The following is a 226,454-nucleotide window of genomic DNA, read 5'->3' on the forward strand; positions in this document are numbered from 1 at the left end:
CGTTCATCGACCCGTAGCCGTGTCCGAAACCTCCGCCGGGGATCCCGATCTGGCCGAGCATCGCGGCCAGGGTCAGGCCCATCCACGGAGCCTGCTCGCCATGCCGGACCCGCTGCAGCGACCAACTGACGGTGACCAGGGTGCGCGAGGCGGCCATCCGCCGGGCCAGTGCGGTCAGTTCCTCGGCCGGCAGGCCGCTGAGCCGTGAGGCCCACTGCGGGCTCTTCGCGACGCCGTCGTCGCGGCCCAGTAGGTACCGCTCGAACCGCGGATACCCGGTGCAGTGCGTGTCCAGGAAGTCGAGATCGGCCAGTCCCTCGGTGGCCAGGACGTAGGCCAGCGCGAGCATCACCGCCACGTCGGTGCCGGGGACCGGGGCCAGCCAATGACAGTCGCCGTCGATATCGTCGCGCAGCGGGCTCAACGACACGATCTGTGCGCCCCGGTCACGCAACCGGCGCAGCGCATCGCGGGCCGGATGTGCCGTGGTGCCACCGTGATTGATGCCGGTGTTCTTCAGCGCGACACCGCCGAAGCAGACCAGCAGGTCGGTGTGTTCGGCGATGACATCCCAGTCGGTGGAGCGTTTGAACAGGTCGTCGTGGGTTCCGACCACCCGGGGCATGATCACCGCGGTCGCGCCCAGGCTGTAGGAATGGCGGGAAAAGGTATAGCCGCCAAGCATTTTCAGAAAGCGGTGCACCTGACTCTGGGCGTGGTGGAAGCGTCCGGCGCTGGCCCAGCCGTACGAGCCGCCGTAGATCGCCTCGTTGCCGTAGGTGTCGACGACCCGCCGCAGCTCGTCGGCCAGCAATTCGGTGAGGTCGTCCCAGGACACCGCGACGTACTCGTCGGCACCCCGCTCGCTGCTGGGGCCGGGGCCGTCCCTCAGCCAGCCGCGCCGGACCGCGGGCCCGACGATGCGGGAGCGGTGCCGGATCGAGCCCGGGAGGTTGCCGAGCAACGGCGAAGGGTCGGCGTCGCCGGCCTGCGGTGTGACGGCGGTGATATCGCCGTCGGCGAGGTCGGCGGTGAAGGCGCCCCAGTGCGCGAGGCTCGCGGGGGACTGGGGCATGGCCCGAGTTTACGGGCGGTATCGGCCCTCCCCGGAGCTGACCAACCACCCGGTTGGTATAGGTTGGCCCCCAAATCCGTAACCAGTACCGGAGGTCACACCATGGGCAGTGTTGTGAAGTACGACCGCACGTTGTTCGAGCGGGAGCACGAGCTGTTCCGCGAGTCGTACCGGGCGTTTCTGGACAAGCACGTCGCGCCGTTTCACGACCAGTGGGAAAAAGACAAGATCGTCGACCGCGGCGTCTGGCTCGAGGCGGGTAAGCAGGGCTTTCTCGGCACGGCGGTGCCCGAGGAGTACGGCGGCGGCGGCAACGACGATTTCCGGTACAACACGATCGTCTGCGAGGAGACCGTCGCCGGCCGCTACAGCGGCATCGGCTTCAGCCTGCACAACGACGTCGTCGCGCCATATCTGCTCCGGCTGGCCACCGAGGAGCAGAAGCAGCGCTGGCTGCCCAAGTTCTGCACGGGTGAATTGATCACGGCGATCGCAATGACCGAACCCGGTACCGGCAGCGACCTGCAGGGCATCAAGACCCGCGCGGTCCGCGACGGCGACCACTACGTACTCAACGGGTCGAAGACCTTCATCACCAACGGCATCAACTCCGACCTCGTGATCGTCGTCGCCCAGACCGACCCCGAGAAGGGGGCCCTGGGCTTCTCCCTGCTGGTGGTGGAGCGCGGAATGGAGGGCTTCGAGCGGGGGCGGCACCTGGACAAGATCGGTCTGGAGGCCCAGGACACCGCCGAGTTGTCGTTCACCGATGTCAAGGTGCCGGTCGAGAATCTCCTCGGCGAGGAAGGGCAGGGTTTCGTCTATCTGATGCAGAACCTGCCGCAGGAACGCATCTCGATCGCCATCATGGCCGCGGCGGCGATGGAAGCGGTGTTGGAGCAGACGGTGCAGTACACCAAGGAGCGCAAGGCGTTCGGCAAGCCCATCGGCAGCTTCCAGAACAGCCGGTTCCTGCTGGCCGAACTGGCGACCGAGGCCACCGTGGTGCGGATGATGGTCGACGAGTTCATCCGGTTGCACCTCGACGAGAAGCTCACCGTGGAGCAGGCCGCGATGGCCAAGTGGTACTCCACCGAGAAGCAGGTCGACCTCATCGACCGCTGCCTGCAGCTGCACGGCGGCTACGGCTACATGCGGGAGTACCCGGTCGCACGGGCCTACCTGGACGCGCGGGTGCAGACCATTTACGGCGGCACCACCGAGATCATGAAGGAGATCATCGGACGCAGTTTGGGCGTCTGATGAGTCCGAACTACCCCGCCTGACGACCCGAGAAGCCCATATCTGGGTCGTCAGACCCAGATATTGCGGCTTTTTTGGGCATGATCGGCCACGTTCCTTGGTTATCCTCACCTGCTGAAGCAAAGTTGTCGGGGCGGGACATTTCTGAGGAAACTTTGCCGAACGAGCGGGGAGAGCGCATGACTAGGCCTGGAGCGAGGCTGAACGCGGCCGTGTGGCGGTTGGCGGTCGGCCTGCTCGCACTCGTGGTCGCTGCTTTGATGGGGCCGGCGGTGGCGTCGGCCACCCCGGAGTCGGATGCCGACGCGGCGGTCTCCGCCGCCTGGGAGGCGAACGGCGGCGACGGCGGGCCGCTGGGACCGCGCCAAGGCGGCGTCTACGCGGTGGGTTCGGGCTTCGCGCAGAACTTCGCCGGGGGCAAGATGTTCTTCACCCCGGCGACCGGCGCGCATTTCATGCAGGGCGCGATTCTGGAGAAGTACGAGTCGCTGGGCGGCGCAGCCGACGGCGATCTGGGATTCCCCACCATCGACGAGGGCGCCGGGCGTGCCCCGGACAGCCGCAACTCGACGTTGAGCGCGCCGGACAACCCCGTCATCTTCTGGACTCCGGCCACGGGTGCCCGGGTGGTCCGGGGCGCCATCAACGCCGCGTGGGACAAGCTCGGCGGCTCGGCCGGAGTGCTGGGCGTTCCCGCCGACGACGAGACGTTCGACGGCGATGTGAGCTCCCAGAAGTTCACCGGCGGTGAGATCTCCTGGAACCGCAAGACGAAGACGTTCACCACCGTGCCGCCGGAACTGGCCGATCAGCTCGCCGGTCTGGACGTACCGTCGGATCCCGCCGCCGCGATCGCCGCGGCCCGTCGGGCGGCAGGCGGGCCGATGGGCCCGCTGGGAGCCAAGGACGGCGATCAGTACCCGATCGGTGACGGCGGCGTCGGCCAGAACTACGCGGGCGGCAAGATCTTCTACACCCCGGCCACCGGGGCCAATGCCATCACGGGTCAACTGCTGGAGAAGTACGAGAGCGTCGGCGGCCCCGAAGGCGATCTGGGCTTCCCGACCGCCAGCGAGTCCGAGGGCGGGCTGGGCCCGAACAGCCGGATCAGCACCTTCGCCGCGGCCGACAACCCCGTCATCTTCTGGACCCCCGACTACGGCGCGGTGATCGTCCGGGGCGCGATGAAGGCGGCCTGGGACAAGCTGGGCGGGGCGAAGGGCGCACTGGGCGCCCCGATGGCCGACCAGACCGAAGACGGCACCGTCGTCAGCCAGCGGTTCAGCGGGGGAGCGATCTCCTGGGACCGCGATGCCAACAAGTTCACCACCGAGCCCTCGAAACTCGCCTCCGAGTTGAGTGGCCTGCAGGTTCCGGGTGTCGGGCAGCCTCATGCCGGTGGTCCGCAGCCGTCGGGCGCGGATGCGAAGAAGCCGTTCAGCTGGCATTGGAGCTGGTGGTGGCTGATCGCGGTGGTTCCGGTGCTGCTGCTCGCGGGTCTGATCGTGGGGGCGGCACTGTGGCACCGTCGCCGTGCCGGTGGCGATGACGACTTCGACCACGATCCGTTCGACGATGACTACGACGGTGCCGGCGAACCGCAGTATGACGACGGCCGCTACGACGAAGCGCACTACGAATCGCGGGGATACGACCACGACGAGTTCGCCGACGACCGGGGCGCCGATGCGGCGAGCGGGTACCGGCCGAGCACTGCCTACGGTGCCGGTGAAGCCTCGACGGCGCGTTTCGCCGGGCCGGGTGAGGATTCGGCGAGCGGTGTGGCGTCCCCGTTCGACGGCCCGACCGATATCGCGATCCCGGTCAGCCAGTGGGCCGCTCCCCACGGATCGGCCAGTGGCTACGGATCACCGGGCGAGGACGACGAGCCGCCGGAGGATTCCTCACGGCTGGCCGGCCCGGAGGCGGGACAGGGCTTCGACGACTACGACGACGGCTACCAGGACGATGACGACTTCGAAGAGGATGACTTCGACGACGATTTCGAAGAGGACGAGGACCTCGACACCCCCATCGATGCGGACTTCGAGGAAGTCGCCGAGGGTGACGCCGACGACGAGATCGAAGCCGAACTCGCAGACGACGACATGGTGGATACAGGGGCATTCGCAGGTCCGGCCGGCGGCGCACGCGAGGCGCAAGGTTTCGCGGCGTTGAGCGGCCTGGCCGTGCCGAGCGATCAGGACAATGTCGACACGGCGCCGACCCGTGTCATCACCGAGTCCGAGGCATACAGCAGCGAGGCCCACAGCGGGCGACATGCGGCCATCGAACTCGACGAGATCCCCAGTGCCACGGCCATCCACCTACCGCTGGAGGACGCGCGCCGCGCGCCGGAGGGCTACCCCATCAAGGCCGACACGAAGTCCGGCCGTTACTGGGCGCCCGACAGCAGTGAATATGACGACGCGGTGGCCGAAATCTGGTTCGCCAGTGAGGAATTCGCTCGCACCAACGGATTCGTGCGGACGGACTGAATCGAACGGACCCGGCCATCCTTCGGATTCGGCCGGGTCCGATCTCGGTCGGTCAGATCTTGCGGATCACGGTGACGACCTTGCCGAGCACCGCTGCGTCGTTACCCGGGATCGGGTCGTACGCCGGATTGTGGGGCATCAGCCAGACCTGACCGCGGGTCCGCTTGAACGTCTTGACGGTGGCCTCGCCGTCGATCATGGCCGCCACGATCTCCCCGTTGTCGGCCACGCTCTGTTGGCGCACCACCACCCAGTCGCCGTCGCAGATGGCGGCGTCGACCATCGAGTCCCCGACGACCTTGAGCAGGAACAGCGAGCCCTCGCCGACCAGTTCGCGGGGTAGCGGGAAGACATCCTCGACGGCCTGCTCGGCCAGGATGGGACCGCCTGCGGCAATACGCCCAAGCACCGGGACGAACGTCGGCTCGGGAAGCGCGTCGGAGCCGGCCACGTCGGTGGACACCACCGCGGCTGCCGGATCGTCGGCGCCACGCACGTCGACCGCGCGCGGCCGGTTGGGGTCGCGTCGTAGGTAACCCTTGCGTTCCAGGGTGCGCAACTGATGGGCGACCGACGACGTCGAGGTCAGGCCGACCGCGTCGCCGATCTCACGGATGCTGGGCGGGTAGCCGCGACTGGTGACCGACGCCCGGATCACGTCGAGAATTGTCCGTTGCCGGTCGGTGAGGCCGCCCTCGGCCCGGCGTGGGCCCGCGCCGTCCGATCCGGCCGGGCGGTCGGTGCTGCCATCCCTGCTGCGGTCGTCGCTCATGGGGCCGAATGTAGTCGCTGGTCGAGCATTAATCAAACATGTGTTCGACGTGTGTCGCGGGCGTGTCCGCAGGTGGGATGCGCGAGGGCCGTCGCGTGGGCGGTGTGCGGGATTTGTGGCCCGAACTTGTCGGTACCCCGTTCTATCGTTTGGCAACAGTTCGATCACATGTTCTATCCATCGAACACTTGAGCGACTATGTTCGAACACAAGAGCGAATACGTCCCACCGAAAGGCAGTCAGATGGCGATCATCGATATCCCCGCCGATAGCCGTTCCCGCGCTGTTCGGGCCACTCCGCAGTCGCAGTCGCCCCGCGCCCAGTTCGGCGCGGGCGCACCCCGGCCGGTGCGCCGGGTCCAGCGGCCGGCGCCGTCCCGTCCCGCCGGCGGTGCGGTCCGGTACCGCGGAACCGGAGTGCTGATGTCGCGGGCATCTCATCGCAGCCGGCCCATCACGCCGCTGACCACGGTCCTGTTGGCGCTGGTCGCCGCCGGCATCACGGTGTGGCTGGGGTTGGTGGCCCAACTCGGCGGGGTCATGGGGTCCGAGACGCCGACGCCGACCGAACTGGCGGTGGTCCAGGTGAAGTCGGGGGAGACGCTGCAGCAGGTGGCCCGGCGGGTCGCCCCGGATGCCCCGGTGTCCCGGGTCGTCGAGCAGATCCGTGACCTCAACCAGCTCGACTCCGTGGCAGTCGACGCAGGGCAGACGCTGCTCGCCCCGGTTGGCTGAGCAGTGCGATGACCGTTGAATCGTCGTGGCTGCCAGCCACACTGGCCGGCGTCGGCGTGAGCCGCTACACCCCACTGGACCCGGCGGTGAGTCTCCCGTTGGCATCGCGGGTACGCTCAAGGGCGCTCGAGCTAGTTGTCCGGCGGCATGACGAAGGAGCGGTAATGCATTGTCCGTTCTGCCGTCACCCTGATTCGCGTGTGGTCGATTCGCGCGAGACCGATGAAGGGCAGGCCATCCGGCGCCGTCGGTCCTGCCCCGAGTGTGGACGTCGATTCACCACAGTGGAGACAGCTGTGCTGGCCGTGGTGAAGCGCAGCGGGGTGACCGAGCCGTTCAGCCGCGAGAAGGTCGTCCGCGGGGTACGCCGGTCCTGCCAGGGCAGGCAGGTCGATGACGACGCCCTCAACGTATTGGCGCAGAAGGTCGAGGACGCCGTCCGCGGACTCGGCACGCCGGAGATCCCCAGCCACGAGGTCGGTTTGGCGATCCTGGGACCGTTGCGCGAACTGGACGAGGTCGCCTACTTGAGGTTCGCCTCGGTGTATCGGTCGTTTTCGTCAGCCGAGGACTTCGAGCGCGAGATCGAGGCGCTGCGGGCCCACCGCGCCGAGGCGTAGTTCGATCCAGGTTCAGTCCAGTCGGGTGGTGCCATCGCTGACGACGCGGCCGGCCAGGCGAACCCAGCCCTCCGGACTCCAGCGGGTCTCGATCACCGAGCCCTTGCCCTGGATGATCGTCAGATCCCGGCTGAGATAGTCGGTCATGCGTACCGCCGCCGCCCCGGTGGCCTCATCCTCCGGAATGCCCAGGTGCGGCGCGAACGACCTGGAGCGCAAGGTTCCGTTCGCCTCGTCGATCCAGGCCCACAGATAGTTCTCCTCGGCATCGTCGAAGTCGTCGGGGTCGGCGGAGAGCAACTCATCGACAGAGGCCAAGTCATAGATGGCGAACTCCGGAGCCCATTCCGAGCGCGCATTGACGACGGCGCGATCTCCGTCGTACTCGACCTGGAGGATCCCCGCGGGCACTCGCAGGGTGTGGACCGGCAACCCGGTCTCACGCAGCCACCACGACGCGCCGACCGTCGGGTGCCCGGCGAACGGGAGTTCGGTGGCCGGGGTGAAGATGTGGGCGCTGGCCGAGTTACCGCCTGGCTGTGGCAGATCGATGAATATGGTTTCGCTGTAACCCAATTCGGTGGCGATCCGCTGCCGGTCCCCGGGGGCGACGGTGCTGTTGTCGACCACCCCGAGCGGATTGCCGTACTTGCCTTCGGAGTCGGTGAACACTCGTAACACGGTGACGTCGATGGCCATAGATCGATGCTACGTCGCAGCTCACGCTCCCCGGGCGGACCGCCCGGGGCCGATGTGGGTGAGAAGGGTCAGGTGGCGCTGCGCTCGTCGGCGTCCATCGCGTCGAGCACCGCGATCTGGGTGTCGAACGGCCCGGTCATCGCCGATTCGGTCCGCCCGCTGCGCAGCAGGCTGCGGAGCCGGTCCTGGTCGTAGACCGACGGTTCGGTCGTGTCGATGAAGCGTTCGACCACCTCGACGAAGCGGTCGGGATCGTCGTGGAACGGAAAATGCCCGGATCCGGAGAAAATCTCCAACCGGGAACCGGGCATTGCGGCGTGGGCCATCCGGGCGTGGCTGACGGGGATCACCGAGTCGCAGTCGCCCCAGATCAGTTGCACGGGAACGGATTCGGTCAAGTAACAGCGGTCCAGCATGGTGACGACCTGGCCACGCCAGTCCACGACGGCGCGCAGGGTCCGGGCGAACGCCGCCGATGCCGTTGGCTCCGGCAGGTCGGCCAGGATGCGCACCATGTCCGGGATGTCATGCCCGAGGCCGGTTGAGCCCAACACCGCGCCCGCGGCCCGGCCGGCCAGCTGCAATGCCGGCAGCACCAGCGGCAGCCGCAGCAGTGCCAGCGCCTCACTGCCCATCGGCAGGGAGGCAACCCGCAACGCCACGTTGACGTCCTTGGTGACCCCACCGGCGCCGACCAGGATGAGACGGTCGACCAATTGAGGGAACTGATAGGCGAATTGCATCGCCACGCCGCCGCCCAGAGAATGCCCGACCACGGTCACCCGGTCGATGTCGAGCACGCTCAGCAGGTCGCGCATGCCGTTGGCGTACGCCGCCACCGAATAGTCCGCGCGCGGCTTGTCGGAGCTGCCGTGACCGAGAAGATCCGGGGCGATCACGGTGAACCGCTGCGCCAGCGCCGATTGCACGGTGTGCCACGTCGTGGAGTTGTCACCGATGCCGTGGATCAGCAGGATCGCCGGTCCGGATCCGGCCACCCGGAAGGCGCGCCGGTATCCGTGGATGGTGCGGTACTCGAGCGTCGGGGCGAGCTCGCGCACGGACCGCAGATGGGGTTTGCGCTCAGTCATGCTGGTCAACCTCGCTCTCGGCCCGCCACCGGGCTGCTATGAGTGGTTGTCGCCGTTCGGGAATCCGTCGCCGAAGCCATCCCGTCCGTCTTTGTACTTGTCGTCTTTGTACTTGTCACCGGTCTGCTGGGCGAGGAACCGTTCGAACTCGGCTCCCAACTCGTCACCGCTGGGCAGTTCCTCGTCACGCGCCAGCAGGGACCGATTTTCCTGTGCGGCAACGAAAGCATCGTACTGGCGCTCCAACCCGGTCACCACTTGGGCGACCTCGGTGCTGGCCTCTACCTGCTCGTTGATCTTGCTGTACACCTCGGCACCGGCTTCGGACAGTTTCTCCAACGGCAGTTGTAGCGAACCGGTCCGGGCCACTTCGGCGAGCAGTGCCTCGGCCGCGGGCGGATAGGCCGTCTGGGCCAGGTAGTGCGGAACGTGCACGGTGTAACCGACCACCTCGTGGCCGTGCTGAGCCATGCGGAACTCGAGCAGGTTGGACACGCTCGCCGGAACCTGGATCTCCCCGACCCAGGGGGTGTGGTCGGCGATCAGCTCCTTGTCGTTGGAGTGGGCGGTCAGCATCACCGGCCGCGTGTGCGGCACCGCCATCGGAATCGTGCCGAGGCCGATCACCCGCCGTACCCCGAGCTGCTCGGAGAGCAGCCGCACCGCGGTGATGAAACGCTCCCACCTCAGGTCCGGCTCCAGGCCGGCCAGCAGCAGGAACGGCGTGCCCACGCCGTCATGCAACGCGTACAGGTTCAGCTCGGGTTCCTCGTAGCTGGTGAAGTGGTCGGTCTTGAACGTCATCAGCGGCCTGCGGGACCGGTAGTCGAGCAGCTCGTCGATGGCGAAGGACGCGACCAGTTCGGTGTCGAGGGTGTCTTTGAGGTGCTCGGCGGCCAGCCGGATCGCGTGACCGGCGTCGGAGAACCCCTCCAGGGCGTGGATCAGCACCGGGCCGCGGCCATCCGACGACGACAGCTGCGGCGCCGGGAACTCAAGCTCGTACATGCCGCTCTGATCGGGCTGGTAGTGCTGGTCGGGGGTGTCGCTGCTGTCGGTCATCTCGCTTCGTCTCCTCGCTGCGGTAGGACGCTGTGACGGCCCACCACCATGCCATCTAGTGTCTCGCATACCCGGGCTGCGGGTTCGTTCCGCCCCGCTTGTGCATGCGAACGCGCCGGGTCGGGCCCGGCATTCCGGCGGTAATCGGCGCGATCAGGCAAAATCGTGATGATGCAGGTGACCCCGATGGTGAAGCTCACAGTCGCGGCGGCGGCGGTGACCGCTCTGGTCGCGGCCTGCACCGGGCCGGGTAACCGGACCGCAGGCGCCGGCCCCACAACGGTCCCGCCCAGCAGCCCGTCGGTCGTGGCCAGCCCGTTGTCGCAGGCCGGGGCCGAGTCGGTGATGCCGGACCGGCGGGTGGGGGCACTGTTCCTCGGCGACACCACGACCCACACCTGCAGCGGATCGGTGCTGGCCAGCACGTCCGGCGATCTCATCCTGACGGCCGCGCACTGCCTTCTCGACGGTGTCGACACCACGTTCATTCCCGGCTTCGGTGAGGGCGGTGGCGATTCCTGGCACGTCGAGGCGGCGTATCTGGACCCGCGCTGGATCGCCGAGCAGGATCCGCAGGCCGACTACGCCATCGTGCGGGTCACCGGCGGGTCCGGCGCGAGCCTGCTCGGGGCGGCCGGCGGCGGGCTGGCCCTGGGGTCAGCGCCTGCGCCGGGTGTTCCGGTGACGGTGACCGGCTACCCGATGGGAGAGGGCGGTAGCCCGCTGGCCTGCCGGGGCGCCACCGCGTGGTCGCCGCAGGGGTTCCCGTCTCTGGCCTGTGCGGGCCTGACCGACGGTTTCAGTGGCGCGCCGTGGGTTTCGGGCTCGACGGTGACCGGGTTGGTCGGCGGGCTCGACGGCGGTGGATGCGACGACGACGTGTCCTACTCGCCACACTTCGATGGCCGGATCGACCGATTGCTGGCCAGAGCCGAGGCGGGCGGACCCGGCGACGCGGCGCCCGCGGCGCTGGAATCCGACTGCTAGTAACGGAACTGGTTGAGCGCGCGCAGCTTGTTCATCACGTCCAGCGCCGCGACCTTGTACGCCTCGGAGAACGTCGGATAGTTGAACACCGCGTCGACGAGGTATTCGACGGTGCCGCCGCACCCCATCACGGCCTGCCCGATGTGCACCATCTCGGTGGCGTTGGTGCCGAAGATGTGCACGCCCAGCACCCGCAGATCCTCGGTGGACACCAGTAGTTTGAGCATCCCGTAGGAGTCCCCGGCGATCTGGCCGCGCGCCAGTTCGCGGTAGCGGGATACACCGACTTCGTAGGGGATCGAATCCTTGGTCAGATCGACCTCGGTTGCGCCGACGAAGGACACCTCCGGGATCGAGTAGATGCCGATCGGCTGCAGGCTCATCATGCCTTTGGTGGGCTCGCCGAAGGCATGGTAGGCCGCCAGCCGGCCCTGCTCCATCGACGTGGCGGCCAGTGCCGGGAATCCGATGACATCGCCCACCGCATAGATGTGGTCCACCTTGGTGGTGAAGTTGTCGTCGACGTAGATGCGGCCGCGGGCGTCGGATTCCAGGCCGGCGTTCGCCAGATCGAGGTGATCGGTCTGGCCTTGGCGCCCAGCCGAATACATCACGGTCTCCGCGGGGATCTGCTTGCCGCTGGCCAGGGTGGTCACGGTGCCGGACGGGCCGACGTCGACGCCGGTGACCTCTTCACCGAACCGGAACGTCACCGCGAGGTCGCGCAGATGGAAGCGCAGCGACTCGATGATCTCGGGGTCACAGAACTCGAGCATGCTGTCGCGCTTCTCCACCACGGTGACCTTGGTGCCGAGCGCGGCGAACATCGAGGCGTATTCGATCCCGATGACTCCGGCGCCGACCACCACCATGGAGGTGGGCAGGGTCTTGAGATCGAGGATGCCGTCGGAATCGAGCACCCGGGCGTCGTCGAACGTCACGCCGGCGGGCCGGGCCGGTTTGGTTCCGGTGGCGATGACGATGAAACGGCCACGGACAGTGACCAATTCGGCGCGGCTGGGGTCCTCGACGACGATGGTGTGGTCGTCGGCGAACCGGCCGTGCCCGGTGTAGAGCTCGATCCGGTTGCGCATCAGCTGGGACCGCACGACGTCGATCTCCTTGCCGATGACGTGCTGGGTACGCGCCAGCAGATCGGCCGGCGTGATCTTGTCCTTGACGCGGTAACTCGCGCCGTAGAGTTCGCGCTGGCTCATGCCGGTCAGGTAGACGACGGCTTCCCGCAGTGTCTTGGACGGGATGGTGCCGGTGTTGACGCACACACCGCCGAGCATCATGCCCCGTTCGACCACCGCAACGGATTTGCCGAGCTTCGCCGCGGCGATGGCGGCGCGTTGACCCCCCGGACCGGAACCGATGACGACGAGGTCGTACTCCTGCATCGAACCCATGGACAACCTGTCTACGCCGGTTGCCTGCTCCTCGCATGTCGGCGAGACCGAATACCGGATGAACAAATGCCTTTGGTTATCCCCAGCACAGAGTCCATCCCCAGCCGGCCGCAACCGACGGCTCGGGTGCCGATCCGTGACGGCGCCGGTTGGCACGGTCGGGCCATGACAACACCATCGCCATCCTCGTCAGAGTTCGACTTCCATCTCACCCGTCCTGGTGCGCTGATCGCCGCACTGCCCGCGGTGCTCGGATTCGTCCCGCACCGCAGCCTCGTTCTGGTCACCGTCGACCGGGGCGAGTTGGGCTGCGTCATGCGCGCCGATCTGACCGAGGACATGACCGAGCGCATCGCGCACCTGGTCGGCCTCGCCGCCACAGCCGGCGTGGACGCGGTGATCGCCGTGGTGGTGGATGACCACAGTAGGGACTGCCGGGTGTGCGACGACCGCTACCGCGACCTGGCGTCGGTGCTGGAACAGGCGCTCGCCGCCGACGGCATCGAGCTCTATGCCGCGCATGTGGTGGACAAGGTGGCGGTCGGCGGATTCTGGCACTGCGCCGACGGTTGTGGCGAACAGGGGCGGGTGGATGACCCGAGTGCGTCGCCGCTGGCGGCAGCGGCGGTGCTGGACGGTAGGCGGCTCTACGCCAGCCGCGACGAACTGCTGCAGGTGATCCGGCCGGATCCGGTCGCGCGCGACTCGATGAAACGGCCGTTGGCGCTCGTGGCGCAGCGGCCCGGCTGTCCGGACACTCGGCCCGACGCCGAGGTGCGCAGCGACATCGAGGCCGCGATGACGGCGGCCCTGGCGCTGGCTGAGGGTGATGTGCCCGGTGGTGCCGAGTTGGCGCGGCTGGCTGTCGGGTTGGCCGACCCCCGGGTCCGCGACACGCTCTATGCGCTGGCGGTGGGGGAGTGCGCGGAGCAGGCCGAAGCCCTGTGGGCTCTGTCGGCCCGCAATCTGCCCGAGCCGTGGCGCGCGGAGGCGCTTGTCCTGCTGGCTTTTTCGGCGTATGCACGCGGCGACGGTCCGCTGGCCGGGGTATCGCTGGATGCCGCCTTGCAGGCGCGGCCGACGCACCGGATGGCCGGAATGCTCGACACCGCACTGCAATCGGGGATGCGCCCCGAGCGGATCCGGGAGCTGGCGGCCACCGGGTATCGGTTGGCTGAGCAGCTCGGCGTCCAGTTGCCGCGGCGAAGAGCGTGGGGGCGCAGGGCCGGTTGAGTCGCTAGACCTTCTCGACGCGGACCGCGTGCGCCATGTGATGGGGCAGCTCGACCTGCTCGTGCCCGGGGATCACGATCATCACGCCGCCGTGGTCGTTGGCCTCGACGGTGACCCGCGCGTTCGGCACCACTCCGGCGTCCTTGAGCCGGCCGATGAGCTCGGTGTCGCCCTGAACGTGCTCGGTGAGCTGACGCACCACCACGGCCACCGGCAACCCGACCGGGAGTTCGGTGAGCCGGACCAGGCTGACATCGTCGAAGCCTGCGGCGCCGACGCCCAGGTCCGACAGACCCGGGATGGGGTTGCCGAACGGGGAGGTGGTGGGGTTGTCGAGCACCTGGACCAGGCGCCGCTCCACGTCCTCACTCATCACGTGCTCCCAGCGGCACGCCTCGGCGTGGACGTCCTCCCACGGCAACCCGATCACATCGACGAGCAACCGTTCGGCCAGCCGGTGCTTGCGCATCACGGCGACCGCGAGGGCACGGCCCTTGTCGGTCAGCTCCAGGTGGCGGTCACCGGCGACGTGCAGCAGGCCGTCGCGCTCCATGCGTGACACCGTCTGGCTGACCGTCGGACCACTTTGGTCGAGGCGTTCGGCGATGCGGGCACGCAGCGGCACCACGCCCTCTTCCTCGAGGTCGTAGATCGTCCGCAGGTACATCTCGGTGGTATCGACCAGATCGTTCATGCGCGCCTTCCCAGCCCCAACGTCACCGGACAGTCTACCGTTTCCGGCGTTTGAACTGCGGCGCAACATAGCGGCGTCGGGCAGGTCACATCGTGGCGCAAAACCCCAGGACATGCGGGGAAAATGCCTGGATATGCGAAGTGCCCCGCCGGAAACCGGCGGGGCACATCGTCAGGAGGGACTAGCTGGCGTAGGAGCGGAGCCGATCGGCACGCTCGCCGTTGCGGAGCTTGGCCATCACCTCACGCTCGATCTGGCGGACCCGCTCGCGGGACAGACCGAACAACTTGCCGATCTGGTCCAGGGTGCGGGGCTGACCGTCGTCGAGGCCGAACCGCAACCGGATCACCTGCTGCTCGCGCTCGTCGAGCGTGGCCAGCACGTGGCGGATGTCGGTGTGCAGCAGCTCGGAGATGACGGCGTTCTCGGCCGACATCGCGTTCTCGTCTTCGATGAAGTCGCCCAGCGGGGCTTCTTCGTCGGTGCCGACCGGCATGTCCAGGCTCACCGGGTCGCGGCTGTGCTCCAGCAGATCGTTGATCTTCTCGACCGGAATGCCGGACTCCTCGGCCAGTTCCTCGTCGGTGGCCTCGCGGCCAAGGTTCTGGTGCATCTCACGCTTGATCCGGGCCAGCTTGTTGACCTGCTCGACCAGGTGGACGGGGAGACGGATGGTGCGGCTCTGGTCCGCCATCCCGCGGGTGATCGCCTGGCGGATCCACCACGTGGCGTACGTGGAGAACTTGAAGCCCTTGGTGTAGTCGAACTTCTCCATCGCGCGGATCAGACCCAGGTTGCCTTCCTGGATCAGGTCCAGCAGCGGCATTCCGCGACCCGTGTACCGCTTGGCCAGCGAGACCACCAGGCGGAGGTTGGCTTCCAGCAGGTGCCGGCGGGCCGCCTCACCGTCGCGGACGACGGTGGCCAGGTCGCGCTTGCGGTTCTCGCCCAGACGCTTCTTGGTGTTCAGCACGTGCTGGGCGTACAAGCCTGCCTCGATGCGCTTTGCGAGCTCTACCTCATCGGCGGCGTTGAGCAACGCCGTTTTGCCGATGCCGTTCAGATACACGCGCACGAGGTCGGCGGCAGGGCTCTGGGCGTCCAGATCACTGTCGACGCGGCTTGTGGTGGCATTTGCCATGACGGCCTCCTGATCAGCTCGAACTGTCATGATCTACAACGTCGTAGACGCCATGAGAGTTCCCACCGATCCCCGGATTCATGCCCGTTGAGCTGCGGTTTTTCCGAAGCGACCTGAGAATGTCCTGAGAATAGCTAAAGAAGCGGCTCAGCTTGGGGCATCGTCGCCGGATCGCGCTGAGTCCGGTTGCGGTGGCATGAACGGTTCCTTCTGTAACGCCGGCCGCTCCGCGGTCGGGAACAGTGGAATCCGCTCGCCGCGACCTGCGTAGCGCCGTGGCTCCTCGGCGCTGCGCGGGGGACGATCGTTTGCGATCAGCACCGCCATCCAGGGCAGCGGTATCGACACCACGATGATCGCGAGCGAGATGAGCCCGTTCTGCCAGATGTTGTAGGCGACCGCCGCGAGGATGAGCGCGGGAATGCGGAAGGCCATCAGCGTCAGGTACTTGCGGACGCGTTGGCGATGCTGCACTTCGTATGCGGGTGCGGCTTTGGTGATGAGTACCGGGCGGGCTTCCTTGCCGAAATCGTCGCCGAAATCGTCGTCGAAACTCAGCTCGTGGCTTTGTTTCATGCCTCTACTGTTCCACACCTGGACCAGGTGGTGACAGGCGGATTTCCCTATGCCCCGCAGCCAGGCACAATAAAACTATGCAGACCCAGACCATCGAGCGCCCGGACACCGACGAACGCGTCGACGACGGGACCGACGACGACACCCCCAAGTTCTTTCATTACGTCAAGAAGAACAAGATCGCCGAAAGTGCCGTCATGGGCACGCATGTGGTCGCGCTGTGCGGCGAGGTGTTCCCCGTGACGAAGTCGGCCAAGCCGGGCTCTCCGGTGTGCCCCGACTGCAAGAAGATCTACGAATCGCTCAAGAAGTAGGCGGCTGTAGCGGCGGCTCGGCGGACTCGGGCACACGGGTTTCGGCCGGTGCCTGGGCCCCGCTGTTGTGGCCGCCGTTGAGGGCTTTGTCCTCCAGCCATTCCCGCAGTCTCCTGGCGTGGGTGTCCGACGCGGGCCACTCCTCTTGAATGGCCGCATTGAGTTCGGCGCCGAGCATGATGGCAAAACCCAGGAAGAACGCGAACAGTAGAAACGCGATCGGTGTGGCCAGCGCGCCGTAGGTGTAGCCGGTGCTGGTGATCCAGGTCAGATAGATCCGCAGCCCGAATGTGGCGACCAGGAACACGACGGTGGCCAGTATCGCGCCGAGCATCAGGCGGTGCGTCGGGATCGGCGCAGGCAACGAGACCCGGTACAGAATGGTCACCCCGATGAAAACCGCCAGGAAAAGCGCCGGGTAATACCCGTAGCGCAGCACGTTGTCCCAGCTGTCCGGGATGTGTTCGGAGATCGCACGCGGGCCCAGCGCCAGAAGCGGCGCGGCCCCGATGGCGGAGACCAGCATGATCACGTAGAGCCCCAGCGCATAGAAGCGCTGCCGCACCGGATGCCGCAACGGCGTCTGGTCGTGGGCCTCCACGATGGAGTCCACGAACGCCGAGACTGCCGACGACCCGGCCCACAACGAGATCACGAAGCCCACGGACACCACCTCGCCCCGGGCGCCCCGCACGATGTCACGGATCGTCGGTTCGATGATCTCGTTGACGACGTTGGGGGAGAAGAAGCTGTTCGCCGCGTTGATCAGCTGATCCTGGATCGTCGGCAAGGTGTCCGGCCCGAACAGCGGTGCGATGTAGGCCAGGCTGCCGAGCATCCCCAACAGGAGGGGAGGCAGTGACAACGCGCACCAGAACGCCGCCTGCGCAGACTCCGAGAAGATGGAGTCGTCCCAGCTCTTCGACAACGTGCGTCGAGTGATGTGCCAGATGTGGTGGCGTGATGGTGGTACTGGAAGTGGCTGGCCAGTCATGACCAGTCAAGCATTACTGACGAAACGTGCTCCTGCCCAGGCGGGGTGGTGTCGGAGGTTACGAAAGGTGCCGCGCCGACGGCCGTTATGCCTCGGCCGCGCTGGTCTCGAGCACTGCGGCCAGCTCGACCAGCTTGGCCTCGTGCTCATTGGCATGGTGCTGGCAGAAGAGCAGCTCCGCCCCCGAGGGCAGCTTCGCGCGCACGCGTGCGGCCGCACCGCAACGATCGCAGCGATCGGCTCTGGTTAGCTCGGGGCTTGTCAGAGTTGCGTTCATGGCTCCTCCGTCTTCTGCTCTGCGCATCTCGGCAAAGGCGCCTTGATTGCGTATGTCTACTCTGTCAGACGTTTTGGATTCCGGCCTTGTTCCCCAATGGTTCACCGGTGTGTCGTGTCTCACTTGGCCGCCGTGTTGCTGGCGGGGCAAGCTGACGGTATGCATCCATCGCCGCGTGTCCTGGTTCACCTGTGCAGCGTCGAGGACTGGCTGACGGCTCAGCGTAGCGGCGAACACCGTCCGGACTCACTCGGGGTGCAGGGCTTCGTCCACCTTTCGGCTCCGGGGCAGGTGCATCTGCCGGCCAACCGGCTCTACTCCGGACGCGGCGACCTGGTGCTGCTGCACATCGATCCGGAGAAGTTGACGGATCCGGTGCGCTGGGAGCCGGGGGTTCCGACGGACCCTGAATCGATGCTCTTCCCGCATCTGTACGGCCCGCTGCCGGTGGGCGCTGTGATGAGCACCACGGCCTATGTGCCTGACGACCAGGGGCGGTTCGCACCGCTGACCGGCGACACGCCGTCGCGGTAGAGCGCACTCAGCGGCCGGTGCGGCCCGTGACATGCTCGTCAGGTGTCCGGCGCAGCCCAGAATCGGCAGGGCGCGGCCACCCGGCTGCGCCTGGTGAAGGCTGCCGAACGATTGTTCGCCGCTCAAGGGGTCGATGCGGTATCGGTGCGCGCGGTCAATGCCGCCGCGGGCCTCGGTGCGGCCTCGGTGCATTACCACTTCGGATCCAAGGATGACCTGCTGCGCGCGGTGCTCACCGACGTCGGTGCGCCGGTGCGCGACGAGATCGCGGTCAACGTGGCGGTACTCGCCGCCGATCCGGTCGCGCCGAGTCCTGACGCCCTGGTCCGCGCGGTCACCGAGCCGTATCTGAAACTGCTGGTGCGCCATCGGGTCCGGGGGATGCGGTGGATCAAGATCATCGCGCAGATCTCGCAGGAGAACAATCCGGTGCTTCTCGCTACCGAGCAGCACCTGCCCGACGAACTGTTCACCCAAGTTCAGCGGGCCTTTCCGGATTCCGACCCGGCGCGCCTGGAACTGCGCTGGGCCATCTCGATCATGAACTTCATCCAAGCGCTGAGTCGGGCCGACGAATGGCGCCGTAACGGCAGCCGTCTCGACGAGGACGAACTGCGCGATTTCTACGACGACCTGGTGTGTTTCGTCGTCGGCGGCGTCGATCGCCTCCTCGGTTCCTGAACTGATCCGTCCTACCCAGCGGGAGTTTTCGCGTTTGAATTTCTGGATCATTTGATCCAATCAATCGATCCAGATAACGTCCGGGACATGTGGAATTCGAGTTCGATCAAGTTCGGGGCGTTCCTGGCGCCCTACCACCCCCTCAACGCCGACCCGGCACTGCAGCTGCGGCGTGACATCGACCTGATGGAACACCTCGACCATCTCGGCTTCGACGAGGCGTGGATGGGTGAGCACCACTCGACCGGGTCTGAAATCGTCCCTGCGCCAGACATGTTCATCGCCGCAGCAGCAGAGCGCACCGAGCGCATCCGCTTCGGCACCGGCGTGATGTCGCTGCCCTACCACCACCCGCTGGTCACCGCGGACCGCATCACCCAACTCGATCTGCAGACCCGCGGCCGGCTGATCGTCGGCACCGGGCCGGGCAAGATCCCGCTGGACGCGCACATGATGGGGATCAACCCGAGCGACCAGCGTCGCATGCAGGGCGAGGCGCTGGAGGCGGTACTCCGGCTGCTACGCGGCGAGGTCGTCAACATGGAGACCGACTGGTTCACCCTCCGCGATGCGCGGGCCCAGTTGCCCACCTACGATCCGGCAGGCATCGAGGTGGCGACCGCGTCGACCATCTCTCCGAACGGGTCGGTGCTAGCCGGCACGCACGGGCTGTCTCTGCTGTCGCTGGCGGCCAGCTCACCGACCGGATTCGACGTGCTCGACCGCAACTGGGGTGTCTACGAGAAGGTTTCGGCCGAGAACGGACACCGGGCGGACCGCTCCACCTGGCGCCTGGTCAATCCGATGTTCATCGCCGAGACCCGGGCCGACGCGGAGCGGGCCGTCAGCCGCCGGATCCATGCCATCGCCGAATACGTCAACCGCCAGCAGGGCATCAACCCCGACTGGGCGCAGACCCCCGAGGGCATCATCAACCAGTGGCGCACCGACAACCTGGGCGAGTTCGGCCAGGTCATCATCGGAACGCCTGAAGATGCGATCGCGCAGATCGAGCGTCTCATCGAGAAGACCGGCGGATTCGGCACGCTGCTGATCATGCATGTGGACATGGCCGGCTGGGACGACACGAAGCGCAGCTACGAACTGTTCGCCTCCGAGGTCGTCCCGCACTTCAAGAACCGCAACGTCGGACGGCAGGCCAGCATGCAATTCGCCGAGGACAACAGCCAATACCTCCTCGGCGGCCTCATCGGCGCGATCACCAAGGCGCACACCGACTATTACGGCCAGCCTGCCGAGCAGCTCGCCGGGCAGGGGGCCTGATGCGCGCGGCGCAGTACTTCGAAGGCACGTTCACCGTCACCGACGTCACCGAGCCACCGGCCACCGGGCCCGGGCAACTGCGCATCAAGGTTGTGGCCTGCGGCATCTGCGGCAGCGATCTGAGCATGTCGAAGGATCCGTGCCGGTTCGTGTCGGTCGCAGCCGCCGGGGGCTTCCCGCTCGCGGTGTTCGACCACAGCAAGCCCATCGTGCTCGGACACGAGTACGCCGGCACGGTCGTCGAATGCGGTCCGGGCGTCACCGATTTCGAGGTGGGTGACCGGGTCGCGGGTATCGGCGTCGCCACCGAGGCCGGCACCGGCATCCCGACGATCATCGGCTATTCGAACGAATACCACGGTGCCTTCGGCGAGTTCATCGTCGTCGACGGGTTCTGGGTGCGCAGGGTGCCGGACGGGTTGTCCCTCGAGCACGCAACGCTGGCCGAGCCGCTGCACGTCGGCGAGATGCACGTGCAGCAGTCGGGGCTCACCGAGGCCGACGCCGCACTGGTGATCGGTTGCGGCTCTATCGGTCTCGGCACGATCCTGGCGGCCAAGGCCCACGGTGCGCACACGGTGATCGCCGCCGAGCCCTCGCCCAAGCGCCGCGAGCTGGCACTCAAGATGGGTGCCGACATCGTGGTCGACACGAACGAGCAGGATCCCATCGAGCTGTGGAATTCGATGCTCATGGAAGGCCGCGGAGGTAATGGCATCCTCATCGCCTACGAGTGCAGCGGGCGCGTCGGCACCCTCAACACGCTGACCCACACCTTGCCGTTCGGATCCCGGATCCAGGTCGTGGCTTCACCTTTCGGTGACGAGACGATCATCCCGGTGGTCGCCCAGTTCCGGCAGATCGCGATCAACTTCGGCCACGGCCCCTACCATGAGGCCTATGACACCGTGCTGAAGCGGCTGGCCGACGGCGAGATCGACGCCGAGGCGATCATCACCGGCCGGGTCGGTCTGGACGGGCTGGGCGACGCTTTCGAGGCGCTGCGTGACCCCGAGGCGCACGTCAAGATCCTGGTGCTGCCCGGGGCGTGAGGTCGGCGAAGTCCGCGCTGTGCGTCGAGGGGGCGCGCAGCGCGGAATCGCGGTCAGCCGGCGTGAACCGGCGTCACCGGAATACGGCCGGCACTGGCGCCACCATCGACGGTCAGATCCGCGCCGGTGATGTACGACGATGCGTCCGAGGCGAGGAATGCCACGACGTCGGCAACCTCTTCGGGGGTACCGACGCGCGTGAGTGGCGCACCGGGATGACCTCCGAGACCGCGTTCCACCTCGAGATGGGCGATCATCGGCGTGTCGATCATGCCGGGATAGACGGTGTTGACCCGAATGCCCAACGGGCCCAGCTCGATTGCCGCGACCTTCGACATGCCGCGCAAGCCCCACTTCGATGCGCCGTATGCGGTGTAGCCGGCGAGTCCCTGCACACCGGCCTGTGACGAGATGTTGACGATCGAGCCGCCGCCGGCGGCCTTCATCGGTTCCGTGACGGCCTGCATGCCGAGGAAGGCGCCGATGAGATTGACCCGCAGCATCTGCTCGAATCCGGCGGTGTCCTGCTCAGCCAGCGGCACCACCTTGCAGATGGCGGCATTGTTGACCAGCACGTCGACCCGTCCGAACTCCGCCATCGCGGTATCGACGGTTGTGCGCCAATCGATTTCGCTGCCCACATCGTGGCGGACGAAGCGGGCGGCGGGGCCGATCGATTCGGCGACCCGCTCACCCTCTTCGGCGAGGACGTCGGTCAGTACCACCCGGGCACCGAGCGCGGCGAACAACCGCGCTTCGGCTTCACCCTGTCCGCGGGCGGCGCCGGTGACGATCGCGACCTTGCCGGACAGATCCATCAGCTTCGCGTTCACCATGGCTACTTCTCGTTCTGGTCGATGCCGGTCAGCAGGATCTCCGACATCCGGCGGGGGAACTCGGTGACCTTGGCCATGGCCACGATCTGACGCGGCATGACGACATGGCGCTTGTTGCGTTCGATGGCGTCGGCGATGGCAGTGGCCACGACCTCGGGCTCGAGTGCGGACGAAGGCAGCATCCGCAGGCGTTCGAACCGCTCGATCGTCTTGCGCGCGGGCGTGAATTCCCGGATGTGGTCGATCATGTCGGTCCTCACCTCGCCGAGCTGGACGAGCGTGGTGCCCACAGGCTTACCCCGCAGCTCCGCGCGGATACCGGCGGTGAAATGGCTCAGGCCGGCCTTGGAGGTGCCGTACAACGTGACGCCGGGACCCTGCGCGATCGCACCGTAGGACGACACGTTGACGATGTGACCGCGGCCCCGGCTCACCATCCGCGGCATGGCCTGGCGGCACAACTCCAGGGGTGCGGCGAGGTTGACCTGCAGGAGGTTCTGCACGTCGGAGGCGCTGGCGTCGGGGAACAGGCCGACCCGGTCGATTCCGGCATTGTTGACCAGGATGTCGACGGGGCCGTCGGCCTCGACCTGGTCCAGCAGTGCCTCGACGGCGGCGGGATCGGTGAGGTCGGTCGGGTAGGCCCTGCCGCCGATCTCCTTGGCGAGCAGGTTGAGCGACTCGGCATCGCGGGCCACCACGGCGACGTCGACGCCGCGTGCGGCCAGCACCTCGGCGATGCTCTTGCCCAGTCCGCGGCTCGCGCCGGTGACCAGAGCGCGGGTGTTCCTCAGCTTCATGGGTTGCCTTTCAATGGTTTTCAGGTGTGGTCGTGGAGCACAGGGCGTCGCGAACGACGGCGCACACGTCTTCGGTGGCCTCGGCGGCGGCGGGGAGGTGGTCGGCGAGGTTGAAGAATCCGTGGAAGCCGCGCTCGTAGCGCCGGACGCTTACTTCGGCGCCGCCGGCCGCGAGCATGCGGGCATATTCCTCGCCCTCCTCGCACAGCGGATCCAGGGCCCCGGTCAACACGTGCGCATCCGGAAGTCCGGTCATGTCACCGAGAATCGGCGATGCCGACACCTCTGCCTGTGCGCCGCTGTCGCCGAGGTACTGCGCGGTGAACCACTGCATGTGCTCGGCGGTCAGCACCCCGCTCTTGGTGTGCGGGCTGGACAGCGAGGACTTACGGCGCTGATCGACCACCGGGTAGATCAGCACCTGGAATGCGATGTGCGGCCCGCCGCGGTCCCGTGCCGTCATCGCCACCACCGCAGCCAGGTTGCCGCCCGCGCTGTCGCCCGCGATCACCAGCCGGTCGGGGTCGCCGCCGAGGTCGCCAACGTGGGCGGCCACCCATTCGGTTGCGGCCCAGGCATCTTCGACCGCGGCGGGATACGGATGCTCCGGCGCCAGCCGGTAGTCGACCGAAACCACGATCGCGCCGATGCCGTTGGCGAGCCTGCGGCAGCACGAGTCATGGGAGTCGAGGTCGCACAGCACGAACCCGCCGCCGTGGAAATAGACGAGGACAGGTAGTCCCGCGTCAGTGTCGATGCGGGAGTCGGTGGGGTCCAGCGGATGGTAGATCCGTACCGGAATCTCACCGGCGGGACCGGGAATGGCACGGTTCTCGACGCGGCTCACCTGCATGGGTCTGGCCGGTCGGCGGCTGGCCTTGAGCCGGGCCCGTACCTCGGCCGCGGCGGCGATGGGGTCGCTGCCGCCGGAGAGGATCGGGGCGAACGCGTCGCCCATCCGACCGGCGACCTCACGCTTCATGGTTTCGGAGTCGCTCACTTGGAACCCCCGGTCAGCTCACCGCGAAGCACCTTGCCGGTGGCGTTGCGGGGCAGCCTGCCCAGGAACTCGACGTCCCGGGGGATCTTGTACCGGGCCAGGTTCGCCCGCACGTAGTCCTTGATGTCGTCGGGGGCCAGGGTGGCGCCGTCGACCAGCACCACATAGGCATTGAGCCGTTGACCGAAATCGTCGTCGCTGACCCCGATGACCGCCACCTCGTCCACCTCGGGATGACTGGTGATCAGATTCTCGACCTCCAGCGGATAGACGTTCTCACCGCCACAGATCACCATGTCGTCGTCACGGCCGTCGATGTAGAGCCGGCCGGTGTCGTCGAAGTGCCCGACGTCGCCGCTGCTCTGCAGCCCTTCGATCGATTCCTTGGTGCGGCCGTCGGTGTAGCCCGCGAAGCTCACATCGCTGCCGGCGAAAACCCGGCCGATCACGCCCGGTTCGGTGATCTCGTTGCCCGCATCGTCGTACAGGCGCACCGCGCATCCCACCGGCGCCCGACCCGCGGTGCGCGGATCGTGCAGCAGGTCCTCGGGCATCGCCACCGTCATTACCGCGAGTTCGGTTGAGCCATAAAGGTTGTAGAGCACCGGACCGAACTCGGCGAGGGTGCGCTTGACCACGTCGGGCGGCATGGCCGACCCCGAGACGAAGATGATCTTGAGCGACGAGGTGTCGTATTTGTCGCGAATATCCTTGGGCAGGGTGAGAATTCGCTGCAGCATCGTGGGCACCACGACGAGCACGTCGCAGGCGTGGTTCTGGACTGCGCGCAGCGTCTCCTCGGGGTTGAACTTGCGTCGCAGCACCAGGCGGTTGCCCAGCGCCAGCGACAGCACCGCCTGACCGAGTCCGGTGCCGTGGAACATCGGGGCGGCCAGCATGCAGGTCTGACCGCGGCGCCGCGGCACCCGGTCCAACAGCTGCGCCGAGAACAGGGGAGAGGTCTTGCCGCGCGGGGCGCCCTTGGGTGTGCCGGTGGTGCCGCTGGTCAGCAGGGTCATGCCGCCGGGCTTGGCGGGTGCGGCCACCGGTGCCGGCGAGGTGGCGGCGATCAGGCCTTCCAGCGAGCCTTCGACGTCGGAGGCCGATCGGTCATCGGTCCACGCCAGGAAACGACGTACGCCCGGATCGATGGCGCTGACGAGGTCGGTGAACTCCTCGTCGTAGATCAGCACGTTGACCTTCTCGCGGGCCGTGACATCGGCCAGCTGAGGTTTGGCGAAGCCGGTGTTCATCAGCAGCAGTTGTGCCCCGACCTTGCCGGCCGCGGCCAGGATGGTGACCAGTCCCCGATGGTCCCGGCACAGTGCCGCGATGACCGAGCCCGCTCCGATTCCCCGGGAGTTCCAGGCCCGGGCGAGTGCGTTGACCCGATCGTTGAGCTGGGCGAACGTCACGTCGCCCCATTCGTCGGTGATGGCGATGGCGTTGGGGTCGCGGGTGGCGGCGCTTTCGATGACGGCGGCGAAGCCGCCGAACTGGCGGACCAGCTTTGCCTGCCGGATGCCGTCGGCAGCTCCACCGGACAGCCCTGACTCGCGCAGCACCGCGATGCTGCGGGCGATCACCCGGAACCGGTTGACCTTGGCGGCGAGGCTGGCAGGGCGCGGAATGGCTCGCTTCATGGCGCAAACCGTAGGTCGCAGCGAGGCGGCTGCGGGTTGCCGAGTCTCGCTGGGCGGGACAGCTTGTCTACTGGGACACACGTTTGGATAAGAGTGATGGCAGCCACAGAAAGTGCCGTATCGGCGGCCGGACAAGCGAGGGTGAGAATGCGGCGTTTGAAGGGTGAGGACAACAGCTTCCTGGCGTGGGAGAGCTCCGTCCAACCGCAGCACACGATGAAGGCTGTCGTGCTCGACCCGAGCCAGATGTCCGAGCCACTGACGTTCGACCGGCTCAAGGCCGCGGTGCAGGGCTGGGTCGACAACATCGAGCCCATGCAGTGGCAGTTGCTGTCCCCGCGGGTGGGGTTCGGCCGGCCGTGGTGGGTTTCGCGGCCACGGATCGACATCAACCACCACGTGCAGCGGACCACTGCGCCCGCACCCGGTGGCGACGAGGAGCTCGCCGCGACGATCGGCGAGATCTTCGAGGTGGCCCTGGACCGCGACCGGCCTGCCTGGCAACTGTGGTTCGTCGAGGGTCTGGCCGACGGTCGCATCGCCCTGGTGCTCAAGATCCACCACGCCGTGGCCGACGGCACCGCATCTCTGCGGCTGCTGGAAACCCTGTACAGCACCGATCCGCAGACTCCGTTGCCGCAGCCGCAATCGACGCCGTTGCCGAACGAGCGGCGCCCGGCACCGTGGATCTGGTGGCCGCTGGTCCTGCGTCACCAGATCGCGGCACTGGCACGTTTTCCGAGCATCATCGCCCGTACCGTGGCCGTCACCGGCGTGATCCGCCGCCGGCAGAAGGCCGGAAAGCCCGGTTACGCAGAGGCATTCGCCGCGCCGGCCATGCCGTTCAACGAACCGTTCTCGGCCAGCCGCCGATTCGCCTACCGGCGCTGTGACGTGACAGAGATCAAGCGGGTGTCAAAGGCTTTCGGCGTCACGATCAACGACGTCTTCCTCAGCATCTGCGGTGGGGCCCTGCGCGACTACCTGGCCGAGAACGGACAGCTCAGCGACGAAAGCTTGACCGCGGTGGTGCCGGTCTCGATGCGCCCGGACGAAACCGAAACCGAGGCCGAGTGGGGTAACAAGGTGGCGCGCTGGAACGTCCACCTCGCGACCCACATCGCCGATCCGGTGGAGCGACTGGCCGCGATCGCCTCCGCGACCCGCACCGCGCGTGAGGTACAGGCAGAGCGTGACGCCTGGCTGCAGCACGACTGGATGGAGTACTGGCCGCTGTTCTGGTTGTACTCGAGGGTGCTGCCGATCCTCGGGGCCAAGATGAAGCGCCGCCCGATGTTCAGCCTGATCGCGTCCAACATGCGCGGCCCGCAGAACACGCTGTACTGGGGCGGCGCACCGATCGAGCAACTCATCTCCTCGGGGCCCATCGTGTTCCCGATGGGGTTGAACTTCACCGGGTGGAGCTACCGCGATGAGATGGCGATCTGCGTGCTGACCTGTGGCGATCAGGTGTCGGATCCGTACGGCATCGCTGACCGGGTGCCGCACGCGCTGGCGGAGCTGGCGGCGCGGGCAGGTTCAGCCGGCGCCGGGATCCCCGCCGATGCTTCGAATCGTCAGGCGGTATCCGGCTAGGACATCGAACCAGAGGCGGGCCACCGGATCCGTCGCATCGAGTGCATGGCGGCTGCCGCTGCTCAGCAGTTGATCGGCGGCGTTGCGGGCGCGGGTGACGGCCTGGCGCAGCGCCGTCGCGGCGGCGGGGGCATCGGCGCTCAGCGCCGCGACGAGTTGCAGCCGCGCGGCGTCGATGTCAGATTCCGCCTTGGCCACCAGCACCGCCGACGATGTCAGTTCCGTGGTGTCCTCGCTGCCGTACGAGGTGGCCAGCCGCTGGCGGACCTGGCCGACATGTGCCTGCCACACGCCGGCGGCGGCGCCGACGACGGCAGCGGCCTGCCCGGCCCAGTCGAGTACCAGGCAGGAAGGTGGGGCATCGTCGAAATCGCCGGTGTCACAAGAACTGTCGTCTGGATACGGGAACACGGCTTGTGCGTCGATGACCGTATCGGACGCCGTGACGTCACCGATTCCGGCCGAATCCAAGCCGCGCACGCCGGCCTGTCGGGCTACCTGCACCTCATCGCGGGGGAGAAGGACACACCGGACCGAATCCCCTTCCCGGGCGCTGAGCAGCACCCAGTCCGCGAACAGGGCAGCCGTCACCGATTCCCACTGACCGGTCAGCCGGAAGTTCGCGCCGTCAGGAGTCAACCGCCCCGTCGGTTCCCGGCCGGCGGTGACCAACGCACCGGCGTCGGCGCCCCACACCCGTTCGGCGGCAGTGTCGCCGAGGCCTGCCACCGTGTAGGCGGCGGCATTGACCGCCGCGGCCGACCACCCGCCCGACCCGTCGCGCTCGGCGAGGCCGGCCACGGCGGTGACGAAATCGACTGCCTCCGAAGCCGATCGGGACACCGCACGCCCGCCGTAACGGGCCGGCTGCAGCAACCGCGACGACGGCTCGCGCAGGACGGCAATCGATTCAGTAGCCGAGACGCCGGGATCGACGCCGCGCGCAGAGGGCGGCTCGGCCATATGACCTCCTGGGAGGGGCGACGAATGGTATCCACGATGGTGACATACCCGACGGGCAGGATAGGGCGGCACTGATGACGCAGAATGTGCGCGCCGCAGTGCGCCAGGCACTGCCGGCGATCGCCCAGGCCGCCGCCGATGTCGACCACACGGGGGCCGTCGACCCCTCGGTGATCGGCGGCCTGCACGACGCGGGTTTCTTTGCGATGCTGCAACCCAAGGCGTTCGGCGGGATGGAGGCCGATCCGGCCGAGTACCTGGCGGTCACGCGCGACCTTTCCGCCGCATGTACCTCCACCGGCTGGCTGGCCGGGTGGTTGGGGGTCAACACCTGGCATCTGTCGCTGTTCGACGAGCAGGCCCAGCGCGACGTCTGGGGCCGGGATCCGCGGACCCTGCTCTGTGAGTCGTACGCCCCGACCGGCCGGCTCGAACGAATCGGTGACGACTTCCGGTTATCCGGCCGGTGGAGCCGGTGCACCGGAATCCTGCACTCGTCGTGGCTCATGGCCGCAGCGGTGCTGGTCGGCGACGACGGTGCGGCCCAGGATTTCCTGGTGGCCCTGATGCCACGAGCCGACTACGTCGTGGAATCGAGTTGGAACAGCGTGGGATTGCGCGGTATCGGTGCGCACGATGTCGTCGTCTCGGGTGCGGTTGTGCCGCGGTACCGCACGTTCGGCTGGGTCAGCGGCGAGCAGCTCGGCAGGCTGGCTCCGCTGTACCGATTGCCGCAACCGACCATGTACACCCACACCGGCACGGCTCCTCTGCTCGGCGCCGCCGAGAACATCCTTTCGGCGCTGCGGCCCCGGGCGGGCTCGTCGGTTGATCCGGTGGCGATGGCGTGCAGCGATCTCGACTTGTCGGTCCGGCAGATCGAACGCAACCTCGGCGATCTCATGGACTGTGTCCGTGCCGACCTCACCCCGGACAGCGACCTGGTGCTGCGGTCGCGGCGCGACCAGGTGCTGGCCTCCGAGCGTGCCGTCGCGGCGATCCGGACGTTCATCGCGCACTCGGGCGGTCGTGATATCGAGGACCCACTGGTGGAACGGGTGTGGCGCGACGTCCAGACGGCGCAGACCCACGTGGCCAGCAACGTGGAGCAGGTGTTGGCCCTCGTCGGCCGTCACTCGTTCGGCATGGAGGTCGACGAGATCCTCTGGTAGCCAGCCGCCTTCAGACCCACGCGTCAGAGGTCAACGTCCGCAGCACGCGGGACAACAGGTTGTCGGTGGCCTGCGCGTGCGACGGGGCAATCGATGCGGAATCCCGTGCGCCGGTTTCTCGGGAGCCCAGTTGCTGGGAGATGTGCCGGGCCGCACGGATCACGAACGGGGCGGTTCGCTGCAGACGGTGCAACGGCACCGCGCCGGTCAGCGACAGGCCCGCCACCTCGCCGTCGGCCGAGCGAAGTGGGGCCGCCACGCTGGTCAGTCCGATCGCCAACTCCTCGTTGTCGTAGGCGAGCCCGTGCCGGGACCGGATCCGGGCCAGTTCCCGGTGCAGGGTCTCCAGATCGCTGATGGTGGATCGGGTGGACCGGGTCAGCCGTGGCCCCAGGACGGCGTCCACCTCCTCGGCGGGAAGCTGGGCCAGCATGGTCTTCCCCAATGCGCTGGCGTGCGCGGGCGAGTGCCCGGCGACGCGGGTCGGCACCACAGCACTATTGCGGCCGGCCACCTTGTCGAGGTAGACCACATCACCGCCGAACAGCACGCCGAGGTGAACCACCAGTCCGGTGTCGGCATGCAGGCGCGACAGGGTCGGCGATGCCACGCTGCGCAACTGTGAGTGGTCGACCATCCTGGTCACGGGCAGCGGGGAGGCGGCCAGCGCGTAGCCGTCGGGGCGGTGTTGCAGGAGGCCGGCGCTGTGCAACTGCTTGAGAATCCGGTGCACCGAGGATCGGGGAAGGCCCGTGCGGCCCGCGATCTGGTCCAGCCGCAGGTGTTTGCCGGGCTCGTCGAAGACGTTGAGGATCAGGGCCACGCGATCCACCATCGACACGGCCGTCTCCCGTTGTTCGGCGCGTGGTCGTGATGTCGCGTTGCTGGTGGATGCCGGCACCTGCGCCCCCTAGGACGTCGAACAGTGAGTCACTCACGATCTCACTCAGCGGGATGCTGCCGCAACCACCTGATTGCGGTACCCGACCATGGTGGTCAGCACGCGGTACGCGCGACAAGGGAGTTTTGGATGCGTGGTGTTGAAATGACCAGGGACGTTCTGGACGGCATCAATGAGAATGCCGATCGGATACAGGCACTCGGGCCCGTCAACGAGACGCTCGGCCGGCTCGACAACCGGACGGTCGATGCGCTGCGCGAGTCCGGGGTGATGCACATGCTGCAGCCCGCGGAGTTCGGCGGTATCGAGACCCATCCCGGCGACTTCGCCGAGGCCGTTCTCGAGATCGCCCGGCTCGACGGGTCAGCGGGTTGGGTCGCCGGTTCGGTCGGCGTGCCGCCATGGGCATTGGCCTCGGCCGACCGGCGTCTGCGCGACGAGGTGTGGGAGGCGGACTCCGATATCTGGATCGCCTCGGCGCACACGCCGGCCGGACTGCTCCTGCCTGTCGACGGCGGCTATCGGCTCTCGGGCGAGTGGCGGTCGGTGGCGGCGATCGACCACTGCGAGTGGGTTGTCGTCGGGGCCCGTGTGGTCGGCACGGGCGATAGCAACGGGCTCGGCTACTCGCTCGTCCCGCGGTCAGATCTGTGCATCGTCGAGGAATCCTGGGATGCGATCGGGTTGATCGGCACCGGAAGCAAGAGCATCACGATCGCCGACGTGTTCATTCCCGGGCATCGGCTGTTGAATCACAACAGCATCGTCGACGGCACCGCGGCGGGACACGCGGGTCTGCGCAATCCGATCTACCACATTCCGCTGAGCACCATTGCGCCGCTGGGCATCACGGCCGCGGTGATCGGCATGGCCGAGGGCGCCCTGGCCCAGCATGTCGGGACAGTGGACTCCGACGGCCCGGTCTCCGAACACGCGGCCGCCGAGATCCGGGCGTCGCGGCTGGCGTTGCTCGACACGCTGACGGCCTCGTTCAACCGGGTATTGGACGGGCCCATCGACCCCGGTATGCGGGCACGCGCGCGCCGCGATCAGATCGCCGCAGCCCGCAGGGCGGTGCGTGCGATCGATGAGATCGTCTGTCACTCAAGCGTTGACGCGCTGCGCCGAACCAGCCCGGTGCAGCGGTGGTGGCGGGATGCGCACGTCGGGCTTGCGACCGTGGTCGGCGAGTCAAGGGCGGTAGCCCCGTAACTGACGGAAAAACGGTGGGCGGCGCTGATTGTCAGCGCCGCCCACCGTTTTCGTTGCCGGTGATCAGGCGTGGGTTCCGCCGTCGATCCGGATCTCGGTGCCGCTGATGAACGCGCCGTCGTCGGAGACCAGCATCGCGATCACGCCGGCGACCGCGGACGGGTCACCCATCCCGGCGCCGCCGGAGGCCAAGGTGGTCGGCATGATGGGCGACAGCTTGGCGAACAACGACCAGTCGCTGTCGGCGGGAACGAGTCCCGGTGTGGCGTCGGTGATTCCGGACTTGATGCTGCCCGGCGCCACACTGACGGCTCGCAGCCCCTGCTTGCCGTACTCCAGCGCGAGTGAGTGCGTCATCGCCTGGATTCCGCCCTTGCTGGCCGCGTAGGCCGCCATGTACGGATGCGCGAACGCCGCCGAGGTCGAGCTGAAGTTCACGATCGCGCTCCGCGGATTCTCCAGCAGCGCCGGCAGGGTTTCACGGATCACCAGGAATGTCCCGGTGAGATTGACGGCGATGATCTGGTTCCAGGCCTGCAGGCTCATCTCATGGGTGTGCACCGCGCGCAGCATGCCCGCGGCGTTGACCACCGAGTCGAGGCCGCCGAGCGCCTCGACCGCGGTTCGCGCGCCCTCGATCACCGAGGCCTCGTCGCCGATGTCCATCGTCAGCACCGTGAACCGGTCAGAGGTGCCGGCCTGCTGCGCGCTCTGCCGGGTGGCCTCCAGCCCGTCGGCCGAGATGTCGGCGCCCACCACCGCGGCGCCCTCGTCGAGCAGTCGCAGCGCGGTGGCCTGTCCGATGCCGGATCCTGCGCCGGTCACCAGGATCCGGCGGCCCTCAAGTCGATTCATCACTATCACTGTCCCATCACGTATTTCACGGTCGGACCGGTGGTCCAGCCGCCGTCGACGGCGATCTCGGCGCCGGTGACGTAGGTGGAGGCGCCGGACAGCAGGTAGCCGACGGCGCCGGCGATCTCGTCGGCCTCGCCGACGCGGCCCATCGGGGTATTGGGATAGTTGCCCTCACCCCGTTCGATGCCGATCTGTGCGGTCATCGGCGTGTAGGTCATGCCGGGATGCACCGAATTCACCCGGATTCGGTCCGGACCCAGTTCGACCGCGGCGATCTTGCTCAGCCCGCGCACGCCCCATTTGGACGCGCCGTACCCGGCGGTCAGCGCCAGGCCCATCAGGCCGGCGGCCGAGGAGATGTTGACGATGGAACCTCCGCCGGCCGCGCGCATCGGGGCGATGACCGCCTGAAGGCCGTTGAAGACGCCGACCAGGTTGATCTCGAGCACGGTGCGGAAGTGGTCGAGTGGCTCGTGCTCGATGAACTGTCCGGTCGAGATGCCTGCGTTGTTCACCAGGCCGTTCAGTTTGCCGAACTCGGCCAGGGTCAGCTCGACCGCGGATTTCCACTGTGCCGCATCGGTCACGTCGAGGTGGACGTAACGGGCATTGGCCCCCAGTTCGGCGGCCAGCGCGGCGCCGTCATCATCGAGGACGTCGGAGATCACCACCTTGCCGCCACGCGCGACGATGTGCTGAGCGAACGCCGCGCCGAGGCCGCGTGCGCCGCCGGTGACGATCGCCACGACGTCCGACAAGCTATCCGAATCTGCTTGCATCCCAACAACTTCCTTTCAGGGTGAATGTCGGCTGGATTCAGTGTCGATCCTGGCCGCAGCACCGTCGGGTATGAAAGCCACGATATTCGTCGCGGTGTTGGCGTGCCGGAAAGTCCCATTCAGCGGGAATGGGTGGAGCAGTGCTGGGGCCACTCCGTGCCCTCCATCGACACGAACATGGCATCCATTCCCGGCAACCGCTTCATGCTTCCCTCGTTCGCCAGCCCCCAGATGCGGAGGCCCGGACCTATTCGGAATCAGCGCATGGACCGGTGCGAAATTAACGTTCAGCGACACTTCGGTTTCCTGCGGACGGCAACGGCGGCCCGACCCCACGCCGTTTGCTGCGGAGCCCGGAGACCCCTGGTACCGGTGAGTGAGACAACGGGTGTCCGCCGCACACCCTGGTTCGTAACGTGACAAGCCGAATCTTGAAGTGAAAGGCAACACAGTGACAGCCCAGCCAGCTCCGTCAGGTACCGCCGAACGCACCTCCGCGGAGGTGGATGTCGTTGTCGTGGGAGCCGGTTTCGCCGGGCTGTACGCACTGCACCGCTTTCGCGAGCAGGGCCTTTCGGTGCGAGTGTTCGAGGCCGCCGACGGGGTGGGCGGCGTCTGGTACTGGAACCGCTATCCGGGCGCCCGCTGCGACGTCGAGAGCGTCGACTACTCCTACTCGTTCGATTCCGACCTTGAGCAGGAGTGGAACTGGACCGAGAAGTACGCCACCCAGCCGGAGATCCTGGCCTACCTCAACCACGTGGCCGACCGGTTCGACCTGCGGCGCGACATCTCCTTCGGGACCCGCGTGACCGACATGGTGCTCGACGAGAAGACGCTGCGCTGGCAGGTCCGCACCGACCGCGGCGACGTGGTGTCCGCGCGGTTCTGCATCCTGGCGGTCGGGCCGCTGTCGAACGCGAACATCCCGGCGATCGAGGGCCTCGATTCGTTCGCCGGCGAGGTCTACCACACCGCGCACTGGCCGCACGAAGGTGTTGATTTCACGGGCAAGCGGGTCGGCGTGATCGGCACCGGATCCTCGGGCATCCAGGCGATCCCGTACATCGCCAAAGAAGCCGCACAGCTCTACGTCTTCCAGCGCACCCCGAACTACAGCGTGCCGGCCGGCAACATTCCGCTCGACGACGAGACGCGGGCCGCGCAGAAGGCCGGTTACACCGAGCGGCGCAGGCTCTCGATGCTCAGCGGTGGCGGCTCACCGCACCAGCCTCATCCCAAGTCCGCCCTGGAGGTCTCCGCCGAGGAACTGCAGCAGGCCTACGAGCGGCGCTGGGAACTGGGCGGTGTGTTGTTCTCCAAGGCCTTCCCGGATCAGCTGCTCACCATCGAGGCCAACGACACCGCGCGCCTGTTCTGGGAGCAGAAGGTGCGGGCCGTGATCGACGATCCCGCCGTGGCCGACGTGTTGATCCCGAAGGATCATCCGATCGGCGCCAAGCGAATCTGTACCGACGACAACTACTTCCAGACCTTCAACCGGGACAACGTCTCGTTGGTGAATCTGCGGGCCACGCCGATCGAGCGGATCGACGCCTCCGGTCTCGACACCACCGAGGAGCACTACGAGCTCGACGCACTGGTGCTGGCCACCGGATTCGACGCGATGACCGGATCGGTCCAGAAGCTCAATGTGGTGGGCCGGGGCGGCCGGACCCTCAATGAGGCGTGGGCCGAGGGACCGGAGACCTACCTCGGCCTCGGTGTCCCGGGCTTCCCGAACCTGTTCAACATCGCCGGTCCAGGCGCGCCTTCGGTGCTGGCCAACATGGTGCTGCATTCGGAGTTGCACCTGAACTGGGTGGCCGACGCGATCGCCTATCTCGATGCTCAGAGCGCTCCGGCGATCGAGGCGCGCGAGGATGCTGCGGCCGAGTGGGTGGCCGAGTGCACCCGCCGTGCCGCTGGAACGCTTATGCCGCAGGCCAATTCGTGGTACCTCGGGGCGAACATCCCGGGCCGGCCGCGGGTGTTCATGCCGTTCGTCGGCGGCTTCGGCGTGTACGGCGAGATCATCGCCGACGTCGCAGCGGCCGGCTACAAGGGCTTCGACATCCACCAGGATCTGACCGTCTAGCGGCGGTCCCTGCGGGGGCCGGCTGCTTCGGGCGCCGGCCTCCGGCACAGGGATCGGTCAGCCGTCGCGGTCCAGCAGCGCTCGGATGTCGGCGCACACCTGCCGCCTGGCGGTGCCGGCCAGGGTGAGTGCCGGCATGGTCATGAACCCGTGGACGGCGCCGGAGAAACTCCGGTGCGCGACCGGAACACCCTGGGCTGCAAGCGCTTCGGCATAGCCTTCGCCTTCGGAGTGCAGCGGGTCGAAACCCGCGGTGATCACCACTGCCGGTGGCAGTCCGGACAGATCCGCGCGTAGTGGCGACGCATGGGGGTGGGCGCGGTCGTCCGCGTCCGGAACGTACTGGTCCCAGTACCACACCATGGCGGCACGGGTGTTGTAGAACCCCGTCTCGAACCGGCGGTAGGACTCGGTGTCGAAGTCCGCGGCGGTCACCGGATACAGCAGCGCCTGACACGCGATGTCCGGACCGCCGCGATCGCGGGCGAGGATCGTGGTGACGGCGGCGAGGTTGCCGCCGGCGCTGTCACCGGCGACGACGATCTTCGAGGCGTCGCCGCCGAGCTCGTCGGCGTTGCGCGCAACCCAGCACAATGCGGCGTACACGTCGTCGGCGGCTGCCGGCCAACGTGACTCCGGCGCCAGCCGGTAGTCGACGGACACCACCGCCGCGCCGATGCCGTTGGACAGCGACCGGCACAGGTCGTCGTGCGTGTCGAGGTCGCAGAACACGAATCCGCCGCCGTGCGCGAACACCACCATCGGTGCCGGGGCATCGGAAGACGTTTCCGGCCAATAGATCCGGACGGGAATATCGCCCCCGGGCCCCGGTATCGTCCGGTCCTCGACTGACCCGATGGGCTGTGGTCGTTCTGTCGGCCGATACCGGGACCGCACGGCGGCCCTGGCTTCGGCCCCGCTCATCGTCTCGACAGCAGGAAAGCCGGCATTCAGTACGGGCAGTAGTTCCGCGATCTCCGGATCGACTTTCATTTCCGCCTTTTCGTCGGGTTGTCGGTACCCGGCAACCGGTCCTGCATCCCACCAAACCACATCGGCGCCGGCCCCGGGGTATGTGTTCCGCGCAGCGGGATCAACGAGTCCGGCTCTCGGCCAGCACGATTGAGGCCCGAACGGGTGCGGGCCGCACCCCGGCTATACCACACCGCCAAAAGTCTTGTACCGCTGAGCGAGACAGCAGTTCCGGGATGTGCGGGGGGTGCGCACGATCACATGGCCGGGCCCGCTGAGGCATCGGACACACCGAGGCGGTCGGTTCGAGCGTCGCTCCCAAGCGCGAAATCCGCCAAGGGCCGGGCAATTCCGGGTCGTCATCACGGCGTGCTCGACAACCAAATAGATGGAGAGGCAATGGACCGACATAGCAAGTTCGACAACGGCGCCGTACCCGCTGTGCGTCGCCGTTCGAGAACGACATGGAGAGCCCTTGGCATCATGCTCACTGCCATCGGCTTCTTCGTGATGTCCGTGCTGCCGGCGTGGGCCGCCGAGAACATGCGGGTGACTTTTGTGCGGCACGGTCAATCCGCGGGCAACACGTCGGGGAACATCGACACCTCGACGCCGGGCCCGTCGCTCACTGCGCTGGGGCGAGAGCAGGCCCGGGCAGTGGCCGACAAGCTGGGGGACAACAACTATGACGCCATCTACGCGTCGCAGATGATCCGTACCCAGCAGACGGCAGAACCGATGTCGGCCTATCTGGGTCTGCCGATCCAGGTGCTGCCCGGCCTGCAAGAGATCGAGGCCGGCGACTACGAGGGCACTCCCGAGAGCGGGGCACTCGGCGGTTACCTCAAGGCCCCGATCGCCTGGGCGTTCGCCGGTCAACTCGGCGCACGCATCCCGGGTTCGATCGACGGCAATGAGTTCGACGCGCGCGTCGACGGCGCGTTGAAGACCATGTACGACAAGGGCGACCGCAACGTCGTCGTGTTCTCGCACGGCGGCACCATCATGTTCTGGACCATGATGAATGCCAAGAACCTCACCTTGGCGGAGAAGGGCATGCTGCTGAGTCAGCACGCACTGGGCAACACCGACTACGTCGTCATCGAGGGAAACCCAGAGGACGGCTGGACATTGGTGGACTGGAACGGCCAGCGGTTCAGCCCCGAGCCCACATTCGGGCATGAGGTCGGGCTGCAGGTGCGGACGCTGACCCGCCAGCTCGAAGCCGCCATGAAGCAGGTCACCGACTCGTTCGCCACCGGTGACGTGATCGAGGTTGCGACGGCGATCAACCGCAGTGTGGCCGACGCGTCCTTCTCGGTGGCCAAGTTCAACCGGGCGATCAATGCCGAGGTCATCAAGCGGGTCGGCAAAGCCATCGATGAGGTACGCAATCCGGATTCCGATGCGGTGTCGGAGCTCACCGACAAGATGTCCGACACGGCCAAGAGCGTTTTCCCGAACACCGGTTCGGTCACGGACCTGCTGAAGCCGCTGAACGCTGCGGTGGCCGATCCGAAGGAAGCGTCGGAATCGACCGGTTCCGATCGCGCCGGTGCGACCCCGAAGGTCACCTCCGCGGTGCGGGGCAACGGTGCGACCGACCTGACCGCCGGCAACATGGTCAGGCCCGGCAAGGCCTTCGTCGATGCCAAGCGCGCCGGTGAGCAGGTGCGTACCGCGGTTTCCGATGCCGCCGATCAGCTCAGGTCGACGGTGAGGTCGTCGATCGGCAGCATCACCGGTGCCACCAAGAAGGTGTCCGAAAGTGCGGGCGCGCCAAGCGCTTCGCGCGATGCCGCGGGTTCCGACAAGGCTTCGGCCGATTCGGACGGCTGATGACCGCGGGTAGGCCGGCGTAGTTTCGCCGCGCCGGCGGCAAGAAATCGGCCCCCTCCGTCAGACGGAGGGGGCCGATTTCGTCGTGGCTGGTCGAGCGGACTAGTCCAGGTAGTCGCGCAGCACCTGGGAGCGGCTCGGGTGACGCAGCTTGCTCATGGTCTTGGACTCGATCTGGCGGATGCGCTCGCGGGTCACGCCGTAGACCTGGCCGATCTCGTCAAGGGTGCGAGGCTGACCGTCGGTCAGGCCGAACCGCAGCCGGACCACGCCGGCCTCACGCTCGGACAGCGTCTCCAGCACGGACTGCAGCTGATCCTGCAGCAGCGTGAAGGACACGGCGTCGACGGCCACCACGGCCTCGGAGTCCTCGATGAAGTCACCGAGCTGGCTGTCGCCCTCGTCGCCGATGGTCTGGTCCAGCGAGATGGGCTCACGCGCGTACTGCTGGATCTCCAGCACCTTCTCCGGCGTGATGTCCATTTCCTTGGCCAGCTCTTCGGGCGTGGGTTCGCGACCCAGGTCCTGCAGCAGCTCGCGCTGGATGCGGCCGAGCTTGTTGATGACCTCGACCATGTGCACCGGGATACGGATGGTGCGGGCCTGGTCGGCCATGGCGCGGGTGATGGCCTGGCGGATCCACCAGGTGGCGTACGTGGAGAACTTGTAGCCCTTGGTGTAGTCGAACTTCTCGACCGCACGGATCAGGCCCAGGTTGCCTTCCTGGATCAGGTCCAGGAACGCCATGCCGCGGCCGGTGTAGCGCTTGGCCAGCGACACCACCAGACGCAGGTTGGCTTCCAGCAGATGGTTTTTCGCGCGATCTCCGTCACGGCAGATCCACTGGAAGTCGCGTCGCACCTGAGTGGTGAGCTTTTCGCCCTTCTCGGCGAACTCGGCCATCTTCTGGGTGGCGAACAGCCCGGCCTCGATGCGCTTGGCGAGCTCGACCTCTTCCTCGGCGTTGAGGAGGGCGACCTTGCCGATCTGCTTGAGGTAGGCGCGGACCGAGTCGGCCGAAGCCGTCAGCTCGGCGTCCTTGCGTGCCTGCCGCAGCGCCTCGGACTCTTCCTCATCCCACACGAAGTCGCCGGAGGCCTTGTCCTTCTCGGACGGCTCGGGGTGGTCCTCGTCGGCCTTGGCCGCCTTGGCCGGTGCGGCGGCCTTGGCGGCCTTGCCTTCCTCAGCCTCGTCCTCGTCCTCGTCGTCGCCCGCGTCCTCGACGTCGTCATCCGTGTCGAGGTCGTCGTCGAGCTCGAGGTCGGTGTCCTCTACGTCGAGATCTTCGCCGGGACCCGCTTCCAGGTCGTCGCCGGTCTCGAGATCGTCATTGACGTCCTCAGGCTTGCCCGCCGCGGCCTTGGTGGCCTTCTTGGCGGGAGCGCGCTTGGTGGCGGTGCCGCCCTCGGCCTTGGCCGCGGTGCTCTTGGCTGCCCGCTTGGCCGGGGCCTTCTTGGCGGGAGTCTTGGTAGCGGTGCGCTTCACCGGCTCGTCGGTCGCCGGGCTTGCCTTTGTCGCTGCCACGTACACCCTTTCGGTCTCACGAAATTTCTCGGCGAGCATGGGCATACTCCACCGAAAGCGTCTGCTATCGAATGTTGGCGTTCTTATCGGCTGGGGATATTCACCGCTATTCGGTAGGCGGCCGCCGAAGACCATTGTAACGACAGTGTGGGTGTTCACCGTGCCGAGCGGCAAATTTCGGCACGTGACCGACCGAAAGCGGCAAAGTTACCCGGCGGTAGCCTGCGTGCCGGCGGGCTCCTGGTCCTGACTGGCCATGGCCGCGCCCACGATGCCGGCCGTGTTCAGCAAAGCCGCCGGAACGATCGGGGTGCGGATCTTCAGCAGTGGCAGCCACTTGTCGGACTTGCGGCTGATGCCGCCGCCTGCGATGAACAGGTCCGGCCAGATCGCGTTCTCGATCGTCACCAGCACCTTGTTGACCTCTTCGGTCCACCGCGCGTAACTCCACTCCTTGCGCTCCTTGACCGAGGATGCGGCGCGGTGTTCGGCCTCCTTGCCGTCCACTTCCAGGTGGCCAAATTCGGTGTTGGGCAATAACACACCGTTGTGGATCACCGCCGAGCCGATGCCGGTGCCGAAGGTCAGCAGCACCACGACACCGGAGTTGTCCTTGCCCGCCCCGTAGCGCTCCTCGGCAAGGCCTGCCGCGTCGGCGTCGTTGAGTACACGCACCGGCAACCCGCCGAGCGCGGCGCTGATCACCTCGGCGGCGTTCACCCCGATCCAGCCCTTGTCGACATTGGCCGCGGTGCGCACGACGCCGTCGGTGACGACGCCCGGGTAGGTGACGCCGACGCTGCCGGTCCAGCCGAACTCGGCCACCACCGCAGCCACCGTTTTCGCCACCGATTCGGGGGTGGACGGCTGCGGTGTGTCGAGCTTGAACCGCTCGCCGATGAGCTGCCCGGTATCGAGGTCGACGATGCCGCCTTTGATGCCGCTGCCGCCCACGTCGACGCCGAATCCGCGGCGTGGGGCTTCGGCGGCGGGAACCGGATCTGCCGCGGGTGCATCGGGTGCGGTCATGGGTGCTCCTTTGTGGGACAGGCGGTGAGCAGGCTGTCGGACAGGATGGGGACAAACCAAGGCGCGACCTCACCCTAGTCGTTGAACATCGCACCCGCGGGTGGTCTGACATCCACCGCGAAGCGACATTTCGGGCAGAAGATGCTGCGATAGGGCCATGACCGACAACAGTTTCGATGCTCCCGCCTTGCGGGTGGTGGCCGAGCAGCTGGCCACCGAAGCCGCCGAGTTCGTCGCCCGCCGCCGCGCCGAGGTGTTCGGCGCCGTCGAGCCCTCGGGCGGCCCGGTGGCTTCCGGTGCCGTGAGATCTAAGAGCACCCCGACCGACCCCGTCACGATCGTCGACACCGAAACCGAACGGTGGCTGCGCGAGCGGCTGGCGGTGTTACGGCCCGAAGAGGCGATCCTGGGGGAGGAGGAGGGCGGTCAGCAGGATGACCGCCCCGGGCTGAGCTGGGTGCTCGACCCGATCGACGGCACGGTCAACTTCGTCTACGGGATACCGGCCTATGCGGTGTCGGTGGCCGTGCAGTACGACGGGCGGTCAGTGGCCGGAGCCGTGGCCGATGTGCCTGCCGGTGAGGTGTACTCGGCTGCCCTGGGGCATGGTGCCGAGGTGGTGCGGAACGGGGTCCGGAGCCCGCTGCGGTGCAGCGGTGTCCAGGACCTGTCCATGACGCTGCTGGGGACCGGGTTCGCCTACGATCCCGGCCAGCGCGCGCGTCAGGCCGCGGTGCTGGCCCAGGTGCTGCCCTCGGTGCGGGACGTTCGCCGCATCGGCTCGTGTGCGCTCGACCTGTGCATGGTCGCCGCAGGCCGGTTGGACGCCTACTACGAAGAGGGCGTCCAGGTCTGGGACTGGGCCGCGGCGGCGCTGATCGCCGCAGAGGCGGGAGCGACGGTGTGGTTGCCGACCGCTCCCGGTGCCGAGTACGTGGCCGCGTCGGCGCCGGCCATCGCCGACGCCCTGCACGACGCGCTAGCAGGCGCCGGTATGGATCTTTGACAGCAGCGCGGAATCCGACGGCGCGGTGGCGTCGGGCCGCAGGCTGGCCAGCACGGCCTTGATGTCGTCGTTGCTGGCGAGCTCGCTGAACTCGGTGCCGAGCGCCAGATCGACCCCTGCGTCGGGCCTTTCGTCCTGGAACAGCTCGGTGCACGGGGCCACCAGCCACACGGCGGCGGCAGCGGTGCGTCCGGACGGGCCGAACCGGATCTGGCCCTGGCATTCCAGCCGCGTGCTGGCGTAGATCGGGTCGTTCGCCGCCTCGGGTTGGGCGAAGCCCAGATCGCGCAGTGCACCGGCCACCTCGCCGGCCTGGCCGCCCTGGCCGCTGGCGTTGAGGACCCGGATCCTGGTCTCGGCCAGCGGTGCCGGTGTGACGTCGGTCATGGCCGATCGGGCCACTTGCTCGCCGAGTTTGGGGGCAGCCGGATCGGTGGCGGGCGGCGGGTTACAGGCCGTGGCCTCGCGCACATCTGCGGGCTGATTGAGGGCGATGATCCAGACGATCATCGTCACCACCGCCAGCGCGACGAAGAGCACGATGCCGGGAACGAAACTGCGCCGACGGAACGGTCGACCATGCCGGTCGAAGGCGGTTCCATCGGTGATTTGCGCGACCACATCTGCACTCTAGGGGTAAAGGTGTTCGCTGACGCAGCAGTGCTCAGACGGTAGTGTGATGTAAATCACACTGAAACGTGTGGCAATACGGGCACGAATCATTTGGGGAATGCGTTCGACGCTGGTACAAAGCTCTGCTGCAAGGTAAGGGAGGGGACACAGACGATGGCTACCGACTACGACGCTCCACGGCGTTCCGAAGCAGACGAGGTTTCTGAGGATTCGCTCGAGGAGCTGAAGGCGCGGCGCAACGAGGCGCAGTCCGCCGTGGTGGATGTTGACGAATCAGAATCGGCCGAGTCGTTCGAGCTGCCGGGCGCAGACCTGTCCGGCGAGGAACTGTCGGTACGGGTGGTCCCGAAGCAGGCCGACGAGTTCACGTGCTCCAGCTGCTTCCTGGTGCATCACCGGAGCCGGCTGGCAAGCGAGAAGAACGGCGTGATGATCTGCACGGACTGCGCCGCCTGACGGCGGCTCAGCCGCTGCAGCTTGATTCGCGGCTCAGCCGCGGAGCGCACCCAGGACACGATCCGGATGGCGCGAACTGACGAGCCAGTACGGGGTGGGGTCATCCGGATCGTCGAGCACTACCAGCACCATCGGGCCCACCCAGGCCCGGTGTACGACGAAAGCGGCGGGATCGAGCTGACGACCCAGCGCGGCCGACTTGGCCGACCGCGGTACCTCCGCGGTCCGGGAGATGACGCTGGTCGGCAGGTGTGCGTCACCGACCCACAACTCGGTGTCGCCGGCGTTGTCGCGCACCACCTTCAACTCCGTCTTGCTGAACCACATCAGCACGGCCCCCGCCACGCCGAAGAGCAGCACGTAAGGCAACCACGCCGGAATCGCCGGCGCGGCCAGGCCGATCTCGAATGCGATCACCCCTGCCAGCACCGCAGCCGGCAGGGACCACCACCACGGGACCCACAAACGTTCGCGGTAGTGAACGCTTTGGGTGGTTGCGCGCGTGTCTGACACGCGGCTCAGAGTAATCTGTGACGTCGTGTCCACCTCTCTGGCGGTCGTCCGATTAGACCGCGAACTACCGATGCCCAGCCGGGCGCACGATGGGGACGCGGGCGTAGACCTCTACAGCGCGCGCGATGTCGAGCTGGCCCCCGGGCAACGCGAGCTCGTGCCGACCGGGGTTGCCGTGGCGATTCCGCACGGAATGGTGGGATTGATCCATCCGCGCTCGGGTCTGGCTGCCCGCGTGGGACTTTCGATCGTCAACAGCCCGGGCACGATAGACGCCGGTTATCGCGGCGAGATCAAGGTTTCGCTGATCAACCTCGATCCCGACACGCCGATCGTCATCAACCGCGGTGACCGGATTGCCCAGCTGTTGGTTCAGCGGGTAGAACTGCCCGAGTTGGTCGAGGTGACCTCATTCGACGAGGCGGGCCTGGCTGACACCTCCCGTGGCGACGGCGGCCACGGTTCCTCCGGCGGACATGCGAGTTTGTGATGGCATTCGGAAAGCGCAAGAGCAACGATTCGGCTGACGACTCGGCTCGTCAGAACGATGACGAGCAGGTTGTCGAGCAACCGGCACCAGTGGAGCAGGCCGACGACTTCGACGAGGGCTCCGACGACGGCCCGTTCGACATCGAGGACTTCGACGATCCCGAGGTCGCGGCACAGGGCCGGCTCGACCTCGGCTCGGTACTGATCCCGATGCCCGACGGCGGACAGGTCCAGGTCGAGCTCAACGAGGCCGGGGCGCCGAGCGCGGTGTGGGTGGTGACCCCGAACGGGCGGTTCACCATCGCCGCCTACGCGGCACCCAAGAGTGCCGGCCTCTGGCGTGAGGTGGCCGGCGAGCTCGCCGACTCACTGCGCAAGGACGCCAGCTCGGTGAACATCCAGGACGGCCCCTGGGGTCGCGAGGTGGTCGGCGCGGGTAACGGCGGCGTGGTGCGCTTCATCGGCGTCGACGGCTACCGCTGGATGGTGCGCTGCGTGGTCAACGGCGCCCCCGAGACCATCGACGCGCTGACCGAAGAGGCGCGGGCATCATTGGCCGACAGCGTGATTCGTCGCGGTGAAACGCCGCTGCCGGTGCGCACGCCGCTGCAGGTGGAGCTGCCCGAGCCGATGGCGGCTCAACTGCGCGCCGCAGCGCAACAGGCCGCGATGCAGCAGGCCGCCCAGCAGCTCGCCGCCGCGGCACAGGCGCTGCCGCAGGATCAGCCGCCGGCCGAGCCGGCGGCGCGCCGCAGCGTGCAGGGCTCGGCGATGCAGCAGCTGCGCACCATCACCGGCGGGTAGTACCCCCGCCCTCAACGCCCCACGGTGTCGCTCGCGGCCTCCTGCAGCGCCGCCAGGCATGCCGCACCCAGCACGCCGGTATCGACCCCCATCTGGTCGAGCGTGACCGACCGCAGCGCCGCCCGCGGCGCCGCGGTCACCCACTCGTATCCGACCTCGGCCGGATGCACGGGATCATCGGTGGCCACCGCGACGCCCATGGGTACCGCGAGTTGTTCGAGTTCGGCACTGCCGGGTGCGCGGTAACCGGCGGCTTCCTCCATCGCATCGGGCAGGGTCGGCCACTGGCCCACCCAGGAGCGGGCCAGTTCGTCGGCCAGCCACGGCGGGCTGGAGGCACGCATCTGCGCGACCGTGGCGGCCAACCCGTCCCGGCGCAACAGCTCCGCCGACTGCCGGGCCAACAGCGCGGCAGGGGCGTGCTGGGAGGAGCCCGTCCATGGCGGCAGGGCGGCCAGCACCGCCACGGTGTGGCCGGGGTGGTCCAACGCCCACCGGAGCGCCACGACGGCGCCGATGGACACTCCGCCGACCGCGATCGGGCCCGATCGGGCCGCGTCATCCAGCGCGTGCAGGTAACCCTCGACAAGCCGGTCCGGCGTGGGTGGTGGGGTCACCACCAGAGCTTCGGCGGCGTGCAACGCACCCGAAAATGCCCGGTAGACGTAGTTATCGTCGGACCCGGTACCGGGCAGCAGAACGGTTGGGACACCGCGCAGAATGACGCTCATCACACGATCGTGCCTGCCCCGTCAAATCCTCGGCGCGCCGACCCGTACCCCACGTGGCATTCCCTCAACAAGAGGTCTACCGTGGCCTTGGTTGGGCGGATTCACAGTGGATCTGCAGAAGGTCAGGAGAGGCCATGGCTACGGCCGAAGGGTATCTGCGCCGGCTTACGCGACGCCTGACGGAAGACCCCGAACAGCTTGATGTCGAAGAGCTCAGCGACGAGGCCGCCAATACCGGCGCGCTCAGGGCGATCGACGCGCAGCGCGGCCAGGAAGTGACGATGGTCGGCACTCTGCGCAGCGTCGAATGTAACGGCAAGGGGTGTTCCGGCGGTATCAAAGCCGAACTGTTCGACGGGACCGACACGGTGTTGTTGGTGTGGCTCGGGCAGCGCCGCATTCCGGGTATCGAGTCGGGCCGTACCCTGCGGGTGCACGGCCGGGTCGGCAAGCTGGAGAACGGCGCCAAGGCGATTTACAACCCCCGCTACGAAATCCAGAAGTGAGCCAGGCCGAAAAGAACACAGGCGACGCACCTCAGCCCCCCGAGAGTGATCCGGCGCCCACCCCTGCCCATGGCGGCGGCCGAGCGGTGCTCGACCAGATGGGCGGCATCAGCGGGCTGATCTATTCATCGCTGCCGGTGGTGGTGTTCGTCCCGGTTTCCACCACGTTCGGGCTGATGCCCGCGATCGCCGCCGCGCTCGGCGTGGCGACCCTGATCCTGATCTGGCGGTTGATCCGCCGAGAATCCGTTCAGCCCGCGGTGTCGGGGTTCTTCGCCGTCGGCGTCAGTGCCCTGATCGCCTACGTGGTGGGGGAGTCGAAAGGCTATTTCCTGCTTGGGATCTGGAGCTCACTGGTATACGCCGTCGTGTTCGGGGTGTCGGTGCTGATCCGGCGCCCGCTGGTCGGCTACATCTGGGGCTGGGTGAATTCACACGACCGGGCCTGGCGTGATGTCCGTCGGGCCGTGGTGGCTTTCGATGTCGCCACGCTCACCTGGGTCGCGGTGTTCGCATCGCGATTTCTGGTTCAGCAGTACCTCTATGACTCCGACCAGACGGGCTGGCTGGGCTTCGCGCGGATCGCGATGGGCTGGCCGCTGACCGCCGTCGCCGCGTTGGTGACCTATCTGGCCATCCGGGCCGCGCAGCGCGCCCTACACGCGCAGGACGCGGCTCAAAGCGCCGACTGAGCGCGGTACGCCGGGCTAGCGCGGCGCCGGATGCAGCAGCAGTTCCCGCAGTTCGTCCTCGGACTCGGTGACGGCCACGAACAACAGTTCGTCGCCACCTTCGAGGGGCTCATCGGATTCGGGCACGATCACCCTGGCCCCGCGCAGGATCGTCACCAGCGCGGTGTCACGGGGCAGGTCGAGACGCCGGACGGGACGTCCGCCCCACGGGGTGTCGTCGGGCAGCGTGATCTCGACCAGGCTGGCCTGCCCCTTACGGAACTCCATCAGGCGCACCAGATCACCGACCGCAACGGCCTCCTCCACGAGCGAGGCGAGCATGCGTGGCGTCGACACGGCCACGTCCACGCCCCAGTTCTCGTCGAACAGCCACTCGTTGCGTGGATCGTTGACGCGGGCCACCACCCGGGGCACCGCGAATTCGGTCTTGGCCAACAGGCTGACGACGACATTGACCTTGTCGTCACCGGTCGCCGCGATCACCACGTCGAATTCTTCGAGCTTGACCGATTCCATCACGGAGAGCTCGCAGGCGTCACCGAGCCGCCAGTGCGCGGCCGGGATGGCGTCGACGTCGATATGGTCGGGATTGCGCTCCAGCAGCGTCACGTCGTGATTGCTGTCGAGCAGCTCGCGGGCGATGGAGCGGCCGACGGCGCCGGCCCCGGCGATGGCAACTTTCATCAGTGGGACTCCAAGTCCTCGCTCGGCGGCAGCGCCGCGATGGCCAGTGCCTCGGCGATGTGCCCGGACACGGCGGCCGCGTACACCTGGTCGCCGGCCTGGATCACGGACTTCGGTTCGGGCAGGTAGCCGTTGCCGAACCGGATCATGAAGGCCACCCGGCCGCCGGTGGCGGCCTCCAGATCAGTGACCAGGTGCCCGGCCCAATCCTGGTGCAGCGGAAGTTCGGCCACGCCCACGTTGCCCGACGGATCCCGCCACTTGGTGGTCTCGGTCTCCCTGGTCAACACGTTGAGCAGTCGATCGGTGGTCCACGGCACCGTGGCCACGGTGGGGATGCCCAGCCGCTCGTAGACCGCGGCACGTTTGGCGTCGTAGATACGCGCCACCACGCGCTCGACACCGAACGTTTCGCGGGCCACCCGGGCCGAGATGATGTTGGAGTTGTCGCCCGAGGAGACCGCGGCGAACGCGCCGGCCTCTTCGATTCCGGCGCGCAGCAGCACGTCGCGGTCGAAGCCCATCCCGAGCACGCGCTCGCCGGCGAACTCCGGCGACAGCCGGTGGAACGCGGTGCTGTCACGGTCGATGACCGCGACCTCGTGGCCGATACGGGCCAGGCTGTCTGCGAGGGAGGCGCCTACCCGGCCGCACCCCATGACGACTACACGCACCCGACGGTCCTTTCCGGTGGCAGAAACGTGCTGTTGCACTGTCCGTGCCCTCGAACGCTACAGCTTTGTGACGACTTTTCCCTTTCGGGCTTAGTCTTGGCTCTCGTGTCCAAGCTTTCGACGGCGACGCGCCGGTTGGTACTGGGGCGGCCGTTCCGCAGCGACAAGCTCTCTCACACCCTTCTGCCCAAGCGAATCGCTCTGCCGGTGTTCGCCTCCGACGCTTTGTCGTCGGTCGCCTACGCGCCGGAGGAGATCTTCCTGGTGCTGTCGGTGGCAGGGCTGACCGCCTATTCCCTGACGCCGTGGATCGGCCTTGCGGTCGCAGGCGTCATGTTGATCGTGATCGCGAGTTACCGGCAGAACGTGCATGCGTATCCGTCCGGCGGCGGGGATTACGAGGTCGTCACCACGAACCTCGGGCCCACCGCGGGGCTCACGGTCGCCAGCGCGCTGATGGTGGATTACGTGCTGACAGTTGCGGTGTCGATGTCGTCGGCGATGTCGAACATCGGCTCGGCGGTGCCGTTCGTCGCGCAGCACAAGGTGCTGTTCGCGGTGGTGGCGATCCTGCTGCTGGCGTCGATGAACCTGCGCGGGTTGCGGGAATCGGGCACCGCGTTCGCGATTCCCACCTACGCCTTCATGATCGGCATGTACATCATGCTGGGCTGGGGCCTGTTCCAGATCTACGTTCTGGATCACCCGCTGCGCGCGGAATCCGCCGGTTTCGAGATGCGTCCCGAGCACGGCGAGGTGCTCGGCTTCGCACTCGTGTTCCTGGTGGCTCGGGCGTTCTCCTCGGGTTCGGCGGCGCTGACCGGTGTCGAGGCGATCAGCAACGGGGTGCCAGCCTTCCGTAAGCCCAAGTCGCGCAACGCAGCGACCACCCTGCTGCTGCTCGGGGTGATCTCGGTCACCTTGTTCATGGGGATCATCCTGCTGTCGAAGGCGACAGGAGTGCAGATGGCCGAACGGCCCCAAGAGCAGTTGATCGGTGCGCCGGCCGATTACCACCAGAAGACGTTGATCGCGCAGCTCGCCGACGCGGTGTTCCACAACTTCCCGGTGGGTCTGTACCTGATCGCGGGGGTCACCGCGTTGATCCTGGTGCTGGCGGCGAACACCGCGTTCAACGGGTTTCCGGTGCTGGGGTCGATCCTGGCCCAGGACCGGTACCTGCCGCGGCAGCTGCACACCCGCGGTGACCGGCTGGCGTTCTCGAACGGCATCCTGTTCTTGGCCTTCGCCGCGATCGCCTTCGTGGTGGCTTTCCGCGCCGAGGTGACGGCGCTGATCCAGCTCTACATCGTGGGCGTGTTCGTGTCGTTCACGCTCAGCCAGATCGGCATGGTCCGGCACTGGACCCGGTTGTTACGCACCGAAACCGATCCGGCGGTGCGGCGGCACATGATGCGGTCGCGGATCATCAACGCGGTCGGTCTGACGGCTACCGGCACGGTGCTGGTGGTCGTGGTGGTGACCAAGTTCCTGGCCGGTGCCTGGATCGCGATCCTGGCGATGAGCGCCCTGTTCGTGATCATGAAACTCATCCACAAGCACTACGACACCGTGGCCCACGAGCTCGAGGGGCAGGACGAGGGTGAAGACGGCGACATCGTGCTGCCCAGCCGCAACCACGCGGTGGTCCTGGTGTCGAAGCTGCACCTGCCGACCAAGCGGGCGCTGGCCTATGCGCGAGCGACCCGGCCGGACGTGTTGGAGGCGATCACCGTCAGCGTCGACGACGCCGAGACCCGTGCCCTGGTGCACCAGTGGGAGGACAGCGATGTCAGTGTGCCGCTGAAGGTCATCGCTTCTCCCTATCGCGAAATCACGCGCCCGGTATTGGATTACGTCAGACGGGTGACCAAGGAATCGCCGCGGACCGTGGTGACGGTGTTCATCCCGGAATACGTCGTGGGTCACTGGTGGGAACAGGTGTTGCACAACCAGAGTGCGTTGCGCCTGAAGGGCCGGCTGTTGTTCATTCCGAACGTGATGGTGACATCGGTTCCGTGGCAACTGAATTCGTCGGAGCGCTTGAGGGCGCTGCAGCCCCGGGTCACCCCGGGCGATGCGCGTAGAGGATTCCTGGAATGACGGAACTGACGCTGACCACGGGCCCGGCTGCCAACGGTGGCAGTTGTGTGGCCCGCCATGACGGGCGCGTAGTGTTCGTCCGGTATGCCCTGCCCGGTGAGACGGTGCGGGTCAACGTGTTCGACGAACGTGGATCGTATTGGCACGCAGAGGTTGTCGAGGTCGTCGAAGCTTCGCCGGACCGGGTTTCCTCGCTGTGCACGATCGCCGGGGTAGACGGTGCCGGATGCTGCGATCTGGCGTTCGCCGAGCCAACGGCGGCGCGGCGGCTCAAGGGCTCGGTGGTGGCCAACCAGTTGGCCCGGCTGGGCGGATTCACCTGGCGCGACGAGGAAACCGCCGTGGCCGAACCGGTCGGCACCGGTGAGGCCCGCGGCTGGCGGACCCGCGTGCGGTTGGACACCACCGCCGACGGCCGGGCCGGGTTCCACCGCTACCACAGCGCCGAACTGGTCACCGACCTCGATTGCGGACAACTGCCCGCCGAGCTGACCGACGGCCTGGCCGGGATGCGTTGGGCACCAGGGGCGCACGTGCACGTGGTGTTGGACTCCGACGGCCGCAGGCACATCGTGCAATCGGGCCCCAAGCCGGCCGGCGGTAAAGGCAGCCGCGCGGCCGGCCCCAAAAATGCCACCCGCGTCATCGAGGGCGATTACGAGGCGGTGCAGCGCGTCGGCGGACGGCAGTGGATGCTGCCGGTGACGGCGTTCTGGCAGGCCCACCGCGATGCAGCCGCCCTCTACAGCGGGCTGGTGGCCGAATGGTCCGGGCTGCAGCCGGGCATGACGGCGTGGGACCTGTACGGCGGTGCCGGAGTTTTCGCCGCGACGCTGGCCGAACATGTCGGGCCCGACGGTCGCGTGCTGAGCGTCGATACCTCGCGTGGGGCGTCGCGTGCGGCGCGCACCGCACTGGCCGACCTGCCCTGGGTCTCGGTGGTCACCGACTCGGTGCGACGCGCCCTGTCTGCCGAGTCGGGACGTCCCGACGTCGCGGTGCTCGACCCGCCGCGCACCGGCGCCGGCCGCGAGGTGATCGATGCGCTGGCCGACACCGGCGTGCCGCGGGTCATCCACATCGGTTGCGAGGCAGCGTCATTTGCCCGCGACATCGGGCTGTATCTACGGCACGGCTATACCGTGGAGGATCTGCGGGTGTTCGATTCCTTCCCGCTCACCCACCATGTGGAGTGCGTCGCGGTGCTGACCCGCTGATCAGGACGGGCGGCCCCGTTCACTCCTGGGCGTCGGGGCCGATCGTCGGAGTGGGGAAATGCGCATAGGTGGCCCGATTGCCGCCCTGGGCCCTCGACTGGTTCATCGCGGTGTCGGCAAGTGCCACGAGGGCGTCGACGACCTGCGGGGTGGGCAGTTCGGTCAGCGGGCGCAACTGGCTGCAGGCCGTGCCGATGCTGGCCGTCAGGCGCATGGGCGTAGTGGTGATGGCCATCCGGATCCGGTTGACCAGGGGTGAGGGGTCGTTGGTCTTGAACACGTCGGCGATCAGGAATTCGCTGTCGGACACGTGGGCCAGCGGGACTTTGTGGCGAACGGTCTCCCGGATGGCCTGGGCGACGGCAACCCGGGCATGGAACGTGCTGTGGCTGCCGTCCATGTCGCTCAGTAGCGCCATGTCATCGATGCCGACCGCCACGATCACCAGGTACTGGTCGTCGTGGCGGCTGTGGGACCCCAGCATCGTGGCGGTGTGCATGTCGAACGCCTCGCGGTTGAGCAGGCCGGTCAACGGGTCGATCTCGCCCGGGTGCTGGACCCGGTCGGGTTCGATCAACTCGACCGCCATCCGGCACAGCGCCGAGGTACTCAGGATCACGAGGAGCGCCACCAGCGTGCCCACGGCCCCCAGCCAGACATCCGTCAGCCCTACCCGCACGCCCAGGAAGGCCACCACCGCGCCGGAGGCCACCCAGGTCAGGTGCAGCACCCGGCGACTGTGCAGGAAGGCCGTATAGGCGGTGATCAGGCTTAACGAGCTGGAACCCATCAGCCCGACAACCGGGTCCACCAGCAGGATGCAGGTCGCCGCGATACAGGCGGTGCCGATGGACACGACGCTCCACGACTGGGTGCGGCTGGGCCACTGCCGCCGCCACCACCACTGCGCGAGGGTCAGGCCGCCGATGGCCACGGCCACAGCCACGTACTGGAGGCCGCCGTGCGGACCTTTCGGGCTGACCAGCAACAGCAGCGGGACCAGACTCAGTCCGATGATGGTGACCCCGACGAGGCGTTGCATCCAGATGCGCTTGCCCTGCGCAGCGAGCAGGGCAGTACGCGCGTAGTAGTTATCGAATGGACTCAACCCGCACCCCGGAGTAATCGACTTCGTCTAACACCCTACGTAATCATGATGGTCGGTGTTTTGCCGCCGGTTTGAGGCGCTGCCACGGACTTCGTCGGTATTTGCTCGTGTATTCCACCTGTTAGCGTGAACCGCAGGTGTGCCGGGAAGTCTGGTCGGCGTTCGATGCATGCTGACTCCAGGAGCCCGATGAACGATCGCCGTGAACACAGCACTCGACGCTTGCTGGCACGCGGGTCCTGGCCGGAGTGGCAGCGCGTGTCGGAGCTGCTGCGCACCGAGACGGTTGGCGGGGCGTTGCTGCTGATCGCCGCGGGCGCGGCGCTGGTCTGGGCCAATTCACCGTGGTCATCCGGCTATCACCGGCTCTCGGAGTTCGTCGTCGGCCCACAGTCTCTGCATCTGGACCTGAGTCTGTCGGCCTGGGCGGCCGACGGCCTGCTGGCGGTCTTCTTCTTCGTGGTTGGCGTGGAGCTCAAGCGCGAGTTCGTCGCGGGGGACCTGCGGGATCCGGCCCGCGCTGCGCTGCCCATCGCCGCGGCCGTGGGCGGCATGGTGGTGCCCGCGGCGATCTTCGTCGGGATCAACCTGTTCTCGGGCCATCCGGAGAACATCGACGGGTGGGCGGTGCCGATCGCCACCGACATCGCCTTCGCCCTGGCGGTGCTGGCCGTGGTGTCCACCCACCTGCCTGCGGCGCTGCGGATTTTCCTGCTGACGCTGGCGGTCGTGGACGACCTGCTGGCCATCACGGTGATCGCGGTTTTTTTCACCGACCACGTGGCGTTCGGGCCCTTGGCGGCAGCGTTGATCCCGATCGGGCTGTATGCGTTCGCGGTGCAGCGGGGCGCACGTCAGTGGTGGATCCTGATGCCGCCGGCCATCCTGGCCTGGGCGCTCGTGCATGCCAGTGGCGTGCACGCCACGGTGGCCGGCGTGGTCCTCGGTTTCACCGTTCCCGTGCTGGGCCGCCATGCGTCGGCCGAGCACTTCGAACACCTCGTACGGCCGCTCTCGGCAGGGTTCGCCGTGCCGGTGTTCGCGTTCTTCGCCGCGGGCGTGACGGTCGGTGGCTGGTCGGGCTTCGCAACGGCGTTGTCGCATCCGGTGACCATCGGGGTGATCGCGGGTCTGGTGCTCGGGAAACCCATCGGTGTGCTGGGAACCACATATTTGCTGGCCCGTTTCACCCACGCGAGCCTGGACGAGGATCTCGCCTGGCGGGATGTGCTGGGTGTCGCGATGTTGGCCGGGATCGGTTTCACGGTGTCGCTGCTCATCGGTGAACTGGCGTTCGGGCATGCGTCCGTGGCCGACGACGACGTGAAGATCGCGGTGGTCACCGGATCGGTGGTGGCAGGCCTACTCGCCTCGGTGGTTCTGGTTTCGCGCAATGCCGCATATCGCCGTATCCACCAGCTGGAAACCCTCGATGCCGACCACGACGGTGTGCCCGATGTCTATCAGCCTCGGCAGGACTGACTTCGGGATGCGTGCGTACACTGGCTGGATGCTTGAACAGGTCCGCGGTCCCGCTGATCTACAGCACCTGTCACAGTCCGAGCTGACTGATCTGGCACAGGAAATCCGTCAGTTCCTGATCCACAAGGTCGCTGCAACCGGCGGACATCTTGGCCCCAATCTGGGTGTCGTCGAACTCACCTTGGCGCTGCATCGCGTGTTCGATTCGCCGCACGATCCGATCATCTTCGACACCGGCCATCAGGCGTACGTGCACAAGATGCTGACCGGGCGCGCCCAGGATTTCGACACCCTGCGGTGCAAGGACGGTCTGTCGGGGTACCCGTCGCGCAGCGAGAGCGAGCACGACTGGGTGGAGTCCAGCCACGCCAGCACGGCCCTGTCCTACGCCGACGGTCTGGCCAAGGCCTTCGAGCTGACCGGACACCGCAATCGCCATGTGGTGGCGGTCGTCGGTGACGGCGCCCTGACCGGCGGCATGTGCTGGGAGGCGCTGAACAACATCGCCACCGGTGGTCGCCCGGTGGTCATCGTCGTCAACGACAACGGCCGCAGCTATGCGCCCACCATCGGTGGCTTCGCCGACCACCTCGCGGGTCTGCGCCTGCAGCCGGCCTACGAGCGGATCCTCGAAGAGGGCCGCAAGGCCGTGCGCGGGCTGCCCATCGTGGGCGAGTTCTGCTATCAGTGCATGCACAGCATCAAGGCCGGCATCAAGGACGCGGTGGCCCCGCAGGTGATGTTCACCGATCTGGGGATCAAGTACGTCGGTCCGATCGACGGCCATGACGAGCATGCGGTGGAGAGCGCGCTGCGCAATGCCCGCGGCTTCAATGCCCCGGTGATCGTGCACGTGGTCACCCGCAAGGGCATGGGTTACACGCATGCCGAGAACGACGAGGCCGATCAGATGCACTCGTGCGGCGTGATCGACCCCGAGACCGGGCTGGCCACCAAGGCGTCGGGCCTCGGGTGGACGTCGGTGTTCTCCGACGAACTGGTCAGGATCGGCGGCAAACGGCGCGACATCGTGGCGATCACCGCGGCCATGCCCGGGCCGACCGGTCTGAGTGCATTCCGGGATCGGTTCCCCGACAGGTTCTTTGACGTCGGCATCGCCGAGCAGCACGCCATGACCTCGGCGGCCGGGCTCGCCATGGGTGGCCTGCATCCGGTGGTGGCGATCTACTCCACGTTCCTCAACCGCGCGTTCGACCAGCTGATGATGGATGTGGCGCTGCACAAGCTGCCCGTCACCATGGTGTTGGACCGGGCCGGTGTCACCGGGCCGGACGGGGCCAGCCACAACGGGGTCTGGGACCTTTCGATCCTCGGCATCATCCCGGGCATCCGGGTCGCCGCCCCCCGCGACGGTGCGCGGCTCCGGGAAGAACTCGGCGAGGCGCTGGCTGTCAACGACGGCCCGACCGCCCTCCGGTTCCCCAAAGGTGATGTGGGCGACGACATTCCGGCAGTCGAGCGGCGCGGTGGCGTCGATGTGCTCGCCGTCCCGGCAACCGGTCTGAACCACGACGTACTACTGGTCGCGGTGGGCTCGTTCGCGACGATGGCTCTGGCGGTCGCCGAGCGACTGCGCAATCAGGGCATCGGTGTCACGGTGGTGGATCCGCGCTGGGTCCTGCCGGTCCCGGAGGCCCTCGGCGAGCTGGCCCGCGGTCACAAACTGGTGGTCACAGTCGAGGACAACGGTGTGCACGGCGGCATCGGTTCGTCGGTGTCGGCGGCGCTGCGCCACTCCGAAATCGATGTGCCGTGCCGGGATCTCGGTGTCCCGCAGGTCTTTCAGGAGCATGCTTCGCGTGGCGAGGTACTCGCTGAGATCGGCCTGACCGACCAGCACATCGCCCGTCGGATCACAGGCTGGATCGCCGCGATCGGTGCGTCGGAGGGCGAGCAGGAAGTCACGCATCAGGTGGACTAGCGTCCGGGCAGGATTGCAGGCATGGATGCCGAATTGCAGAGCTGGAAGGACGCCGGGCGGTTTTTCGACTACCTGGGCTTCGACATCTTCTACCGGGTCGAGGGAAGCGGACCGAATCTTCTTCTCATTCACGGATATCCGTTCAACTCTTGGGACTGGTCGCTGATCTGGCCCACCTTGACCGAGCGGTTCACCGTCATCGCGCCGGACATGATCGGGATGGGTTTCTCCGACAAGCCCGTCGCCTACGGCTACTCAGTACCCGACCACGCCGACATGCACGAGGCGCTGCTGGATCACCTCGGGGTCGGAAGTGCCCACATCCTGGCCCATGACCTGGGTGATTCGGTCGGTCAGGAGCTGTTGGCCCGCCACGAGTTCGGCGGACGGTCCTACGGGGCACTCGACATCGACTCGATCACCTGGCTGAACGGCGGAATGTTCAACGAGGCCTACACCCCACGGCTGCTGCAGAAGGTGATGTCGCGAACACCGTTGGGCGACATCATGAGTCCGCTGCAGGGCAGTCGGTTCTCGCGTCGGATCGTGGAGCCCACCATCAACGAGATGTTCGGAGTGAACACCAAACCGTCGCCGGAGCTCATGGACAAGTTCCACCAGATCCTGGAGTACAACGACGGCAAGCGGGTCATCCACAAGGTCGGCCGGTTCGTCAACGACCGCTACACCCACCGGAACCGGTGGGTACGAGCGATGCGGGAGACCTCGGTGTCGATGCGGTTGATCGACGGGCCGTCGGACCCGAATTCGGGGCGGCACATGGCGAAGCGCTATCGCGAGGTGATTCCCGATCCCGATGTGGTGATGCTCGCGGATGACATCGCGCACTGGCCGCAGATCGAGGATCCACAGGCGGTGCTGTCGCATTTCCTGGCCCACATCGACCGGGTCAGCGGGTGAGCGTCAGTCGGTGGAGCTGAGCGCCTTGGTCAGCACCGGCACGGTCAGCTCCCGCTGCCACGGACGGACGTTGGCCTCGACGAGGAATTCCTCCACTGCGGTGGCCACATCGGCGACCGGACGCCAGTCCCAGCACAGTCGGCGCACCACCTCGGGGGTGATGAGGTTCTCGGCAGGCACCGATACGCGCTCCGACAGTTCGGCCAGGCCCGCGCGCGCGGCTTCGAGCCGGGCGGCGGCTTCCGGCTTGCGCCTGGCCCAACGGGCTGCCGGGGGCGGGCCGCTCTGGCTGTCGTTGGCCTCGGGCGAGTCGGTGCTCTCCCTGGCCCGGTTCAGTGCGTCCAGCCAGACCTTGGCGCTTTTCCGCTGTTTGGAGCCACCGAAGACCGGCAGCGCGATGAGCTCGTCGACGGTCTTGGGATCGGCCGTCGCCGCGTTGATGATCGCGGCGTCGGGCAGAATCCGTCCGGGCGCGATGTCGCGGCCGCGGGCGATGGAGTCGCGGGTGGTCCACAGCTCGCGTACGGCCGACAATGCCTGCGGGTTGCGCACCTTGTGGATGCCGGAGGTGCGCCGCCAACGGTCACGCCGGGTGGGCTGTGCCACATAGGTGCGTAGGTACTCGAATTCCTGTGTCGCCCAGTCGGTTTTGCCCTGCTCTTCGAGGACCGCGGCGATCGCGTGGCGCAGTTCCAGCAGCACTTCGACGTCCAGGGCGGCGTAGTTGAGCCAGTCCGGCGGCAGTGGACGTTTGGACCAGTCGGCCGCGCCGTGCCCCTTCATCAATTGCAGGCCGAGCAGCCGTTGCACCATCGCAGCCAGGTTGACCCGCTCGAAACCGGCCAGCCGGCCCGCCAATTCGGTGTCGTAGAGCTTGCCCGGGCGCAGGCCGATCTCGGACAGGCACGGCAGGTCCTGATCGGCGGCGTGCAGCACCCATTCGTCCTGGGACAGGGCTTCGGCGACCGGCGCCATCGCGTCGATGGGGGAGCCACCGTGGTTGACCGGGTCGATCAGCGCTGTGCCCGAACCGGAGCGACGGATCTGCACCAGGTACGCGCGGTTGGAGTAGCGGAAGCCGGACGCACGTTCCGCATCGATCGCGAAGGGCCCGCTGCCTTTGGCAAGAGAGGTTGCTGCAGAAGAGATCTCACCCGCAGTGACGCAGACCTCGGGAACCCCTTCGGCGGGCGAGAGCAGCGGGGTTGAGTCGGCCTCTTGGGGCTCGGCAGTGTCTGGGTCTTCGTCAGTCATCTCACGCGCGCGTACGGGTACTCAGGTCGGTGACACCAGCCGGGGGCAACCCGGCCGCGTGCTCGAGCACTTCACAGAATGCCTCCACATGCGGCCCTAACTCCAGATCGGTGGCGGTCCAGGAGGCCCGCAGCTCAAGCTGGTGTGCCCGCGGCGGGCCGGATATGTCACCGTAGCGCACCGACGTGGTGGCGGTGACGGTGCCGCCCAGCGCGGTGACGTGCTCGGCACGCGATTCCAGGGCGTCCACCAGCCAGCTCCAGGCCACCTCGGGCAGCAGGGGGTCGATGGCTTCGCTGGAATCCAGGTCGGCCTGGATGTAGGCGACCAGGCGCATGGTGCCGTCCCAGGCCTCGGCGCCTTCGGGGTCGTGCAGCAGGATCAGCCGGCCGAACGCGTCTCCCTCGGAGCGCTCCGGGATGACCGCCGTATCGGGATGTCGGACCTCGGCGCCCAGCGCGTAGCTGTAAGGCGCCAACCGCTGTGGCGGGCGTATCGGACCCAGTTCGATTTCTGGCCGTACGGTGGTGGCGTTCATCGCCGCCACCGCCGTCCGGAACTGGGCCGGTTCGGCAGAGGTCACGGCGTTTGACGCTAGCGGATACTGCCAGGACAGGAAGCAGGCGCGCCGAAGTCCGGGCGTCACGAACCGGCAACGGCCTGCGCCCACGGGCACATGGCACCATAGGAGCCGATGAATACCCGCCGGGAGCTGCCCGATTCCCCCTATCTTGCCGCCGCGAGCGGCCGCACCCCACACCGTGTGCCGGTGTGGTTCATGCGGCAGGCCGGCCGCTCGTTGCCGGAGTACCGTGCGCTGCGTGCCCAGCACCGCATGCTGGAGGCCTGCTTCGACCCCGAACTGGTCTGCGAGATCACCCTGCAGCCCGTGCGCAGGCACGGTGTCGACGCCGCGATCCTGTTCTCCGACATCGTGGTGCCGCTGAAGGCCGCCGGGATCGGTCTGGACATCGTGCCGGACGTGGGCCCGGTCATCGAACACCCGATCCGGTCGGTGGCCGATGTCGAGGGCATGAAACCGCTTGATCCGGTGCAGGTGTCGCCGGTCACCGAGGCCGTCTCGATGCTCGTCCGCGAGCTGGGCGACGTGCCGCTGATCGGCTTCGCCGGCGCGCCGTTCACGCTGGCCTCCTACCTGGTGGAGGGTGGCCCCAGCCGTCACCATGAGCGCACCAAGGCGATGATGCTGGGGGAGCCGGCCACCTGGCATGCGCTGATGACTTCGCTGACCGATCTGACCATCACCTTCCTGCAGGCCCAGGTCGACGCCGGGGCCGATGCCCTGCAGGTGTTCGACTCCTGGGCCGGGACGCTGTCGCTGGCCGACTACCGCACCTACGTGCTGCCGCACACCACGCGGGTGTTCGCCGCCATGGCCCCGGCAGGTGTGCCGATGACGCATTTCGGCGTCGGCACCGCCGAGCTGCTCGGGGCGATGTCCGAGGCGTTGGGCACCGCGCCGGCCACCATGGTCGGGGTGGACTGGCGCACCTCGCTGGTCGACGCCGCGGCCCGGGTCAAACCGGGCAGTGCCCTGCAGGGCAACCTCGATCCGGTGGTGCTGCTGGCGGGGTGGCCGGTGGCCGAGGTCGCGGTGCGCCGCGTGGTCGAGGACGGGCGTGCCGCAGTGGCGGCCGGAGCGGCCGGTCACGTCTTCAACCTGGGCCACGGTGTGCTGCCGGCGACCGATCCCGGCATCATCACCGAGGCGGTGACATTGGTGCACTCGCTGTGAGTGTGTCCTATTGCGTTGTCGGCGGCGGTATTTCAGGACTCGTCGCGGCGTACCGATTGCGGCTCGCGGCCGGGCCGCGCGCGGTGATCACGCTGCTCGATCCGGCTGACCGGCTCGGAGGGGTGTTGCGCACCGAACGGGTCGGCGGGCAACCCTTCGATGTCGGTGCCGAGGCGTTCGTGGTGCGCCGACCCGAGATGCTGGACCTGCTCGCCGAGCTGGGCCTGGCCGGCCGTCAGCTCAGCCCCACCGGCACCCGGCCGCTGATCTACAGCGGGGCGCGGCTGCATCAGCTGCCGCAGGGCACCCTGCAGGGCATTCCGGCGCAGGCGTCGTCGCTGCTCGGTCTCGTCGACGACGAGACCGTGGCGCGCATCCTCGATGAACGCTCCCGGCCCCTGCGGTGGAGCCCGGGCGCCGATCCGTCGGTCGCCGAGCTGGTCGGTGACCGGTTCGGTTCGCAGGTGGTGACCCGGTCCGTGGATCCGTTGCTCACCGGCGTGTACGCGGGCTCCTCGGCGACGATCGGGTTGCGTTCGGCGGTGCCGTCGCTGGCGGCGGCACTGGACCGCGGGGCGCACAGCCTCACCGAGGCGGTGCGTGAGGCGCTGCCGCCACCGTCGGATGCACCGGTGTTCGGGGCGGTCGACGGCGGCTACACCGTGCTGCTGGACGAGCTGCGTCGCCGCGCCGACGTGCGGTGGGCGCAGGTCGCCGCGGTGCGGGTGGACCGTCGTGGAGGCGGCTGGTCGGTGCTCGACGATGAGGGCGCCAGTTGGCACGCCGACGCGGTGATGCTGGCGGTGCCGGCGCCACACCTGCCGTCACTGATCGAACACATCGCTCCGCGCACGGCAGCAGCCGCCCGGCGCATCCGGGTGGCCTCGGCGGCGGTCGTGGCCCTGGCGCTGCCGGGCGGCACACCGTTGCCGCAGCAGTCGGGTGTACTCGTGGCCGCGGGGGAACGTCTCAATGCCAAGGCGGTCACGATGTCCTCGCGCAAGTGGGGCCGGCGCGGGAACGTCGAGATGGTGCGGTTGTCGTTCGGACGCTATGGCGACGACATGGCCGCCAACACCGGCGATGACGACTTGCTGGCCTGGTCGGCCCGCGATCTGACCACGCTGTTCGGTGTCACGGTGGACCCGGTGGACAGCCATGTGCACCGCTGGATCGACGCGATGCCGCAGTACGGCCCCGGGCACGGTGATCTGGTCGCCGAACTACGTGCGGGACTGCCCCCGACGCTGGCGGTGGCGGGCGGTTATCTCGACGGGATCGGGGTGCCGGCGTGTGTGGGCACCGCCACCCGGGCGGCCGCGGAACTGGTGTACAGCGGCGTGGCACGATAGGCGTATGGCCAAGCTCGACTACGACGAACTGAACTCCACCATCCGCTACCTGATGTTCTCGGTGTTCGCGGTGAGCCCCGGGGAACTGGGCGACGAACGGACCCCGGTGATCGACGAGGCGACGGCCTTCTTCAAGACCCAGGAAGAGCGTGGTGTGGTCGTGCGCGGCCTGTACGACGTGGCCGGCCTGCGGGCCGACGCGGACTTCATGGTCTGGACCCACGCCGACAACATCGAGGCGCTGCAGGCGACCTATTCGGACTTCCGGCGCACCACCGCGCTGGGCCGGGTCAGCGACCCGGTGTGGAGCAGCGTGGCGCTGCACCGCCCGGCCGAGTTCAACAAGAGCCACGTCCCGGCCTTCATCGCCGGTGAGGACCCGGGCAACTACATCTGCGTGTACCCGTTCGTGCGCTCCTACGAGTGGTACCTGCTGCCCGAGGAAGAGCGCCGGCGCATGCTGTCCGAGCACGGCATGGCCGCCCGCGGTTACAAGGACGTGCGGGCGAACACGGTGCCCGCGTTCGCTCTCGGCGACTACGAGTGGATCCTGGCCTTCGAGGCACCCGAGCTGCATCGCATCGTCGACCTGATGCGCGATCTGCGGGCCACCGACGCCCGCCGTCACACCCGCGAGGAGACGCCGTTCTTCACCGGCCCGCGGGTCAGCGTCGAAGATCTGGTCGCCAAGCTGCCGTAGTTTTCTTGCGCGAGCAGACACAGATGTCCCCATACACCCGGCGTGTTGGGGACATTTGTGTCTGCCGGCCAAGGTAGTTGACCTGGGCTTTCAGATCGCGGGTCTACCCTCGCGGGCATGACTGCTCCGCAAGAATCCGATCGCTTCGAAGAGATGTACCGCGATGAGCGGACGGCACATGGACTGCCCGCCGCGACACCGTGGGACATCGGTGGGCCCCAGCCGGTCGTGCAGCAGCTCGTCGCGCTGGGCGCCGTCAAGGGTGAGGTGCTCGATCCCGGCACCGGGCCCGGTCACCACGCCATCCACTATGCGTCAAAAGGGTTGTCGGCCACGGGTGTTGACGCGTCGCCAGCCGCGATCGAGCGGGCCCGGCAGAACGCTCGGCAGGCCGGTGTGACAGTGGATTTCCGGGTGGCCGACGCGACGAAACTCGACGGCCTCGAGGGCAGATTCGACACCGTCGTCGACACCGCGTTCTATCACGTCTTCACCGGTGAGCCCGAGTTGCAGAAGTCCTACGCGCGGGCGCTGCACCGGGCCACCAAACCCGGTGCACGGCTGTACATGTACGAGTTCGGTGAGCACAACGTCAACGGCTTCAGGATGCCGCGTTCGATGACTGCCGACGATTTCCGTGAAGTCCTTCCCGACGGAGGCTGGGAGATCACCTATCTCGGAACAACCACCTACCAGGGCAACGTCAGCGTCGAGGTTTTCGAGACGATGGCTGCGCGCAACCCCGACATGGCCGACGAGATGGCCCCGTTGCTGGAGCGACTGCGGGTGATCGAACCATGGCTGGTCGACGGCCGGGTGCACATGCCGTTCTGGGAGGTGCACGCCTCCCGCGTGGACTGAGGCGCGGCGCTCAGGCGGTCTTGGGTACCAGCTTCAGTGAGATCGAGTTGATGCAGTACCGCTGATCGGTCGGAGTGGGGTAGCCCTCGCCCTCGAACACGTGCCCCAGGTGGCTGTGGCAGTTCGCGCACAGCACCTCGACGCGGCGCATGCCGAGCGAGGTGTCCGACCGCAGGATCACCGCGGCCGAATCGGCCGGATCGAAGAACGACGGCCAACCGCAATGGGATTCGAATTTCTCGGTGCTGCGGAACAACTCGGCGCCGCAGGCCCGGCACTCATACACGCCTTCGGTCTTGGTGTCGGTGTACTCACCGGTGAAGGGCCGCTCGGTGCCCGCCCGGCGCAGCACCGCGAATTCCTCGGGGGTCAGCTTCGCGCGCCACTCGTCATCGGTCAGTTGCAGCTTGGGACCGTCGGTCGTCATGAACCCAAATTACGTGTTGCCCGCCGGTGCGCGCCAGGCATGACGGATCCGTACGAGCGCGGGGCGCCGTGACCGCGGCATCGGGTCAGCAGGTCGCATCCGGTCAGTACGGGGCGGTGGGCGGGTAGGGCGGTGGCATCAGTCTCTTGTTGTGTGCGTCAGCGGCCATGTAGGCCCACACCATGCCGCCGATCCAGGTGAACAGCCAGAGGAACCAGGTCAAGCCGAGGGTGAAGAATCCGATGATGAGCAGCAACGCGTTGATGCCGAACATGATGAAGGCGCCCGGCACCGTTGCGTAGAGCATTCCCAGGCAGCCGAACAGTCCGGCCAGCAAGGCCGCGAGCCCGGGGTTTTTCGTCGGCGCGGCCGGCGCATACATGTTGACCTGGACTGCGGGCGGGGCCGGGTATAGGTAAGGCTGTGGGCCGGTGGCGCCGAAGTAGCCGGGCGGTGGGCTGAGATTGGGCTGCAGGATCGGCGGTGGCTGCTGTGACTGGATGGGTGGTGGCACCGCAGGCAGATAGTTGTCGTCGGCCTGGCTCATGGTTGCCCCCTTGGTCGATTTGGTGAGGTGAGGCTACCGCCACGGGGGATCGGGTGTGTGCTGCTGGGCTACTTTTGCTCATCGAGCGAGCGCGAGCGTTGAACTGATCTGGCAGATTCGTCCAAGCGCCCGGCGGGGACGCGCGTGATGCTCGAGACTGGATCAATCACCTATGACAGGGGAGCTCACATGCCGGCGATGTCACGGATCGAGCGCGCATTCTGCAAGACGGCGCTGTGGCGTGGGGGAACCGGGCAGGCCGTGCTCGGTAGCATCCCGGTCGATCGGTTGGGTCACGATGTTCTCGAAATCGGCTCGGGCAGTGGCGATATCGCGGCCCGGTTGCGGCAGGGCAATCCGGATCTGGCCATCACCGCGACCGACTTCGACCCGGCGATGGTGCGCGCCGCCGCCCGGCGGCTGCAGGCATATCCAGACGTGACCGTGCGTGGGGCCGACGCCACCGACCTGCCATTCGCCGACGACTCGTTCGATTCGGTGCTGAGCTGCCTGATGCTGCACCACATCGTGGAATGGGAGAAGGCCGTCGCCGAGATCGCCCGGGTGTTGCGGCCGGGCGGTGTGTTCACTGGCTACGACCTGACCCGAACCCCGATGGCAACGGCGATCCACCGGCTCGACCGGTCACCGTTCCGGCTGGTCGAACCCGACGAGCTCGATGAGGTCTGCGCGCACCACGGCCTGCCGATGCAGACCCGGACCCGCCTGGCGGGTCAGGTCATGCAGTTCACCTCAGACTGATTCGGCTTCCTTGGCACGGTTCAGCCACGGCGGATCGATGCCCTCGTCGAGCCTGCCGTCCTGCTTGGCGTCGAGGTAGCGGAAGTACAGCACGCAGAACACCACGACCAGCATGAGTGACCAGCCGTAGGTGATCTTCATGTACTCCAGGAACCGGCCGGTGGTCGGCCAGCGCCACAACAGCCAGCGGTCCATCGTCATGAACCCGTAGACCCCCAGCCACGCCGGCCAGTTGCGGATCACCGAGTTCGGCAGCACCACCGTCATCAGGAACGGGAACAGCATCATCGAGTAGTAGCCCTGGGCCAGTCCGAGCACCAGCCACGAGCTGATCAGCAGGACGCCTGACGAGGTCAGCATCCAGAACAGCTGGTCGCGTTCGCGGTAGTAGCGGTAGAGCAGCCACAGGCTGACCACCGTCAGCACCACCGCGACCACGCGCAGCACGATGATCAACCACATCGGCAGCCCGTAGTAGATGCCGTTGCCCAGGATCGAGGAGTTGAAGTAGTCGCGAGTCTCAAGGATGTAGGGCGCGGTGTTGCGCACGAAGCCCATCGGGTCCGCCGACAGCGGCCAGGCCACCGCGTTGAACGCCAGGGGCACACCGAACGCGGTGATCAGGGTGCGCCACTGCCGGTTCAACACCGGCAACAGCAGCAGCGGTGCCAATGACGGCTTCACCACCAGCGTCAGGCCGATCGCCGCCCCTGCCAAAAGTTCGTTGCGGGTGCCGCCCTTGAGCAGGAACCAGAAGAACAACACCTCGGCCAGCAGCAGGCAGCCGTTGATGTTTGTGAAAACCAGTGTGTTGGTGACCGATTCGGTGCAGAACATGGCCAGCAGCAGGGCTGGCAGCGCTACTGAGGTCAATGAGAATTTGAACAGTCGTACCAGTACGCATGCGGCGATGATGACTGCCGCGGAGTTGATCCCGACGAACCAGAACCGCGACGCGAACTCCGGCAGGAACCCGAACGGGGCCAGCAGCAGAGTGCCGCCCGGTGGGTAGAGGTAGTGCGGGTCGACGAAGTTGAAATGTTCGTTGTAGATGGCCCAGTGCCGACGGAAGTTCGACACCGCGCGGTACACCGGACCGAAATCGTCGGTGATGTAGCCGTTGGTGGCCAGCACGTAGCTGCGATGGATGATCGACAGAATCGCGACCGGCCACAGCACCGAACGCAGCACCGTGGCGGTGCTCGGCGGGGAGGTGCGGGGACGGAAGGAGTTCAGAAGACCGACTCTGATGGGATTGGTCGTGGATTCTGCTTCGGCCACCAGCGAACCTTATACCGACGTGGATCGGGCCCCGCGTCAGGCAGGACAGTAGGTGTCGGTCTCGGGCAGTTTGCCGCTGTTGAGATAGCCGGTCAGCGGGGGTAGCGCGCACGGGGTGTAGATGCTGGCGCCGTGGCCGATGCCCTGCCACATCACCCGCCGGTTGTTGGCGCCGGCGTTGATGATGGTGGCGGCGACGGCGGCGACGCCCTCGTTGCCGACGATCGGGTCGTTGTGCACGCCGAGCAGCAGCACCGGAATCTTGAGGTCCTGCGGGTCTTTTGGTGCGGTGCCGCTGGGCCAGTTGAGGCATTTGACGAGGTTCAGCGCCCCGACGGCGCCGAACTGCGGGTAGAGCTTGCCCCAGGCGACCACCAGTTCACGGACCCGGTCCGGGGTCGGCCGGTTCAGCGCGTCGCTGCAGGAGTTCACGAACTGGCCGTCGGTCTGGCGCAGGCTGTCGGCCTGGGTGATCAAGGTCGAGATCGGACCGGCGTCACCGGCGCGAGCCGCGGCCAGGGCGCCGGCCAGGTTGTTGGTGGCGGCCACCCGGTCGCCTTGGGGGAAGCCCATTCCGGTGGTGATCGCCTCGACCAGCGTGGCAACCGAGGCCCCGCCGGGTCCGCGGCCGGCCCGCGCGTCGGCCAGCAGGGCGTCGACGGCGCCCTTCGCATCGGGGGCCAGCGGGCAGTTGGTGGCCACGCACTGAGCGGCGAACGCGTCCAGCGCGGCCTGTTGGCCCTTCACACGTTGTTCGGCCGCGGCCTCGGCACTGAGTGCCAGCGGTAGCGGGGAGTCCAGGATCAGCCGCGACACCTTGTTGGGGTGCGAGCCGGCATAGGCCAGGGCCACCTGAGCGCCGTTGCCGACGCCCAGTAGCGCCAGGGAGGGCACATCCCAGGTGCTGCGCAGCCGTTCCAGATCTTCGGCCGTGTGCGCGTTGTCGTAGGCCGAGTCGCCCGGGGCGATGGTGTCGGTGCAGCTGGTGGTGGCGGTCATGGTGACCGCGCCCAGGTTGGCCACCGGATCGTCGCCGGCTTGAAACTGCGTCTGGTCCAGCATTTCCTGGCGGTCGTAGACGTCGCGGCAATCGATGGCGCCGGACATGCCGATGCCGCGCCGGTCCACGGCGACGATGGGATGCGTCTTGAGGATGTCGGTTCCCGAGCGCGCCAACCATGTCGGCAGCTGCACCGAGGTGGGGACGTCGGATCCGGTGGTCATCACCAGCGGTCCGGCGTCGGGCGGGGTCTGCGTCGAACGGGCCCGCACCACGCCGATGCTGATCGTGCCGGTGGCCCCGTTGATGGAGTCGAGATCGGCGTCGTAGGTCGCGCAGTCCAGCGTGACGTCGGCGGGCGGCTGGACGCCGGCACCGCTGAACACCCGCGGGGTGCAGTCCCGCCAGGACAGGTCGTTCTTCGGCGCTTCGATGCCGGGCGCACCGGGCGGGGCCGCCGAGGTGGTCACGGGCTGTCCCTGCGGGTGAGCGCCGGAGTTGGTGGCATACCGCGGATCTGCGGCGAACAGCGGCGCACAGGCAGTGAGCCCCAGTGACAGGACGGGCACGGCGACCGCCGACCTTCTCAGGGCTTTCACCAGCTGATGACGCATGCTGACCACAGTAGCGACAGGGTTGTCAGTGCCCGCGGACGTAGCGGGTGTACAGGTAGCCCTCGTCGTCGGTGAGCAGGTGCGAGGGCCGCATCCGGGTGTGCGCCTGGCCCGCACCGGTGGCGATTCGCCGGGCCACGCCGCCGAGCAGGATCGGTGCCACGGTCAGGCACAGCTCGTCGAGCAGGTCGTTTTCGATGAGCAGGCTCAACAGCGACGGGCCGCCCTCGGTCAGCACCCGGAAGAGCTTGCGTTCGGCCAGGATTCGCAGTGCGACCGCCGGGTCGACGCGCGTGGGGTCCGCACCGGAGGCGTCGAGGACCTCGGCGAGAGTGCCCAGCCGGTGCCGTGCGTCGGCGACGGTCTTGGTGGCGGTGAGGATGAGCGGTGCCACCTCGGTGCGGGTGAAGAACTTGGAGTTTTGGTCGAGCTCGGCCGATGCGGTGATGACGGCGATCGGCGGCACTTCGTCCTGGCCACGGCGCTGGCGCTCCTGCCGCTGGGCGGCCGACAGCTGCACGCCGGAGTAGTTCTCGATCCGCACCGTCGCCGCGCCCATCAGGATGACGTCGGCCGTCTGGCGCATGAGATTGAACACAGCCCGGTCACCCGGACCGGCCAGGCCGCCGGACTTGCCGTCCTCGGTGGCACCGCCGTCGAGGCTACTGATCATGTTGCCTCGCACCCAACATCGCCGCAGGTCATCGGGGTAGGTGTAGTAATCGGCCAGCTGGCCGTCGGCGATCTTGTCGACGTTTCCCAGCACGGTCAGGTCGATCCCGGCGGTGTCATCGGACATGAACTGAATTGGAGCACGTCGTTACGCTGCCTGAATGCACGGGTCCAGCGGCGTCGCTCATCTCGCCGATCGTCATCCCACTGTCACGCCGGAGCGGCTGGTCGCACAGTTGGTTCCGCCGCCGACGTTCGCCGACGTCAGCTTCGACAGTTACCGCCCGGACCCGGCCGAACCGTCCCAGGCCGCCGCGGTGCAATCCTGCCGCAGTTTCTGCGAGCAGGCAGCGCTTCGGCGGGCAGGCAAGAAGAAGCTGTTCGGCAAGCGTGAGGTGCTGCCCGGGGTCGGGCTGTACCTGGACGGCGGGTTCGGCGTCGGCAAGACCCACCTGTTGGCCTCCACCTATTACACGCTTTCGGCGGGCGAGGCACCGACCGCGTTCGCCACGTTCGGCGAGCTGACGCAGCTGGCCGGTGTGTTCGGCTACAACGAGTGCATCGACCTGCTCTCGGAGTACGTGGTGGTGTGCATCGACGAGTTCGAGCTCGATGACCCGGGCAACACGACGCTGATCTCGCGGTTGCTCTCGGCGCTGGTGGAGCGCGGGGTGTCGATCGCGGCTACCTCGAACACGCTGCCCGAACAGCTGGGTGAGGGCCGGTTCGCCGCGCAGGATTTCCTGCGCGAGATCAACACGCTGGGACAGATCTTCACGACGGTCCGGATCGAGGGGCCCGACTACCGGCATCGCGATCTGCCGCCGGCCCCCGAGCCGCTGTCCGATGACGAAGTGGCGCAGCGGGCCGAGGGCGTCACCGGAGCGACCCTCGACGACTTCGACGCGTTGTGTGCGCATCTGGCGACCATGCACCCGTCGCGCTATCACGCGTTGATCGAAGGCGTCACCGAGGTGTTCATCACCGGGGTGCACCCGATCGAGGATCAGAGCGTGGCGCTGCGCCTGGTGGCGCTGACCGACCGGCTCTACGACGCGGGTGTCCCGGTGCTGGCGTCGGGGACCAAGCTGGACACCATTTTCAGTCCGGAGATGGTGGCCGGCGGGTTCCGGAAGAAGTACCTGCGGGCCACGTCGCGTCTGCTGGCCCTGACCGCCGCCGCGCAGCAGAAGACCGTCTAGACCGGACGGACCATCACGTAGTCGTTCTCGATGCGGGTCCCGAGCCGGAAGGTCTTGGTGCCGCTGATGGTGAAACCGTTCTTGGCGTAGAAGCGCTGCGCGCGTTGGTTCTGTTGGTTGACCCCCAGCCACACGCAGCCGACGCCGGATTCGGCCGCGGCGCGCAGTGACTCGGTCATGAGAGCCTGGGCCGCACCACCGCCGTGGCGGTCGGGCAGCACGTAGATCTTGGACAGCTCGAGTGCGGGCCGCAGCGTCACCGCTTGCTGGACGTCACTGTTGTCGGGGACACCGTGAATCAGCATGGCGTATCCGGTGATTGAGGTATCGCGTGCCACCAGCACGATCCGGTTCGGATCGGTGAGGTACTCGCCGAAGCGTTCCTCGGAGAGGGTTTCGGCGATGAACGCGGCGATGTTGTCCGGCGTCACCGACGGGGGACAGGCCAGGGGAAAGGTGGCGGCCGCGACCGCAGCGAGTTCCGGAAGGTCAGCCGCGGTGGCCGGCGCTATCTCCACGGCTCCTCGCGCGAGCGCTCGTGGGTGATCAAGGCAGGGGCGCGCCCGGCTGCCACAGATTCCACTGCGCCAGGTGCTCGCCCGTCTTGGTGTCGGTCAGCACCACGTTGGTGACCAGTGCGCGGTAGACATCCCAGTAGACGTCGCCGTTGACGGTGGCTCCCGGAGGCGCGTTGCGCAGCGCCGCTTCGAGCCGGTTCGGCGCATCGGTGTGCTTGGGCGCGTACGCGTCGGCGTACGGGGTGACGCCGTTGAATGTGAACCCCAGCGCCATCGCGTAGGGGTTGGGCGCAGAGATGGTGGTCACCGTGATCGGGGCCCGCCACGGCCCGCCCTGGGCCCGCCACCGCGGCGAGCCGTTCCAGCCCCAGCCGGGCGGGACGTCACTGGCGAGCACGTCGTGCACGGTGACGTCGGCGACGATGCCGTTGGCGGTCTGGACCCGCAGCGTCTGACCGATGTTGCCGATGGGGGCGCCTTCGGCCGAGGCCGCCGGCGGGGCCACGAGGGCGGTGACGGCCACCACCATGGCCGTGAACATGAGCGCAAACCAGCGAGGCATGCCACGCATGATCGCACAAAGTGAAACGTGTTACAGCCGGATGGGTCAGGACACCCAGGGCCCGAAGCCGCCGACCTTGTCGATCCGGATGCGGGTGAGCCAGCCGGCCGGTGCGTCCTTCGGCGGGAACGGAACGTTCGGTGGGGAAAGCGTCTGCGCCAGTTCCTTGAGAAGTTCCGGTGCGCCGCCCTCGACGATGCGTGCCGTGCCGGTGATGGACAGGTAGGGACGCATCGTGTCGCGCAGCGGACCGGTGTCGGCGATCGTTACGGCGACCCGCGGGTCGCGGCCGACGTTGCGGACCTTCTTGTGTTCGGCCAGATGCGCGGTGACGAGCTCGTCACCGTCCGGGGTGGACTGCAACGCCACCCAGACCAGCGATACCTGCGGGCTGCCGTCCGGATTCAGTGTTGCGAGAGTGGCGTCGGCACCTGTGCCGATGAATTCGCGTGCGGCGTCGTTGAGTTTCACATCTGGTTCTACGGCTACGGGGACGCTTTCATTCCAGGTGTCAGTCCTCGGCGGTGTCTTGATCTTTCCCAGTCAACGATTCCAGGGCGGCGGTCAGTTCGGTCTCGAACCGTTGCGGGTCGGCGCCGAGGCGGTGCAGCGGTCCGTCCTCGGCTTCGGCCTCGGCCAGGGCGAGCAGGATGTGTTCGGTGCCGATGTAGTTGTGGCCCAGCCGAAGTGCTTGGCGGAAGGTCAGTTCCAGCGCCTTCTTGGCGCCCCCGTTGAACGGGATCAGTGCCGGAACCTCGCCGGCGGGTGGCGGAAGGGTGATGGCGGCCTGGGCGGCCTCGGCGGTGATGCCTTGACTCGCAAGGAGTTTGGCGGCGAGTCCGTCGGGTTCGGAGAACAGTGCCAGCAGCAGGTGCTCGGGAGTGATCTCCGCGTTGCCGGCCGCGTGCGCGGTGTTCTGGGAGACGACGACGACGTTGCGGGCCCGCGGGGTGAACCGGCCGAATCCGGCATTCGGGTCGAGTGCGGCCGGGTCGAAATCGGGAACCTTTGGCACAAAGCGCTTCTGGACCGCCTGCTTGGTGACGCCCATGGCCTTGCCGATGTCGGTCCATGAGGCGCCCGAGCGGCGGGCCTGGTCGACGAAATGTCCGATGAGGTGGTCGGCGATGTCGCCGAGGGCGTCCGCGGCGATCACCGCATCGATCAACTGTTCAAGAGGTTCGGTGTGAGCCTTCTTGATCGCGCCGATGAGGTCGTCGAGACGGACGGGGTTGGTGACGGTGACGGGTTGGCTCATGCGTCAACTCTAAGTTGACGACCCGTCATCGTCAACCGCAAGTTGACGATGGAGGCTGTCGGCGACGTAGTGGCCGGGCATCGACCCGCGCGGATCGGGCAAGATAGCGCCGGTGAATCTCGAAGAGCGTGTGCTCCGGCTCCTGCGACCCGTGCTGCGGCCGGTGATGCGGGTGCTGTCGTTGCGCGCCATCGTCATCGTCGGTGCACTGTCGGTGGTCGTCACAGTCATCACGCTCGGGACCTGGGTGTGGGTCGGTGTCACCAACGACCAGTACAGCCAGCTGGACCGGCGGCTGGATTCATTGAGCAGTCTGGGTGATGTGAGCACGCTGCTCACCGCCACGAAGCAGGGCTCGGCCGACAAGTCCATGCCGGATGACGGCGGCCTGGTCCGCACCGCACACATCGGCGGCGTCAGCGTCTCGGTGCCCAGCGACATCGTCCTGCCCCGGTTGGAGAACGGGTACGCCAACACCACGATCGACGGGGTCGAGTACCGCGTGCGCACGTTCACCGCGGGACCGGCCAGCATCGCGCTCGGCGCACCGCTGGCCGACACGCAACGGCGGATCGACGAGCTGCACCTGCGGGTGCTGCTGATCTGCGGCGGCGTCATCGGCAGCACCATCGTGGTGGGCTGGGTGATCTCGCTGGTGATGATCACGCCGTTCCGGCTGTTGGCCCAGCAGGCGCGGGCGATCAACGCCCAGTCCAAGCCGGACGAGGTGCAGGTGCGCGGTGTGCGCGAGGCAGTTCAGATCGCCGAGGCGGTCGAGGGCATGCTGGCGCGTATCGGCAACGAGCAGGAGCGCACCAAGGCCGCGCTGGAGTCGGCCCGCGATTTCGCCGCAGTGGCCTCCCATGAATTACGCACCCCGCTGACGGCGATGCGCACCAATCTGGAAGTGCTGTCCACCCTGGACATGACCGATGAGCAGCGCGAGGAGGTGATCGGGGACGTGCTGCGCACGCAGAGTCGCATCGAGGGCACCCTGACCGCCCTGGAGCGGTTGGCCCAGGGGGAGTTGACCACGGTCGAGGATTTCGTGCCGATGGATGTCACCGAGCTGCTCGATCGCGCCGCGCACGACGCGCTGCGCACGTATCCGGGCTTACGGGCCACTCTGATGCCCTCGCCGACGGTCTTGATGCTGGGCATGCCGGCGGGCCTGCGCTTGGTGATCGACAACGCCATCGCCAACGCCGTCAAGCACGGTGGTGCCACCGAAATCCGGCTCAGTGCAGTCAGTTCCGCCGACGACGTGCAGATCGTGGTCGACGACAACGGCTCCGGGGTGCCCGAGGCGGAACGGGCCGAGGTGTTCGAGCGGTTCGCCCGTGGCTCGACCGCATCGCGTTCGGGATCCGGTCTGGGTTTGGCGCTGGTTGCCCAGCAGGCCGAATTGCACGGTGGCACAGCCGCTTTGCTGGAGAGCCCGCTGGGGGGAGCGCGGCTGTTGCTGCGGCTGCCGCTGACCCGGACGCGCATGGAGGACGCGCCCTTCTAGGTTCAGGGGTGCGCAGGTTCCCCGGTGACGCGGTGATCGGCGTGGTTGAGTCCCTCCTGGACCAGACGGCTCAGATGCCCGTCGCGCAGCCGATAGAAGACCCGTCGTCCGTCCTTGCGGGTTTCAACCATGCGGGCGAAACGGAGTTTTGCCAGGTGTTGACTGATCGAGGTGCGAGAGGCTCCGGTGGCCTCGGCAAGTGCGGTCACATCGGCCTCGCCCTGGGTCAGGAGCCATAGCAGGTGCAGTCGGGTCCGATCCGCCAGCATTCGGAACGTCTCGCTGGCGACGTCGAGCCTCTCCTGGTTTGGTGCGCCCTCATGGACCAGGCTGTCCTGCAACCGCGACGATGGGCTCCCGGGCCGTGGTGCCATGGAACTCCCTCCCGTGACGCGGCCACATCGTGACTGCCGCCAGTGTCGCGAGTGTAGCCAGTGCGGCCAATAACAGGGCGGCAACAGCCTGGTTGAGCGTGGCGCCGACCCAGCCGGCCATCGGGTACGTGAGCAGAAAACCGGCGTGCGACAGCGAGAACTGCGCGGTGAAGACCTCGGTGCGGTTCTGGACGGTCGAGTTGCGGCGCAGTAGGCGGGCTGACGGAGTGTTGATCATCGAGGTGCCTGCACCGGTGATCGCCCACAGCGTGCACATGGCGATCCACCCCGCGGCTCCGGAGGGTGTGGCCAGGATGAAAAGGGTTGTGGTGCAGAGTGCTCCGGTGCAAGCTGCGGCACCGACGAGCATGACCGTGCGGTCGGAGATCAGATTGAGTAGGCGGGGCACAGTCAATGCGACCAGCATTGAACCACCGCCGAAACACGCCAGCGCTATCGCAAGACCACTGTCCTGACCGTCGAGCAGGGTTCGGACGTAGATCACAGTGTTGACCACCACCAGTGTGGTGGCTGCCGCGACGACGACGTTGAGGGCCAGCAGGGCGCGCAGGTCTGGAGATGACCGCATGATGTGTGCACCGTTGAGCAGGCGGTCCCGAAAATGAGCCGGGCGTGGGGCCTGCGGGGCAGCGGGGACTCGTGCCAGCGAGATGGCGGTGGCCGACGACAGGAATCCCACGACGGTTCCGAGGAACAGGGTGGGATAGCCGACCACGGTCAGCAGGGCCGCCGCGAGCATCGGGCTGGCCAGTGATTCCAGGTCGTAGGCGAGGCGGGACAACGATAGTGCCTTCGTGTACGTGTGCTCGTCTGCCAGGGCTGATGCGATCACCGCCTGATAGGCGGGCGTGAAGGTGGCCGATGCGGCCTGTAGCAGAAATACCAAAAGGTATATCTGCCAGACGGATTCGACGAACGGTAAGCAGAGCGCGACCGCGGCTCGCAGCACATCGGTCGCGATGAGGACCGACCGGGGCCGTAATCGCGAGGTGGCCGCGGCCATCAGCGGGGCCACGAAGACGTAGGCGGTCATCTTGATCGCCAGGGCGGTTCCCAGCACGGCCCCGGCGTTGTCGGCGGCGACGTCGTAGGCCAGTAACCCCAGGGCGACGGTCAGCAGACCGGTGCCCAGCAGCGCTACGACCTGCGCCGCGTACAGGCGCCGGAACAGCGGGATGCGCAGGGGATGGCTCGCCACGCCACCAGTATGTCAATAGGTGCGCAATTGCGCACCTATAGTTTTAGCCGGATCCTGTAGCCACGTAATCGGCACGCAAAGCGTCAGCAGTCCTGAACGGGTGACCGGGCCAGGATTTCGTCGAGGAAGCCCGCGGCCTCGCGCCCGGCGCGTTCCACATCGCCGGCGGCGATGGCCTCGACGAGGTCGTCGTGCGGGAACATGCCGCCGGGAGCCGCACTCGTGGTCGCGACGCTGGCGGTGATCGCCTCCAGTAGCCCGCGGTAGATCTCGATCAGCACCGGGTTGTGCGAAGCGCGCACGACGGCCAGGTGGAACTCGGTGTCGGAGTGGGTGAACTGCGCGTGGTCGGTGGTGTCGGTGTGTGCGAGGTGGGCGCGTAACTCGGCGAGGTCTGCTTCGGTGCGCGCGGTGGCGGCCAGGCGGGCGCCTTCCACCTCGAGGCAGCGTCGGACCTGCAGCACATCGCGTAGCTCGGATCCGCACAGCCGGCGCAGCGCTGCCGATACCTCGCTGGTGGCGCGCACGTAGGTGCCGTCGCCCTGTCGGACTTCGAAGATGCCGTTGTGTGCCAGTGCCCGGATGGCTTCGCGCACGGTGTTGCGTCCCACCCCGAGCGCCTCGACCAGTTCGGATTCGGTGGGGATCCGGCTGTCGACCGGCCATTCGCCGGAGGTGACCAGGGTGCGCAGTTGCTCGATGACCTGATCGACCAGGCCCGTGCGTCGCGTTGTGGCGAGCGGCACTCGAAAGTCCTTTCATCCAATCATGGGATGTATGGCATCATAGCCGGGTGAGTGGGACCCTGCGCAAAGAAACCCTGAACAGTTATGAGCACGATCTGGAGCTCGAGCTCGACGGTGCCGTAGAGGTCCGTCCCGGGACGATGGCGGCAGGCGGTGCCCTGCTGGTCGTGGCGGTGGTCCTGACCGCGCTGAACCTGCGCCCGGCGATCACCAGTATCGGACCGGTCCTCGGGGAAATGCGCGAATCGCTCGGGGCCTCGGCAGTCTGGGCCGGCGTGCTGACGACTCTGCCGGGGCTGTGCTTCGCGGCAGCCGGACTGACCGCACCGTGGTTGGCCCGCCGGATCGGGTTGGGCCGGGCGATCTCGGTCGCCCTGGTGATCCTCAGCATCGGCCTGGTCGCCCGGGTGCTGGACGGCCCGTACGTGGTGATCGGCGGAACGCTGGTGGCCACCGGGGGTATCGCACTGGTCAACGTGCTCATCCCCGTCGTGATCAAGGGTTCGTTCCCCGCCCGGATCGGCCTGATGACCGGCGTGTATACCGCCGCACTGCAGGGCGGCGGGGCACTGGGATCCGCGGTCACCCCGCCGCTGGAGCCACTGCTCGGTGGCTGGCGGGGAGCGTTGGGCTCCTGGGCCCTGGTGGCCGTCGTCGCGCTGCTGTTCTGGCTGGTGGGCGCGCGGGGAATCAGCACGGCCCGCACCGAAGCGGCCTCGTCGGGGACGACCGGTCGCTCACTGCTGCGCAGCCCGCTGGCCTGGACCATCACGTTGTTCTTCGGCTGCCAGTCGTTCCTGGCGTACATCGTCATGGGCTGGCTGCCCGAGGTGTTCATCGACAGCGGCGTCAGCAAGACCGACGCCGGTCTCCTGCTCGGGTTGGTGTCCATCCTTGCCGTCCCGATCAGCCTGATCGTTCCGCCGCTGGCGGCCAAGCAGAAGAACCAGAGTGGCTGGATCGTGGGGCTTGGCGTGGTCGGGATGGTCGGGATGATCGGCCTGCTCGTCGATCCCGGCGCGGCGCCGTTGCTGTGGAGCTTCTTCGTGGGCATCGGGATGAGCGTGTTCTCGTTGGCGCTCACCGTGATTGCGCTGCGCGCGCGGAACGCTGAGGACACTGCGCGGCTCTCGGGGATGGCGCAGGGCTTCGGGTACCTGCTGGCCGGTGTGGGTCCGTTCTCGTTCGGGCTCCTGCACAACATGACCGCCGGCTGGACGGCGCCGTTTGCCATGATGCTGGTGATCTATCTGGTGCAGATGGTGGCGGGTGCGCTCGCCGGCCGTGACCGCTACGTCTAGGTCACAAGCCTGGTTTGTGGCCCCACAACATCGCGGTGCCTACCGGTGATCGGTTGCCGCCGCGAACATTGTTGACGTGACCACCTACACCGCCTCGAGGCCGTTCCATACCGCTCTGCTGGACACCGCTGTGCTGGACGAGTTGGACAGTGCGGGTTCGGCCTTCCGGCACATCACGCCGAACTGGTTCGCCTCGGTGATGGGCACCGGAATCGTCGCGACGGCCGCGGCCACCCTGCCGCTGCACCTGCCGGGTCTGCACGGATTCGCCACTGCGGTCTGGATTCTCGCCGGCACCGTGTTGGTGGTGCTCACCGCGGCGTTCGCCACGCACTGGATCCGGCACCGCGAACAGGCGAAAGCCTATGCCGCGCATCATGTGGTGGGTCAGTTCTACGGGGCCCCGGCCATGGCGCTGCTCACCGTCGGTGCGGGGTCGCTGCTGCTCGGGCCTGCCATCATCGGTCCGTCCGCGGCGCTGGCGCTGGACGTGGTGCTGTGGACCGCCGGTACGGTATTGGGATTGGTTGTCGCCCTGTGGCTTCCGTTCGCGATGATCACCCGGGAGGACCACACCGATGTGGAGGCGGTCCCGGCCTGGATGATGCCCGTTGTTTCACCCATGGTCTCGGCGTCTACCGGTGCCCTGCTGCTGTCACACCTCGGTCCGGGGCAGGCGGGGATGACCCTGCTGGTGGCCTGCTATGCCATGTTCGGCCTGAGCCTGCTGGCCGGCCTGATCACCACGACCATGGTGTACTCGCGGCTCATGCACGGGGGCTTCAGCCAGGTGCAGGCGATTCCCACGGTGTGGATCGTGCTGGGTGTCGTCGGCCAGTCGATCACCGCGGCCAATCTGCTGGCCGCCCATGCCGGATCGGTGCTCACCGATGCGGCCACGGTGTCGGCGCTGCATGCCTTCGGCGTCGTGTACGGCCTGGTGATGGGTGGATTCGGGGCGTTCGTGTTCTGCCTCGCGACGGCGCTGACGGTGCATGCGGTGCGGCGCGGATTGTCGTTCAGCCTGACCTGGTGGAGCTTCACCTTCCCGGTGGGCACCTGCGTGACCGGTGCGTCCGCGTTGGGTGCCGCCACCGGTGCGGTGGCCATCTCCTGGCTTGCGGTCGCGTTGTACGTACTGTTGCTCGGCGCTTGGGCGACCGTCGCCACCAACACATTGCGCGGGGTGCGATCCGGTCAGCTACTGCGCGGCTGACCCTTGGTGGTTGCGCCGAGTGTGACGCAAAGGTCGTAAATCCATTGCGGAAACGCCCTTTGCGTCATTCTCGGCGATGTTGATGTGAAGCGATGTGGCTGAGCAGGTCGCGCACCGCCCCGGCCGGCGGGGTGCGGCCTCCCGACCAGACGGCCCGCAATTCGCGATGCAGATCCAGACCGGCGATGGGCACCTCGCGCAGCCGGCCCAGCGTGAGGTCGTCTTCGACGGCCAGCCGGCTCATCACGGCCGGCCCGGCACCGGCCAGCACTGCGGCGCGCATCGCTGCCGCCGAGGACAATTCGATCGCAGGATCGGCCTGACTGGTCGTTGGACCCAATGCGGATCGCAGTGCAGAACTGAGGGCATCCCTTGTGCCCGAACCAGTTTCGCGTGATACCAGTGCGGTCTCGTTGAGTTCGGCGGGGCTGATAGGGGCCGATCGGCGGGCCCACTTGTGATCCGGGGGTACTACGGTGACGAGTTCGTCATGGGTGATCGCGCGGCTGCGTAAACCGGCTGGTGCACCCGGGGATTCGATGAAGCCCAGGTCGGCCGACCCGTCGTGCACTGCGGCGATCACCTGGTCACTGTTGGCCGCGGTGAGGATGACCTGGGGCGCGGTCACACCCCGGCGTGCCGCGTCGGCCTGCAGTGACACCAACCAGCGCGGCATGAGTTGCTCGGCAATGGTCAGGCTCGCCGCAACGGTGATCCGGCTGTGGCTTTCGGTGCGCATCGCAGCCAGGCCGGCGTCGACGCGTTCCGCGACGTCGAGCAACTGGTCGGCCCACTCGGCGACGACCGCCCCGGCCGCGGTCAGACGGGATCCGCGCGGGCCGCGTTGCACCAGCCGCACCCCGGTCTGGGCTTCGATGGACGCCAGCCGCGAGGACACCGCCTGCTGGGTGAGTCCCAGCTCACGGCCCGCAGCTCCGAGGCTGCCGGTGCGGGCGATCGCCAGCAGCACTTCGAACGCTGCCAGCTCGGGCATCCGGGCGCTGAGCGGCATGTTCAGGATCGTAGGTTGTAGTCACAAACCATGCTTGTGAACTCCCCGGTTGTGGCCCCGCGATGGCAGTCGTGTAGCCTGGCCGACGTGACTATCGGTGTGTGTGCCAGCTATTGGCGCTTTATCAAGGCTCCGGGCGGAGCCGATAAAGCGCAGCACTAAGCACGCATCCACCCGGAGCCCAGGCAGTGACCATCGGTCGCTGCCTTTCGTCGTTATAGGGCGCCGGATTCTCTGCCAGGTGCCCACCACCAGGAAGGCACCTGAAAATGAACTTGGCGCAGACCGCCAACGCCCCCACCACATCGGACCGGCGGGTCCGTAGTTTCAGCGCGATTCCCAGCCCGCACGATGTGCTGACCGAGTTCCCGCTGGGGGAGCGCCGCGCCGAGCGGGTGGCCCGCGACCGCGACGAGATCGCCGACATCCTGGCCGGTCGTGATGACCGGCTGCTGGTGGTCGTCGGCCCGTGTTCGGTGCACGATCCCGCGGCCGCGCTCGAATACGCCAGCCGGTTGGTCAAGGTGGCCAACGAACTCAAAGACCAGCTCAAGATCGTGATGCGGGTGTACTTCGAGAAGCCGCGCACCACCATCGGCTGGAAGGGCCTGATCAACGATCCGGGCATGGATGGCACCTTCGACGTGGCCCGCGGATTGCGCATCGCCCGTCAGCTGCTGCTCGACATCATCGACATCGGCCTGCCTGTCGGGTGTGAGTTCCTGGAACCGACCAGCCCGCAGTACATCGCGGATGCCGTGGCCTGGGGTGCGATCGGCGCCCGGACCACCGAGTCGCAGGTGCACCGCCAGCTGGCGTCGGGCCTGTCGATGCCGGTCGGGTTCAAGAACGGCACCGACGGCAACATCCAGGTCGCGGTCGACGGCGTGAAAGCCGCTGCCGCCGAGCATGTCTTCTTCGGTATGGACGATATGGGCCGCGGCGCGGTGGTGAGCACCGCAGGCAATGAGGACTGCCACGTGATCCTGCGCGGCGGGACCGACGGACCGAACTACGGGGCCGACGCGGTGGCCGCCGCCGCAGCCAAGCTGACCGGTGCCGGGCTGCCGGCTCGTGTCGTGATCGATTGCAGCCACGCCAATTCCGGCAAGGACCATGTCCGCCAGGCGTCGGTGGCCGCGGAGGTGGCCCAGTTGGTTCGTGACGGGTTGCCGATCAGCGGTGTGATGCTGGAGAGCTTCCTGATTGCCGGTGCCCAGTCGCCCGAGGCCCGCCCGCTCACCTACGGTCAGTCGGTCACCGACAAGTGCATGGATTGGGACGCAACGGATCTGGTGCTGCGCGAGCTCGCGAAGCGAGAGGGTTAGTTCCCGCTCGATTCGGACTCGTCGGCCCCGGATTGCCAGCTGCCCGGCATCATCGGGGTCGTGGTGCCGCTGCCGAACGTGTCATCGGCCAGGGTGGTCAGCCCGGCCGGGCCGGCAACGACGGATTTCGCTGCGGTACCGGTGAATCCGAGGTTTCCGGCGCCGCTGCCGGAGGCGCTGGTGTCGGCGGGTTGCTCCGGTGGCGGTGTGGCGGCCTCGCCGTCGGCCGTCATGAACTCGTAGCGGTAACCGCGGTCCTTGGCCGTCCCGCCGCGACGTTTGCGGGCCTGGGCCCGTCGCTTGTCGATCGCGGCCGCCGTCGCGGCGGCAGCGGCCGATGCCCCGACTGAGTCGGAGGCCTGGGCGGTCGCGCTGTACCGCATCGTCGGGCCGAAACCGAACCCAGGACCGCCGCCCGGCACCGCGTAGATGCTGGTTTCCGCGCCGGTGGCCATCGGTGTAGGCGAGGGCGCCGGGGTGACCGGCGCCGAACCGGGTGTCGGCGCGGTCGGTGCGCTCGCGGGCGCCGATGACGGTGCCGGGGAGCCGGGCAGCGGGGCTACCGCAGGCTGCTCGGCGGGCGGGGTCATCTCATCGGCGGGCGCGTCGATCGGAATGTCGTAGGCCTGCGCCAGTCCGACGAGCCCGAGCATGCCGAGCATCGCAGGGGAGGCCGCAGCGACCGCCGCGGCGTACAACGGGGTGCCCAGCACCGCGAAGACTGCCGTGTACGCACCGAGGAAGAACACGTTGATATACGTGGTGAACAGCAGCGACGGGTCGGCAATGATCTCGGCGAGGACCTGGGGGATCTTCCAGGGCTCGAGAATGAATTCCCTGAGCTGGTCGTACATCCCATAGAAATGCTCAGACTTCCCGGCCAGCCAATTGCCGATCGGATCGTTGGCTTCGATCCACTTGACGAACTCCTCGTACGAACTGATCAAGTCGCTCAAGCTGAGGGACGAGCCAGATTCGGTGGCCTCCGTCGCGGCGGTGGCCTGCATCATCGTGGCGGACGCCGAACCGGCTTCGCCGACGCCCGGTGCCAGCAGCAGTGGTGCGGCCGCAGATATCGGTGTGGTCGCCACCGCGATCTCGGTGGCGGCCTGGTAGACGGTCATCGTGGTCGCGGCCTGGATCCACATGCGGACGTAGTCGGCCTCGTTGACGGCGATCGGGACCATGTTGATCCCGAAGAAGTTGGTGGCCACCAGCACACCGAGGGTTGCGCGGTTGGTCGCCAGCTCGGCCAGCGTCGGCATGGCCCCCAGCGCGGCGGTGTAGGACGCCGCAGCGGTCTCGATCTGGGCGGCCACCCCCGCGGTGCTGGCGCTGGTCTCGCTCAGCCAGGCGAGGTAGGGAACATGTGCCGCGGTGTAACGCTCGGCGCTCGCACCCTCCCATGCTCCGGCCTGCACAGTGCCCATCAAAGCGGTCAATTCGCTTGCCGCCAGGGAGTATTCGGTACTCAACGAACTCCATGCTCCGGCGGCTGCCAACAGCGGTCCGGCGCCGGGGCCGCTGCTGAGCAGGGCCGAGTGCACTTCGGGCGGTACGGCCATCCAGACCGGGGCGGTCATCGCGGACCGCCCACGAGGCTGGGGGACGGTGTGGCGTCGCTATTTGCTGCCGTGGGAATGGGGGTGCAGATAGTCATCGGCGTTGTCCGGGGTGCAGTGCATGCAGGTGCCCCGGTATCTCCTCTCGATCGCTTTGCTCCCCCATCGCACAAGTATGGTTAGCATAAGCTAACTTCAAGCGATTTGGGGTATGAACTTCCTATGTCTTGGCGGAATCGTCAATCTGGAGGCTGAGCTCAGCGGCGGTAGGCGGGCAGCTTCTCGGCGAGTTCGTCGAACACGCGCTGGTTGAGGCTGAAGGCCAGTTTCACCTCGTCGACCACGCGATCGATGTCGTCCCCGTCGAGGTCGAGCCCGTCGAGGCGGTCGCGGTAGGCGTCCTTGTACGGCTTGGGCCGCATCGGGAAGTCGTAGAACGCCAGCCCTTCGCCGTCGAGGTTGAACGAGCGTCCCAAGATGCGACCGATGGCCTGGCCACCGGAAAGGTCGCCGAGGTAGCGGGTGTAGTGATGCGCCACGAGCGCGCCGCCCCAGGGGGTATCGGCGAACCGGGCGCAGTAGGCGCGCACCGCAGGTGAGTCGACGTCGCGATCCGCGCCGGGCGCCCAGTGGGCCAGGTCGGCGTCGATGGCGTCCAACCGCTCGAGTGCGGGGTCGTACACGGCGCCGACGAGGGGGTCGTTGCGGTGCTGCCGGATGGCGGTCTCCAGTGCGGCGTAGATCGCCCGCAGTCGCAGCAGATAGTCGACGTAGCCCTGCTCGTTGACCCGGCCGCTCAGAAGTTCGGTGACAAACGGCGACTGCTCGGCGGCGTTGTGCTGGTCGGTCGAGTCCTGACGCATCGCCGCGGAAAGCGAACGGACGGACTCGGTTGCGACGGCACTTGGCGGCATTCTCGGCTCCACTTGCTAGGGCTCAACTTTGACATGTTGTCAGCATCCTGACAACTTGTCGAAAACCTAGCACGGTGCCGACAGGTTCGGGGGGCTACGGGTTCGGGGGTGGGTCGCGGCTAGCGCGTGGCGCCGAGTGCGCGCAGGACGAACCGCTCGATCGCCTCTACCGGAAGGTGGCGGGGCGCCAGGCACGCATGGATCAACGACATCGTGGCGGGTTCGTCGTCGATGACGAACTGCCCGGTGGCCACGCCCTGCGTCAGGATGTCGCGCAGTACGTCCTCGACCGCCACCACATGGTCGCGGATGGCCAGCATGGTTTCGGTCGACAATGCGCCGTAGAGCTGCATGCCCATACCCATGTGGAATTCCTGGCCGGCCTCCAGCTGATGCCGGATGTAGACCCCAAGGCGTCCGACCGGATCGTCGACCTCGGACAGGGCGGCGCGCAACCCGTCGAGGTAGCGGGTCGTCTCGTGCGAGGCGAACGCGATCACCACTGATTCCTTGTCGGGGAAGTGGTGATAGATCGCGGTCCGACCGATCCCGGCCTCGGCCGCGAGCTTGGCCATCGTGATCGCGTCGAAGCTGTGCTCGGCCATGAGTGTGGAGAAAGCCTCGAAGATGCGCTGCTGGACCAGCTCGCGGTGTTCTTCGACCGATGAGGCGCTGATCCTGGGCACGCTCGACTCTAACGCCCGCGATCACAGCGGAGTCTGTTAGTCCAGGCTTAGCTGCCGGATCGCGTTCGCCCGGTCCACTACAGTCTCGGTACCCAACTGAATGAAAGTGGTACTTCGTGCTGCATGCCTTGCGGGGCTTACCCATCCCTTCGCGTTTCGCCACTGCTGCGCGCACCCTGCACCCGGTCGGTTTGTCGGTGGCGCTGCTGTTCTTCGCCTGGTCGATGAGCCCGTCACTGCTGCCGCGCGCCTGGTATCTGCAAGGGGTCGCGACGGGTATCAGTGTCGGGATCGGGTACGGGCTGGGGTGCGCCATCGCGTGGGTGGTTCGCCGTTGCGGGATCAGCCCGCAATGGTCGTCGCGCACCGGCAGGATTGGGTGGTGGACGCTGGCCGGTGCCGCTGTCGTGGTCGTCCCGATGTTTCTGGTGCTCGGGTCATGGTGGCAGCAGATCTTGCGCGATCTCATCGGGATGCCGCGCACTGAGCGGTCCTTCTACTTTCTGGTGTTGTTGATCGCGGTGGCCATCGCGGTGGCGCTGGTCGCCATCGGACGTGGATTGCGTTGGGCCACCAATCGTTTGACCGACATGGGCGGGCGGGTCGTACCCGGCCCGGTGGCCCGGCTGGCCGCGGTGGTCATCGTGGTGACCCTGGTGGTGATGGGGCTCGATGGTGCCCTGCATCGCGGACTGCTGAGCATGGCCGAACGTTCCGCGAAAGTGGCCGACAAGAGCACCGCCGAGGGCGTGGCGCAACCGAGTGCGCCGGAGCGTTCCGGTTCGCCGGCTTCGGCGCAGGCATGGGACACCCTCGGGCGCGAAGGGCGCAGCTTTGTAGCCGGTGGCCCGAGCGCCCAAGAGATCTCGACGGTGACCGGCACTCCGGCGCTCACCCCGATCCGGGTGTACGCCGGCCGCACTTCCGCGGACAGTGTCGAAGGTATTGCCGAGCAGGTGATCGCCGAACTGCGCCGCACCCACGCCTTCGAGCGCAAGGTGCTGGCCGTCGTGACCACCACAGGTCGGGGTTGGGTGAACCCCAACGTCGCGGCCGCCCTCGAATACGTCAACGGCGGGAACACGGCGATCGCGTCGATGCAGTATTCGTTCCTGCCCAGCGCGCTGTCCTTCATCGCCGACCGGGAGACCCCGCCGTTGGCCGGGCAGGCGTTGTTCGAAGCGGTGCACGGGGTTTGGGCTGCCCTGCCGGAGGCCAAGCGGCCGAAACTCGTGGTGTTCGGGGAGAGCCTGGGTTCCTTCGGGGGACAGTCGGCGTTCGCCTCCGGTGCGGACATCGTCGCCCGCACCGACGGTGCGCTGCTGGTCGGTACACCCAACTTCGCGCAGCCATGGAGCAGGATCACCGCCAACCGGGATCCCGGTTCGCTGGAGCGCCTGCCGGTGGTCGACGACGGCCGCCACATCCGCTTCGCTTCTCGGACCTCCGATGTGAATCTTCCTGGCCCGTGGGAGTTTCCGCGCGTGGTGTTCTGGCAGCATGCCGGCGACCCGATCACCTGGTGGTCCTTCGATCTGCTGCTGCATCGCCCGGACTGGCTGCGGGAACCGCTTGGGCCCGACGTGGACCCGGGGATGCGGTGGCTGCCGTTCGTGACGTTCTGGCAGGTGACGCTGGACATGATCTTCTCCGCCGACGTGCCGTACGGGTACGGGCATGCCTTCGGCCCGGACGCCACTGATCTGTGGGTCGACATCCTGGCGCCGAAGGGTTGGGATCCCGCGCTGAGCCAGCGGATCCAGGATGCGATCGCGGGGAGCGATCAGTCCGACTGACCGATAGCCCGGCGGTTTGTTGACGCAACTGATAATTTGCTGCTGGCACGCCGCCGGGTACGGGACATCGGAGCCCCGGCCGATACAGGCTTCAGCGAGACGAGATCGCGGCGATCGAGGACGCTTTCGACTCCGTGCACATCGGCGGGGCGGCACGGTCGTGTCGGTGTGAGTCATTACGCCGGTGCGTGGCGGGCAGCGCATAGTCTGCGCGGTGTGGGTGGACTGTTCGGGTGGGCGATCGCGGTGATGTTGCTGTTCTGGCCGATCCTGTTGGCGATCGGTGCCGTCGCGTGGCGCAACGAAGTGCTTGCCAATCGGATTCGCGCGAATCAGGCTGACCTCAGAATCCTTATCGGACAGGTGATGGACGAGGCGGCCCGCGGGCGCGAACTCGGTGCGGAGAAGTCGTTCGTCGCATGGCGCGTCGACTGGGCCGAAGACGGTGTCATGCGAGTGGAGAACACGGGCCGTGACAAGGCCCGCTCCGTCACGGCCAAGGCGTCGAACGCCTCTGGGGCGGCCGAAAAGACCGTGAGTTCGGTGGAACCGGGCGGCGCTGTCGATCTCGGTGTTGTCCTGGCCGCCGCGGGTGACACCGAGGTCGAGCTCACATGGCGCACAGAACTGGGCCGCTGGACGACCGAACGGTACGTGCCCAAGCGCTGATCGATGCCACAATCGCACCTTTGAGCGGATGACGGGATTCGAACCCGCGACCCTCACCTTGGCAAGGTGATGCGCTACCAACTGCGCTACATCCGCGCGCCACAAGCGAGATCGTCGCCCGTCGCGATGCAGAACACTAGCCCACCGATGCGCGCGGACACAAATCACTCGGTTTTGACTTGCATTGCGGGGCAACGTAAAAGGTGCACGTCAGCGGGGTGGTGTCGATGATCAGGATGCCCGCGGCAGACGTCACAGGGCAGTTCGTAGGATTCGTGGATGCCGCTCAACGTCGGTGAGACGTTCTCCGTGTTCCGGATCGATCGACTGTTGGGGCCAGGGGAGACGGGGGAGGTCTACCTCGCGCAGCACCCCAGGCGCCCCGGCCGTGACGCGCTGACGGTGCTGCCCGAGGACTGGTCCGCCGAACCCGGGTACAGGGAACGGTTCTGCCGTGAGGCGGATGTGGCCGCCACGCTGTGGCACCCCAGCATCGCCAGGGTCCGCGGTCGCGGGGAATTTGACGGTCAGCTCTGGATATCGATGGACTTCGTCGACGGCACGGATCTCGCTGGTCTCCTCGATCAGCGGTACCCGAACGGCCTGTCGCGCGAACAAGTTTTCAACATCATCATCGCGGTTGCCGGGGCGCTCGACTACGCGCACAAGCATGGCTTGCTGCATCGCGACGTCAGGCCGGCCAACATCATCCTCACTGACGTCGACGGTGATGCGGAGTCGCGCGCCGTTCTCGCCGACCTTGGTATCGCGCGCAGCATCGGACCTGCGGACCGGCCCGGCTACGCCGCACCTGAGCAACTGGTGGGGGAGGACGTCGACGGCCGCGCAGACCAGTACGCGCTGGCCTGCACCGCGTACCACCTCTTGACCGGGATGCAACTGTTCGCGCACTCCAATCCCGCTGTCATGGTGAGCCGGCACGTCAACTCGAAGCCGCCGGTGTTGGCCGACACGCGGCCCGAGTTGGCCGATCTCGATCCGGTGCTGGCCAAAGCCCTTGCCAAGAACCCGGCTGATCGATTCGACAGCTGCGGCGCTTTCGCGCACGCGCTGGCCGATGAAACGCCGATGCCCGCACTGACTTTGACGCCGGCGCCGGCCGCACCGGCGGCCAGCCAACGGACCGCCGGGTATCGAGTACCCGCGAAATGGGCGCCCGTAGCGGCTGCCGCCGCCGTTGGCGTCGTCGCCGGAGTCGGAGTGTGGCAGCTGTGGCCATCCGCTGGCGCCGCAGCGAGCGAGCAGCCGAGCCAACCGCCGAGCGCAGCCATTGCAAGCGCCACGGACGTGGCGATCGCCCCATCGCCGAGCGGCCCGGTCTTTGACGGCCTCTACCGCCTCGACTACGACAACCTCCACGCCACCCTCAACGGCACCCCCTGGCCGGGGGCGGGCAACCAAATCGCGAGTTATTGGTGGGCATTCCGATCGACCTGCAAACCGTCGGGATGTGTTGCGACGTCGACGCGGATGGACAGCTCCAACCATGCCGTCCCCCACATGGAAGGTGGCGGGATGACGGCCGTCTTCCGCTTCCTCAACAATTCTTGGCAGGGTGATCCCGCGAGAGGCTCGCTGCCCTGCGAGGCGCCGATCGTCGGGCAAGCGCAGGCCATGGATACGGCGTTGGCATTGACGCCGCAGCCTGACGGCGGGCTGGCCGGCGTTCAAACCACCACCATCCAATCCAACGAGTGCGGGCTGCAAGGTGCGGTGATCACCGTGCCCGTCCAGACCACCCGGATCGACGACGTTCCACCGGGCAGCCCGATCGCCGACCCCGCCGCGGTTGCGGATCCGCTGCCGCCCGCTCCTCAATTGCCCCCGCCGATACCGGGGGGCCCTCCGGTTCCCGCGCCTCCGCTGCCCCCGGCACCACCGCCGCCCGCTCCGCAGGTGCCCCCGCCGCCGTCAATCGGCCCGCTCATGCAGAACCCCGGCCCGCCGGCCGCTCCGTGGGCGCCGGTCGCCGCTCCACCTGCGCCGCCCCCGCCGGTCGGTAACTAAGAATCGGGATCGAATTGGTACAAGTTCAATCCCAGTATCGCGCACCCGCGTACTCGAGACCGAATCATCGACGTGAACCCCTGTCTGGTGCGTGGTGGCGGCAGAGTGTCCCGCAAGATCAAACCCAAGCCCGCGACCCTAGAGGAACTGGCTGGCTACGGCTACGGCTACGGCCGCGATGCCCGAGCAGTACCGCCTTATGGTGCCGCTCGCCCCACGGTGTCCGCTGCGGTTCGGGGAGTTGGTCGAGTTGCGCCGACTCAACGCGACAAGGACGGCAATGACGTCGTCATCCGTGAGGGCGTCGTGAAGGTCTGCCGAGGCGCCGTGCGGGTGGGCGGCAATTGGATCGTGGGTGGCCCTAAGTCGGAGGCCGGCGCGCGTGACGTGGCGGTTCCGCCGCACCTGGTGCCGATGGTTAAGGCCCATCTGGAAAAGCTGCGCCGTGACGATCTATTGTTCCCCGCCGTCTCTGGCGGCCACATGCAGCCCAGCACCTTGTACCGCCACTGGTACAAGGCCCGCACCGCGGCGGGACGCGAGGATCTGCGCTGGCACGACCCGAGACATAGCGGAGCGGTACTTGCCGCACAGACCGGGGCAACGTTGGCCGAACTGATGGCGCGCCTTGGGAACTCGACCGCGGCGGCGATGCGCTAGGGGAGTGGGTTACTACTCGGAATTGTCTTCTGGAAAGGTGACTTTCGGGTCATCAGGCAGTGCGGCTTTGTCGTCGCCTACGTGGGTATAGGCGACCAGGGCCGTGATGCCGGCGATGAGTGGAACGCTAAGCGGCCAGGCGATGACGAGGTACATCGGTCCCCATAGCGTCAGGCTAAGCAGCGCCAGGCGCACATACTCGCCGCCCGATACCGGCTCGCCCTCGTGGCTGACGATGAACCCGATGCAGACCGCGATACCAGTCAGTACGCAACTCGCTAGCACCACGGCCACCAGCGACCGAAAGACCCGCCGCTTGGTCGGCTTGGAGAATGCGATCATCGTCCCTCACTTACTTTGGGAATCAGGCCCTCTGAGGGATCAGTGAGCTTCGTGGTGTGCTGGGTGAACGGGTCCGGCGCGAACGGAATCGCGCTCTCTAGCTGCCACCGCCAGTCCGGGATACCGGGGCGCACGGGTGGGAGTGAGGCGTCGCCGATCCAGTGCTCGCGTATCAGGCTGGTTGCCGGGCCGAGGTCACTGCCCGAGTTCGCGGGAGTCCATTGCAGCACCTCTGGTGGTATCCCTTCGCGATACTGGTACGTCTCCATGCTGGGGTAGATCGTTGTGTTACCGCCGAGGTTGACTGTGCCATTGTCTAGCGGGTCCAGCGTGATCCGGCCGTGGACCGTCATATCTAGCGCGACGGCTCCGGAAAACTCGTAGGCATCCCAGGTGTTGTAGTCGATCGTCATTCGTCCGTCAGGAGCTTCGACGACGTGGACCTGTGGTGGTGCGGTGTCGGCGCCGCCGCGTGCCCCGTCGACTGTGGTGGTGGGATTCTGCCGGATGGCGACAACACCGTTCTCGTAGTCCACGAACAGTGATACACGAGAGTGTTCGGGATCGATGGTGGCACTAGGGCCACGATTGTCCCCGAAGTTCTTCGGAAGCAGCCGCAAGTCGACTAGGTCCTGCCAGTCCTTTGGCAAATTCTGCACCTCGGCCGAGGGGATGAACCAGTTGGAACGGACCACGCCCTTGCCTGGCTGCGGAGTGAACCTGCCAGCCACGATCCTGGCAGGTTTTCCATGGTTCTTCGGGTTGTAGCTGTGGGGGTCCAGCCCAGCAGCCATCCGCCAATCGTTGGCGGTGACCGGCTCGCGGCCGTAGACCCTCTTGAACGCTTCGATCTGATAGCGCGACCGCTCGTCGTTCTGGTTGATCGGGATGGTGGGCGGATTGCCTGGCTCGTCCGTGCCGTCGAGCAGGTTGAGACCGTGCGCCAGTTCGCGGTCGATCATTTCGGCAGACGCTAGAAGCTGCTTGAGTGTGGTGGTGATGTAGTCGAGGTCGTCCTGGTTGACGTCATCGGTCAGCGGCGTAACGGTGCCGGTTTCGAGGTTTATGTCGAACTTACCGCGCGCCATTTCCTGCACGTTCTGCAGAAACGATTTGAGACCGTCGATCTCATCGGCGGCCTTGGAGATCACCTTCGATGCCTCCTGGCGGGCAGCGACGTGGCTCGACAGATACGCGCCGAGCTTGTCCAGGCTGTCATTTGCGGCGTCGGAGGCCTGGCCGCTCCAGGTGCCGAGGATCGGGAGATCTCGCAGACCGTCTTTGACTCCGTCCATCGAACTGGAGCTGGCGTCTAGCGCTGTTGATACTTCCCGGACCTGTCCCGCATTCCAGCGTTCGACGTCGGCGAGCGTTAGGGACATCAGAGGTTCTGGCGGATGCGGAGCAAGTCGACCGCTGCGTCCTGGTCGATGGTCTCGTACTTGTTGCCGATATGGCGGAACGCCTCACGGTGGTGGGTCAGCTCGCTACTGATGTGATCTGCGACGGTCTGAAGGTGGCTCAGTTTGCCCTTGAGCGCGTCACCCGATGATCCGACCCATCCCGAGCCGGCCGCTACGATATCGGCGTTTGCCGATCGCTGTGCCTGGGTGTGGTCGGCCTCGTGCATATCGAGGTGATCAGCGGACATGAACAGGTGCGTCGGATCAACTTTCAGCGACTGCGACATTGCTTCCCCCTCAGCAAGCAGTGTTAGCTACATGCTCAGGCTACCCGCTTGCAGGTACCACCCTTCCCACGGATTTCCGGCGAATCAAAAAGGCGCCCCCAGAGGGCTCAAGCCGACGGGGTCAGCGAGCCACCTCCGGGGCGTCTTAGTGGGTTACTCGCCCAGCAGGGCGAGCTGTGTGGGGTGGAAACCGGTCCAGTGTCAGTCGGCATTTACGACGACCACCGGGGCCGAGCTGTATCCGAGAGCCTTCATGACATCTGCGGCCGATGGATCTGCGGTGACATCGAACTGCTGGTATTCCAGGCCGATCTTCTCAATTAGTTTGTCGAGCTCACGCTTAGTGGCCCTGCAGGGTGGGCAGCCGGGCTTGCTGTACAGGGTTAACAACCGCTCTGTTTCTAGATTTGATAGGGGCTGGGCATGGGGTGCTTCTTGATCCATTCCTTGTAGAACTCGTCGAAAGAGATGTGGTCGGGCAGGTCCCAACCGTTCTCGACGGCCATGAGCTCCACTCGGCGGTACCACTCTTGATCAACGATCACCCACGCCCAGTACATCCGGTCGCGAGCACGCAGCTCGGCCACCTGAGCGATGAGGAACTTGACCTGACTCTCCATCGCCGATCTTGGCGTTGATCTGCTCCCGCTGAACGGGTCGGCACCGCGAAGGTAGGAGACGAACGGGTCCCAGAGGAAGGCCTTCAAGGCCTTGAGTGACCTGATCGCGTACGGAATACCGAGGATGACCGCTGCGATGAGGATGAGCAACGGCCATTGCGCGCCAACGATGGTGACCCACTCGACGCCCATCAAATGACCGGCCGGCGCCGATGAACGGAGGTCGTTGCGGGTTCCTCTGGGCTATCAACTGGGGGATGTTGCGCTTTCCGTAGACGAGCAGTGTGCCGCCCAGGATGGACACAGTCCAGCGCGCCCATTCGCCGCCATTGCTTGGCCAGGGGTTGCCGCTCTGCATCAGATCGGTCGCGGCGTTGGTCGCGACCAGGCCGCGGAAGGCGCAAATCGCCTCGTGGCAGTTGGGAGGCCCCCAGAGTGGATGGTGCCCACCTGTTTGCTCAGGTCACGGCATTGCGGGGCGTTGAGCGGTGTTAACCATACGGAAAGGGTGGCCGCGACGAGGTCAAGGAAGCGGTTAGCCGATACCGCAAAGTTCGCGAGATATCAGGCACCGTGACCGACACTGACGCGGATCTGATCGTTACGGTGTTCGGTGCGAAGCTGAGCTCCCAAGCGTTCGACACGCTTCGCTCTGAAATTGTCAAGAGGGTTCCCATTCCAGTGAAGTTCCAGATCGACTATGTGGAGGAGTGACTGGTCGAACTCATGACTTCATTTCCAGATGTGAGGTGTGCCGGCCGAGTCCTTGGGCGGCGACCCGTTGACGAAACGCTATACGAAGCGGATTGTGCCGTTGACTATGTTCCTGAGCCTATGAATGACAGCCATCGTTTTATTGGGGATGGCCGCCGATTTATCTATCGGGATTTCCGTCGCGGCCACACCCTCAATTAAGTCGGGCCTTACGCCATGCTGGCGCGCCAACTCTTGCGCTTCTGGCCTCGTCCGTCCTACTGCGATGGTTAGATCAGGCATTTTGTTCATATCAAATCCCTCTCTGAGGTTTCTTGTGTGGGGGCGTTCCGGAGGGTTGGCAGCCACCGGCCTTGTCGGTCCGGCGGACTACGGTCAGGTGCATGACCAACATTCCCGTTGTTGACGCAGGCTCTAAGCCCGATGTCGAAGACGTTGAAGAAGAACCTGTGCGCCCCCCTGTGGACGTCACTGGCTTTGTTCGGAAGAACATCCTGTGGTGCTTAGGGTTACTGCCATTCGCCATCGCCGCAATCAACATCTTGAGTTTGTCGGGGGGTGATCCTGCAATCTTCGGCTACATCATAAAAGGGCTGAACATTGGTACTTTGGTAATCGGCGTAATGATGCCACTTATTCCAGTGGTAGTGATTTGGACAGCGATCATGTGGGTCATGTCCGGAAAAACTCGCTGGAGATATACGGGCGAAGTTCCACTGTTTCCGATGGTCATTGGAACCCTCGCCGTCGCGGTATCGCTTGCGATTATTCAGGTCGGGCACCTGATAGTGATAGTCGGATCGTTCGCGCTCTGGCAAGTGTCGAGGCTGGTGGCTGTGGTCCGCACCAGGAATCGCCGTCTCAAGCATGGCGATGCTGCCCCAGCGGTGCAGGCTCCGCCGTACGGCTACCCGCTGCTGATCGCGGGTTTGCTTTTCACCTCTCTGATGACAGTGATCTACATGCCGTACGGCGGGTGGCTGCCGAATGAGTCGATCAAAGTCAAAGGGAACAAACCCGACGTGGGGAAGATTCTGTCGTCAGATGACGTTTGGATAACGTATCTGAGTCCTTTCGGCAGAATAACCATCGTTCATTCTGATGATGTTGAGTGGCGTCACCCATGCGCAGCGGACAATTCCGTTTGGGCGAAGTCGATTAACGCGTTACCTGGAGATTGGAATATCCGTGAACTGTGCCCGGCACCAACTCGTGTGTGAGCTCGTCTTGGGCGATTAGTGCAAACAGTCCACACGGTGCATGTCGAATTCGTTAATTCGAAAATGCTCCACATCGGAATGCGCCAGACGGCGTCTCTTATTGGGCCGCCAATAGGGCCTAGGGCGGACTTTTAGGAAGCCCGAGGGTCAGGGGACCGGGGCGTTGTTAACGCGGTGGCGGCCTGCTCGGGTTCTTCGGGCTGGAGAACAGCATCTTGTCGTCTTCGAACCCGTACAAGCAGGCGGCCTCGTCGACTGCGCAGTTCGCCCTCGGCCAGGACGGGCCGATCGGAAAGCTGCTCGGCATCAACGGATCCGGCAGCACCACAGGTACCGGTGGTCTCACCGATCCGACCGCACTGTCGCAGCAGTACGGCGTCACCCTCGATGATGCGACGCTGGCGCAGCTCTACGCCGGCAACGGTGACAGCTCGCTCCTGCAGCGGATGTCCCCGGCTGCCCAACGCGCGATCCAGTACGCGCAGACCCACGCGGCCGGCCAGGACTACCTCTACAGCGGATGCGGGAGCTGTCGAGGCGAGGGGGCCGACTGTGGCGGGTCGGGGTGTGTTGGGGGCGGTTGTTGCCAAGGGCAGCCCGGTGCTGACCGACGATCGATCGACGAGCTCGTTCACCGTCGACCCAGACGACACGGTCACTGCCGGGTGAATCGTGCCGCCGGTGCCGCAAGTCCGCTGGCTGTCGGTGGTGCTGAGTACGGTCTTCGGGTATGGGGTTCAAGAGTGAGCGGCCGGCCGGACTACCTATCTCGGCTGGCGTGTGGGATGTAGCTGATCGCTACACCGTTGACGGTCCGATGGTTGCGGAGGCGATGTTCGAGGCGGTCAAGAAGCTTGAGGCGGAAGTCATCGAGCTGCGACGCAAGAACGACAGGGGCCTGTTGGACCTGCTGTGACCTGACGATTGTTCAAGCTCTGATCTACAGACTGGCCCTGATCCGGCGAGTTTCGATCAGGCCGATCGCGTCGTCTTGGGTGCACGGGTTCCAGTCGCCGGTGAAGACGATCTCGGCGGTCATGTCGCGGGGCACCCAGCCGTCACGGTACATGCTGTAGACCCCGGCCCGGGCGGCGATGAAAGCTTCGCCGAGTGGGGCGTCAGTGTCGACTCGCGCGATGCGCTGGCCGTTGCGGAAGTACTGCATCTGATCGCCCCCTTTCCTGGTCTCCAGTACAACCCAGATTTGTCCTTCGTGGGAAGGGGCAGCGGGTTATTGTCACCGGCGTGAGTAACTCAGTCGTTGAAGAAATCAGTCCTGTGCAGGCGATTTGGGAGGGGATGAACGGGACGGTCAATCTTTCTGGGCTCGTGACTGATGCGCAGCACCTTGCGATCGCACACGGCCTGGGTGCCGCGATCCGCGGTGTGCCTGATGCGTTTTTCGGCGTCAAGCACAATCCGTGTCCCGCAGGCGAAGTGCTCTACACGTTTTCGTGGGTCAAGGGGGACGTGTTCGGTCAGGCCGAGGTGTTGAACCCTGACGAGGGCGACACGTCCACGCCGCCAGCGATGACCGCTTGGATGCGTCCGCTGGCTGATGTTCGCAAGGTCGATGTCGGCTTCAACGTCATCAATCCGGCTGTTGTACGAACCGAGTACACGGTGAAGCTGAAGATCACCGTGCACTGGGACGATCAGGACGTGGATCTTGACGGGACGGGAAGCATGGACAGCTACGCACGCCCGGAGTTTGAGAAGTTGATCAGACTGGTCATGGATCGCGCTGCGACAGGTAGAGGTTTGTGACCGCCGCCGACGACGTCCTGGATGCCGAATACCGCGCGTTCGTGCGACAACTCCATGAGCAGACCATCGCGATTGTCTCGGAGGTAGACCGGTATTGGCATCGGGAGCTGTTCCGTGAGGTGTCGATGTTCACGGCTGGTGTGTTTGACCGCGAGTACAACGAAGCCCAGAGACAAGAGGTCTGGGACCGCTCTATGGAGTTGCAGCACAAATTGCAGAACGAGATCGAGCCGCAGCTGAATATCCTGGCTTTCGGCCATCCCGACCCTGATCTCCGCCGCGCTGCGGACGTGATGGGAGGGCGGCTCCAGGGCGTCGTCTTCTACCACGACGTCATTCGTGCCAAGCGGAAGGAAGGGAAGGACTCCATCACCGCGATCCAGCTGGCCCATAGAGGCATGACAGAGCTTCGGAAACTCGCCTACCACGCCCCGTTCAGGGTCAATCGCCCCGAGCCGGAGTACGACGGGATTGGCGTCGTCGAGCCGCTGCCGAGCCAGCTCACCGACATCCCACCCAGCGAATACTGAAAGCAACACTAGTCTGCCCGGCCGGGCGATTCCCCGCCCGGCACGGGCAGCATCATTCTTCGATGTGCGCGTTTGGCTAGCAGCCAGCGGATTTCAACTCGTCGAGGTACTGCCCCGTCTGCTTCACCAGTTCCTCCATCACTCCAACAAAGGAACGTTGTTCGCCAGTGTTCGGTATGTTGATCGCTTCCACGAATTCGGTGCTGGCCGATATGGTTCCGAGTCGATAGCTGGGCGCGGCCCCTGCCGGGCGAGGTGCGCGCCGGATAATGATCTCTTTCTCTACGGTTCCGTCCGGCAGATGCCTGGGTTCCCCTTCGCTCATGATCTCGACTCGGCTCTCGCCAATCGTGAGTTCAGATACGTCCACAAAGATCTCGAGCACTTCGCGGTGCTTGTCGCGATTCACCAGGCCGCTGAGTATGGCCAAGCCGTGCCATACTGGGACGTCGGCATTGAATGGTTGGGCTCGTTCGATGACGTCCAAGACGTCGGGGTGCACAAGGTCCTTCAGCTTCACTCCCGGTCCAGGATTCGCTAGCACGACGTTGCCGGCCTGATCTGTGGTCTCTGGAGTTCCGAGCCATTCGGCTCGCGTCGGCACCATCGGATGGTAGAGGGCTTTTCGCTGCTTTGAGTTCAGCTGCCTGCGACTTGTTGCATGGCCGTAGACAGCGTGGTCCAGCGAGGCCCGCAGATTGGCCAAGATGTCTCCCATCATGAGGCTCCACTCCGGTGGGACCCGCAGTTCCAACCGCATGGTCACGACCGCCCGCGGGTCAGAGTCTCCGTATGGATAGCGGATATGAAACGACATCTCGTCGCTCAAATCAGAGGCACGATACTCGTCGACTGCTGCGCGCAATTCGTTGAAATGCTTCTGAGCGCGTGCGTACTTCGCCAAGGCACTGTCCACGCCGAGCGATGCTAGCGATCGACGATGACATGCGGAGCGGATTTCGGTCGCGTTGAAACGGGAAGGCCGCGTGTCAATCGAGGCGAGTGTAGTAGCTCCTCGGCTCCCAGGACCGTGACATCAGCCACTTGTCGATGTCTTCGGCCCGCAGCCGGTATTGGACTCCCGTGCCAATTGGATATGCAGGGAGTTCTCCTTGATTGACGGCGGTGCGCGGGTTTGAGTTGTGGTGGCTGCCTGCGTCATTCGGCTGGTGCACCTCCTCGGTGAACACCCACCAGCCCCTATTGCGCGTCTATTGCGCGGATATGACGAAGGCCCGGTCGAAACCGGGCCTCATCTGCAAAGAATGTGGTGCGCGATACTGGGATTGAACCAGTGACCTCTTCCGTGTCAGGGAAGCGCTCTCCCGCTGAGCTAATCGCGCGGGTCGAAATTCTTTCTTGGAGGTGGAGACGGGAATCGAACCCGTGTGCACGGCTTTGCAGGCCGTTGCCTCACCACTCGGCCACTCCACCACTGGGGTTTTGATGCCACAAATCGCACCTTCGAGCGGATGACGGGATTCGAACCCGCGACCCTCACCTTGGCAAGGTGATGCGCTACCAACTGCGCTACATCCGCGCGCCACGAGCGAGATCGTCGCCCGTCGCGATGCAGAACATTAGTCCACGGATGCTCGCAGACACAAATCCCCATTACGGGAGGGCAACGCGCGGCCAAAAACGGTGTTTCAGAACAGGTGATAGGCCTGCCGCGACAAGGTGAATCCGTGACGGGTCTTCGTGTCGCGGCATGTGATGCCGGTGTCGGCGCTCTCACATCGCAATGTCCCGGCCGTGATCGAGTCCCCGTAGCCCAGTTCGGCGCCGGCGGCCAAGGCGGTGTCGCCCGCGCAGACGAACTCGGCGGGCCGGCCCGGGCTCAGTGTCATGCCCTGGCCGTAAGCGAACTCACAACTGGCCGGGCGCAGCGGTGGTGCCCAGCTACGGTCGCGGATATCGCAACGCGCCGTCGAGGCGTCGAGGTAGCACCCCACGTTGCCGGACGGCGAGGTGAAGCCGGTCAGCTCGTTGACCTGCCGGTTTGTAAGGCTGGACACACCACGAACACTCGGCGTTACGTCCGGGGCTCGATCTGTCATTGGGGCCGGGGCGCTGTGGCAGCCGGAAAATAGTGCACTAGCAGCAAAAACCGCGCCGCCGACCGCTGGCCAGCGAACCCGCAGGTGAACCATGACGGGTGACCATACGCCCACGTCGGCATGCATATTTGGCAAATCAAACAAGTCGATCGGGTGGATGCCGATTCGGGCCTGGCCGGGTATGCGTGCTAGTGTTCGACGTCGTTCCCACGGTCTCGTAGCTCAGTGGGAGAGCGTCCGCCTCACACGCGGAAGGTCGCTGGTTCGAACCCAGCCGGGACCACCATCACGACCAACGGCTTCGGATATTCCGGGGCCGTTTTTTCGTGGCAGGACACACACTTCCCCGTGTCCGGGTGTTGTCGGTCCGATTCGGTAGGGTCCTCCGACGTGACTCAGAGCGTTACCGTCGGAACCATCAAATCCGTAACCGCCCGTCTGGCCGAGGAACTCGCCGTAGCCGAGGGGCAGGTCGTCGCCACGGTGGCACTGCTGGACGAGGGCTCGACGGTCCCGTTCATCGCCCGGTACCGCAAGGAGGTCACGGGCGGTCTCGACGACGGGCAGCTGCGCACCCTGGAAGAACGCCTGGGCTACCTGCGTGAGCTCGACCAGCGCCGCGAAGCCGTGCTGGCCTCCATCGAGGAGCAGGGCAAGCTCACCGATGAACTGCGCGCGGCCCTGATGGCCGCTGACACCAAGGCCCGGGTCGAGGACATCTACCTGCCGTACAAGCCCAAGAGGCGCACCAAGGCCCAGATCGCCAGGGAGGCCGGCCTGGAACCGTTGGCGGATCGTCTGCTGGCCGATCCGACGCTGGTGCCCGACGAGGCTGCCGGTGAGTTCCTCAACGACGACGTCGCCGATGCACCCGCGGCACTGGAAGGCGCGCGCCACATCATCATCGAGCGGGCCTCCGAGGACGCCGAGCTGGTCGGCGCCACCCGCGAGAAGTTCTGGGCCGACGGTTCGCTGCGCACCGGCCCGTGGTCTGAAGAGGCCGCGAAAAGCCCCGCCGCGCAGAAGTTCCGGGACTACTTCGAGTTCTCCGAGCCGCTGGAGAACATGCCGTCGCACCGGGTGCTCGCGGTGCTGCGCGGCGAGAAGGAGCAGGCGCTGTCGCTGAACTTCGACGGTGGCGACGACGAGCTCTACCAGGCGATGATCGCCCAGTCGCTCGGCATCGACATGGCCGCCAAGACTCCGGCCACCCCGTGGCTCGCCACCACCGTGCGGCTGGCCTGGCGCGCCAAGCTGATGATCTCGGCGGCCGTGGACGCCCGCATCCGGCTGCGTCAGCGCGCCGAGGAGGAGGCGGTCGCGGTGTTCGCCCGTAACCTCAAGGACCTGCTGCTGGCCGCACCGGCCGGTACCCGCGCCACCCTCGGACTGGACCCGGGCTTCCGCACCGGGGTCAAGGTCGCCGTCGTCGACGCCACCGGCAAGGTCGTCGACACGTGCGCGGTCTTCCCGCACCAGCCGCAGAAGCAGTGGGATCAGTCGAAAGCCGTCCTGGCGGCCCTGATCGCCCGGCACAACGTCGAGCTGATCGCCGTCGGCAACGGCACCGCCTCGCGTGAGACCGATGCCCTGGCCACCGAGCTGATCGCCGATATCCGGGCGGCCGGGGCGAAGGCACCGGTGACGGCCATGGTCAGCGAGGCCGGTGCATCGGTGTACTCGGCATCGGAATACGCGGCCCGGGAAATGCCGAACCTCGACGTGACGCTGCGCGGCGCGGTCTCGATCGCCCGCCGCCTGCAGGACCCCCTGGCCGAGCTGGTCAAGATCGACCCGAAGTCGATCGGCGTCGGGCAGTACCAGCACGACGTGACGCCGGGCTCGCTGGCACGCAGCCTCAACGCGGTGGTCGAAGACGCGGTGAACGCCGTCGGCGTGGATCTCAACACCGCCTCGGTGCCGCTGCTGGCCCGGGTTTCGGGGGTTACCGAATCCCTGGCCGAGGCCATCGTGGCGCACCGCGAGAGCGCCGGCGCCTTCCGCAGCCGCAAGGCGCTGCTGGATGTTCCACGCCTGGGCCCCAAGGCCTTCGAACAGTGCGCGGGCTTCCTGCGGATCCGCGACGGCGAGGACCCGCTGGATGCCTCCGGCGTGCACCCCGAGTCCTACCCGGTGGTGCGGCGCATCCTGGACCGCTCCAACGTGACGCTGGCCGAGTTGATCGGTGACGAGCGCACCCTGCGGGGGCTCAAGCCCGCCGACTTCGCCGACGAGCGATTTGGTATCCCGACCGTGACCGACATCCTGGGCGAACTGGAGAAGCCCGGGCGTGACCCGCGTCCGGCGTTCTCCACGGCCACCTTTGCCGCCGGCGTCGAGAAGGTCGGCGACCTCAAGCCCGGCATGGTGCTGGAGGGCGTGGTGACCAATGTCGCGGCTTTCGGCGCCTTCGTGGACGTGGGCGTACACCAGGACGGTCTCGTGCACGTCTCGGCGATGGCCGACCGGTTCATCTCCGACCCGCACGAGGTGGTGAAGTCCGGGCAGGTGGTCAAGGTCAAGGTCGTCGACGTCGACGTGGAGCGGCAGCGCATCGGCTTGACTCTGCGGCTCAACGACACCCCGCAGCAGGGCAAGCGGCCCGACCGGGGCGGCCAGGGAGGCCAGAACCGTCGTGACGGTGGCGGCAATCAAGGGCGCGGCGGCGGAAACCAGGGCGGCGGAAACCAGGGACGCGGCGGGGACCGGCGAAACCAGAACCGCGGCAACAACTCCGGTCGCCGGGATTCGAACCAGCCGACGGGCTCGATGGCTGACGCGCTGCGCAACGCAGGTTTCGGAAAGTAGCGGCTAGGAGGTCTGCTCCGGGGCCTGATCGGCCCCGGAGTGGCGGCGCCAGGATCGGTAGCCGCGGTGGGCGGCGAACGCCCCGATGACCGCCGTGACGCACCACACCCCGATCGCCGTATACGCCAGCGGGGCCGACAGATCACCGATCGACGCGCCCAGCGCGGTGTAGACGAACGCGCGCGGCACTGAACCGATGAACGCCCCGACTGCCATCTGCCACAACGGCACACCGAACGCGCCGAAGGCATAGGACGCCAGGGCGTCGGACAGTCCGGGGACGAAACGTTGCCCGACCACCGCCCACAGGCCGCCCCGCTGAATCTGGTGGTCCAGCCGGTCGGCCCGTTGCGCCCCGAGCAGGGCCCGGGCGCTGTCGCGGCCCGCGCGCCGGCCGATCAGGCTGGCCACCACCGCGGTGCCGACGGTCGCACCCAAGGTCACGAAGGTGCCCAGCACCGGGCCGAACAACACCCCGCTGCCCGCGGCCAGGATCGGACCCGGCACGAACAGCGCCCCGAGACAGGCCGACACCACGACATACGCCAGCGGTGCCGCGGGGCCGGTGGAGGCGACCAAGCCTCGGATGTCATCGACATCGATCACGCGGGCGACGGCCACCAGGTAGAACAGGCCGAACAGAAACGCCGCGAAGGCGGCGAGCCTCAGGATGTGCGGCCGCCGGTTGATGGCGGGGGAGTCGTCGTCAGTCATGGCGGCCACGATTCTTCCCCACGGCCGTGTCGTCATTCCTGGGCGCGGTCACCCACGGGCGTGTCGGTGCAGGTGCAGCGCTTCGTCACTGGTACCGACCGCATGACTTCGGCCGCATGTTGGCCACAGCCATCCCAGGTCGTCTTCGCGCAGCTCGAGCACTTCACGGTGTAACACATGGTCTTGCTCGTTTCAGTTCGCCGTAGTGGAACTCGTGGCTTTCCGGGCCGCGATCGTGGCCCGGACCTGGCCCATGTCGAGGGCCGCGACCTGGGAGATGAGATTCTCCAGTGCCGCCGCCGGCAGCGCGCCGGGTTGGCTGAAGACCAGGACTCCTTCGCGGAAGGCCGCGATGGTCGGGATGGATCGGATTTCCATCAGAGCGGCGAGTTCGTTTTCCTGCTCGGTGTCGACCTTGGCGTGCACGATCTCGGGGTGGCTGGCGGCCGACCGCTCAAAGACCGGGGCGAAAGCCCGGCACGGACCACACCACGTAGCCCAGAAATCGACGAGCACGATGTCGTTGTCGCGGATCGTTGATTCGAAATCCGCGTAGCCGATGTTGCGAGTCGTCATTGTCTTCTCCTTGTCTTGCTGGGGGTCTGGTGATCGCGAGGTGCCCGTCGCTGACAGGCACTCGACCATTCCAACATACCCCCTGGGGTATCTATTCCATCCGTCTGCGCGCGGGTGGATACGAGAATCGCGAACGCCGCAAGGCTCGATCATTCCTTTCTGGGTGATACCTCGGCGGGTAACGTGGCAGGAGGATGTGCGCTCGTCTGGCGTGTAACGACAGGACGAAAGGAACCACGAGATGGACATCGCGTTGGTGGCCACCACACGAGGCCCGTTCGACGAGGCTGTCGCTCGCACGCGAGACGCGCTGGCCGATCAGGGGTTCGGTGTGTTGACCGAGATCGATATCAGGACGACGCTCAACGCCAAACTCGGCAGTGGTGCCGGTGACGAGTTGGGCGACTACCTGATCCTGGGCGCCTGCAACCCGCAGTTCGCTCAGCAGGCGCTCAACGCATTTCCGCCGATCGGCGTGCTGTTGCCGTGCAACGTGGTGTTGCGCACCGGTCGCGGTGATGGCGCGGTGGTCGTCGTCGAGGCGATGAATCCCAACCTGATGGCCGAGGTCACCGACGAACCCGCGCTGGTCGATATCGCCGCCGAGGTCGGCCGACGCCTACAAGCAGCACTCGACAGTCTTTAGGCGCTGCCTCACCCCGATGCGGCGTCGATCACGCCGTCGAGAATCTCGCGGGAGGTCGACAAGTCCCGGATCGCCTGTTCGAGCCGGTGGCGTTCGGCCGATAGCTCGGTGAGTAGGCGGGGTGTGGCCTGCGGGGCAGGTCCGCCGTCGGCATCGCGCATACAGGGCAGCAGCGAGGAGATGGTGCGGCTGTGTAGCCCGGCGGCGTAGAGCTCCTGGATACGGATGACCCGGTCGACGGCCTTCTCCGGATACTCGCGTTGCCCGCCGGGCGTGCGGTCCGACGTCAGCAGGCCCTGCTGCTCGTAGTACCGCAGCGACCGTTGGCTGACCCCGGTGCGGCGTGCGAGTTCGCCAATACGCATATGCCAGTTATACCGACGCGGCTTGACCCTGACATTGGTGTCAGCTCGTACCGTTCGTCATGACCACGTTGCAACCGCCCTTCACCTACAGCCCGATCACCGAACGCGCGCCGATCCGCTGGCCCGGCGACGCGCGAGTCGCGGTGTACATCGGGCTCAACGTCGAGCACTTCCTGGTCGACCGGCCCTCGACGAGTATCTGGCCGGGGACCGCGGAGCTTACCCCCGACGCACTCAACTACGGCTGGCGGGATTATGGCGCCCGAGTGGGGATTTGGCGCACGATCGAGGCTCTGGACCGGTACGGCATCCGTCCGAGCGTGCTGCTGAATTCAGCCGTGATCGAGCATCATCCGCAGATTGTGGCTGCTGGTGTGGAACGGAACTGGACGTGGCTGGCGCACGGGCAGACCAACTCGATCCTGCACACCGGACTGGCCGTCGACGAGGAGCGGCAGATTCTCGCCGAGATCGCCGACGACATCGCCGATGCCACGGGCCGGCGTCCGCGCGGCTGGATGGGCCCGGGCCTCACCGAAACCTCCCACACCCCGGAACTGTTGGCCGAACTCGGTTTTCACTACGTTCTCGATTGGACCAACGATGACCAGCCCTATCCGCTGACCGTGCCGGGCATGCTCAGCGTGCCGTACTCGGTGGAACTCAACGACCTTCTGATCTTCGGGAAAGGTTTCACCGGAGGCGAGTTCGTGCAGATGGTGATCGACCAGTACGAGCAACTGCGCGCGGATTCGGCAACCAGTGGCCGGGTGATGGCGTTGGCGCTGCACCCGTTCGTGATCGGGCAACCCTTCCGGCACAAGTACCTCGAGCAGGTTCTGGAGTATCTCACCGCGCAACCTGACGCGTGGTTGACGACCAGCGATGAGATCGCGGTGGTGCGGCGGATTGATTGCGAACGCCAATAGCCGCAGCACGATTGGACTCACAATGCTGGACCGTCGCTGTGGGGGATGTCACACTGCGCATAGAGTGGCGGGCCGATGATCGATGGTCCGCGTCGCCGGGAACGCTGGGAGGATCACGATGACAGCAATCACCGGCATTGCCCACCGCACCAACGGCACCGCGCCGCCGTCGGTGCCACTTGCCGAGATCGACCTCGGATCGCTCGACTTCTGGGGCCGTGACGACGATGTGCGTGACGGGGCGTTCGCCACCCTCCGTCACGACGCACCCATCTCATTTTTCGGGGTGGCTGATTTCGCCGGATTCCCCGCCGGCGCCGGGCACTGGGCACTGACCCGCTACGAGGACGTGCACTTCGCCAGCCGGCACCCCGAGCTGTTCAGCTCAAGCCCGACCAGCACATCACTCAACGAGGTCCCCGCCGAGATCGCCGAGTTCTTCGGGTCGATGATCACGCTGGACGACCCGCGCCACACCCGGCTGCGGTGCATCGTCAACCGGGCGTTCACGCCCAAGGTGATCGCGCGGATCGAGCAGAGCGTGCGGGACCGTGCGCATCGACTGGTTGCGGAGATGGTCGACGCACATCCGGATGGCAGCGCGGACTTCGTCGAGGAGGTGGCTTCGCCACTGCCACTACAGATCATCTGCGACATGATGGGCGTTCCGGAAGAAGATCAGGCCAAGCTCTTCCACTGGACTTCGGTCATCATGGGGGCCGGGGACGATGAGGTGTCCACCGATGACTTCGGCGCCTATCTACAGGTGGCCACCGAATTGGCCAGTTACGGCGTCGCATTGGCCGAACAGCGCCGCGACCATCCCGCAGACGATCTGACGACCAGTCTGGTTCAGGCCGAAGTCGACGGAGAACGATTGTCGTCCAACGAGATCGCATCATTCTTCATCCTGCTGACGGCCGCGGGCAACGACACGACCCGCAACGCGATCAGTCACGGGATGGTGGCGCTGAGCCGCTATCCCGACGAACGTGCCAGGTGGTGGAACAACTTCGACCGGGTGACGCCGACGGCAGTCGAGGAGATCGTGCGGTGGGCGTCACCGATCATCTTCATGCGGCGCACCCTCACCCAGGACGTGGAGCGCAGTGGCGTTCAGATGAAGGCGGGCGACAAAGTCTCGATGTGGTACAACTCGGCCAATCGTGACGAGCGGACTTTCGCCGACCCATGGCGGTTCGATGTGCTGCGAGACCCCAATCCTCATGTCGGATATGGCGGCGGCGGAGTGCACTTCTGCCTGGGGGCCAACCTCGCTCGGCGGGAGATCCGGGTGGCCTTCGACGAACTGCGTCGCCAGGTTCCCGACATCGTGGCGATCGGTGAACCCGCCATCCTGAGGTCGGCGTTTGTGCACGGTGTCAAACACCTTCCGGTTGCGTGGACGGCGGCTGCTTAGGGCGCGACGACCGGGACGTCTTGGCTGCGCGGCGGACACGCGGCGGCCCCGAGCTTCTTGAGCGCTGCGGCCGCGTCGAGTGAACGCGCGGGACGGCCCACCCGCGCATGTTCGGCGGTCACCTGCTGGATCAGCTCGTTGACGGGTGCGCGCAGACCGTGCAGGCGGGCCTGAAGCACGATTTCACCGTTGAACCAGTCGGTTTCGACCTGGGTGTGGCCACGGGCGACGCTCTGCCAGGTCGAGCTCAAGTAGTCGTCGTTGACCCGGCCTTGCAGCAGATCCCCGCGGCGTAGTGCGTCGTGTTCGGCGGTGACGAACGCGATCCCGGCCGCGGTGAGCACGTGTTCGGCCTCCGCACGGGCGCGGGCGATCAGCTCGTCGGCATCGGGCCCCGGACGGTAGGCCGCGATCACGCCGTTGCCGAGATTGGCGATCAGCTTGCGGTGTTTCCACGCCGCGATGTCATCGCGGACCTGCGAATGGAACCGGGACTTGCTCAGTGTGGCGGCGATCTGTCCGGCAAGCCCGTCCTGTCCGGCGGGGTAGCGGCCGACATCGAGGATCCCCGCCACCGGATGGCTCTGTTGGATGACCACACCGGGTTCGAGGTGCGCCGCCGGGAGCATCACCGTGACGCCGTACACGTTGGCGAATCTCCGGAGGGCGGCAGCCTCGTTGGCCACGCCGTTCTGAGCGATGAACACGGGAGTTTCGGTAGGTGCGTACGCGCTGAGATCGTCCAGGGCCGCGGCAGTTTGGTGACTCTTGACCGCCAGTATCACCACCGGTCCGGCCGACCAGTCGACTTCGCCGGCGTCCGCCGCGGCCGGTAGTGCGACGGTGTCGGTCCCGGTCTGCGTGACCAAGGTGAGGCCGCGGGAGCGGATTGCGTCGAGATGCTCACCTCGGGCGACGGCGGTCACGTCGAACCCGGCCAGGCGCAGTTGGGCGGCGATCACGCCGCCGATCGCGCCGACTCCGTACACCACGAGTGGTCGGGACGTCGTCACGATGCGACACCCAGCGCTTCGGTTGACTGCCCGGGTAATGCCTGCTCTGCGATCGTCCGCAAGGTACGCAGGATCAGCGCAATGTTGGGATCGCGCTGCCGGCCGGCCCGGACCACGGCACTGATGGTGCGACCGCCGAGGGGGAGGGCTTCGGCGATCAGACCTTCCAGTTTGGTGGGAACGGACAGCCGGGGCACGATGGCCGACGCGACCTCGGTGGCCGCCAGCTCGCAGATGTTCTGAGCTCCGATCAACCGGTGTTTGACCTGTGGAGGGAAACCGGCGCTCTCGCACGCATGTGTGGTGGCGATGTCCAGGCCGGAGCCTTGCGGGCCGGTCACCCAGAATCCGTCGGCCAGGGCGGACAGGCCCTGCGAACGGATACGCAGGTGTGAGTGCGTCGGCGCCAGCAGCACGAACGGCTCGAACAGCAACGGCACCGTGGTCAGTCCGCCGGTGGAGTCGGGCCCGAGGAAGTCGTACTGGCAGGTAATGGCGATATCGACCTCACTCTGGCGCAGCGAGCGCAACGCGGCCGCACTCGTGTCCTGTTGAACCTGCACACGCAGATTCGGCTCCGCGGTGCTGAGCCGCTGCATCAGAGGAATTGCCAGGGTCGGAATTCCCATGTTGAACGTTGCGATCGCGACCTGCCCTGCCACCCGGTCTCTGGTTTCGGCCACCGCGCTCATGGCTTCGTCGACCGCGGCCAGGACGCGGCGCACGTGCTCGGCGAGGACCTGGCCGCTTCGGGTGAGCCCGAGGGTTCGCCCGTCCCGGCAAAACAGGACGGCGCCGGCTTCTTCTTCCAAAACACGAAGTTGTTGGGATACCGCAGAACTCGTGATGTTGCGGTGTTCGGCCACGGCCGTCACCGAGCCCAGGTCTGCGAGATCGGACAGCAACATCATCCGGCGTAAGTCCAGCATCTCCTACCTCCTGCGAGGTGATGATGGCAGAACGGCCGGTTGGGGCCAGGTACCGAGCGTGCACAGTCGCGGGCCTGCCGTGGCTCTGAGCAGGGCGTTGTACAGCGCACGTCGCAGGAATCACGGCGGTTGTAATTCTCGCGCAGCTGGGCGCTGCCCGAGATATTAAGTCGCACTGAAAGGTTCCGGTAGCCAGAGACGCTTGTTCGCATGCGCCCGCGCGCCGACTCTGATCGGAGCGAGACAGGTCAGATCGCCTCGCCAGCCCACCTTCAAGCCATCGCAAGGGAGCCCGCAGATGACGGACGTCACCGAAAAAGTCAGGGATAGAAGCCCTCTCACCGATACCGGTCTGGACATCGTGCCGGTCGCCGGCTACATCGGCGCCGAGATCCGCGGAGTCGACCTTCGCGAAGAGTTGGAAGCCTCAGTCGTGGCAGAGATCCGCGATGCCCTGCACACCTACAAGGTGATCTTCTTCCGCGGCCAGGAGATCGGCCACGCCGAACAGGTGGCCTTCGCGCGGAAGTTCGGCAAGGTGACCCCGGCCCATCCGCATGAGGAGGAAGCGCCCGAGGGGTTCCCTGAGATCCTGCCCATCGACAGCCGCCGCTACGAGCGCCATCTGGGCCGCAGGCGCACCTCGTACGACAACAGCTGGCACACCGACGTCACCGCACTGGTCAACCCGCCCGCGGCCTCGATCCTGCGGGCGCACATCCTGCCGCCCTACGGAGGTGACACCGCTTGGACCAACCTCGTTGCGGCCTACGAGAACCTGCCCGGAGATCTGCGGGAGTTCGCCGACAAGCTCGACATCAGGCACCAGTTCAACACCCGGGCGGTGGCCGGCAGTCAGCGTGACCGCAAGGTGCGTGAGGCGAACCTGGTGACCTACCACCCCGCGGTCCGGGTGCACCCCGTGACGGGGGAGCGCGCACTGTTCGTCAGCCCCGGATTCACCCGCGGTGCCCGTGAGATCCGGGGATACACGCCGACGCAGAGTGAGGCGATTCTGAAGTTGCTGTGGGAGGAGGCGACCCGCACCGAGTACACCGTCCGGTTCCGTTGGGCTCCGGGCAGTATCGCGTTCTGGGACAACCGGGCCACCGCGCACCTGGCGATCGACGACGCGGGCCACCTGGACTACGACCGGGTGCTGTACCGCGTCACGCTCGAAGGTGACGTCCCCACCGGTGTCGACGGGCGGGTGTCCGAATCGGTTTCCGGCGAACCGTTTTACGGCTCCTGATGACGGTCATTGCGCGCTATGGCGACGTCGACGCGACGCTGAAGGTCCACAACGCCACATTGGCCCTGCAGTTGGCGCACCGGTCGGTGCGCAAGTTCACCGGACAACCGGTCAGCGATGAACAGCTCTCGGCGCTGGTCGCCGCGGCCCAGTCCGCGGCGACCTCGTCGAACCTGCAGCCGTGGAGTGTGATTGCCGTCCGGGACCCTCGGCGCAAAGCCCGGCTGGCCGCCCTGGCGAACAACCAGCAGTTCATCAACGAGGCCCCGCTGTTTCTGGTCTGGGTGGCCGATCTGGGGCGGGCCCGCCGGCTCGCGCAGCGGTCCGAGGCCGCGCTGGACGGCGCGGACTACCTGGAATCCACGATCATCGGGTTCGTCGACACCGCGCTGGCAGCACAGAACGCCGTGGTGGCCGCCGAATCACAGGGCCTCGGAACGGTTTTCGTCGGCGCCATCCGCAACCATCCCGAGGAGGTGGCGGCAGAGCTGGGACTGCCGCCGCACGCCGTGGCGACATTCGGGCTCGCCGTGGGGGCTCCCGATCCGACGGAGAACGCCGGGATCAAGCCGCGGCTGCCCCAGGCCGCGGTACTGCATCACGAGCAGTACAACGCGCAGGCGGCGGACTCTCATCTGCCCACCTACGACGAGCGGTTGGCGGTCTACAACACGCGTTACGGTCTGTCGGGCAGTTGGAGCGAGCGGGTGCTGAGCCGGCTGGCCGGTCCGCATTCCCTGTCCGGGCGGCACCGGCTGCGCCAGCAGCTCGAACGACTCGGCCTGCCTTCACGCTGAATTGTCACGGCCTTCACACACGGGGAAACCCGCCCCGTAGGTTGATACCCGTGGATACCCGGATCGCCGTTGTCACCGGGGCGAGTCGCGGCGCGGGCCGCGGGATCGCCGCGGCCCTGCTCGCCTCGGGTTGGCGGGTGTATGTCACCGGACGGACGGTGACCGATCCGGGGGAGGGCGGCATCGCCGTCCAACTCGACCACTCCGACGATGCTGCCGTAGCCGCGCTGTTCGATCGGATCGGCGCGCAGGAGGGCCGGCTGGATCTTCTGGTCAACAACGCGGCGGCGGTCCACGACGACCTCGTCAACCCGAAATCCTTCTGGGAGAAGCCGATCGAGCTGGCCGATGTGCTGGATGTGGGCTTGCGTTCGGCCTATGTGGCGTCCTGGTATGCCGCGCCGCTGCTGCTGGCCGGTGACCGCGGCCTGATCGCGTTCACCTCCTCGCCCGGGTCGGTCTGCTACATGCACGGTCCGGCCTACGGAGCGCAGAAGGCCGGGGTGGACAAGATGGCCGCGGACATGGCGGTCGACTTCGCCGATACCGGGGTGTCGACGGTGTCGATCTGGATGGGCATCCTGCTGACCGAGAAGCTGAAGGCCGCCTTCGCCGGGCACCCCGACGCACTCGCGAAGACCGCCGAACATGCCGAAACCCCGGAGTTCACCGGGTATCTGATCGACGCGCTGTACCGGGATCCGGACCTGGCTCAGCTGTCCGGGCACACCGTGATCGGTGCCGAACTGGCGACCCGCTATGGCATCACCGACGAAGGAGGACGGGTGCCGCCGTCGCACCGGGGCATGCTGGGTGCGCCGCGCGAACCCAGCTCGGCCGTCGTCAGGTAGTCCGGGGGCGATGAGGCGAGAAACAGAGTGAATTAGATGCCGGTGAGATAGCGGCGCGTCACCACCCGCTGGAGCAGTCGCGTCACCGGTCCGCCCAACCGGCTCCACCACGTGGCCGGCCGGGAGAACGCGACCACCTCGGCATGCACCGAGTCTGTCGCCGGGTCGTAGCGGACCGAGAACAACTCCTCGCCCGATTCCGGGTGGCCGGCCAGCGTGCCGTAGGCGAACCCCTGGCGGTCGGCTTCGTCGAGCACATAGACCACCCGGCAGGGCGCCGGAATGGGACCGATCCGGACCACCAGCTCGGTGCCCACCGCAGCGGTCTGGGTGGTGGCCTGCACCCGCAGGCCCGCGCCGCGCTGCATGCCCCACCGCAGCACCTCCGCGCCGGCCCGCTCGAAGCGGTCACGGCCGGTGCCGATCGCCGCCGAGGCCCGGATGTGGCGGTAACCCGGGGGCAGGTCGCCGGCCGTGGCGCCCACCTCCGGATAGGTCAACGAGCGCTGTTCCAGGTCGTGCAGTTTCACCTCACCACCATGGCACTAATACGGTGGCTTCGTGGCCCCAGAAAACGACACCGCCGGCAAGCACCCCGGCGGAGGGTTCAACCCGCCCGAGCCCACCGATCGCGGCGGCCCCGATTACGGCCGTTTCATCGAAGCGGTGCGCACCCTGCAGGACCACGCACGCAGCGCCGATGCACCCGACGAGGTGATCACCGAGGCCGCCGACCTGATCGAGAAGGTGTCGGCGCTGCTGGCGCCGTACGAAGCCGACGAATGGAATTCACCGTCCGGTCGGCGAATGGACCTGCCCAACCGTGGCAACGTCAACAACGTGCCGGTGCATCTGGAACGGACCGCCGACAACCGGATCGCCGGGACCGCGCACTTCCGGCGTTTCCACCTCGGTCGCAACGGTGCGGTACACGGTGGCTCGCTGGCGCTGCTGTTCGATTCGCTGCTCGGCTACACCGCGGCCAAACTGACCGGCAGCATGTACCAGCGCACCGCGTACCTACACGTCAACTACCGCAAGATCGCCCCGATCGACAAAGATCTACAGGTGCAGGCCGGTATCGACCGCATCGAGGGACGCAAGATCTTCGTCGAAGGCCGCCTGCTCGACGGCGACGACGTGCTCGCCGACGCCGAGGCGTTGTTCGTCCGGCTCAAGCCGGGGCAGCCATGAGTCTCGCGACCAACCTTGCCGAGGCGAAGCGGCGCTGGACGAGTTGGCGGGAACGGCTGCGCTCGCGCCGGGCCGCTGACTTCACCTACCGGATCGTCGTCGCCGTCGTCGGCGCACTCGTGCTGGCGGTCGGCATCGTGGCCATCCCGTACCCCGGTCCCGGCTGGGCGATCGTGTTCCTCGGGTTGGCGATCCTGGCCAGCGAGTTCGACTTCGCCAAGCGGGCGCTGCGTTACGTCCGGGCCCGGTATGACGCCGTGATGGCCTGGTTCGACCGCCAGCACATCGCGGTCAAGGGGGTCAGTGCGGCGTTCACCGGACTGGTGGTGGTGGGCACGCTGTGGCTGTTCGGAGTGATCGGGTGGAGCGCCGGAGTGGTCGGGCTGGAGCAGCAGTGGCTCAAGAGCCCTATCGGGCTGGGGTCCTGATCAGGCCCACCGATAGCATGACAGCGTTCGCATTAGCCCTCGCATGGTAGGAGACTCCCCGATGAGCGCCGCCCCCAGCCCAGCCCCCGCTGCCCCGATCCGGGTCGCGGCCGGGACTACCGCCGGCGCGGCGGTGCGCGAGGCGGATCTGCCCAGTCGCGGAACGCCCGACGCGATCGTCGTGGTGCGCGACGCTGACGGCCGGCTACGCGACCTGTCCTGGGCCCCCGACACCGATGTCGAGGTGACGCCCGTGGCCGCCAACACCGAGGACGGCCGCAGCGTGATCCGGCACTCGTGCGCCCACGTGCTGGCCCAGGCCGTGCAGGACATGTTCCCGCAGGCCAAGCTGGGTATCGGGCCGCCGATCACCGACGGCTTCTACTACGACTTCGACGTCGCCGAGCCGTTCACCCCAGAGGACCTGCAAAAGCTCGAAAAGAGGATGCAGAAGATCGTCAAGGACGGTCAGCTGTTCTCCCGTCGCGTCTACGAATCCAAGGATGAGGCGCGCGAGGAACTGGCCGGTGAGCCCTACAAGCTCGAGCTGGTCGACGACAAGTCCGGCGACCCGGACGTCATGGAGGTTGGCGGCGACGAACTCACCGCGTACGACAACCTCAACGCCCGCACCAAGGAGCGGGTCTGGGGTGACCTGTGCCGCGGCCCGCACATCCCGACCACCAAGTACATCCCGGCGTTCAAGCTGACCCGCAGCAGCGCCGCGTACTGGCGCGGCGACCAGAACAACGCCAGCCTGCAGCGCGTCTACGGCACGGCCTGGGAGTCGCAGGAGGCGCTGGACCGTCATCTCGAACTCATCGAGGAGGCGCAGCGCCGCGACCACCGCAAACTCGGCGTCGAGCTGGACCTCTTCAGCTTCCCCGACGAGCTCGGCTCCGGCCTGCCGGTGTTCCACCCCAAGGGCGGTGTCATCCGCAAGGAGCTGGAGGACTACTCGCGGCGCAAGCACTCCGAGGCCGGCTACGAGTTCGTCAACACCCCGCACATCACCAAGGAACATCTCTACATCACCTCGGGTCACCTGGAGTGGTACGCCGACGGCATGTACCCGCCGATGCACATCGACGCCGAGTACAACGACGACGGCACGGTCCGCAAGCCCGGGCAGGACTACTACCTCAAGCCGATGAACTGCCCCATGCACCACCTGATCTACCGGGCGCGGGGCCGCTCGTACCGCGAACTTCCGTTGCGGCTCTTCGAGTTCGGCTCGGTGTACCGGTATGAGAAGTCCGGTGTGGTGCACGGGTTGACCCGCGTGCGCGGCATGACGCAGGACGACGCGCACATCTACACCACGCGAGAGCAGATGCGCGACGAGCTCATCTCGCTGCTGCAGTTCGTGCTCGACCTGCTCTCGGACTACGGCCTGGACGACTACTACCTGGAGCTGTCCACCAAGGATCCCGACAAGTACGTGGGCTCCGACGAGATGTGGGACGAGGCCACCGAGACCCTGCGGTCGGTCGCCGAGGCCTCGGGCCTGGACCTGGTCCCGGATCCGGGCGGCGCGGCGTTCTACGGGCCCAAGATCTCCGTTCAGGTCAAGGACGCGCTGGGCCGCAACTGGCAGATGTCGACGATCCAGCTGGACTTCAACATGCCCGACCGCTTCGAGTTGGAGTACACCGCCGCCGACGGCAGCCGGCAGCGCCCGGTGCTGATCCACCGCGCCCTGTTCGGCTCGATCGAGCGATTCTTCGGCGTGCTCACCGAGCACTACGCCGGTGCGTTCCCGGCCTGGCTGGCGCCGGTGCAGGTGGTCGGTATCCCGGTCGCCGACGCGCACCTGGACTACCTATATGACGTTGCCGCCCAACTGAAGTCACGCGGCGTGCGGGTCGAGGTCGACGGCAGCGACGACCGGATGGCGAAGAAGATCGTCAACCACACCAACCAGAAGGTGCCGTTCATGCTCCTGGCGGGTGACAAAGACATCGAAGCCGGTGCCGTCAGCTTCCGGTTCGGTGACCGCACCCAGATCAACGGTGTCCCGCGAGATGAGGCGGTGGAGGCGATCGTGAAGTGGATCGCCGACCGCAACAACGCGGTGCCGACGGCCGATCTGGTCAAGGTGGGCACCAGCGAATGACCGGGGACGAGCGGTCGATCGTCGACCACGGCGGCGGAGACGCCATCATCGACCATGGCGTGGGTGAACCCGACCACTTACAGCGGCTGTGGACACCGCACCGGATGAGCTACATCGCCGATGCGGTCAAGGGCGACAACAAGATCGGCTCGGCCGGTTCGTCGCAGCCGTTCACCGACATCCCCGAGATGTCCGACGAGGACGGGCTCATGGTGGCCCGCGGTGAACTCGTGTACGCCGTGCTCAACCTCTACCCGTACAACCCGGGTCATCTCATGGTGGTGCCCTACCGCCGGGTGTCCGAGCTGGAGGACCTGACCGAAGCCGAGAGCGCCGAACTGATGGCGTTCACGCAGAAGGCGATCCGCGTCATCAAGGCCGTCTCGCGTCCGCACGGGTTCAACGTCGGCCTGAACCTCGGCATCTCGGCCGGCGGATCGCTGGCCGAGCACCTGCACATGCACGTGGTGCCGCGCTGGGGCGGCGACGCGAACTTCATCACGATCATCGGTGGCGCCAAGGTCATTCCGCAGCTGCTGAGCGAGACCCGGGAGCTGCTGGCAGGAGAATGGGCCCGCCAGACGTGAGCAACCTGTTCCTGATGAGCCGGGCGGCCTACGCCAAGCTGTCGCGGCCGGTGGCCAAGGCGGCGCTGCGCGCTGGTCTGACTCCCGACATCGTCACGATCGTCGGCACCGCCGGATCGGTCACCGCCGCGTTGACTCTCTTCCCGATGGGTCAGCTGTGGTGGGGCGCATTCGCCGTGTTCGTCTTCGTGCTCGCGGACATGCTCGACGGGGCGATGGCACGGGAACGCGGCGGCGGTACCCGGTTCGGCGCGGTGCTGGATGCGGCGTGTGACCGCATAGCCGACGGCGCGATCTTCGCCGGCCTGCTGTGGTGGGCGGCGTTCGGCCTGCACGACCCGACGCTGGTGGTGGCGATCCTCATCTGCCTGGTCACCTCACAGGTGATCTCGTACATCAAGGCCCGTGCCGAGGCCAGCGGGCTGCGCGGCGACGGCGGCATCATCGAGCGCCCGGAGCGCCTGGTGATCGTGCTGGTCGGCGCGGGGCTCTCGGGTGTGCCGTTCCTGCACATTCCATGGCTCCTGCATGTCGCGGCCTGGCTGTTGGCGGTGGCCAGCGTCATCACCGTCGCGCAGCGGATCCATGCGGTGCGCACGTCGCCGGGCGCCATGGACCTGCTGCAACCGCTGCAGCCCTCGCAGCCCGACGGCGGCGACACACAGGAGCCGGGAGCCTCGTGAACATTCCGCTGTCCGGGCAGGTGACCGATCTGGGGTACGCGGCAGGCTGGCAGCTGGTCCGCGCGATGCCCGAACTGGTGGCACGCAACCTGTTCGACGCGGGCGCCGTCTACGCCGCCCGTGGCGGTGGGCCGCAGCAGCTGCGCAAGAACCTGGCCCGGGTGATCGGGGTGCCCCCGGCAGAGGTGCCGGACGACTTGATGCGTGCTTCACTGGCCTCGTACGCCCGGTACTGGCGGGAGGCGTTCCGGTTGCCGTCGATGGATCTGACCGCTGTGGCCAAGCGTCTCGACGAGGTGTTCGTCGGCGCGGACAAGCTGCGGGCCGCTCGCGAGGCGGGCCGCGGCGCGGTGCTGGCGTTGCCGCACAGCGGCAACTGGGACATGGCCGGGGTGTGGCTGGCCCAGCAGTTCGGCACCTTCGCCACTGTCGCCGAACGGCTCAAACCGGAATCGCTGTACCGGCGTTTCATCGACTACCGGGAGAGTCTGGGATTCGAGGTGTTCCCGCTGTCCGGTGGGGAGCGCCCGCCGTTCGAGGTGCTCTCGGAACGGTTGCGGGACAACAAGTTCGTCTGCCTGATGGCTGACCGTGACCTCACCCGCAACGGTGTGGAGGTCGACTTCTTCGGTGAACCCACCCGGATGCCCGCCGGTCCGGCCAAGTTGGCGATCGAAACCGGCGCCCCACTGCATCCGACGCACGTCCACTACGACGGGGAGGACTGCGTCGTCGAGATCTTCGACGCGCTCGACACCTCGTCGGGGGACGTGTCCGTGGTGACCCAGCAGTTGGCCGACCGCTTCGCCGAGAACATCGCCGCCCACCCGGCCGACTGGCACATGCTGCAGCCGCAATGGCTGGCCGATCTGTCCGCCGAACGTCGCGCCCGGTTAGGTACCTGAGGCCATGCGTATCGGGATGGTCTGCCCGTACTCGTTCGATGTGCCGGGCGGTGTGCAATCCCATGTGCTGCAACTGGCCGAGGTGATGCGCGCGGGCGGGCATCACGTGAGCGTCCTGGCGCCGTCGTCGCCGCACGTGAAGCTGCCCGATTACGTGGTGTCGGGCGGCAAGGCCGTCCCGATTCCGTACAACGGCTCGGTGGCCCGGCTGCGGTTCGGGCCGGCCACCCACCGGAAGGTGAAGAAGTGGATCGCCGAGGGCGACTTCGACGTGCTGCATCTGCACGAGCCCAATGCGCCCAGCCTGTCCATGCTGGCGCTGCAGGCCGCCGAGGGGCCGATCGTGGCGACGTTTCACACCTCGACGACAAAGTCGTTGACTCTCAGCGTGTTTCAGGGGATCTTGCGCCCGTTCCACGAGAAGATCGTCGGCCGCATCGCGGTGTCGGACCTGGCCCGGCGCTGGCAGATGGAGGCGCTCGGCTCGGATGCGGTCGAGATCCCCAACGGCGTCGACGTACCGTCGTTCGCGAATGCGCCTCGGCTGGAAGGGTATCCGCGACCCGGCCGCAGCGTGCTGTTCCTCGGGCGGTTCGACGAACCGCGTAAGGGCATGCCGGTACTGCTGGGCGCGCTCCCCAAACTCGTGCGCCGTTTCTCCGACATCGAGATCCTGATCGTGGGTCGCGGCGATGAAGATGCGCTGCGGGAGGAGGCCGGCGAACTCGCCGGGCACCTACGTTTCCTGGGGCAGGTCGACGACGACGCCAAGGCCGCAGCCATGCGCAGCGCCGACGTCTACTGCGCGCCCAACCTCGGCGGCGAGAGCTTCGGCATCGTGCTGGTCGAGGCGATGGCGGCCCGAACGGCCGTGGTGGCCAGTGAATTGGATGCGTTCAGCCGCGTTCTCGATCAGGGGCAGGCCGGCCGGCTGGTTCCGGTCGGCGATGCCGACGCCCTGGCCGACGCGCTGATCGAGGTGCTCGACGACGACGCGCTACGCGAGCAGTACATCGACCGGGCCACCGCGCGGGTCGCCCGCTATGACTGGTCGGTGGTGGCCGGGCAGATCATGCGGGTGTACGAGACCGTGGCCGGCGCCGGGGTCAAAGTTCAGGTGGGTGACTAGACATGCCGACCTGGGTCGTGATGACGGCGCTGGCCGTCCTGGTGGTGCTGCTGCTCGTCGGCGGGTGGGCCTATCAGACCGCCAACCGGCTCGACCGGCTCCACGTGCGCTACGACCTGTCGTGGCAGGCGCTCGACGGTGCACTGGCCCGCCGGGCTGTCGTGGCCCGCGCCGTCGCAGTCGATGCCTATGCGGGAGCTCCGGCGGGCAAGCGGCTCGCGGCGCTGGCGGATGCCGCCGAGCGGGCCCCGCGTGCGGCGCGCGAAGCCGCCGAGAACGACCTGTCGGCCGCCCTGGCCGCGGTCGATCCGGCCGGGTTGCCGGTGGCGCTGGTCGCCGAACTGGCCGATGCCGAGGCCCGGGTGCTCCTGGCCCGGCGCTTCCACAACGATGCTGTCCGCGACACCCTGGCCCTGCGGGAACGCCGCGCGGTGCGGGTGCTGCGGCTGGGTGGAACAGCGGCGCTGCCGACCTATTTCGAAATCGTCGAGCGCCCGGACTCCCAGGCCGAGGTCAATCCGGTGAGCCGGCGTACCTCGGCACGCGTGGTGCTGCTCGACGAAACCGGCTCGGTGTTGCTGCTGCGCGGCAGTGACCCCGCGATCGACGATCCGGACAAACCTGCGCCGCGGTGGTGGTTCACCGTCGGTGGGGCGGTCCAGCCCGGCGAGGATCTGGCGGTCGCCGCGGCCCGCGAACTCGCCGAGGAGACCGGGCTGCGGGCGGCACCGGCCGACCTTGTCGGGCCGGTATGGCGGCGCGACGCCGTCATCGACTTCAACGCCTCGGTGATCCGCAGCGAGGAGTTCTTCTTCATCCACCGCACGGCCCGTTTCGAGCCGTCGGCAACGGGGCGCACCACCCTGGAACGGCACTACATTCACGGGCACCGCTGGTGTGATGCGACAATGATCGCCGAGTTGGTAGCCGGCGGGGAGGCCGTATATCCGCTTCAACTGGGTGAGCTGCTGGCTCAGGCCAATACACTGGCCGAACAGCCGGCTGCGACACTGGCGAATACGCGTGGATCTGCGCATCGCGAGCTGCAAGCCATCCGTTGAGTGCGGATTTAATGGATTTGGCGGCTCCACTAGACTGAATCAGTAGGACTTTGGAGGAGATTGCAGTGGATACCGCAGCCCAGAACGGCTCTAGCAACCAGACCGGTACCGCGCGCGTGAAGCGCGGGATGGCCGAGATGCTCAAGGGCGGCGTGATCATGGACGTCGTCACCCCCGAGCAGGCGAAGATCGCCGAGGGCGCGGGTGCCGTCGCCGTCATGGCCCTGGAACGGGTACCTGCCGACATCCGTGCCCAGGGCGGGGTGTCGCGCATGTCGGATCCGGACATGATCGAGGGGATCATCGCCGCGGTCACCATCCCGGTGATGGCCAAGGCGCGCATCGGGCATTTCGTCGAGGCGCAGATCCTGCAGAGCCTGGGTGTGGATTACATCGACGAGTCCGAGGTGCTGACCCCGGCCGATTACGCGAACCACATCGACAAGTGGAAGTTCACCGTGCCGTTCGTGTGCGGTGCGACCAACCTGGGTGAGGCCTTGCGCCGGATCACCGAGGGTGCGGCGATGATCCGCTCCAAGGGTGAGGCCGGTACCGGCGACGTCTCCAACGCCACCACCCACATGCGCCAGATCGGCGGCGAGATCCGTCGGCTGACCTCGATGTCCGAGGACGAGCTGTACGTCGCGGCCAAGGAACTGCAGGCGCCGTATGACCTGGTGGTCGAGGTGGCCCGGGCCGGCAAGCTGCCGGTGACGATGTTCACCGCGGGTGGTATCGCCACCCCTGCGGATGCGGCGATGATGATGCAGCTCGGCGCCGAGGGCGTGTTCGTGGGTTCGGGCATCTTCAAGTCGGGCAACCCGGCCCAGCGTGCCGCGGCGATCGTGAAGGCCACCACGTTCTACGACGATCCCGATGTGCTGGCCAAGGTGTCGCGCGGTCTGGGTGAGGCCATGGTCGGTATCAATGTCGAGGAGATCGCCCAGCCGCACCGGCTCGCCGAACGCGGCTGGTAAACAGCTCGTATGGCGATTGAAGAGATCCTCGATCTGGAGCAGCTCGAGGTCAACATCTATCGCGGTGGGGTGTTCAGCCCGGAGTCGGGTTTCCTGCAGCGGACCTTCGGCGGCCACGTGGCCGGTCAGTCGCTCGTGTCGGCGGTGCGCACGGTGGAGCCGACGTTCCAGGTGCACTCCCTGCACGGTTACTTCCTGCGACCGGGCGATGCCCGGGCGCCGTCGGTGTACATCGTCGAGCGCATCCGGGACGGTGGCTCGTTCTGCACCCGCCGGGTGAGCGCGATCCAGCACGGCGAGACGATCTTCACGATGTCGGCGTCGTTTCAGACCGACCAGACCGGCATCGAACATCAGGACGTGATGCCCGAGGCCCCCGGCCCCGACGACCTGCCCGGGTTCCGGTCCGGGGGAGCGTTCGACGACGCCGGATTCGCGCAGTTCGACGAATGGGACGTCCGGATCGTCCCGCGCGACCTGGTGGCGCGGATCCCTGGCAAGGCGTCTCAACAGCAGGTGTGGTTCCGTCACCGCGACCCGCTGCCTGACGATCACGTACTGCACATCTGTGCGCTGGCCTACATGAGCGATCTGACCCTGCTGGGCTCGGCCCAGGTCAACCACCTCGATGTGCGCAAGAACCTGATGGTGGCATCGCTGGATCACGCCATGTGGTTCATGCGGCCGTTCCGCGCCGACGAATGGCTTCTGTACGACCAGTCCTCGCCCTCGGCCTGCGGCGGGCGTTCGCTGACCCAGGGCAAGATCTTCAACCGCTACGGCGAGATGGTGGCCGCGGTGATGCAAGAGGGTCTGACGCGCTACCAGCGCAACTTCACCCTGGGGGAGGGCTCGTGAGCCCACGGGTCGGGGTGCTCGCGCTGCAAGGCGACACCCGCGAGCATCTGGCTGCGCTGCGTGAGGCAGGCGCCGAGGCGGGCACGGTGCGGCGGCTCTCCGAACTCGACGCGGTCGACGCCCTGGTGATCCCCGGCGGGGAATCCACCGCGATGAGCCACCTGCTGCGCGAGTTCGAACTGCTCGCACCGCTGCGGGCGCGCATCGCCGCGGGGTTGCCCTGTTACGGCTCGTGCGCCGGGATGATCCTGCTGGCCAGCGAGATCAAGGACGCCGGCACGGACGGGCGGGAGGCCCTTCCGCTGGCGGGCATCGATATGACGGTGCGGCGCAACGCCTTTGGCCGTCAGGTCGATTCCTTCGAAGGGGACATCGACTTCGAGGGGCTCGACACCCCGGTGCATGCGGTGTTCATCCGGGCGCCGTGGGTCGAGCGGGTCGGTCCGGACGTCAAGGTGCTGGCCCGCGCCGCCGACCATATCGTCGCGGTGCGCCAGGGCTCGATGCTGGCGACATCGTTCCACCCCGAGATGACCGGGGACCGTCGCATCCACAAGCTGTTCGTCGATTCGCTGTAGGCGCAGTTGTTCACGGACCAACTCCATCAGGCGGTTGGTTTATGCACCACGAGCTCCATGTGCATCGAATCCGTGTACTCACCGGTCCACGACGCACCCACGTCGAACCCGTGCCGGACGAGGGCTACCAGGAAATCCGGGCTCACCGCTGTCGCCCCTGGTGCTTTGCTCCCGACGGAGTAGAAACCCCTTTCGAGGAGCTGCGCCACAGAGGGTGCGCTGACTTCGGCCTTGGTGGTGGGTGTGCCACCTTTCGGGGTGATGGCCGTGCCGAATAGGAACAGGGGGTTCTCCAGAAGAGTACGCAGATGGGTGATGACAGCCAGGCGCTCCTTGGCGCCCCAGAGGGGCTGCAGTAATGCAATCCGAGCTGTCGCGGCGTCAGCGTAATGCTGCGCAGACACCGCGAATGAAGCATCCTCCGGCGGCGTCACCACTGTAGGCGCCAGTGCACGTGCCCACTGCGCAATCTGGTTGGCCTGTGATTTCGTCGGTGTCATGTCCCCACCCTTGGCCGCGACAGCCTGGGCTCGGTCGGCGACATTTCCCAAGCGGTCGAGGTCACTTCGAACGACGCGTGCGGCGGGCAGACTCGCGATGGTGAATCCAGCGGCCGTTGCCGCTGTCGTGATGTTCGCCTCCGCAGTGGACAGTGCCCCTAGCCAGGGTGTGATCACAGCCGGCACCTCGGCGAGCACTGCGGGCCTGTCCCTTACCGCGGCTTGGAAGTACCGCGTCCGCAGCTGCAGAAAGGCCTCTTTCTGGGCACCGAGGCTCTCCTGGAACGCAGCTGAAGTTGCAGTGAGGCGGTCACTTTCGCTACGGATAGTGGTCAGGAGTCGTTCGTGCGCGGGTGCCGGGACTACTGGGCTTGCGTCGGCATCCGGTGCGGGCTGCTGCTGCGCAGCCTCGCGGGCTTCGGTGTCCTGGCCCATTCGCTCGATGAGGTTGCGCCGCGTGCCGTAGTCTCCCAGCTGCAGATTCGACACCGAACCCGTTACGGTGCGGATCAGCTCGGCGGTTTCATCCCGCCCGATTCTCGGCAGTTTTGTCGGGTCATAATCGAGGGCGTAGCCCAGGGTGTGCATCGATAAGGAATTCAGGTGCGTGGCCGCGGTGAAGGCGGAGCGGAAACTGAATGCCACATCCAGCGGGGGAACCTGGCCGTGGACCTCATTCACCGCAGCCTCGATCCGGGGCTTGGTTTCGGCGGCCACCAATGGATTTCCAGGAACGCTGGCCGCGGTCATGCCATTGAAATGGTCGAGGGTAGCGTCGTAGCTGCCGAACCACTCCCGCCCGGACCGAAGAAACTCGCGACGCTGGGTGTCGTCGGCCAGTGCGTGCCCGCCGTTGCCCTTCTGTACACGATCGGGCAGGGATCTCGTGGCCTCCAGAGCCGCCTCGTCGCTGAGTTCGCGTTGGATCAACTGTCGCTGGTCCGGCGCCGCCGAGCGCTGAATCCGGGGCCCGAACGACTTCTGGTAAGGCGCGCTTTCGGCGTTCCATCGTGAGGCCAGCTCTGCGAAAATGTCTGAGCTGAATGTTATTTCGCTGCCGCGCACCCCACCTGTGCCACGGTTCACGTCCACATACGACGTACGACCTACCCAACCGAAGGTGACACGGCCGGTGGCATCCGCGATCGCCTGGGCAAGTGAGTCGCCGTCGGCGTTTGTTCCCCCATTGCATGATTCGAGGTCGATGAGTGCCTGGTCGGAGAAGACATCCCCGTGAATCTGTTGTGCGACAGATTTGTCGATGCCGTAGTTGGGGTGATCGTCCCAGCCGTAGCGCAAGGTCACCTGCCCGCGTACGCCGTGACTGAACACCTTCAGCAGTCGCACGCTGGCCGGTGGCATGCCGTTCAGTGTCGTCACTAGTCCCTCTGACGATGTCACCCACAGCACCTGCCCGCCGGGCGCGAGCTGGACGATCTTTCCGAGGTCGACGTTGGCGAATTCGTAGCCGGAGCGCTCCACGACCCAGATGGCATGGCCCTTAACCTGTTTGGCCGCGGTAACGAATTGGTACGGATACGCCTGATGCGGCTTTGGCGAGCCGATCACGACGACGACGTTCTCGCCCGCCTTGGTCAGCGGCACTCCTGGAGCCGGCCTGCGAGGCAGGTTACGTACGCGCTCCCAGGACTTTGCGATGAGTTCTCCCGCCGCGTTGCGACGCAGACGCATCAGGTACTCGCCCGGCTGCTCGAACGACCACTTCAAGTACGACCGCAGGTCATCTACGATGCCGCGGGCAACGTAGCCTGGCCAAGTACCAGGTTGGCCGACAAGCGCTCGTCCACCGGTGATCCCGGTATCTTCAGTATGGATCGTGAAGTCGATGCCCTCATAACCCTCCATCACGACCTGCCACACGTCGCCCATCACCCACTCGGAGGTTGTACGGGCGGTATCCGCTGACGGCGCGAGGTACCCCTCAGTATCGTGGCTCATCGGCGGCACGACGGGCGGTGGCTGGACAGCTTCTCGCTGGATTGAGTTGGGAACGCGGGAGATCGGGTTTTCGGGGGAGCCGGCACCGGGCATCGGACGGGCTCCGCCCTGCTGCACGACATGGGTCAGTTCGTGGGCCAACAATCGGTGATCGGTTTCATCGGCATCACGTCCCAGCCAGATATCGCGGCGGCTGGTGAACGCGCGGGCTCCGAGTGCCGCGGCGTCGGCGCGATCCTGGGCTGCGTCGTGGATTCGCACCTGCGAGAAGTCCACGCCGAGTGCGGATTCCATCCGGCTGCGTAGGCTCGAGGGCAGTGCCCTACCTGCGGAGGGAGCCGATATTCGAGCCCATAGGGAGTTGGATTCGGGCGCGCTGAACCGGGGTGCGGGTTGCCCGCCGGAAGGTCGCCGCGAAGGCTTGGATATGCCGGTGATCTCGGCGGCTGTACGATCCGCCTCCGACTCAAGTGGGTCGTCGGCTGCACCGACTTCGAGGGCTGGCCGGACACCAAATGCCAATGCTCGCCGGAGCGGATCGGGGAACCTATCAGCGAGGGCGGAACCCGGCTTCGGCTCGGGTTTCTTCTGTTGGGCGGCATCGAAACTGAGCGGGGAACTCACGCCAAAGGGCTTGGTGGCAGTGCGGAATCCACTGGCAGTCACCACTGCAGATCCTTGACGCGGATCTGCTCGTCGGCCCGGAGCGGGGTGTCATCTCGCTTGAGGCACAGCCCGAACGATGTCTTGTTGTGGGCACCGATCACGCGACCTTGATCCGACGGGGAGGCCGTCACCCAGCCTGTCGTCCCGACCACGTCGGCGTCCCACCAGTCGATCAGAGTGTGCCCACGAAGGTCGATTGTGATGTGGTGCCAATCGATCTCGACGCCATCGTTCGGGTTCTCGAGGACGACCGCGACGCAGAACGTATCGGCGTCACTGTGGGTGGTGCGGATCCGGACCCGAACGGAGTACGTGCCCTCGCCTATCCCGGCGTACATTCCGGGCTTGACCTTTACCCGGGCGATGAAGGGGTTGCGGTCGTCCGGCGGTGCTGTTGCGTTGCTCAGCCATGGGCGGATGGTCGGCTGCGGTGCCGGTGCGACGAAGTGGGGTTGCAGCCAGGCGAGTTTCGGATTGTCGACGGTGTAATCCTGGGTTGGGCTGAGGGTGAAGTGATAGCCGGCCCACCAGGCAGGCGCGCCGTAGGTCCACCATGACCAGCCGATGACGACGTCATCGTGTGCATCGAGGTATTCCAGTGCATTCGTCACGGCCTGGGCCGCTCCCGGGGTCGCTTGATTCGCGCCGAACTCGGTCAGGTGTAGCCGGACTCCGGAGGCACTGGCCCAGGCAACGGCGGGTTCCAGGCGCTGCCGGATGATGTCGGGATTGACGACATCGTCGCCGGATCCGTCGCCGCCGCTGTCGAAGTAGGTGTGCACGCTGGCGACGACGTTGTCCGCGCCCGCCAGATGCTGGGACCACGCCGACGCGTTGGAGACCTGTGTGTCGTCGGTGTCGTACCAGCTTTCCTGCCACGATGCCGGCTGGCTGAAACCGTTGCCGCAGATGAAGATCTGCCGTTCGGAGTTGGTGCCATGCACCGCCTCGACGGCGGCCGCAGCCGCGGTGAACCACCCGGTGGTGGACATGCCGTTGGGCTCATTGGACAACCCGAATACCGCGGTGGGGCAGTCGGACAGGGCTGTCTCGACTTTCGACCAGAAGCCGCCGAAGGAGTCGGCGGGGACGGCTGCCGAGCCGACCGGATCCCCTTTGTAGCGCGCGAAGTTGGGGTAGGTGCCGCCGTGCGGTTCGATCATCACGGTCAGACCTTTCGCGGTGGCGTAGCGCACCCGGTTGAGCAGCACACCGAAGTAGCCGTCGAGGCTCAGCTCGCCGTTGAGTTCGGGTTGCGCCAGTTCCCACGAGAAGGTGATTCTGATGAAGGGAACGCCGTTGTCTGCCAGATAGTCGATGTCGCGCAGCGACATCCAGATGTAGTTCTCACCTTCGACAGGTACGACAGCAGGGTCGTAGGCCACTTCGGCTCCGGCGATGTTGACCCCGCGCAACGGCGTGCCCATGCGAGCCTACGAAGATTGGGTTTCGTCACCACGGGATCCGTGGCCGTGGCCGTGTCCGTGCTCGTGTCCGTGGTTGTGCCCGCACTCGTCGCATTCGTGGTCGTGCTCATGCTCGCGCTCGTCACATTCGTGCTCGTCCTCCTTGCCACGCCCGCAGATGCGTTCGTATCGCGCGAGGATCTCTTTGACGGTGTTGGCCGCCAGGTCGTCGCAGCGCTTCTTCCTGGCCTCTGCGTGGCAGGTGCGGATCGCGTCCTGGCCGGCCATGATCGCCACGGCGTCGGCCGCCTTGGTCCAGCAGACGAGCGCAGAACACAACTCGTCGGCGTACTCGCCGTAGCTGTCGAACCCGTTCCATATTTTCTTGATCTGATGTCGAGTCATCAGGGCGTGGGCGTACACCTCTTTGATGTCCGTCGTGGCGTCCTCACCGTGGTACCCGGTATCGACCTTGGAGACTTCGGCTTTCGCGTCCGCGACGCGTTTGGCGAGGTCGGCGGGTTCGGTGGAGAGTTTGTCGAAGTAGGCGTGCGCGCGAACCAGGTCGTCTTCGTATTTCTTCTTGAGATGCTGGAACTCGCAGTCATCGAGGTCGCAGGTGTCGGTGTCGAATTCGCAGTTGCGCTCCGGCTCCGCCGTCGCGCATTGGCACAGTCGTTCACGTATCCACTCGTACGCTTCGTCAAGACAGTCGGGGACATGGCTCTGCTTGAACTTGCACCGGATCCTCTCGACCAGGGAACAGATCTCATGTTCGAGGTCGTGGATATCGTGTGAGTAGAGCTGTCGGGCGTCTCGGTAGTCGCGGCGTGTCTTGTCGAACGAGTCCTGCGCGGCAGTGACTGCCGGCTGATTCTCGGCGTTCGACTTCGCCTGTGCGGCAATGCCGGCAGGTTTGCATTTCAGGCGGTTGATCAATTTCGGTTCACAACCACCGTCGTCACCGCATGGTGTGCAGGGCTCGGGCTGGTCGCACGGGTCGGGCTGGTCGGTGGTCATTCGCACTCCTTGGTCGCCTTGTGGCGGCCATCGTCCGTCTCCGTGTGTCACGCCAGCGTCGCGGTTGACGGCGCTCGACGACTTCCGCGACGGCGCCGTGACGCAACGTGGACAACCATGGCCCGGTGGCTGGTTACCGTGCGATCGCTGCCGTCGGCAGAAGCGTCGTCGACCTGATGAACCGCCGGATCGGGGAACTGCTCCCGCCGGGGCCCAAGCCGCGCGTCGTGCTCGCCGGAACCAGCGACTTCGACAAGGTGGAGAGCAGCCCCACCGCGGTGATCCGGTACCCCGCCATCTCCGTCTACTTCTACCGCGTGGTCGTGGACAGGGAGACCAGGGCCGGGTGGTCAGCGGTCGCGAATGTCGATGGGATCCCTCGAATTCCGCTACGCCTGTACTTCCTGGTGGCCGCGTGGGACATCGCGGTCGAGAACGAGCTGGAGTACCTGGGTGCGGCTGCCCAGATCCTGGAGACCGAACCCATCCTCACCGGTCCGCTGCTGCACCCCTCGGGTGACTGGGAGGACGGCGACGCGATCCAGGTGGTCTTCGATGAGCTGGGCCAGGATTCCATGAGTGAGGCCTTCCAGGCGCTGACCACCGAGTACCGCTTGTCGCTGCCGTACCTGGCCCGGGTGGTCCGGATCGATGGTCGCCAGGAGACGACGGCCGAGCCCGTGGCACTGGTCGCAGCACACACCGAGGTGACGCCGTGATCATCAAGACGGCCTTCGGTGAAGCGCGGGTACTGCATCGGTTGGCGCTGGCGGTCGATTGTGCTGACGCGGTGACGCACAGCCCGCTGGGCACTCAGGTGCGCATCGGCGCAGAGGTTGCGCCCCGCCTGCGGACCTATCCCGACGACGTGACCTGGCCCTGCGCTGACCTGCTCCAGCACGGACTCGGGCGGGCGACCCGGCTGCACCGTCCACCGATGCCCGCGAACATCACGGTGCGAATCGCCGACCCGACCCGTCGATACGTGCCGCGCCGGCTCACGACACCGTTGCGCACCGACGCTGACATCACGGCCTCCGACAACGGAACCGGGCCCTATATCCCCGTCGGATCCCGCGAGCTGCGGCCCTGGCTGAGCCCCGGCTCGGCATACCAGATGCCGCGGTCCACCACCGCCATCCGCGGCCGCGTGATGCGGGGCGCGACGGCGGCGCGGTGGCCGCGCATCACCGCGATCGGTCCGGGCGGACAGGCGGTGGGCTGGGCACATGGCGACGACCGCGGCGAGTTCGTCCTTGTCATCGTTTCCACCGGTTCCCTCCATCCACCGGCACCCAGCACACTGGCCGTCACGCTGGTCGTGACCGCGCCGGCCAATCCGCCTACGGTGACCGAAGACCCGTTGGCCGACCTGGTGGTCGAAACCGTGCCACAGTCTCAGGTTCCCCCCGTGGCATCCGATCTGAACAGCCCGCTGTTGCAGGGCCGTACCACCCCGCCGGGCTACATCACGTCGGCGACGCCGACGAACGTGACCGTGCCCGTCGGCATCACCACCCAATTGCCCACAGCCGTTCCGTTCACTGTGTGACCCAGCCAAAGGAGAACCGATGCCCGAGTACCTGACTCCCGGTGTGTATGTCGAGGAGACGAGCTTCCGGTCGAAATCTATTGAAGGTGTGCCGACGAGCACCTTCGGCATGGCCGGGGTGGCCCGCTACGGGCCGGTGCCCTACGTGCGCACCGCCGGCGGCCAGCAGCAAGCGCTGGTGCCGAAACCGGTTCTGGTGACCAGCTTTACCGAGTATGAGCGGGCGTTCGGCGGACTCGGCGACGACGGACAACTGGGCGGAGACACCCTCTACCTGGCATACGCCGCCAGGGCGTTCTTCGACAACGGCGGTCAGCGGCTGTACGTGTCGCGGGTGTTCCCGTTCACCAATGCTTCGGGGTCCGCGATCGACGCCGATCCGGACTTCGCGTCCCTGGATTCCGGGGTCGCGGGGAAGTGGCGCGCCCGCTGGCCCGGCGCGGCCGGCGGCACGATCACCGTCAAGGTGGAGATCAAGCGCGGCAAGAACATCCGGACCACGGACGGTCAGGGAAACGTGGTGTTCCGCGGACTCAGCGGATCGGAGGTCGTGGAGACCTTCGCGGACGTCAGTGCCGTGCCGTCGGACAAGACGAAGACCGATCCCGTGGCCGGCAATGTGAAGATCTACACGCCGTTCCCCGACGGAAAGCCGGGATTCAGCACCACGCGTGGCGGTGCTCCGCAAGCGCCGGACGCCACCGTGCAGGCGGTGTGCCATCTGACCGCCACCGTGACGGTGCGAATGGGTGCGCGCACCGACATCTACGACGGTCTGGAACTCGGGTGGGACCACCGCCGGGCGATCCCGAAGGCTCTCGGTGTCGACAAACCGGTCGACGAGTACGCGCTGGTGTGGTTCGACGCGAAACTCGACACGCCGCCGGCGATAGGGGAATACACCGGTGCCATCAAGCACGATCCCGGCGCAATATTCACCGGCGGAAGTGACGGGACGGGTCTGGACGCCGGTGCGCTGAAAGGAGAACCGTCCGATCCGGACGATGCCGCCATCGCCGCAACGGGTTTGGCGGCGCTGGGCGAGATCGACGACATCGCGATCGTCGCGGTTCCCGATATCGCCGCACTCGACGACAGCCAGCGGAAGACCGCCGTCGACAACCTGATCGCACACTGCGAGGATCTGCGCTATCGGATCGCCATCGTCGATCCGCCCAACGGGAATCAATCGATCTCCCAGATCCGCGACTACCGTTCGCAGTTCGACACCACGTACGCGGCCTTGTACTACCCGTGGGTCGAGATCCCGGATCCGACGGCCCCGAACGATCCGTCGGCGCCACCCGCGGTCGTGGATCTACCGCCGTCGGGGTTCGCGGCCGGGATCTACGCGCGCAGCGACGTCGAACGCGGTGTGCACAAGGCGCCCGCCAACGAGGTGATCCTCGGCATCAACAAGTTTCTGTACAACGTGACCTACGACCGGCAGGCGGTGATCAACCCGGAAGGCATCAACGCGCTCAGATTCTTCCCCGGCCGCAGCAACCGGGTGTGGGGCGCCCGCACGATGTCCTCGGACCCGGAGTGGAAGTACGTCAACGTCCGGCGGTTGTTCATCTATCTGGAGCATTCGATCGACAAATCCACGCAGTGGGCGGTGTTCGAGCCGAACAACGAACGGCTGTGGGCCAATGTCCGTCAGACGATCGAGGACTTCCTGATCACCGTGTGGCGGACCGGTGCACTGATGGGCACCAAGCCGCAGGAAGCGTTCTTCGTGCGGTGCGACCGGACCACCATGACCCAGAACGACCTCGACAACGGCCGCTTGATCTGCCTGATCGGTGTCGCGCCGACGTATCCGGCCGAGTTCGTCATATTCCGCATCGGCCAGTGGACTGCCGACGCCAAGAGCAATTGACCCAACGAGTCTGAGGAGGTAGATGATGGCGACACGGCCCAATCCCTACGGTGCGTTCAACTTTCTGGTGCGCCTGGGTGACGACGGTACCGAGGGCAGCATCGCCGGAGGGTTCTCGGATGTCAGCGGTCTCGGCAACGAGATCAAGTTCTCCGAGTACCGCAACGGCAACGACAAGTTCAACCATGTGCGCAAGGTGCCCAACGTCAACAGCACCGACGACGTGACGCTCAAGCGCGGGGTGATCGGCGATCTTCGATTGTTCACCTGGCTGCAGGAGACCCGCGACGGCGCCTACGAACCGCGGACGGTGACCATCTCACTGCTCGACGAGGCCCGCAACGAGGTGTGCAGCTGGGTGCTCTCGGCCGCGCAGCCGAAGAAGTGGGTGGGCCCGACGCTGGCGGGCAAGGGCGGCGGCGAGGTGGCCATGGAGGAACTTCACCTCGTTGCCGAGCAGATCGACTTCAAATCGGCCTGACCGGAAACTGATTCACCATGACGACCGGACTGCAGCTCGGCGGGCCTGGCGTGTACATCCGGGCACAGCAGCCGGATACGAGGCCAGAGGTGGTGCGACTCGACGCGACCGGATTCGTCGGTCTGGCGCCGCGGGGGCCCGGCCACACCCCGGTCCGGGTGACCAGCTGGTCCGAGTACGTGCGGTGGTTCGGTGGGCTGCCCGATCCCGAACGGGGCGATACCCCAACCCAACTCGCGTACGCGGTGGATGCATTCTTCGGCCAGGGCGGACAGGTCGCGTGGGTGCTGCGGGTGGTGCCGTCACAGCCGGATCCGGCGACGGCGATATTTGAGTGCCCTTCCGCTGGCGCCGGGCGGCAGATTGCGGCTGCCAACGAGGGCAGCTGGGGAAACCATCTCGACATCACGCTCGCGTTCGCCGCCGGTGCCGCCGTCCCGATGACGGTCTGGCCGGACAATGCGGATGCAGCGATGTTGCTGCAACCGGTGGTGGACAACGCGGTACCGCTGTACTCATTGGTGCGGATTCGGCATCCGAAGCTGGCGCCGGCCGGCGAACTTCGCTGGCTGGTCGCGACGGCTGATGCGCTGACGGCAAGCGGGAGAAGCACCCGGTATGTGGTGGATCGTGAACTGCCGCTCCCGGCGGGAGAGCAGGTCGATATCGAAATCGTCACCGGCACACTGACAATCACCGACAACGGCCCGGACGGCCCCCGCGCCGAAGCATTCACCGAGCTCGGCCTGCACCCCGGTCATGCGCTGTTCATTCCCGTGGCCTTGCAGGATAATTCGGCGCTGGCGAGTGCTGGCGGGCTGATTGATGCGGTGTCACCAACCGACGGCCTCCTGCGAACCCTGAACTTCACGTTGGTGACCCGTGGCTGGGATCGATGGGAGCAGATCACCGCCGACAGCTTCTACGACGATGTGCCACCGGCCCGGCAGGATCCGGCTGACGACGACACCGATCACCGCGGCGTGGACCGGATGGGCCGAGTACCCGATATCGGCCTGCTGTGTGTTCCGGACCTGTCGTGGGTGTGGCGAGGCCAGCCCGATCAGCTGGTGGTCGCGGGGAAGCCGGACACGGGCGGTGAGTTCGTCCGGTGTTGCCGAACCGGCACGGCAGACTTGAATCTCACCGCCGTACAGCAACCGGCGGCGCAGCTCGATCCGAACGACCCCGCCGACTTCGAGGCGATCGTCACCCGACAACAACGGGTCGTCGAGGTAGCCGGCCTGCGGAAGCGATTCGTGGCCCTACTCGATGTCCCGTTCGGTATGAAGACGTCCGACATCGCCAAATGGCGCTGGGCGTTCGATTCCAGTTATGCGGCGTGCTACCACCCGTGGCTGGCGATGGCCGCTGCGACGTCGGGGGGCAGCCCGGTGTTCGTCGGCTCCTCGGCGTTCGCGGCCGGGATCACCGCCAAGCGGGAACGGCTGTCCGGGGTACAGCGAGGACCCGCCAACGAGCTGGCATCCGACGCGGTCAATGTGTCCTCTGCCATGACCGACACCGCAGCCGCCGACCTTTTCAGAATGTCGGTCAACGTCTTTCGTCCCGAACGTGATGGATTCCGGCTCGCCTCGGCGCGGACGTTGTCCTTCGATCCGGAGTACCGCCAACTCAATGTGCGGCGGTTGATGACGGTGTTGGCGCTGACCTTGCAGCGGGTCGGCGAGAATCTGGTGTTCGAGCCGGGAACCCTGGCGCTGCGCACCGCGGTGCAGCAGGCGGTGGTGAGCATGCTGCGGGACTTCTTCCGGCGAGGTGCGTTCGCGGGCGCCACGGAAGCCGAGTCGTTCTTCGTCCGATGTGATGACTCGGTCAATGACGAACGGACTCGGGCGCTGGGTCAGCTGATCACCGAGGTGGGTGTCGCACCGGCCGCGCCGCTCGAGTTCATCGTGGTGCGCCTGATCCAGGGCGTCGACGGGACATCGGTGGTGAGCGTCGGTGGATGAGACCAGTGAGCTTCTCCAAGCCTTCAACTTCGAGGTGACCTTCACCGCGGTAGATGGCCGATCTGGTCCGCTCAACGGTTATACGGGGGCCTTCGCAGAATGCAGTGGCCTCGAACTCGAGGCGGAGATCAAGGATTACAACGAGGGCGGATTCAATGACGGCGTGATCCGTCGGGTGGGACGGGTCAAGCTGGTACCGCTTGTGCTCAAACGGGGCATGTTCGTCGTAGGCACACCGGGCGAGGATGGCACCGCCGACAGCAGCATGTGGGACTGGATCAGCGGCATGGTCGGCGGCCGGCTACCCATCCCGCGCTATAACGGCGTTGTCGCAGTACGAGATCCGTCACGCAAGCGCATCGTCGCGAAATGGTCGTTCGATCGGGGCCTGCCGAGCAAGGTGACGGGTCCGGCGCTGAACGCCAAGACCGGCGAAGTCGCGATCGAGGAACTGCACATCGTGCATCAAGGTCTCAGGTTGGGGGATTGACATGGGTGTCTTGAAGAAGGCGACGATCTGTCAGGTCTACGACAAGAAGACCGGACCTCCGCCTGCCGGAGCACAAACCGCCCCGATCGAGGTGCAGTTCAATCCGACGACGTTGAAACTGCAGTACACCAACGAGTCGACCGGTGGAGCCACCACGAAGGCGCCGAACCGGCAGAACGCGGCACAAGGTAACGCCGTGCTATCGCTGGATCTGGAGTACGACACCGCTGAGGGCGACGAGAACGGCCAGCCCCTCGATGTTCGGGAAAAGACGAAACACATCGTCGCTCTGGTACGCCCCCCGAAGGGATCCAAGGGCGCGCCACCGCCCCGCATCAAATTCGTCTGGGGCAAGCTGAGTTTCGAAGGCAATGTCACCAGCCTCACCGAAGATCTCGACTACTTCGACGATCAAGGACGGGCACTGCGTTGCAAGCTGAGCTTGTCGATCAAAGAGCAGGATCTCCGGTTGCAGCTCTCGCCGGCCGACGCTGATGCCGAGGCCGCGACCAAGCCCGGGCAGAACACCACGAACGGCACGCCTGGGTCCGCGCCGACCAAGAGGCCGGTCCAGACGACGCCGGCCAAAGCGGGTGAGAGCGTGCAGCAGGCGCTGACCCGGCTCAACGCCGACCCGGCAACGTGGCGGACGGCGATGGCCGGATTGACGAGCCCACTGGCGCTGTCCGCCGGTGCCCAACTGCAACTCGGCGCCGATGTGTCGGTGGGCGCCGGCCTTTCGGGCGGCGTCGATGCGGCGGTATCCGTCGACGCAACCGGAGCGGTCGGGGCCGGCGCGGAGGTATCGGCCGGATTCAGCCTCTCCGCCGCGGGCGGCATCGCACAAGCGGTCAACGTGCAGGCGTCGGCGAATGCCGATGCCGGCGTTGTCCGCGCACGTGCCGGTTTTGCCGTGCCGGCGCCTGCCACGGTGTCGGCGGGGGCGTCCCTGGATCTTGATCGTCGCGCTCAGACCTATGGCTGGTCGGTGCCGCTCAAGCCCCAGGTCAGGATTTGGACAGCGTAATGACCGTGCATGTCAACGAGATTCATACCGACGTGAGCGCCTCGTCGTCCGGTGGCGGACCGGCCGCGGGTGCGGCGCAGGGCGGCGGCCGATCCAGCGATGACGTCTGGCACGAGTCTCGGGACCGTGCCGACTGGCTGGCACTTCGGGTACGGGCGGAGGCGTTCAGTGACTGAACCTGCGATCAGCTTCGGCACCCCGGTGTTCACGGTGAAGGGCGAACCGGTCCCTGACCTGGCGCGTGACTGCGTCAAGATGGAGATCGACGAGGGTGTCGAAGGACTCAAGACGTTGCGGCTGTACCTGAATGCCGCCGGACCGGGTGCTCCTGGGCCGCCCGAAAAAATGCAGTACCTGGATGGCCGGCAGGTCGATTTCGGGGTGGCGCTCCAGGTGGCGATAGGGCCCCGTAGTGGTCAACGCGTCGCGTTCGACGGGGTTATTTCGGCGATCGAGGCCGTCTTCGCCGATGCCCAACCACCTTTGGTGGTGGTCAGTGCCGAGGACATGTTCATGCGCTTGCGGATGACCCGACGCTCGCACACCTACACCGACGCGACCGATGCCGACATCGTCGATGAGATCGCCCGGTTCCACGGGTTGCGGGCCGAGGTCGATGCCGACGGACCCCGCTACGACGTGGTGCAGCAGTTGAATCAGAGTGATCTCGCGTTCCTGCGTGAGCGGGCCCGACTGACCCGAGCCGAGCTGTGGTGTGACGGCAACGTGCTGCACTACGCGTCCCGGACCAGGCGAAACGGCACCAAGCTGACGCTGGTCCAGAGCAACGAGCTGCTCGGGATCCGGCTCTGTGCCGATCTGGCACACCAGCGCACCGAGGTGGTGGTGACCGGCTATGACGCCCGGACCGCCGAGACCATCGAGGAGAGAGCGGATTCCGCCGTGGTGGCTGCCGAGGCCGCACCCGGTCGGGTGGGCCCCGATGCGCTGGAGAAGGCGCTCGGCGCAAGTGTGTCGCTGCGGGTCCGCGAAGTGGCGTTGAACTCGGCGGAGGCCGCCGCGTATGCCAAGGCCGAAATGCTGAGGCGGGCGCGGGGCTTTGTCACGGTGATGGGCACGACCCGCGGGACACCCGATATGACGGTCGGCAGCATCCTCGATCTGCGCGCCGTCGGTACCGCCTTCGAGGGCGGTGGCTACTACGTGACGCGGGTACAACACACCTTCGACCTGGAACGCGGCCTGCGCACCCATTTCGAGGCCGAACGGTCCACCGTCAACCTGGCGTGATGCGGCGACGCTGTGGTGACGCGGCCGGGCGATCATCGACGGTAATGCGCGTGTAGTCGAGAAGAGGTGGGACAGTGGCGCTTCCGATGCCCGACGACGGTATGGCGCCGGGTTACTTCGGTGTCTACCCGGCGATCGTCACCGATATTGTGGACGATGACCAGTTGGGTCGGATCCAGGTTCGATTCCCGACGCTGGGGCACGCCGGCGATCGTGACGTGCGGGCCTGGGCGACCTTGTGCTCGCCGTACGCCGACGACGATCAGGGCTTGCAGGTACTGCCCGAAGTCGGCAGTCAGGTGGTCGTCGCGTTCGAGGCGGGCAACTTCCGCCGGCCCTACATCATCGGCGCGGCCTGGCACGGCAAGGCCGCCGAACCCAGAAAACCTGCCAGGGCGAACGACATCAGGGTTCTGCGATCCCGCCGCGGCAGTGAACTGGAATTCGACGATCAGGCCGGTGCGGAGAAGGTCAGCATCACGATGGAGAGCGGGCACAAGGTCGTGCTCGACAACTCCGCCGGCGACATCACCATCCGCCACCAGAACGGCAGCAGCATCGTGCTCGATCGGGTCGGCAACGTGTCTGTACACGCCAATGTGATGGTGAAGGTGGATGCACCCCAGGTGCTGGTCGACACCGCAACGGCGACCTTCACCAACACCATCGTGTGCCAGACGATCACCGCAGGTGCGTTCGTCATCTCACCGGCATACACCCCGGGCGTGGGAAACCTGCTGTGACCGCCGAGGCCGGGTTCCAGATTCGGGCGCCCTGGTATGTCCGCGAGTCCGGAGCCTTCGGGCTGCGCGATGCCAGGTCACTACGGCCCAGCATCCAGATGTATTCCGGCAGTGACTTCGTCGACCACATCATGGCGGACGCCTCGGTCTATCTGACCCCGAAACCTGAGGACTACTGGGGATATCCCGTTCCGGTGAGCCCGTTCGGGACGGGACGTTCGCGGTTGTCCACCTACAAGATGATGCGCACCAAACTGCGCAAGCTTTTCCAGCCCAATCACGATCGCTTCTACGCCGTCACCGTCGAGGTGTTCTGCGATCAACCCGGCCTGCCGCGGGCGGGCGGGCACGACGACATTCAGGTGTCGTTTGCGATGCGCCGCCAGGTCGTGTCCTTTGCCGACGACGGCAAGTCGGTGCGCAAACTGGCCGCCGCACTTGTCAGTTCAGCGGCCAAGGTGGCGATCACCCCCGACATGGAAGATCCCGACCTGCGCGAGGTGTGGTGGAGTGACAAGGCGGCCGGCGAATTCGCGGCGCAGAACCGACTGCTCATCGATGCGGTCACGCCGCAATCAGATCGGGAAGCCTGGGTGAAAACCGGGCAGTCGGGGGAGTGGAAGCCGTGTGACGGCAAGGGGCCGATTCCCGATGAGCAGACCTTCACCATGTGGCGGCTGCCGGCGCGCAAGGACGATTGTGCGGCGGCCGGGACCCGGTCCCTGTGGTTCGGCATCATCCCGACGTACTCGTCAGACCACGGAACGAGCAACGACGGCAAGGACTTCGGGCCGAAACTCGATGAGCACGGCATCTACGAGATCGTCGCGTTCGTTACCCAGAAATCGGCGCGGGGTCACGAGCACTGTCCACCGAAAGTATGGTTCAGCGCACCCAGCGAGCCATTCCGGTTGGCGGCACCCATGGACCCGGACGGCACCAAGAACCGGGTCATCTCGATTACGGTGCCCGATTTTCGTGCGCTGGCGGCACGTGCCGGACAACCGATGGGGCCCGGCGGTTTACGGATCTCGACGCCGCCACGGTCGCAGATGGTGTTCAATCCGCTCGGCGGGATCCCCAAGCCGAAACAGGGAAACATCGGAGCCGGTGGCGGGATCTGCTTCTTCGCGTTCGAGCTGTTCTTTATCGTTGCGCTGTTCCTGTTCCTGATGTTCATGCCGATCATCGTGTTCGCGTTCCAGCTGTGGTGGATGCTGGCGCTGCGGTTCTGTATCCCCCCGTCGATATCGTTCAGTGCGCTGGCAACGGCCGCAGCGAAGGGTGAGTTGGACATCGCTGCCAACGCCGACTTGCGATTCCAGGTCGAGCTGGCGTTCGGGGCCGGTTTCATCGACGAGGCCGGCACGAAGAGCACTGGTTGGTACGACGCCTTCAAGGAGGCGAAGCCTGCTGGTACCGAGCGGAATACGTTGGTCAGTGATGTCGCACTGGCGGCCGATCCCGCCGCCGGGGTCATCGAGCCTCCCGCGCCGCCGGGGACCGACTCCCTCAAGGACCCGTTGTGTGGTCGGTGAGTGGTGACCGCCGCCCACCTGACAGCGCTCCACCACGACAAGCCGGCGTCGATTCACTCGCTGGTTCGGCCCCACGGGCCGACCGGTCGAGCGCCCTCGCGCACGATGTCGCGCACGTCGTTCCGCAGCCATCGCACGGGCGTTCGGCCACCGAGATCGAGGCTGACGCGATAGCCGACCGGGTTGTGCAACCGGACGCGTCCCGCCAGACGAGTGCTTCGCTCGGTCCGGTGCTCGAGTCGGTACGAGCGGTCACCGGTGTCGACATCGGGAACACGCGACTGCATGACGCGCCGCATCTCACCCGAACTCTGCGGGTTCAGGCGTTCACCCGCGGCTCGGACATCTTCACCGGCGGCCGCGCCAGTGGGCGCGTGCTTGCGCATGAAGCCGCCCACGTGGCACAACAGGTGGGGCGCGGAGTGCGCAGGGTCGACGGGTGGTCGGACCCCACCATCTCGACGCTGACCGCGCCGGAAGTGGCAGGTTGGACCGATGCCCAGGTGCGCGAAGGGCTGGCGTTGATCCTCGACCAGATCGCACCGGTGAATCGCAGTGTGCCGGAAGGGGACCCGGATACCGAGCACGAGAACCTCCGCCTGCTGGTCGTCGCCGCGATCACCCGCCAGATCGGTATCTCGGATGATCTCCTGGCCCGCTTGCCGGTGCTCTACGGCCCGCCGACCGCGAACGTCGCCGAGATCCTCGCCCGTATCGATTTCCTCGGTGCGATGCTGAACGTCGGATTTCCCACCGAGGCGAAGACCGTCGCGGGCCGGCTCAACGACTATCGTCAGCTTCTCCCGTGGCTCGACACCCCGGGCCTGCAGCAGGCCAGAAGCGACGTCGACGCCAGTGCCGTGGCGGTCGAGACGGCGGCGCGGATACACAGGCTCGCAGTCGATCCCGGTGGCGGCAATGCGTCATTCTCCGCCTCCGTGGTGGCAGTGAACGGTGCCATCACCCGGATGATCGGCGGAATTCTGACGCCGCAACTGTCCACATTGGTTGCGGACGTGGAGACCGCCCGTGACGCCTGGCTGGAACAGATCGCGGACTCGTTCGCCAGGACGATCAACGAGGTGAGCCAAAAGATCTCCACACCAATCGATCCCGAGGGATACGGCAAGTTCTCCACGGGGCTGCGGTACAACGCCGTCCGCCCGCAACGGGACACCATCGCGGACCTGGAATCTGAGCGGGACACCGTGACGGCGGGGCTCGAGAAACTGGTCACCGACCACCCGTCGCCGTCGGCACCGCTCGAAGAGCGGCTGGGCTATGTCGTGACGAAAGGGCCCCTTCTCGATGACCTGTGCGCACGCGCGGAGAACATCCTGATGGGCGTTGCTCTGTGCGAGCAGGGTGAGGTGCTGGCCGAGGCGATGTGGGAGACCGATGGGGATTTCAAGTCGGTCACCGTCATGACGAAGTTGTCCGCAGCGCTGTTCAATCTGGTCCGGCGCGGCCACGGCGCCGCAGACCGGGCCGAGGTCCGCCGGCAGGCCGAGGAGGCCTTCGCCGGGGCGGGCGATCGTGCCGATACCCTGCGCTTTGCCCAACGGATGGTGGTCTGGATCGCCAATATCGGTGCGACCTTGCTGGGGATCGGTGCGATGCGTGCGGTGATGGCGGTTCCGGCGATCGCGGGGCTCGGCCGGACCGGTGCGACGATCATCGGTTCGCTGGCATTCACCGGTACGCGGTTGGCGATCACGGCCAATCAGGGGCGTCCGGTCACCCTCGGCGGACTCCTAGAGGACGCAGCCAAGGACTACCTCCTGCTGCGTCTGCTCGGCGGGGTGGATGCCCGTATCGCGGCACGGGTCGGCGATGCGGGGCTGCTCGCCGGCGCCGCACGACTCGGCGGTACCTACGGCACTCTGGTCGGTTGGACGCTGACGTGGAATGCGCTGCAGCCCGGCACCCCTGGTCCAACGGGCGCGAAAACAGCGTCGACCGGTGAGGTGCTGGTCCATACCGGGGTCGACCTGGCGCTGTTCATGATCGTTGAAGCGTTGGTGCGCGCCCCGGTGCTGCCCGCCGGGGAGAACGCAATTCAGCGCGATGCCGCCGCATCCAAACAAGCTCGCCTGGAATGGGAGTCGTTGCGCAAACAGCTGCAGGCCGGCGGCGAAGCGCTTCGGAAGTGGCTGAATGGGCCGCGTGACAACGTCGCGGCCGGCGACAAGTCCATCGTCGGGGTGGTCGAGCTGCTCGGCCGCACCAAAGGTCTGCACGCGCGGTTCGCCGAACTCGGTGAGATCACGGCTGCGCAGCGGGCCCAGCTCGACGGCCATGCCGACGCGATGTTGGAAACCGTGCGCAATGCCCGTGACGAGGTACGGATGGACGTGCGCAGTGCCGGTCCCGAGAGCTGGTCCTACCGAGGATCGGCCGAGAACATCGAGGCATACCTCGAGCGTCTGAGAACGCAGGGCAGACTGACCGAGGTCACGCCCGCAGGTAACAACATCTTCTCGGTCCGTGACTCCGACGGCACGATTCAGTGGTTCTTCCCTGCCGGGACAGGGCCGCCGGTGGTTTTCGACGCAGTCGCCGACGCTGTGAAAGTCTCCGCGCCCGATGTGCCCGACGTGATCCGCGGCAAGGCGATCACGCATCTGCGCGGCGCGAAGTGGGGCGACCTCGGTACCTTCGCCGGTAGCTTGCGGCCCGGACGTGGCTCAGGCTTCGTCGGGTGGGCCGCGCGCGCCGACGCGGGCCGGGCGTTGGCCGACAACAAGCTGCCGATGCCCGTTGTCCGGGTGCTGGCTGAAGGGCCGCCCCAGCAGCTGGCTCCGATTGCGCGCGGTGACGCCACCGTCCTGCCCGAGTGGTATCGGCAGTGGAGTTCCGTGCATCCCGATAAGCCGGCGCAGGAATTCGTCACGGCCATGACGGACATGATCGCGTGGCGGGGCAGCCTGGAGGGGCTCAGCACGTGGGAGATCGGCAGCGTGATGAGCCGTCGTGAATACGCGATCGTCCCGCACGAGCTCGCGCTCACGCCACCGGCGGCCAGCATGGGGGTGCCGGGCGCCAAGACCTCGGTGTACACGCCGGATATCTTGGGACAGTTGAAGAACGAGGCGGTCGCGGGCGCGCAGTACCACGATGCCATGCGCTATGACGCACATTTCGTCGTGGAGATCGTGGACGGCCGGATAGCGCGCTTGTTCGAGATCAAGCCCGACGGCACCATCGTCCGTCGCGTTCCCGTGGCCGAACACCTGGCGACACTGCGCGACATCCTGGGCAAGGTCGAGGCGACCCGGGACGAAGCGTCAGCCCGAACCGAGCTGGCCCGGTCCGACCCGCTGCTCAAGGATCTTGATGCGTTACTGGATTTCCGCGAAGGCGTTCCGGCCAACGACATCCACCTGATGGACGCGCTTGCTCACCACCCGCTGAGAAATCCCAGCGGTCCGGCGCGGTCCGCGTTCGAGCCCACGGCCAAGCCTCGCAAACCCTCCGAAATCATTTCCGCGCTGAGCGATTTCGGTTTGGAGCCGCACGAGATCGTGAGCTTCGGGGGCGAGGACGCCTCCACCCTGGGGACCCGCTCGGCGGGACGAGTGGCACGGTTGGGCGAGCATTTCACCCCGGCCGATCTGAAGGCTCTGGGCAAGTTCCTCTGGGAATCCGACCTCGTGCTCAGCGACGCGATGGTCGATGCGTTGATCGGCAAGGTCGCGCCCGGTCGGCTGCCCTCAGCGTTGAAACACATCGAGATCGCGCTCGAGCATGCGGCCGCGACCGAGACCGCCTTCGATATGGAAGGCGCGCTCGGCGTTACGGAAACGGCACCGCGGTCACCGCGCGATGACGCCGGTGACTTCCGGCGGGAGCCCGCCTGGCGGGTCGCCGAGCGGGAACTCGGGCCCGTCCTGGAGGCGATGTTCGGTCCGGGATGGGTGACGGGCCGGATCCAGGCTCCCGGGGCACGGCCCGGCGAGACCCTGGGCAGCACGGTGCCCGAATACTATCGGCCTGATCCAAGTGGGCAGGGCGGCAGGTCTTTTGAAGTCAAGCGGTTCGATGTCGCCGAGCTCGGCATCGACCCCGATGGCCAGGTGACGGGTACACCGTCGCAACGGTCCACCGATGCGCTGGCCCGGGCCCGCCGGCAGGTCGAGGGGCGCCGCTGGGGCATGTCCGGATACGAGCAGAACATCGTCTTCAACGTGACAGGCCAAGGGATTCGGGACGTCGCCGCCGTCGGACGCCAGCTGCAGGCGCTGCTGGAGACATCGATGGTGCGCTACGACAACGTATACGTGCAGAACGGAAATCAGTTGGTGCAGATCCAGTAGTAGATAACGTTGCGGTGACGCGAGCTGAGGATCGTCCTTGGCGTGGACCGTGATCTCGGCAATGGCCGACGGCTCTCGGATGCCGAACGTCGCCTGCTCGGCGACGACAAGACCTTCGACGCCGACCGGGTCCGCCTGCACACGGGGCCTGAAGCCGCGGAATCGGCAGTCGCGCAAGGCGCATCGGCCTACGCATACGGTGACGACGTGGTGTTCGGCCCCGGCAAGTACCGACCGGGGACCCAGGAGGGGGACGGGCTGCTGCGCCACGAACTGGCGCACGTCGTCGCCCAATCACGGACCTCGGCGCCGCCGAAGATCGAGCGCGACGTCGATCCGCCGACATCGGGCGGCACGTGGACGAAGGACGAAGCGCAGGCGAACTTCACCATCGTCGCGATGAACCGCTTGATGGCGAGCAGCATGCACGCGGGTACGACGATTCTGGGACCCGGATTTGAATCCTGGTCGAATCCTTCGATATTCAAGATCCGCGCGCCGGAGACGCTGCGCCTGCACAACACCTTCTGGGTCGATCCCGGTGATGCCGTGTTCCCGAGTGATCAGTTCACGATCGCGATCACCAACGACATGACGTACACGGCCAAGGACGGGACGGTTCTCGCCGAAGCGCATTATCGCGACGACCATCCACGCTATGACGGTCACCGCACGGCACTCGATGTGTCACTCGGATCCAAGACTCCCGCGGCGAGGGACATGCCGATCCATCAACTCCAGATCGATCGGGCGGGAACATTGCAGTGGAGCGTCTACTTTGATTTCGGCACGACTGGCAAGTCCATCATCGTCGTCGCCGACTTCGAGATCGAAACGGACAGCCCGCCGCCTGCCGCCGGAGCGAGCCCGGCAGCGCCGGGAGGCGACGAGAAGCGGCCACCCTCCAGTAATCCGTTCCGGCCGTTACCCGCACCAACGCCCCAGAACACCGTCGGCCAGATCACAGTGCTGACCGAGTTGATCGAACGTGCCCAGGACGCAGCGACCAAAGATCGGCTGGTGCGGACGCTGCGTGACCTCCTCGCTTCCTTGCAGCCGGTTCTGCCCAAGGATGAAGCGAAGAAGATGATCGACGACGCCATACGGCGGTTCATCAACGACGGGATCAAGGACGGGTTGATGAAGATTCTGGAACTGGTCGTCGGTCGTTCCGCCACCCGGATGCCCGACGGCCCGCCGCCGACCGGACCCAATGTGCCGCAAGCTGATCTCGGTGAGCACAAGACGCCGCAGCTTACGTTCCCCCTCGACGTCATACCGAAGCCACGGACCAAGCTCGGATTCGAGTTCAAGGACATCCGTGGCGCGCAGGTGGGCTCGTTCATCAGATTCCACCTGGTGGTGCCGGCGGATTACGACAGCCTGGGAGACTGCGGGGCCAAACGGATCGTTGTCGTCCCCGCGGGAGCCACCGACGGTCCTCCGGTCACAGTCAAATCGCTGCCCGTGACGGCGAAAGGGCCTCTCGACGTGGAGATCCGCGCGCCGTCCGAGCCCGGCCGCTACGTGATGGAGGTGTGGGCAGGCATGAGGTGGGTTGACGAGTACACCGTCGATATCGCCCCGGCAACGCCCCGGTGACGCCCGGCCGCCGACACTGCACGCATGACCTCCAACGTGGCTGACGCGTGGCTCGGTACCGGCCTGAGTTTCCCCATGCGGCCCGAGAAGACGGGGCTGCTGCCGACGGTTGACGGCATGGATCTGGTTCGGCAGTCGATCGAGATGATCCTGAACACCGAGCCGGGGGAGCGGATCATGTTGCCCGACTTCGGGTGTGGTCTGCGCCGGTATCTGATGGAGACGAACTCGTTGATGACTCGTTCGGCGATGGAGAGCGATATCACCGCGGCACTGGAGAAGTGGGAGCCGCGGATTCGATTGACGAACGTTGCGGTGACGCCGGGTGAGGAACCTTCTCTGGTATGGATCGAGATCGCCTACGTACGGGTTGCCGACCGCAAGCCGGACAACCTGGTGTACCCGTTCTACCTGACCTAGGGGCGTCGTCATGGCGCTGATCAGTCCGATACTCGACAACCGGACCTTCGAGCAGCTGCGCCAGGAGCTGGTTGACCGCATCCCGGTCTACACCCCCGAGTGGACGAACTTCAACCGCAGCGATCCCGGCATCGCCCTGCTCGAGTTGTTCGCCTATCTCGGTGAATCACTTCTCTACCGGTTCAATCAGATCCCGGACACCACCAAGGTCGCGTTCCTGCGGATGCTGGGTGTCACGCCACGCAATGCGGAACCGGCCGGCACCGTGGTGGCCTGCAGTACAGAACTTCCCGAGGGCGTCGAGGTTCCGCGGGGCAGCATCGCCAGTGGCGGCTCGGTCAAATTCGAAACGCAGGGTGACATCGTCGTCTGGCCGATCACCGTGATCGCCGCAGCCAAGATTCGCGTCGCCGAAGCCGATACGCAGGCCGAACAGGACCGCAGGTCTGACGCCGCCCACCGGGCGAATCTCGATCCGACGATGGCCGCCTTCTACGAGACCGCCCAGATACCGGCAGACCCGACCGAACCCGGTGCCGCGCCGGTCGATATCAGCGCGAGCATCGACCATTTCCTCTGGATCGCCGTGCAACGCACGAAGACCACCGACCTGTCCAAGCTGTCCGGGCGAGGCGTGTACATCGGGATGGCGTTCGACACGACGGTGGCCGAACCGTTCGCGCTGCAGAACCTCGACGCGGCCGGCGCCGCGGCATTCGCGTCACCGCAACTCACGGTGGACCCTCCCGCGATGTTGTGGGAACTGTGGCAGGGCCCGGACGCCAAGGTGGCGTTCACCACCCTCGACATCGGTGACGACACCACGCGCGGCCTGACCACCACGGGCACCGTCGAGGTCATCCTGCCCAAGACGCTTCCGGTGCTACCGGTCTACGACCCGGTCAACCCCGGTGGCGGCGCCGACAGCCCACCACCCCTGATCGATGAGAAGGACCAGGCCAACGTTGTTGCGTGGCTTCGGGTATCCCGACCGGCGCAGGTACACATCAATGATGCGATCCGCAATGTCAGTTGGATCGGGGTCAATGCCGTCGGCGTCATCCAGTCGTTGACGGCGACACCGGAGTTCCTCGGTACCGGTGACGGCGACACCGACCAGCGCTTCCCCTTGGCGCAACGGCCCGTGCTGCCGGGCACCGTCGAGCTGGACGTCGAAGAGACCGACGGCTGGAAGCCCTGGACGGAGGTTGCGCCGTATGCGACCGGCGGCGTCGGCGCCTCCACGTTCACGGTCGACTACGCCGCCGGTGCGGTGACTTTCGACGGTAAGGAGGTGCCGCAGCGAGGCCAGCGGATCAGGACACGGTCGTATCGATACGGCGGGGGAGTAGCGGGAAACGTTGTCGCGAAATCGATCTCGAAGATCGCTACCGCGGCCGCCGGAGTAGATGCCGTCAATCCGTTCCCTGCGACGGGAGGGGTGGATCCCGCCTCCCTGGCCGACGCCCTCGACGAGATCCCCGCCCGCGTGCACCGGCGGGACCGTGCGGTGATCGCCGACGATTTCCGTGATCTCGCGTTGGAGGTCGCCGGGGTTGCCCGGGCCGAGACGCTGCCACTGTTGCATCCCGACACACCCGATGTGGCCGCAGCCGGTGTGGTCAGCGTCGTGGTGTTCCCTACGGAGGACCAGCAGAACCCGTCGGCACCGATGCCCGATTTCGTGTTGCTGCGCAGTGTCGCCCGCTATCTCGATGTCCGTCGGCTCGTCACCACCGAGTTGTACGTGATCCCGCCGACCTATCGGAAAGTTGTGGTATCAGCGGGAATTCAAGTCAAGTCGGGCTATCAGGTGGATGCGGTCCGCCGATGGGTCGACACCATACTGCGGCAGTATCTGTCGGGGCTGCCACCGCTGGGCCCCGACGGGAACGGGTGGCCGCTGGGGCGGACCGTACGTCGAGCAGAGCTCGAAGCCGTGGCGGTGCAGGTCGAAGGCGTCGAGTACATGACAGGGCTATTGCTGGCGGTCCCGGGCTCGACGGGCTACCACACCGTGGAGACTGTCGAGCTCAAGCGTTGGGAGATGCCCGAGATCGTCGGCCTCACCGTCGTTTCCGGTGAGCCGCTGCCCGCCGGTGTGCCCTACGAACCCGCGCCACCGGAAACCGAACCCGTACCGCTGCCGCCGGACGTGTGCTGATGGCTGCCGACCGAGCGTTGAGCCTGGTGGTCGAGCCCGAACAATGGGCGGACTGCCAACTCCGCGACACCGTGCCCTTGCCGGGTGGTGGCGTCGAACTCGGTTGGACGGATCGGCCCCAATCCACCTCGTGCCCGGATGAGCGTCAGACTGTTCCATCCGGCGGGCTGGCATTCGACCATCAGTGCCGGGCCTACCGCAGCCGGGCGCACGCCATCGATGTACTGAGCCCCGGCTCAACGGAACGGCGCACCGTGCCGGGGTTCCCGGCACCGCGCGGCCTGGCCGTCGACGAGGCAAACCGGCTGTATGTCGCCGACGGGGCCGAACGTGCGGTCCGCGTGCTCGACCTGGATTCCGGTCGTGTACTTCATCGTGTCGTCATGTGCGGGGCGCCGGTCGACGTGGCCGCGCAGTGCGGCGGGGTGGTCGCGCTGATACCGGGTGCCGAAACACTGTTTCTCATCGAGGGCAGAAGCGGGCCCGCGGCCGGGCCGGCCCTCGTGCGTCCGTGCTATCCGCATGGACTGGAGGCGATCCGGGTGTCGGCGGGACCGATCATCCTGTGGCGCAACAGCGGTGGTCAGAGCGTAGTGACACGTCCGGACGGCACGGTGCTGATCGAGACCGCCGGGGCCACTGACCTGGACATCATGCCGGACGGAACGATCATTGTGGCCGGCGTGCCCGGGGACCCCTTCCGGCGATGGGAGCCGACGGGTGACCTGGAACTGGAGCCGGTGGGCGCACCGGATTTCGACGGCGGCGCCATCTGTGTAGATCCGCGCGGACACGTCGCGTACACCACTGTCGCCGGCATCCGGTGGACAACCGGATCGGTCGCCAAGCACCTGACCGAAGGGACGGTCACGATCGGTCCGCTCGACAGCCGGGTGGACCGGACCCGCTGGGGGAGAGCCTTCTTCACCGCATGTCTGCCGAAGGGCACGGCGATGTCCATCCGTGCGATGACGGCCGATGACGCATCGACGCGACCGATCTTCGACGACGCCACCGTATTCGGTGTCTACCGCCGGCCGCAGCACGACACCTGCCCTGACGAGTTCCCCCTCTATGAGGCGCCGGTGCATGCGCCTCGCGGCCGCTACCTGTGGTTGGAGGTGGCGCTCAAGGGCACCGAACGGGTGACGCCGCGCCTGCGGGCAATAAGGGTGGAGCGGCCGGGGCACGCCTTGCTCGAAACCCTCCCGCGAGTGTTCTCCCGCGACGAGAACAATCCCGACTACCTCTTCCGGATGCTGGCGCCCGCCGAGGGGATGCTGCACGATCTCGATCAGAAGGCCGACCGGCGTGCTGAGCTACTGCTCGATCCGGCGACCGTGCGAGCCGATCTGTTGCCTTGGCTGGCGAGTTTCCTCGGGCTGGCGCTTGATCCGCGGTGGCCGGAGGGGGCGCGGCGGACCCTGCTGGCCGAGGCGTTCGATCTGTTCCGCTACCGCGGTACGGTCCGGGCGCTGCGGCGGATGGCCGACATCTATCTCGACCGCCAGACACAGATCATCGAGCACTGGCAGCTACGGGGTATCGGCGGGACCGTACTGGGCACCACCCCCGATGGCGATAAGACTCCGAACGTCGGTGCCTCCGTGCGTGAAACAGGCACCCTGGGCCGATTCACCGTCGGTGGCACTGTTCTGCAACCGACATCGTTCGCAACCTCGGCGCACAGGTTCACGTTGCTGATACCCGGGAATCTCACCGATGAGCAATGCGAAGTGCTGACCGGCCTGCTGCAGACCCAGGCGCCGGCGCACACCGCCGGTTCGGTGCAGGAACTCGGCGCAGGCATGCGGGTAGGCACCGTCCGGGTCGGCATCACGTCGTTCGTCGGCCCGGCCGCCGACTGGATCCCGCTGCGCCTCGGTGAGGTACGTCTGGGCGCTGACGGCATCATCGGTACCCCGGCCATCGGCAGCCGGTTGGGCCAGGATTCCTACGCGGGACAGGTGCTGGTCGGATGACGGAGTTGACGATCGATCGGCTCACCGCGACCGCGGTGGCGAACAGCGATGACCGGGCCGGCACTGAATCCCGGATCAGCACGCTGCTCCAGCACGTCGCAGCGAGCCGGCTCGACGCCGCACTGGCCGAAGTGGCGCTACCGCAGGGGTATTGGTGTGTTCGCCGGCTCGACGTCGCACTGGCCCTTGACTTCGACCGGTCCGATGCGGCCCTGGAAACGCAGTGGTCACGGGCGCTCGTCGATGCGGTCGCCGCCGCGCTCGCCGACCGGTCCGGCGGTCTCGTGTTCTATCCGAGGATCGTCGATGCCCTCATCGATTTCCTGACCTCAGCGGTACGGCACGACGACGGCCACGAGTGGGCCTGGCGCCAGGTCGGGCTCCTGTCCCCGGCCGATCGCGGCGTGGGCGAGGCAGGCAGGGACCAGGCGCGGGTGGTTCTTGCCGCATTGGGTCGACATCCACGGGACGCGATTGCTGCGGTGGCAGCCTGCGTTCGAGCGATGGGCGCGACATCCCTGCACCGGGTGTTGGGCGCTACCGGCTGGACCGAGTTGGCGTCGATCGCCCTTGGTGCACTTGGCGGTTCCACCCGCATCGCGCCGGGCGTCACCGGCCTTCCGGACGGTCCAGCCCTCCGGACAGTCGCGGTCGAATCGTTCCCGGCTCAACACCCCGGCAGACCCGCTGAACGTTCGGCGGCACTGGCAGGTGATGTGGTCGGCCGTTCCGTTCTGGCGGCGGCGCTGGCCCGGATGTCCATCCGGGTCGAGCGGCCGCTCGCATGGGCCTGGGCGGTGATCGCCATTGCGGAGGCGGCTCCGTCGGTCTTGTTGCGCACTGACTCGGACACGGTAATCGCCGTGGTGGCAGATCATTTCATTCGCTCTGAGGACCGGGCGGCACCAGGCTTCCTGGGTGCGGACAGGCGATCCGAGGCTGCGGCGTTCGATGCGACGCCACCGGCTACAGAGTCGGGAAACTGTGAGCCTGCCGCGGCCGACGCCGACCGGGATGAACCCGCACAGACACTCTGGGCGGGCGCGCTGTTCTTCCTCAACACGGCCGCGGATGCCGGTATCCCCGACGAATTCTTCACCGATCCGGTCCTGGCCGGATGCCCGTTGTGGCGCATCCTCGGCGCGCTGATCCAGGCGATGGTCCCGATCTCCGCAGGTGACCCGACCCTGCTCGCGTTATGCGGGCCACCCCGGCCCGCGGAGCCGCTCACCGATGAGGAGCAGGGGCGGGTTGAGACGTACGCGTCCCGGTGGCTCGCGGTGACCGCGGAACGCATGGATGTGACCGACGAGGACCCGGCGGATGTCTGCATGCGCGTTGCTCTCCGTCGTGGCTCGATCGTTGCGGACCCCGGATGGATCGACGTGCATCTGGACCTTGACGACGTCGACATCGACGTGCGCCGTGCGGGTCTGGATCTCGATCCCGGATGGATACCGTGGCTCGGTTGCGTCGTCAGGTTCTGCTATGACTAGCACGCTGGCGCCGACTGGACGGCCGAGCAGCCTGGGATTGTCAGCGCTGGCATCCGACATCGCCATGATCCTCGCCGACGTCGTCGCCGCTGCGGGCAGTAAAGAATCGGGGGCCGCGGAGACGGCCGGGTTCCTGCGTGATTGGGCGACGACCCGTGACGCGACAGCTCTGTCGGGACCCGATCCGCTGTGCAACGTCGTCGAGCGTTACGGGCTCACCGACCCCGAGCGCGATCTGTTGCTGTTGGCGGGGCTGCCCGAGGAACACGAGGGTCTCGCGGCGACGTTCCGGGCGATGGGGCCCATCGGGGAACCATGGCCGACCTTGGGCATCGCCGCACTTGTGCTGGAGCGCAAGGAGATCGATCGGCACACCCTTCGCCGGATCATCTCGACCGGTCGGCTCTGCGGTCAGGGCATCGTGAGGATCGGTGGCAATGCCCCGTTGTTCGAGCAGGTGCTGCGGCCGGCCCCGGGCATCTGGACGGCCCTGCACGGTCACCGCAGGCTCCCGGATGCGGTGCGTGGAGTGGATATCGGCGCAGTGCCGCCGGGGCTGGCCCGATGGAGTGCACTACCCGCTGTGCAGCGGGCGGCCGCCGCGCTGACCTCACCGGGGGCCCGCACCGTGCTGGTCCAGTCGCAGGACGAGACCGTGGGTCTGGCGCGGTGCGCGGCCCTCGGGGAGACCGCCGGTGTGCAGTTGATGGCGGGCCGGGCCAAGGCCTATGACGGCGAAGCGATCAGGCTGCTTGCGCTGCATGCCGCGGCCCACAACGCTGTGGCGCTGCTCGTCGTCGACCCGTTGACCGAGCCTGCCGCCGGATCCGCTGTTCTCGACATCGATGATGTGCCGGGGCCGCTGCTGGTCTGCGCGCCGCCAGGATCGCTGCGGGTAGGCCGGAACCGGCCCGTCATCCTGGTGCCGCTCGGCCCGGTCACCCCCGCCGACCGGCGCGACGCCTGGAGTGCGGCCCTACCCGAATTCGACAGTGCGGCCTCCTATCTCGCGGCCCGCCATCCGCTCGACCCGGCGTTGACCGTGCAGGTGGCCCTCGATGCCCGGGCCGGGTATCGGTTGGGCGACGGCGAAACGGATGTCAGCGGCATCTCGGGATTGATCCGGGCCCGGGCCGGGGTCAGCCTGCCGGCCGGCGTCGAGCTGCTGACGCCGTCGGTGCCGTGGGAACGGTTGATCCTGCCCGACGACGCCGGTGTGCAACTGCACGAGGCCGTTTCGCGACTCGAGCACCAGGCCCAAGTGCTCGAGGACTGGTACCTGAATGGCCAGGCCCGCGCGTCGCGCGGATGCCGCCTGTTGTTGACGGGTCCGCCGGGGACCGGCAAGTCGCTGGCCGCCGAGGCGCTGGCGACCGCTGCCAAGACGGACCTGTTGCAGATCGACGCCAGCCAGATGGTGTCGAAATGGATCGGGGAGACCGAGAAGAACCTTGCCGCCGCATTCGACGTCGCCGAGCGAACCCAGGCCGTGCTGTTCGTCGACGAGGCCGACTGGTTGTTCGCCGCCCGCACGGAGGTATCCGACGCTCACGACCGCTACGCCAACCTGGAGACCGCATACCTGCTGCAGCGGCTCGACCGATTCGACGGCCTGGTGTTGCTGGCCAGTAACCTGCGCAACAACATCGACGGTGCGTTCCTGCGCCGCATGGACTTCGTCATCGACCTGCCGCTCCCAGATGAACCAGCCCGCCTGGCGTTGTGGTCACTGCACCTTCCGGCCGGGCATCTGGCCGGCGACGTCGATCTCGACGTCCTCGCCCGGCTGTACCCGGTTACGGGCGCGGCAATCCGTAACGCATCCATCGCGGCGGCCTTCATGGCCGCATCCGAGAACCGGACAGTCACGCAGAACCACCTCATCACAGCCGTGCGTCGTGAATACACGAAGGCCGCGATGCCGTTCCCCGGCGAACCATCGAGGAGACGAAATGACCTGTAACCACACCGAAACGGTGTCCTGCACATGCGACTCGTGCATCACTGACTTGGCCTCGAATCCGTTTCTCGCCCTCCGGGTCGCGTACGGAATGTTGCTCGGGGAGGACGACTTCCGGGTCCTCGCCGGCAATCCTCGTGGCAAGCAGATGCTGCACTCGGCCTGGTTGCACCGGTCCGGTGTGGTCTGGGGCTACCAGGCGTGCATCGAGGGGAGACGGGAACTGCGCGTCACCGCCGGACTGGCGATCGACGGGCTGGGACGTGAACTCATCCAGGAGACCAGCTGGTGCGTCGACTTGCGCGACTGGGTAGAGCACCACGGATCCGTCGTACCGGAAGGTTGTGGCAAGCGGAAGTTCACGGTCTGCCTGGAGGTCGCTTTCGACTGCTGCCGCACCGCGCCGGTGCCCACACTGGCCGACCCGTGCGACGTCAGCCGTAAACATGACGACTACTCCCGGGTGGTCGAGACCAGCAAGCTGAGCCTGCGACCCGGACACTGCATCACCGGACCACAGCCGTATCACCGCGTGCGGGTCCTGCTCGGCATCGACGATGTCGGCGAGTGCGATCCGGCCGGCGAACAGGCTCTGCATGCCCGGCACCGCGCTGCCGCGGCACCGCCCGGCGAACGCCCTGAGGTGCTGCTCGCCGCGTTCCGCGCCCTGGCTGCACTCGACGTCGCCGAGATCGCGCCACCGGACGACCCGATGACGGGGCATTCGACGATGTATCCGGTACTGCCCGAGTGCGCCACCGTCGCGCTCGCGTGCGTGACGATCGTGGTGGACGACTCGAGCGGGTGTCTCGAAGTGGTCGACGCACATGTCGACCCCGCCTGCCGCACAACGCTGTTGCCGACCGCGACCATTCAGGAGCTGCTGTGTGGTCTGGCACCGGCGGTGATCGGTCCGGTCGCCGAGGACGCCGGAGGGCCGCGCGTGCGATTCGTCGAATGGTCGCAGGACGAAACCGTGTGCACGATCCACCTGACCAAACCACTCAACCCGGGGTCGGCGGGCCGGCGCGCCGTCCGGATCACCTCGCTGTCGCACCGCGGGTGGGTCGACGAGGACGTCGATACCGTGCACTACCGGCCCGGGGAAGAGCGAATCGTGGTGACTCTTGCCGACGCGCCTGCATACGACACGGTCCGGGTGATCATCCACGGCACCGGTCCGACACCCGTGTTCGGGGAGGACCCGTCAGTTCCACTGGCCGGGCTGGTCGATGACCCACCGGGCTCGCGCAACGACGGCCACGACGCGGTCCTCGTTTTCGAGAAGCCGCTCTATCCGACGGAGGCAGCACAATGACCACCTGGAAACCGGTGGACACGTCACCACAAGCGGCCCCTGCGCTGCCGCAGCCGCCGGAAGTGACGGTCGCCGACAGTGGGCTGCGGGCACTCAACGCCGCGAACGGTCTGTTCCTGCGCGCCGAGCACCTAGGTCAGATGCAGGCGTACGCAGAGGAATTCGCACTTCTGGCCGGTGTCGCAGCGGGTCCCGGCGTCGATTACGGATACACCGTGGCACTGGACGGTCCCAACCTTCACGTGGCGCCGGGCCTGGCGATCGACGGTTCCCGGCGGCCGCTGCGGCTGGTCAGCGACGTCACCCTGAAACTCGACGCCCTGCCCGAACTCGGCACCAACGAATTCTGGGTGGTCGAGGTGGTCGCCGCCGACCCGCGAGCCGCGGGCAGCGAAGCGGTCTACGGAACACTCTGCAGCGACCCGTGCGGCGGGGCCACCATCCGGCCCTGGCTGGACGCGGCGGTGACGATCAGGCTCAGCCGTGACAGCCTCGACGGGCTGGCCGGCGCACCGGCATCATTGAAGCGAAACCGGCTGGCGTCACGGTACTTCGAGCGGGAACGGTCCGGCTCGGATCCGTGGCTCACGCCGACCGGTGGGGGCCGTCCGGTCGGTGGGCCGCTGGGCAGGCTGTGGCGGGCCGGGGCTCCGGAATCGGCCGCACCGTCCGGCCCGGTGCGGCTGGCGGTCCTGTTCCAGGTCGGCGGAAAGTGGGTGGTGGACACCTGGACTGCCCGCCGCGACATCGGCGACGGACCGGCCCGGGCGGTGTGGGAGAACCGCCTCGGGTTGCGGCCGTGGAACATCTTCATGGCGCAGGTACTGCAATTCGAGGCACAACTCGTGGATACCGGAGCCGGGCTGACGGTCACGGGTGGTAGCTGCGAGGACAAGCAGCGCAAGCTGATTCACGACTTCGAGGGCCTGCTCCACCAGAAGGGAAGGCAGACGCGGCTGGCCGACGAGCTCAAGAGTTTGGTCGAAGCGCAGCGCGATCGGCTCGATGAGGAGCTCCGCGAGGCGGCATTGGTGAGCAGCTTCGAGGAACTCCCGCCGGCAGGCGTCCTTCCCCGGCCATCGGATCAGGCCCCGGATCAGTACTTCAAGAGCTTGTTCGGTACGGCGGTCGATCTGGAGGTCGTCGAAGTGCGGGCCGACTGCGCGCTCCGGGCGCTCGAACAGGCCCAACACCTCGACCGCATCCCGGTGGCGGCGGGAACCGCGCCACATCCGTTCGTGCAACTGCTGGTGCCCGTTGCCGCCAGGACCGACCTCACCCAGCTGAAACCGCAGGGGGAATACCCGTGGATGGTGTTCGTCCGGGCCTGCGGGCCGCCGAAGGTCGACAAGGTGCCGGTCTATCTGGTGGACGTGGAGGAATTTCCGGGTGCCGGCAGGGGGTCGCGATGGTCGGTGGTGGGGAAATGGGTAGGGGAACACACGGAACTTCTCCTTTCGGCGAGCAAGGTGGCGACATTGAGCTTCCCCGTCGATGCATGGGCACGGCCCCAAACCGACACCGAATTGGGCAAGTTGCAAGCCAAAGTCGACGAGAGCACCGATTACCGGTTGATGGTTCTGGCCACCACCGCGTCGGGTTCAAACCATCGGGTGGCACTGATGTCGGTGCGTTCCGGACTGCTCGGCGTCGACCTGCTGCCGTTCGATACGTGGCGTGAGAACGAAGTGATCGTGCCGGCCTACGACCACACCCGCCTCGCCGAGGCGATCTTCATCATTCGAACCCCGCAGATTCGGTAGCGAGTCGGCAGTCATGAGTAGCGATGAGCCGATGACGTCGGGCGTGTGCTCGGTGAGCGTGGACGTCCTCGAAGGCCAGGTTCTCTTTCGGGTGATGACGGTGTACCTGGCTTCGCGCGATCTTCACGCCCGCCGGGTCGAGCGAGTGGAGTCTTTCACCGATGCGGGTGCGGCGATTGATGAGGTGGCCGCATTTCTGAGGCGCTATCAAAGCGGTCACGGCTGACGTCTATTCAAAAATCGAGTAGTCGACTACTCGATTGATACGGACGGCACGATGACATGATTATTCATGCCATTGAAGGCGACACGCCAAAGGTGCCAGTCGTGACAAGCCGGTGACGGTGCGTGGTTAGCCTCGTAATACTGCAATTCCCACAACTAGGGGCGGGCTATGAGCGGAATTCACCAGGAATGCGATGTGCAGGTCGCATCCGGCAATCGCATTCCGACGGTCCACTTGGTCAACGGGCCGTATGTCTCCATCGGCGCGGAAAGGCGTGAGGTTCCTGAAGGGAGCAAACGGCTGCTCGCGTTCATGGCCCTCCAAAAGGGAAAGCTGGAGCGACGATACGTCGCCGGAGCGCTGTGGCCGCTGGGAGACGACATTCGCGCCGCGGGGAATCTGAGGTCGGCGCTGTGGCGCCTGCGGGGCGCGGGAGTGGACGTTGTCGACGCGGATAAGTGGTCGATCGGGCTCGCCGAACACGTCGCGGTGGACATCGATGCAACGTCCAATTGGGCGCGTCGTATTCTCGCCGGCGACCCGCTCTATGGCGATTTCTCCGATTTCGGTGAGAAAGTTCGGGCACTTGATCTTCTTCCGGGTTGTTACGACGACTGGGCAATCACCGAGCGGGAGCTAATGCGCCAGAAGATTCTGCACGCACTGGAGAAGATGAGTCAGATGCTGACGGCGCAACACCGGTTCAGTGAGGCGGTGGAGTCGGCGATGGTGGCGGTGGGTTGTGAACCATTGCGTGAATCCGCTCAGCGGGCGCTGATCTCGGCGCACCTGGCCGAGGGCAACTTGGTCGAGGCCCGCCGGGTGTTCTGCGCGTACGCCGAGGTGCTTCATCGCGAATTGGGCGTCGATCCCTCAATCGACCTTCAGGCGCTGGTCCATCTGACGCGCCGCGCCGAACCCCGCCGGCCGGCCATCGTCGATCGCCCACGGATAAGCGCAGGACACCTGATGCCGGTCGTCGCGCCGATTTCGTAGGGCACGTCATCACAGCAGATCCCCGGCGGCCACATAGCTCAGACAAAGGCGGCCCCGACTTAATGGACCTGTGACGACGACGTTGGAGGATGCCTCCGCCGAGCCTGCCCTCGAAGCCCCCCGAGGCACCCCGCGGATCGCTCGTGAGCGCCTGGCGCTGCCCGCGCTCCTGGCCGCCACCGCCCTGGCTTACCTGTGGAACATCACCGTCAACGGTATGGGTAATCAGTTCTACGCGGCCTCGGCCTGGGCCGGTTCGCTCAACTGGGAGGCGCTGCTGTTCGGATCGCTGGACCCGGCCAATTTCATCACCGTGGACAAGCCGCCGGTGTCCCAGTGGGTGATGGGCCTGTCGGGCCAGCTGTTCGGGTTCAGCAGCGCCAGCATGCTCATCCCGGAGGCGTTGATGGCTGTCGGCTCGGTCGCGCTGCTCCACGGTGCGGTCCGCCGCATCAGTGGTCCGCGGGCGGCGCTCCTGGCCGGTGCGGTCTTGGCGCTGACGCCGGTGGCGGCGTTGATGTTCCGGTTCAACAATCCCGATGCGGTGATGGTCTTGTTGATGACGGCCGCCGCCTACTGCGCGGTGCGCGCATTGGACAACCACGGTGCCCGTTGGATGGCTCTCGCCGGAGTGGCGCTGGGGTTCGCGTTTCTGGCCAAGATGCTCGAAGGGCTGATGGTCATGCCGGCCATCGGGCTGGTGTACCTGGTCGCCGCAGCGGTTCCGATGCGTCAACGTCTGCTGCACCTGGCCGGCTCGCTGGTGGCGTTTCTCGCCTCCGCCGGATGGTTCGTGGTGCTCACCTTGGTGTGGCCCGCCTCCTCACGGCCCTACCTCGCCGGATCCACCGACGACAACTTCATGAACCTGGTGCTGGGCTACAACGGGTTCGGCCGGGTTCTCGGTCACAACCACATGGGTGCCGGGCCGGCCACCGCGGCCGAGGTGGCCGGGCTTCCCACCACCGCGGCGCACGGTGGCGGGTTCGGCAGTCAGGCCCACGGCCTGCCGCGCCTGTTCACCGGCGAGTTCGGCTTCGAGATCGGCTGGCTGCTGCCCGCCGGCCTCCTAGCGGTGGTGCTGGTACTGATCTCGCGGCGCGGGAAGCCACGGACTGATCTGGTCCGCGCCGGAACCATCCTGTTCGGCAGCTGGCTGCTGATCGACGGGTTTGTGCTCAGCTTCATGAAGAGCATGGTCCACCCGTATTACTGCCTGTCGCTGGCGCCGGCGCTGGCGGCGATGTTCGCGATCGGCGTTACCGAGATGTGGCGCCGGCGCACTGACCGGCTGGGCCAGATCGGTTTGATCACCATGCTTCTGGGCACCGCGGCGTGGAGCTTCTGGATCCTGGGCCGCAATGCGTCGTGGCTGCCGCCGCTGCGTTGGTCGATCCTGGCGGTGACAGTCGCGGCCACCGTGGCCCTGCTCTGGGCGTTGCGGGCGGGCGCCCGCGGAATGGCGGCCGCCGCGTTGGCGGTGGCGATCATCGGAGGGCTGGCCGGATCTACCGCCTACACCGTGGCCACCCTGGGCCAGTCGCACACCGGAGGCGGTCCGAGCGTGGGACCGGCCGATCCCGACGACAGCCACGGCCACGGGCACGGATGGAATTCCGACAATCCCGAGGTGAACGCGATGCTGCGGGGAACCAACACCACGTGGTCGGCGGCCATCAATCGGTCCGGGGCCGCGGCCGGCCTCGAATTGTCCACCGACACAGCGGTAATGGCGATAGGCGGCTTCACCGGAACCGATCCGGCGCCGACGCTGGACCAGTTCCAGACCTACGTCGGCGACCGGCAGATCACCTACTACATCCTCCCGGAATCCAAGGACAAGGACCACGGCGGCTTCTTCGGCAACAACTCCCACACCGACATCTCCGACTGGGTGAAGGCGAACTTCACCCCGACCAAGGTGGGCTCGGACACGGTGTACGACCTGCGCGCGCCGCTCAAGAAATAGCCGCTGCGCATGCTCATCGGTGTCCTCCTTCGACGATCACCCCCGCGGCCTTCTCCATCGGTTTGATGACGGAGGTGAAGTCGGATTCGGGGCCCTCGGCGCGCAGCGTCCGCTCCCAGATCCGTTGCACGGTCTCGGCCATCTCGACCGGCAGTCCGAGGGTGGCGGCCTCGTCGAGGTAGAGCCGGACGTCTTTGGCCATCAGGCCGGTGGCGAACCCGTAGTCGAACGTGCGGGGGAGTACCGCGCGCGGGAACTTGTCCCGGCTGGCATGCGTGCCGCCGGATCCGGCGTTGAGCACGTCGATCATCACGTCGGCGCTCAGTCCGGCCTTGACGCCCATCACCATCACCTCAGCGGTCGCGGCCAGGGTGGTGGCGGCCATCAGGTTGTTGATCAGCTTCATGGTCTGTGCGGCGCCGGGTTGTTCGGAGACGAAGATCGCCCGGCCGAGCACCTCGAAAATCGGGGCGAGCGAATCGAATTCCGCCCGCGGTCCGGACACCATGATCGCCAGGGTGCCGGCCTGCGCGCCGTGCATCCCGCCGCTGACCGGGCTGTCCAGCGCGGCGATGCCCTGCGCGCCGAGAGCCGCGTGATTGCGTTGTGCCGCTTGACCTCCCACTGTCGACAGGTCGACGAAGCGCTGGACCCGGGAACCGCCGGCGACGTCGGCCACCACGGACTCGGAGATCTGCGGGGTGGGCAGACTGGCCAGAATCGTCTCGGTACGGTCGGCCACAGCGCGCACCGAGTCGGCCTGCCGGGCGCCCAGCGCGGCAGCCTCGGCCAGGACATCCTCGCGCACGTCGAAGGCCACCACCGGAAATCCCGCCGTCAGCAGCCGATCCATCATGGGCCACCCCATGTTGCCCAGCCCGATGAAGCCGATCTCGGGATTCACGCACGCTCCTCGTCGAGGTCGGCGAACACGGCGCGGGCCAGCCGGAAGCTGTCGACCGCGGCCGGGATACCCGCGTAGATGCCCACCTGCAGGAAGATCTCGCAGATCTCCTCGCGGGTGACGCCGTTGGTGAGGGCGCCACGGATGTGTGTGCTCAATTCGTTCGGCCGGTTCAGCACCGCGATCATGGCCAGATTCAGCATGCTGCGGGTCTTCAGTTCCAGACCCTCACGGCCCCACACCGCGCCCCAGCAGTATTCGGTGACCAGGTCCTGCAGCGGCTTGGAGAATGCGTCGACGTTCCCGGCCGCCTTGCGGACGTATTCCTCACCGAGGACTGCTGTCCGGATCGCCATTCCCTTGTCGTACGTGTCTTGATCCATGGTGTCCCTTTCAGATGTAGCGAGCCGGTCATGGTTTGCGCGGCCTCACCCCGTCGAGGAACAAGCGCACGCAGGTCCGCATCCGCTTGTCCAGATCATCGGGGTCCCATGCCACGCCCCACATTGCGCCGGTGGCGGGGCCGCCGACCGCCATACTCAGGAATGCGCTTCCCACTATTTCGGGATCGCCGATCTGAATGGTTCCGGCCTCGGCGTGCCGGGTGAGTACCTCGCTGATGAACGTCAGCGCCGGCATGGTGCCCTGTTCGTAGACGAGCCGGAACAGTCGGGGAAACCGGTTGCCTTCCGCGTTGAGGATGCGCTGCAGCGCGATACCGGCGGGGCTTGTGATGCCGGCCAACCGGATTCGGCCGATCGCGAGCAGGGTTTCCTCGAGGTCGTCGGACTCCGCTGTGCGCAGCGTTTCGATCGGGACCAGCCACCGGTTCACGGCGCGTTGCACCGCAGCCTCGAACAGGGTCGCCTTGTCGGGGTAGAGCCCATAGATGGTGCGCTTGGCCATGCCGGCGGCCGCCGCGATGCTCTCGATGGTGGACCGCTCGAATCCGTTGTCCAGGAACACTTCCAGCGCACAGTCGAGGAGCTCGCGATGTCGTTGCTCGGCCCGTTCTTGGGTGGGCCGCCCCGCGCGTGGCCGCGGGTTGGTGCCGCGGAGCCGCACGGTGACATCTCCTGACGGCATGCGGGCATGCTAACCCGTTAATGAAACGATGAAGGTGCTATTAATCGCGGCGGTCCGCCAGCGCACCGGCGGTACGCTGCCGACATGTCTGCGCTGCCGCCAACGTCCGCCCGGCGCCGGCCTGGTGTCGTCGAGTCGGTGATCAGTTGGGTCGCATGGGCCGCGGTCGGCCTGATCGCCGTGTTGTTGGCGTTCGCCGCGCTCTTTCCGATGGGTTTCAGTGGGGCATTTCCCGAACAAGCCGATGAGGTTGGGACCCTGGTCGGGTGGGCGGCGCTCACCCTGGCGATGGTTGTGCTCGCGCCGATCGGCATGGCGATCGGGCATTGGCGGCGTTGGCACATCTGGTACTGGCCGGTTCTGTGCAGCGTTGCGGCGGCGGTGACGTTCGTCTTGCTGCAGGCCCTGTAGGCGTCTTATCGAGCGCCGTAGGACCGGCCACGTAGACTGGAGGGCCGGAGTTTTAACCGGAAAAGGGGCGTACCTGCATGAGCGGCCATTCCAAGTGGGCCACCACCAAGCACAAGAAGGCCGTCATCGATGCCAAGCGCGGCAAGATGTTCGCCAAATTGATCAAGAATATCGAGGTCGCGGCACGTGTCGGCGGGGGAGACCCGGCCGGTAACCCCACCCTCTACGACGCCATCCAGAAGGCCAAGAAGAGCTCGGTACCCAACGACAACATCGAGCGCGCCCGCAAGCGCGGCGGCGGCGAAGAGGCCGGTGGCGCCGACTGGCAGAACATCACCTACGAGGGCTACGGCCCCAACGGTGTCGCGGTGCTCATCGAGTGTCTGACCGACAACCGCAACCGCGCCGCCGGTGAGGTCCGCGTCGCGATGACCCGCAACGGCGGCAACATGGCCGACCCGGGCTCGGTGGCCTACCTGTTCTCCCGCAAGGGTGTGGTGACGCTGGAGAAGAACGGCCTGACCGAGGACGACGTGCTGATGGCCGTCCTGGAGGCCGGCGCCGAGGAGGTCAACGACCTGGGCGACGCCTTCGAGATCATCTCCGAGCCCACCGACCTGGTCGCCGTGCGCACCGCACTGCAGGACGCCGGCATCGACTACGACTCGGCGGAGGCCAGCTTCCAGCCCTCGGTGAGCGTGCCGGTCGACCTGGAAGGCGCCCGCAAGGTGCTCAAGCTCGTCGATGCGCTCGAGGACAGCGACGACGTGCAAGAGGTGTACACCAACATCGACATCCCCGACGATGTCGCCGCTCAGCTCGACGAAGAGTAGTGGCAAGCGTCCTTGACCCTGAGGGCGTCAAATGGACGGTACGCCGGCGTTGGTTGCCATGGCGTCCGCGCCGAAAGATGCCCGACGAGTGGGGTTTTGGCGATACGTCCTTCGGCAACGGGGACGACATCATCAGTATCGTGCTGAACGTCGCCCTGATAGTGCTTTTGATCCCGGCGCTGGTGTTGGCCCTGCTGGTGGCGGCGGAGTTCCTGCTGTTGCTGCTCCTGCTGCCGCTGTGGGTGCTGGCCCGCTCACTGTTCGGCACGCCGTGGATCATCGTCATCCGCCGTGACCACAAGATCGTCGGCGAGGAAGCCGTGCGTGGTTGGGACGCGACCAGCGCCCGCATCGATCAGATCAAGTCCTTCATCGCGTCGGGTGCAGCGCTGCGTCGATAGGCGTCTCGCCCGAGATCAGCTCGAAGGTCCGCCCCGCGGTCTCCGGCTCGTGCAATACGGCAAGCAGTACCCGCGCGACGTCGGCGCGCGGGATCGTGCCGCGGCCGGCCGACTCGGCGACCGTCACGTTCCCGGTGCCGGGCTCGTCCGTGAGCCCGCCCGGCCGCACGATCGTGGTGCGCAATCCGCTCCGGGCCCGCACGTCGGCGTCGGCCTCGGACTTTGCCCGCATATAGGCCAGGAACACCTCGTCGTAGTTGGCGTCCAGCGACCGGTCGTCTGCGGCCAGGGCCGAGACCATCACGTAGCGGCCCACCCCCGCGGCTTCGGCCGCATCGGCCAGCAGGATCGCGGCATCCCGGTCCACGGTCTGCTTGCGCGCCGCCCCGCTGCCGGGCCCGGCACCGGCCGCGAACACGACGGCGTCGGCGCCGCGCAGGGCTTCGGCGACCTCGTCCACCGACGCCCGTTCCAGATCCAGCACGACGGCCTCGGCCCCGGCGGCCTGCAGGTCGGCGGCTTGAGCCGGATCACGGATGAGCCCGGCCACCTCGTCACCGCGTGCGGACAACAGCTGTTCGAGAAGCAAGGCGATCTTTCCGTGCCCGCCGGCTATCACTACGCGCATAGCTCCGACCCTACGGATCTGAGCGTGTCCCTGCGCCGGGCTGTCGCCGGCTCACGCTAGGCTCTCGAACAGATGTTCTGACGAAGGGGTTCGTGTGCGGGTGATGGGAGTGGATCCCGGGTTGACGCGCTGCGGCCTGTCGGTGGTCGAGAGTGGCAAGGGCCGGCAGGTCACCGCGCTGGATGTGGACGTGGTCCGCACCCCGGCCGACGCGCCGCTGCAGAAGCGGCTGCTGGAGATCAGCGATGTGGCCGAATACTGGATGGACACCCACCGGCCCGACGTGATCGCGATCGAGCGGGTGTTCGCCCAGCAGAATGTGTCGACGGTGATGGGCACGGCCCAGGCCGGCGGGGTGATCGCACTGGCCGCGGCCCGGCGCGACATCGAGGTGCATTTTCACACCCCGTCGGAGGTGAAGGCGGCGGTCACCGGTAACGGCCGCGCCGACAAGGCCCAGGTCACCGAGATGATCACCAGAATCCTTGCACTGCAAGCCAAGCCGACCCCAGCTGACGCTGCCGACGCGCTGGCACTGGCGATCTGCCACTGCTGGCGGGCCCCGATGATCGCGCGGATGGCTGCCGCCGAAGCGATGGCCGCCGAACAGCGCCGTAAGTATCAGGCCCGACTGAAAGCCACTGCGAAGGCGGGGCGGGCATGATCGCCTCGGTGCGCGGTGAGGTCATCGACATCGCCCTCGATCATGCCGTGATCGAGGCCGCAGGCGTCGGCTACAAGGTGATGGCAACTCCGTCGACCTTGGCGAATCTGCGCCGTGGCAACGAGTCTCGGCTGATCACCGCGATGATCGTGCGCGAGGATTCGATGACGCTCTACGGGTTCGCCGACGGGGATGCCCGCGACCTGTTCCTCACGCTGCTGGGGGTGTCAGGCGTCGGTCCCAAGATCGCGTTGGCGACGCTGGCGGTCTACGACCCGCAGGCGCTGCGCCAGGCTCTCGCAGACGGGGATGTGACGGCGTTGACCCGGGTTCCCGGTATCGGTAAACGCGGCGCGGAGCGGATGGTGCTCGAACTGCGCGACAAGATCGGTCCGGTAACCCCCGGGGCCATCGGTGGGGCCATGGGCCATGCGGTGCGTGCCCCGGTGGTGGAAGCCCTTGTCGGACTTGGCTTTGCCGCCAAACAGGCCGAGGAGGCCACCGACAAGGTGCTGGCCAACGATCCCGAGGCCACCACGGCCTCTGCGCTACGGGCGGCACTCTCCATGCTGGGTAAGAAATAGCGATGGGCCGGTTCGACGAAGCCGACGAGCCCGAGGATCGGGAGGTCTCGCCGGCGCTGACGGTCGGTGAGGGTGATGTCGACGCCAGCCTGCGCCCGCGCTCACTGGGGGAGTTCATCGGTCAGCCGCGGGTGCGCGAGCAGCTGTCGCTTGTCCTCGAGGGCGCCAAGAATCGCGGTGGCACACCGGATCACATCCTGCTGTCCGGCCCGCCCGGGCTGGGTAAGACATCGCTGGCGATGATCATTGCGGCCGAGTTGGGATCGTCGCTGCGGCTCACCTCCGGTCCCGCGCTGGAGCGCGCCGGTGACCTGGCCGCGATGCTGTCCAACCTTGTCGAGCACGACGTGCTGTTCATCGATGAGATCCACCGCATTGCCCGGCCGGCCGAAGAAATGCTGTATCTGGCGATGGAGGACTTCCGCGTCGACGTGGTGGTCGGCAAGGGTCCCGGCGCTACGTCGATCCCGCTCGAGGTCGCGCCCTTCACTCTGGTGGGTGCGACCACCCGATCCGGGGCGCTGACCGGTCCGCTGCGGGACCGGTTCGGATTCACCGCACATATGGACTTCTACGAGCCGGTCGAACTCGAGCGGGTGCTGGCCCGGTCGGCCGGGATTCTGGGCATCGAACTGGGAGCCGAGGCCGGCACGGAGATCGCCCGGCGCTCCCGCGGCACGCCCCGCATCGCCAACCGGCTGCTGCGCCGGGTCCGTGACTACGCCGAGGTCCGCGCCGACGGCGTGATCACCCGCGACATCGCCAAGGCCGCGTTGGAGGTCTACGACGTCGACGAGCTCGGCCTCGATCGCCTGGATCGCGCCGTGCTGTCGGCGCTCACCCGCAGTTTCGGCGGCGGCCCCGTCGGGGTGTCGACCCTGGCCGTGGCGGTGGGCGAAGAAGCGACCACGGTCGAGGAGGTTTGCGAACCCTTCCTGGTACGTGCCGGCATGGTGGCCCGTACCCCGCGGGGCCGGGTGGCCACGCCGTTGGCGTGGACTCATCTGGGTATGCGACCGCCAGTTACCGGACTGGGGCAGTCCGAGCTGTTTGAATAGACCGCATGGTCATCGCCGGTTTGGTGTTCGCCGCGCTCGCCGCGGCCCTGCATGTCTACATCTTTGTGATGGAGTCGCTGACCTGGACTTCACCGCGTACCCGCGCCACCTTCGGGATCAACGAGGAAGAGGCGCAGGCGACCAAGGAGCTCGCGTTCAATCAGGGCTTCTACAACCTGTTCCTGGCGATCGTCACAGTGGTCGGTATCGTCGCAGTTGGCTTGGGGCACAATGCGGTTGGAGCCGCTCTCGTGTTCGCCGGGGTCGGCTCGATGCTGGCCGCTGCCGCGGTGCTGTTGACCAGCTCACCGGACAAGGCGCGCGCAGCGATCACCCAGGGCGCCTTCCCGCTGATCGCGGTCGTGTTGCTCGCGGTCGGAGTCGCTTGACGAGGGCATTGCACCAAAGGATGCTACGAATGCCGAGATCTCGGTTGCCGAAGTAGTTGGAGATTGCCATGAGCGGCTCCCGTTTCGTCACTACAGAACTGGGCCGTTTGCACGTGCGCTGTAGCGGAGCGGGGCAGCCGGTCGTCTTGTGGCACAGCCTCTTCGTTGATTCGCAGTCCTGGAGTCTCCTCGAGCCTGTGTTGGCCCGCGACCACGCCGTGTACGCGATCGACGGTCCATCCCACGGGAAAAGCGATGCAGTGACGCGTGATTTCACCTTCGAGGAATGCGTGGCGGCCGCTGAGCAGGCGCTGGACGGACTGGGGTTGCACGAACCAGTGGACTGGGTCGGGAATGCGTGGGGAGGTCACGTCGGCATCCGTTTGGCAGCCGACGACCACACGAGACTGCGGACCTTGACCACCATCGGCACCCCGGTCCAGGCGTTCACGATGCGCGAGAAGTGGATGAAGGGGTGGCCGCTGGTCGGGTTTTATCGTCTGGTCGGTCCGAATGCGTTCATCGTGAAGCAAATGTCAGATTCGATCCTCGGTTCGTCAGCCGTCGATGCCGAGCCGAACCAGGCTGCGGTGATTCTAGATTCGTTCCGAACGGCTGACCGCACGGGAATGCTGCACGCGATGCGCTCGATGATGCTGCACCGCAGCGGGCTGGCGGATCTGCTCGCCAAGATTCAGATTCCCACTTTGGTGCTTGCGGTTCGTGACGACGTGATGGGCTGGCAACCGGCAGAGGCTCGGCAGACCTGCACGGCCATTGCCGACTGCCGCGTCGAGACGGTGGCAGGCACCGGCCACGTCTCACCGCTGTTGATCGACCGTGAACGGATCGCGCAGTTGCTCGTCGGATTCTGGTCGGCCCGCTCACGCTGAGATTCGGGTGAGGTGGATTTCTCGGGTGAGTACCCGGATCCCTCCCGGTAGTGGTGGAGCTGTCGAGCGGTAGACGGCGCCGGTGGGGGTGATGTGTCGGTGGTGTGGCGGCCCGATTTGTCGACTTTGGTTATTACCCGCCAGCCGGGGTTTTCCTTGACGTAGTTGCAGTGTTCACACAGTCCTTGGCCGTTGGCAGCGCTAGTCGGTCCGAGGTGGTGGTGCGGCGTGATGTGGTCGATGTGCCGGATGGGGGCGTTGCAGTAGGGGGTGCGGCAGGTTTGGTCGCGGGTGGCGATGAACCGGGCGAGCCCTTTGGGGAAGCGCCGCGAGCGGGATTCCATCGCGACGAGTGTTCCGGTGTCGGGTGCGGCGTAGAGGCGTCGCAGGGTGGCCCAGGAGTTGTCGTCGGCGAGGGCGTCGCTGATCATGCGTCGGGCTGCGGCTGCGGGGATGGGTCCGTGGCCCTGCAGATGTGCGGGCTGCGTGCTGCCGGCGAAGAGGGTGTTGTCGGAAAGCACGAGATTGACCGCGACGGGGACCGGTTTGGTGGTGTCGCGGCCGGTGACGCGGGTGACGAGGGTGTCGGCCATGGTTTGGCCGCGGTTGCGGCCGTCAGCGCAGTGGTCGGCCGCTTCGGTGAGTGCGTAGCGCACGGACGCCGCATCGGTCGCAGGCAGCAGGGCAGTGACGATGGCCATGTTGTCAGCGGCGGGCCGGAAGGTGACGTTGCGATCTTCGGGTGCCCTGGTGACCCGGTCGATAACGGCTGCCGGATCGAGTTGGTAGGCAATGCCTTTGGCGTCACCGGTCAGACGGATATCGCCGAGGCCGATCAGCTTCGCGTGGTCGGCGCAGAGGTGTTCGTCGAGGCGCCTCCGGTCGGTGGGGGACAGGCAGGCGGCCTCGCGCACGACCAACCGGGCGCGCGATTCGGTCAGCATCCCGTTTTCCAGGGCCGCCAGGGTGTAGGGCATGTCGTGCACGAGGATGCGGGCGTCGGAGAGGTAGCGGTTGCCCTGAGCGGGTGACTCCATGCGGGCCAGGCCGATTTCCGAACCCAGTCCGCAGCCACGGCGCGAGGCCGCGACGCCGGCGGCGGCCTCCCTCGTACGGCGGGCACCGTCCAGGGCTGCGGTGGCGCGGGCCTGGCCGGCTGCGGCGGCCGACTTGAGTTGTTCGAGCTCGGCGATGCGATCCCGCAATGCCGCCTCGCCGGCATCGGGATCAATCTTCGCGAATGATTCGAACATGTGTTCGATACTACGCGGAGCCTCCGACACCGGCGGGATGCTTCGACTAGCTGCGGTTTTCCACCCACGCGGCAAGTGCGGCCAGCGCCATCCGAGTACCGGTCTCGTTGTCGGCCGGGTCCACTGCGTCGGGAATCCCGTCGTGCTGGATGAGGACGTCGGTGCCGTGTCCGGCGTCGCTCAACGTGGTCGTCATCGTCATCGCGCCACCCACGGCGGGATCGTCGCTCTCGAACTCCAACACTTCGACGACCCGCTCGTCCGGCACCAGCTCGACGAAATGACCGTGATAGGTGTCCGTTTGGGCGCTGGACTTCCCGACGGCGTCCGGCGAGTCGTAGTGCAGTGAGATGCGAAATGTTCCGCCCTCGCGCGCGTCGAATTCGTGTACCTCGCTGCGCATACCGTCCGGAACCCGCCACGCCGCGATCGCGTCGGCGTCGACGAGCGCTCGATAGACCGCGACGCGGGGCGCATTGACGTGGCCGGAGACCCGCGTGCTGCCCATCTCACCACGCTACATACTGATTGGCCGCGGTCCTGGTAAGGACCGCGGCCGCTCAGGGGATTCTTCCCTTGTGGGGAAGTCTTTTACAGCAACCCGAGCATCTGCAGGTTGGTGATGTACTTGACGATCACTGCCGGGCTGACATGGGGAATGTCCTTGTCGGGCCCGATCTTGGCTTCCTGCACCGCCGCCCGGAACCGGTCGGTCGGCGCGGCCGCACCCAGCAACGGATGCGACGGCTGCTGGTAGTTGTGCAGTAGCGGCAGCAGGGATGCCTGACGCTGCTTGTCCGGCAGCGTGCGCAGCGCAGTATCGAAGCGCTGCAACCACTGGCCGTAATCGTCGATGCGGTGCACCGGGTAACCGGCTTCGATCAGCCAGTCGGTGAACTCGTCGAGCCCGAGGCCGTCGTCGTACGGGTTCATCACGTGATAGGTCTCGAACCCTTCGGTGACATGCACGCCCAGCGTCGAGATCGCCTCGGCGATGAACTCCACCGGCAGCCCGTCGTAGTGGGCCCGCTGACGGTTGCCATCAGCGTCCAGTTCGTAGAACGATCCGGGTGCGATGCCGGTGGCCACCAGGCTGAACATCAGCCGGGTGAACATGTCCGGCAGGTTGAGCTGACCCGAGTACGTGGTGTCGGCCAGGATCATGTCGCAACGGAACACCGAGACCGGCAGGCCACAGAGGTCGTGGGCCTCGCGCAGCAGGACCTCGCCGGCCCACTTGCTGTTGCCGTAGCCGTTGGCGTAGGAATCGTCGACCTGCCGGGTCGGGCTGATCACCCGGATGTCGGCATGCTCGACGAACTCGCCGGGCTTGATGCCCCCGGCCACACCGATCGTCGAAACGTAGACGAACGGCTTGATCTTCGTGGTGAGCGCGATGCGGATGAGTTCGGCGGTGCCCAGGGCATTCGCGTCGAACATCTGGCTGTAGGGCAGCACGTGGTTGACCAGTGCGGCCGGGTCGACGATCAGGTCGACGTCGTCGGCCAGCCGCTGCCAGGTGGCGCGGTCGAGACCCAGATCGGCCTCGCCCTTGTCGCCGGCGATCACCTCGAGGTGGTCGGCGGCCAGATTCTGGTAGTGCGCAAGCAGTTTCGGGTCACCCACATCGAAGGTGGCGTCGAGCCGGGCGCGGGCCTCGGCATCGCTCTTGGCGCGGACCAGGGCGATGACCTTGCCGTCGACCAGGTCCATGCGCTCCAGCCATTCCAGGGCCAGGTAACGGCCCAGGAAGCCGGTGGCGCCGGTGAGTAACACCGTGCGGACCTCGGCCGGAGCCTTGGGCAGGCTCGGCGCCGCGGCCAGGGTGTCCGCGTCGAGGAACTTGTCCAGCGTCAGGTCGGCGGCATGCACCTCGGTGGCGTCACGTCCGTGCACCGACGCGTAGGTCGGACGCTTGGATCCGTGACGTTCGCCTTCGATGTAGCCGGCGATACCGGCCAGATCGGTGGCCGGGCTGACGATCACGCCGACGGGAACATCCACGTCGAAGATCTCGTGCAGCAGATTCGAGAAAGTCAACGCCGACAACGAATCTCCACCCAGATCGGTGAAGTGGGCATCGGGCGCGAGATCGGAGGTCGCGGCACCCAGCAGTGCCCCGGCGGCCCGGCTCACGGTGTCGAGGACCGGGGCGTCAGCACCGCTGCGCCGCAGTTCACTCAACTCGTTGGCCTGACCTGCGGCCAGGTCGCTGTAGAGCTGCTCCAGCCGGTCGCCGTAGTGGTTCTTCAGATTTGGACGGGCCAGCTTGCGGATGCCGGTCAGCAGACCGTTTTCCAGGCTGAAAGGTGTTGTCTCGACGATGAAATCGCGCGGCACCTCGTAGGACTGAAGTCCGGCGGCGCGGGCCGCGTCCTGAAGCGAATCATTGATCGCCTGCTTCGACACGGAAGGATCGGTGGGCACGACCACGGCCAGCAGGTAGGAACGTGCGCTGTTGCCGTAGATGAAGATCTGCCGCACCAGCGGGCTGTCCCCGAAGACTGCCTCCAGCTTGGAGACGGTGACGAACTCGCCCTGCGAAAGCTTCAGCACGTTGTTGCGCCGGTCGAGGTACTCGACATGATCAGGGCCGAGTTCGGCCACGATGTCACCGGTGCGGTAATACCCGTCCTCGTCGAACATCTCGGCGGTGATCTCGGGACGCTTGTAGTACCCGGGGAACATCTGCTCGGACTTCACCAGCAACTCACCGCGCGGGTGAGGCTGGTCGGTGAGGAAGTAGCCCAGGTCCGGGACGTCGACGAGCTTGTAGTCGATCACCGGCGGGCGCTGGATGTGGCCGTCGACGAAGACCGAACCGGCCTCGGTCGAGCCGTACCCCTCCAGCAGGTGCATATCGAGCAGGCGTTCCACCCAGCTGTGCATCTCGGCAGAGGTCGGCGCGGAGCCGGTCATCGCAGAGACGAACCGTCCGCCCAGCAGGCCCTTGCGGACCTCGGCGAGCACCTCGTCCTCACCGCCACCGGCACGGTCGAGGCGGCTCTGGTACTCCTGGAACAGCATGTCCCAGATTCGCGGCACGAAGCTGAGCTGCGTGGGGCGGACCAGGGCGAGATCGTCGAGGAAGGTCGAAAGGTCGCTGCGGGCAGCGAAATACGCGGTGCCGCCGGAGCTCAGCGTCCCGATCAGGATGCCGCGGCCCATGACGTGGCTCATCGGCATGAAGTTGAGGGTGATCGCGGGCAGCACGGCCTGGTTTTCGTCCCAGGTGGCCTTCGACGCCAGCTGCCACATGTTGGCGACCTTGCTCTCCGGGTACATCGCGCCCTTGGGGGTGCCGGTGCTGCCGGAGGTGTAGATCAGCATGGTCAGCGGGTCGGCCTGACCCGGGGTGTAGAGCGGGGCGTCGGCCAGTGACCGTCCGCGGTCGAGGACGTCGGCCAGCGGCTCGACGACCACATCGGTACCGGCCAGTGCGGCCTTGGCGGCCTGGAGGGCCTCGCGCTCAGCGTCGACCTGGGGCCGGTAGTCGAACACCACCAGGCGGCGGGGTGCGGGTCCGGAGCGGACCAATTCGACTGCGTCGTCGAGGAAGTCGATGCTTGCCGCGATCACGGTCGGCTCGGTTTCGGCGACGATGGGCCGCAGGGTGGCGACCGGGGCACTGGTCTGCAGCGGCACAGACACGGCGCCGAGTTCGATGAGTGCGGTGTCGATCGTGGTGTAGTCGACACTGGTGAACCCGAGGATGGCGACGCGATCGCCGGGCTTCACCGGGTGGTTGTGCCAGGCGTTGGTGACCGCCTGGATGCGGTCTCCCAGTTGGCGGTAGGTGATGGTGTCGAAGCGGGGGAGCAGCCGGGCCGATGTGCGGCCGGCGGCGTCGGTGACGAGTTCTACAGCGCGCTGTCCGAGCGCGGGGCGGTCGGCGTAGCCGGCGAGCACGCCTTTGACGATGGCCGGCAGCCGCAGTTCAGGCTGGGCGACTGCGGCGTTGACGGCGTCGCTGGGGCGGGCACCGGCGAACTGTGAGTCGGTGTCATAAAGGTGTGCGATCCGGCGTTGAAGCCGGTCCTCGCGTGTTTCGGTGGTCATATCGGTCCCCTGAGCAAATCAAAATAAATACTGTCGGCACGTCTTCCGCGCCTACTAATTACTACGTTAGTAAAACTAATTATATTTCGAGATGCCAGCTCCGGCGGTGCGAGATGCGTCACCCCCCGACGTGCGCCCGCCCCACGCCGGTGTGGGACGAGCGCACGGGTTCTTAGAGGAGGCCCAGCTGCTGCAGGTTGGTGATGTACTGGACGATCACCGCCGGGCTGACATGGGGGATGTCCTTGTCGGGCCCGATCTTGGCTTCCTGCACCGCGGCCCGGAAGTGGTCCGTCGGGGCCAAGGCGCCCAGCATCGGCCGCTCGGGTCGCTGGTAGTTGTGCAGCAGCGGCAGGAGTGAGGCCTGGCGCTGCTTGTCCGGCAGGGCGCGCAGGGTGCTCTCGAACCGCTGGATCCACTGCCCGTAGTCGGCGATGCGCTCGATCGGGTAGCCGGCCTCGATCAGCCAGTCGGTGAACTCGTCCATACCGAGGCCGTCGTCGTAGGGGTTCATCACGTGGTAGGTCTCGAAGCTCCCCACGGATTGCCCACCCAGCGTCGAGATCGACTCGGCGATGAACTCCACCGGCAGCCCGTCATAGTGCGAGCGCTGCCGGTTGCCGTCAGCGTCCAGTTCGTAGAACGAGCCCGGAGCGATACCACTGGCGACGAGGCTGAACATCATTCGGGTGAACATGTCCGGCAGGTTGAGCTGACCCGAGTACGTCGTGTCGGCCAGGATCATGTCGCAACGGAACACCGCGACCGGCAGGCCGCACAGATCGTTGGCCTCGCGCAGCAGGACCTCGCCGGCCCACTTGCTGTTGCCGTAACCGTTGGCGTAGCCGTCGTTGATCTTGCGGACCGCGCTCATCTCCCGGACGTCGACGTTCTCGACGAACTTCCCGGGCTCGATCTGATCGCCCACGCCGATGGTCGACACATACGTGTACGGCTTGATCTTCGTAGTGAGCGCGATCTTGATCAGCTCGGCGGTGCCCAGGGCGTTGGGCCCGAACAGCTCGCTGTAGGGCAAGACGTGGTTGACCAGTGCGGCCGGGTCCACGATCAGGTCGACGTCATCGGCCAGCCGCTGCCAGGTCTGCTGATCCAGGCCGAGGTTCTCCTCGCCCTTGTCGCCGGCGATCACCTCGAGGTGGTCGGCGGCCAGATTCTGGTAGTGCGCAAGCAGTTTCGCGTCACCCACATCGAAGGTGGCGTCGAGACGGGCCCGTGCCTCCTCGTCGGACTTCGCGCGGACCAGGGCGATGACCTTGCCGTCGACCAGGTCCATGCGCTCCAGCCATTCCAGGGCCAGGTAGCGGCCCAGGAAGCCGGTGGCGCCGGTGAGCAGCACGGTGCGCACCTCGGCGCGCGACTTGGGCAGGCTCGGCGCCGCGGCCAGGGTGTCCGCGTCGAGGAACTTGTCCAGCGTCAGGTCGGCGGCACTGACTTCGGCGGCGTGCCTGCCGTGCACCGACGCGTACGTCGGCCGCTTGGATCCGTTGCGTTGCGTTTCGATGTACCCGGCGATCCCGGCCAGATCGGTTGCCGGGCTGACGATCACGCCCACCGGCACATCCACATCGAAGATCTCGCGCAGAAGATTTCCGAAGGTCAACGCCGACAACGAATCTCCACCCAGATCGGTGAAGTGGGCATCGGGTCCCAGGTCGGATGCCGCTGCGCCCAGCAGGGCACCGGCGGCCCGGCTCACGGTCTCCAGCACCGGGGCGTCGGCGCTCAGGGACCGCAATGCTCGAAGCTCACCGGCCTGAGTCTCGGCCAGGTCGGCGTAGAGCTGCTCCAGCCGCTCGCCGTAGTGCGCCTTCAACTTCGGCCAGGCCAGCTTGCGGATACCGGTCAGCAGACCGTTCTCCAGGGTGAAAGGTGTTGTCTCGATGATGAAATCGCGGGGGATCTCATACGACTGCAGGTCGGCGTCCCTGGCCACTTCTTGCAGGGATTCGCTGATCGCCTCTTTCGAAACGCTCGCGTCGGTGGGCACCACCACGGCCAGCAGGTAGGGCTGCGCGCTGTTGCCGTAGACGTAGATCTGTTGCACGAGAGGGCTGTTGCCGAACACCGCCTCCAGCTTGGCCAGTGTGACGAACTCGCCCTGGGCCAGCTTGAGGACGTTGTTGCGCCGGTCGACGTAGCGCAGTTGGTCCGGGCCGATCTCCGCGACGACATCGCCGGTGCGGTAGAAGCCGTCTTCGTCGAACACCGACGCGGTGACCTCGGGGCGCTTGTAGTAGCCGGGGAACAGATTCTCGGTCTTGATCAGCAACTCGCCGCGCGGGTACGGCTGATCGGTGAGGAAGTACCCCAGGTCCGGGACGTCGACCAGCTTGTAGTCGATCACCGGCGGACGCTGGGCCACACCGTCGAACAGTGCCATTCCGGCCTCGGTCGAGCCGTATCCCTCCAGCAGGTGAATTCCGAGCATGTCCTGGGTCCAGGTCTTGAGCTCGGCTGAGATGGGCGCCGAGCCGGTCATCGCCGCGACGAACCGTCCGCCCAGGACCTTGTCCCGCACCTCGGCCAGCACCTCGGCCTCGACCGTCTCACGGTCCTGGCCGGCGTCGGCCAGGCGGTGATCGACGCGGCTCTGGAATTCGCTGTGGATCATTTCCCACACGCGCGGAACGAAATTCAGCTCGGTGGGCCGCGTCAGGGCGAGGTCCTCCAGGAGCGTCGACAGATCGCTGCGGGCCGCGAAGTAGCAGGTGCCGCCTGCGGCGAGGGAGGCGTAGAGGATGCCGCGGCCCATCACATGGCTCATCGGCATGAAGCTCAGATTGATCGCCGAGCTGACCGGTCCGAGCCAGGCCTTGCTGTTGCGCCGCCAGAACTTGCCGACCGAGCTCTGCAGGTACATCGCGCCCTTGGGGGCGCCGGTGCTACCGGAGGTGTAGATCAGCAACGCGAGCGGGTCGGTGCCGTCGGTCTCGGGTGCCGGGGGTGTCGGCAGCTCGCTGCCGCGGGCCAGCAGGTCGGCCAGGGTGTCGACCGCGATGCCGCGGCCGGCCGCGGCCAGTCGCTCGGTGGCCGATGCCACCGCGTCGCGATGGTCATCGATCTCGGGGTGATAGTCGAAGACGAGCACCTGGGCCGGAGCGTGGGCGGTGAGCGCCAGCTCGACGGCATCGGCGAGGTGGTCGACGCTCGCGGCGATCACCCGCGGCTCGGTCTCGGTCACGATCGGTGCCAGCGACTCGGGCGAGGAGCTGGTCTGCAGGGGGACCGAGACCGCGCCGATCTGGCTCAGAGCCGTGTCGATCACGGTGTAGTCGGCGCTGGTGAATCCCAGGATGGCGATCCGGTCACCGGCTGCGACGCCGGACGCGTGCAAGGCGGCGGCGAGGGCGCGGAGCCGGTCCCAGAGCTCGCCGTAGCTGATGGTGTCGAACCGGGGGAGAAGGCGCGCGGTGGTCCGTCCGGTGGCCGGGTCGGCGATGAATTCGAGGGCGCGTTCCCCGAGCGCGGGCCGCTCGGCGTAGCCCTGCAGGACGGTCTGGACGATTTCGGGCAGGAGCAGGCCGGGGACGTCGACGGCGGCGGTGACGGTGTCGCTGGGAATCGCGGCGGCGAACTGTGGATCGGTGGCGGTCAGATCGGCGATACGGCTCGCCAGTTGCTCATCACGAGTATCAAACGACATCAAGAACCCTCTTTACAGATAGCTGAAATAATCACCGGCGCGACGTTGCGCTACCGAACTACTACGTTAGTGAAACTAAACTTATTTCCGGAAAACCAGTTTCTTAGCTGTCAATGTGCTGTGAGTCTGACCCGTTCCTGGGTGAAGGCCGTCGACCTGCAGTAGTGGCGACCGGTCCGTGACCGCGTTATCGGATTGCGGGAATCGCTTGAGGTTCGGTGAGTTCGGCACACCGCTGCGCCCAGCGGTCCCAGGCGTCGGCCAACGTGTCGCGCAGGGCGTTCTCGGCAAGGCGCATTCCCTCAGGGTAGGAGCGTTACTCCCGCTGGAGTTCGGGTACCCACGGGGGAGTCAAAGGAGGCATCATGACCGAATTCGATACCCGCGGCAGTCGTCTGCGCATGTCCCGCAGTCGCGGAGCGGCCAGCGGGTTCCTGCTGGTCCTGCTGGGAATCTGGGGTGCGCTGATCCCGTTCGTCGGACCGTACTTCGACTTCGCGTTCACCCCGGATCAGACCTGGTTCTGGACCACCGCACGCGGTTGGTTGGAGGTGCTTCCGGGCGCTGCGACAGCTCTCGGCGGCCTGCTGCTGATGGGCTCGGGGAACCGGGCCACCGCCCTGTTCGGCGCATGGCTGGCGGTACTGGCGGGAGCCTGGTTCGTGGTGGGTCGCGCACTCGCGGGACCGTTGGGCATCGGTGACGCCGGGATGCCGATAGCCGTGACCGATGCGAAACGGGTGACGCTCGAGTTGGCGTACTTCTCCGGGCTCGGCGCGCTGATCGTGTTGCTGGGGGCCATGGCGGTGGGCCGGTTGTCGGTCCGCAGTGTGCGTGACGTCGAGTACGCGCAACGGCCCGCGGCGCATGCCGTATCGGCCGAGCCTGTCGCCGTCGCAGACGCACCGCCGACCGAAGCCGTGGCCGCCCCCGAACATCGGACCTGGGGCGGACTGTTCGGTGGACGCCACACCCACGCGCATTAGGGCGTCAGAGGTCGCGCAGGATCAGCTCGAGCACGTCGAGCCCCTCGACGAGCAGCTCGTCGCTGATCGTCAGCGGCGGCAGGAAGCGCAGCACGTTGCCGTAGGTGCCGCAGGACAGCACGATCACCCCGGCCGCATGGGCACCGGCGCACAGCGCCTTGGTCAGCTCCGGGTCGGGAGTGGTGGTGCCGGCCTTGACCAGTTCGACGGCGATCATCGCGCCTCGGCCGCGCACGTCGCCGATCCGGTCGTCCTCGGCCTGCAACCGGCCCAGCCGGTCCTTCATCAGCACCTCGATGTGCTGGGCGCGGCCGACCAACCCGTCGGCCTCGATGGTCTCGATGGTGGCCAGCGCCGCCGCGCACGCGATCGGATTGCCGCCGTAGGTGCCGCCCAGCCCGGACACATGCGGCGCGTCCATGATCTCGGCGCGTCCGGTCACGCCGGACAGTGGCAGTCCGTCGGCGATGCCCTTGGCGGTGACGATGAGGTCGGGATCGATGCCCTCGTGCTCACACGCGAACATCGCGCCGGTGCGGGCGAACCCGGTCTGCACCTCGTCGGCGATGAACACCACGTTGTTGTCGCGGCACCACCCCAGCAACGCGGGCAGGAACCCGTCGGCGGGGACGATGAACCCGCCCTCGCCCTGGATGGGTTCGATGATGACCGCCGCCAGGTTGTCCGCACCGATCTGCTTTTCCATCACGTCGATGGCCCGCCTGGCCGCGAGCGTGCCGTCGGTGGCCAACTCCTTGCCGAACTCGGCATCGCGGAAGGGATAGGACAGCGGCGCCCGGTAGACCTCGGGCGCGAACGGACCGAAACCGTGCTTGTACGGCATGGACTTGGCGGTCAACGCCATCGTGAGGTTGGTGCGCCCGTGGTAAGCGTGGTCGAAGGCGACGACGGCGGACTTGTGGGTATAGGACCGAGCGATCTTGACCGAGTTCTCCACGGCCTCGGAGCCCGAGTTGAACAACGCCGAACGCTTCTCGCCGCGCACCGGCGTCAGCCGGTTGAGGTGCTCGCAAACCGCGACATACTGCTCATACGGCGTCACCATGAAGCACGTGTGGGTGAAGTTCCCGGCCTGCGCGGCCACCGCCTCGACCACGCGCGGCGACGAGTTGCCGATGGTGGTGACGGCAATGCCCGAGCCCAGGTCGATGAGCCGGTTGCCGTCGACGTCCTCGACGATGCCGCCTCCGGCGCGGGCGGCGTACACGGGCATTGTGTTACCCACGCCACGAGCCACCGCGGCCGTTTTCCGGCCGGTCAATGCCTCAGATTTGGGGCCGGGAATGGTGGTGGCCAGATGGCGGGTCTGCTCGGGATGGCTCAACACTGCCTCCTCAATACGCAAACGGCGGCGCCGGAAACAACGCGTACTGAGCCTAGCCGCGTCGCCCGCCAGTCGGCGGCGAATGAGGTCGTCGGGGTCGGCGGCGGTATCGTGGCCTCGGTCGCCCTGACATCTGACACAACACGAAAGACATAATCGACATGGATCTCGTCATTTTCCTGCCCCTGCTGATCGTCATGGGCGCGTTTATGTTCTTCGCGTCGCGCCGTCAGCGCAAGGCCATGCAGGCGACCATCGACCTGCACAACTCGCTGCAGATCGGCGATCGCGTTCACACCACCTCGGGCCTGCTGGCCACGATCACCGGTATCACCGACGACAACGTCGACCTGGAGATCGCCCCCGGCGTCGTCACCACCTGGATGAAGCTCGCGGTGCGCGATCGCATCGAGGAGGACACCGATGCCGACGCCGACGCCGACACCCCGTCGGCCGCGACTGAACTGACCGAGAGCACCGGTGTCACCGACACCGACGGTCTCAAAAAAGACTGACCGCAGAGCACCCAGGACAAGCACGTACCCTTTGCGGTGCTGACGAACTGATCTCGAGGAGACCCTAGAAACGTGGCATCGTCTTCGGCGCCGGTGCATCCTGCGCGCTACCTGACACTTTTCCTGGTCCTTCTGATCGGCGTTTATCTGCTGGTGTTCCTCACCGGCGACAAGCAGGCCAAGCCCAAACTGGGCATTGACCTGCAGGGCGGTACCCGGGTGACGCTGACCGCGCGCACCCCGGACGGCTCGACGCCGACCAGAGAGGCTCTCAACCAGGCCCAACAAATCATCAGTGCCCGCGTCGACGGTCTCGGCGTCTCGGGCTCGGAGGTCGTCATCGACGGCGACAACCTGGTGATCACGGTTCCCGGTAACGACGGCAGCGAGGCCCGCAACCTGGGCCAGACCGCGCGTCTGTACATCCGGCCCGTCGTGCACGCGATGCCTGCCAAGCCGCCGGTCCAACAGGGCCAGCAGCCGGGCGCCGGCGCTCCGGGTGCCCCTGCGGCACCGGGCGCGCCCGCGGCACCTGGTGCACCGGGAGTGGTACCGGGCGTTCCCGGTGGGATTCCGGGCGTGGCGCCCGGCCTTCCGGGCGAGCCGCCGGCAGTCCCGCCGGCAGGGGAACAGCCTGTACCTCCGGCCGGTGAGCCGGTCCCGGCGCCCCAGCCGCGGCCCTACCCACTGGACCCCCCGCCGACTCCCGGCGAACCGACTCCGGCACCGGCACCGGCCCCGGGTGAGCCCGGCCCGGCGCCTGCCCCGGCCCCCGCGCCGGCTCCGGCACCGGCCAAGCCCGGTGACGCCAAGGCCGCCCTCGCCCAGCGCATCTCCGATGAGAAGGAACTGCGGCAGAGCACCAACCCGTCGATCCAGATCCTGGCGCTGCAGTACCAGGCCACCCGTTGCGGTGAGGAAGACGTGTTGGCCGGCAACGACGACCCGAACCTGCCCCTGATCACCTGCTCCCAGGACGGGCAGACCGTCTACCTGCTGAGCAAGTCGATCATGAGCGGCGAGGAGATCGAGAACGCCACCTCCGGCCTGAACCAGCAGCAGGGCCAGTACGTCGTCGACGTGACCTTCAAGAGCGGGGGAGCCAAGACCTGGGCCGACTTCACCGCGGCGAACGTGGGCACCCAGACCGCATTCACCTTGGACTCGCAGGTGGTCAGCGCGCCCGAGATCCGGGAGGCCATTCCCGGCGGCAACACCCAGATCACCGGCCAGTTCACTTCGGACACGGCCAAGGAACTGGCCAACGTGCTCAAGTACGGCTCGCTGCCGCTGTCTTTCGAATCGTCTGAGGCCGAGACGGTTTCGGCGACCCTGGGCCTGTCCTCGATGCGGGCCGGCCTGATCGCGGGCGCCGTCGGTCTGGCCGCGGTGCTGCTGTACTCGCTGCTGTACTACCGGGTGCTCGGCCTGCTGGTGGCACTGTCTCTGGTCGCTGCCGGCGCAATGGTTTTCGCCATCCTCGTACTGCTCGGCCGATACATCGGCTACACGCTGGACCTGGCCGGTATCGCCGGTCTGATCATCGGTATAGGCACCACCGCGGACTCGTTCGTGGTGTTCTTCGAGCGAATAAAGGACGAGATCCGTGAGGGCCGGTCCTTCCGGTCGGCGGTGCCCCGAGGCTGGGCGCGCGCCCGCAAGACGATCGTGTCCGGCAACGCCGTGACCTTCCTGGCCGCCGCGGTGCTGTACTTCCTGGCGATCGGCCAGGTCAAGGGCTTCGCGTTCACCCTGGGCCTGACCACGATCCTGGACATCGTGGTGGTGTTCCTGGTGACCTGGCCGCTGGTGTACCTGGCGTCCAAGTCCCCGACGATGGCAAAACCTGCCCTCAACGGTCTCGGCGCGGTGCAACAGATCGCGCGGGAACGCCGGGAGGCTTCGCATGCGACCGCGGGACGGGGATAAGCACATGGCTGCAAAGAGCAAGACCACCGACGACACAACCGCCGAGGACGTCAAGGACACCGCAGTGGAGGCGCCGAACATCGAATCCACGTCTGCGGCACTGCCCAAGCACGGATTCTTCGTCCGGCTCTACACCGGTACCGGCGCCTTCGAGGTGATCGGCCGCCGCAAGTTCTGGTACGCGGTCAGCGGCATCATCGTCGCGATCTGCATCGCCAGCATGGTGCTTCGCGGGTTCACCTTCGGGATCGACTTCGAGGGCGGCACGAAGGTGTCGATGCCGTCGGCCGGCTCCGAGGGGATCGTCACGGTCCAACAGGTCGAGGACGTCTTCAACAAGACCCTGAACAGGGCGCCCGAGTCGGTCGTGCTGGTCGGCAGCGGCGCATCGGCCACGGTGCAGATCCGCTCGGAGACGCTGTCCAACGATGAGACCGAACAGCTGCGCACCGCACTGTTCGACGCCTTCCACCCCAAGGGCAGCGACGGCCAGCCCAGCAAGCAGGTGATCAGCGACTCGGCGGTGTCCGAGACCTGGGGTGGTCAGATCACCCAGAAGGCGTTGATCGCGCTCGTGGTCTTCGTCGTACTGGCGTCCATCTACATCGCCTGGCGCTATGAGCGCTACATGGCGATGGCCGCGATGGCCACGCTGGTCTTCGACCTGGTCGTGACTGCCGGCGTCTACTCGCTGGTCGGGTTCGAGGTCTCCCCGGCCACCGTCATCGGCCTGCTGACGATTCTGGGCTTCTCGCTCTACGACACGGTGATCGTGTTCGACAAGGTCGAGGAGAACACCCACGGCTTCGAACACACCACTCGCCGAACGTTCGCCGAGCAGGCGAACCTCGCTGTCAACCAGACGTTCATGCGCTCGATCAACACCAGCCTCATCTCGGTGTTGCCGATCGTCGCGCTGATGGTGGTCGCGGTCTGGCTGCTGGGCGTCGGGACCCTGATGGATCTGGCCCTGGTCCAGCTGGTCGGCGTCATCGTCGGTACCTATTCGTCGATCTACTTCGCCACGCCGCTGCTCGTGTCGTTGCGCGAACGTACGGAACTCGTGCGCAAGCACACCAAGCGGGTGCTCAATCGCCGGGAGAAGGGCGCCAAGGCGTCGACGGCCACGAAGGACACAGCGGACGCCTCCGAAGCATCGGACGCAGAATCCACCGAAATCAGTGCCGAGACGGTGACGGCCTCGGTCGCCGGCGAGCCGGCACCGGCCAAGCCGGCGCCAGGTGCGCGTCCGGCGGCACGGACCGGACGTCCGTCGGGCAAGCGGAACACCCGGCGGTAAACCGCATGGTTCAGTGGCGGGCCATCGCCCGGGCACGGACAGCGGTGACGGCGGCGACGCTGTCCGTGGTCGTCGCGATGGGATTGGCGGCGTGTTCGGACAGCGCGGCTGACGCGATCGACTACGCCGTCGACGGCTCCCTGACCACCTACAACACCAACACCGTGGCGGGAGCCGCATCCGCCGGGCCGCAGGCGTTCGCCCGGGCGTTGACCGGGTTCGCCTATCACGGGCCCGAAGGCCAGGTGGTCGCCGACAACGACTTCGGCTCGGTGTCGGTCGTGGGTCGCGCTCCGCTGGTGCTCGATTACGTGATCAGCGACAAGGCGGTCTACTCCGACGGCAAGCCGATCACCTGTGACGATCTGGTGCTGGCCTGGGGCGCACAGTCCGGGCGGTTTCCCGGGTTCGACGCCGCCAGCCGAGCGGGTTACCGCGATATCGGGTCGGTGGACTGCGAACCGGGCCAGAAACGGGCCCGGGTGTCGTTCGCCCAGGACCGCGGATTCCTCGATTACGGCCATTTGTTCGCGGCCACCTCGCTGATGCCCGCGCACGTCATCGCCGACGAGCTCGACCTCGGCGACGGGGGTGTGGTTACCGCGCTGCAGAACGGCGACCAGCCGACGATCGCCCGGATCGCCGAGGCGTGGAACACCGTCTGGGATCTGAAACCGGACCTCGACCTCAAACGGTTCCCGTCCTCGGGCCCGTACCGGATCGACTCGGTGTCCAAGGACGGCGTGGTGGTTCTCGTCGCCAACGACAAGTGGTGGGGCACCCCGGCGGTCACCAACCGGATCGCGGTGTGGCCACGCGGGGCTGACATCCAGGAGCGGGTCAACCAGGGCTCCTTCGACGTCGTCGACATCGAATCCGGATCCTCGGGCCTGCTCAACCTGCCCGACGACTACGTCAGCATGGAGAGCCCGTCGGCCGGTATCGAGCAGTTGATCTTCGCGCCGGGCGGTCCGCTGGCCGCCCCGCCGGCGCGCCGGGCCGTCGCGCTGTGCACCCCGCGCGACGTGATCGCCCGCAACGCCGCGACGCCGATCATCAACTCCCGGCTGAGTCCCGTCAGTGACGACGCCTTCAGCGCGGCCGAGAACGTCGGCGAGGCCGGGCAATTCGGTGTGGCCAACCCCGACGCAGCCCGCGCCGCGCTCAACAACAAGCCGCTGACGGTACGCATCGGGTATCAGACGCCCAACGCGAGGCTGGCCGCGACCGTCGGCGCGATCGCGAAATCATGCGCCGCAGCGGGCATCACCGTGCAGGACGCCGGATCGGCAACGGCCGGGCCGGTGGCATTGCGGAACAACGAGTTCGACGGACTGCTGGCCAGCACCGGCGGGGCCGCGGGCAGCGGCTCCTCGGGTTCTTCGGCCATCGACGCCTACGCGTTCCACTCCGGCAACGGCAACAACCTGCCCGGCTACGTCAACGAGCGGGTCGACGGCATCATCGATGCACAGGCCGTCACGACCGATCCGAAGGAACTGGCCCGGCTGGCAGGGGAGGGCGCACCGATCCTGTGGAACGACATGCCGACCCTGCCGCTGTACCGCCAGCAGCGCACCGTACTCACATCGACGAAGATGTACGCCGTGAGCAGCAATCCGACCCGGTGGGGTGCAGGCTGGAACATGGACCGTTGGAAGCTGTCCACATGAGCCAGGACATCTCATCGTTGGTCAAGAAACTGATCCGGGAGGTCCCCGACTTTCCCGAGCCCGGCGTGCAGTTCAAGGACCTGACCCCGCTGTTGGCCGATGCGCGGGGCCTGTGCGCGGTCACCGACGCCCTGGCCGCCACCGCGGTCGACGCCGATCTGGTCGCCGGCCTGGACGCGCGGGGGTTCCTGCTGGGTGCCGCGGTCGCGACGCGGCTCGGCGTCGGTGTGCTGGCCGTACGCAAGGGCGGGAAGTTGCCGCCTCCGGTGCACAGCGTCACCTATCAGCTTGAGTACGGCAGTGCGACGCTGGAGATCCCGGCCGACGGGATTGATATCGCGGGGCGCAACGTTGTGATCATCGACGATGTCCTGGCCACCGGCGGGACCCTGCTAGCGGCACGACAGCTGCTCGAGGCGAGTGGGGCCAACGTGCTCAGCGCCGCCGTGGTGCTGGAATTGACGGACCTGGGCGGCCGGGACGTGGTGGCACCGCTGAGGGTCAGCAGCCTGCACACGGTGTGAGGGATATCCTCGGATTCTGAGCGAAAACCGGGAGGTGAAGATGGCCGGCGATACGGGTACGGACGCGGCTGCGGGCCAGGCGGTGCAGTCGCCGCCGGCGTTGCCGGGCGCCACCGGTCCCGACGCCACGAAGACCAGCGCCTCACGGCGGGTGCGCGCGCGACTGGCCCGCCGGATGACCGCGCAGCGCAGTGCGGTCAACCCGGTCCTGGAGCCCTTGGTCGCGGTACACCGCGAGATCTATCCGAAGGCCGACCTGCAGTTGCTGCAGCGCGCCTACGACGTCGCCGAGCAACGTCACGCCGACCAGCTCCGCAAGTCCGGTGACCCCTACATCACCCATCCGCTGGCGGTGGCCAACATCCTGGCCGAGCTCGGTATGGACACCACCACGCTGGTGGCCGCGCTGCTGCACGACACCGTGGAGGACACCGGGTACACCCTGGAGGCGTTGACCGCCGAATTCGGCGCCGAGGTGGGCCACCTCGTCGACGGGGTCACAAAGCTGGACAAGGTGGTGCTGGGCTCGGCCGCCGAGGGCGAGACGATCCGCAAGATGATCATCGCCATGGCTCGGGACCCACGGGTACTGGTCATCAAGGTGGCCGATCGGTTGCACAACATGCGCACCATGCGGTTCCTGCCGCCCGAGAAGCAGGCCCGCAAGGCCCGCGAGACACTGGAAGTCATTGCGCCACTTGCGCATCGGCTCGGCATGGCGACGGTCAAGTGGGAGCTTGAGGATCTGTCGTTCGCGATCCTGCATCCGAAGAAGTACGAGGAGATCGTGCGGCTGGTCGCCGACCGGGCGCCGTCACGCGACACCTACCTGGCCAAGGTGCGCGCCGAGATCGGCGTGGCGCTGAGCGCGATGAAGATCAACGCGGTCGTCGAGGGCCGGCCCAAGCACTACTGGTCGATCTACCAGAAGATGATCGTCAAGGGGCGCGACTTCGACGACATCCACGACCTGGTCGGTGTGCGGATCCTGTGCGACGAGATTCGTGACTGCTACGCGGCAGTCGGCGTCGTGCACTCCTTGTGGCAGCCGATGGCGGGCCGGTTCAAGGACTACATCGCCCAGCCGCGCTATGGCGTCTACCAGTCGCTGCACACCACGGTGGTCGGCCCCGAGGGCAAGCCGCTGGAGGTGCAGATCCGGACCCGGGACATGCACCGCACCGCCGAGTACGGCATCGCTGCGCACTGGCGTTACAAGGAAGCCAAGGGCCGCAACGGGGTTCCGCACAGTCACGCCGTAACCGAGATCGACGACATGGCCTGGATGCGCCAGCTGCTGGACTGGCAGCGGGAGGCCGCCGACCCCGGCGAGTTCCTCGAGTCGTTGCGTTACGACCTTGCGGTGAAAGAGATCTTCGTCTTCACCCCCAAGGGCGATGTGATCAACCTGCCGACGGGTTCGACCCCGGTCGACTTCGCCTACGCGGTGCATACCGAGGTGGGGCACCGTTGTATCGGGGCCCGGGTGAACGGCCGGCTGGTCGCCTTGGAGCGCAAGCTCGAGAACGGTGAGGTCGTCGAGGTGTTCACCTCGAAGGCCCCCAACGCCGGTCCGTCGCGCGACTGGCAGACCTTCGTGGTGTCGCCGCGGGCAAAGGCCAAGATCCGGCAGTGGTTTGCCAAAGAGCGCCGCGAAGAGGCCCTGGAGTCCGGTAAAGACGCCATCGCGCGGGAGGTCCGCCGTGGTGGACTTCCGTTGCAGCGCTTGATCAATGCCGATTCGATGGGCGCGCTGGCGCGGGAGTTGCGTTACGCCGACGTCTCGGCGCTGTACACCGCGGTCGGCGAGGGTCACGTGTCGGCGCGCCACGTCGTGCAGCGTCTGCTCGCCCAGTTCGGCGGCGACGATGCGGCCGAGGACGAACTCGCCGAGCGGTCCACCCCGTTGACCATGCCGGTGCGGCAGCGCAGCACCGACGACACCGGCGTCGCGGTGCCGGGAGCGCCCGGCACCCTGACCAAGCTCGCCAAGTGCTGCACGCCGGTGCCCGGCGACACCATCATGGGCTTCGTGACCCGCGGTGGCGGGGTCAGCGTCCACCGCACCGACTGCACGAATGCGGCGTCGCTGCAACAACAGTCGGAACGCATCATCGAGGTCAACTGGGCGCCGTCGCCGTCGTCGGTGTTCCTGGTGGCCATCCAGGTCGAGGCGCTGGACCGGCACCGTCTGCTCTCCGACGTCACCCGGGTGCTGGCCGACGAGAAGGTCAACATCCTGTCGGCGTCGGTGACGACGTCGAACGACCGGGTCGCGATCAGCCGGTTCACGTTCGAGATGGGCGATCCCAAGCATCTGGGCCACCTGCTGAGCGTGGTGCGCAATGTCGAAGGCGTGTACGACGTCTACCGCGTCACGTCGGCGGCCTGACACCCGGTACCGGGATCTGCCACATCGCCTGACCGACGGCCAGTACGCCGCGCGCGGGCAGTGTCACCTCACCGATGACGGGGTTGGCGGCCAGGCGTGTCGGCCGGCCCAAGTCGTGGCCGTCGAGGGTGGCTGACGCCTTCGTGATGAGGTACATCTGTTGGGGCATCAGGGTTCCGACGTGCCCGCTCGGCATGACGCCGGTCATGCGCACCTGACCCATGCCCAGTCCCGCGGCCAGGATCTCGCGCGCCCGCACCAGCGGCCGAGGCCGCCAGGTACTCAGCGGTAGGCGACGGCTGACCGCGTTCATGGCGCGCAGCACCGGCCCCGCCGTGGCGGTCAGCGTCCAGTCCAGTGCGGGGGTGTCGACCGTGACACGTAGCGATGCGGGCCCGGTCCAGTCCACGGTGATCTCGGCGAAGCCGGTGTAGGCACACGCCGGTCCGTAGTAGCGGGGGCATGCGGTGTCGAGGCGGTCGCCGTGCACGAAGATCGACCATCGCCCGGCCGGGTCACGGTGCCACACGGTGCGATACGGCCCGAAGTCGTTCTCCGGGAACACCCGGAGAGCCAGCACATGGCCGCTGTCGAAGGGCAGCCCGAAAACGCCCCAGCCCTTGACGTATTCGTGGTCGGGCCACGGCGCCTGTCCGCAGTGTTCGGGCAGATTGGACAGGGGAGAAGCGAGATTCAGCATGGTCGTCGACATCGTGGGTCCTCACTACGGGTTCTCGTTCGGTTCGTGAGGTGAACGCTAGGAGCGCACAAGCCCGGTGTCGTCGGGCATTCGCCCTACTTTTCGGCTTCGGCCAGCGTGTCCAGCAGGCCGTGCGTAACGGCGTAGAGCGTGGCGGTGCTGCGGGTCGATGAACCGGTCTTGGTGTAGATGCGCTCGATGTGGGTGCCGGCCGTCTTCGGGCTGATCCCCAGTGTGTTCGGACCTGCCGGGTGGACGCGCCACGGGCGATCAGCCCCAGTACCTCGATTTCCCGCGGTGTCAGCCCGTCCGGACCCACGCGGCGTCGATGCCGGGGGCCGCCCGCTGCTTCGACAACGGCGTCGACTGCGGCAGCATCCAGCCGTCCGCGCCGGACCTCGGCCCGCAGTTCAGCGCCGGCGGCCTTGGCGGACAATGCCGGTCGGTACGGCCGCGGCTCAGTCATGGCGTGGTAGCAATCCGCGGCGGCGAGGATGCGTCCGGTCACCGGGATCGACGGTCCGGACAGGCCGCGGTGCGACCCCGAGCCGTCCATACGTTCATAGGCCAGCGCCGCCACCGCACCGATGCGCGCCACCGGGCCGGGTCGGGCCAGAACCCGTTCGGTGTAGTACGAACTCAGCCGCAGTCGCTCGTGGTCGGAGGCGCTGAGTTTCCCGGGCTTGTCCATGATCGTGGCGGGTACGCCGTGCAGGCCGATGTCGTGCAACAACGCGGCGCGACGAACCAGGACGGTGTCGCCCGCGGCCAGGCCGGCGATCTTTGCGGCCTGCGCCGCGAGTTCGGCCACGCCGCGCGAATGTCCGGCACGGTGTGGCGATCGAAGGTCGGTGAAATCCGCGAATGCCTCCAGTACCGAGTCGAGTTGGTCGTCGGTGAGACGTCGCTGCAGCGCCGGCTCGGCGGCGATCAGATCGTGGCAGTCCGGTTCGTCATCGCCGTCGGACAGCAGATCGCCTGCCGCTGCACAGAATGCGTCGACCACGGCCGGGTCGAACTGGGTGCCGCGACGCGACGTGGCGACAGCGACGGCGGCGTCCACCCCGGCGTCTCGGTGTACCGCCTCGGCCACGTCGGCGAGGTGAAAGAGTCGCATCGGCAAGGCAATTGCGTCGCCGCCGAGGCCGGCGGGCACCCCGTTGCCGTCCCACCGTGCGAAGAATTGGCGCAGAGCGTCACCGACGGCGGTGTCGAGACCGAGCCGCTCGGCCATCGTCGAGGTGTTCAGGCAGTGCGACATCAGCCCGTGCTCGATGTCGCGGCCACCGGTCGCGATGAGCGTCGCGGTCTTGCGCACCCGGTTGAGCAGGGGGCCGGCCGAAGCGGCGTGCGACAGCATGAATGTCGCCCCGCCCAGCCCGCGGAGATCGACGCGGTAGCTGTCGGCGCGAAACGCGATGTCATCGCCGAACCAGGCCGACACCTCGGGTGCGTCGGCGATGCAGCCCACCCAGCCCAGCACCGCCGTGTAGTAGAGATCGGCTCGCTGCTCGGCGATCAGTCCGACACGCTCGCCCAGGCGTGCGGCGAGTCGCCAGGACCGCAGCACGTGCTCCATCGGCTGCCCCAGACCGAGATCCATGGCAAGCGAGAACGCGGCCAGCAGTTCAGCCAGGGATATGCCCGAATCCCGGCTGCCGCGATCCATACCGGTGAGCATAGGACCCGCCGGCGCACCGGTCAGTACGTCGGAACGCCTCGCCGCTCAGCCCAAGCTGGCGGATTTGATCGTCACCGATGTGGCGGGCTCGCCGTCGTCGCTGCCGTCGGCGACCCCGTCGGCGGCGATCGCGTCGAGGGTGTCCAGCCCGGTGTTGTCGATGGTGCCGAACACGGTGTACGTCGGCGGCAGCAGGGAATCTTCGTACACCAGGAAGAACTGGCTGCCGTTGGTTCCCGACCCGGCGTTCGCCATCGCCACGGTGCCCCGCGGATAGACCACGGGCTGCTGCACCGCGGGGTCGGAGAGCCGGTACTGGTTGGTCGGGTACTCGTTGGGGAACCGGTAACCGGGCCCACCGGTTCCGCTGCCCGACGGGTCACCGCACTGCAGCACCGAGAGGACTCCGGTGGTCAGCCGGTGGCACTGGGTGCCGTCGAAGAATCCTTGGGAGGCCAGGCTGGCGAAGTTGTTCACCGTGCACGGCGCCTTGCCATTGGCCAACTTGAGGCCGATGCTGCCGCGATCGGTGACGATCCCGGCTTCCACCGTGGCCGGTTCGGTCGGCACCGTGCCGGTGCGCGGCGGGCGGACCGGCTTGGTGGCCGGTTCGGTGGTGGCCGGGTACTGGCAGTTGGCGCCGAGGTTCGCCGGCGGCGTGAATGCCGGCAGTTGTTGCTCTGAACCCGGGGAGGCCGTGTAGCGGTCGTGCCGGGGCATGTCCTCCGCGGCTTTGACGACGATGAAGGCGAACACCACGGCCAACACCAGCGCCACGATCGCCAGCGCCGTCATCACGTACCCGATGACCAGGCCCGCGATCGCGATGCCGCGGCCCTGTTCACCGCTGCGCTTGAGCTGCGACAGCGAGATGTGCCCGAAGACGATGCCCAGCGGCGCGAAGAGGACGGCACACACCAGTGACGCGACGGCCATGGCGTTGGTGCGGGCAGGCGGCGGGTAACCAGCCGGATATCCCATCGGATAACCCGGCGCGTAACCGGGATCGTCCGGCTGGTAGCCGCTGTAAGGGGGCGGGACAGTCAACGGCGGACTAGTCCAGGGCCACAGACTTCAGCTCGACCGGCAGATTCGGTGCGCCGTCCGGTCCGCCGCCGGCGACACCGGCTGCGGCGATCTTGTCGAGCGTGGCCAGACCGGTTTCGTCGATCTTGCCGAACACCGTGTAGTTCGGTGCCAGCTGCGAGTCCTGGTACACCAGGAAGAACTGGCTGCCGTTGGTGTTCGGCCCGCCGTTGGCCATCGCCACCGTGCCGCGGGGGTAGAGCACAGGCTGCTGCAGCGCCGGGTTGTCCGGCTGGTACTGGTTGGTCGGGTACTCGTTGGCGAACCGGTAGCCGGGGCCACCGGTGCCCTGGCCGGTCGGGTCACCGCACTGCAGCACCGACAGGCCGCCCGTGGTCAGCCGGTGGCACGGGGTGTCGTTGAAGTAGTTCTTCGAGGCCAGGCTCGCGAAGCTGTTGACCGTGCACGGCGCCTTGGCGTTGTCGAGCTGGAGCCCGATGTTCCCCTGGGTGGTGACCATGCTGACGCTGATGGTGGCCGGCTCGGTGGGGACCTTGCCGGTGTTCGGCGGTTCGACGGGCTTGCTGGCCGCAGCTGCGGCGGGGTACTGGCAGTTGGCGCCGAGGTCGGCGGGTGCGACGAAGGCCGGCAGCTGGCCGTTGGCAGCAGGCTGGGCCGGCGCCCCCGACGTCGCGGTGGTGGTGTCCGCCGAGGCGGTGGTGCTGCCCGAGTCCTTGCTGGTGAACACGAACGTGGCCACGACGGCCGCGATGACGACGATTGCCGCAGCGGCTGAGCCCGCGATGGTCAGGATGCGACGTTTGCGTTCCTGGGCGGCGCGGCGCTCCAGCTGTTCCTCCAGCTTGCGCTTGGCGGTCTCACGCCGTTCTTTGTTGGTCGGCACCGCGGCAGTCCTCCTTGTGGGCGGTCGGGATTGGTGACGAGTCTGCCAGGCGAGCCTGGGTCCTGGGTCTGCGACCCGCGGGAACCGCAGGTGGTGGCGCGGCCGTGGGAAACTGGGGCCGTGTTCATAACCGGATTCCCGGCCGGGATGCTGGCATGCAACTGCTATGTCCTGGCCGAGCGGCCAGGGGCCGACGCGATCGTCGTCGACCCAGGCCAGCGGGCCATGGACCGGCTGAGCCGGATTCTCGACGAGAACCGGCTCACCCCGGCAGCTGTCCTGCTGACGCACGGTCACATCGATCACATCTGGTCGGCCCAGAAGGTGGCCGACACCTATGGCTGTCCTGCCTACATCCACCCCGAGGACCGGTTCATGCTGACCGATCCGATCAAGGATTTCGGGCCCGCCGTCTTTGGGCGGCTGTCCCGCCTGGCGTTCGGTGTGCTGCTCTCCGAGCCAAAACAGCTGATTGAGCTGGACCGGCACGGTCAGACCCTCGATTTCGGCGGCCTCTCGGTGACCGTCGACCACACCCCGGGGCACACCAGGGGATCGGTGGTGTTCCGGGTCGACAGGACTGTTTTCACAGGCGATACGCTGTTCAAGTCCTCGGTCGGCCGCACCGACCTGCCCGGTGGCAGCGGACGCGACCTGCTCGAGTCGATCGTGACAAAGCTGTTGGTACTCGACGACGACACCGTGGTATTACCAGGACACGGCCCGCGCACATCCATCGGGCACGAACGCCGCACCAACCCGTTTCTCGAAGGTTTGACTCTGTGACATCTGCATTCCAGGCGCCCAAGGGCGTGCCCGATTACCTACCGCCGGAGTCGGCGCAGTTCGTGGCGGTCCGGGACGGCCTGCTGGCTTCGGCGCGCCGCGCCGGCTACGGCGACATCGAGCTGCCGATCTTCGAGGACACCGCGCTGTTCGCCCGAGGTGTGGGCGAGTCGACCGATGTGGTGTCCAAGGAGATGTACACGTTCGCCGACCGGGGCGACCGCTCGGTGACCCTGCGGCCCGAGGGCACCGCCGGCGTGATCCGCGCGGTGATCCAGCACCGGCTGGACCGGGGCGCGTTGCCGGTCAAGCTCTGCTACTCGGGGCCGTTCTTCCGCTACGAACGGCCCCAGGCCGGACGCTACCGCCAGCTGCAGCAGGTCGGGGTGGAGGCCATCGGCGTCGATGATCCGGCGCTCGACGCCGAGGTGATCGCGATCGCCGACGCCGGATTCCGGTCACTGGGTCTGGACGGCTTCCGCCTCGAGCTCACCTCCCTGGGCGACGACACCTGCCGGCCGGCCTACCGGGAGCTGCTACAGGACTTCCTGTTCAAGCTCGACCTCGACGAAGACACCCGGCGTCGCGCCGAGATCAACCCGCTGCGGGTGCTCGACGACAAGCGGCCCCACGTGCGGGAGATGACCGCCGACGCGCCGCTCATGCTCGACCATCTGTCGGATAGTGCCAAGGCCCACTTCGAGGTGGTGCAGGCGCACCTCGACGGTCTCGGTGTGCCGTATGTGATCAACCCGCGGATGGTGCGCGGGTTGGACTACTACACCAAGACCACATTCGAGTTCGTGCACGACGGGCTGGGCGCGCAGTCCGGCATCGGCGGAGGCGGGCGTTACGACGGCCTGATGAGTCAGCTCGGCGGGCAGGACGTGTCCGGCATCGGCTTCGGGCTCGGCGTCGACCGCACGCTGCTCGCATTGCAGGCCGAGGGCAAGTCGGTGACCGGTGTCGGCGGCGTCGAGGTGTTCGGCGTGCCGCTGGGCGACGCCGCCAAGCTGGAGTTGGCCAAGCTGGCCGCGCGGCTGCGGGCCGGCGGCGTGCGGGTGGACCTGGCCTACGGCGACCGCGGGCTCAGGGGTGCGATGAAGGCGGCCGACCGTTCGGGCGCCAAGTACGCGCTCGTGGCCGGCGACCGCGACATCGAGGCCGGCACCATCGGGCTCAAGGATCTCGCGACCGGCGAGCAGGTGGATATCGCCACCGATTCCGTTGTGGCCGAGGTGCTTTCCCGGCTGGCCTGACCCATCGCCCCGCGGTGCAGGGGGTCAGATGGCCATTGCGGCCCGGACGTCGGCTTCTGAAGTCGAGCCACCGGTGCCGCTCGAGGTGATGCGGCCGGCCTCCAGGATGTAGTAACGCTGAGCGGATTCCAGCGCGAACCCGATGTGCTGCTCCACCAGCAGCACGCCCAGATCGCCGCGTGCGGTCAGCGACGTGATCGCGGCTTCGATCTCGGCCACCACCGACGGCTGGATGCCTTCGGTCGGCTCGTCGAGGATCAGGCACGTGGGGCTGGTGATCAATGCCCGGGCAATCGCGAGTTGTTGCCGCTGGCCACCCGACAGGAGACCGGCCCGCCGGTTGAGCAGTTCCTTGAGGGCGGGGAACAGGTCCAGCTGCTCATCGATCAGCGCCTTGCCGTTACGCCGGCCATCGGCGACCACCTGAAGGTTCTCGGCGGTCGTCAGCTGGCCGAAGGACTGCTGTCCCTGGGGTACGTATGCCAGGCCCCGGGCCACCCTCGCACTCGGCCGCAGTCTGGTGATGTCCTCACCGTCGAAAAGCACTTTGCCCGCAGTGCATTTGAGCAGTCCGACGGCCGCCCGCAGCAGCGTCGTCTTGCCTGCGCCGTTGTGACCCATCACCGCCGCGACACCGTCGGACGGCACCGCGATGCTCGCGCCGTGGATCACCTCGGATCGGCCGTAACCGGTTCGGACATCGAGAAGTTCGAGCATCAGGAGATTCCTTCCACGCCGGCCGCGGCAGTGCCGAGGTAGACCTCTTGGACCTTCGGGTTGGCCTGCACCTCGGCCACCGAACCCTCGGCGATCACCTGGCCGCGGGCCAGCACCGTCACCGAGGTCGCGAATGCCCGCATGAAATCCATGTCATGCTCGACCACGACCACGGTGCGGGTTCCGCCGATGCGGCGCAACAGGTTTCCGGTCTCCTCACGTTCCTCGTGGCTCATCCCGGCCACCGGCTCGTCGAGCAACAGGACATCGGCGTTCTGCACCAGCAGCATGCCGATCTCCAGCCACTGCTTCTGGCCGTGAGCCAGTACGCCGGCGGGTTTGTCGGCCAGGTCTGCCAACCCGGTGGTTTCCAGTGCTTCCTCGATCGCGGGCAGGATGCCGCGCCGGCGGCGCAGCAGTGTCCACGGCGAACGGCCCGCGCCCGCCGCGATGTCGAGGTTCTGCAACACCGTCAGCTGTTCGAACACGCTCGCGGTCTGAAATGTGCGGCCCACGCCCAGTCGGGCGATCTGGTGCACCTTCTTACCGAGCAGTTCCACACCCGACTTGTTCACTGAACCGGTGGCTGCCACCAGGCCGGTGATGGCGTCGATGACGGTCGTCTTTCCCGCCCCGTTGGGGCCGATCAGAAAGCGCAGATCACCCTGAAACAGGGTGAGGTCGACATCGCTGACCGCTTTGAACCCGTCGAAATCTACTGTGAGACCGCGGACTTCCAGATACTCGGCACCCATGCCGGCGTTGCCGCCGGCCATCGGCTCGGGCGCCTCGGTGGCCTGCTCGGCTCCGGTCACGATGAGGCACCTACTTTCTCGGTATCGGTGTCTGATGCCGCCTCGGGCTGGGACTCCTCGGCATCCGCTGTGGTGGACCGCCGGCGCCGCCACCGGGCGAACAGCACACCGAGCCCGGCCAGGCCGGCGGGGAAGAATCCGACCACGACGATGAACAACAGGCCCTGCGCGTAGATCCACCCGGACGGAAACCGTTCGGAGAACAGGGTTTGGGCCCAAGCCACACCGATGGCGCCGAGAACCGGGCCGAGCAGCGTGGTGCGCCCGCCGATCGCCACCCCGATCAGGAAGGCGATGGACGGCACGATGCCGACCTGTGACGGCGCGATGAAGCCGACGATCGGCACGAACAACGCACCGGCGATGCTGGCGAACAAAGCGGCCAGGGTGTAGGCCACGACCTTGATGTTGGCCGGGTCGTAGCCCAGGAACCGCACGCGCTCCTCACCGTCGCGCACGGCGACCAACAACTCGCCGTAACGGCTGTACATGAGTTGACGCACCACGGCGACCACGATCAGCAGAGTCGCTGCCGCAATGAAATAGACCATCCGCTTGTTTGTCGGGTCATTGAGGTTGAACCCGAAGAAGGTTCGGAAGTTGGTCAACCCGTTGCTGCCGCCGAGGCTGGTCTGCCCGACGAGCAGGATCGCCAGCGCCGCGGCCAACGCCTGCGAGAGGATCGCGAAGTAGGCGCCCTTGACCCGGCGCTTGAACACACCGAAGCCGAGCAGGGCCGCGATTCCCGTCGGCAGAACCAGGATTGCCAACAACGTGAACGCGGGGGAGGCGAATGGTTCCCAATAGGTAGGCAGGTGCCGTACCCCGGCGATCTGCATGAAGTCGGGCACGTCGTGCCCGCGGATCTCGGCGTCGGCGATCTTGAGGTGCATGCCCATCATGTAGCCGCCGAGGCCGAAGAACACACCCTGCCCGAGTACCAGCATTCCGCCCCGGCCCCAGGCCAATCCGATGCCCACCGCCACGATCGCGAAGCACAGGAACTTACCGAGCAGACTGAGCCGGAAGTCCGACAGCGCGGCGGGGGCGACGCCGAACAGCACCACCGCCGCGACGCCGAATCCGGCCCACGTCTGCCAGCGGCCCAGGTTCGTCCGTATTCCCTGTGTCAGTGCGCTCATACCAGACTCCTGGTCCGAACCGTGAACAATCCCTGCGGGCGCACCTGCAGGAAGATCACGATGATGCCGAACACGATCACCTTGGCCAGCGACGCCGTGGTGCTGTACTCGATGAACGAATTCAGGAAACCGAGGGCCAACGCCGCGATCACGGTGCCCTTGATCTGGCCCAGACCGCCGACCACCACCACCAGGAAGGCATCGATCAGGAAGCTCTGGCCGATGGTCGGACTGGTGGAGCCGATGAGCGTCAGGGCCACACCGGCCACGGCGGCCAGGCCGGATCCGATGAAGAAGGTGGTGATATCGGTTCTGCGGGACGAGATCCCGCTGGTCTCAGCCAGATCGCGGTTCTGTACCACGGCCCGGATCCGCCGCCCCATCGGGCTGGTCTTGAGCACGGTGGCGAGCACCGCCACACAAACGACTGCCAACACCAGGATGAATATGCGGGTCTTGGGCACCACGGCGCCGAGAATCTCGACGCCACCCGAGAGCCAATCCGGGGCAACGACATTGACCGCAGGCGCACCGAAGATGTCGCGGGCCACCTGTTGGAGGATCAGGCCGACGCCGAAGGTGACCAGCAGAGTGTCCAGCGGACGGTGGTACATCCGCCGGATCAGCGTCACCTCCAACAGTGCGCCCATGGCGCCGCCGACGAGGAACCCGACCAGTAGCGAGATCAGTAGTGAGGCACCGGCATTGGTGATGACCTGCTGCACCACGTAGGCGGTGTAGCAGCCGGCCATGATGAATTCGCCGTGCGCCATGTTGATGACGCCCATCTGGCCGAACGTCAGGGACAGGCCGAGTGCGGCCAGCAACAGGATTGAGCCGAGGCTCAATCCTGTTGCCAGCTGGCCGATGAGGATGTCCATGCGGTGTTCGATTCCCCCGTCGCTTCGCTCGTCAGCCGGACAGCCCCGCGGCCCACGGGTAGGACTTCAGGTACGGGTCGGGATCGATCGGACCCTTGGACTCCCAGATCGTGTAGATCAGGCCGTCGGGCCGGATCTCGCCGATCCGCGCGGTCTTGGTGATGTGGTGGTTCTCGCCGTCGATCGTGACCTTGCCTTCCGGGGCATCGAAGCTGACGCCGCCGGCGTTTTCCTGAATCGCCGCGATGTCGAACGACTTGGCCTTCTCGACGGTGTTCTTCCACAGGTAGACCGAGACGTAGGCGGCTTCCATGGGATCCGAGGTGGGTTTCTTGGGATCCTTGACGAAGTCCTTGTAGGCCTTGACGAAGGCGTTGTTCACCGGGGTGTCGATCGTCTGGTAGTAGTTCCATGCGGTCAGCTGATCGGTGACGTTCTGCACACCGATGCCGCCGACCTCTTCCTCGGCGATCGAGACCGAGACCACGGGCATCTCCTGCGGGGTCAGGCCGACGTTGCGGTACTCGCGGAAGAACGCCACATTCGAGTCGCCGTTGAGGGTGTTGAACACGGCGTCGGCGTCGGCACTGCGGACCTTGTTGACGATGGTGGAGAAGTCGGTCGAGCCCAGCGGGGTGTAGTCCTCACCCTTGATCTCGATGCCGTTCTCTTTGGCGTAGGCCTTGATGATTCGGTTGGCGGTCTGCGGGAACACATAGTCGCTGCCCACGAGGTAGAGCGACTTGACGCCCTTCTCCTTGAGGTAGTCCAGTGCCGGGACGATCTGCTGGTTGGTGGTGGCGCCGGTGTAGAAGATGTTCTTGCTCGATTCAAGGCCCTCGTACTGCACGGGGTAGTACAGCAGGGCATTGGCGCTCTCGAACACCGGGAGCATCGCCTTGCGGCTCGAGGACGTCCAACCGCCGAACACCGCAGCCACACAATCGCTGCTGATCAGTTTCTCGGCCTTCTCGGCAAATACCGTGGGCTCGGACGCCCCGTCCTCGCCGATCAGTTCGATCTGTTTGCCCAGGACGCCGCCCTTGGAGTTGATCTCGGAGACCGCGAGCTTGATCGCGTCGCGCACCGTCACCTCGGAAATGGCCATCGTGCCCGACAGGGAGTTCAACGATCCGACCTTGATCTTCGGGCCGGAGGTGTCCACACAGGAAGTCGCGTTTGCTGTGTCGGTGTCGCTCGCCCGGCTGCCGCAGCCGGCCAGTAGCAAGCCGGCGACTGCGATCAAACTCCCTGCGGCTAACGTTGACCGACGGAACGGGACACGTCCTGGAACTCGCATGGGCGACCTTTCCCTTGAATGGCAGCGCTTCTCGGCCGATCACGATCGGCAGCGGTGCAAGAGGCTGACACCCTGTGCGGGTGTCGAATCGGGACGTTAGAGCGCAGCTGTTACTGGGAAATGTCTGTGTGTGACAAACAAATTAACCTCAAGCTAGGCAGAGTTGGTTTGCCGTTGACGCGGCGTCACGAGACCCGTTAGTCGCACCTGTAACAAGGCGGTAGCCTGCGTCGATATGAGGAACATGCGAAAAGCGACAACCACGGTCGGTGCGGCGCTGGTTCTGGCGGCTGCGGGTATGGCGGTCTCCAACGCAACGTCGTATGCGGACCCGGCGGGCCAAGGCCATCAGGTGAAGTACACGCTCACGTCTGGCGCGCCTTACGAATTCGACCTCTACTACCTGACGGCGCAGCCTGCGAGCAAAGACGCCTACAACGCGGACGCGTACAAGTACCTGCAGAAGGCGACGGTGAACGTCGGTCCCGACGCGCCCTGGGTCTTCGAGACCACGCTCGCCGACCCGCAGTGGGCGATCTTCACCGTCGCGAGCACGACGCACGGGGGCCAGGCCCAGCCCAACGCGCACTGCGAGATCGCCGTCGACGGTCAGATCGCCGTCCAGAACGATCATCCGTACAGCCCGCGCTGCCAGCTCGGTCAGTGGTAATCGGTGAGCTGACGCCCCGATGCGGGATTCGCGAGGATCCCACGGACTGAGATCCGCCTTGACTACGCACTCGAACTGTTGTTCGATAAACGAGTGCACGTCGGGCGGTTCCGCTTCCGGCCCGATGTGCGTTTGACTGGGCAAGCGCCCTCGGCGCGCGCCGATGCCGTACCCGAAACCGCGGCATCGGCGCACCCAGTCTTCATTCGAGGTATCCATTCGGCCTTCGTCTGCGCATGTTCGACACGGGTGGAATTACCTTGACATCAACATCGAACAGATGTTCGATTGGAGTGTGCGTTGGGATGGGCAAGCGGTCGGAGTCGACGACGGTGCATTGCCCGGCCTGCAGCGGGTCGGTTTGGTCCGTAGCGTCCGCTCGCCGCAGTTCGAGGGGATGACCTTCCATGAGGTGCTGTGCAAATCGGCCCTCAACAAGGTGCCGGCCGCATCCGCACTGCCGTTCCGCTTCACCGTCAACGGCTACCGCGGCTGCAGTCATGCATGTCGCTACTGCTTCGCCCGGCCCACCCACGAGTACCTGGACCTCGATTCCGGCTCGGATTTCGACTCGCAGGTGGTCGTCAAGACCAACGTCGCCGAAGTGCTCCGCCGCGAACTGCGTCGCCCGTCCTGGAACCGGGAGACGGTCGCACTGGGCACCAATACCGACCCGTATCAGCGGGCCGAGGGCCGCTACGCGCTGATGCCCGGGATCATCGCGGCGCTCGCGGATTCCGGCACGCCGTTCTCCATCCTCACCAAGGGCACACTGCTGCGCCGGGACCTGAGTTTGATCGCCGACGCGTCCGACCGGGTGCCGGTGAGTGTGGCGGTGTCGCTGGCGGTCGGCGATGAAGATCTGCACCGCGACGTCGAACCCGGAACACCCTCGCCGCAAGCGCGCCTCGGCTTGATCTCGGCGATCCGTGAGGCGGGCCTGGACTGCCACGTCATGGTCGCCCCGGTGTTGCCGTACCTGACCGACTCCGTCGAGCATCTCGACGCGTTGCTGGGCCGGATCGCGGCGGCCGGTGCGAGCGGGGTGACCGTTTTCGGTCTGCATCTGCGTGGTTCGACACGGGGCTGGTTCATGGATTGGTTGGGACGCGCGCGTCCTGATCTGGTCGGTGAGTACCAGCGGCTGTATCGGCGTGGGGCATACCTGCCCGCGGACTACCGCGACATGCTGCGGGCCCGGGTCCGGCCTTTGGTCGCCAGGCATGGGTTGACGGGCGCACCGCGGGTTGTCGACGCCGGTTCGGCTACGACTGCCGCGTCGCCCGTGCAGCCGACGCTGTTCTGAGCCGGTGTTCGTCAGTGGTCACCACGAGTGGGGCCCGACCTGGTGGGTCAGTGCCTCCAAGGCGGGTGCGGCTTTCTGTAGCGCGCTGAGCTGACTTTTCGGGATGGCGTCGAGTGCTGCCGAGACTGTCGCTGCAATCGCGTTCTCGATCTGGTCGCGCTCGCGAAGGGCCCGGGGCGTGGGGGAGAGCAGGTAAACGCGCCGGTCGTTGTCGGCGACCCGTTTGCCGACCAGCCCGCGTTCGGTCAATGCACGGATCGCGGTGCTCACGTTGCTGGTCTGCATCGACAGGGAGTCGGCGACCTCGGACACGCTGCGGTCCGGTTGCTCCATGATCGAGCGCAGTACTGCGAGTTCAGATGCCGGAAGTGGATCCACTCCGACCTGGGCCGGGCCCAACCGTGCGATCCGCCAAGACAGGTCGTGCAGCACGAGTGCGAGTTCGCGGAGTCGGCCACCGTCGGCGGGAGGCGAAGTGTCGTCCATAGCACCCTTCAATACTTATGGGTCAATAAGTATATTGATATAAATAATCTTAACGCTCAAATATTGAAGTAAGGGGCACATGGCCTTTCGATCGGCAACTCCGGCCACCACGCCACCTTCAGTGGCACTGATCATCGTTCTGGCGTTACTCACCGCCGTGACACCGTTCTCGGTCGACATGTACATGTCGGCGTTTCCGGGCATGGCAGACGAGTTCGGGACGTCGGCGTCGATGATTCAGCTGACCCTGACCACCTTTTTGGTGGGCCTGGCGGTAGGGCAGTTGTTCATCGGCCAACTCTCCGATCGGCTCGGGCGGCGCAGTCCGATGCTGATCGGCGTCGTCGCCTGCCTGACGGCCAGTGTGTTGTGCGCGTTCAGCCCGTCGGTCCAGGTTCTGATCGCGTTGCGGTTCGTGCAGGGATTCGCCGGTGCCGCGGGGGTGGTCATCGCCCGGGCGATCATCACCGACCGCACCCGCGGTTCCCAGGCAGCGCAGCTGTATTCGGTGATGATGGTCATCGGGGTGCTGGCGCCGATCCTGGCGCCCGTGCTCGGCGGTCAGGTGGTCGCCGGCCTGGGCTGGCGCGCGGTGTTCTTCGCACTCGCGGGGTTGAACCTGCTGATGCTGATCGGTGCATTCTTCCTGGCAGGAGAATCGCTGCCCGTCGAGAATCGCCGTCCCGCCGGAATCAACGCCTTTGCCCGAAACGCTGTTTCGGTGCTCGGCAATCGCCGCTTCATGGGCTACACGCTTACCCTCGGCTTCGCCGCGGCGGCGATGTTCTCCTATATCTCGGCCTCGCCGTTCGTGCTCCAGAACATCATCGGTATGTCGCCTCGGGCCTACTCGCTCACATTCGGCGCCTGCGCCCTGGCGGTAGCCGTGTCGGGTGTGGTGTCGGCCCGGCTGGTTCGTACCGTCTCGCCACGCAAGCTTCTGCTGTGCGGTGTCTCGGCCATGGTCATCGTCACGCTGCTGATGCTGCTCAATGTCACAGTCGGTGGGGTGTTGCCATCGGTGACCGTGGCCCTGATGGCCGGCTTCATGGCTACCGTCGGCTTCACCTTCGCCAACGCGACCACGCTGGCGATCGGGGAGGTCCGGTACGCGGCCGGAACCGGCTCGGCGATCATCGGATTCGTGCAATACGGCCTCGGCGCCGTGGCGTCGCCCTTGGTAGGTCTGGCCGGTGAGCACAGCGCGGTGCCGATGGGGACGCTGATGTTCAGCTGTGCCGCACTGGCCGCGACGGCGTTGTTCGTGTTGACCCGCGGGCATGCTCCTGGCGGTGAAAGCGACTGGGATGACCGCGAAGTCGAGTCAGTCGTTCCCGAGGCCGTAGCCAGCTCCACGAACTAGCCGGCGAGCCCGCGAACGAAGTCCGCGATGGCCGCACCGATCTCGTCGGGGCTGTCCTCCTGAATGAAATGCGAACCGGAAACTGTCACCTCGGCCTGATTCGGCCAGGCCCGGACGAATTCACGGACGCGCCCGCGCATGATGGCGCCGGGTTCGGCGTTGACGAAGAGTTTGGGGACGTCGCTGGTCTTGAGCCAGTTGCCGTAGTCCTCGACGATCGCGACGACGTCGGCGGGCTCGCCGTCGACCGGGATGTTGCGTGGCCACGAGAGCGTAGGCCGGCGGTCTTCACCTGGCGCGCGGAACGGCGCGCGGTAGTGGTCCATCTCCTCGTCGGTCAGTGTGCGCCGGATCGCTCCGGGGAGTACACCTTCGACAAACATGTTCTGTTCCAAGACCATTGACTCACCGTTGGGGGAGCGGAAACCCTGGAAGACCTCCCGCACCGGGTCGGGCCAGTCCGCCCACGTCATCGGCGACGCGATGGCCTCCATGTAGGCGATCCCGGCCACGCGGTCGCGATGCTGATTGGCCCAGTCGAACCCCAGTGCCGATCCCCAGTCGTGCAGGACGAGCACCACACGGTCTCCCAGATCCAGTGAGTCCCAGAGCTTGAACAGGTAATCGCGTTGCTCCGCATAGTGGTAGCGGTCCGGCCCGGAATCGTCGAGCTTGTCGGAGCCGCCCATGCCGATCAGGTCGCACGCCACCAGCCGGCCGAGGCCTTCCAGGTGGGGCATCACGTTGCGCCACAGGTACGACGAGGTGGGATTGCCGTGCTGGAACACGATGGCCGAAGCGGCCGCGGCGTCACCCTCGTCGACGTAGGCCATCTGCTTACCGTTGATTTCCTTGTACTGCAGCTTTCCGTACGGTTCAGCGCTGACCATGACGTTCTCCTCAATGTGGTTGGTCTTCGGCAACTTTGGCGGCGGCGGCCCGAGCGCTACGTAAGATGCGCGCGGAGAATTCAGGGTCGGCGACCGCCCGGGACAGGGTCATGCCGCCGACGCAGACTGCCATCAGCGCGATGGCCTCGTCGAACCGTTCGTCGTCGGTGTCGTCGCCGCAGATCGCGGACAGCGACGTGCGGAGCTCGCGTTCGTACGCGGCACGAAATTCGTCGGATCCACGAGCTGCCTCGGAGCCCAAGGTGGCGAAGGCGCAGCTGGTCGCCAGGTCGTCGCGATGTGCCGGAGTGAGATAGCGCTTGGCCAGGCCACTCAGGCGGGCTCGCCAGGATTCACCGTGTGACGGCTTGATCCAGCGCGGGCGACCGGTGCCGATGGCATGGGCGAAGGCCGCACCCGCAAGCTCGTCCTTGGTGCTGAAGTGGGAGTAGAAGGCGCCATGGGTGAGCCCGGCATCGCGCATCACTGCGGCGATGCCCGCACCGGTCAGTCCCTCTTCGCGCAGCCTGCGTGCGGCGGCATCGAGGATCCGGTCCTGAGACTCCTGCTTGCTGTCGGCACGCTTCGTCGCTGGATTTCGCATGATAGACATCATGCTAATCGCATGATGCCTATCATGGGAAGTGTCTTCTTGGAGAGACTGCCTAGTGCTCCAGCGCCCTGGCGCAGTTGGTGAGGATGCCGCGGAAATTCCACGGGAGCAGCCGTGAGCTGATGGCCTCCATCGCCTTACCGCCGGCGCGTGCGGGGTGGGTGTAGCTCGTCGTCCAGTCGATGTGCGTACCGTCGCCGCGGGGTGCGAAAGTCAGTGTGCCGCCGTCGTGATCGAACGGCGGGAAAGACCCGATGATCAGATACGAGTAACTGTTCGGGCGGTCGTAGGCCGTGATCTCCTCCCGAAACCACATACCGGCTCCGGTCACCGCCCGTACGGCCCCCACGGCGGGTTCCGACGAACCCGCCGCCCACCGGGACCGGAGCACCAGCGGTGCGGTGGCCAGACCCGCTGGGTCGGCCATCCAGTCGAAGACCTGCTCGAGCGGTGCTGCGATCACTCGTTCCAAATGAATGGTGGGCATCGGGATTCCCCCTGCGTTGACTGGTCCCCACCGTACGCGGCAAACCTGTCGACACGACCGTGCCTCAGTGCTGAAGGACGGTCAGCTCTTGTTGCGCCTGACCTCATTGAACGGCACGCCGCGGTCGGCCGCGTGTTCGCGTGGGAAGCCCAGGATCCGCTCGCCGATCACATTGCGTGCCATCTCCGAACTGCCGCCGCCCAACGACCCTGTCTGGCGAGACAGGTAGCGGACCCCGATGTCGAGCAGGCCGGGGACATCTGCCGAACCTTCGTCGATCACACCTGCTGTGCCTGCGATGGCCAACGCGGTGTCGACCTCGAGTTCGGTGGTCTCGGCGTGGAACAGCCGGATCAGGGTGCCCGCGTTGGGTGGCAGCGAGCCGTTGGCGATGGCGCTGCCGACGTGGTCGATGAGTTGTTTCTTGACGATGCGCCGCACCAGGGCACGGCCTGCCAGGTCCTGGACCCGGGCGTCGTCACCCTGCCCGGTGGCCTCGGCGAGTGCGATGTGATCCGGCGGCATCTCGTTCGCGTTCTCGGCGCCGGTCCCGCTGGCGAACTCGGATCCGCCCCCGACAGCGCGACGTTCGTGGTGCAGCTGGCGCGAGGCCACCGTCCAGCCGTCGTTGACCTCGCCCACCACGGCGTCCGCGGGAAGTTCCAGGTTGTCGAAGAACTCCTCGCAGAACTCCTCGTTACCGTTCACCTCGGTGATGCGGCGCATCGTGATACCCGGAGCGTTCAGCGGCACCAGGAACATCGTCAGGCCCTCGTGTTTGGGCACGGTCCAATCGGTGCGGGCCAGCATCAACCCGTAGTCGGCGGCAAATGCACTGGTGCTCCAGGTCTTGGCGCCGTTGATGATCCACGTGTCGCCCTTGAGCTCTGCGCGGGTGATCACACCGGCCAGGTCCGACCCGCCGCTGGGCTCGGACAACAATTGGCAGAGCACCTCGTCACCGCGGATCGCGGCTGAAATGCGCTCGCGCTTCTGCTTTTCGCTGCCCATGTCGAGAATCGTCGCGCCGCAGATGGTGAACGAGGGAGTGTTGAGGATCAGCGGCATCTCATACGCGGTGCACTCGTCGTTGAACGCCTTCTGGTACGCGTAATCCAGTCCCAGGCCGCCGTACTCGCGCGGGAAGCAGATGCCCGCGAATCCACCTTCGTAGAGGTGCTTCTGCAGTTCCTTTGCGCGCTCCCAGGATTCGGTTTCGGCACGCACCGAGAACGGAGGGTTGTCCGGATCGATGGACGGCATGTTCTCGGCCAGCCAGGTCCGGGCGCGCAGGGCGAATTCTTCGACAGACTCAGTCGTGGCGGTCGTGCTCACGGTGTCGGTCATGCCCCAACCTCCTCGGCTGCGCGGGTCTTGCGGCTCAGCGCGTACACCGCGCGATGGTGGTCTTCGGGTGAGCCGTACATGGCCCGGTACAGGGAGACCCTGCGCAGGTACAGATGCAGGTCGTGTTCCCAGGTCACGCCGATGCCGCCGTGTAGTTGCACGCAGTCCTGCAGCATCACTGGAGCACGTTCGGCCACATAGGCTTTCGCGACGCTGACGAGCTTCGGTGCGTCCGGGGAACGTTCGGCCACCGCGGCCACCGCACCAGCCGTGGTGCCGCGCGCGGCTTCGAACCACATCTTCATGTCGGCCGCGCGATGCTTGAGGGCCTGGTACGAGGCCAACGGGCGACCGAAGCTGTGCCGGTCGACGAGCCACTGATTGGTCATCGTGAGCACCGCGTCGAGGATTCCGACGATCTCGGCGCACTGCAGCAGCAGGGCCACCTGGCGCTGGCGTTCGATGATGGCCGGTGTCTGCTCGGCGGACCCCACCGCGGCGGATTCGCCGACCTCGACGCCGTCGAATTGCACTCGGGCATAACGCTTGACGAGGTCCACCGACTTCTGCGGGGTGACCGTGACCCCGGCCGTATCGGTGGGCACGGCGAACTGCCGGATCTGCCCGTCGCACACGGCCACCACCAGCACCGTGCCGCTCTGGTCGCCGGCTTCGACGCGGTCCTTGACACCGTCGATCCGGTACCCCGATGCGGTGCGGGTTGCCGTGGTGCCGATGCCGGTGGCGGACTGCAGGGCCCCGAACGGCCGGTTGGGCTCATAGGCCGCCCAGGACGCCACGGTCTCGCCGGACACCAGCGCCTCGATCAATTCCTCATGTCCGCTGGGTGCTTCGACCAGGCCGGCCAGCACGATGCTGACCGGGTGCAACGGGCCGGGCGCCACGGTGCGGCCGGCCTGCTCGGCGAGCAGCGCCAGGTCGGTGACGCCGTCCCCGGACGGGCTGCCGCCGCCGAGCTCCTCGGGCACCAGCAGGCTGGCCCAACCCAATTCCGCTGCGCGGCCCCACCACTGGGGGTCGAACGCGACTCCCTCGGCGTGCAGCTGGCGCACGCGGGTCAGCGGCACCTCCTTTTCCAGGAAGGCCTGCGCGGTGGAGGTGAACAGCATCTGTTCGGGATTTGCCACATCGGTCATAAAGTCGGCCCAGCTTCTTGGGTGTGAGGAGGACTGGATCAGTTCAGGACGAGCGCCGGGACATCGGGCCGGTAGACCTTCTTGTTCTCGACCTTGAACAGGTCGACCAGGTTGCCGCCCATGACCTTTCGGACACCCTCTTCGTCGAGGCCATGTGCCTGCAGGTCGTCGACCAGGTTGATCGGATCGGCCAGCCCCTCGGGGTGTGGCCAGTCGGATCCGAAGATGATGCGGTCGATACCGCACAGGTCGGCCATCTTCTTGAAATCGTCCTCCCAGAACGGGGCGACGTAGATGGCACGCTTGAAGGCCTCGACCGGGTCCTCGGGGAACTCCTGCGGCATCTTCGAGTAGACGTCCTTGAATTGGTAGAACAGGTACGGCACCCAGGAGGCGCCGTTCTCCACCGACAGGATGCGCAGATCCGGATTGCGGGTCAGGGCACCGTGACAGACCAGTGCGGCCATGGTGTCCTCGATCGGCCGCTTGCCCATCGCGACCATCCGGAACGAGGTCGGCTTGAAGGGCGTGAACTCCTCGGCCGGCTCCCAATCGTTGAGGTACTGGGAATAACCGCTGTCGGAGGCGTGCATGCACACCGGGATACCGGCTTTGACGCAGGCGTCCCAGAACGGATCGAATTCGGGCAGACCCAGCGAACGGCTGCCGCGGTAGCCGGGCACCGGCGCGGGCCTGACCAACACGGTCTTGGCGCCGCGTTCCAGACACCACTCGAGTTCCTCCAGCGCACGGTCGACGACGCCGAGGTTGATGACCGGTGTCGAGAAGATCCGGCCCTCGTAGTTGAACTGCCAGGTCTCGTACATCCACTCGTTGAGCGCGTGAATGATGTCGAGGATCAGGTCCGGGTCGTCCTTCAGGCGCTCCTCGACCAGGCTGGCCAACGTCGGGAACATGATCGTGTAGTCCAGGCCGAGGCTGTCCAGAACCTCAAGGCGTGCTTCGGGATTGCGGAAGGCGGGGATCGCCTTCATGGGCTTGCCCATCACCTCGCGGTAACTCTTGCCGCCGCTGCCGTGACGGAAGTACTCCTCCTGGGCGCCGGGCCGGGCGACGACCTCGAACGTGGGGTTCGGGATGTAGTCACTGATGTGGTTGCGCACCACGATCTTCGTGCGGCCGTGCACATCGATGTAGTCGATGACGCCCTTGCGGTGCTCGGGCAGGAATTTGGTGAGCGCTTCCTTGGGCTCATAGAAGTGGTTATCGGCGTCGAACACCGGATAGGGAAGCTCGCGTGACGGCATGTTCGCCTCCTGGAAGAGTCTTGTTTTCGAAACTGGTAATGACGTTACCACGTGATGACCAGCGGCGACGAGCCCATTCGGGCGATCGCTCAAAATCGCGTAAAAGCGCTGGTCAGGTGACAGATTCGGGTGCCAGTAGGCCGCGCACGCAGAACTCGTAGATGTGCTCGCCGTCGATCGGCGTTCCGTTGAGTTCCACGCCGAGTGAGCGCAGGCGCATCGCACCCAGCACGGACTGCATGATCAGGGCCGCGGTGCTCTGGACGTCAATGTCGGGACGGAAGGCTCCCGAGTCCATTCCGCGTCGCAGGATGTCGCCGATGAGCTCGTGCAACGGAGCCAGCACCCGGGCGTACTCACGGGGCAACGACTCGGCGAGGTGGTCGTTGTAGAAGGTCAGGCCGCGGTTGATGCTGTCCTGGGTGCTCGACGACGCAGGGATGGTGATGCGCTCGATGAGCGACCGCAGTGCTTCGGGTCCGGGCAGTCCGTCGGTGTCGGCGCGCCAACGCTGTGTGGACTCGGCCATGATCTTGTCGATGAGGGCCAGCAGCAGCTCGTCTTTGGTGGAAAAGTGCTGGTAGAACGACCTCAATGAGGTCTTGGAGCGTTCTACGACCTCCAGCACGGTGAAGTCGGTGCGTCCTGTCTCGCCCAGGATGGCCAGCGCCGATTTCATGAAGCGGCGGGCCCGGTCCGCCTGCGCCTCGGCGCGTGCGCCGTCGGACGGTCGTTCGGCCGGCCTGACCATTGCGCCATCACCTCCGTCATGCTGCACTTGCGAGAATGACGTTACCGTTTTTGTAGAGGCAATAGGCAGGCAACGATTGAGCGAGTGGTTTCTGTTCCTACCCCAGGTGCGGTTGGGCGTCGACGACATCGTTGAGCGTGCGCGAGTGGCCGAGGACAGCGGATTCGACGGCATCGCGTTCATCGACCATCTGGAGGCCCCTGGTGCCACGCACCAAAGCATCTGGGAGGCAATGACTGTCGCCACCTGGGTGGCGGCCCGCACCGAGCGGCTGCGGATCGGTCACCTGGTGCTGTGTGACGCCTTCCGGCGTCCGGCGGTGCTGGCCAAGCAGGCCGTCACGTTGTCGGCGGCCAGCGGCGGCCGGTTCGAACTCGGGCTGGGCTCGGGTTCGTGGCCGCAGGAGTTCGAGCGGTTCGGTGTCGAGACCGGTGACGCCGCGGCCCGGGTACGCAGGCTCGGTGAGAATCTGGCGCTGCTGCAGCGGTATTGGGGCGGCGACGACGACCAGGCGCAGACCCCGCGTCCTGACCATCCAATTCCGTTGGTACTGGGCGGAACCGGTAAGCGCATGATGGAACTGGTGCGCGCCCACGCCGACTGGTGGAACATTCCGTCGCATCAGCTGGATCGCTTGCCCGCATTGCTGCCCACCGTGGGTTCGGCACGGGTCTCCCTGCAACAGATGGTCGGCTTCGTGGGGCGCGGTGCCGATCGCTCGGCGGTGACCGAACGTAGCACCCGGTTGTTCGGGCACCTCGGCGGCGGATTGGTGTGCGGCGACGCTGCCGAACTCACCGCCCATTTCGCCGGACTGTCGGCCCAGGGCGTCGAACGCTTCTACGTGTGGTTCGCCGATTTCGCGGCACCCCAGACGATTTCCGAATTCGCCGAGACAGTCATCAACACGTGACAGAGAGGAACGACATGACCGCTGGAACCAACGAGGCACCCGCCGAGACCGGGGCCGAGCCTGCGCAGTGGACGCTGCAGATGCTGCTCGACCTGTTCGACGCCGAACCGGCGGGGGAGAACCGCTTCACCGTGCAGACCGGCATCGCCGGTGTCGATGAGCGTCAGGTGGTGGAAGGAACCCAGATCGTGGGTGCAGCCATCGTCGCATCGGCCAAACGGTTTCCGGACAAGTCGATTCGCTCGGTGCACGCGGTGTTCGCCCGCGCGGTGATGGTCGGACCGCCGGTGGAACTCGACATCGATGTGATCAGCGAAGGCCGGTCCACGGCCACCGCGGTGGTCGCTGCGTCGCAGAACGGCAAGCGCTGCATCACCATCACGGTGTTCACCGATGTTTCGTCCGGTGACGTGATCCGCCATCACCTGCCGCGGCCCGAGGTCGCGGGCCCGGCCGATTCGAACGTCTCGCACATGCCGATGATCGGCCGCGAGCTTCGGCTCGTCGACGTGGTGGACGTGAACAGCCCCGACGAGGTCGGTCCCCCCGAGCTGTACGCCTGGCTGCACTATGACCCGGTGCCGGCCCGTGACGATCTGGCCAAGGCGCTGATCGCGTACTTCACTGGGCACCTGGGTATTTCGACCACCATGCGGGCCCACGAGGGCATCGGTACCGCCCAGGCTCATCTCACCGTCTCGACCGCGCCGATGACTGTCACGGTGAGTTTCCACGAGCCGGTCCGCTGGGACGGCTGGCTGCTCTACAGCCACGAGAGCACCCAGGTCGGCTCGGGCATGTCGTACGTGCGCGGCGCGGTGCACACCGAAGAGGGTGAGCTCATCGCGTCGTTCAGCCAGGACGCGCTGATCCGGCCGCTGCGCACCACCGATACCAACATCTCGGCCCACTCGCGGCTGTAGACCGGCGCCGCCGCTCAGATCTTGAGATACCCCTTGTCTGCCGGGATCTGGGCGGCGGTGACCAATGCCGAGGCATCACTGGCCAGCCACACGACGATGTCGGAGATGTTGTCCGGCGCGATCAGCGAATCCGTCGGCAGCGCGCCGGGGGAGAAGCTGTGGATGTAGTTCGGATGGTCCTGCAGCACTTTGTACATCGACAGGTCGTTGCCCATCGGGGTGTCGGTGCCGTAGGGGTGGACCGAGTTCACCCGGATACCGAACTCGCCCAGCTCGACAGCGAGAGAATTGGTGAGCCCGACGACACCGAACTTGCTGGCGCAGTAGTGCGCACAGCCGGGAACGGCCTTGATCCCCGCGGCCGAGCTGATCGCGATGATCGAACCGCCGTTGCCCGCTTCGATCATCGGAGGCACCACCGCCTGCACGGTGTGGAAGAGTCCGGTGAGATTCACATCGATGATGTCCTGCCACTGCTGCGCCGGAATCTCCCACAACCGGCCCCAGTTGAGCACACCGGCATTGGCGACGACGATGTCGAGCCGGCCGAACTGTTCGACCGCATCGGCCACCAGGCGGCGTTGGCCCTCGGCGTCGCGCACATCGACCTCGCGGGCCAGGATCTTGCGTCCCTCACCCTCGACCAATGCCACGGTCTCGGCGAGCTCCTCCGGGGTGGCGGCGGCATACCCGTTGTGCTCGGCGACCGGTGCGCAGGCGTCCAGCGCGACGATGTCGGCGCCGGCGCGGGCCAGCCGCACACAGTGCGAGCGGCCCTGCCCACGGGCGGCACCGGTGACGTAGGCAACGCGCCCGGCCAGTGGGGTATCGGTGTTGCTCATGCGGATTGCTCCTCGGGTAGGGCGGTGACGCGGACATTGGTGAACTCGTAGTCGGACAGCGGGGAGTGCCGGGCGAACTGCCGGGATCCGGTGATGGTCTGCGGCCGGTAGTAGGGGGTTTCGTTCTGGGAGTTGACGAAATAGGTGTTCAGGCCCGATGCCGCGGTGTAGTACAGGTACGCGACGCGGCCGTCGCGGCGCATCCGCTCGTTCCACAGGTTGAACGCGTCCTGGCTGACGGCGGCGACCTGAGCGCCGCGGTGGCGGGTCTCATCGATGATCCGCACGGCGTGTGCGGCGACCGTCTCGACATAGTCCAGCCAGGCGAATCCGACGAATCCGAGCGGGCCGACGATCTCCCAGCGGTTGGGCAGGCGCGGGTGGGCCGTGCCCGCGTAGCTCTGCAGGCCGTGCGCCCGGTAGTACTGGGCGAGGTCGAAACCGCATGCGCCCAGGATCGTGTCCGGGCGGTAGGTCTCCGGGTCGATCCAGAGTTCGTAGCCGGTGGCCAGCACCAGCAGGTCGGCCGGGTGGTCGACGCCGTCGGCGGTGCGAATCCCGGTTGTGGTGATCCGCTCGATCGGTGTGGTGATCAGGTTGGTGTTCGGATTGTTCAGCGCGGGCAGGAATGCGCTTGAGATCACCGGCCGCTTGGCCAAGATGCCGTAGCGCGGCACCAACTCTCGCCGGGTCGCCGGGTCGTCGACGACAGCGCGCAGCAGCAGCTTGTACAGCAGCCGGGACCAGCCATCGTAGAGCGGCATGAAGCGGCGCAACCATTTGTCCGGCAGCCGGGAGAACACGTGGATGATGGGTGCCACCATGAAGATGTCCATGGCGAGCCGGCCCGCCGCATTGACGGCTGGGACCACTCCGGGCAGCCGGAACAACCGGCGCATCCGCGGCGAGATGTCGAAGTCGACCTTCGGCAGCACCCAGGCCGGAGTGCGCTGGTAGACATCGAGATTGGCGGCCTCCGCGGACAGGGCGCCGGTGATCTGGACGCCGGATGATCCGGTCCCGATCACGGCGATGCGCTTGCCGCTGGTGTCATAGCTGTCGTCCCAGGCGTTGGGGCGCAGGATGGTTCCGGTGAAGTCTTCGACACCCTCGATGTCGACAGTGTTCTTGGCGTTGACGTATCCGCCGACGGAACTGACCAGGAACCGTGCGGTCACCGGCGCTCCGTCGCGGATCTCCAATCGCCACAAGCCGTGTGTGTCGTCCCACTGCTGGCGGATCACCTCGGAGTTGGGGCGCAGGTGTTCGTAGAGTCCGAGATCGGCGGCGGTGTCCTGCAGATAACGGCCGATTTCCGGGCCGGGCGCGAAGAACCTGCTCCAGTTCGGGTTGGGGGCGAACGACAGCTGGTACCACAGGGTGGGGATGTCGACGGCCAGGCCGGGGTAGTGGTTGTCGCGCCAGGTGCCGCCGAAGTCGTTGCCGCGTTCGATGATGACGAAGTCGCGGATACCCTTCTGGCGCAACATGTGTGCTGTGGCGATGCCACCGGGGCCGGCGCCGATGATCGCCACCTCGTAATCGGGCGTGCTCATTACTGCCTTCCGGTCAGGCCGACGACGATGTGGTCGGACACGAATCGTTTCACCGCACGTGGACTGTCGAGGTTCACGCCGATGGGTGGGAGAAGTTCGAAGCTCATCAGCATTCGCACGATCCACTCGCTGGCCCGGGCCGGTGCGATGTCGGCACCGACCTCGCCGCGCTCCTGGGCCGCGCGCACCCGCGGCTTCCACAGCTCGATCGAGCGCCGCATCAAGTCGTCGCCGGTATTGCGCAGCAGCAACACCACGATGCTCTCGTTGAATCCGCTGGCGATGACCGAGTCGGATTGCTGCCGGTGCGCGCAGATGACCCCCGCCGCGGCGGCGACCTGACCGGTCAGGCAGGTCTCGTGCTCCAGCGCGGCGGCGACGGTCTCGATGAATGCCGTCGTCAGGTGATCGAGCGCGACCTTGATGGCGTTGTCGCGGCTGCCGAGCGCGTTGTGCACGGTGCCGCGGGATACGCCGGCCGCCTCAGCTACTGCGGTAAGGCTGAATTGCCTTGGGCCCAAATGCCTCAGGGTCTCCGCGGTGGCAACGAGCAGTGCGGGTGACACGGTTCGCTCGGGCTCGGACATTTGAACACATTAACGAAATGTGTTCAATCTGGTCAATGGCTGAGCGCGGTGGAACTCACATCTCCGCGACGTCGTGCGCGTGGTGGACGATGTCGTGCAGGTGGTAGATCGCGATCGTCGCGACGGTGAACTCGCTGCCATTGCTGCGGAGCCCGCGGCGCGACCAGGCGTCGGCCGGCACGCGATCGTAGGTGTCGGCGACCACCCCGGCCGCCTCGAACAGCTCGGTCGCGACGGTCCCCGGGTTCTGCGACCCGTAGTCGTCGGCGATCGCGGTGGCATCCTGATCCCAGTTGGGGAACTGCGGATCGTGCTCGGTCAGCATCAACTGCACCCGGTGCTCGAAGATCCGGTGCACGTCACGGATATGGCAGCCGTATTCCAGAATCGACCAGCGGTCCGCACGAGCCCGGACGCCTACCCCGGGGCGGTGCAGGCGGGACACCCACAGTGCGGCATCGTCGCGGATCAGGCCGGCCACCTCGCTCCGGTGCACCACCGTCGGGTCGAACCCGCACTCAGGGCAGGAGCGGGACAGTACCCAGGTCCAGTCCTTGTTGTCGGGTTCCAGTGCGGGGTCCATGACACCAGTGTCCGCTACCGGTCAGCCGGACGACAACGCCGATCTGAGCACATCGAGTGGCAGTCCACCCAGATCGAGTGCGCGGCTGTGGAATTCCCGCAACGACGATCCCCGGCGCAGGGTCTCGTCGCGCAGTTCGTGCCAGATCCGCTGCCCGATGGCGTACGACGGTGCCTGCCCCGGCCAGCCCAGATAGCGATCCAGCTCGAAGCGCAGGTTCTCCTCGGCCATGGCCGAATGTGAGGTCAGGAAGTTCCATGCCCGCTCGGCGTCCCACACCTCACCGTCGGGCGCGGTCAGGCCGCAGTGCACACCGATGTCGAGCACCACCCGGGCCGCGCGGAATCGTTGCGCGTCAAGCATTCCCATCCGGTCGCCGGCATCGTCGAGCCAGCCGAGCTCGGCCATCAACCGCTCGGCGTACAGGGCCCAGCCCTCACCGTGGCCCGACACCCAGCAACCCAGCCGCCGCCACCGGTTGAGCTGATCGGCCAGGGCCACCGCGCGGCCGATCTGCAGATGGTGGCCGGGGACACCTTCGTGGAAGACCGTGGTCGTTTCCTGCCAGGTGTGGAATCGCTCGACCCCGGGCGGTACCGACCACCACATGCGTCCGGGGCGCGACCAGTCCTCGGACGGCCCGGTGTAGTAGATGCCGCCGGTCTGGGTCGGCGCGATCCGGCACTCAAGCGTGCGAAGCGGCCCCTCGATGTCGAAGTGGGTGCCGGCCAGTGATTCCACCGCGCGATCGGAGAGCTGCTGCATCCAGGCCTGTAGGGCGTCCGTACCGCTGATGACGTATCGCGGCTCCTCGTCGAGCCGGCGCAGCGTCTCGGCGACCGTGGCACCCGGATAGAGCTGTTGGGCGATCGATTCCTGCTCGGCCACAACGGCATCGAGCAACCCCAAACCCCACTCGTAGGCTTCGTCGAGATCGACGGAGGTACCCAGGAACAACCGCGACATGAGCCCGTAGGCGTCGCGCCCGCAGGCGTCGGATTGACGGGCCCGCGGGGCGATCTCCTCACGCAGCACATCGCCCAATTGCCGGTAGGCGTCGGCCGCGGCGTTGCTGCGCTGCTGCAACTCCGCCTGAAGTCGCGGGGTTGCCGGCGCCGCGCCGGTGCACATCTCGGCGAACAACTGGGCGATCTGGCGGGACTGGGTGACCCCGCGGGTGACCTGGCGCAGGGCGGGGGCGTGGCCGGTGCCGGACGCTTCGCGCAATGCGTCCGCATAACCTGCGGCTCGCTCGGGTACTTTCGCCAACCTCGCGGCGATCAGCGCCCAATCATCCTCGGTATCGGTGGGCATCAGGTCGAATACGTCACGCATGGTCTGCAGCGGCGACGCGATGACGTTGAGCTCGCCCAGGTCCAGGCCGGCATCGTGCACGTCGACGATCGCGCCGAGGCGCTCGCGCAGTGCGGCCACGGTGACCACGTCGACGTCGTCGACGGGTTCGATCCCGTCGAGCTCCCGCAAGGTGGCACGGGCCGCCTCGGCGCGTGCCGTCACTCCCTGCGGGGAGTAGTCGGTGACGTCGTCGTCGTGTCCGGTGATACCCAGTTCTGTTGCTGCGCACGGGTCGAGGCGCGCATAGGTGTCCAGGTAGCGCTCGGCTACCGCGTCGACGGGGGTGGTGGCCCTAGCCAAGGTTGTTCGCGGCGAAGGTGTCGCACTTGTTCGGATCACCGGTCTGGTATCCGATGGTGAACCACTTCTGGCGTTGCTCGGAGGAACCGTGGGTCCAGGCCTCGGGGTTGATCCGGCCGGTGGCCTGCTTCTGGATCCGGTCGTCGCCCACCGAGGAGGCCGCCGACAACGCATCGGTGATGTCCTTGTCGCTCAGCGGTTCCAGGAACGGCACGTCGGTGCCCTCCTGCCGGGTGATCGACGCGTAGTGCGCCCACACGCCGGCGTAGCAGTCGGCCTGCAGTTCGGTGCGCACGCCCGCGCCCGTGGCGCCCTCAGGGTCACGCTGGGCCCGGCCGAGAACCCCCAGGAGGTCCTGCACGTGGTGACCGAACTCGTGGGCTACCACGTACTCCTGCGCGAGCGGGCCTCCGCTGGAACCGAACTGGTCGACGAGCACCTGGAAGAAGTCGGTGTCGAAGTAGGCCGTCTTGTCCACCGGGCAGTAGAACGGCCCGACGTCACTGGTGGCCGGACCGCAGCCGGTCTGGACCTGACCCTTGAACAGTCGCACGTGCGGGCGGGTGTAGCCCTTGAGCAGTTGCTGCCACACGCCGTCCACGGAGTTACCGGTGGCGACCACGCGGCATTCGACTTTCGAGTTGGCGTCGGCGCCGGTCTTGCACTGGCTCAGATCGAATCCCTCGCCCCCGGCGCCGCTGGTGTCGATTTGCTGCTGTTGTTGAGGCATCACGGTGCCGGGGTCCACGCCGAGGAACAACGCGAGCACCACGATCAACAGACCGCCCATCCCTCCGCCGATCGCGATGCCACGGCCGGGGCCACGGCCACCGCCGGTACTGGAGGTGGTGCTCGTGTCGATCTGCATACCCTCGTTGAAGGTCATCGCGTCACTCCATCGCATTCGCCGGTAGGTGCGTGCTCAACAGCCCGTTCAGCTTGCCACATTAGGATTCACACGTGTCCGTCGTTGCGGAACATGCGACCATCGCCCACACCTCGCTGGGGCGGCTACGCGGCACCCGCGAAAGCGGGGTCAGCGTATGGCGGGGTGTCGAGTACGCCCAGCAGCCCATCGGCGCGCTGCGCTTCCTGGCGCCGCGGCCCGTGGTGCCCTGGACCGGGGTGCGCGACGCCGTCGAGCACGGCCCGTTGCCGCCACAAGGGCGTTCGTTCGTCGGGGGAGGCCGCGACGACCCCAAGGTCCGCGACGAGGCTTGCCTGACGGTCACGGTGTGGTCGCCCGATACGGGTGGATCGCTGCCGGTGATGGTGTGGATCCCCGGCGGGGCGTTCGTCTACGGCGCCGGCCAGTTGCAGCTGTACAACGGCTCGCGGCTGGCAGCCAACGGCAACGTGGTCGTCGTCAATGTCACGTATCGGCTCGGCGTGTTCGGCGGATTCGAGCTCGGTGACCTGGGCGAGGGATTCGACGACAATCTGTGCCTGCGCGACCAGATCGCCGCGCTGCAGTGGGTGCGCGACAACATCGCGGCATTCGGCGGCGATCCCGAACAGGTGACGGTGTTCGGTGAATCGGCCGGGGCCACATCGGTGTTGGCGCTGTTGGCCAGCCCGGCGGCCGACGGTCTGTTCGCCCGGGCCATCGCCCAGAGTCCGGCGCTGCCGCTGATCGCCGATCGCGAAGACCGGGCCCGCCAGTCGCGGCGTTTCATGCAACTGCTCGGGGTGGGCGCCGAGGCGCTCAAGGTGCTGCCGCAGCGTCAGTTGCGCCGCGCGGCCGGTCAGCTACAGCTCGAGAGTGCGCAGCAGACACCGACGTTGGCCTACGGGCTGACCCACGGTGTCGACCTGCTGCCGCTGCACCCGACCGAAGCCGCACGTGCGGGCGCGGTGTCCGCGGTGCCGTTGATCATCGGCACCAACAGCCACGAGGCATCGATGTTCGCCTGGGGTAAGCCGCCGATGCTGCCGACGACGTTGGCCGGTGTCGAGGACTATCTGCGCCGCCGAACCCCGCACGATCGCGATCGGGTATTGGCCGCCTATCCGGATCTCCCGCGCCGCCGGGCGTTGATCGCGTTCGGCTCCGACGTCATGTTCGGGGCGCCGACCTGGGCGTTCGCCGATGCCTACAGTGGGCACGCACCGACTCACGTGTACCGGTTCGACCACACCACCTGGACGTTGAAGGTATTGGGCCTTGGCGCCACCCACGGCAGCGAGATCGTGCACATCCAGCACAGCTACGGGTCGTATCTGGGGCGCAAGCTGCATCCGCTGGGCCGACGCGTCCAGCCGTCGGTGGGTCGGCGGATGCAACGCACCTGGCTGGATTTCGCCCGGGCCGAGGTCGCCGATTGGCCGCAGTACGACGTCGAGCAGCGCCTGACCCGGGTGATCCGTTCAACGCGCGACGAGACCGTCGCCGATCCCGACGTGGCGCGACGCGTGGCGTGGGAAGGGCTCGGCTGACGCCCTACTTGCCGTACCGCTCGTTGCTGTAACGGCGCAGGTTGTGCAGGAACCGCTGGAAGAGCCAGGCCATCACCGGCTGACCCATGGTCATGCCGAGCCGCCCGGCGAGCCCGCTGGGCTTCATCGCCATCACCCAGGTCAGGTGGCAGCCGTCGGCCGTCTCCACGACGCGGTAGTCCTCGGCAAACGCCGAAATCGCGTTCGAGGTGCTGGTGTTGAAGCGGAAAGCCATGTGGGAGAAGGGTTCCCACGCCAGGAACTCCTCATCGCCGGTGATGTGCCCGCGCATCGTGACCGTGCGGGTGGTGCCCACACCACGGGGTTCGGGGCTGGTCCATTCCACATTGGTGATGACGGTGGCCCACTGTGGCCAGGAGGTCGCGTCGCTGAGTACCTCGAACAGCTGCTCGGGCGTGATGGCGAGGTCGACGGTGCTGACGAAGCGGAACGGCGCACGGTCGATGAAGTCCAACTCGACGCGTTCACACTCATAGGTCCGGGCCATGACCAGACACCCTAGGGGAGAGTGTCTAGTGGCGGGTCAGCCCGGCCCGTCGCCGGCTGCGGCCAGCAGTGGGACGACGACATCGCTGATCGGGGTGGGCAGGCCGTACGCCGCCGCCTTGCGGGCGATGACACCGTTGCGGATATCCCACTCCAGGGGCCGGCCGGCCTGGTGGTCGGTCAGCATCGAGGTGGTCAGGTCCTCTGGCGCCGCGGCCAGCATGCCGACGATCTCGTCGACCACCTCGTCACCCAGGCCGGCGCCATCGGCGCGGGCCACGGCCAGGCACTCGGTCAGATAGCGCCGCGCCAGCGCGGCCACGTCGTCACGGCGGAACATCCCCGCGCGCCGGTCGGCCAGCACCATGAACCCGACCACGGCGTTGACCAGCAGCTTGCGCCAGGCCGCGCTGCGGAAATCTGGATCGCGTTCGACGACGATCCCGGTACCGCGCACCGTGTCGGCCACGGTCGCCGCCGCCGGGGTGTCCGGCAGCACCAACCGGGCCTCGCTGCGCAACCGCACCCAGCCGCCGGGCTGCATCTCCGATGAGATCCACACCGCTGCCGGCACGACGTGGGCCTCGTCCGTGTACCGGCTGACCTCGGATACCCGCTCGACCTGCTCGACACCGTTCTGCAGCGCGCACACCACGGTTTTCTCGTCGCACAACCGGTCCAGCCAGGCCGCTGCCTGTGCGTTCTGGGTGTCCTTGACAGCGAGAAACACCACGTCGAGCGGGCCGTCGACCGAGGACGGATCGGTGTGCACCGGGCCCGGCACCCGGATGGGATCCCCGTCGTCGGGCCGGACCTCGACGCCGTCGCGTGGGGTCCGTCCACACAGCAGGACGGTCCGGCCGGCGGCGTGTAGCAGCGCGGCGACGGTGGATCCGATGGCGCCCGGGCCGATGACGGCGATGGGGGAGTTCACTGCTGCCAAGTTACCGCCGCAGGCGACTCTCTAGACTGGTCACTCGTCACCACCCGTCTGATCTCAACATTCAGGAGTTTTCGTGCTGCGCAGTCATGCCGCCGGTTCATTGCGGGCCGCGGATGCCGGTCAAACGGTCACCTTGGCGGGATGGGTCGCGCGTCGCCGTGATCACGGCGGCGTCATCTTCATCGACCTGCGCGACGCGTCGGGTGTGTCGCAGGTGGTGTTCCGTGAAGGTGATGTGCTCGCCGCCGCGCACCGGTTGCGCGCCGAGTTCTGCGTCGCCGTCACCGGCGTGGTCGAGGTCCGTCCGGAGGGCAACGAGAACCCCGACATCGCGACCGGCAAGATCGAGGTGAACGCCACCTCGCTGACCGTGCTGTCCGAGAGTGCCCCGCTGCCGTTCCAGCTCGACGAGACCGCCGGCGAGGAAGCCCGGCTCAAGTACCGCTACCTGGATCTGCGCCGTGAGGGCCCGGGCAACGCAATCCGGTTGCGCTCCAAGGTGAACGCGGCCGCCCGTGGCGTGCTGTCCGAGCACGACTTCGTCGAGATCGAGACCCCGACGCTGACCCGCTCGACGCCCGAGGGCGCCCGCGACTTCCTGGTGCCCGCGCGTCTGCAGCCCGGCTCGTTCTACGCGCTGCCGCAGAGCCCGCAGCTGTTCAAGCAGCTGCTCATGGTGGCGGGCATGGAGCGCTACTACCAGATTGCGCGCTGCTACCGCGACGAGGACTTCCGCGCCGACCGGCAGCCCGAGTTCACCCAGTTGGACATGGAGCTCAGCTTCGTCGACGCCGACGATGTCATGGCGATCGCCGAGCAGGTCCTGCGGGCGGTCTGGTCGACGATCGGTTATGAACTGCCGCTGCCGTTGCCGCGCATCAGCTACGCCGATGCGATGCGCCGGTTCGGTTCCGACAAGCCCGACCTGCGGTTCAGCGTCGAACTCATCGAGTGCACCGAGTACTTCAAGGACACCCCGTTCCGGGTGTTCCAGGCCCCGTACGTGGGCGCGGTCGTGATGGAGGGCGGAGCGTCGCAGCCGCGCCGCACGCTCGACGGCTGGCAGGAGTTCGCCAAGCAGCGTGGCCACAAGGGCCTGGCCTACGTGCTGGTCGGCGAGGACGGCACTCTCTCTGGCCCGGTGGCCAAGAACCTCACCGACGCCGAGCGCGACGGCCTGGCCGCCCACGTCGGTGCCAAGCCCGGTGACTGCGTGTTTTTCGCGGCAGGCCCGGCCCGCACGGCGCGGGCGCTGCTGGGCGCCACCCGCATCGAGATCGCCAAGCGCCTGGACCTGATCGACCCGGCCGCCTGGGCATTCACCTGGGTGGTGGATTTCCCGATGTTCGAGCCCGCCGATGTGGCGACGGCCTCGGGCGATGTGGCCGTGGGTTCGGGTGCCTGGACGGCCGTGCACCACGCCTTCACCGCGCCGAAGGTCGAATCGGAGGGCACCTTCGACACCGATCCCGGTAACGCGTTGTCCGATGCCTACGACATCGTCTGCAACGGCAACGAGATCGGCGGCGGCTCGATCCGTATCCACCGGCGCGACATCCAGGAGCGGGTGTTCGCGATGATGGGCATCGACCACGACGAGGCCCAGGACAAGTTCGGATTCCTGTTGGACGCCTTCGCCTTCGGGGCGCCGCCGCACGGCGGAATCGCCTTCGGCTGGGACCGCATCACTGCGCTGCTGGCCGGGGTGGACTCGATTCGCGAGGTCATCGCGTTCCCCAAGTCCGGCGGCGGTGTGGACCCGTTGACGGATGCTCCCGCGCCGATCACCCCGCAGCAGCGCAAGGAATCGGGCATCGACGCCAAGCCGGAGTCGAAGTCCAAGCCCGAGCCGAAGCCCGAGGCCGAGTCGAAGGCTTAGCCCCTCTCGACGTTGCCCAGCGCGCGATTCGTGAGTCCGGCGTAGTTCGACCGTGGTGCCGTTTGGATCGCCGGGTTCGCCGGGTTCGCCGCGACGGTGCGCCCGACCGGCGCGCTGGTCACGCGCGGGCCGGTGACGTCACGTTGGCGCACCCGACCGAGTTCGGCGACCGGCGCCATGCCGATCTGCGGTCCGCGCGCCACCACGGCCGCCTGCCTGAGGCTGTCGCGTTGGAGCTGCTCGCCGGGCATCAGACTGCCGCCCTGGTTGGCAGGCGCCATGGCGTACTTGGGCGGCTCGACGGGTGCTGTCGTGCCCTGCTTGGGGTAGAGACTGCCGTCCGCCGGTGGGGACGTTCTGCCGACATCGGGCGCGTCCGGCGGCAGCGGCCGGCGGCCCGGGGATCCCCCGTCGTTCCCGTACGACGACGGGGGCGTAGGTGGCGCGCCGGTCATCTGTTCGAGCTGCTGTCGCCAGCCCTGCAGATAGCCGAACAGTTGCTGTGCGTAGTCGGCCGGCATCTGGGCCGGGGGCTGGACGGCCGGTGCCGCGGGCGCCTGCGGCGGTACCGGGTATGTCGGCGGGTACGGCGGCAGGCTCGGTGCACCGGGCATGGGATACGTGGGTGGCCCGGTCCACGGGCCAGCCGGGTACGCCATGCCGGCGGCCATGGCTGCCATGGCGGTCAGCGGCTCCAGAAACTGCCGCCAGGCCTGCAGATAGGCGTAGATCTGCTGGTTGTGGTCGGGTGGGTACGTCATGGTCGGCCTCCTGACGGAGCTGGGACAGCGGATGGGGCGATGGTGTCCAACGGGTGGGGAAGTGAGTGCTGGCAATACTCGGAGTCGAGGATGCGCAGTGCCCGGGTGTCGGCGGGTTCGCGGTTCTCGACGTCGAATATGTAGCAGTAGTCTCCGGCGGGCGTAGGCATCCGGATCGGGCTGGAGAGCCCCTGATCGAGGAACCCGTACGGGAAAAGCCAAGGGAGCGTGGTGTTTTCGCGGCGGTCAAGGCCGCCCGATCGTACCCAGACGTAGTGATCGAGGACGGCGTTGACGGCATGCCGGGCTGATTCGCAGGCGGCTTCCATCGAGGTCATCCGGGTGAATGTCCTGGCCCAGGTGCCGGCGAAGACCACCGAGTTGTGGTGCACCTGATAGCCGCCGTGGCGGGCCTGCCAGACATGGCGCTGCTCGAGGTCCTGCAGCCACCATTCCTCGGTCGGAGCGAAGCTCCACGACGTGCCGTGCGGGTTCCACGGGTCACCACCGGGCCGGTTGTCCCAGTCCCCGATGATCGGTACCAGGTAAGGGGTTTCGTTGCGGACCACCCGGCCCCTGCCCTGGCCCGGCCCGTCGGCCATCACCAGACCCCGGTCCAGCGCAAACCAGACGGGCCAGGGCAGCAATTCCTCCGCGGAGTTGTCGGCATCGTTGGTCAGGGCGGTGACGATCTGGCGCCACACTTCGGCGGCGATCTCGTCGGCGGTGCACTCCCGGGCCGCCCTGCCGCGTCCCAACTCGTCGACCAGGTGACAGGACGGCGCGTTGAAATCCCCGATGTCGACCGAGAGCACCGAGACGTACCCGTCGCGGGCAAGACGGGGCCGGTTCTCCCAGAGTCCGTGTTGATTGATCGATGACAGCGCCCACTCGGTCCCGGCGTAGTACATGTGCCCGCGGATCAGCTGGAACTCCGTGTCGAAATAGAACTGGATGCCACTGAGGGTCTGGAACCGGTCCCAGGGCACGCGTCCCATCTCGTCCATGAGGCAAGGGTCGCGTGCGATCGGCGGCCGGGTGTGCTGCGATTGCAGCGGCCCGTCCGGCGGCGGAGCGGAGGTCGTGAAGCCGTCAAGGCCCGCGACGGTGCCACCGGTGCCGGCGACCCGCAGGGCAGCCGTGATCTGTTCGGCTGCAGGGGCATCCACGGCGACCACGGTGTAGTCCGGGTTCAGCCGGGTGCCGTCGGTCAGCACGACCTGCACCCGGGGCCTCAGGTGCGCCGGCAGGCTCGGGTCGATGTCGGGCGCAGTGAGCTGCGCGGCCGCCCCTGCGACGAAACGGACCCCGAGCTCGACGAGGTGCCGATGCCAGTTGTCGAACCACGCCTCGGTGGTGGGGCCGTTGAGCACGCCGTCGGCCTTGTCGTCGCGGCGGTCCATGTTCAGGTACAGCTGCAGATAGGTGGTGATATTCGTGCGGGCGTCACCCCACTGCGGGTCGAATGCGGCCAGCACGCGAGGCATTTCGCGCAGCAACGCCTCGAAGTTCGGTGAGTAGGACAGCCGCCTGCCGGTCGTGTCGTTGTCACGCCCGACGAAGAAGTCGTAGGAGGACAGGTTCTGCAATTCCCGACCACGGCGCAACGGGCTGGTCACCAGGTAGCGCAGGAGCCGGCCCTGGAACGCTGCGACATCGGTTGCGGTGAAACCCAGTTGGGTGAGCTGGCGGAGAATGCCGAGGAATTCGGCAAGGCTGCGCGGCAGCTCGCGGGGGAACACCAGAGAGGGTTTGCCGTCGACGGTCGTGCCCTGGGTGACGACGCGCCGGACGTTGTCCATGACGGTGCGTGATGTCGGCTGCCATTGGCCGGCACCGGTGCGCTGATAGACCGGGATGCGTTGGAAGAGATCCCAGATGTGCAGATAGTAGGCCGGGAAGAAGCGGAAGCCGTGCTCACCCGCGACGGCGCACTCGGGCGGACACGGATTGCCCCGGCGACCCGGGAACGGACGCAGTTCCGCCGGGCTGCCGCCGACGGGGCCGATGGTCGAGAACTGGGATGCGGCAAGGCCGCCGAGCTTGACCGGGGGATGGCTGCCGGGAGTCGCGGTGTCGAATCCGTTGCGTTCATCCTCCCGCGGCTCGTACACCGTGACGTCGAAACCGCGGTCGGCCAGTTCATGTGCCGCGGTGAGGCCGGCGATTCCGGCGCCCAGAACGACGACGGTGGGGCGCGGGGTGCACGACGCGGGCGTCGACACGCACGTCATGGCGCACCCGCGCGGAGTGCTCTCAGCAGGGCCGGGTGTGCCGGCACCCGGACCGCGGCGTGGACGTAGGCGAGAAGCGTGTCGTGTGCGCGCAGTACATCGTCGAGTGTGCCTCGGACGCACAGCTTGTCGGTGTCCACGGCATCCCCGAGGCCGACCGTCGCATCCAGCACGTCGAGTATGGCGGAACGGGAGGTGCGTATCCGCACACCGGGGGCGTCCGCGCCGCCATCGGTGACCTGGAGTTCGTGTCCACCCGACAGTGCGAAGGTCTCGCCGTCCACGTCGAGTTCGACCACCAGCGGCCCCAGCTGTTGCAGGAGCAGCCGGTAACCGGCGGGCCCCTCCTCGGCGAGGTGCTCGATCGAGCGCCGCAGCAGCGACGAAACCTGTTCAGCCATAGAGGAACTCGAATACGCCCGCGCCGGCGAAGTCGATCTGCCTGCCCCCGATTCTTCCGGTCACGGTGGCGGTGCCGTTGGCTTCGCAGAGCACCGTCGACCGGGCGAGACTGAGCTCGCTGGGTTGTGCGAGCCGCGCGTAGGAAGCGACCCGGAATTCGGCGTGTACCTCGTCGTCGACCCGCCCGGCAGCGATGCGGAACTTCTCCGGTACCCCCGGCGCCGCACCGTCGAGGACGAGCCGCATCGGGGGTGGCAAGGTGCAGTCGGGCCCTCGCATCAGCACGCCGACGCGCTCGGTGGTGACCGCGGCGTGCCGGAAGATCGCGGCGGGCTCGTCGTGGTGCCACACGTAGAGCGCCTGGGACAGGTAGTGCAACCGACGCCGGTCGGTCATCTGGAGGAACACCATCGACCACGGATCGCCGGATTCCCGGGGCAGGATGGTGCCCCAGACCCAGCCGAAGTCGTCACCCCACCGGAAGCGACCCCAGTTGTGGTCGTGATAGGCGAGTTCACCTTCGATGCGATGCTCGCGGCCGCCGATGTGCAGCCGTCCGGCGGCCCGCAGTCGCGGCACGAACAGCCAGTTCATCCGGCCCTCGCCGACAGGCTGATTGTTGACCACGAACGGCCGGCTGACCGGTGCGAAGGTGAGATCGCCCCGAATATCCTGCTCGGGGAGATCGATCAGCACCCGGTAGCCGTCAGGGGCCACCGTCATCCGGTTGCCGCCGATCGTCAGGTCGCCGAGGTCGGCTGAAACGTCGAGCGCGGAGCTGTCGAACCGTTCGACAGCTCCGGTCCACCGGTCGTCGTGGGCGATCACGATCACCCGTGGCACCAGGTGATGACGTCCGGTCGCGGTTGTCTCGTCGGCGAGGCTGAAGTTGATCAGGATGTGTCGGACCGGCCCGTGAATGACGAAGTGGTGCCACTCTTTGAAGGCTTCAGGGTGCGTCGCGGCGAGCACAGGGGCGCGCAGGAAATCGCTGCCCGCGAGCACTGCGGTCATCGCAGCCACCTCCTCGGGCTGTCCGGTGGCGGGGCCGCGGCGGTTTGTCCGGTGGCGGATTCGGCCAGCCGCTCGATCGCAGTCCCCAGGCTGGCCAGCCCCAGCAGCGCATGCACGAAATCGTCCGCGGGCCGGGGCGGTACGGGTGTCGTGCCGTCACCGGCCAGGGCGTGGATGGCGCGCGACACTGCCGCCAGACCGACCAGATACTCGATGAAGCTGCTCTGCTCGGCCAGGGCCGCCCGGGGGTCGGAGAGGCTCATGCGAAGCCCTCCGGACGGAGGCGGGACAGTATCGCGTCGTCGAGCCCGTGTCCGATGACGGCGTCGGCGAGCAACTCCGCCCATGCGGTCGGAGCGGAGTCGGATACGGCCGGCCCGTCGAGCACGTTGAGGCTCACCGTCTCCCAGAGGCGGCGAAGGTTCTCCACGGACTCCGAGGCGATGAGTGCGTCGCGCAGTCGCGCGCCCGCGGGGCTCCGCGCGTAACGCCGGCCCTCGGCGACGAGGAGATCGTGCAACCCGCGGGCTGCCGCCGGATTGCCGAGAACCGCGCGACGGGCTCCCACGAGCAGCTCGTGGACGGTGCGCTCGGCTGGTGAGGCACCGTCGGGGGCGGGCAGCAGCTGTGGAGCCTGGCGCTCGGTGAGGTCGAGGGTGAGAGCCCGGATCCGATCGAGCTCGGCGAGCATTCCGATCAGCACTTCGGGACTCATCGGGTCCGCCCGTGCACATAGTCGACCAGGGCGGCGAGAGCCTGCCGGTGGTGGCTCGGTGGCAGCCAGTCGAGATCAGTCAGTACCGCGGCGGCATGCCCGGCGTGCTCGGCGGCGATGTCCCTGGCGTGTGTCAGCGATCCGGTCCGATGCAGCAGACCGAAGAGCCAGTGAATTTCATCGAGGGTTTTCGGTTCGGTGATGTGTTGTGCATGAAGGAATTTCGTGATCGCACTGTGGCCGGTGCGGGAGAGTTCGCCCCGGGTGGTGAGGCGATCGAGCAGGCCGGTCAGCCCTGATTCGCCTTCAGCGCCGGGGCGCCGCTTGGCCAGGATGCGCACGGCGTGCTCTCGTTCGGCCGGTTCCGCGCCGCGCAGGGCGTGTAACAGCATCAGGGTCCGTTTGCCCTCCCAGAGATCGCCACCGATCTCCTTGCCGTAGGCCTCGGGGGCGGCGCGCAGGTTCAGCAGGTCGTCGGTGATCTGGAACGCGGCGCCGAGGTGGCGGCCGAAACGCTCCAGCGATGTCAGGTGCTCAGGGACTGTTCCGGCGGCGATGGCACCGGCCTGCAGTGGGGTGATGAACGAGTACCAGCTGGTCTTGAGCTCCACCATCCGGAGATAGTCGCTGTCGTCGAGCCGCCAGGTGTTGGTCCGTACCCAGTCCAGTTCGATCGCCTGGCCGTCGACGGTCTGCCGGGTCATGTGCGCGACGGCCTTCAGGATGCGCAGCGCGGGGCCCAATCCAATGCGCTCGACGTTGTCCAGCAACGGCTGCAGCGACAGTGACAGCATGGCGTCGCCGACATTGACCGCGACCGGGACGCCGTGATCGATGTGCAGAGCGGGTTTGCCTCGCCGCCACCATGATTCATCTTCGATGTCGTCATGGATGAGGAATGCGTTGTGGTAGAGCTCTAGTGTCGCGGCGGTGGGCAGGATGGCATCGAGATGGCCGCCGAGCCCCAGGCAGACGGCGATGCTCAGCGCCGGCCGGAGCGCCTTCCCGCCGCGGCGCGGGTAGTCCAGGATCAACTCCCGCAGACCGCTGGATCCTGTTCCGCTGCCGTAGATCCTGGTGATCTCGCCGTCACAGGCCTCCTTGCACAGGGCAAGGTAGGCGTCGAGTGGATTCGGTTCGGTGTGCGCTGGGGGCGCCTCAGGCAGGGTCGAGGTCATGGCTGATCACTTCTTGACCGGCCTCCCGTACAACGCCGCGAGACTTCGCTTCTCCTTGATCCGCAGGGCGAACCGGATTCGGACGGCCATTTCGATCCGCGAGTTCGTGGTCTCACCGAGCACCTCGAGACTCGGCAACACACTGATGGCGAGGTCTATCGGCTCCTCACCCGGTGAGGCCTCGGGGGCGCCCGCATGCGCGATGAGCTGGCGCCGGCCGAGCATCACCATGACGGTGCCAGGCCTTCTCTTGCCCGTGATCGCTCCGGTCTTGTCGACCTCGTCCATCTGCCTGTTGAGCTGTGACGCGCGGTGCAGTGAGTTGACGTGCGCCGCGGCGAGCAGCTCATTGGTGACGGGATAGCCGGCAGTCAGATCGCTGAGCTCTTTCAGTCCCTGGGTGTCGGAGATGAGACACGACGGGGACCGGTAACCGGCATCCTCGATCTTTGCCCGGGCGTCGATGAGGTTGTCCAACAGGATTTGGGATGTTGCGGCGTCGAAGTTGAATGTGTAGAACGCATTGTTGCGCAGTGATCTGATGACCCTGTTGTCCACTCTGCGGGCGAGTCTGGTTGCAGCCCAGTTCACTTCGTCGATCAGGGAATCGAGGGTCGGCGCGGTGGTCTGGACCAGGGTGACCTGGAAACTGACCTCCCGGGAGCGGACTCGTAAGAAGCCGGGATTGTTGACGACGTCGTTGCGTACCCGGCGCTGGCCCGGGTCACAGGTGTTCCAATGGGGGATGGCCTGCCAGGCGATGCACGTCTGCTCGAAGGTCTCGGTGACCGCCTGGTTGGCGATGGTCAATTGTTCTGTAGTCAAATACATTTGGTGACCCCCTGACCCCGATCAGGAAAGCATCGCAGACCGCACCGGCGGGTGTGGTCGTTTCGGCGTGAACTACTTCTGGTGGAGTACCACTTCCTGCCCGGGCGTCATCTCGCCGCGTGCCATCGCTTCGCAGTGCGCCAGGTGCAGCGGAGCGACGGGATCATCCGGCAGCAATCGCTGACACCGCTTGAATGCGGTGCGGGCCCGGTCGACATCCCCGGCGTCGAACAGTGCGAAGGCTTCCGCGAAGGCGGGTTGCGCCGCACGTTTGGCGGACCGCAGGGTATCCGAATCATCGTCGTAGACTTCGTAAATCGTCACCGGCCTGCGCCGGTTGACGACCATCACCCGTTCCATGCGTCGGACGTCGAACCCCGGGGATCGAGCCAGCCGGGTCATGGTCGCATCAGAGATGAGCAAAGCGGACCCGTAACGTTTGTTGGTGCTCTCGATACGCGCGGCCAGGTTCACCGCATCGCCGATGATGGTCAGCACCATGCGGTTAACGCCGCCGACCAGTCCGACTCCCACCGCTCCGGTATTGATGCCGATGCCCGCGCGCAACTCCTCGGAGCCGTGTGCCAGCCGTTCCCGGTTGTGGTCGCGCAAGGATCGCAGCATCGCCAGACCAGCCCGGACCGCGTCGTCCGGGGTCTCGAAAACGGCGACGATCTCGTCTCCGCGTACGTCCTGGACGAAACCGTTGCAGCTGATGATCGGCAGCTCGACCGCGCGCAGGAAGCCCATCGCCAGATTGCCGGCCTCCGAAACATTCATGTCCTCGATCATCGTGGTGTAACCGCGGATATCGCTGATCAGGACCGTCATCTCGCGCTCGACGCGGTAGCCGGCGCGTACGCGGCGGAGGTCGTCGATGTCGAGGATGCGCAGCAGCTCGTTGGGCACGAATCGGGATTGCACGTCGATCAGCGACTGCCGGTACTCATCGGCGGCCTTCAGCCGTGCCTCGAGCTGGAAGTTCCACAACGGTGCGGCGGCCTGTGCGCACAGGAACATGACCGCGTCCT

At 66.8% G+C, this 226,454-nt stretch carries 214 protein-coding genes, 5 tRNA genes and 2 pseudogenes (2 of these 221 only partly in view); 112 read left to right on the forward strand and 109 right to left on the reverse strand.

The annotated features are described in order from the left end of the window. Positions 1-1,075, reverse strand: the 5' end (the start) of a protein-coding gene (locus ACZYZ7_RS02270; protein ID WP_450068940.1) for a molybdopterin-dependent oxidoreductase. Its footprint begins 1,214 nt before the window's first position; only the first 1,075 of its 2,289 coding nucleotides appear in the window; the start codon lies at positions 1,073-1,075; the stop codon falls past the left edge of the window. 102 nt (positions 1,076-1,177) lie between these two features. Between ACZYZ7_RS02270 and ACZYZ7_RS02275 the strand changes: the two genes are divergently transcribed. Together ACZYZ7_RS02275 and ACZYZ7_RS02280 are read left to right on the forward strand one after the other, a co-directional pair. Further along, the gene (locus ACZYZ7_RS02275) at positions 1,178-2,338 is read left to right on the forward strand and encodes an acyl-CoA dehydrogenase family protein (RefSeq protein ID WP_450068941.1); all 1,161 of its coding nucleotides are present in this window, start codon (positions 1,178-1,180) and stop codon (positions 2,336-2,338) included. Between the two features lie 179 nt (positions 2,339-2,517). Continuing rightward, complete coding sequence (locus tag ACZYZ7_RS02280) at positions 2,518-4,836, forward strand: LGFP repeat-containing protein (protein WP_463740103.1); 2,319 nt, start codon at positions 2,518-2,520, stop codon at positions 4,834-4,836. A gap of 52 nt (positions 4,837-4,888) precedes the next feature. On the opposite strand, the gene lexA is transcribed toward ACZYZ7_RS02280, so the two are convergent. Then, positions 4,889-5,608, reverse strand: a complete 720-nt coding sequence (gene lexA / locus ACZYZ7_RS02285; protein WP_450068943.1) for a transcriptional repressor LexA — start codon at positions 5,606-5,608, stop codon at positions 4,889-4,891. A gap of 198 nt (positions 5,609-5,806) precedes the next feature. Between lexA and ACZYZ7_RS02290 the strand changes: the two genes are divergently transcribed. Beyond that, positions 5,807-6,343 carry a LysM peptidoglycan-binding domain-containing protein gene (locus ACZYZ7_RS02290; protein ID WP_463740104.1) on the forward strand — a complete coding sequence of 179 codons (537 nt, stop codon included), beginning with the start codon at positions 5,807-5,809 and terminating at the stop codon, positions 6,341-6,343. A 164-nt stretch (positions 6,344-6,507) separates the two neighbouring features. Next, on the forward strand, positions 6,508-6,963 hold the full coding sequence (gene nrdR / locus ACZYZ7_RS02295) for a transcriptional regulator NrdR (protein ID WP_450068945.1): 456 nt from the start codon (positions 6,508-6,510) through the stop codon (positions 6,961-6,963). Between the two features lie 12 nt (positions 6,964-6,975). Here nrdR and ACZYZ7_RS02300 read toward each other — a convergent pair whose 3' ends face one another. The 3 genes from ACZYZ7_RS02300 to ACZYZ7_RS02310 form a co-directional block, all read right to left on the reverse strand. After that, positions 6,976-7,662: a PhzF family phenazine biosynthesis protein gene (locus ACZYZ7_RS02300; protein ID WP_135453847.1), complete on the reverse strand. Its 687-nt coding sequence runs from the start codon at positions 7,660-7,662 to the stop codon at positions 6,976-6,978. A 68-nt stretch (positions 7,663-7,730) separates the two neighbouring features. Beyond that, complete coding sequence (locus tag ACZYZ7_RS02305; RefSeq protein WP_135453848.1) at positions 7,731-8,753, reverse strand: alpha/beta fold hydrolase; 1,023 nt, start codon at positions 8,751-8,753, stop codon at positions 7,731-7,733. A gap of 36 nt (positions 8,754-8,789) precedes the next feature. After that, positions 8,790-9,815, reverse strand: coding sequence for a proteasome assembly chaperone family protein (locus tag ACZYZ7_RS02310; protein WP_135453849.1), 1,026 nt, complete (start codon positions 9,813-9,815; stop codon positions 8,790-8,792). A gap of 186 nt (positions 9,816-10,001) precedes the next feature. Here ACZYZ7_RS02310 and ACZYZ7_RS02315 point away from each other — a divergent pair, with 186 nt between their 5' ends. Next, positions 10,002-10,802 carry a trypsin-like serine peptidase gene (locus tag ACZYZ7_RS02315; protein ID WP_286174845.1) on the forward strand — a complete coding sequence of 267 codons (801 nt, stop codon included), beginning with the start codon at positions 10,002-10,004 and terminating at the stop codon, positions 10,800-10,802. Here ACZYZ7_RS02315 and sthA read toward each other — a convergent pair. Further along, a complete protein-coding gene (gene sthA, locus ACZYZ7_RS02320; protein WP_450069254.1) occupies positions 10,799-12,205 on the reverse strand; it encodes a Si-specific NAD(P)(+) transhydrogenase in 1,407 nt (468 codons plus the stop codon). The genes ACZYZ7_RS02315 and sthA overlap by 4 nt on opposite strands. Positions 12,206-12,379: 174 nt before the next feature. Here sthA and ACZYZ7_RS02325 point away from each other — a divergent pair, with 174 nt between their 5' ends. Then, positions 12,380-13,447, forward strand: a complete 1,068-nt coding sequence (locus ACZYZ7_RS02325; protein ID WP_450068946.1) for a DUF4192 domain-containing protein — start codon at positions 12,380-12,382, stop codon at positions 13,445-13,447. Between the two features lie 4 nt (positions 13,448-13,451). Here the strand turns inward: ACZYZ7_RS02325 and ACZYZ7_RS02330 are convergent, their stop codons facing one another. From ACZYZ7_RS02330 to ACZYZ7_RS02340, 3 genes are all read right to left on the reverse strand, one after another. Next, positions 13,452-14,141 (reverse strand): metal-dependent transcriptional regulator, encoded by a 690-nt coding sequence (locus ACZYZ7_RS02330; RefSeq protein ID WP_036444961.1) that lies wholly within the window; start codon positions 14,139-14,141, stop codon positions 13,452-13,454. A 181-nt stretch (positions 14,142-14,322) separates the two neighbouring features. Next, positions 14,323-15,312, reverse strand: coding sequence for a sigma-70 family RNA polymerase sigma factor (locus ACZYZ7_RS02335; protein ID WP_286174847.1), 990 nt, complete (start codon positions 15,310-15,312; stop codon positions 14,323-14,325). Between the two features lie 117 nt (positions 15,313-15,429). Continuing rightward, on the reverse strand, positions 15,430-15,858 hold the full coding sequence (locus tag ACZYZ7_RS02340; protein WP_450068947.1) for a DUF3099 domain-containing protein: 429 nt from the start codon (positions 15,856-15,858) through the stop codon (positions 15,430-15,432). A gap of 77 nt (positions 15,859-15,935) precedes the next feature. Here ACZYZ7_RS02340 and ACZYZ7_RS02345 point away from each other — a divergent pair, with 77 nt between their 5' ends. Next, positions 15,936-16,172, forward strand: a complete 237-nt coding sequence (locus ACZYZ7_RS02345; RefSeq protein ID WP_044517849.1) for a DUF3039 domain-containing protein — start codon at positions 15,936-15,938, stop codon at positions 16,170-16,172. Here ACZYZ7_RS02345 and ACZYZ7_RS02350 read toward each other — a convergent pair. Both ACZYZ7_RS02350 and ACZYZ7_RS02355 read right to left on the reverse strand, forming a co-directional pair. After that, a complete protein-coding gene (locus ACZYZ7_RS02350) occupies positions 16,162-17,166 on the reverse strand; it encodes a YihY/virulence factor BrkB family protein (protein ID WP_135453855.1) in 1,005 nt (334 codons plus the stop codon). The two genes, ACZYZ7_RS02345 and ACZYZ7_RS02350, sit on opposite strands and share 11 nt — an antisense overlap. Positions 17,167-17,251: 85 nt before the next feature. After that, positions 17,252-17,443, reverse strand: a complete 192-nt coding sequence (locus tag ACZYZ7_RS02355) for a DUF7455 domain-containing protein (protein WP_003880579.1) — start codon at positions 17,441-17,443, stop codon at positions 17,252-17,254. Between the two features lie 159 nt (positions 17,444-17,602). Here ACZYZ7_RS02355 and ACZYZ7_RS02360 point away from each other — a divergent pair, with 159 nt between their 5' ends. The 4 genes from ACZYZ7_RS02360 to ACZYZ7_RS02375 all read left to right on the forward strand — a co-directional run bounded on the left by ACZYZ7_RS02360 (position 17,603) and on the right by ACZYZ7_RS02375 (position 20,994). Next, on the forward strand, positions 17,603-17,977 hold the full coding sequence (locus ACZYZ7_RS02360) for a DUF952 domain-containing protein (RefSeq protein WP_450068948.1): 375 nt from the start codon (positions 17,603-17,605) through the stop codon (positions 17,975-17,977). Positions 17,978-18,019: 42 nt separating this feature from the next. Beyond that, complete coding sequence (locus tag ACZYZ7_RS02365) at positions 18,020-18,658, forward strand: TetR/AcrR family transcriptional regulator (protein WP_135453857.1); 639 nt, start codon at positions 18,020-18,022, stop codon at positions 18,656-18,658. 87 nt (positions 18,659-18,745) lie between these two features. Continuing rightward, entirely contained in the window at positions 18,746-19,942 is a 1,197-nt protein-coding gene (locus ACZYZ7_RS02370; RefSeq protein ID WP_450068949.1) for an LLM class flavin-dependent oxidoreductase, read from the forward strand. Then, positions 19,942-20,994: an alcohol dehydrogenase catalytic domain-containing protein gene (locus tag ACZYZ7_RS02375; protein WP_450068950.1), complete on the forward strand. Its 1,053-nt coding sequence runs from the start codon at positions 19,942-19,944 to the stop codon at positions 20,992-20,994. The genes ACZYZ7_RS02370 and ACZYZ7_RS02375 overlap by 1 nt, the downstream gene beginning before the upstream one ends. A 53-nt stretch (positions 20,995-21,047) precedes the next feature. Here ACZYZ7_RS02375 and ACZYZ7_RS02380 read toward each other — a convergent pair whose 3' ends face one another. Genes ACZYZ7_RS02380 through ACZYZ7_RS02395 form a run of 4 tightly spaced genes read right to left on the reverse strand, consistent with a single transcriptional unit; the run spans position 21,048 to position 25,273 of the window. After that, positions 21,048-21,827: a glucose 1-dehydrogenase gene (locus ACZYZ7_RS02380; RefSeq protein WP_450069255.1), complete on the reverse strand. Its 780-nt coding sequence runs from the start codon at positions 21,825-21,827 to the stop codon at positions 21,048-21,050. A 5-nt stretch (positions 21,828-21,832) separates the two neighbouring features. After that, positions 21,833-22,630, reverse strand: coding sequence for an SDR family NAD(P)-dependent oxidoreductase (locus tag ACZYZ7_RS02385; RefSeq protein WP_450068951.1), 798 nt, complete (start codon positions 22,628-22,630; stop codon positions 21,833-21,835). 10 nt (positions 22,631-22,640) lie between these two features. After that, complete coding sequence (locus ACZYZ7_RS02390) at positions 22,641-23,630, reverse strand: alpha/beta hydrolase (protein WP_450068952.1); 990 nt, start codon at positions 23,628-23,630, stop codon at positions 22,641-22,643. Then, on the reverse strand, positions 23,627-25,273 hold the full coding sequence (locus ACZYZ7_RS02395; protein WP_463740105.1) for an AMP-binding protein: 1,647 nt from the start codon (positions 25,271-25,273) through the stop codon (positions 23,627-23,629). Before ACZYZ7_RS02395 ends, ACZYZ7_RS02390 begins: the two co-directional genes overlap by 4 nt. A gap of 147 nt (positions 25,274-25,420) precedes the next feature. Here ACZYZ7_RS02395 and ACZYZ7_RS02400 point away from each other — a divergent pair, with 147 nt between their 5' ends. Continuing rightward, complete coding sequence (locus ACZYZ7_RS02400; protein ID WP_463740106.1) at positions 25,421-26,869, forward strand: wax ester/triacylglycerol synthase family O-acyltransferase; 1,449 nt, start codon at positions 25,421-25,423, stop codon at positions 26,867-26,869. Here ACZYZ7_RS02400 and ACZYZ7_RS02405 read toward each other — a convergent pair. Further along, positions 26,813-27,832: an acyl-CoA dehydrogenase family protein gene (locus tag ACZYZ7_RS02405; protein ID WP_463740107.1), complete on the reverse strand. Its 1,020-nt coding sequence runs from the start codon at positions 27,830-27,832 to the stop codon at positions 26,813-26,815. The genes ACZYZ7_RS02400 and ACZYZ7_RS02405 overlap by 57 nt on opposite strands. Before the next feature lie 74 nt (positions 27,833-27,906). Between ACZYZ7_RS02405 and ACZYZ7_RS02410 the strand changes: the two genes are divergently transcribed. Continuing rightward, the gene (locus tag ACZYZ7_RS02410) at positions 27,907-29,004 is read left to right on the forward strand and encodes an acyl-CoA dehydrogenase family protein (RefSeq protein WP_463740108.1); all 1,098 of its coding nucleotides are present in this window, start codon (positions 27,907-27,909) and stop codon (positions 29,002-29,004) included. 10 nt (positions 29,005-29,014) lie between these two features. Here ACZYZ7_RS02410 and ACZYZ7_RS02415 read toward each other — a convergent pair whose 3' ends face one another. Then, positions 29,015-29,839 carry an IclR family transcriptional regulator gene (locus ACZYZ7_RS02415; protein ID WP_083671353.1) on the reverse strand — a complete coding sequence of 275 codons (825 nt, stop codon included), beginning with the start codon at positions 29,837-29,839 and terminating at the stop codon, positions 29,015-29,017. A 210-nt stretch (positions 29,840-30,049) separates the two neighbouring features. On the opposite strand from ACZYZ7_RS02415, the gene ACZYZ7_RS02420 reads away from it, so the two are divergent. Next, positions 30,050-31,117, forward strand: a complete 1,068-nt coding sequence (locus ACZYZ7_RS02420) for an acyl-CoA dehydrogenase family protein (RefSeq protein ID WP_167857817.1) — start codon at positions 30,050-30,052, stop codon at positions 31,115-31,117. Positions 31,118-31,180: 63 nt separating this feature from the next. Here the strand turns inward: ACZYZ7_RS02420 and ACZYZ7_RS02425 are convergent, their stop codons facing one another. Continuing rightward, positions 31,181-31,972, reverse strand: a complete 792-nt coding sequence (locus ACZYZ7_RS02425; RefSeq protein WP_135453866.1) for an SDR family NAD(P)-dependent oxidoreductase — start codon at positions 31,970-31,972, stop codon at positions 31,181-31,183. A gap of 5 nt (positions 31,973-31,977) precedes the next feature. Beyond that, entirely contained in the window at positions 31,978-32,754 is a 777-nt protein-coding gene (locus ACZYZ7_RS02430) for a glucose 1-dehydrogenase (RefSeq protein ID WP_463740109.1), read from the reverse strand. Positions 32,755-33,205: 451 nt separating this feature from the next. Between ACZYZ7_RS02430 and ACZYZ7_RS02435 the strand changes: the two genes are divergently transcribed. Then, on the forward strand, positions 33,206-34,852 hold the full coding sequence (locus ACZYZ7_RS02435; protein WP_463740110.1) for a flavin-containing monooxygenase: 1,647 nt from the start codon (positions 33,206-33,208) through the stop codon (positions 34,850-34,852). 57 nt (positions 34,853-34,909) lie between these two features. Here the strand turns inward: ACZYZ7_RS02435 and ACZYZ7_RS02440 are convergent, their stop codons facing one another. Then, on the reverse strand, positions 34,910-35,845 hold the full coding sequence (locus ACZYZ7_RS02440; RefSeq protein ID WP_463740111.1) for an alpha/beta hydrolase: 936 nt from the start codon (positions 35,843-35,845) through the stop codon (positions 34,910-34,912). Between the two features lie 462 nt (positions 35,846-36,307). On the opposite strand from ACZYZ7_RS02440, the gene ACZYZ7_RS02445 reads away from it, so the two are divergent. Beyond that, complete coding sequence (locus tag ACZYZ7_RS02445) at positions 36,308-37,663, forward strand: histidine phosphatase family protein (protein ID WP_463740112.1); 1,356 nt, start codon at positions 36,308-36,310, stop codon at positions 37,661-37,663. A gap of 102 nt (positions 37,664-37,765) precedes the next feature. Here the strand turns inward: ACZYZ7_RS02445 and ACZYZ7_RS02450 are convergent, their stop codons facing one another. Beyond that, on the reverse strand, positions 37,766-39,187 hold the full coding sequence (locus tag ACZYZ7_RS02450) for an RNA polymerase sigma factor (protein WP_450069256.1): 1,422 nt from the start codon (positions 39,185-39,187) through the stop codon (positions 37,766-37,768). 207 nt (positions 39,188-39,394) lie between these two features. Beyond that, on the reverse strand, positions 39,395-40,216 hold the full coding sequence (gene ppgK, locus ACZYZ7_RS02455) for a polyphosphate--glucose phosphotransferase (RefSeq protein ID WP_135453869.1): 822 nt from the start codon (positions 40,214-40,216) through the stop codon (positions 39,395-39,397). A 157-nt stretch (positions 40,217-40,373) separates the two neighbouring features. On the opposite strand from ppgK, the gene ACZYZ7_RS02460 reads away from it, so the two are divergent. After that, a complete protein-coding gene (locus ACZYZ7_RS02460; RefSeq protein ID WP_450068961.1) occupies positions 40,374-41,222 on the forward strand; it encodes an inositol monophosphatase family protein in 849 nt (282 codons plus the stop codon). On the opposite strand, the gene cei is transcribed toward ACZYZ7_RS02460, so the two are convergent. Further along, a complete protein-coding gene (cei, locus tag ACZYZ7_RS02465) occupies positions 41,196-41,843 on the reverse strand; it encodes an envelope integrity protein Cei (RefSeq protein WP_135453871.1) in 648 nt (215 codons plus the stop codon). The genes ACZYZ7_RS02460 and cei overlap by 27 nt on opposite strands. A 165-nt stretch (positions 41,844-42,008) precedes the next feature. Between cei and ACZYZ7_RS02470 the strand changes: the two genes are divergently transcribed. After that, the gene (locus ACZYZ7_RS02470) at positions 42,009-42,311 is read left to right on the forward strand and encodes a DUF4193 domain-containing protein (protein WP_019344626.1); all 303 of its coding nucleotides are present in this window, start codon (positions 42,009-42,011) and stop codon (positions 42,309-42,311) included. Between the two features lie 33 nt (positions 42,312-42,344). Here ACZYZ7_RS02470 and ACZYZ7_RS02475 read toward each other — a convergent pair whose 3' ends face one another. Continuing rightward, a complete protein-coding gene (locus ACZYZ7_RS02475; RefSeq protein WP_135453872.1) occupies positions 42,345-42,824 on the reverse strand; it encodes a DUF3093 domain-containing protein in 480 nt (159 codons plus the stop codon). 25 nt (positions 42,825-42,849) lie between these two features. Between ACZYZ7_RS02475 and dut the strand changes: the two genes are divergently transcribed. Both dut and ACZYZ7_RS02485 read left to right on the forward strand, forming a co-directional pair. After that, positions 42,850-43,314: a dUTP diphosphatase gene (gene dut, locus ACZYZ7_RS02480; RefSeq protein WP_135453873.1), complete on the forward strand. Its 465-nt coding sequence runs from the start codon at positions 42,850-42,852 to the stop codon at positions 43,312-43,314. After that, positions 43,314-44,117 carry a DUF3710 domain-containing protein gene (locus ACZYZ7_RS02485; RefSeq protein ID WP_450068962.1) on the forward strand — a complete coding sequence of 268 codons (804 nt, stop codon included), beginning with the start codon at positions 43,314-43,316 and terminating at the stop codon, positions 44,115-44,117. The genes dut and ACZYZ7_RS02485 overlap by 1 nt, the downstream gene beginning before the upstream one ends. 11 nt (positions 44,118-44,128) lie before the next feature. Here the strand turns inward: ACZYZ7_RS02485 and ACZYZ7_RS02490 are convergent, their stop codons facing one another. Beyond that, positions 44,129-44,848: an alpha/beta fold hydrolase gene (locus ACZYZ7_RS02490; RefSeq protein ID WP_450068963.1), complete on the reverse strand. Its 720-nt coding sequence runs from the start codon at positions 44,846-44,848 to the stop codon at positions 44,129-44,131. 134 nt (positions 44,849-44,982) lie between these two features. Between ACZYZ7_RS02490 and ACZYZ7_RS02495 the strand changes: the two genes are divergently transcribed. After that, entirely contained in the window at positions 44,983-45,354 is a 372-nt protein-coding gene (locus ACZYZ7_RS02495; RefSeq protein WP_044517882.1) for an OB-fold nucleic acid binding domain-containing protein, read from the forward strand. Positions 45,355-45,452: 98 nt separating this feature from the next. Next, the gene (locus ACZYZ7_RS02500) at positions 45,453-46,046 is read left to right on the forward strand and encodes a DUF3159 domain-containing protein (protein ID WP_135459988.1); all 594 of its coding nucleotides are present in this window, start codon (positions 45,453-45,455) and stop codon (positions 46,044-46,046) included. A gap of 15 nt (positions 46,047-46,061) precedes the next feature. On the opposite strand, the gene ACZYZ7_RS02505 is transcribed toward ACZYZ7_RS02500, so the two are convergent. Continuing rightward, positions 46,062-46,730 (reverse strand): potassium channel family protein, encoded by a 669-nt coding sequence (locus ACZYZ7_RS02505; RefSeq protein ID WP_135453876.1) that lies wholly within the window; start codon positions 46,728-46,730, stop codon positions 46,062-46,064. Next, on the reverse strand, positions 46,730-47,404 hold the full coding sequence (locus ACZYZ7_RS02510) for a potassium channel family protein (RefSeq protein ID WP_135453877.1): 675 nt from the start codon (positions 47,402-47,404) through the stop codon (positions 46,730-46,732). The genes ACZYZ7_RS02505 and ACZYZ7_RS02510 overlap by 1 nt, the downstream gene beginning before the upstream one ends. Before the next feature lie 105 nt (positions 47,405-47,509). Here ACZYZ7_RS02510 and ACZYZ7_RS02515 point away from each other — a divergent pair, with 105 nt between their 5' ends. Then, positions 47,510-49,507: an APC family permease gene (locus ACZYZ7_RS02515; RefSeq protein ID WP_450068964.1), complete on the forward strand. Its 1,998-nt coding sequence runs from the start codon at positions 47,510-47,512 to the stop codon at positions 49,505-49,507. Further along, positions 49,504-50,724: a class I SAM-dependent RNA methyltransferase gene (locus ACZYZ7_RS02520; protein WP_463740113.1), complete on the forward strand. Its 1,221-nt coding sequence runs from the start codon at positions 49,504-49,506 to the stop codon at positions 50,722-50,724. Before ACZYZ7_RS02515 ends, ACZYZ7_RS02520 begins: the two co-directional genes overlap by 4 nt. Before the next feature lie 19 nt (positions 50,725-50,743). Here ACZYZ7_RS02520 and ACZYZ7_RS02525 read toward each other — a convergent pair whose 3' ends face one another. Beyond that, entirely contained in the window at positions 50,744-51,832 is a 1,089-nt protein-coding gene (locus ACZYZ7_RS02525) for a GGDEF domain-containing protein (RefSeq protein WP_450068966.1), read from the reverse strand. Between the two features lie 189 nt (positions 51,833-52,021). Here ACZYZ7_RS02525 and nhaA point away from each other — a divergent pair, with 189 nt between their 5' ends. The 3 genes from nhaA to ACZYZ7_RS02540 are packed head-to-tail and all read left to right on the forward strand — an operon-like array spanning position 52,022 to position 56,177. Continuing rightward, positions 52,022-53,314 (forward strand): Na+/H+ antiporter NhaA, encoded by a 1,293-nt coding sequence (gene nhaA / locus ACZYZ7_RS02530; protein WP_463740114.1) that lies wholly within the window; start codon positions 52,022-52,024, stop codon positions 53,312-53,314. A gap of 28 nt (positions 53,315-53,342) precedes the next feature. Next, on the forward strand, positions 53,343-55,256 hold the full coding sequence (dxs, locus tag ACZYZ7_RS02535) for a 1-deoxy-D-xylulose-5-phosphate synthase (protein WP_450068968.1): 1,914 nt from the start codon (positions 53,343-53,345) through the stop codon (positions 55,254-55,256). Between the two features lie 21 nt (positions 55,257-55,277). Next, complete coding sequence (locus tag ACZYZ7_RS02540) at positions 55,278-56,177, forward strand: alpha/beta fold hydrolase (protein ID WP_450068969.1); 900 nt, start codon at positions 55,278-55,280, stop codon at positions 56,175-56,177. A gap of 3 nt (positions 56,178-56,180) precedes the next feature. Here the strand turns inward: ACZYZ7_RS02540 and ACZYZ7_RS02545 are convergent, their stop codons facing one another. Together ACZYZ7_RS02545 and ACZYZ7_RS02550 are read right to left on the reverse strand one after the other, a co-directional pair. Further along, on the reverse strand, positions 56,181-57,431 hold the full coding sequence (locus ACZYZ7_RS02545; RefSeq protein WP_463740115.1) for an HRDC domain-containing protein: 1,251 nt from the start codon (positions 57,429-57,431) through the stop codon (positions 56,181-56,183). Between the two features lies 1 nt (position 57,432). Continuing rightward, positions 57,433-58,014, reverse strand: coding sequence for a DUF3000 domain-containing protein (locus ACZYZ7_RS02550; protein WP_135453885.1), 582 nt, complete (start codon positions 58,012-58,014; stop codon positions 57,433-57,435). Between the two features lie 111 nt (positions 58,015-58,125). Here ACZYZ7_RS02550 and hemE point away from each other — a divergent pair, with 111 nt between their 5' ends. From hemE to ACZYZ7_RS02570, 4 genes are all read left to right on the forward strand, one after another. Next, entirely contained in the window at positions 58,126-59,187 is a 1,062-nt protein-coding gene (gene hemE / locus ACZYZ7_RS02555; RefSeq protein ID WP_135453886.1) for a uroporphyrinogen decarboxylase, read from the forward strand. Further along, positions 59,184-60,539 (forward strand): protoporphyrinogen oxidase, encoded by a 1,356-nt coding sequence (locus ACZYZ7_RS02560; protein WP_135453887.1) that lies wholly within the window; start codon positions 59,184-59,186, stop codon positions 60,537-60,539. Before hemE ends, ACZYZ7_RS02560 begins: the two co-directional genes overlap by 4 nt. Before the next feature lie 4 nt (positions 60,540-60,543). After that, positions 60,544-61,239: a hydrogen peroxide-dependent heme synthase gene (gene hemQ, locus ACZYZ7_RS02565; RefSeq protein WP_044517907.1), complete on the forward strand. Its 696-nt coding sequence runs from the start codon at positions 60,544-60,546 to the stop codon at positions 61,237-61,239. A 117-nt stretch (positions 61,240-61,356) separates the two neighbouring features. Beyond that, positions 61,357-62,100, forward strand: coding sequence for a class I SAM-dependent methyltransferase (locus ACZYZ7_RS02570; RefSeq protein WP_450068971.1), 744 nt, complete (start codon positions 61,357-61,359; stop codon positions 62,098-62,100). A gap of 10 nt (positions 62,101-62,110) precedes the next feature. Here the strand turns inward: ACZYZ7_RS02570 and msrB are convergent, their stop codons facing one another. Together msrB and ACZYZ7_RS02580 are read right to left on the reverse strand one after the other, a co-directional pair. After that, a complete protein-coding gene (gene msrB, locus ACZYZ7_RS02575) occupies positions 62,111-62,527 on the reverse strand; it encodes a peptide-methionine (R)-S-oxide reductase MsrB (protein ID WP_463740116.1) in 417 nt (138 codons plus the stop codon). Between the two features lie 103 nt (positions 62,528-62,630). Continuing rightward, complete coding sequence (locus ACZYZ7_RS02580; RefSeq protein ID WP_210115507.1) at positions 62,631-63,074, reverse strand: hypothetical protein; 444 nt, start codon at positions 63,072-63,074, stop codon at positions 62,631-62,633. Positions 63,075-63,263: 189 nt separating this feature from the next. Between ACZYZ7_RS02580 and ACZYZ7_RS02585 the strand changes: the two genes are divergently transcribed. Beyond that, positions 63,264-63,836 carry a class I SAM-dependent methyltransferase gene (locus ACZYZ7_RS02585; protein ID WP_450068974.1) on the forward strand — a complete coding sequence of 191 codons (573 nt, stop codon included), beginning with the start codon at positions 63,264-63,266 and terminating at the stop codon, positions 63,834-63,836. On the opposite strand, the gene aftC is transcribed toward ACZYZ7_RS02585, so the two are convergent. The 3 genes from aftC to ACZYZ7_RS02600 are packed head-to-tail and all read right to left on the reverse strand — an operon-like array spanning position 63,828 to position 67,530. After that, positions 63,828-65,120, reverse strand: coding sequence for an arabinofuranan 3-O-arabinosyltransferase (gene aftC, locus ACZYZ7_RS02590; RefSeq protein WP_463740537.1), 1,293 nt, complete (start codon positions 65,118-65,120; stop codon positions 63,828-63,830). The genes ACZYZ7_RS02585 and aftC overlap by 9 nt on opposite strands. A 33-nt stretch (positions 65,121-65,153) precedes the next feature. Continuing rightward, positions 65,154-66,731 carry an alpha/beta hydrolase gene (locus ACZYZ7_RS02595; RefSeq protein ID WP_463740117.1) on the reverse strand — a complete coding sequence of 526 codons (1,578 nt, stop codon included), beginning with the start codon at positions 66,729-66,731 and terminating at the stop codon, positions 65,154-65,156. 25 nt (positions 66,732-66,756) lie between these two features. Then, positions 66,757-67,530: a pyrimidine reductase family protein gene (locus ACZYZ7_RS02600; protein WP_463740118.1), complete on the reverse strand. Its 774-nt coding sequence runs from the start codon at positions 67,528-67,530 to the stop codon at positions 66,757-66,759. A 34-nt stretch (positions 67,531-67,564) separates the two neighbouring features. Between ACZYZ7_RS02600 and zapE the strand changes: the two genes are divergently transcribed. Continuing rightward, a complete protein-coding gene (zapE, locus tag ACZYZ7_RS02605) occupies positions 67,565-68,605 on the forward strand; it encodes a cell division protein ZapE (RefSeq protein ID WP_135453898.1) in 1,041 nt (346 codons plus the stop codon). Here the strand turns inward: zapE and ACZYZ7_RS02610 are convergent. From ACZYZ7_RS02610 to ACZYZ7_RS02625, 4 genes are read right to left on the reverse strand one after another with little or no spacing between them, the layout of a single operon-like run. Then, positions 68,602-69,123 (reverse strand): GNAT family N-acetyltransferase, encoded by a 522-nt coding sequence (locus tag ACZYZ7_RS02610; protein ID WP_450068977.1) that lies wholly within the window; start codon positions 69,121-69,123, stop codon positions 68,602-68,604. The genes zapE and ACZYZ7_RS02610 overlap by 4 nt on opposite strands. A 28-nt stretch (positions 69,124-69,151) precedes the next feature. Next, a complete protein-coding gene (locus tag ACZYZ7_RS02615; protein WP_135453900.1) occupies positions 69,152-69,685 on the reverse strand; it encodes a hypothetical protein in 534 nt (177 codons plus the stop codon). Positions 69,686-69,730: 45 nt separating this feature from the next. Next, positions 69,731-70,156, reverse strand: a complete 426-nt coding sequence (locus tag ACZYZ7_RS02620) for a PPOX class F420-dependent oxidoreductase (protein WP_463740119.1) — start codon at positions 70,154-70,156, stop codon at positions 69,731-69,733. Positions 70,157-70,196: 40 nt separating this feature from the next. Further along, complete coding sequence (locus ACZYZ7_RS02625) at positions 70,197-70,943, reverse strand: Clp protease N-terminal domain-containing protein (RefSeq protein WP_135453902.1); 747 nt, start codon at positions 70,941-70,943, stop codon at positions 70,197-70,199. Positions 70,944-71,109: 166 nt separating this feature from the next. Here ACZYZ7_RS02625 and ACZYZ7_RS02630 point away from each other — a divergent pair, with 166 nt between their 5' ends. Beyond that, positions 71,110-72,453, forward strand: a complete 1,344-nt coding sequence (locus ACZYZ7_RS02630; protein WP_167858109.1) for a sensor histidine kinase — start codon at positions 71,110-71,112, stop codon at positions 72,451-72,453. A 2-nt stretch (positions 72,454-72,455) separates the two neighbouring features. Here the strand turns inward: ACZYZ7_RS02630 and ACZYZ7_RS02635 are convergent, their stop codons facing one another. The 3 genes from ACZYZ7_RS02635 to ACZYZ7_RS02645 all read right to left on the reverse strand — a co-directional run bounded on the left by ACZYZ7_RS02635 (position 72,456) and on the right by ACZYZ7_RS02645 (position 74,792). Further along, positions 72,456-72,827, reverse strand: a complete 372-nt coding sequence (locus tag ACZYZ7_RS02635) for an ArsR/SmtB family transcription factor (protein ID WP_135453904.1) — start codon at positions 72,825-72,827, stop codon at positions 72,456-72,458. Further along, complete coding sequence (locus ACZYZ7_RS02640; RefSeq protein WP_463740120.1) at positions 72,772-74,046, reverse strand: MFS transporter; 1,275 nt, start codon at positions 74,044-74,046, stop codon at positions 72,772-72,774. Before ACZYZ7_RS02640 ends, ACZYZ7_RS02635 begins: the two co-directional genes overlap by 56 nt. Before the next feature lie 83 nt (positions 74,047-74,129). Beyond that, entirely contained in the window at positions 74,130-74,792 is a 663-nt protein-coding gene (locus ACZYZ7_RS02645) for a FadR/GntR family transcriptional regulator (RefSeq protein ID WP_135453905.1), read from the reverse strand. Positions 74,793-74,932: 140 nt separating this feature from the next. Between ACZYZ7_RS02645 and ACZYZ7_RS02650 the strand changes: the two genes are divergently transcribed. Beyond that, positions 74,933-76,093 (forward strand): CynX/NimT family MFS transporter, encoded by a 1,161-nt coding sequence (locus ACZYZ7_RS02650; protein WP_463740538.1) that lies wholly within the window; start codon positions 74,933-74,935, stop codon positions 76,091-76,093. Positions 76,094-76,169: 76 nt separating this feature from the next. Further along, positions 76,170-77,309: a TDT family transporter gene (locus ACZYZ7_RS02655; RefSeq protein WP_463740121.1), complete on the forward strand. Its 1,140-nt coding sequence runs from the start codon at positions 76,170-76,172 to the stop codon at positions 77,307-77,309. A gap of 64 nt (positions 77,310-77,373) precedes the next feature. Here the strand turns inward: ACZYZ7_RS02655 and ACZYZ7_RS02660 are convergent, their stop codons facing one another. Next, on the reverse strand, positions 77,374-78,321 hold the full coding sequence (locus tag ACZYZ7_RS02660; RefSeq protein WP_463740122.1) for a LysR family transcriptional regulator: 948 nt from the start codon (positions 78,319-78,321) through the stop codon (positions 77,374-77,376). Positions 78,322-78,590: 269 nt separating this feature from the next. Between ACZYZ7_RS02660 and ACZYZ7_RS02665 the strand changes: the two genes are divergently transcribed. After that, the gene (locus ACZYZ7_RS02665) at positions 78,591-79,649 is read left to right on the forward strand and encodes a 3-deoxy-7-phosphoheptulonate synthase (RefSeq protein ID WP_463740123.1); all 1,059 of its coding nucleotides are present in this window, start codon (positions 78,591-78,593) and stop codon (positions 79,647-79,649) included. On the opposite strand, the gene ACZYZ7_RS02670 is transcribed toward ACZYZ7_RS02665, so the two are convergent. From ACZYZ7_RS02670 to ACZYZ7_RS02680, 3 genes are all read right to left on the reverse strand, one after another. Next, entirely contained in the window at positions 79,646-81,232 is a 1,587-nt protein-coding gene (locus ACZYZ7_RS02670) for a PPE domain-containing protein (RefSeq protein WP_463740124.1), read from the reverse strand. The two genes, ACZYZ7_RS02665 and ACZYZ7_RS02670, sit on opposite strands and share 4 nt — an antisense overlap. A gap of 236 nt (positions 81,233-81,468) precedes the next feature. Further along, positions 81,469-82,125 (reverse strand): biliverdin-producing heme oxygenase, encoded by a 657-nt coding sequence (locus ACZYZ7_RS02675; protein WP_463740125.1) that lies wholly within the window; start codon positions 82,123-82,125, stop codon positions 81,469-81,471. Between the two features lie 119 nt (positions 82,126-82,244). Beyond that, a complete protein-coding gene (locus tag ACZYZ7_RS02680) occupies positions 82,245-82,811 on the reverse strand; it encodes a TetR/AcrR family transcriptional regulator (RefSeq protein WP_463740126.1) in 567 nt (188 codons plus the stop codon). 116 nt (positions 82,812-82,927) lie between these two features. Here ACZYZ7_RS02680 and ACZYZ7_RS02685 point away from each other — a divergent pair, with 116 nt between their 5' ends. Then, a complete protein-coding gene (locus ACZYZ7_RS02685) occupies positions 82,928-84,607 on the forward strand; it encodes an alpha/beta hydrolase (protein ID WP_450068983.1) in 1,680 nt (559 codons plus the stop codon). A 216-nt stretch (positions 84,608-84,823) separates the two neighbouring features. Beyond that, positions 84,824-85,276, forward strand: a complete 453-nt coding sequence (locus ACZYZ7_RS02690) for a hypothetical protein (protein ID WP_450068984.1) — start codon at positions 84,824-84,826, stop codon at positions 85,274-85,276. A 23-nt stretch (positions 85,277-85,299) separates the two neighbouring features. Here the strand turns inward: ACZYZ7_RS02690 and ACZYZ7_RS02695 are convergent. Further along, positions 85,300-85,372: transfer RNA gene (locus ACZYZ7_RS02695), tRNA-Gly, on the reverse strand. A gap of 183 nt (positions 85,373-85,555) precedes the next feature. Here ACZYZ7_RS02695 and ACZYZ7_RS02700 point away from each other — a divergent pair. Beyond that, positions 85,556-87,304, forward strand: a complete 1,749-nt coding sequence (locus ACZYZ7_RS02700; protein ID WP_463740127.1) for a serine/threonine-protein kinase — start codon at positions 85,556-85,558, stop codon at positions 87,302-87,304. Positions 87,305-87,409: 105 nt separating this feature from the next. Continuing rightward, positions 87,410-87,964, forward strand: a complete 555-nt coding sequence (locus ACZYZ7_RS02705) for a hypothetical protein (protein ID WP_463740128.1) — start codon at positions 87,410-87,412, stop codon at positions 87,962-87,964. Positions 87,965-87,976: 12 nt separating this feature from the next. Here ACZYZ7_RS02705 and ACZYZ7_RS02710 read toward each other — a convergent pair whose 3' ends face one another. The 5 genes from ACZYZ7_RS02710 to ACZYZ7_RS02730 all read right to left on the reverse strand — a co-directional run bounded on the left by ACZYZ7_RS02710 (position 87,977) and on the right by ACZYZ7_RS02730 (position 90,808). Further along, complete coding sequence (locus tag ACZYZ7_RS02710) at positions 87,977-88,306, reverse strand: hypothetical protein (RefSeq protein WP_463740129.1); 330 nt, start codon at positions 88,304-88,306, stop codon at positions 87,977-87,979. After that, complete coding sequence (locus ACZYZ7_RS02715; protein WP_463740130.1) at positions 88,303-89,457, reverse strand: hypothetical protein; 1,155 nt, start codon at positions 89,455-89,457, stop codon at positions 88,303-88,305. Before ACZYZ7_RS02715 ends, ACZYZ7_RS02710 begins: the two co-directional genes overlap by 4 nt. 230 nt (positions 89,458-89,687) lie before the next feature. Next, entirely contained in the window at positions 89,688-89,996 is a 309-nt protein-coding gene (locus ACZYZ7_RS02720; protein WP_463740131.1) for a WXG100 family type VII secretion target, read from the reverse strand. A 201-nt stretch (positions 89,997-90,197) separates the two neighbouring features. Further along, positions 90,198-90,440 carry a glutaredoxin family protein gene (locus ACZYZ7_RS02725; protein ID WP_463740132.1) on the reverse strand — a complete coding sequence of 81 codons (243 nt, stop codon included), beginning with the start codon at positions 90,438-90,440 and terminating at the stop codon, positions 90,198-90,200. Next, complete coding sequence (locus ACZYZ7_RS02730; RefSeq protein ID WP_463740133.1) at positions 90,398-90,808, reverse strand: hypothetical protein; 411 nt, start codon at positions 90,806-90,808, stop codon at positions 90,398-90,400. The genes ACZYZ7_RS02725 and ACZYZ7_RS02730 overlap by 43 nt, the downstream gene beginning before the upstream one ends. Positions 90,809-91,189: 381 nt before the next feature. On the opposite strand from ACZYZ7_RS02730, the gene ACZYZ7_RS02735 reads away from it, so the two are divergent. The 3 genes from ACZYZ7_RS02735 (at position 91,190) to ACZYZ7_RS02745 (ending at position 93,341) form a co-directional block, all read left to right on the forward strand. Then, positions 91,190-91,330, forward strand: a complete 141-nt coding sequence (locus tag ACZYZ7_RS02735) for a hypothetical protein (protein WP_463740134.1) — start codon at positions 91,190-91,192, stop codon at positions 91,328-91,330. A gap of 383 nt (positions 91,331-91,713) precedes the next feature. Beyond that, complete coding sequence (locus ACZYZ7_RS02740) at positions 91,714-92,550, forward strand: hypothetical protein (protein WP_463740135.1); 837 nt, start codon at positions 91,714-91,716, stop codon at positions 92,548-92,550. A gap of 215 nt (positions 92,551-92,765) precedes the next feature. Further along, positions 92,766-93,341 (forward strand): hypothetical protein, encoded by a 576-nt coding sequence (locus ACZYZ7_RS02745; RefSeq protein WP_463740136.1) that lies wholly within the window; start codon positions 92,766-92,768, stop codon positions 93,339-93,341. Between the two features lie 149 nt (positions 93,342-93,490). Here the strand turns inward: ACZYZ7_RS02745 and ACZYZ7_RS02750 are convergent, their stop codons facing one another. After that, positions 93,491-93,715: a hypothetical protein gene (locus tag ACZYZ7_RS02750; protein WP_463740137.1), complete on the reverse strand. Its 225-nt coding sequence runs from the start codon at positions 93,713-93,715 to the stop codon at positions 93,491-93,493. 80 nt (positions 93,716-93,795) lie between these two features. Between ACZYZ7_RS02750 and ACZYZ7_RS02755 the strand changes: the two genes are divergently transcribed. Further along, the gene (locus tag ACZYZ7_RS02755; protein ID WP_463740138.1) at positions 93,796-94,317 is read left to right on the forward strand and encodes a hypothetical protein; all 522 of its coding nucleotides are present in this window, start codon (positions 93,796-93,798) and stop codon (positions 94,315-94,317) included. After that, complete coding sequence (locus ACZYZ7_RS02760; RefSeq protein WP_463740139.1) at positions 94,314-94,847, forward strand: hypothetical protein; 534 nt, start codon at positions 94,314-94,316, stop codon at positions 94,845-94,847. The genes ACZYZ7_RS02755 and ACZYZ7_RS02760 overlap by 4 nt, the downstream gene beginning before the upstream one ends. 76 nt (positions 94,848-94,923) lie before the next feature. Here ACZYZ7_RS02760 and ACZYZ7_RS02765 read toward each other — a convergent pair whose 3' ends face one another. From ACZYZ7_RS02765 to ACZYZ7_RS02785, 5 genes are all read right to left on the reverse strand, one after another. Then, positions 94,924-95,763 (reverse strand): hypothetical protein, encoded by an 840-nt coding sequence (locus ACZYZ7_RS02765; RefSeq protein ID WP_463740140.1) that lies wholly within the window; start codon positions 95,761-95,763, stop codon positions 94,924-94,926. A gap of 352 nt (positions 95,764-96,115) precedes the next feature. Further along, positions 96,116-96,190 (reverse strand) — tRNA-Val (locus tag ACZYZ7_RS02770). Between the two features lie 17 nt (positions 96,191-96,207). Continuing rightward, positions 96,208-96,281: transfer RNA gene (locus ACZYZ7_RS02775), tRNA-Cys, on the reverse strand. 33 nt (positions 96,282-96,314) lie between these two features. Further along, positions 96,315-96,387: transfer RNA gene (locus tag ACZYZ7_RS02780), tRNA-Gly, on the reverse strand. Positions 96,388-96,496: 109 nt separating this feature from the next. Further along, complete coding sequence (locus tag ACZYZ7_RS02785; protein WP_463740141.1) at positions 96,497-96,865, reverse strand: DUF6636 domain-containing protein; 369 nt, start codon at positions 96,863-96,865, stop codon at positions 96,497-96,499. A 253-nt stretch (positions 96,866-97,118) separates the two neighbouring features. Here ACZYZ7_RS02785 and ACZYZ7_RS02790 point away from each other — a divergent pair. Together ACZYZ7_RS02790 and ACZYZ7_RS02795 are read left to right on the forward strand one after the other, a co-directional pair. Continuing rightward, positions 97,119-97,193 (forward strand) — tRNA-Val (locus ACZYZ7_RS02790). A gap of 104 nt (positions 97,194-97,297) precedes the next feature. Next, complete coding sequence (locus ACZYZ7_RS02795) at positions 97,298-99,715, forward strand: Tex family protein (protein ID WP_450068987.1); 2,418 nt, start codon at positions 97,298-97,300, stop codon at positions 99,713-99,715. 3 nt (positions 99,716-99,718) lie between these two features. Here ACZYZ7_RS02795 and ACZYZ7_RS02800 read toward each other — a convergent pair whose 3' ends face one another. After that, positions 99,719-100,429 (reverse strand): TVP38/TMEM64 family protein, encoded by a 711-nt coding sequence (locus ACZYZ7_RS02800; protein ID WP_135453916.1) that lies wholly within the window; start codon positions 100,427-100,429, stop codon positions 99,719-99,721. A 192-nt stretch (positions 100,430-100,621) separates the two neighbouring features. Further along, complete coding sequence (gene trxA, locus ACZYZ7_RS02805; protein WP_463740142.1) at positions 100,622-101,005, reverse strand: thioredoxin; 384 nt, start codon at positions 101,003-101,005, stop codon at positions 100,622-100,624. Positions 101,006-101,246: 241 nt separating this feature from the next. Here trxA and ACZYZ7_RS02810 point away from each other — a divergent pair, with 241 nt between their 5' ends. Further along, complete coding sequence (locus tag ACZYZ7_RS02810) at positions 101,247-101,651, forward strand: DUF302 domain-containing protein (protein ID WP_135453918.1); 405 nt, start codon at positions 101,247-101,249, stop codon at positions 101,649-101,651. Between the two features lie 8 nt (positions 101,652-101,659). Here ACZYZ7_RS02810 and ACZYZ7_RS02815 read toward each other — a convergent pair whose 3' ends face one another. After that, positions 101,660-102,016 (reverse strand): MerR family transcriptional regulator, encoded by a 357-nt coding sequence (locus ACZYZ7_RS02815; protein WP_135453919.1) that lies wholly within the window; start codon positions 102,014-102,016, stop codon positions 101,660-101,662. Between the two features lie 59 nt (positions 102,017-102,075). Here ACZYZ7_RS02815 and ACZYZ7_RS02820 point away from each other — a divergent pair, with 59 nt between their 5' ends. Further along, positions 102,076-102,945 carry a polysaccharide deacetylase family protein gene (locus ACZYZ7_RS02820; RefSeq protein ID WP_450068988.1) on the forward strand — a complete coding sequence of 290 codons (870 nt, stop codon included), beginning with the start codon at positions 102,076-102,078 and terminating at the stop codon, positions 102,943-102,945. A 118-nt stretch (positions 102,946-103,063) separates the two neighbouring features. Next, positions 103,064-104,365 (forward strand): cytochrome P450, encoded by a 1,302-nt coding sequence (locus ACZYZ7_RS02825; RefSeq protein ID WP_450068989.1) that lies wholly within the window; start codon positions 103,064-103,066, stop codon positions 104,363-104,365. Here ACZYZ7_RS02825 and ACZYZ7_RS02830 read toward each other — a convergent pair. After that, on the reverse strand, positions 104,362-105,378 hold the full coding sequence (locus ACZYZ7_RS02830; RefSeq protein ID WP_463740143.1) for a ketopantoate reductase family protein: 1,017 nt from the start codon (positions 105,376-105,378) through the stop codon (positions 104,362-104,364). The two genes, ACZYZ7_RS02825 and ACZYZ7_RS02830, sit on opposite strands and share 4 nt — an antisense overlap. Beyond that, positions 105,375-106,307: a LysR family transcriptional regulator gene (locus ACZYZ7_RS02835; RefSeq protein WP_463740144.1), complete on the reverse strand. Its 933-nt coding sequence runs from the start codon at positions 106,305-106,307 to the stop codon at positions 105,375-105,377. The genes ACZYZ7_RS02830 and ACZYZ7_RS02835 overlap by 4 nt, the downstream gene beginning before the upstream one ends. A gap of 298 nt (positions 106,308-106,605) precedes the next feature. On the opposite strand from ACZYZ7_RS02835, the gene ACZYZ7_RS02840 reads away from it, so the two are divergent. From ACZYZ7_RS02840 to ACZYZ7_RS02850, 3 genes are read left to right on the forward strand one after another with little or no spacing between them, the layout of a single operon-like run. Next, positions 106,606-107,559 carry a TauD/TfdA dioxygenase family protein gene (locus ACZYZ7_RS02840; RefSeq protein WP_463740145.1) on the forward strand — a complete coding sequence of 318 codons (954 nt, stop codon included), beginning with the start codon at positions 106,606-106,608 and terminating at the stop codon, positions 107,557-107,559. Then, entirely contained in the window at positions 107,559-108,356 is a 798-nt protein-coding gene (locus ACZYZ7_RS02845; RefSeq protein WP_463740146.1) for an NADPH-dependent oxidoreductase, read from the forward strand. The genes ACZYZ7_RS02840 and ACZYZ7_RS02845 overlap by 1 nt, the downstream gene beginning before the upstream one ends. A 50-nt stretch (positions 108,357-108,406) precedes the next feature. Further along, complete coding sequence (locus tag ACZYZ7_RS02850; RefSeq protein ID WP_463740147.1) at positions 108,407-109,207, forward strand: SDR family NAD(P)-dependent oxidoreductase; 801 nt, start codon at positions 108,407-108,409, stop codon at positions 109,205-109,207. Positions 109,208-109,239: 32 nt separating this feature from the next. Here ACZYZ7_RS02850 and ACZYZ7_RS02855 read toward each other — a convergent pair whose 3' ends face one another. Continuing rightward, positions 109,240-109,737 (reverse strand): DUF1990 domain-containing protein, encoded by a 498-nt coding sequence (locus ACZYZ7_RS02855; RefSeq protein WP_463740148.1) that lies wholly within the window; start codon positions 109,735-109,737, stop codon positions 109,240-109,242. 31 nt (positions 109,738-109,768) lie between these two features. On the opposite strand from ACZYZ7_RS02855, the gene ACZYZ7_RS02860 reads away from it, so the two are divergent. The 11 genes from ACZYZ7_RS02860 (at position 109,769) to pdxT (ending at position 119,723) form a co-directional block, all read left to right on the forward strand. Further along, positions 109,769-110,401 carry a PaaI family thioesterase gene (locus ACZYZ7_RS02860; RefSeq protein ID WP_135453928.1) on the forward strand — a complete coding sequence of 211 codons (633 nt, stop codon included), beginning with the start codon at positions 109,769-109,771 and terminating at the stop codon, positions 110,399-110,401. Further along, a complete protein-coding gene (locus ACZYZ7_RS02865; RefSeq protein WP_463740149.1) occupies positions 110,398-110,829 on the forward strand; it encodes a TIGR02611 family protein in 432 nt (143 codons plus the stop codon). The genes ACZYZ7_RS02860 and ACZYZ7_RS02865 overlap by 4 nt, the downstream gene beginning before the upstream one ends. A 61-nt stretch (positions 110,830-110,890) precedes the next feature. Next, positions 110,891-112,945: a threonine--tRNA ligase gene (thrS, locus tag ACZYZ7_RS02870; RefSeq protein ID WP_463740150.1), complete on the forward strand. Its 2,055-nt coding sequence runs from the start codon at positions 110,891-110,893 to the stop codon at positions 112,943-112,945. Then, positions 112,942-113,532: an ATP adenylyltransferase gene (locus ACZYZ7_RS02875; protein ID WP_450068995.1), complete on the forward strand. Its 591-nt coding sequence runs from the start codon at positions 112,942-112,944 to the stop codon at positions 113,530-113,532. Before thrS ends, ACZYZ7_RS02875 begins: the two co-directional genes overlap by 4 nt. Continuing rightward, positions 113,529-114,215: a phosphatidylinositol phosphate synthase gene (gene pgsA / locus ACZYZ7_RS02880; protein ID WP_450069260.1), complete on the forward strand. Its 687-nt coding sequence runs from the start codon at positions 113,529-113,531 to the stop codon at positions 114,213-114,215. Before ACZYZ7_RS02875 ends, pgsA begins: the two co-directional genes overlap by 4 nt. Further along, the gene (locus ACZYZ7_RS02885) at positions 114,212-115,120 is read left to right on the forward strand and encodes a phosphatidylinositol mannoside acyltransferase (RefSeq protein ID WP_463740151.1); all 909 of its coding nucleotides are present in this window, start codon (positions 114,212-114,214) and stop codon (positions 115,118-115,120) included. Before pgsA ends, ACZYZ7_RS02885 begins: the two co-directional genes overlap by 4 nt. A 4-nt stretch (positions 115,121-115,124) precedes the next feature. Continuing rightward, positions 115,125-116,249 carry a glycosyltransferase family 4 protein gene (locus ACZYZ7_RS02890; RefSeq protein WP_135453933.1) on the forward strand — a complete coding sequence of 375 codons (1,125 nt, stop codon included), beginning with the start codon at positions 115,125-115,127 and terminating at the stop codon, positions 116,247-116,249. A 2-nt stretch (positions 116,250-116,251) separates the two neighbouring features. After that, on the forward strand, positions 116,252-117,310 hold the full coding sequence (locus ACZYZ7_RS02895; protein WP_463740152.1) for an NUDIX hydrolase: 1,059 nt from the start codon (positions 116,252-116,254) through the stop codon (positions 117,308-117,310). 65 nt (positions 117,311-117,375) lie between these two features. Next, complete coding sequence (gene pdxS / locus ACZYZ7_RS02900) at positions 117,376-118,287, forward strand: pyridoxal 5'-phosphate synthase lyase subunit PdxS (protein ID WP_450068998.1); 912 nt, start codon at positions 117,376-117,378, stop codon at positions 118,285-118,287. A 9-nt stretch (positions 118,288-118,296) separates the two neighbouring features. Then, the gene (gene tesB, locus ACZYZ7_RS02905; protein WP_463740153.1) at positions 118,297-119,145 is read left to right on the forward strand and encodes an acyl-CoA thioesterase II; all 849 of its coding nucleotides are present in this window, start codon (positions 118,297-118,299) and stop codon (positions 119,143-119,145) included. Further along, complete coding sequence (pdxT, locus tag ACZYZ7_RS02910) at positions 119,142-119,723, forward strand: pyridoxal 5'-phosphate synthase glutaminase subunit PdxT (protein WP_135453937.1); 582 nt, start codon at positions 119,142-119,144, stop codon at positions 119,721-119,723. The genes tesB and pdxT overlap by 4 nt, the downstream gene beginning before the upstream one ends. Before the next feature lie 26 nt (positions 119,724-119,749). Here pdxT and ACZYZ7_RS02915 read toward each other — a convergent pair whose 3' ends face one another. From ACZYZ7_RS02915 to ACZYZ7_RS02925, 3 genes are read right to left on the reverse strand one after another with little or no spacing between them, the layout of a single operon-like run. Continuing rightward, positions 119,750-122,851, reverse strand: a complete 3,102-nt coding sequence (locus ACZYZ7_RS02915; protein WP_463740154.1) for an eCIS core domain-containing protein — start codon at positions 122,849-122,851, stop codon at positions 119,750-119,752. Next, positions 122,845-124,275: a glycoside hydrolase family 5 protein gene (locus ACZYZ7_RS02920; protein WP_463740155.1), complete on the reverse strand. Its 1,431-nt coding sequence runs from the start codon at positions 124,273-124,275 to the stop codon at positions 122,845-122,847. Before ACZYZ7_RS02920 ends, ACZYZ7_RS02915 begins: the two co-directional genes overlap by 7 nt. Before the next feature lie 6 nt (positions 124,276-124,281). Beyond that, positions 124,282-125,274: a hypothetical protein gene (locus ACZYZ7_RS02925; protein WP_463740156.1), complete on the reverse strand. Its 993-nt coding sequence runs from the start codon at positions 125,272-125,274 to the stop codon at positions 124,282-124,284. A gap of 125 nt (positions 125,275-125,399) precedes the next feature. Here ACZYZ7_RS02925 and ACZYZ7_RS02930 point away from each other — a divergent pair, with 125 nt between their 5' ends. The 23 genes from ACZYZ7_RS02930 to ACZYZ7_RS03040 all read left to right on the forward strand — a co-directional run bounded on the left by ACZYZ7_RS02930 (position 125,400) and on the right by ACZYZ7_RS03040 (position 156,423). Then, entirely contained in the window at positions 125,400-125,993 is a 594-nt protein-coding gene (locus ACZYZ7_RS02930; protein ID WP_135453941.1) for a Pvc16 family protein, read from the forward strand. After that, positions 125,990-126,826 (forward strand): hypothetical protein, encoded by an 837-nt coding sequence (locus ACZYZ7_RS02935; protein ID WP_450069001.1) that lies wholly within the window; start codon positions 125,990-125,992, stop codon positions 126,824-126,826. The genes ACZYZ7_RS02930 and ACZYZ7_RS02935 overlap by 4 nt, the downstream gene beginning before the upstream one ends. Positions 126,827-126,845: 19 nt before the next feature. Further along, positions 126,846-128,708 carry a phage tail sheath family protein gene (locus tag ACZYZ7_RS02940; RefSeq protein WP_463740157.1) on the forward strand — a complete coding sequence of 621 codons (1,863 nt, stop codon included), beginning with the start codon at positions 126,846-126,848 and terminating at the stop codon, positions 128,706-128,708. A gap of 25 nt (positions 128,709-128,733) precedes the next feature. Continuing rightward, positions 128,734-129,189, forward strand: a complete 456-nt coding sequence (locus tag ACZYZ7_RS02945) for a phage tail protein (protein ID WP_135453944.1) — start codon at positions 128,734-128,736, stop codon at positions 129,187-129,189. A 17-nt stretch (positions 129,190-129,206) separates the two neighbouring features. Beyond that, the gene (locus tag ACZYZ7_RS02950; RefSeq protein ID WP_463740158.1) at positions 129,207-131,162 is read left to right on the forward strand and encodes a hypothetical protein; all 1,956 of its coding nucleotides are present in this window, start codon (positions 129,207-129,209) and stop codon (positions 131,160-131,162) included. Then, positions 131,155-131,652, forward strand: coding sequence for a phage tail protein (locus tag ACZYZ7_RS02955; RefSeq protein WP_135453946.1), 498 nt, complete (start codon positions 131,155-131,157; stop codon positions 131,650-131,652). The genes ACZYZ7_RS02950 and ACZYZ7_RS02955 overlap by 8 nt, the downstream gene beginning before the upstream one ends. Before the next feature lies 1 nt (position 131,653). Then, positions 131,654-132,679, forward strand: a complete 1,026-nt coding sequence (locus ACZYZ7_RS02960) for a CIS tube protein (protein WP_463740159.1) — start codon at positions 131,654-131,656, stop codon at positions 132,677-132,679. Then, positions 132,679-132,855: a hypothetical protein gene (locus ACZYZ7_RS02965; RefSeq protein WP_167857822.1), complete on the forward strand. Its 177-nt coding sequence runs from the start codon at positions 132,679-132,681 to the stop codon at positions 132,853-132,855. The genes ACZYZ7_RS02960 and ACZYZ7_RS02965 overlap by 1 nt, the downstream gene beginning before the upstream one ends. After that, complete coding sequence (locus ACZYZ7_RS02970) at positions 132,848-133,930, forward strand: phage late control D family protein (protein ID WP_450069006.1); 1,083 nt, start codon at positions 132,848-132,850, stop codon at positions 133,928-133,930. The genes ACZYZ7_RS02965 and ACZYZ7_RS02970 overlap by 8 nt, the downstream gene beginning before the upstream one ends. A 74-nt stretch (positions 133,931-134,004) precedes the next feature. After that, a complete protein-coding gene (locus ACZYZ7_RS02975) occupies positions 134,005-134,673 on the forward strand; it encodes a phage baseplate assembly protein V (RefSeq protein ID WP_450069007.1) in 669 nt (222 codons plus the stop codon). Then, complete coding sequence (locus ACZYZ7_RS02980; RefSeq protein WP_450069008.1) at positions 134,670-136,211, forward strand: hypothetical protein; 1,542 nt, start codon at positions 134,670-134,672, stop codon at positions 136,209-136,211. Before ACZYZ7_RS02975 ends, ACZYZ7_RS02980 begins: the two co-directional genes overlap by 4 nt. 230 nt (positions 136,212-136,441) lie before the next feature. Then, a complete protein-coding gene (locus ACZYZ7_RS02985) occupies positions 136,442-140,527 on the forward strand; it encodes an eCIS core domain-containing protein (RefSeq protein ID WP_463740160.1) in 4,086 nt (1,361 codons plus the stop codon). Positions 140,528-140,569: 42 nt separating this feature from the next. Beyond that, complete coding sequence (locus ACZYZ7_RS02990; RefSeq protein WP_463740161.1) at positions 140,570-142,129, forward strand: eCIS core domain-containing protein; 1,560 nt, start codon at positions 140,570-140,572, stop codon at positions 142,127-142,129. A gap of 24 nt (positions 142,130-142,153) precedes the next feature. Further along, the gene (locus ACZYZ7_RS02995) at positions 142,154-142,549 is read left to right on the forward strand and encodes a GPW/gp25 family protein (RefSeq protein ID WP_135453952.1); all 396 of its coding nucleotides are present in this window, start codon (positions 142,154-142,156) and stop codon (positions 142,547-142,549) included. A gap of 10 nt (positions 142,550-142,559) precedes the next feature. Continuing rightward, the gene (locus ACZYZ7_RS03000; RefSeq protein WP_463740162.1) at positions 142,560-144,713 is read left to right on the forward strand and encodes a putative baseplate assembly protein; all 2,154 of its coding nucleotides are present in this window, start codon (positions 142,560-142,562) and stop codon (positions 144,711-144,713) included. After that, on the forward strand, positions 144,713-146,695 hold the full coding sequence (locus ACZYZ7_RS03005; RefSeq protein WP_463740163.1) for a phage tail protein I: 1,983 nt from the start codon (positions 144,713-144,715) through the stop codon (positions 146,693-146,695). Before ACZYZ7_RS03000 ends, ACZYZ7_RS03005 begins: the two co-directional genes overlap by 1 nt. Beyond that, positions 146,692-148,191 (forward strand): hypothetical protein, encoded by a 1,500-nt coding sequence (locus ACZYZ7_RS03010; protein WP_463740164.1) that lies wholly within the window; start codon positions 146,692-146,694, stop codon positions 148,189-148,191. The genes ACZYZ7_RS03005 and ACZYZ7_RS03010 overlap by 4 nt, the downstream gene beginning before the upstream one ends. After that, the gene (locus ACZYZ7_RS03015) at positions 148,184-150,154 is read left to right on the forward strand and encodes an ATP-binding protein (RefSeq protein ID WP_463740165.1); all 1,971 of its coding nucleotides are present in this window, start codon (positions 148,184-148,186) and stop codon (positions 150,152-150,154) included. The genes ACZYZ7_RS03010 and ACZYZ7_RS03015 overlap by 8 nt, the downstream gene beginning before the upstream one ends. Further along, positions 150,144-151,469: a hypothetical protein gene (locus tag ACZYZ7_RS03020; RefSeq protein ID WP_463740166.1), complete on the forward strand. Its 1,326-nt coding sequence runs from the start codon at positions 150,144-150,146 to the stop codon at positions 151,467-151,469. The genes ACZYZ7_RS03015 and ACZYZ7_RS03020 overlap by 11 nt, the downstream gene beginning before the upstream one ends. Continuing rightward, positions 151,466-153,232: a hypothetical protein gene (locus ACZYZ7_RS03025; RefSeq protein WP_463740167.1), complete on the forward strand. Its 1,767-nt coding sequence runs from the start codon at positions 151,466-151,468 to the stop codon at positions 153,230-153,232. Before ACZYZ7_RS03020 ends, ACZYZ7_RS03025 begins: the two co-directional genes overlap by 4 nt. Positions 153,233-153,263: 31 nt before the next feature. After that, positions 153,264-153,458 (forward strand): hypothetical protein, encoded by a 195-nt coding sequence (locus ACZYZ7_RS03030; RefSeq protein ID WP_450069016.1) that lies wholly within the window; start codon positions 153,264-153,266, stop codon positions 153,456-153,458. A gap of 195 nt (positions 153,459-153,653) precedes the next feature. After that, on the forward strand, positions 153,654-154,454 hold the full coding sequence (locus ACZYZ7_RS03035) for an AfsR/SARP family transcriptional regulator (RefSeq protein WP_463740168.1): 801 nt from the start codon (positions 153,654-153,656) through the stop codon (positions 154,452-154,454). A gap of 70 nt (positions 154,455-154,524) precedes the next feature. Next, on the forward strand, positions 154,525-156,423 hold the full coding sequence (locus ACZYZ7_RS03040) for a glycosyltransferase family 39 protein (RefSeq protein WP_463740169.1): 1,899 nt from the start codon (positions 154,525-154,527) through the stop codon (positions 156,421-156,423). Positions 156,424-156,436: 13 nt separating this feature from the next. On the opposite strand, the gene ACZYZ7_RS03045 is transcribed toward ACZYZ7_RS03040, so the two are convergent. Genes ACZYZ7_RS03045 through ACZYZ7_RS03055 form a run of 3 tightly spaced genes read right to left on the reverse strand, consistent with a single transcriptional unit; the run spans position 156,437 to position 158,413 of the window. Further along, entirely contained in the window at positions 156,437-157,327 is an 891-nt protein-coding gene (locus tag ACZYZ7_RS03045) for an NAD(P)-dependent oxidoreductase (protein WP_463740170.1), read from the reverse strand. Beyond that, positions 157,324-157,710 carry a carboxymuconolactone decarboxylase family protein gene (locus tag ACZYZ7_RS03050; protein WP_463740171.1) on the reverse strand — a complete coding sequence of 129 codons (387 nt, stop codon included), beginning with the start codon at positions 157,708-157,710 and terminating at the stop codon, positions 157,324-157,326. The genes ACZYZ7_RS03045 and ACZYZ7_RS03050 overlap by 4 nt, the downstream gene beginning before the upstream one ends. Positions 157,711-157,738: 28 nt before the next feature. Beyond that, positions 157,739-158,413: a TetR/AcrR family transcriptional regulator gene (locus ACZYZ7_RS03055; RefSeq protein ID WP_450069021.1), complete on the reverse strand. Its 675-nt coding sequence runs from the start codon at positions 158,411-158,413 to the stop codon at positions 157,739-157,741. A gap of 84 nt (positions 158,414-158,497) precedes the next feature. Here ACZYZ7_RS03055 and ACZYZ7_RS03060 point away from each other — a divergent pair, with 84 nt between their 5' ends. The 3 genes from ACZYZ7_RS03060 to ACZYZ7_RS03070 all read left to right on the forward strand — a co-directional run bounded on the left by ACZYZ7_RS03060 (position 158,498) and on the right by ACZYZ7_RS03070 (position 160,058). Next, positions 158,498-158,824: a hypothetical protein gene (locus ACZYZ7_RS03060; RefSeq protein WP_463740172.1), complete on the forward strand. Its 327-nt coding sequence runs from the start codon at positions 158,498-158,500 to the stop codon at positions 158,822-158,824. Between the two features lie 77 nt (positions 158,825-158,901). Next, complete coding sequence (locus ACZYZ7_RS03065; RefSeq protein WP_135453965.1) at positions 158,902-159,657, forward strand: YebC/PmpR family DNA-binding transcriptional regulator; 756 nt, start codon at positions 158,902-158,904, stop codon at positions 159,655-159,657. Continuing rightward, a complete protein-coding gene (locus tag ACZYZ7_RS03070) occupies positions 159,657-160,058 on the forward strand; it encodes a hypothetical protein (RefSeq protein WP_135453966.1) in 402 nt (133 codons plus the stop codon). The genes ACZYZ7_RS03065 and ACZYZ7_RS03070 overlap by 1 nt, the downstream gene beginning before the upstream one ends. Here the strand turns inward: ACZYZ7_RS03070 and ACZYZ7_RS03075 are convergent. Next, on the reverse strand, positions 160,027-160,686 hold the full coding sequence (locus tag ACZYZ7_RS03075) for an SDR family oxidoreductase (protein WP_463740173.1): 660 nt from the start codon (positions 160,684-160,686) through the stop codon (positions 160,027-160,029). The genes ACZYZ7_RS03070 and ACZYZ7_RS03075 overlap by 32 nt on opposite strands. 94 nt (positions 160,687-160,780) lie before the next feature. Here ACZYZ7_RS03075 and ruvC point away from each other — a divergent pair, with 94 nt between their 5' ends. The 5 genes from ruvC (at position 160,781) to ACZYZ7_RS03100 (ending at position 164,274) form a co-directional block, all read left to right on the forward strand. Continuing rightward, a complete protein-coding gene (gene ruvC, locus ACZYZ7_RS03080; protein ID WP_135453968.1) occupies positions 160,781-161,350 on the forward strand; it encodes a crossover junction endodeoxyribonuclease RuvC in 570 nt (189 codons plus the stop codon). Continuing rightward, complete coding sequence (gene ruvA, locus ACZYZ7_RS03085) at positions 161,347-161,934, forward strand: Holliday junction branch migration protein RuvA (RefSeq protein WP_450069023.1); 588 nt, start codon at positions 161,347-161,349, stop codon at positions 161,932-161,934. Before ruvC ends, ruvA begins: the two co-directional genes overlap by 4 nt. A 2-nt stretch (positions 161,935-161,936) precedes the next feature. Continuing rightward, complete coding sequence (gene ruvB / locus ACZYZ7_RS03090; protein WP_135453970.1) at positions 161,937-162,992, forward strand: Holliday junction branch migration DNA helicase RuvB; 1,056 nt, start codon at positions 161,937-161,939, stop codon at positions 162,990-162,992. A 5-nt stretch (positions 162,993-162,997) separates the two neighbouring features. Beyond that, a complete protein-coding gene (locus ACZYZ7_RS03095; RefSeq protein WP_135453971.1) occupies positions 162,998-163,381 on the forward strand; it encodes a DUF1304 domain-containing protein in 384 nt (127 codons plus the stop codon). Between the two features lie 68 nt (positions 163,382-163,449). Further along, positions 163,450-164,274: an alpha/beta fold hydrolase gene (locus ACZYZ7_RS03100; RefSeq protein WP_463740539.1), complete on the forward strand. Its 825-nt coding sequence runs from the start codon at positions 163,450-163,452 to the stop codon at positions 164,272-164,274. Here the strand turns inward: ACZYZ7_RS03100 and ACZYZ7_RS03105 are convergent. The 4 genes and pseudogenes from ACZYZ7_RS03105 to car (ACZYZ7_RS03120) form a co-directional block, all read right to left on the reverse strand. Continuing rightward, positions 164,266-165,527, reverse strand: a pseudogene (locus tag ACZYZ7_RS03105) (HNH endonuclease). The gene ACZYZ7_RS03100 and the pseudogene ACZYZ7_RS03105 overlap by 9 nt on opposite strands. Positions 165,528-165,573: 46 nt before the next feature. Next, entirely contained in the window at positions 165,574-166,035 is a 462-nt protein-coding gene (locus ACZYZ7_RS03110) for an SRPBCC family protein (RefSeq protein WP_463740174.1), read from the reverse strand. 83 nt (positions 166,036-166,118) lie between these two features. Next, positions 166,119-169,586: a carboxylic acid reductase gene (car, locus tag ACZYZ7_RS03115; RefSeq protein ID WP_463740175.1), complete on the reverse strand. Its 3,468-nt coding sequence runs from the start codon at positions 169,584-169,586 to the stop codon at positions 166,119-166,121. Between the two features lie 172 nt (positions 169,587-169,758). Beyond that, on the reverse strand, positions 169,759-173,250 hold the full coding sequence (gene car, locus ACZYZ7_RS03120) for a carboxylic acid reductase (RefSeq protein WP_463740176.1): 3,492 nt from the start codon (positions 173,248-173,250) through the stop codon (positions 169,759-169,761). A 365-nt stretch (positions 173,251-173,615) separates the two neighbouring features. Between car (ACZYZ7_RS03120) and ACZYZ7_RS03125 the strand changes: the two genes are divergently transcribed. Then, entirely contained in the window at positions 173,616-174,236 is a 621-nt protein-coding gene (locus tag ACZYZ7_RS03125) for a hypothetical protein (RefSeq protein ID WP_450069029.1), read from the forward strand. Positions 174,237-174,240: 4 nt separating this feature from the next. Here ACZYZ7_RS03125 and gabT read toward each other — a convergent pair whose 3' ends face one another. After that, positions 174,241-175,581 (reverse strand): 4-aminobutyrate--2-oxoglutarate transaminase, encoded by a 1,341-nt coding sequence (gabT, locus tag ACZYZ7_RS03130; protein WP_450069030.1) that lies wholly within the window; start codon positions 175,579-175,581, stop codon positions 174,241-174,243. A gap of 161 nt (positions 175,582-175,742) precedes the next feature. Between gabT and yajC the strand changes: the two genes are divergently transcribed. The 6 genes from yajC (at position 175,743) to ACZYZ7_RS03160 (ending at position 183,914) form a co-directional block, all read left to right on the forward strand. After that, positions 175,743-176,096: a preprotein translocase subunit YajC gene (gene yajC / locus ACZYZ7_RS03135; protein WP_450069031.1), complete on the forward strand. Its 354-nt coding sequence runs from the start codon at positions 175,743-175,745 to the stop codon at positions 176,094-176,096. 72 nt (positions 176,097-176,168) lie between these two features. Then, positions 176,169-178,025 carry a protein translocase subunit SecD gene (secD, locus tag ACZYZ7_RS03140; protein ID WP_463740177.1) on the forward strand — a complete coding sequence of 619 codons (1,857 nt, stop codon included), beginning with the start codon at positions 176,169-176,171 and terminating at the stop codon, positions 178,023-178,025. Positions 178,026-178,029: 4 nt separating this feature from the next. After that, positions 178,030-179,325: a protein translocase subunit SecF gene (gene secF, locus ACZYZ7_RS03145; RefSeq protein WP_135453985.1), complete on the forward strand. Its 1,296-nt coding sequence runs from the start codon at positions 178,030-178,032 to the stop codon at positions 179,323-179,325. 5 nt (positions 179,326-179,330) lie between these two features. Beyond that, positions 179,331-180,998, forward strand: coding sequence for an ABC transporter substrate-binding protein (locus ACZYZ7_RS03150; RefSeq protein WP_135453987.1), 1,668 nt, complete (start codon positions 179,331-179,333; stop codon positions 180,996-180,998). Next, positions 180,995-181,522: an adenine phosphoribosyltransferase gene (locus ACZYZ7_RS03155; protein ID WP_450069033.1), complete on the forward strand. Its 528-nt coding sequence runs from the start codon at positions 180,995-180,997 to the stop codon at positions 181,520-181,522. Before ACZYZ7_RS03150 ends, ACZYZ7_RS03155 begins: the two co-directional genes overlap by 4 nt. Before the next feature lie 40 nt (positions 181,523-181,562). Then, the gene (locus ACZYZ7_RS03160; RefSeq protein ID WP_463740178.1) at positions 181,563-183,914 is read left to right on the forward strand and encodes a RelA/SpoT family protein; all 2,352 of its coding nucleotides are present in this window, start codon (positions 181,563-181,565) and stop codon (positions 183,912-183,914) included. On the opposite strand, the gene ACZYZ7_RS03165 is transcribed toward ACZYZ7_RS03160, so the two are convergent. From ACZYZ7_RS03165 to ACZYZ7_RS03180, 4 genes are read right to left on the reverse strand one after another with little or no spacing between them, the layout of a single operon-like run. Then, complete coding sequence (locus ACZYZ7_RS03165) at positions 183,898-184,494, reverse strand: hypothetical protein (protein ID WP_463740179.1); 597 nt, start codon at positions 184,492-184,494, stop codon at positions 183,898-183,900. The genes ACZYZ7_RS03160 and ACZYZ7_RS03165 overlap by 17 nt on opposite strands. Then, a complete protein-coding gene (locus ACZYZ7_RS03170) occupies positions 184,430-186,283 on the reverse strand; it encodes an HD domain-containing phosphohydrolase (RefSeq protein ID WP_463740180.1) in 1,854 nt (617 codons plus the stop codon). Before ACZYZ7_RS03170 ends, ACZYZ7_RS03165 begins: the two co-directional genes overlap by 65 nt. A 57-nt stretch (positions 186,284-186,340) precedes the next feature. Then, positions 186,341-187,342, reverse strand: coding sequence for a peptidylprolyl isomerase (locus tag ACZYZ7_RS03175; RefSeq protein WP_450069037.1), 1,002 nt, complete (start codon positions 187,340-187,342; stop codon positions 186,341-186,343). A 7-nt stretch (positions 187,343-187,349) separates the two neighbouring features. Further along, positions 187,350-188,225: a peptidylprolyl isomerase gene (locus ACZYZ7_RS03180; RefSeq protein ID WP_463740181.1), complete on the reverse strand. Its 876-nt coding sequence runs from the start codon at positions 188,223-188,225 to the stop codon at positions 187,350-187,352. 120 nt (positions 188,226-188,345) lie between these two features. Between ACZYZ7_RS03180 and ACZYZ7_RS03185 the strand changes: the two genes are divergently transcribed. Beyond that, positions 188,346-189,011, forward strand: coding sequence for an MBL fold metallo-hydrolase (locus tag ACZYZ7_RS03185; protein WP_135453997.1), 666 nt, complete (start codon positions 188,346-188,348; stop codon positions 189,009-189,011). After that, positions 189,008-190,270, forward strand: a complete 1,263-nt coding sequence (hisS, locus tag ACZYZ7_RS03190) for a histidine--tRNA ligase (RefSeq protein ID WP_463740182.1) — start codon at positions 189,008-189,010, stop codon at positions 190,268-190,270. Before ACZYZ7_RS03185 ends, hisS begins: the two co-directional genes overlap by 4 nt. 24 nt (positions 190,271-190,294) lie before the next feature. Here the strand turns inward: hisS and urtE are convergent, their stop codons facing one another. From urtE to urtA, 5 genes are read right to left on the reverse strand one after another with little or no spacing between them, the layout of a single operon-like run. Further along, the gene (urtE, locus tag ACZYZ7_RS03195; RefSeq protein ID WP_450069039.1) at positions 190,295-190,987 is read right to left on the reverse strand and encodes an urea ABC transporter ATP-binding subunit UrtE; all 693 of its coding nucleotides are present in this window, start codon (positions 190,985-190,987) and stop codon (positions 190,295-190,297) included. Next, complete coding sequence (urtD, locus tag ACZYZ7_RS03200; RefSeq protein ID WP_286175283.1) at positions 190,987-191,742, reverse strand: urea ABC transporter ATP-binding protein UrtD; 756 nt, start codon at positions 191,740-191,742, stop codon at positions 190,987-190,989. Before urtD ends, urtE begins: the two co-directional genes overlap by 1 nt. Before the next feature lie 56 nt (positions 191,743-191,798). Next, positions 191,799-192,923, reverse strand: coding sequence for an urea ABC transporter permease subunit UrtC (urtC, locus tag ACZYZ7_RS03205; RefSeq protein ID WP_450069261.1), 1,125 nt, complete (start codon positions 192,921-192,923; stop codon positions 191,799-191,801). A 17-nt stretch (positions 192,924-192,940) separates the two neighbouring features. After that, positions 192,941-193,825, reverse strand: a complete 885-nt coding sequence (urtB, locus tag ACZYZ7_RS03210) for an urea ABC transporter permease subunit UrtB (protein WP_135454002.1) — start codon at positions 193,823-193,825, stop codon at positions 192,941-192,943. 31 nt (positions 193,826-193,856) lie between these two features. Continuing rightward, positions 193,857-195,125, reverse strand: coding sequence for an urea ABC transporter substrate-binding protein (gene urtA, locus ACZYZ7_RS03215; protein WP_450069040.1), 1,269 nt, complete (start codon positions 195,123-195,125; stop codon positions 193,857-193,859). Between the two features lie 244 nt (positions 195,126-195,369). Here urtA and ACZYZ7_RS03220 point away from each other — a divergent pair, with 244 nt between their 5' ends. Together ACZYZ7_RS03220 and ACZYZ7_RS03225 are read left to right on the forward strand one after the other, a co-directional pair. Next, positions 195,370-195,795, forward strand: a complete 426-nt coding sequence (locus tag ACZYZ7_RS03220; protein WP_210115650.1) for a hypothetical protein — start codon at positions 195,370-195,372, stop codon at positions 195,793-195,795. Between the two features lie 295 nt (positions 195,796-196,090). Continuing rightward, entirely contained in the window at positions 196,091-197,101 is a 1,011-nt protein-coding gene (locus ACZYZ7_RS03225; RefSeq protein ID WP_210115651.1) for an Rv2578c family radical SAM protein, read from the forward strand. Between the two features lie 18 nt (positions 197,102-197,119). Here the strand turns inward: ACZYZ7_RS03225 and ACZYZ7_RS03230 are convergent, their stop codons facing one another. Further along, positions 197,120-197,587, reverse strand: a complete 468-nt coding sequence (locus ACZYZ7_RS03230) for a MarR family winged helix-turn-helix transcriptional regulator (protein WP_135454011.1) — start codon at positions 197,585-197,587, stop codon at positions 197,120-197,122. Between the two features lie 79 nt (positions 197,588-197,666). On the opposite strand from ACZYZ7_RS03230, the gene ACZYZ7_RS03235 reads away from it, so the two are divergent. Then, positions 197,667-198,950: a multidrug effflux MFS transporter gene (locus tag ACZYZ7_RS03235; RefSeq protein WP_450069041.1), complete on the forward strand. Its 1,284-nt coding sequence runs from the start codon at positions 197,667-197,669 to the stop codon at positions 198,948-198,950. On the opposite strand, the gene ACZYZ7_RS03240 is transcribed toward ACZYZ7_RS03235, so the two are convergent. From ACZYZ7_RS03240 to ACZYZ7_RS03270, 7 genes are all read right to left on the reverse strand, one after another. Continuing rightward, positions 198,947-199,840 (reverse strand): haloalkane dehalogenase, encoded by an 894-nt coding sequence (locus ACZYZ7_RS03240; RefSeq protein ID WP_450069042.1) that lies wholly within the window; start codon positions 199,838-199,840, stop codon positions 198,947-198,949. The genes ACZYZ7_RS03235 and ACZYZ7_RS03240 overlap by 4 nt on opposite strands. 10 nt (positions 199,841-199,850) lie before the next feature. Next, positions 199,851-200,444 carry a TetR/AcrR family transcriptional regulator gene (locus ACZYZ7_RS03245; protein ID WP_167857829.1) on the reverse strand — a complete coding sequence of 198 codons (594 nt, stop codon included), beginning with the start codon at positions 200,442-200,444 and terminating at the stop codon, positions 199,851-199,853. A gap of 61 nt (positions 200,445-200,505) precedes the next feature. Then, complete coding sequence (locus ACZYZ7_RS03250) at positions 200,506-200,940, reverse strand: SRPBCC family protein (protein ID WP_450069043.1); 435 nt, start codon at positions 200,938-200,940, stop codon at positions 200,506-200,508. An 81-nt stretch (positions 200,941-201,021) separates the two neighbouring features. Next, complete coding sequence (locus ACZYZ7_RS03255; protein ID WP_463740183.1) at positions 201,022-202,287, reverse strand: acyl-CoA dehydrogenase family protein; 1,266 nt, start codon at positions 202,285-202,287, stop codon at positions 201,022-201,024. Beyond that, positions 202,284-203,444, reverse strand: coding sequence for an acyl-CoA dehydrogenase family protein (locus ACZYZ7_RS03260; RefSeq protein ID WP_463740184.1), 1,161 nt, complete (start codon positions 203,442-203,444; stop codon positions 202,284-202,286). The genes ACZYZ7_RS03255 and ACZYZ7_RS03260 overlap by 4 nt, the downstream gene beginning before the upstream one ends. A 38-nt stretch (positions 203,445-203,482) precedes the next feature. Further along, entirely contained in the window at positions 203,483-204,712 is a 1,230-nt protein-coding gene (locus ACZYZ7_RS03265; protein ID WP_135454026.1) for an amidohydrolase family protein, read from the reverse strand. Between the two features lie 112 nt (positions 204,713-204,824). Further along, positions 204,825-205,463 carry a TetR/AcrR family transcriptional regulator gene (locus ACZYZ7_RS03270; protein WP_463740185.1) on the reverse strand — a complete coding sequence of 213 codons (639 nt, stop codon included), beginning with the start codon at positions 205,461-205,463 and terminating at the stop codon, positions 204,825-204,827. 76 nt (positions 205,464-205,539) lie between these two features. On the opposite strand from ACZYZ7_RS03270, the gene ACZYZ7_RS03275 reads away from it, so the two are divergent. After that, positions 205,540-206,376 (forward strand): LLM class flavin-dependent oxidoreductase, encoded by an 837-nt coding sequence (locus tag ACZYZ7_RS03275; protein WP_463740186.1) that lies wholly within the window; start codon positions 205,540-205,542, stop codon positions 206,374-206,376. 14 nt (positions 206,377-206,390) lie between these two features. Continuing rightward, positions 206,391-207,299: an acyl-CoA thioesterase gene (locus ACZYZ7_RS03280; protein ID WP_463740187.1), complete on the forward strand. Its 909-nt coding sequence runs from the start codon at positions 206,391-206,393 to the stop codon at positions 207,297-207,299. Between the two features lie 14 nt (positions 207,300-207,313). On the opposite strand, the gene ACZYZ7_RS03285 is transcribed toward ACZYZ7_RS03280, so the two are convergent. From ACZYZ7_RS03285 to ypfJ, 6 genes are read right to left on the reverse strand one after another with little or no spacing between them, the layout of a single operon-like run. Beyond that, positions 207,314-208,141, reverse strand: coding sequence for a mycofactocin-coupled SDR family oxidoreductase (locus tag ACZYZ7_RS03285; protein WP_135454033.1), 828 nt, complete (start codon positions 208,139-208,141; stop codon positions 207,314-207,316). Beyond that, complete coding sequence (locus ACZYZ7_RS03290; protein WP_463740188.1) at positions 208,138-209,697, reverse strand: flavin-containing monooxygenase; 1,560 nt, start codon at positions 209,695-209,697, stop codon at positions 208,138-208,140. Before ACZYZ7_RS03290 ends, ACZYZ7_RS03285 begins: the two co-directional genes overlap by 4 nt. Beyond that, positions 209,697-210,284: a TetR/AcrR family transcriptional regulator gene (locus tag ACZYZ7_RS03295; protein WP_135454037.1), complete on the reverse strand. Its 588-nt coding sequence runs from the start codon at positions 210,282-210,284 to the stop codon at positions 209,697-209,699. Before ACZYZ7_RS03295 ends, ACZYZ7_RS03290 begins: the two co-directional genes overlap by 1 nt. A 55-nt stretch (positions 210,285-210,339) precedes the next feature. Continuing rightward, positions 210,340-210,867: a DinB family protein gene (locus tag ACZYZ7_RS03300; RefSeq protein WP_463740189.1), complete on the reverse strand. Its 528-nt coding sequence runs from the start codon at positions 210,865-210,867 to the stop codon at positions 210,340-210,342. 21 nt (positions 210,868-210,888) lie between these two features. Continuing rightward, on the reverse strand, positions 210,889-212,523 hold the full coding sequence (locus ACZYZ7_RS03305) for a DUF885 domain-containing protein (RefSeq protein WP_463740190.1): 1,635 nt from the start codon (positions 212,521-212,523) through the stop codon (positions 210,889-210,891). After that, positions 212,516-213,409: a KPN_02809 family neutral zinc metallopeptidase gene (ypfJ, locus tag ACZYZ7_RS03310; protein ID WP_450069050.1), complete on the reverse strand. Its 894-nt coding sequence runs from the start codon at positions 213,407-213,409 to the stop codon at positions 212,516-212,518. The genes ACZYZ7_RS03305 and ypfJ overlap by 8 nt, the downstream gene beginning before the upstream one ends. 74 nt (positions 213,410-213,483) lie before the next feature. On the opposite strand from ypfJ, the gene ACZYZ7_RS03315 reads away from it, so the two are divergent. Next, complete coding sequence (locus ACZYZ7_RS03315) at positions 213,484-214,959, forward strand: carboxylesterase/lipase family protein (protein WP_135454044.1); 1,476 nt, start codon at positions 213,484-213,486, stop codon at positions 214,957-214,959. 4 nt (positions 214,960-214,963) lie between these two features. Here the strand turns inward: ACZYZ7_RS03315 and ACZYZ7_RS03320 are convergent, their stop codons facing one another. Both ACZYZ7_RS03320 and ACZYZ7_RS03325 read right to left on the reverse strand, forming a co-directional pair. Beyond that, complete coding sequence (locus ACZYZ7_RS03320; RefSeq protein WP_135454046.1) at positions 214,964-215,467, reverse strand: SRPBCC family protein; 504 nt, start codon at positions 215,465-215,467, stop codon at positions 214,964-214,966. Between the two features lie 36 nt (positions 215,468-215,503). Further along, positions 215,504-216,400: an oxidoreductase gene (locus tag ACZYZ7_RS03325; RefSeq protein ID WP_463740191.1), complete on the reverse strand. Its 897-nt coding sequence runs from the start codon at positions 216,398-216,400 to the stop codon at positions 215,504-215,506. Positions 216,401-216,482: 82 nt separating this feature from the next. Between ACZYZ7_RS03325 and aspS the strand changes: the two genes are divergently transcribed. Beyond that, positions 216,483-218,288, forward strand: a complete 1,806-nt coding sequence (gene aspS, locus ACZYZ7_RS03330; protein ID WP_135454050.1) for an aspartate--tRNA ligase — start codon at positions 216,483-216,485, stop codon at positions 218,286-218,288. On the opposite strand, the pseudogene ACZYZ7_RS03335 reads toward aspS, so the two are convergent. From ACZYZ7_RS03335 to ACZYZ7_RS03370, 8 genes and pseudogenes are all read right to left on the reverse strand, one after another. Then, a pseudogene (locus ACZYZ7_RS03335) lies at positions 218,285-221,283 on the reverse strand (FAD-dependent oxidoreductase). The gene aspS and the pseudogene ACZYZ7_RS03335 sit on opposite strands and share 4 nt — an antisense overlap. After that, positions 221,280-221,684, reverse strand: coding sequence for an SCP-2 sterol transfer family protein (locus tag ACZYZ7_RS03340; protein WP_463740192.1), 405 nt, complete (start codon positions 221,682-221,684; stop codon positions 221,280-221,282). The pseudogene ACZYZ7_RS03335 and the gene ACZYZ7_RS03340 overlap by 4 nt, the downstream one beginning before the upstream one ends. Next, complete coding sequence (locus ACZYZ7_RS03345) at positions 221,677-222,699, reverse strand: hypothetical protein (RefSeq protein ID WP_463740193.1); 1,023 nt, start codon at positions 222,697-222,699, stop codon at positions 221,677-221,679. Before ACZYZ7_RS03345 ends, ACZYZ7_RS03340 begins: the two co-directional genes overlap by 8 nt. Beyond that, the gene (locus tag ACZYZ7_RS03350; protein WP_135454056.1) at positions 222,696-222,962 is read right to left on the reverse strand and encodes a hypothetical protein; all 267 of its coding nucleotides are present in this window, start codon (positions 222,960-222,962) and stop codon (positions 222,696-222,698) included. Before ACZYZ7_RS03350 ends, ACZYZ7_RS03345 begins: the two co-directional genes overlap by 4 nt. After that, positions 222,959-223,414 carry a hypothetical protein gene (locus ACZYZ7_RS03355; RefSeq protein ID WP_135454058.1) on the reverse strand — a complete coding sequence of 152 codons (456 nt, stop codon included), beginning with the start codon at positions 223,412-223,414 and terminating at the stop codon, positions 222,959-222,961. Before ACZYZ7_RS03355 ends, ACZYZ7_RS03350 begins: the two co-directional genes overlap by 4 nt. Then, positions 223,411-224,592 carry a polyprenyl synthetase family protein gene (locus ACZYZ7_RS03360; protein ID WP_135454060.1) on the reverse strand — a complete coding sequence of 394 codons (1,182 nt, stop codon included), beginning with the start codon at positions 224,590-224,592 and terminating at the stop codon, positions 223,411-223,413. Before ACZYZ7_RS03360 ends, ACZYZ7_RS03355 begins: the two co-directional genes overlap by 4 nt. A gap of 6 nt (positions 224,593-224,598) precedes the next feature. Beyond that, positions 224,599-225,423, reverse strand: a complete 825-nt coding sequence (locus ACZYZ7_RS03365) for a hypothetical protein (RefSeq protein ID WP_463740194.1) — start codon at positions 225,421-225,423, stop codon at positions 224,599-224,601. A 72-nt stretch (positions 225,424-225,495) separates the two neighbouring features. Next, positions 225,496-226,454, reverse strand: the 3' end of a protein-coding gene (locus tag ACZYZ7_RS03370; protein WP_463740195.1) for an AAA family ATPase. The gene runs 3,334 nt beyond the window's last position; the window shows 959 of its 4,293 coding nt (coding positions 3,335-4,293); its start codon lies off the right edge, out of view; the stop codon is at positions 225,496-225,498.

Source organism: Mycobacterium sp. IDUB_17 (assembly GCF_055419465.1).

What these genes read in the sequence shown, in the direction of transcription:
- ACZYZ7_RS02945 (WP_135453944.1), top strand. Translation starts at nt 128,734, where the DNA reads ATGGCGACACGGCCCAATCCCTACGGTGCGTTCAACTTTCTGGTGCGC.
- ACZYZ7_RS03030 (WP_450069016.1), top strand. Translation starts at nt 153,264, where the DNA reads ATGACGTCGGGCGTGTGCTCGGTGAGCGTGGACGTCCTCGAAGGCCAG.
- ACZYZ7_RS02925 (WP_463740156.1), bottom strand. Translation starts at nt 125,274, where the DNA reads ATGACCACCGACCAGCCCGACCCGTGCGACCAGCCCGAGCCCTGCACA.
- ACZYZ7_RS02545 (WP_463740115.1), bottom strand. Translation starts at nt 57,431, where the DNA reads ATGACTGACGAAGACCCAGACACTGCCGAGCCCCAAGAGGCCGACTCA.
- ACZYZ7_RS03055 (WP_450069021.1), bottom strand. Translation starts at nt 158,413, where the DNA reads ATGCCGTCAGGAGATGTCACCGTGCGGCTCCGCGGCACCAACCCGCGG.
- ACZYZ7_RS02660 (WP_463740122.1), bottom strand. Translation starts at nt 78,321, where the DNA reads ATGCCGCTCAGCGCCCGGATGCCCGAGCTGGCAGCGTTCGAAGTGCTG.
- ACZYZ7_RS02835 (WP_463740144.1), bottom strand. Translation starts at nt 106,307, where the DNA reads ATGCTGGACTTACGCCGGATGATGTTGCTGTCCGATCTCGCAGACCTG.
- ACZYZ7_RS02325 (WP_450068946.1), top strand. Translation starts at nt 12,380, where the DNA reads ATGACAACACCATCGCCATCCTCGTCAGAGTTCGACTTCCATCTCACC.
- ACZYZ7_RS02650 (WP_463740538.1), top strand. Translation starts at nt 74,933, where the DNA reads ATGGCGGCAGGCGGTGCCCTGCTGGTCGTGGCGGTGGTCCTGACCGCG.
- ACZYZ7_RS03010 (WP_463740164.1), top strand. Translation starts at nt 146,692, where the DNA reads ATGACGGAGTTGACGATCGATCGGCTCACCGCGACCGCGGTGGCGAAC.
- ACZYZ7_RS02865 (WP_463740149.1), top strand. Translation starts at nt 110,398, where the DNA reads ATGAGTCTCGCGACCAACCTTGCCGAGGCGAAGCGGCGCTGGACGAGT.
- ACZYZ7_RS02875 (WP_450068995.1), top strand. Translation starts at nt 112,942, where the DNA reads ATGACCGGGGACGAGCGGTCGATCGTCGACCACGGCGGCGGAGACGCC.
- ACZYZ7_RS03300 (WP_463740189.1), bottom strand. Translation starts at nt 210,867, where the DNA reads ATGGACCCCGCACTGGAACCCGACAACAAGGACTGGACCTGGGTACTG.
- ACZYZ7_RS02385 (WP_450068951.1), bottom strand. Translation starts at nt 22,630, where the DNA reads ATGAAGCTGAGGAACACCCGCGCTCTGGTCACCGGCGCGAGCCGCGGA.
- ACZYZ7_RS02940 (WP_463740157.1), top strand. Translation starts at nt 126,846, where the DNA reads ATGCCCGAGTACCTGACTCCCGGTGTGTATGTCGAGGAGACGAGCTTC.
- ACZYZ7_RS02420 (WP_167857817.1), top strand. Translation starts at nt 30,050, where the DNA reads ATGACCAGGGACGTTCTGGACGGCATCAATGAGAATGCCGATCGGATA.
- ACZYZ7_RS03320 (WP_135454046.1), bottom strand. Translation starts at nt 215,467, where the DNA reads ATGGCCCGGACCTATGAGTGTGAACGCGTCGAGTTGGACTTCATCGAC.
- urtE (WP_450069039.1), bottom strand. Translation starts at nt 190,987, where the DNA reads ATGCTCGAACTTCTCGATGTCCGAACCGGTTACGGCCGATCCGAGGTG.
- ACZYZ7_RS02815 (WP_135453919.1), bottom strand. Translation starts at nt 102,016, where the DNA reads ATGCGTATTGGCGAACTCGCACGCCGCACCGGGGTCAGCCAACGGTCG.
- ACZYZ7_RS02810 (WP_135453918.1), top strand. Translation starts at nt 101,247, where the DNA reads ATGGACATCGCGTTGGTGGCCACCACACGAGGCCCGTTCGACGAGGCT.
- ACZYZ7_RS02720 (WP_463740131.1), bottom strand. Translation starts at nt 89,996, where the DNA reads ATGTCGCAGTCGCTGAAAGTTGATCCGACGCACCTGTTCATGTCCGCT.
- ruvB (WP_135453970.1), top strand. Translation starts at nt 161,937, where the DNA reads ATGGGCCGGTTCGACGAAGCCGACGAGCCCGAGGATCGGGAGGTCTCG.
- ACZYZ7_RS03100 (WP_463740539.1), top strand. Translation starts at nt 163,450, where the DNA reads ATGAGCGGCTCCCGTTTCGTCACTACAGAACTGGGCCGTTTGCACGTG.
- ACZYZ7_RS03270 (WP_463740185.1), bottom strand. Translation starts at nt 205,463, where the DNA reads ATGGTCAGGCCGGCCGAACGACCGTCCGACGGCGCACGCGCCGAGGCG.
- ACZYZ7_RS03240 (WP_450069042.1), bottom strand. Translation starts at nt 199,840, where the DNA reads ATGGTCAGCGCTGAACCGTACGGAAAGCTGCAGTACAAGGAAATCAAC.
- ppgK (WP_135453869.1), bottom strand. Translation starts at nt 40,216, where the DNA reads ATGACCGCACCCGATGCACCCGCGGCAGATCCGGTTCCCGCCGCCGAA.
- ACZYZ7_RS02845 (WP_463740146.1), top strand. Translation starts at nt 107,559, where the DNA reads ATGACGGTCATTGCGCGCTATGGCGACGTCGACGCGACGCTGAAGGTC.
- ACZYZ7_RS03160 (WP_463740178.1), top strand. Translation starts at nt 181,563, where the DNA reads ATGGCCGGCGATACGGGTACGGACGCGGCTGCGGGCCAGGCGGTGCAG.
- ACZYZ7_RS03285 (WP_135454033.1), bottom strand. Translation starts at nt 208,141, where the DNA reads ATGAGCAACACCGATACCCCACTGGCCGGGCGCGTTGCCTACGTCACC.
- ACZYZ7_RS02360 (WP_450068948.1), top strand. Translation starts at nt 17,603, where the DNA reads ATGCATCCATCGCCGCGTGTCCTGGTTCACCTGTGCAGCGTCGAGGAC.
- ACZYZ7_RS02415 (WP_083671353.1), bottom strand. Translation starts at nt 29,839, where the DNA reads ATGGTGGATCGCGTGGCCCTGATCCTCAACGTCTTCGACGAGCCCGGC.
- ACZYZ7_RS02995 (WP_135453952.1), top strand. Translation starts at nt 142,154, where the DNA reads ATGACCTCCAACGTGGCTGACGCGTGGCTCGGTACCGGCCTGAGTTTC.
- ACZYZ7_RS03060 (WP_463740172.1), top strand. Translation starts at nt 158,498, where the DNA reads ATGTCTGCGCTGCCGCCAACGTCCGCCCGGCGCCGGCCTGGTGTCGTC.
- ACZYZ7_RS02670 (WP_463740124.1), bottom strand. Translation starts at nt 81,232, where the DNA reads ATGACCGCCCCGGTCTGGATGGCCGTACCGCCCGAAGTGCACTCGGCC.
- ACZYZ7_RS03020 (WP_463740166.1), top strand. Translation starts at nt 150,144, where the DNA reads ATGACCTGTAACCACACCGAAACGGTGTCCTGCACATGCGACTCGTGC.
- ACZYZ7_RS02840 (WP_463740145.1), top strand. Translation starts at nt 106,606, where the DNA reads ATGACGGACGTCACCGAAAAAGTCAGGGATAGAAGCCCTCTCACCGAT.
- nrdR (WP_450068945.1), top strand. Translation starts at nt 6,508, where the DNA reads ATGCATTGTCCGTTCTGCCGTCACCCTGATTCGCGTGTGGTCGATTCG.
- ACZYZ7_RS02315 (WP_286174845.1), top strand. Translation starts at nt 10,002, where the DNA reads ATGGTGAAGCTCACAGTCGCGGCGGCGGCGGTGACCGCTCTGGTCGCG.
- ACZYZ7_RS03265 (WP_135454026.1), bottom strand. Translation starts at nt 204,712, where the DNA reads ATGCCGTCACGCGAGCTTCCCTATCCGGTGTTCGACGCCGATAACCAC.
- ACZYZ7_RS02330 (WP_036444961.1), bottom strand. Translation starts at nt 14,141, where the DNA reads ATGAACGATCTGGTCGATACCACCGAGATGTACCTGCGGACGATCTAC.
- ACZYZ7_RS03000 (WP_463740162.1), top strand. Translation starts at nt 142,560, where the DNA reads ATGGCGCTGATCAGTCCGATACTCGACAACCGGACCTTCGAGCAGCTG.
- ACZYZ7_RS02710 (WP_463740129.1), bottom strand. Translation starts at nt 88,306, where the DNA reads ATGATCGCATTCTCCAAGCCGACCAAGCGGCGGGTCTTTCGGTCGCTG.
- hemQ (WP_044517907.1), top strand. Translation starts at nt 60,544, where the DNA reads ATGGCCAAGCTCGACTACGACGAACTGAACTCCACCATCCGCTACCTG.
- ACZYZ7_RS03025 (WP_463740167.1), top strand. Translation starts at nt 151,466, where the DNA reads ATGACCACCTGGAAACCGGTGGACACGTCACCACAAGCGGCCCCTGCG.
- ACZYZ7_RS02355 (WP_003880579.1), bottom strand. Translation starts at nt 17,443, where the DNA reads ATGAACGCAACTCTGACAAGCCCCGAGCTAACCAGAGCCGATCGCTGC.
- ACZYZ7_RS02540 (WP_450068969.1), top strand. Translation starts at nt 55,278, where the DNA reads ATGGATGCCGAATTGCAGAGCTGGAAGGACGCCGGGCGGTTTTTCGAC.
- secF (WP_135453985.1), top strand. Translation starts at nt 178,030, where the DNA reads ATGGCTGCAAAGAGCAAGACCACCGACGACACAACCGCCGAGGACGTC.
- ACZYZ7_RS02345 (WP_044517849.1), top strand. Translation starts at nt 15,936, where the DNA reads ATGCAGACCCAGACCATCGAGCGCCCGGACACCGACGAACGCGTCGAC.
- ACZYZ7_RS02370 (WP_450068949.1), top strand. Translation starts at nt 18,746, where the DNA reads ATGTGGAATTCGAGTTCGATCAAGTTCGGGGCGTTCCTGGCGCCCTAC.
- ACZYZ7_RS03260 (WP_463740184.1), bottom strand. Translation starts at nt 203,444, where the DNA reads ATGACCGATGTGGCAAATCCCGAACAGATGCTGTTCACCTCCACCGCG.
- ACZYZ7_RS02585 (WP_450068974.1), top strand. Translation starts at nt 63,264, where the DNA reads ATGCCGGCGATGTCACGGATCGAGCGCGCATTCTGCAAGACGGCGCTG.
- ACZYZ7_RS03355 (WP_135454058.1), bottom strand. Translation starts at nt 223,414, where the DNA reads ATGAGTCCCGAAGTGCTGATCGGAATGCTCGCCGAGCTCGATCGGATC.
- ACZYZ7_RS02615 (WP_135453900.1), bottom strand. Translation starts at nt 69,685, where the DNA reads ATGCCTCGCTGGTTTGCGCTCATGTTCACGGCCATGGTGGTGGCCGTC.
- ACZYZ7_RS03110 (WP_463740174.1), bottom strand. Translation starts at nt 166,035, where the DNA reads ATGGGCAGCACGCGGGTCTCCGGCCACGTCAATGCGCCCCGCGTCGCG.
- ACZYZ7_RS02275 (WP_450068941.1), top strand. Translation starts at nt 1,178, where the DNA reads ATGGGCAGTGTTGTGAAGTACGACCGCACGTTGTTCGAGCGGGAGCAC.
- ACZYZ7_RS02300 (WP_135453847.1), bottom strand. Translation starts at nt 7,662, where the DNA reads ATGGCCATCGACGTCACCGTGTTACGAGTGTTCACCGACTCCGAAGGC.
- ACZYZ7_RS02520 (WP_463740113.1), top strand. Translation starts at nt 49,504, where the DNA reads ATGACGGAACTGACGCTGACCACGGGCCCGGCTGCCAACGGTGGCAGT.
- ACZYZ7_RS02920 (WP_463740155.1), bottom strand. Translation starts at nt 124,275, where the DNA reads ATGGGCACGCCGTTGCGCGGGGTCAACATCGCCGGAGCCGAAGTGGCC.
- ACZYZ7_RS03005 (WP_463740163.1), top strand. Translation starts at nt 144,713, where the DNA reads ATGGCTGCCGACCGAGCGTTGAGCCTGGTGGTCGAGCCCGAACAATGG.
- ACZYZ7_RS02290 (WP_463740104.1), top strand. Translation starts at nt 5,807, where the DNA reads ATGTTCGAACACAAGAGCGAATACGTCCCACCGAAAGGCAGTCAGATG.
- ACZYZ7_RS02500 (WP_135459988.1), top strand. Translation starts at nt 45,453, where the DNA reads ATGGGCGGCATCAGCGGGCTGATCTATTCATCGCTGCCGGTGGTGGTG.
- ACZYZ7_RS03250 (WP_450069043.1), bottom strand. Translation starts at nt 200,940, where the DNA reads ATGCCCACCATTCATTTGGAACGAGTGATCGCAGCACCGCTCGAGCAG.
- ACZYZ7_RS02630 (WP_167858109.1), top strand. Translation starts at nt 71,110, where the DNA reads ATGCGGGTGCTGTCGTTGCGCGCCATCGTCATCGTCGGTGCACTGTCG.
- ACZYZ7_RS02570 (WP_450068971.1), top strand. Translation starts at nt 61,357, where the DNA reads ATGACTGCTCCGCAAGAATCCGATCGCTTCGAAGAGATGTACCGCGAT.
- zapE (WP_135453898.1), top strand. Translation starts at nt 67,565, where the DNA reads ATGCACGGGTCCAGCGGCGTCGCTCATCTCGCCGATCGTCATCCCACT.
- ACZYZ7_RS03360 (WP_135454060.1), bottom strand. Translation starts at nt 224,592, where the DNA reads ATGACCTCGACCCTGCCTGAGGCGCCCCCAGCGCACACCGAACCGAAT.
- ACZYZ7_RS03350 (WP_135454056.1), bottom strand. Translation starts at nt 222,962, where the DNA reads ATGAGCCTCTCCGACCCCCGGGCGGCCCTGGCCGAGCAGAGCAGCTTC.
- ACZYZ7_RS02800 (WP_135453916.1), bottom strand. Translation starts at nt 100,429, where the DNA reads ATGACTGACGACGACTCCCCCGCCATCAACCGGCGGCCGCACATCCTG.
- ACZYZ7_RS02505 (WP_135453876.1), bottom strand. Translation starts at nt 46,730, where the DNA reads ATGAAAGTTGCCATCGCCGGGGCCGGCGCCGTCGGCCGCTCCATCGCC.
- ACZYZ7_RS03150 (WP_135453987.1), top strand. Translation starts at nt 179,331, where the DNA reads ATGGTTCAGTGGCGGGCCATCGCCCGGGCACGGACAGCGGTGACGGCG.
- ACZYZ7_RS02430 (WP_463740109.1), bottom strand. Translation starts at nt 32,754, where the DNA reads ATGCAAGCAGATTCGGATAGCTTGTCGGACGTCGTGGCGATCGTCACC.
- ACZYZ7_RS03340 (WP_463740192.1), bottom strand. Translation starts at nt 221,684, where the DNA reads ATGGCTGAACAGGTTTCGTCGCTGCTGCGGCGCTCGATCGAGCACCTC.
- urtA (WP_450069040.1), bottom strand. Translation starts at nt 195,125, where the DNA reads ATGCGAGTTCCAGGACGTGTCCCGTTCCGTCGGTCAACGTTAGCCGCA.
- car (WP_463740175.1), bottom strand. Translation starts at nt 169,586, where the DNA reads ATGACCACCGAAACACGCGAGGACCGGCTTCAACGCCGGATCGCACAC.
- ACZYZ7_RS02400 (WP_463740106.1), top strand. Translation starts at nt 25,421, where the DNA reads ATGCGGCGTTTGAAGGGTGAGGACAACAGCTTCCTGGCGTGGGAGAGC.
- ACZYZ7_RS02490 (WP_450068963.1), bottom strand. Translation starts at nt 44,848, where the DNA reads ATGAGCGTCATTCTGCGCGGTGTCCCAACCGTTCTGCTGCCCGGTACC.
- ACZYZ7_RS03065 (WP_135453965.1), top strand. Translation starts at nt 158,902, where the DNA reads ATGAGCGGCCATTCCAAGTGGGCCACCACCAAGCACAAGAAGGCCGTC.
- ACZYZ7_RS02350 (WP_135453855.1), bottom strand. Translation starts at nt 17,166, where the DNA reads ATGACTGGCCAGCCACTTCCAGTACCACCATCACGCCACCACATCTGG.
- ruvA (WP_450069023.1), top strand. Translation starts at nt 161,347, where the DNA reads ATGATCGCCTCGGTGCGCGGTGAGGTCATCGACATCGCCCTCGATCAT.
- ACZYZ7_RS02725 (WP_463740132.1), bottom strand. Translation starts at nt 90,440, where the DNA reads ATGGATCAAGAAGCACCCCATGCCCAGCCCCTATCAAATCTAGAAACA.
- urtD (WP_286175283.1), bottom strand. Translation starts at nt 191,742, where the DNA reads ATGGGTGCCGAGTATCTGGAAGTCCGCGGTCTCACAGTAGATTTCGAC.
- hemE (WP_135453886.1), top strand. Translation starts at nt 58,126, where the DNA reads ATGAATACCCGCCGGGAGCTGCCCGATTCCCCCTATCTTGCCGCCGCG.
- ypfJ (WP_450069050.1), bottom strand. Translation starts at nt 213,409, where the DNA reads ATGACCTTCAACGAGGGTATGCAGATCGACACGAGCACCACCTCCAGT.
- ACZYZ7_RS02375 (WP_450068950.1), top strand. Translation starts at nt 19,942, where the DNA reads ATGCGCGCGGCGCAGTACTTCGAAGGCACGTTCACCGTCACCGACGTC.
- msrB (WP_463740116.1), bottom strand. Translation starts at nt 62,527, where the DNA reads ATGACGACCGACGGTCCCAAGCTGCAACTGACCGATGACGAGTGGCGC.
- ACZYZ7_RS02635 (WP_135453904.1), bottom strand. Translation starts at nt 72,827, where the DNA reads ATGGCACCACGGCCCGGGAGCCCATCGTCGCGGTTGCAGGACAGCCTG.
- ACZYZ7_RS02740 (WP_463740135.1), top strand. Translation starts at nt 91,714, where the DNA reads ATGACCAACATTCCCGTTGTTGACGCAGGCTCTAAGCCCGATGTCGAA.
- trxA (WP_463740142.1), bottom strand. Translation starts at nt 101,005, where the DNA reads ATGACGACTCGCAACATCGGCTACGCGGATTTCGAATCAACGATCCGC.
- dxs (WP_450068968.1), top strand. Translation starts at nt 53,343, where the DNA reads ATGCTTGAACAGGTCCGCGGTCCCGCTGATCTACAGCACCTGTCACAG.
- ACZYZ7_RS02950 (WP_463740158.1), top strand. Translation starts at nt 129,207, where the DNA reads ATGACGACCGGACTGCAGCTCGGCGGGCCTGGCGTGTACATCCGGGCA.
- ACZYZ7_RS02960 (WP_463740159.1), top strand. Translation starts at nt 131,654, where the DNA reads ATGGGTGTCTTGAAGAAGGCGACGATCTGTCAGGTCTACGACAAGAAG.
- ACZYZ7_RS02425 (WP_135453866.1), bottom strand. Translation starts at nt 31,972, where the DNA reads ATGAATCGACTTGAGGGCCGCCGGATCCTGGTGACCGGCGCAGGATCC.
- ACZYZ7_RS02280 (WP_463740103.1), top strand. Translation starts at nt 2,518, where the DNA reads ATGACTAGGCCTGGAGCGAGGCTGAACGCGGCCGTGTGGCGGTTGGCG.
- urtB (WP_135454002.1), bottom strand. Translation starts at nt 193,825, where the DNA reads ATGGACATCCTCATCGGCCAGCTGGCAACAGGATTGAGCCTCGGCTCA.
- ACZYZ7_RS03015 (WP_463740165.1), top strand. Translation starts at nt 148,184, where the DNA reads ATGACTAGCACGCTGGCGCCGACTGGACGGCCGAGCAGCCTGGGATTG.
- ACZYZ7_RS02460 (WP_450068961.1), top strand. Translation starts at nt 40,374, where the DNA reads ATGACCGACAACAGTTTCGATGCTCCCGCCTTGCGGGTGGTGGCCGAG.
- ACZYZ7_RS02750 (WP_463740137.1), bottom strand. Translation starts at nt 93,715, where the DNA reads ATGCAGTACTTCCGCAACGGCCAGCGCATCGCGCGAGTCGACACTGAC.
- ACZYZ7_RS02485 (WP_450068962.1), top strand. Translation starts at nt 43,314, where the DNA reads ATGGCATTCGGAAAGCGCAAGAGCAACGATTCGGCTGACGACTCGGCT.
- ACZYZ7_RS03290 (WP_463740188.1), bottom strand. Translation starts at nt 209,697, where the DNA reads ATGAGCACGCCCGATTACGAGGTGGCGATCATCGGCGCCGGCCCCGGT.
- ACZYZ7_RS03095 (WP_135453971.1), top strand. Translation starts at nt 162,998, where the DNA reads ATGGTCATCGCCGGTTTGGTGTTCGCCGCGCTCGCCGCGGCCCTGCAT.
- ACZYZ7_RS03125 (WP_450069029.1), top strand. Translation starts at nt 173,616, where the DNA reads ATGACCGAATTCGATACCCGCGGCAGTCGTCTGCGCATGTCCCGCAGT.
- ACZYZ7_RS02665 (WP_463740123.1), top strand. Translation starts at nt 78,591, where the DNA reads ATGAACTTGGCGCAGACCGCCAACGCCCCCACCACATCGGACCGGCGG.
- tesB (WP_463740153.1), top strand. Translation starts at nt 118,297, where the DNA reads ATGGCGATTGAAGAGATCCTCGATCTGGAGCAGCTCGAGGTCAACATC.
- ACZYZ7_RS02445 (WP_463740112.1), top strand. Translation starts at nt 36,308, where the DNA reads ATGCTCACTGCCATCGGCTTCTTCGTGATGTCCGTGCTGCCGGCGTGG.
- ACZYZ7_RS03050 (WP_463740171.1), bottom strand. Translation starts at nt 157,710, where the DNA reads ATGGATCAAGACACGTACGACAAGGGAATGGCGATCCGGACAGCAGTC.
- ACZYZ7_RS02820 (WP_450068988.1), top strand. Translation starts at nt 102,076, where the DNA reads ATGACCACGTTGCAACCGCCCTTCACCTACAGCCCGATCACCGAACGC.
- ACZYZ7_RS02890 (WP_135453933.1), top strand. Translation starts at nt 115,125, where the DNA reads ATGCGTATCGGGATGGTCTGCCCGTACTCGTTCGATGTGCCGGGCGGT.
- ACZYZ7_RS03365 (WP_463740194.1), bottom strand. Translation starts at nt 225,423, where the DNA reads ATGTATTTGACTACAGAACAATTGACCATCGCCAACCAGGCGGTCACC.
- ACZYZ7_RS02310 (WP_135453849.1), bottom strand. Translation starts at nt 9,815, where the DNA reads ATGACCGACAGCAGCGACACCCCCGACCAGCACTACCAGCCCGATCAG.
- ACZYZ7_RS02410 (WP_463740108.1), top strand. Translation starts at nt 27,907, where the DNA reads ATGACGCAGAATGTGCGCGCCGCAGTGCGCCAGGCACTGCCGGCGATC.
- ACZYZ7_RS03295 (WP_135454037.1), bottom strand. Translation starts at nt 210,284, where the DNA reads ATGTCCGAGCCCGAGCGAACCGTGTCACCCGCACTGCTCGTTGCCACC.
- car (WP_463740176.1), bottom strand. Translation starts at nt 173,250, where the DNA reads ATGTCGTTTGATACTCGTGATGAGCAACTGGCGAGCCGTATCGCCGAT.
- ACZYZ7_RS03155 (WP_450069033.1), top strand. Translation starts at nt 180,995, where the DNA reads ATGAGCCAGGACATCTCATCGTTGGTCAAGAAACTGATCCGGGAGGTC.
- ACZYZ7_RS03345 (WP_463740193.1), bottom strand. Translation starts at nt 222,699, where the DNA reads ATGACCGCAGTGCTCGCGGGCAGCGATTTCCTGCGCGCCCCTGTGCTC.
- lexA (WP_450068943.1), bottom strand. Translation starts at nt 5,608, where the DNA reads ATGAGCGACGACCGCAGCAGGGATGGCAGCACCGACCGCCCGGCCGGA.
- ACZYZ7_RS02395 (WP_463740105.1), bottom strand. Translation starts at nt 25,273, where the DNA reads ATGAAGCGAGCCATTCCGCGCCCTGCCAGCCTCGCCGCCAAGGTCAAC.
- ACZYZ7_RS03220 (WP_210115650.1), top strand. Translation starts at nt 195,370, where the DNA reads ATGCGAAAAGCGACAACCACGGTCGGTGCGGCGCTGGTTCTGGCGGCT.
- ACZYZ7_RS03170 (WP_463740180.1), bottom strand. Translation starts at nt 186,283, where the DNA reads ATGGATCGCGGCAGCCGGGATTCGGGCATATCCCTGGCTGAACTGCTG.
- thrS (WP_463740150.1), top strand. Translation starts at nt 110,891, where the DNA reads ATGAGCGCCGCCCCCAGCCCAGCCCCCGCTGCCCCGATCCGGGTCGCG.
- yajC (WP_450069031.1), top strand. Translation starts at nt 175,743, where the DNA reads ATGGATCTCGTCATTTTCCTGCCCCTGCTGATCGTCATGGGCGCGTTT.
- ACZYZ7_RS03075 (WP_463740173.1), bottom strand. Translation starts at nt 160,686, where the DNA reads ATGCGCGTAGTGATAGCCGGCGGGCACGGAAAGATCGCCTTGCTTCTC.
- ACZYZ7_RS02600 (WP_463740118.1), bottom strand. Translation starts at nt 67,530, where the DNA reads ATGTCCGATGACACCGCCGGGATCGACCTGACCGTGCTGGGAAACGTC.
- ACZYZ7_RS02965 (WP_167857822.1), top strand. Translation starts at nt 132,679, where the DNA reads ATGACCGTGCATGTCAACGAGATTCATACCGACGTGAGCGCCTCGTCG.
- ACZYZ7_RS02625 (WP_135453902.1), bottom strand. Translation starts at nt 70,943, where the DNA reads ATGAGCCAACCCGTCACCGTCACCAACCCCGTCCGTCTCGACGACCTC.
- ACZYZ7_RS02305 (WP_135453848.1), bottom strand. Translation starts at nt 8,753, where the DNA reads ATGACTGAGCGCAAACCCCATCTGCGGTCCGTGCGCGAGCTCGCCCCG.
- ACZYZ7_RS02340 (WP_450068947.1), bottom strand. Translation starts at nt 15,858, where the DNA reads ATGAAACAAAGCCACGAGCTGAGTTTCGACGACGATTTCGGCGACGAT.
- ACZYZ7_RS02335 (WP_286174847.1), bottom strand. Translation starts at nt 15,312, where the DNA reads ATGACAGTTCGAGCTGATCAGGAGGCCGTCATGGCAAATGCCACCACA.
- ACZYZ7_RS02675 (WP_463740125.1), bottom strand. Translation starts at nt 82,125, where the DNA reads ATGCCGCCAAGTGCCGTCGCAACCGAGTCCGTCCGTTCGCTTTCCGCG.
- ACZYZ7_RS03255 (WP_463740183.1), bottom strand. Translation starts at nt 202,287, where the DNA reads ATGACCGACACCGTGAGCACGACCGCCACGACTGAGTCTGTCGAAGAA.
- ACZYZ7_RS03245 (WP_167857829.1), bottom strand. Translation starts at nt 200,444, where the DNA reads ATGCGAAATCCAGCGACGAAGCGTGCCGACAGCAAGCAGGAGTCTCAG.
- ACZYZ7_RS02700 (WP_463740127.1), top strand. Translation starts at nt 85,556, where the DNA reads ATGCCGCTCAACGTCGGTGAGACGTTCTCCGTGTTCCGGATCGATCGA.
- ACZYZ7_RS02580 (WP_210115507.1), bottom strand. Translation starts at nt 63,074, where the DNA reads ATGAGCCAGGCCGACGACAACTATCTGCCTGCGGTGCCACCACCCATC.
- ACZYZ7_RS02440 (WP_463740111.1), bottom strand. Translation starts at nt 35,845, where the DNA reads ATGAAAGTCGATCCGGAGATCGCGGAACTACTGCCCGTACTGAATGCC.
- sthA (WP_450069254.1), bottom strand. Translation starts at nt 12,205, where the DNA reads ATGCAGGAGTACGACCTCGTCGTCATCGGTTCCGGTCCGGGGGGTCAA.
- ACZYZ7_RS02470 (WP_019344626.1), top strand. Translation starts at nt 42,009, where the DNA reads ATGGCTACCGACTACGACGCTCCACGGCGTTCCGAAGCAGACGAGGTT.
- ACZYZ7_RS02825 (WP_450068989.1), top strand. Translation starts at nt 103,064, where the DNA reads ATGACAGCAATCACCGGCATTGCCCACCGCACCAACGGCACCGCGCCG.
- ACZYZ7_RS03280 (WP_463740187.1), top strand. Translation starts at nt 206,391, where the DNA reads ATGACCGCTGGAACCAACGAGGCACCCGCCGAGACCGGGGCCGAGCCT.
- ACZYZ7_RS02895 (WP_463740152.1), top strand. Translation starts at nt 116,252, where the DNA reads ATGCCGACCTGGGTCGTGATGACGGCGCTGGCCGTCCTGGTGGTGCTG.
- ACZYZ7_RS02405 (WP_463740107.1), bottom strand. Translation starts at nt 27,832, where the DNA reads ATGGCCGAGCCGCCCTCTGCGCGCGGCGTCGATCCCGGCGTCTCGGCT.
- ACZYZ7_RS02495 (WP_044517882.1), top strand. Translation starts at nt 44,983, where the DNA reads ATGGCTACGGCCGAAGGGTATCTGCGCCGGCTTACGCGACGCCTGACG.
- ACZYZ7_RS02595 (WP_463740117.1), bottom strand. Translation starts at nt 66,731, where the DNA reads ATGCGTCATCAGCTGGTGAAAGCCCTGAGAAGGTCGGCGGTCGCCGTG.
- ACZYZ7_RS03230 (WP_135454011.1), bottom strand. Translation starts at nt 197,587, where the DNA reads ATGGACGACACTTCGCCTCCCGCCGACGGTGGCCGACTCCGCGAACTC.
- ACZYZ7_RS03235 (WP_450069041.1), top strand. Translation starts at nt 197,667, where the DNA reads ATGGCCTTTCGATCGGCAACTCCGGCCACCACGCCACCTTCAGTGGCA.
- nhaA (WP_463740114.1), top strand. Translation starts at nt 52,022, where the DNA reads ATGAACGATCGCCGTGAACACAGCACTCGACGCTTGCTGGCACGCGGG.
- ACZYZ7_RS02730 (WP_463740133.1), bottom strand. Translation starts at nt 90,808, where the DNA reads ATGGGCGTCGAGTGGGTCACCATCGTTGGCGCGCAATGGCCGTTGCTC.